Here is a 225,956-nt window from a genome sequence, read left to right as displayed (position 1 = left end):
GCGAGCGAGCTGTCGGGTGGTCAGCAGCAGCGCGTCGCACTCGCGCGGGCCCTGGCGATCCAGCCGCGCGTACTGCTGCTCGACGAGCCGTTGTCGGCGCTCGATGCCAAGGTGCGCGCGCAGTTGCGCGACGAGATCCGGCGGGTGCAGCTCGAGGTCGGAACGACGACACTGTTCGTCACCCACGACCAGGAGGAGGCCCTCGCGGTTGCCGATCGGGTCGGCGTGATGAGCCAGGGCAAACTCGAGCAACTCGCGGCGCCTGCCGAGTTGTACGCGAACCCCTCGACCCCGTTCGTCGCCGAGTTCGTCGGGCTGCACAACAAGGTCGCGGCCGAGGTGTCGGGCGGCCGGGCCCACCTGCTGGGCGTGGCCGTCCCGACCCTGCCCGGATCGGTGACCGCGGGCGCGGGTACGGCGATGGTGCGGCCCGAGTCGGTCACGGTGCGAGCCGACCCGGCCGGTGCCGCGACCGTGGCGTCCGTGGCGTTTCTCGGACCGATCTCGCGCGTGTACGTGACGCTGCCGGACGGCTCGGTGATCCATGCGCAGCTGACGAGCGGGCAGGCGCGCGTCTTCGAAGCCGGTGCGGCCGTGAGCGTCGGGCTCGACCCGGTGCCGGTGCTGGTGGTCTGAGCCCTAGACGTCCTTGACGGGCTCGATGCCGAGATCGCGGTAGGTCACCAGCGCCGCGAACGGCACCCCGCGCTTGGCGAACCGGCCCGCGGCCACGTCGCCGCGATCGACCATCGGGATGACCCCGGTGACAACCGCACCCGCCGCGGTCACGCGCTCATAGGCGATCTCGGTCGAGCCGCCGGTGCTGATCACGTCGTCGACCAGGAGCACGCGCGTGCCCGGTTCGAGCCGGGTGCCCTCGATCCACTGCTCACGGCCTCGTGACTTCTGCTCCTTGCGGACCGAGAACCACGCCTTGCCGGTCACCATCGCGACGCCGTGCGCGAGCGGGTCGGCGCCCATGGTCAACCCGCCGACGGCGTCGAACTCGATGCCCCGGGCGGTGGCCAGGTCGGCGACCGCGCGGCTGACGATCGTCATGCGCTCGCCGGTGTCGATCGCGTACTTGCCGTCGATGTAGTCGTGGCTGAGCTGACCGCTGACGAGCCGGAACGGCTCTTCGCGATGCTCGTAGCCGCGGGTGCGGATCAGGTCGAAGGCGGCTTGCCAGGTCTCCGGGCGTTCGGTCGCAGCGGGCATACCGCGATCGTATTGCACCAGGTGAGCCGTTCCGTCGGGCAGTTCAGCCCTGCCGCGCGCGCCGCGCCAATTCGACTGTGGCGCCACGTAGCTCGTCGTACGAGCCGATCGGTGCGGCGTACCCGACCCGGGTGTAGGCGACGCCCCGATCGGTGGTCACCCGCAGATCGAGACCGTATCGGTCGGCGCCCGTGCACACCGCCGCGGTGGTGTCGGGGTAGCCGCCGAGGGTGCGCGCCATCGCGGTCAGCGAATCGGCATGGTCGGCGTTGAGGTGCTCGATCGCCCCGGCGGACCGCGGTGTCACCGGATCGGGCTCGGCGGCCGCGTAGTCCGCACCGGTCGCGGAGTCCATCCGGCCGTAGCCGCCCACCCAGCGCACCCGGTGCACGCGCAGCACCCACACCGAGAAGTCGCTGTAGTCGATGTAGTACTTCGCCGCCGCGACGGCGGCCAGGTGCGCGTCGCGGGCGGCCGCGAGCTCATCGCCCGCCGGACGCTCGGCCACGCCGGCAAGGGTGACGCGCCCGCTGGCCAACGGATCCGACTCGGTCTTCGGCGCGACGATCGCGATGCTGGCGCGCGGGTCGCCCGCCAGATTGCGGCCGTGCTCGGCGAGGTTCGACACGCACAACACCGGCGACCCGCCGAGCAGGCCGTACGTCACGAACGACGCCCACGGGTCGCCGTCCTCGGTCAGCGTCGCGAGGGTGCCGGTGTTGGTGGAGGCCGCGATCGTGCGGGCCTCTTCGGCGGCCGACGGCCGCGCGGCGTCGCCGACCGGAGTGAGCGGAGGCGGAGCCGATGGCGCATCCCCCGGATCGCCATGGTCGCGCGGGCGACGAGTTCCACGTGAGTCGCGAAGTGCCACGCACGAACCCTACCGCCGAAGCGGCCAGCCAAGTGGGCGCGCAATTCGGGCAAATTCCGTACTACTATGGCTGACGACGAAACACGTTGGTAGCCCGGCATCGCGATGAGGTTCGCAGATTCCTGGCAATCAACTCATCCGGATCGGGGAAACTGTGGCGAGGGCGTCGGAGCGGGCGTGCGCGGTGCTGGCCGTGCTCGCCGTGTTGGCTGTGCTGTTCGTGTGCGCCGCCGTCAGCGCATCGGCCGCGCGGGCAACGGGGCCCTGCGACGATGGCCCGCTGGACGGGATCAGCGTTTCGCCCGGCCCCAGGACGCCTGCGAAGGACCGAAAGGACGCGACCGGCTCGGACTATTTCGCGACGTTCACCGGTGGGGATCGGGCAGCCCGGGTGGGCGGAAAGCCGGCGCGTGCGACGCGTGCCCGCCCGATCGTGCGTGCCACGCGGATCGAGATCCGGACGCCTACCGCCAAGCCCGTCGCCGCGGCGCCGGTGACACCACCCCGCTCACCGGCGGTGACCGTACGGGCAAAGCCCGTGGCTGTTGCCGAGCGCCAAGCCGGACCGGTTGAGCTCGAGGTGCCCACCGCGTCGGTCCAGCCGGTCCGCTTCTACGGCCCGCTACGCTTCCTCGAGCGCAATCTGTCGGCCCTACCCGATGCCATGCCGCGGGCGGTCGCGCCGGATCTGCGGACTGCCGTGCCGGGAGTCATCGCGCTCGTGCTGCTGACGGCGGTCGCCGGATTCATGGGCTATCGCCGCGCGCAGCCGGCCGTTGCCGGCTACGCCCCGGCGATCCGTCGGTTCCTGCGCTGAGGCCGACTGTCGGACTGCTCAGCCGCCCAGTGCGGCGATGAGCTCCTTGATCTGTGCGGTCTCGGACTCGGTCGCCGGCTCCTCGGCTTCCACCGCCTCGATGAGGTCCTGGCGAACGCCGATGCCGTTGGCCGCCTCCGCGGTGGTGAGCTTGGCCCGCATGCGCGCGACGTAGAGCCGCTGGCCCAGCGTGGCTCCCGGCCCTTCGGCCGCGGTGACCATCAGGTCGTCGTAGCGGCTGCGCACCCCGCTCAGCGCGACGATGACCGACGGCGTGACGCGGCTGCGCCCGGCGGCCTCGGACAGCGAGGCCTGCAGCTTGCGCAGACCGCTGAGCACCACTGCGGCCCGCTCCGGGAACTCTGCATCGCCCACATGCGGCAGCGCGTCGATGGCGGCGGTGTACATGTGCATCGCCGCATCGGACAGACCAACGATTACGGGTGCTTCACCATCATTAGGTGCCGACTCAGCCACAGGCCATCCCTCGTCGAATGTGTATTTCGATCGCCGGCGGTGAAGCCGGCGACAAGATCAAATCGGGGAAAACCTAACCCGCCGTCGGCTCTTATTCAACCGTTAGTTTTTCCGCAAACGTGGCGTCGTCAGTGAATAGCGTTGCTGCACGATCGTTTCGGCCGTAGCGCGAAGCCGGAGGCGGATCGCGCATGGTTCCCGGGTGTCCAACACCTTCGAAGTGGGTACGTTGAACCGAGGATGGGAGGGAGATGGACGTCAACCAGGGAAGCCACGTCGAGGCAGGCGTGGTGGAGCATCCGACCGCTGAGGATTTCGCTCATGCCAGGACCCTGCCGACCGACCGCAGCTGGTTCAAGCGGGCGGTCTTCTACGAGGTCCTGGTGCGGGCGTTCCACGACACCAACGCCGACGGCGTCGGTGATCTGCGTGGCCTGACCGAGCGGCTCGACTACCTGAAATGGCTGGGGGTCGACTGCCTGTGGTTGCCCCCGTTCTACGATTCCCCGCTGCGCGACGGCGGTTACGACATCCGTGATTTCTACCGCGTGCTGCCCGAGTTCGGCACGGTCGACGACTTCGTCGAACTCCTCGATGCCGCACACCGGCGCGGGATCCGGGTGATCACCGACCTCGTGATGAACCACACCTCGGACTCGCACGAGTGGTTCCAAGAGTCCCGGCGCAACCCCGACGGGCCGTACGGCGACTACTACGTCTGGAGTGACACCAGCGACAAGTATCCCGATGCGCGGATCATCTTCGTCGACACCGAGGAGTCGAACTGGACCTTCGACCCCGTCCGCCGCCAGTTCTACTGGCACCGGTTCTTCTCCCACCAGCCCGACCTCAACTACGACAACCCGGCCGTGCAGGAAGCGATGATCGACGTGCTGAGGTTCTGGTTGGACCTCGGAATCGACGGCTTCCGGCTCGACGCGGTGCCCTACCTGTTCGAGCGCGAAGGCACCAACTGCGAGAACCTGCCCGAGACGCACGCGTTCCTCAAGAAGTGCCGCAAGGTTATCGACGATGAATTTCCCGGGCGGGTGCTGCTCGCCGAGGCCAACCAGTGGCCTGCCGATGTCGTGGAGTACTTCGGCGATCCCGCCACGGGCGGCGACGAATGCCATATGGCCTTCCATTTCCCGTTGATGCCACGCATATTCATGGCCGTGCGGCGTGAGTCGCGCTTCCCCATCTCGGAGATCCTCGCGCAGACACCGCCGATACCCGACATGGCGCAATGGGGAATCTTCCTGCGCAACCACGACGAGCTCACGCTCGAGATGGTCACCGACGAAGAGCGCGACTACATGTACGCCGAGTACGCCAAGGATCCGCGGATGAAGGCCAACGTCGGCATCCGCCGCAGGCTCGCACCGCTTCTGGAGAACGACCGCAACCAGATCGAGCTGTTCACCGCGATGCTGTTGTCGCTGCCGGGTTCGCCGGTGCTCTACTACGGCGACGAGATCGGCATGGGCGACATCATCTGGCTGGGCGACCGCGACAGCGTGCGCACGCCGATGCAGTGGACACCGGACCGCAACGCGGGATTCTCCAAGGCCAATCCGGGCCGGCTGTATCTGCCGCCCAACCAGGACGCGATCTACGGGTACCAGTCGGTCAACGTCGAGGCACAGCGCGACAGCTCCAATTCGCTTCTGAACTGGACGCGCAACATGTTGTCGGTGCGGAGCCGTCATGATGCGTTCGCCGTCGGCTCATTCCGGGAATTGGGCGGTTCCAACCCTTCGGTGCTCGCCTACGTCCGCGAGATCGACGGCGGCAACGGGGACAGCGGGACCAAAGACGCCGTGTTGTGCGTCAACAACCTGTCGCGCTTCCCGCAGCCCATCGAGCTGAACCTGCAGGAGTGGATGGGCTACATTCCAGTTGAGATGTCCGGCTATGTCGAGTTTCCCAGTATCGGCCAACTGCCGTACCTGCTCACCCTGCCGGGGCACGGGTTCTACTGGTTCGAGCTTCGTGAGCCTGACCCAGAACCGGGAGCACAGTGATGAATATTCCTTTTGGCGAATGGCTGTCCCAGCAACGGTGGTATGCCGGCCGCAACCGTGAATTGACCTCTGCCACACCAGGTATGGTGGCGACACTGCGCGATGGCTTGAAGTTGGTGCTGCTCGACGTGAGCTATGCCGGCGGCGCCTCCGAGCGGTACCAGGTGATCGTCGAGTTCGACCATGCGCAGATCAAAGGCCCGATCGACGAATACAGCAATGTCGCGACCATCGGATCAGAGGACGACCGCACCGCCTACGACGCGCTCTACGATCCGGACGCCGCGCGATACCTGTTGTCGCTCATCGGTGAATCCGCGACCGTCGACGGGGTGAGGTTCTCCAGCGAGCCCGATGCCGAGCTGCCGCTGGACGCCCCGCCGCGCGTGTCGTCGGCCGAGCAGAGCAACACCAGCGTGGTGTTCGGACAGGACGCCGTGCTGAAGGTGTTCCGGCGTATCACGCCCGGCGTGCATCCCGACATCGAACTTAACCGTGTCCTGGCAAGGGCCGACAACCCGCATGTGGCCCGGCTGCTCGGTTCGTTCGAAACCACCTGGGACGGTGCACCTTACGCGTTAGGTATGGTCACCGAGTTCGCCGCGAACTCCGCCGAGGGCTGGGACATGGCGACCGCCAGCACGCGCGACCTCTATGCCGAGGGCGATCTGTACGCCGATGAGGTCGGCGGCGATTTCGCCGGTGAGTCGTACCGGCTCGGCGAAGCCGTCGCGTCGGTGCACGCGTGCCTGGCCGATGCGCTCGGTGCCGAGTCCGCACCCTTCCCAACCGAGATCATGCTGCAGCGGCTTGCGGCCGCCGTCGAGGCGGTACCGCAACTGCGCGAATATGTTCCGCTGATCGAGGAGCGCTATCACAAGCTCGCCGGTGAACTCGTCACCGTCCAACGCGTGCACGGCGACCTTCACCTCGGTCAGGTGCTGCGCACGCCCGAGCGGTGGCTCCTGATCGACTTCGAGGGCGAACCCGGCCAGCCCCTCGAACAACGCAGGCGCCCGGATTCACCGGTGCGCGACGTCGCGGGCGTACTCCGGTCATTCGAGTACGCCGCACACCAGCGACTGGTGGAGCAGGCGGCCGACGAGGACCGGGCCCGGCAACTCGCGGCGCGTGCCCGCGAATGGGTGGACCGCAACAGTGCGGCGTTCTGCGACGGCTATGCGGTTGTCGCGGGCGCCGATCCGCGCGATCAGCCCGAGCTGCTGGCCGCCTATGAACTCGACAAGGCGGTCTACGAGGCGGCCTACGAGGCCAGACACCGGCCGAGCTGGTTACCCATCCCGATGGGTTCCGTGGCCCGGCTGGTGGGCTGACCAGCCGCTTACAGCGTGACGATCTCGTAGTCGGCGAGTTGGCCGATGAGCGTGTGCAATTGGTCCTGCGAGGAGCCCAGGGTGTGCTCGATCGCGGTGAGCCGCGCGGCGTAATGCCCGACGGGGTACTCCGCGGTGATGCCGATGCCGCCGTGCAGCTGGATGGACTCCTGCGCGATGTGCCTGCCCGAGCGGCCGATCTGGAGCTTCGCGCGCGCCGCGATCACCGGGTCGAACTGGCCGTCGGCGATCGACATCGCGGCGTAATCGGCCATGCTGCGCGCCAGTTCCAAGGACATGTACATGTCGGCGGCCCGTTGCGTGAGCGTCTGGAACTTGCTCAGCGTGACCCCGAACTGCTTGCGCTGCTTGAGGTAATCGGTCGTCAGGCGCAGCGCCTCGTCCATCGCGCCGACCGCCTCGGCGCACAGCGCCGACGAGATCCGCACCAGCGCACGGGTGATGGCGTCGGTCGCGTCGACCGCTTCGCCGAGTGGCTCGGCGGGCGCGCCGGCGAGCTCGATCTGCGCACCGCGCCTGCCGTCGAAGGTCCGGTAGCCGGTGCGCGTGACGCCGCTGCCCGACGCGTCGACCAGGAACAGCCCGACCCCGCCGTCCGGCAATGCGGCGCTCACGATCAGGGTGTTGGCGCTGTCGCCGGCCAGCACCGGATTCTTGGTGCCGGTCAGCGTCCACGAATCCCCGTCGCGGGCCGCGGTTGTGGCGATCGCGGCGCCGCGCGGCCCTGGCTCGGCGTGGGCGAAGGCCAGCAACCGTTGTCCGGCGGCCACCTCGTCGAGCAGGGCCCGCTGGTCGGCACTGCCCTGTTCGGCGATGAGCGCGCCAGGCCCGATCGCGCCGTGCAGCACCGGTTCGGGTGCCAGCTGACGCCCGATCTCGTTGAGCACCAGCATGATCTCGATCTGGCCGCCGGAATCCTCGTCGAATCCCAGTCCGAGGACGCCGATGTCGGCGAGCTGGCTCCACACCTGCGGGTTGTAACCCGGGTCGGAGTCGACGACCTTGTTGCGGGTCTCGGCGTCATAGCTCGCCGACAGCAGGTCACGGGTGGTGTCTGCCAGCAGGGTCTGTTCGTCGGTCAGCTGAAAATCCATGGCTCAACTCACAATCCGAGAATGGTGGACGCGATGATGGTGCGCTGTACCTCGTTGCTGCCGCCGTAGATCGAGGTCTTGCGATAGTTCAGGTAGTGCGGTGCGGCCAGCTGCGCCCACTCGGGCGAGGCGATGTCGCCGGCGTCGTACGGGAGGGCGTCGGGTCCGGCCACCTCGACGAGCAGCTCGGTTGCGGTCTGCTGCAGCTGGCTGCCGCGGAGCTTGAGCACCGACGAGGCGGGGCTCGGCTTGCCGTCGGCCGATGCCGAGGTGACCCGCATCTGGGTGAGCTCAAGGGCGAGCACGTCGTTCTCGGCCTCGGCCAGCCGGGCGGCGAACAGCGGGTCGGACAGCAGCCCGTTGGCTGTCGCACGTTCCTTGACCTCGGCGAGGCGTACCTTGGTCCTGGCCACCTGCGCGATGCCGGTGCGTTCGTTGCCGAGCAGGAACTTGGCGTACGTCCAGCCCTGGTTCTCCTCGCCGACGAGCTGGTCGGCGGGAACCCGGACGTCCTCGAAGAACACCTCGTTGACCTCGAAGCTGCCGTCGACCAGCTTGATCGGCCGCAGCGTGATGCCGGGCGTGTTCATGTCGATCAGCAGGAACGAGATCCCGGCCTGCTTCTTGGGCGCGTTCGGGTCGGTGCGCACGAGGCAGAAGATCCAGTCGGCGTGCTGGCCGAGCGTGGTCCAGGTCTTCTGGCCGTTCACGACGTAGGTGTCGCCGTCGCGGATCGCCGTCGTGCGCAGCGAGGCCAGATCCGACCCGGCCTCGGGCTCGGAGAAGCCCTGGCACCACCAGATGTCGAGCGCCGCGGTCGGCGGCAGGAACCGCTCCTTGACCTCCTGCGACCCGAACTCGGCGATCACCGGGCCGACCATCCTGGCGTTGAAGGTCAGCGGCTCGGGGACGCAGGCCAGCTGCATCTCGTCGAGCCAGATCTGGTGCTGGTTCGGCGTCCAATCCTTGCCGCCCCACTCCACCGGCCAGTTCGGCACCGCCAGGCCGTGCTCGTGCAGGATCTTGTGCGCCGTGACGAAGTCCTCTTTGCGCAGTTCGAGACCCTGACGAGACCGCTCGCGGATCTCAGCGGGGATCTTCGTGGTGTAGAAGGTGCGCAGCTCGTCTCTGAAGGCTGCTTCCTCCGGTGTGAGCGCCAGTTGCATGACCGTCTCCCTGCTCGGTGGATCTGACAGCACACTAAACCACCGGTTGGTTGGGCCGTGTAACGGTCCGGCATTCGCCATGCACTACGGGGCATGACAAACGACAACTCCTTGATGAATCGCACCGACACCACACTTGACACCGTCGCCGGCCTGGCGGCGCGCTACGGCCTGGTGGTGGTGATCGCCTGGTTCGGCGGCTTGAAGTTCATGGCCTACGAGGCCGCGGGCATCCAGCCGCTGGTCGCGGCCAGCCCGTTCATGGGCTGGCTCTACGAGATCTTCTCGGTCCGCGCCTTCTCCAGCCTGCTCGGCGTGTTCGAGCTGACCGCAGCGGTACTGCTGGCCGTCAAGCCGTGGTGGCCGAAGGTGTCGATCGGCGGCAGCCTGCTCGCCATCCTGCTGTTCCTCGCCACGATCAGCTTCCTCTTCACCACGCCGGGCGTGTTCGAGGCGTCGGCGGGCGGGTTCCCGGCGCTTTCGGTGACCGGGGGATTCCTGATCAAAGACGTTGCCCTGCTGGGGATCTCCGTCTGGACGCTGACGGACGCGCTGCGCGCCCGCTAACGGACCAGCCGTCTCAGCAACGTCGATGCGACCGCAACCCCCGCCACGGCCGCGACCACCAGAACAGTGATGTCGAGCAGCCAGTTCGTCGGCGTCCCGATCAGCAGCCCGCGCAGCGCGTTCACCTCGTAGCTGAGCGGGTTGACCGCGGACAGCCAGCGTAGCCAGCCCGGCATGATGTCGACGGGATAGAGCGCGTTGGACGCAAAGAACAACGGCATGGTGATGGCCTGGCCGATCCCCATCATCCGATCACGCTTGCGCACGAGCCCGGCCAGGGTCATCGACAAGCAGGCGAAGAAGGCCGAGCCCAGGACCACCACGCCCATCGCGGCGAGGATCCGCAGCGGGTTGACCGTCATCGCGATACCCATGAGATACGCCAGCACGACCACGCCGAGGACCTGCACGACCGACCGCACGCCCGCCGCGAACGCCTTACCCGTCACCAGCGCCGACGCGGGCGCCGGCGTCACCATCAGCTTGGCCAGGATGCCCGCGTCGCGGTCCCAGATGATCTGGATGCCGTAGAAGATCGAGATGAACAGCGCGGACTGCGCGATGATGCCCGGCGCCAGAAACGTCAGGTAGGGCAGTCCGCCGGTGTCGACGAGGTGCAACCGGCTGAACGTCTGGCCGAAGATCAGCAGCCACAGCGCGGGCTGGACCAACCGCGTGAACAGTTCGGTCCGATCGTGGCGGAGCTTCTGGAGTTCGACGAGCGCGAACGCGCCCATCCGGAGTACCAGGCCGCGCAGGCGGCGCCAGCCCCGCGGCGCGTAGACCAGTTGGGTGCGTGCGGTGGATTCAACTGACACGGCGGGCCGTCCTTCTCGTGGCGCGGACTTCGCGGATACCCGCATGCTGGGTTTCGGCATCGAGGTCCGAACCCGCGTAGTGGCGGAAGACGTCTTCGAGCGTGGCGTCGTCCGAGCCGGTTTGGCTGGACACCGCGGCCTTCAGTTCGGCGGGCGTGCCGACGGCCTGCAGCCGGCCGTGATGCATGAGTGCCACGCGATCACACAACGCGTCCGCTTCGCCCATGTAGTGCGTCGTCAGCAGCACCGTCATACCGAACTCGGACTGCATGTGCCGCACCTGCTCCCAGACACTGTCGCGCGCAATCGGATCCAGGCCAACGGTCGGTTCGTCGAGGATCAGCAGCAGGGGCCGGTTCACCAGGGCCTGTGCCAGCTCGAGGCGGCGCACCATGCCGCCGGAGTAGGTGCCCGCCGCGGCATCGGCGACGTCGAGCAGCTGCATCGAGTCCAGTGCCGCGGTGACGCGCTCGGCCCGCTCGGACCGTGGCACGTCGTACAGACGCGCGAACAGCTCGACGTTCTGGCGTCCGGTCAACGCCGACTCGATCGAAAGTTGCTGTGGGACATAGCCGATGTTGTGCCGAATGTCCATGGTGTGTTTGCCGGCGCTCAGACCGAAGATGCGGACTTCGCCGCTCTGGACCGGGGTCAGGGTCGTGAGCACCCGTACGGCGGTGGTCTTGCCCGCCCCGTTCGGACCGAGCAGGCCCAGGGTCTCTCCGGGCTGTACCTGCAACGTGAAATCGTCGACCGCGGTGAATTCACCGTAGCGGTGAGTCAGATGACGGCAGTCGATGGCGGGTGGCTGTTCGGTCATGTGTCCTTCTCGTGCAGCAGGCGGGTGAGCTCGGTCAGCACGTCCAAACCCTTTGCCAGGTCCTTGATTTGGGCGTCGTCGAGTTGCGCGAGCACGGCCGCCAGTGCGGCGCGGCGGGCAGCCCTGGATTCGTCGGCGATGCGCTGTGCGGACGGGGTGAGTCGGAGCCGGCCGACGCGGCGGTCGGCCTCGTCGACCGTCCTGACCAGCATGCCGTCCGCGACCAACCGCGACACCAGGGTGGATGCGGTGTTGGGGACCAGGCTGAGCTCGGCCGCGGCTTCCCGCACCGAGATCCCGGGCCGGCGACCGACAAGCCGCAGGAGCTCGCCTTGGGACTGCGTCAGCCCGGTGCCGTCGAATCCGCCACCGGTCGACCGGCGGAGCTGACGCCGGAAGCGACCGACGACGGTGAAAAGTTCGCCGACCAGATCATCCACGCCCACCACAATAACTCTGTAACAGAGGTATTTCACCTCGGAGGGATTGCCACCGACTCGGCCGGGAGTTCAAGAGGGGGTCGTGGATGCCGCAGCCGTGGCCGCAGGGTAGTTGCCGCCGCTCTTCGGCTTCTACCCCCGGCCCGCCCGGCCGGTGGCACCGAGCGGTAGCTCGGCGCCTGCTAGGCGGCCACGGCTGCTACTTGAAAAAGTTACCATACTTCCTGGTACACACCGGGATATCGCAACGGTTAGCAACCCCTTCACAGGCGTCATTCTTGATCGCTCCGCAACACCAGCGCGGCCCGTGCTTCGACGCTGACGTGTGCACCGGCCGCGATCGGTTCGGTGGTGGGATTTGCGGCGGTGCTGATCACCGGCACCCATTCGGACCCGAAATCGGTCGGCGGTAAAGAGAATTCGATGGGCTCGTAGTGCGCGTTGAAACACAGGAAGAACGAGTCGTCGGTGACCCGCTGGCCACGGGCATCACGGTCGGGGATGCCGAGGCCGTTGAGGAAGACCGCGACCGACTTCGCGAACCCCGAACCCCAGTCCTCACCGGTCATCTCCGACCCGTCGGGTGCGAACCATGCGATGTCGGGAAGGCCGGCCTCGCCCCGCCTGCCGACCGGTTTGCCGCTGAAGAACCGGCGCCTGCGGAACACCGGATGGGCGGCGCGCAACGCCGACACCGAGCGGGTGAACTCGAGCAGGTCGGCGTCGGCGTTCTCCCAGTCGATCCAGGTGAGCTCGTTGTCCTGACAGTAGCCGTTGTTGTTGCCGCGCTGGGTGCGGCCGAGCTCGTCGCCGTGGCTGATCATCGGAACACCCTGCGACAGCAGCAGAGTCGTGAGGAAGTTGCGCTGCTGACGGCCACGCAGCGCCTGTATCTCGGCGTCGTCCGTCGGGCCTTCGACGCCACAGTTCCACGATCGGTTGTGGCTTTCGCCGTCCTTGTTGTCTTCGCCGTTGGCCTCGTTGTGCTTCTCGTTGTAGGACACCAGATCGGCCAGCGTGAAGCCGTCGTGCGCGGTGACGAAGTTGATCGACGCGACCGGCCTGCGGGCGGTGTGCTCGTAGAGATCCGCCGAACCCGTGAGCCGGTAGGCGAATTCGTCGAGGGTGGCCGGTTCGCCACGCCAGAAGTCGCGCACCGTGTCGCGGTACTTGCCGTTCCATTCGGTCCACTGCGGCGGGAAGTTGCCGACCTGGTAGCCGCCGGGCCCGACATCCCACGGCTCGGCGATGAGCTTGACCTGGCTGACGATCGGATCCTGCTGCACGAGTTCGAAGAACGCGGCCAGCCGGTCCACGTCGTAGAACTCGCGGGCCAGCGTCGCGGCCAGATCGAACCGGAACCCGTCGACGTGCATCTCGGTCACCCAGTACCGCAGTGAATCCATGATCAGCTGCAGCGAATGGGGATGGCCGACATTGAGGCTGTTGCCGGTGCCGGTGTAATCCATGTAGTAACGCTTGTCGTCATCGACGAGGCGGTAATACGCCGCGTTGTCGATCCCGCGCATCGACAGCGTCGGGCCGAGGTGGTTGCCCTCGGCGGTGTGGTTGTAGACGACGTCGAGGATCACCTCGATGTTCGCGTCGTGCAGGGCGCGCACCATGGCCTTGAATTCCTGCACCTGGCCGCCAGGGGTGGCGCTGGAGCCGTACTTGTGGTCGGGCGCAAGGAATCCGATGGTGTTGTAGCCCCAGTAGTTGGACAGTCCCTTGTCGACGAGCGTCGAATCGTTCGCGAAGTGGTGGATCGGCATGAGCTCGAGCCCATTGACGCCCAACGACTGCAGATGCTCGATGATCACCGGGTGCGCGACGGCCGTGTACGTGCCGCGGATCTGCTCGGGGATGTCGGGGTGGGTTTGGGTCAGGCCCTTGACGTGCGCCTCGTAGATCACGGTGTCGGCGTACTCGTGTTTGGGCGGGCGGTCGGTGCCCCAGTCGAAGTACGGGTTGATCACCACGGACTTCGGCATGCTGCCCGCCGAGTCCTCGTCGTTGCGGCTGTCCGGATCGCCGAAATTGTAGGAGAACAGTTCCTGCCCCCACGTGAATGCGCCGTCGATGGCCTTGGCGTACGGATCGAGCAGCAGTTTGTTCGGGTTGCAGCGGTGGCCCGCGCCCGGATCGTACGGTCCGTGCACGCGATAGCCGTAGCGTTGGCCGGGTTCGACGCCGGGGATGAACCCGTGCCACACGAAGCCGTCGACCTCGGGCAGGGCGATCCGCGTCTCCCGCACGCCACCGGCGCCGTCGTCGTCGAACAGACACAGCTCGATACGTTCGGCAACCTCGCTGAACAATGCGAAATTGGTGCCAGAGCCGTCATAGGTCGCGCCGAGCGGGTAGGCCTTGCCCCGCCAGATTTCCAGTTCGGTCTCGGAGGTTCGATCTGCGGGATGCACAAATCGACCTTACGGCTGCGACGGTGAAGCGGTGGCGCAATGCACACTGGACCAACACTTCGACCTCGTCCGCGCGAGATGGAGCCACCTTTGCCCACCAGCCCTGACCTGCCCGACTACCGGACGCTGCGGTTCAAACTCGAAAATTCTGTTGCAACCATCACGCTCAACCGCCCGCAACAGCGCAATGCGTTCGGCGACGGAATGGGTGCCGAACTGGCCGATGCGTACACGCGCTGCGACGCCGACGACGACGTCAGGGTGATCGTCCTGACCGGGGCACCGCCCGCGTTCTGCGCGGGCGCAGACCTCGCCGCGGGCGAGCGCACGTTCACCGAGCCGGGGCCCGAGTTCAGCGCAGCGGGCATCGCGGTGCCGGCGTGGACGCTGGGCAAGCCGGTCATCGCCGCGATCAACGGGCACGCGATCGGGCTCGGCCTGACGCTGGCGTTGCAGTGCGACATCAGGTTCTTCGCGGCCGACGCGCGCTACGGCGTGGTGCAGACGCGGCGGGGCATGGTTGGCGACGCCTACTCGCACTGGATCCTGCCGCGCCTGGCCGGGCTCGCCAACGCCGCCGAGATCCTTTTGAGCGGCGCGACTTTCGACGGGCACCGCGCTGTGCAACTCGGCCTCGGCAGCCGGGTCCTGCCCGCGGACGACGTGCTGCCCGCGGCGCTCGAGTTGGCGCGCGACATCGCCGTCAACACCGCGCCGATGTCGGTCGCGGCCAGCAAGCGGCTCCTGTGGGATTCGTTCGACCTCGACCGGCAGGCCGTCGGCGCGCGAGAGACCGAGATCCATCTGCGCCTGATGGGCCACGACGACGCGCGCGAAGGCGTGCGCGCCCACACCGAGCGCCGCGACCCGCGCTGGACCGGTCGCCCGGTCGACCCGATTAACTGACTTTGACTCCGGCAGTCCGCAATTCGCTCACCGCCGACGCGGTGCTGTCCGGTGCGACGCCGGCCGTCAGCTTCGTCAGGACGCGCGTCGTGAATCCGGCCCTGGCGGCGTCGGTCGCGGTGGCCGCGACACAGTAGTCGGTCGCGATGCCCACGACGTCCACCGTGTCGACGTCACGCTGCCGCAGCCAGTCCGCGAGCGTCGTGCCGGACTCGTCGGTGCCCTCGAATCCGCTGTAGGCCGCCGAGTAGTGGCCCTTCTTGAACACGGCCTCGACCGTCGACGCGTCGAAGTCCGGGTGAAACTCGGCTCCCGGCGTCTCGGCCTCGCAGTGACGCGGCCAGGACACCCGGTAGTCGGGGGTGTCGGAGAAGTGCTCACCCGGATCGATGTGGAAATCCTTGGTCGCCACGACATGGTGATAGCCGTGGTCGCCGGCCAACAGTTCGGTGATACCGCGCGCCACCGCCGAACCGCCGGCGACGGCAAGCGAGCCGCCCTCGCAGAAATCGTTCTGCACGTCGACGACGATGAGTGCGCGCATGCCTCGACGGTAGCGGGTCAGCGGGTAAAGCGTGTGGTCTCCGACAGGCCGGCGCGGGGGATGCGGACACCGTTGACGGCCGCGGTGTCGTCCGCATAGCCGAACGAGATGCCCATCAGCAGTTTTCGGCCCTCGACGCCGAGTTCGGCACGCACGGTGTCGGCGTAGAAGCTCAACAGTGCCTGCGGGCACGACGCGATGCCGTGCGCGGTCATGGCGAGCATCAGCGTCTGCGCATAGATTCCCATGTCGGCTGCGATGCGCGCTTCGGTGTTGTTGGGCGCGAACAACATCGCGACGTGCGGTGCACCGTAGAACCGCAGGCTCTCGGTGTTGTAGCCCCGCAGCAAATCGGTCTCATCACGTGCGATGTCCAGCGCCGCGTAGAGACGGGCACCGAAATCGGCGCGCCGGTTCTGCAGCGGGCCCTGGAAGAGACCCTCGCGATACGGGAAATCCACCGAGACGCGGTCCTCGGCATGCGCGGTGACCAGGGCGTCGGCCAGGCGATCGCGCGCGGGGCCGCTGACCACCTCGACGTGCCATGGCTGCGTGTTGGAGTTCGACGGCGCGTGGCCCGCGAGTTCGAACACCGCGCGCATGGTCTCCTCGGGCACCTCGTCGGGCCGGAACGCGCGGATGGCGCGGCGGCCTCGGATCAACCGGTCGGCGGATTCGGCCAGTTCAGCGGTGGTCAGAGACATGCGGAGCCTTTCAAGTACACGTTTGCGTTTACATCGCAGACCCTACCGGGTAGTCCGCGCAAAGTAAACGTCAACGTATACTGATTGCGTGACCACACCGCGCGGTCGTGGAGGCCGAGAACGCATCGTCGCGGCCGCCGCCGCGCTGTTCGAGGCACAGGGCATCACCGCGACAACGATGGAGCAGATCGCCGCGAAGGCGCCGGTGTCCAAACGCACTCTGTACGCGCACTTCCCGACGAAGGACGACGTCGTGGTGACGTACCTGCAGTACGTCTACGAATCCGGGCTGACCGTCGAGAGCGCCCTCTACGACGCCGAAGTGCCTGCCCGCGAGCGCATCCTGGCGATGTTCACGGTGCCGACGCGTCGCGACGGCCCGGTACGCGGCTGCCCGTTCGTCGCCGCGGCCACCGAGTTTCCCGATCCGGACAGCCTGGCCCACGCCTACACCCGGGAACGTAAGCAGGCCTTCACGATTCGGATCGCAGAGTTGCTGAGCGACCTCGGGGCCGAGGATCCACAACACCTGGCCGAGCAGCTCGCGATCCTCACCGATGGGGTCGCGAGCCGTTCCATGGTGTTCAACGACGCGCGCCGCGGCGACGTGGGGCGCGCTGCGGCCGAGGCGCTGCTCACCGCCGCCGGACTCTAACCGCCGAACAGCAGGTACAACCCAGTGAAGGTGTAGCCCACCATGACGAGCATCATCGCGAGCTGCCCGGTCAACTGGTTCGGTTTGGGCAGCAGCCGTAGCGCGCGGTCGTGCGCGGCGATCACCCCGGCCACGTGACCGGCGAGCACGAAGCCCACCTTGAGTGTCGCCAACAGCGAGGGATGTTGCGACAGAAAGTAATTGACCTCGACACCCTCGAGACCGAACAGCAGGATGACGGTCTGCTGGCCCTTCTCGACGAGGTAGGACAGGTAGTGGGCGAACACGTAGCCGATCACGATCGGGATGAGTGAATGCGCCATGAGGCCGGGCAGCTCGCGGCGGCGTTCGCGGTCGACCCCGCCGGTCGCGCGGGCGGCCAACCAGAACGTCCCCGCCACCGTGGCGGCGAACACCAGCAATCCGGCCGTGCGGATCAGGGAGGCTTCGAGCGCCGAACCGGAGTTGTCGTCGACGAAATTGCGCCATTGCGGCATCGCCGAGAAGCTGTCGAATGCCGTCGAGCCGAGCAGCACCGCGAGCACCGCGACGACACCTGGCCGCACCGGCAACGACGGCAGATGATCGAACGGGTTCCCGATCGCGATGCGGCCGTCGGACCGGCGCAGCGGCGACAACCGCGACGCCACCATGCTGTACACGTCGAACGGGTCGGCGTGCGACAACCATCGCTCACCGAAGCACACCGCGCCCGCGAACGTCACCACCAGATACACGAGCAGCCAGTTGCGGATGGCCGCAAGCGATCCCGGATCCGGGCTGGCGAGCTCGAGCCACACGAACGCGAACAGGCCCGCGGCGGCGGGCCAGTAGCCGAGGCGTTCGGGATACCGGCGATCGGTATGCGGCAGGAGCCGGTACACGGTTCGCACGGGCGAGATGACCCGCCACACCGGACCCATCAGGAGGGACAGCGTGACCAGGCCGACCCACAACAACACGTAGAAGACACCGGGCAGCGGATTCGACGCGTCCTGCGGCCCGAAGAACGCGGCGACCGCGACCCACCCGGTGAACGCGAGCGCGAGCAGGCCGACCGTCCACCGCGTGACGGGGGAGTCCACCACGGCCGTCACCCAGCCCGGCAGCGGCCGTCCCGGCTTCGCGGGATCGAATCTCGGCCGCCGCCAGGCCAGGGCCACGACGGCGAAGGTGAACGTCAGCGTCCACGCCGCACCGATCAGCGCGTACGTGTACGGAACCGGAAGATCGGTCGAACCGCCGAGGCCATGGGCCAGTAGCGCGGTCCGGTCCGAAGTCACTGCTGCACTTGCACGCTGGCGATGACGCGGTTCAGCTGGTGCAGTTCGATGTCGACGGTGCCGGGAACGTCGACGGTGAACTGGAACTGCTGGCCATTGCGTGGCTCGATCTTGAAGGTGTGCTCGGGATTGGAGTGCACGTGGAGTTCGTCGGCGGCGTCGCTGTTGACCCGCACCACGATCGGATCTTTGACCTTGGCCTGCAACTGGGCGTTGGTCGGGGTCACCTCGCCACCCTTGATGGTCACGTCGATCACCAGTCGGTTGGGCGCCTGCTGCTGATCGGTCATGTCCGACGGGCTGACGGTGGACTCTGACGGGGTGGCCGGGCTGCTCGCCGCACTGCCCGTGCCATCGGAATTCTCCGATCCGCCACAACCGGCCGTCACCAATGCGAGAGCGGTCGCCACGACGATGAAACTGCTTCTACGTTTGGTCACGGTGAACCATCTTGGCCTGCGTCGTCCTCACCTTCACTGTGAGCCACGTCTCCCTTCCGCCGGTCCCGCATCGCGATGTAGACGACCACCCCGACCACCACCACGGCGGGCGCAAACGCGGGCAAGGCCAGCAGCAACGTGTGGTCGGCTTGGTAGGTGGTCACGGCAGCTATCACGTCTGTGGCTGCACCGGCCGTGGCTCGTCGATCTTGCTGCCCGCGGCCAGCTCTCGCGCGTTGATCCGGCCCGCGCCCCACGTCAGTGCGGCTATCAGAATCAGCGTGCACACCAGGACCACCAGCGAAGCCACGTTGAACAACCACGATGGGTGGTTCAGGTTGCGTTCGCGCTGCAGCAGCGTGATCTCCTGCACGAAATCCCGGGTCGCAGAAGCCTGCGCGGGCGTCTCCTCGGCCCCGATACCGGGATCGGCGGGCAGGAACACCGGAACTCCGGCCATCGTGGTGCCGTCCTGGATCCGCAGGACCGTCTTCCAGCTGCCCGACACCGGGATCGGCTGAGTCGAGCGGTAGTGGCCGGGGCCCACCTTCTCCAGCCGGTCGACGACCAGGCCCCGCTCGTTGGCGAGCCCGCCCTGCCAGGCCAGGATCGACACCCATTCCGGATTGTCGCTGACCAGGTTCGCCGGGGTGATCTGCACATCGGCCGAAACCATCCGCTGGTCGGTGTCACTGGGCAGGTCGGTCAAAGTGACTGTCGCATTGGCGCTTTCGGGTACCTCGGTGCGCAGGCCGTTGGCCACCGCGCCGCCGATCACCAGGACGGTCGCCACGACGATCGAGATGCCTGCGGCAGGCCGCGGCAGCCGCTGGCCGGTGAGCACGAGCGCGAGCAGCGCACCGCACAATCCCATGCCGATTGCTACGGGTATCGCCATCGCCAGCGCCTCACCCCACATACTCGTGGGCCACGGGTAGCGGTACACGGCGCCGATCCACAACGACTCCAGCCACAGCCCGACGGTCGCCACGCCCAGCCCGCCGATCGCGCCGAACAGGATGGGCCGCTTGACAAGTGGCGTCAGCGCCAGCAGCTCCACCACCAGGGCCGGTCCCAGATATAGGGCGAACCAACTGGTCGGCGCACCCAGCACCGGGCCGACGATCAGCGCAACCGCACCGCGCAGCAGGACCGCCAATCCCGCAGCGATCAGCGCGCCGCCGGGCCCGAGTACGAGCCTGGCCGCAACGGCCGCCATCGCCGCAGCACCGGCGATCATCATCGGCTGCAGCACCAGGCGGAACTGTTCGACGCCGAAGTCGTACTCGATCTGGAACACCGACAGCCCGATGAACAGGCCGCCGAACGACAGGTAGTAGAGGAACTTGTTGAACTTCGTGTCGTCGGCGATCTCGGAGCCCATCGACACCCGGCCCTCGTGTTCGAGCAACAGCACCGCGATCAGTGACAGCCCGGCGCCGCCGATCAGCATCAAATGCGTTGGGCCCCAAAGCGTGACGTCCTGGCCGAAGATGCGGTGCCAGACGTCGTCGAGCGGGAAACCGATCAGGGCGTACAGACCGCACAACGCCATCAGCACACCGCCGACCGGTGCGTACCAACTACGGGTGATCCGGATCGCGGCAGGCCCGGGCTTCTCGTACGGCAGCACGATCGCCATGGAGCCGGCGATGAACAGCAGGAACAGGCCGATCAGGATGAAGTAGTGCGCCGGGTTGGCCAGTGGCCCGGCGTCGCGGCCCTTCCCAATGTGCAGACTGACGTCCCAGATGAAGCCGAACAGCGCGCAGATGATGGTCGCGGTGAACAGGAACACCTGCAGCGCGACCCACGGCGGCCGGTGGAACTTGCGCCCGAGTCGTTCGGCGAAGTTGTTGAGCCACGTGATGCGGCGCTGCCGGTGCAGGTAGCCGATCCACAGCAGCGCGACCGTGACGACCATCGCGACGACCGACATACCGATCACCTGGTCGAGTGCGGCGCCCCCGCCCTCGGTGCCTGCTGCAGCGCTGACCGAAACGTTCGACGAACCGATCATGATCCCCACCCACTGACTATGCCCGAACGGATGCTACCGGTGGGTAATGTTGCCAGAACTGAGCTAGCCGAAACAGAGGTACGCGGTACCGCGAGGCCTGGATAGCTACTTTCTGCTCCACGACGTGACCGGCCGGTCGCACCGTTCGCCGTCGACGAAAACGTCGACGTGCTCGTCGAAGAAGCAGATGCGATCGCGCACGGGTTCGGCGTCGACCAGGGGTTCGTGGTAGGTCCAGGCCAGATCGGCAGGTCCGCCCGGCAGCGAGTAATAGCTGGCACGGCCCTTGTACGCGCAGTACGTGACGGTCTTGCTGAGGTCGAGGGCCGTCGCCACGTCCTCGCGCGGCAGGTAGAACCGCGTCGGCAGCGCGGTTTCGAACAACAGCAGCGGACGCGACGATTCGGCGAGGGCCTTACCGTCGAGTTCGATGCGGACGGTGCGGCGGCTGCGCCGGATGTCGATGCGGTGGAACGGGTCGTGCGGGTGCGCGACGATCGGCTCGTCCTCTTCCCGCCATTCGAAGGTCGCGAAGTCGAGGATCACGAAATCGGCGAGGTCGGGATCGTCGGGTTGGAAGGCTGCCGCGGGCCCGGTTTCCTCGCCGGCGATGACGTCGAAACATGTGCCGGGGGCGGTGTGCGCGGTGAACGGCACCGACGGATCGAGGAATCCCGGTATCTCGTCGTCGCCGCAATCGCCACCGGCCGGGACGAGCTGCGCGCTGAGCGCGGCGCGCGGCACCGCATAGGTCGGCACCACCCGGCGCGGTTCCCACACCAGTACGGCGTCGCATGTGTCGACAACGGGCTCGCCGCCCATGCAGGCTCGAATTCGTTTGGCAGTCGGCTGATATCGCAGCGATTGCAGGTGGCTCGCCAGGAGATCGGCCATTTTCACTGCCATTTCTCCATTATCGACCGCCTCGGGCGGTTGTGCGTGCCGGTCGGGAAAAAGCAAAGAGCCCCTGCCTGGTGGCAGGGGCTCTGGTTTTCGCCGGCGCTACTTCACGTCGACATAGACCGTGCGCTGCGTGACGCTCGAGTTGAGCGTGTCGGTACGGCTGTAGTTCTGGCCGGGCCGGATCGCCACGACGGTGGCCTGATCGAGCGGCGCCGAACCGAGCCGATTGACGATCACGACATAGCCCTGCCGCTGCAGTTGGCTGATGGTCTGCTGGGCGTTGTCGGGTCCGGCCGGCGCGGCATGGCCGGGTGCGGCCAAGCCGATGATCGCGGCGGCCAATCCACTTGCGGCGATGGTGGCCACCCCGAGCCCCTTCGCTATCTTCTGCACTTTCGCGCTCCTTCTCATCCTCTTCGCTAGGCTGCGTTATGTCCTGATAAACCACCAGGTCAGGCCTTTTAATTTCCGGTGGCAGAAATTTATTGACCGATGTCAGAATTTGTGTGCGGACAATGAGACCGGCGTCATGGCGGCTGCGTCAGCGCGACGGGATCACATGCGGTCCGACCGTCGCGATCGTCGCGGGCACCCTCCTCGACCCGGCCCACCGCGCCAGAGTGCTGCAACCCGACGGCGAGGAGTGGTTCGCGCGGGAACAGGGCCGCATCCACGCATCGGTCAATCAGGTTTGGCCGCGCCGGCTCGGCACGACCCCGGCCGGCATGGCGCGGGCGCTGACCGATCTGGCCGCCGCCCGCGGGGTCGCCTACCGCTGGCGGCGGTTCCGGGGCAGGCGTGACGCATTGGCAGACGTGCGCGGTGCGGTCGCGGCGGGCTTGCCGGTCGCGATGCTGATCGGCGAAAGAGGCATACCGCGGCACTGGGTGCTGATCGTCGACGCGAATGACGAGGCGCTGCAGTGCTACGAGCCGTCCTCGGGCCGCGTCATCGCTGTGCGCGTGGCGGCGGTGCGGGAGGCCCGCATAACCGGATTGGGCTTCGCGCGGCCGTTTGCGTTCGTACTTCCCACTAGCGTCGAGGCATGGCCAGGAACTATGCGACCGCAGACGTAGTAGGTATCGACAAGCTTCTCGATTTCGTGCGACCCAGGCACCGGATGGTGCTGACGACCTTCCGGGCGGACGGGTCGCTGCAGAGTTCACCGGTGACGGGCGGGGTGGACGAGCAGGGCCGCATCGTGATCGCGAGCTACCCGCAGCGAGCCAAGTCGGTCAACATCGGCCGTACGCCGCGGGCGAGCGTGACCGTGCTGTCCGACGAATTCAACGGGCCGTATGTCCAAATCGACGGCGATGCCGAGGTGATCGGCCTGCCCGACGCGGTCGAACCGCTGGTCGACTACTTCCGGTCCATCTCCGGCGAACACCCCGACTGGGCGGAGTATCGCCAGGCGATGGTGGATCAGGGCAAGTGCCTCATCCGCATCACGCCGACGCGTTGGGGTCCGGTCGCGACCGGTGGCTTCCCGCCGCCGCGGTGAGCCGATAGCTGGCGAACGCGTTGCGTCGGCTAGCACGTCAAACTATAGTCTGGACACATGTCCAGAGGTTTCGGAGTCGGCGCGTGAGCGCGTCTTCCCAGTTCAGCGCGATTCCGGACGCCGGGTGAGCTGATATGCGCATCGCATTGCTGTCGTACCGGAGCAAGACCCACTGTGGCGGCCAGGGCGTCTATGTGCGTCATCTCAGCCGCGGCCTCGCCGAACTCGGCCATGACGTCGAGGTGTTCTCGGGCCAGCCGTACCCGGAGGGTCTCGACCCCCGGGTGACGCTGACCAAGGTCCCGAGCCTCGACCTCTACCGGGAGCCCGACCCGTTCCGGGTTCCGCGGCCCAGCGAGATCCGCGACCGCATCGACGCGCTGGAATTGCTGACGATGTGGACGGCCGGCTTCCCGGAACCGCGGACGTTCACGATGCGCGTCGCGCGCATCCTCGCCGAGCGGCGCGATGAGTTCGACGTGGTTCACGACAATCAGAGCCTTGGTTCCGATCTGCTCAAGATCGCCGGGCTGGGACTGCCGGTGGTGGCGACCGTGCACCATCCCATCACGCGTGACCGCGTGGTCGACGTGGCCGCGGCCAAGTGGTGGCGTAAACCGTTGGTGCGCCGGTGGTATGGATTCGCCGAGATGCAGAAGAAGGTCGCGCGGCAGATCCCGGAACTGCTCACGGTGTCGTCATCGTCGGCAGCCGACATCGCCGAGGACTTCGGCGTGGCGCCGGGGCAGCTGCACATCGTGCCCCTCGGCGTGAACACCCAGCTGTTCAAACCCGCCGAGCAGCGGGTGAGCGGCCGCATCATCGCGATCGCCAGTGCCGATGTACCGCTCAAGGGCATAAGCCATCTGCTGCACGCGGTTTCGCGGCTCCGCGTGGAACGTAACCTCGACGTGCAGTTGGTGTCGAAGCTCGAACCCAACGGCCCGACCGAGAAGCTGATCGCTGAGCTCGGCATCTCCGACATCGTGCACAGCTCGAGCGGGCTGACCGACGAAGAACTGGCCGGCCTGCTCGCCTCGGCCGAGGTCGCGTGTATTCCTTCGCTCTACGAAGGCTTTTCGCTGCCCGCGGTGGAGGCCATGGCCAGCGGTACCCCGATCGTGGCCAGCCGCGCGGGCGCCCTGCCCGAAGTGGTCGGCCCGGACGGCGAATGTGCGCGCTTGGTGCGCCCGGCCGATGTCGACGAACTCACCGCGGTGCTCGGCCAATTGCTCGACTCGCCGCTCGAGCGCCGCCGGTTGGGCGCGGCGGGACGGCAGCGGGCGCTGGATGTCTTCAGCTGGGAATCGGTTGCCGCGCAGACGGTGTCGGTTTACGAACTGGCTCGCGAACGGATGGGGAAGAAGGTGGGGCCATGCTGACCGTCGACTTCGACCGGCTCGGTGTCGGCCCGGGCACGTCGGTGATCGACGTCGGTTGCGGCGCGGGCAGGCACACCTTCGAGGCGTACCGGCGGGGCGCGCACGTGATCGGATTCGACCAGAGCGTGTCCGATCTGAACGACGTCGACACGATGCTGCAGGCTATGCGCGAGGAGGGCGAGGTCCCCCTCTCCGCGCGCGGCGAGGCCGTCAAGGGCGACGCGTTGGATCTGCCATACTCCGACGGCACGTTCGACTGCGTCATCGCATCGGAGATCCTCGAGCACGTCCCCGAGGACGACCGCGCCATCGCCGAACTCGTGCGGGTGCTCAAACCTGGTGGCTCGCTGGCGATCACGGTGCCGCGCTGGCTGCCCGAGAAGGTGTGCTGGCTGTTGTCCGACGAGTACCACGCCAACGAGGGCGGCCACATCCGGATCTACAAGGCCGACGAACTTCGCGACAAAGTGCTCGCCCACGGTCTCAAGCTGACCCACACCCACCACGAGCACGCCCTGCATTCGCCGTACTGGTGGCTGAAATGCGCTGTCGGGACGGACAAGAACGATCACCCGGCGGTCAAGGCCTACCACCAGTTGCTCGTGTGGGACATGATGGGCCGGCCGTGGCTCACCCGTACCGCGGAGTCGTTGCTCAACCCGTTCATCGGCAAGAGCGTGGCCTTGTACTTCGTCAAGCCGGGCCACGGCAAGTAGGTGGTGGATGTTGCGCTTGCCTGAGCTCCCGGGCGTGCCCGGTGTGTTGACGCCGGACGACTGCCTGCAGACCGCGCGGTCGATTGCGGCAACCCAGGAATCCTCAGGTGCGCTGCCGTGGTTCGACGGTGGCCACACCGATCCGTGGGACCACGTCGAGAACGCCATGGCGCTCACCGTGGCCGGGCTCATCGAACCGGCGCGCGCGGCGTTCGACTGGTGCCGCACCGTCCAGCGGGCCGACGGCTCCTGGCCGATCCAGCTGCGCAACGGGGTCGTCGAAGATGCCAACAGCGACAGCAACTTCTGCGCCTACGTCGCGACCGGGGTGTGGCACCACGTCCTCGTCACCGGCGATCGCGGATTCGCCGAGACCATGTGGCCCGTGGTGACCCGAGCGATCGACTTCGTGCTGGGGCTGCAGGCGCCCGGCGGCGAAATCTACTGGGCCAGCACACCTTCCGGCCCGGTCGAGGAAGCGCTGCTGACCGGATGCGCGAGCGTCTACCACAGCATCCGCTGCGGGCTGGCCCTCGCGGACTACCTGGGTGATCCGCAACCGGAATGGGAGGTCGCGGTCGGCCGTTTGGGCCACGCCATCGCCGAACACCCGGAAGCGTTCGCGGCCAAGGACACTCACGCGATGGAGTGGTATTACCCGGTGCTCGGCGGTGCCCTGCTCGACGATGCCGCCAGGAGCCGGATCGACGGCCGCTGGGATGACTTCGTGGTGCCCGGCCTCGGTATCCGCTGCGTCGACCACCGGCCGTGGGTCACCGGAGCCGAGACGTGCGAGCTCGTGATGGCGCTCGACGCGATCGGCGATACCCGGCGTGCCCACGAGCAGTTCGCGGCCATGCACCACCTGCGGGAAGCCGACGGATCCTATTGGACCGGGCTGGTTTTCGCCGACGGCAAGCGCTGGCCCGAGGAGCGCACCACCTGGACCGGTGCGGCGATGATCCTGGCCGCCGACGCGCTTTCGTCGACAACTGCCGCGAGCGGCATCTTCCGCGGCGAGGGCCTGCCACGCGGACTCGAAGGCGAGTACGACTGCGAGTGCGTGGTCAACTAGACCGGCCGGGGCGTCAGTCCAGTTCGCCCGGTGTGCCCGAGGTGCGTTCCAGCACGCGCATCGAACCCGTCGCCGAGACCTCCCGGAACGCTCCCGTGTTCAGCGCACGCTGATAGATGTGGAACGGCGCCTGCCCGCCGTCGTCCGGATTGGGGAAGACGTCGTGGATGATCAGCGTGCCGCCGACCTCGACCCAGCGCGCCCACCCCTCGAAGTCGCGCTGCGCCGCCTCTTCGGTGTGCCCGCCGTCGATGAACAACAGCCGCAACGGCATTCGCCAACCGCGCGCGACGATCGGGGACTTGCCGACGATGGCCACCACATGCTCGTCGAGACCCGCGGCGTCGAGCGTGTGCCGCATCGTGGGCAAGGTGTCGAACAGGCCGGTCTCCGGATCGACGAGCGTGGTGTCGTGGTACTCCCAGCCGGGCTGGTGTTCCTCGGAACCGTGGTGGTGATCGACGGTGTAGAGCACCGAGCCCGTCTCTTGAGCCGCCGCGCCGAGCATGACCGTCGACTTGCCGCAGTAGGTGCCGATCTCGACCCCGACCCCGCCGTCGAGGTAGGCGACCGCGGCGTCGTACAGCGCACGGCCCTCGTCGGCCGGCATGAAGCCGATGACCTGTTCGGCCAGGGTGAACAAGCGCTCGGCGCGCGGCGGCAACGCGGTGTCGGCAGGGCTCATGGGTGACAACATACCGTTGCTGGTCACCCGTAGTTGTAGTAGCGTCCGGACACGTGTCCGATCCGGCTCTGGAGTCGACTCGCCGTCGTCTGAGCGCACGGCAGGCTGACACCGTCGAACGTCTGGGCCGGGCCGCCGTGGAGCTGATCAGCCGCGAGGGTTTCCCCGGCCTGACCGTGCGCCGGGTGGCTGCCGAGGCAGGCGTCGGTTCGGCGACCGCCTACACCTATTTCTCGTCGAAGGAACACCTTGTCGCCGAGGTGTTCTGGCGTCGGCTGTCGGCCTCGCCGCCCGCGGTGCATGAGTCATCCGATCCGGCGACCCGGGTCGTCGAGGTACTGCAGCACATCGCGTCGCTGGTCGCCGACGAGCCCGAGTTCGCCGGCGCGGTGACCAATGCGTTGCTCGGCAAGGATCCCGATGTCGACGTTCTGCGGCAGCGCATCGGCGCCGACATCCGGCTGCGTCTCGTCGCGGCGCTCGGGCCGGACGTGGACGGCGACGTGATCGAGGCACTCGAGCTGCTCTACACCGGAACCCTCGTATGGGCCGGCATGGGATACGAGTCGTACCCGGATATCGCACGGCGGCTGGAGAAGTCGGCGCGCCTGGTGCTGAGCTGAGACGTCGGTGGCAGTCAGAGCCGAATAAGCGAGAACGGGTAGGTCCGGGTCCCACCCGGTGCGCCGTCGCAACCGGTTGCGAACGAGGAATTGAGTGTTCCTCGTAAGGTCGCCGAGTCCCATGAGTACACGTCGCGGGTCGGGATCGTCGGGCCGTAATAGACGTTGCCGCACCGTAGCCCGTCCGGGACGTCGACGGTCATGGTGTAGCGCCCGTCTGCCACGTACGCGTTGCCCCGGTACTCGAATGCCTTCGCGATCGGCATCGGGATGGCATTGACCTGCACGCAATCTGGCGCTTCGGGGACACAGAAGGAAATCGCCCAGGTCCAGGTATGAAAGTCATACCGCTCCGGGATGATCAACTGATAGTTCGCATAGAGCGGCCCGGCGTGTGCGGGAGGGGAGAAGAGGCCGCCCATGGCCAGCACGCCTGCCAGGACCATGGTCGCCCTTGTTATCTGCATGCGATGTCTCCGTAGGTGATCCGGTCGTCGAAAGCCATCGACTACATATGTGATCCGCCGTCGATGCGGACCTCGGTGCCGGTGATGAAGTACGCATCGTCGCTGCCGAGCATCGCCACCACGCTGGCGACCGCATCCGGCCCGGCGAAGATGGCCCCGCCGTCGAGCGGGAGCATGGGCGCGACTTTGCCGAAGAGGCTGTAGTCGGCGTCCTCCGGCAGGCCCGGTCCGACGCTCTGCCGTGACGTGCCGGATCCGTCTGTCATGCCGGACGAAATCGACCCTGGCTGAACACAATTGAAGCGAATACCGGCTTTCGCGAACTCCGACGCCCAGGCATGGGTCATCGACAGGACGCCACCCTTGGACGCCGCATAGGCCGCCATGTAGGGGTGTGCGAAGTGCGCGGAGGTGGAGCTGAAATTCACCACGGCCGGGCCCCTGCCCTCGTGCAGCGGGCCGATCGCCTCCCGGGTCACCAGGAAGGTGCCGGTAAGGTTGATCCGCAGGACCTGTTCGAACTCGGCCAGGGTGGTCTGAGCGAGATGCCCCGAGCGCAGTATGCCCTCAGCGTTCACGAGAGTGTCGAGCCCACCCAGGGTTTTGACTGCGTCGGCGACACCGGCCCGCACCGAGTCCTCCTTGCCCACGTCCATTTCGACAGTCTTCAACCGCTCGCCGAATGTGCCTGCCTTCGCGGTGGTGTCGGTCAGGCCTTCGGCACTGATATCGGCGGCCACCACTTGGCCTCCCTCGGCGAGAATCCGCAAGACGCTCGCTTGTCCGATGCCTGAGCCACCACCGGTGATCAGCACCCGGCGGTTGGAGTACCTCGACAGGGCCGGTGTAGGTTCGGACGGCAGATCAGGCACTGTGCAACTCCCTGTTCATTAGCTGTTCTGGACGATGGGCGGGACCCGGCTCCGACTACGTTGCGTCCCAGGGGGCTCCGCTGTCGAGGTGCCTCCCGGTGGGTGGGACGAGCTGTGTTCCCGGTCACCCTACGGCTGCCAAGGTGGGGCGTCCACGAAGATCGGCAGGTTGCCGAATCATTCCAAGGTGAGATCGTGATGGAGTATTCGGCGACAGATGGTTAACAAAGCCGCGGACCGCTGGTCCACCGGGCTGCCTGCGTTCGGTGCGGGCATGTCGGGAACGTTGCAGGCCGTCGGCGGACTGTTCTCGATGTCCGTCGACGCGGTGAAGTTCGCATTTCGCCGCCCGTTCCAGGGCAAAGAGTTTCTCGAGCAGTCCTGGTTCGTCGCACGCGTGTCGCTCATGCCGACACTCCTGGTGGCGATCCCGTTCACGGTCCTGGTCAGTTTCACGCTCAACATCCTGTTGCGGGAGCTCGGGGCGGCCGATCTCTCCGGTGCCGGCGCGGCATTCGGAGCGGTAACCCAGGTCGGCCCGATGGTGACGGTGCTGATCGTCGCGGGGGCCGGTGCGACTGCGATGTGTGCCGACCTCGGATCTCGCACCATCCGTGACGAGATCGATGCACTGGAAGTGTTGGGTATCAACCCGATTCAGCGACTCGTCACTCCCCGCATGCTGGCGTCCGGATTGGTCGCGCTGTTGCTCAACAGCCTGGTGGTGATCATCGGCATTCTCGGCGGCTATGCGTTCTCGGTGTTCATCCAAGATGTCAATCCCGGCGCGTTTGCCGCGGGTATCACACTGCTCACCGGTATCCCGGAGGTGCTCATCTCGTGTGTCAAAGCTGCCTTGTTCGGGCTGATCGCCGGGATGGTCGCCTGCTACCGCGGCCTCACGATCGCCGGCGGCGGTGCCAAGGCAGTGGGTAACGCGGTCAACGAAACCGTGGTGTACGCGTTCATGGCACTGTTCGTCGTCAACGTGGTTGTCACGGCTATCGGCATTCGGATGACGACCGGATAGCGGGGACGGAGCGATGGCAGTACGTGCGCTTTACCCGCGCCTCACCAGAGAGCTGAGTAAACCCATCGGGGTCGCGAATCGGCTCGGCGACCACACGTTGTTCTACGGCAGGGCGTTGGCAGGCATGCCGCACGCGGCCGTGCACTACCGGCGAGAGGTCATCCGGCTGATCGCCGAGATCAGCATGGGCGCAGGAACTCTGGCGATGATCGGTGGAACGGTCGTGATCGTCGGGTTTCTCACGCTGGCCGCCGGAGGAACACTGGCGGTCCAGGGGTACAGCTCACTGGGCAACATCGGCATCGAGGCGTTGACTGGATTCCTCGCGGCGTTCATCAACGTGCGGATCTCCGCACCGGTGGTGGCCGGTATCGGTTTGGCGGCGACGTTCGGCGCAGGGGTGACGGCCCAGCTCGGGGCCATGCGGATCAACGAGGAGATCGACGCCCTGGAGACGATGGGTATCAGGCCGGTCGAGTATCTGGTCAGTACGCGCATCGTCGCCGGGATGGTCGCGATCGTGCCGCTGTACTCCATCGCGGTCATGATGTCCTTTGCCGCCAGCAAGCTGACCACCGTCGTGATGTTCGGTCAGTCCGCAGGTCTGTACGAACACTACTTCGGGACATTCCTGAACCCCATCGACCTGCTGTGGTCCTTCTTGGAAGCGATCCTCATGGCGCTGGCAGTGTTGTTGGTGCACACCTATTTCGGGTACTTCGCGGCGGGTGGGCCCTCCGGTGTCGGTGTTGCCGTTGGCAACGCCGTGCGTACCTCGCTCATCGTGGTGATCTCGGTGACCTTGTTGGTGTCGCTGTCGATCTACGGCTCCAACGGCAACTTCAACCTGTCGGGTTAGGGGGAGCAACAAGATGACGAAAAGATCTGACGTGATTCGCCCGGTAGCCGGATTCGCGACGATGGCGGTGATCGTGGCGATCGTCGCCGTCGCGGTCGGGCTGTTCCGCGGAAGCTTCACCAAGACAGTTCCCGTCACGGTGCTCTCCGACCGGGCCGGTCTGGTGATGAACCCCGAAGCCAAAGTGAAGTTGCATGGGGTGCAAGTGGGTTCGGTCGATTCCATCGAGTCGCTGCCAAACGGCCAGGCCGCCATTCACCTGGCGCTGGACCGGTCTCACCTCGATGCGATCCCGGCCAACGTGACTGTCGACATCGCGTCGTCTACGGTGTTCGGCTCGAAGTTCGTCGAACTGGTACCGCCGGAAAACCCTGCGCTGCAATCAATACAGGCGGGGCAGGTGCTTTCGGCCGACCACGTGACAGTGGAGATCAACACCGTATTCGAGCAACTATCGTCGGTACTGGCGAAGGTTGAACCGGCGAAACTCAACGACACCCTCAGTGCATTGTCATCGGCGCTCGACGGCCGCGGCGACCAGATCGGCCAGATGCTCACCGACCTCGATGAGTTCCTGGCGAAGATCGACCCGAGCTTGCCGACCATGGAGCACGAGCTCGCGGTGGCTCCGCAGGTGATCAACGCATACGCCGATGCCGCCCCGGATCTGATGGCGACGGTTGACGCCGCCACCACAGTCAGCCGGACACTCGTGGAGGAGCGGGACAATCTCGACGCCTTGCTGATCAGTGTGATCGGCTTGTCCGACACCGGAAATGACGTCGTGGGCACCAACCGGCAGGCGATCACCAACGTGGTGCAACTGCTGGCACCGACCACGGATCTGACCAATCAGTACCACCAGGCGCTCACCTGTGGGCTCGGCGGCGCAGTCCAGCTCGCCAAGGCGCCGGGCAGCCCGGTCCCCGGCGGGCTGCTGCTGCAGACCGTCGTGCTCGGCCAGGAGCGCTACCGCTACCCGGCGAACCTGCCCAAGGTCGCGGCCAAGGGCGGTCCACAATGCACCGACCTGCCGAAGGTGCCTTTCCAGAAGCGTCCGCCGTTCGTAATCACCGACGTCAACGCCAATCCCGCGCAGTACGGGAACCAGGGCATCCTGCTCAATTCCGACGGTCTCAAACAGATGTTGTTCGGACCCATCGACGGGCCGCCGCGCAACTCCGCACAGATCGGGCAGCCGGGATGACGAGTGTGGGTAAGACCGCGGTCAAGTTCGGGATCTTCGGCGTGGTGATGGCATTGGTAACCGGCGTTCTGTTCGCGATCTTCGGACAGTACCGATCAGGTTCGACCCACGACTATTCGGCGGTGTTCACCGACGCGTCCAGTCTCAAGTCGGGAGACTCGGTGCGAGTGGCCGGCATCCGCATCGGCACCGTTCACGATGTTGCGCTGCAACCGGACAACACCGTGCTGGTGACCTTCGATGCCGACGACACGATTCGGCTCACCGATGGCACACGTGTGGCGGTCCGATATCTGAACCTGGTCGGTGATCGCTATCTCGAACTCGTCGATCAGCCGGGCTCCAGCCGAATTCAGCCGCCGGGGTCGCGCATCGGAACAGACCGCACGGACCCGGCCCTTGATCTCGACTTGCTGCTGGGCGGTCTGAAGCCGGTGATCCAGGGACTCAATCCGCAGGACGTCAACGCGCTCACCGGCTCACTGATCCAAATTCTCCAGGGCCAGAGCGGAGACGTGGAATCGCTTTTCGCTCGGACGTCCTCGTTCACCAACGCGATTGCCGACAACGGCCAGACCGTCGAGCAGCTCATCGTCAACCTCAACGACGCCCTGGGCACTGTCGCCAAGGACGGAGACAAGTTCTCCGGAACCGTGGATCGCCTCGAGAAACTGATCTCGGGCCTGGCCGCCGACCGAGACCCGATCGGAGATGCGATCACCGCGCTCGACAACGGGACGGCGTCGCTTGCTGATCTTCTGACTCAGGCCCGGCCGCCGTTGTCGGGCACCGTTGACCAATTGAACCGCCTGGCGCCGCTGCTGGCCAACGACGACGACCTGGCACGACTCGACCTCGCCTTGCAAAAGACCCCGGCCAACTACCGCAAACTGGTGCGGCTCGGCTCTTATGGCAGTTGGCTGAACCTCTACCTCTGCGGTATTTCAGTGCGCGTAACCGACCTCCAAGGACGGACCGCCTATTTCCCGTGGATTGTTCAGAACACCGGAAGGTGCGCGGAGCCCTGATGCACAAATATCGTGGATCTTCACTTGTCCGTGCCGGCCTCCTCGGGCTGGTACTGATCATGCTCGTAATTGTCGTGGGTCTTCAGCCACAACAGCTGTTGTCGATGGCGACCTCGGTTCGCTACCATGCCGAATTCGCCGAAGCCGGCGGGCTGTCGGCTGGCAACGCAGTGAAGGTATCGGGCGTCACCGTCGGCACCGTGTCCAGCGTCGAACTCGAAAACGGCCATGCGGTGGCGACTTTCGCAGTGGACGGCAAGATTCGACTGGGTAAGGACACAACTGCCCACATTCGGACCGGCACCCTGCTCGGGGAACGGGTATTGGCGCTGGAGCCCAGCGGCACCGGCAGCATCGGTTCTTCCGGTGTCATCCCGCTCACCCGGACGTCGTCGCCGTACTCACTTACCGACGCGGTGGGCGATTTCACCTCAAATACCGCTGGAACCGATACCCAGGCGATCAACCAGTCGCTGGACACACTATCGGAGACGATCGAGCGCGTCGCACCCCAGCTCGCCCCGACATTCGGTGGCGTGACGCGCCTTTCGAAATCACTCAACAGCAGAAACGAGTCACTGGCCAACCTGCTCACCAGCGCCGCTGATGTCACGGGGGTGCTATCTGAGCGTAGCGAGGAGGTCAACAGGCTAATCCTCAACGCCAACGATCTGCTCGGCGTGTTGCAGGAGCGTCGTTACGTGATCGTGAACCTGCTTGCCAGCACGTCGGCAGTCGCTCAGCAGCTGTCTGGCTTGGTCGCGGACAACGAACAGGAACTCGCACCGACGCTGGAAAAACTCAACAAAGTGTCGGAAATGCTGGAGCGCAATCGAGATAACCTCACGAACTCCCTGTCCGGGCTTGCGAAGTACCAGCTTACTCAGGGGGAGGCTGTGAACAACGGCTTCTATTACAACGGGTTCGTCTCCAACCTCCTACCCGGCTCCTCGATCCAACCGTTCCTGGACTACGCACTCGGTTTCCGTCGAGGCGTCAATGCAGGACAGCCACCCGACAACGCCGGTCCGCGTGCTGAGCTCCCATTCCCCGTCAATGGCATTCCTGGAGGATCACGATGATTGCCAAAGCGCAGCTCGTTCCGCGAACCTCCAAGTTATTGGCGATCGCATTGGCGGCCTTGGCAGTGGCAGGTTTGGGTTTGTTGGTCTACCAAAAGTCCTTCAGTCCCATGAAGATCTTTGCGTACTTCAGCTCGGCGACCGCGATCTATCCGGGTGATGAGGTGAGAGTTGTCGGTGTAAAAGTCGGCACCATCGAAGCCATCGAGCCACAAGGCACGCAAGCGAAACTCACGCTCGCTATCGATCGCAAAGTGCCGATACCGGTCGATGCCAAAGCGATAATCGTTGCGCAGAACCTGGTCTCGGCGCGCTACGTGCAGTTGACTCCAGCCTACGGGTCGCCCGCTGCGGCAAGCGGTCCCACGATGGCCGACGGCGCTGAGATCGGTCGCGACCGCACCGCCGTACCGGTCGAATGGGACGAAGTCAAAGAGCAACTCACCCGGCTGGCGACAGATCTCGGGCCGAGCAGTGGAGTATCTGGTACCTCGCTCGGGCGGTTCATCGACTCCGCCGCGAACGCTATGGCGGGTAACGGCGACTCGCTCCGCGAGACGATCGGTCAGTTGTCCGCGGTGGGGCGTGTCCTCGCTGATGGCAGTGGGAACATCGTCGACATCCTGAAAAACCTGCAGACGTTCGTCAGTGCCTTGCGCGACAGCAATGTTCAGATCGTGGAGTTTCAGGGTCGGCTGGCCGAGGTGACGAGTGTGATCGACGGCAGCCGCTCGGATCTTGACGCGGCGATCAGCGATCTGTCGAGTGCAGTCGGCGAGGTCAAACGGTTCATCTCCGGAACTCGCGACCGTACGGCTGAGCAAGTCAAGCGGTTGGCGAACGTCACTCAGTCGCTGGCCGACAACAGCATGGTGCTCAAGAACGTCTTGCACGCGGCGCCGAACGCTCTCGTCAACGGATACAACATCTACAATCCGGACACCGGAGGACCGCGAGGGTCGTTCGCTGTGAACAACTTTGCCAATCCGGTGGCGGCTGTCTGTTCCGCTATCGGTGCCGTTGAGAACGTCACAGCAGACGAAGCGGCGAAGTCGTGCGCGCAGTACCTCGGGCCGGCGCTGCGGTTGATGAACTTCAACTACCTGCCCATGCCGTTCAACGCGTATCTGGCACCGGCTCCACAGAATGTCATTTACTCCGATCCGGCCCTGGCGCCAGGGGGCGGCGGTACGCAGCCAGCGCCGGCGGAAGTGCCACCGGCAGTATCGGCATACACCGGCGCGGGCGATATCCCGCCGCCGCCCGGGTGGACTGATCCGGCTCATCCGCCCGGCGCGTACACGCCCGACGGGCTCCCGGCCAACCCGCAGCCGGCGTTGTTCCCCGGTGCGCCAGTTCCCCCGGGCGTCCCGGTACCAGCGCCTGCACCGACTCCTTCGAATCTGGAGGGCATGCTTTTGCCCGCCGAGGCTGCTCCAGCGCCGCAGCAGACTCAGGGCACACCGTGATCGCGCGGATGTCGACGCGTAGTCGGGTGGCTGCTGCGTGCTGTGCCGTTCTCACCGCTTCGGGGTGCGCGTTCGACGGAGTGAATGCGCTGCCGTTGCCCGGCACGGTCGGCACTGGTTCGGGTGCCGTGGCTTACCATGTCGAGGTCGCCAATGTCGGCACGTTGGAATCCAATTCACCAGTGATGGTGAACGATGTTGTCGTTGGCGCGGTGGGCCGGATGACTGTCGACGAGTGGCACGCCGACGTCGAGGTGTCGGTGGAGCCTGATGTTGTCGTGCCGGCCAACGCAGTTGCCACGGTCGGGCAGACGAGCTTGCTGGGCTCCATGCACCTGGCCTTGGATCCACCTGTAGGTGAGGAGCCCACTGGGCGACTGCAGGCCGGTTCCACCATTCCGCTGAACCGTTCGTCGACGTATCCGTCGACCGAGCAGACACTGTCGTCGCTGTCGACAGTCGTCAATGGGGGTGGTCTCACCCAGATCGGCGATATCGTTCACAACTTCAATGCCGCGCTCGACGGTCATGCCATACAGATTCGTGACCTCCTCACTCGGATGAACTCTGTGGTGGGGATGCTCGACAACCAGCGCGACAACATCGTTGCGACCATCGCGGCGATGAACCGGCTCGCAGGCACGATGGCCGGGCAACGCGACGTCATCACCAAAGCGCTGGACCGGATACCACCGGCTCTCGAAGTGTTGGTAGAGCAACGACCACAGATCACAACCGCTTTGGAGAAGCTGGGTGCGTTCAGCGACACGGCACATCAGCTGATCAATGATTCTCAGGCGGATCTGGTGCGCAACTTGAAGAACCTTGAACCGACGGTGCGCGCACTGGCCGACGTGGGACCCGATCTCGCGACCGCGTTGTCGTACCTGCCGACCTACCCCTACACCCAGGAGTTCATCGATCGCGGTATCCGAGGCGACTACATGAACCAGTTCATCGTTTTCGACTTCACGATCTCGCGGCTCAAAAGTGGCCTTCTCCTCGGGACACGGTGGGGGCAGCCGGGAGCCTCGTTGGTGCCCGCTCCAGGCGACCCCTGGTACTCGTCCTATACGTTGGACCCGCTCAAGGCTCCAGTGACACCAGTGCCTCGCGAGATCGCTACCATACCGCCCCTGATCGACGGACCAACCGGCGCGACTACCGGCAATGGTGGAGGCAACTGATGCTCACCCGATTTGTCCGCACTCAGCTGATCATCTTCACAATTGCCTCGGTGGTTGGTGTAAGCACCATGGTGTTCGTGTACTTGCAGGCTCCGATGCTGCTCGGAATCGGCCGGATCACAGTCAAATTGGAGCTTCCGACCACCGGTGGTCTGTATCGGTTCTCCAATGTCACCTATCGTGGCGTCGAAGTCGGCAAGGTCACCGAGATCGAGCCGACCCGGGACGGCGCTGTTATCACGATGTCGCTGCAGACGTCGCCGAAGATTCCGTCAGACGTGCAGGCCGATGTGCGCAGCGTGTCCGCGGTCGGCGAACAATACGTGGACCTGCGGCCCCGTACCGACGCCGGGCCGTACCTCGCGGATGGTTCGGTCATCACAGCCGAGAACGCTTCAATCCCACCGCCAGTCGGGCCGATGCTCGACCAGATGGGCGCGTTGGTCGACAGTATCCCTTCAGGCCAGCTCAGTGGACTGCTGGACGAATCGCACAAGGCACTCAATGGAGCTGGATTCGACCTGGGTTCGTTGTTCGACTCGTCGGCGCGTCTGGCCGCCGACGCCGACGGCGTCGGGGACAACACCCGCGCGCTGATCGATGACAGCCAGCCACTGCTGGACGGACAAGCCGATAGCGTCGACGCGATTCGGACGTGGGCGCGCAGTCTGGCGGGGATCACGCAGCAAGTGGCGGATGACGACCCTGCGGTTCGGACCATCCTGCAAACCGGTTCCGGAACTGCCCACGAAGCCTCTCGCTTGCTCGAACAGATCAAGCCGACGTTGCCGGTGCTATTGGCCAATCTGACCACAGTCGGGCAGATCGGCGTGACCTATCACCCGTCGATCGAGCAACTGCTGGTGTTGTTGCCGCCCTACCTTGCTGCCACGCAGTCCTATGGCTCGTCGCTGAATAATCCGACTGGTATGGCGCTGGCGGAGTTCACTCTCACCCTCAATGATCCGCCGGCCTGCACGGTTGGCTTCCTGCCGCCCTCGTCATGGCGATCACCGGCCGATCTCAGCGACGTCGATACTCCCGACGGCCTGTACTGCAAGCTGCCGCAGGACTCCCCGATCGGGGTGCGTGGTGCGCGTAACTTCCCGTGCATGGGGCAGCCAGGCAAGCGGGCGCCGACCGTCGAAATCTGCGAGAGTGACAAGCCGTTCGAGCCGTTGGCGATGCGTCAGCATGTGACCGGGCCGTATCCGGTCGATCCGAATCTCATCGCCCAGGGCGTTCCGCCCGATGACCGGGTCACCCTCGACGAACAGATCTACGGACCGATCGAAGGCACGCCGCCTCCGCAGGGTGGAGCGGTACCGCCCCCGCCGCCGGCGGACGCAGCGGTACCGGCTGCGCCGAGTGCCTTTGCGCCCGGACAACCGGGCCCATCGGTGGCGGTCGCCACGTACAACCCGCAGACGGGGCAATACGCGACCCCGGACGGCAACGTGTACCGCCAGCCTGACCTGGTGACGCCGGCCCCGAAGAACTGGGAAGACCTGCTGCCCAAGTGATTCGGGCCGTCGGCCAGCGCTGCGCCGGCAGCGTCAGGCTTTGACGAGTTTGAACGGCATGTTGATGTAGACCGGTTTGTTCACACCGCAGGCACCACTGGCGCCGGTGGTGATGTCTTCGCCGACCAACGTCGTCGAAGTAGGGTCCGATGTCCCGCCATCCGGGGACATCGCCTTGAACCGGAACACTTGAAGCCCGGGGGCCGTGCTTCCGTCTGGGCACGGTATCCAGTTCTCGACAGTGTGTTTGACGTACCAGACGCCACTCTTCTGGTAGATCGGTGCGGTCCAGCCGAAGGTGCTGTTCACAGTTCCGGTGCACTCGCCCGGATAGCTACATTGGCTGCTGATGGTCCAGGTGCTGCGCAGGCTGTCCTGCTCGTAGAACACCTCATTCTTGCGCGCCCACTCCCCGTTGGAGGTCGCGACATAAGTACCGTTGAGGCCCCATTCCGCGTTGTCCGCGTCGGCGGGCACGCCGGTCGCCACGCTGACGACCGCTGCTGCTGCGGTGGTGGTCAGCAATACGGGGATTCGCAACATCGCCTACTCCTCGGACTGGCCGGCTTCCACGAATTCGGCGGCGCCCGAGGCTAACAGCCGCAGCGGCGGTGGTGGGAGCGATTGTCCGCTGAGTGGACGTAGAGTGTCCCAACCGGGCGACGGTATGCCACAGTCCGCCCTGTGCGATCGACTGTGGTTGCGGCGTTGTTGGCCAGTATGTGCATCGTGCCGACGCTGATGACGCCGGCACGCGCACAGGCTCAGCCCGCGTTATGCGACGAAGCCTCGTGTGTTCCCGGGATCAAGCCGGGGGTGGTACTCGGCGCGCCCTGCGCCGAGACTGCCTACTACGTGTACGGCACGACGTCGTGGGGCCGCTTGGTCTTCTGCGGTTCCCCCCGACGGTATGAGCCGAGGTACTTCCGCTCGCCCTCCATGGCAGGCATCAAGGACTTCGGCTCGGGCTGTGAAGGATACGAGAATTGGGTTGCCCAGGCGCCCGACGGCTTGTTCTTGAGTTGCCACTCGCAGAACGGCGCCGCGCGGTGGGGACGGGGTGACTGATGCGTAGAAGCATCGCGGTGGCATCGGTCGTCGTAGTGTTGTCCGTGCCGTTTCCGGCGCACGCCGACGATCGGGTACTGCATCAGGTCACCTACACAGTGACCGCCGAAAGCCCGGTCACCGCCGACATCTATTACCGCGAGGCCGATCCGCCGACGTGGGCCGAATACAGTCACAATCCATACGTCTTCAGTCCCAAGGCCGAGGTGCGAGTGGGACCCGGCCAGCCGTGGGTGCTCAACGTAATGCTGGCCGATCCCGACCGATGGGCCATGGTGTCGGCCACCAGCGGGCGACTGCCGGCCTCGCCGATGTTCCGTTGTGAGCTGGCGGTCGACGGCGTGGTGATCACTACCGGAGACGGGCCGAAAGGCGCCCTCTGCGCGTTGCGGCATTGGTGAGCACCGTGCCAGTGTGACGCCGCCCACTGGGTGGGAAGAGGACGCTAACATCCGCACCCTCCGGTTTACCGTGCCGGAATGCTGTTACGAAGCAGGACAGAAGAGGCGGGGACAGATGCCGACCTGCTCGCCGAACAAGCCGAAGCCGAAGCTGCCGAGGCAGAGTCAGTGGCGGAGGCGGCCCGCGCCCGCGCCCGCGCGTTGCGGCAGGAGGCGGAGTCCAGCGGAGAGACCCCGACGGACGACGCAGAGGAGCCGGCAGATGTGCATAGCAGCGCTCGCGCACGTCTGCGCTTCCGCAGACCGAGGTGGACGACGGTTGCCGCCTGCCTGGCACTCCTGTGCACCGCAGCATTGCTCGGTGCTAGCGGATACATGACGTGGGAGCATCAGAAGAGGCTTCGGGAGGAGCGCAACCGCGCCGAGTTCACCGCCGCAGCGCGCCAGATCGTCGTCAACTTGATGTCCATCGACTTCAACAACGCCAACGACGACGTCCAGCGCATCATCGACAGTTCCACGGGGCCGTTCAAGGATGACTTCCAGCATGCTGCAGAGGATTTCATCAAGGTAGCTCAGGACGCGAAGGTGACCACGAACGCCACGGCGAACGCTGCGGCAGTGGAGTCGATGACCGACAGTTCGGCAGTTGTGTTGGTGACGGCCTCATCCACGGTGACCAACGCGGCAGGAGCCAAGGACGCTCCCCGTACCTGGCGTCTAAGTGTCGACCTCCAGCGTGACGGAGACCAGATCAAGATGTCCAAGATGGAGTTTGTGCCATGACGGTCGACGGAGCGATCGCAGTCGAAACCGGTGAAGACGCCGGTGAATTCGAGCCGCGTGCCGATGAGCCGAAGACCAACCGGATAAGGCCGGTTCTGCGGGCGACCGCAGCTAGGTGGCGCGTTGTCGTCGTGGTCGCATTGCTCGTCGCATCAGCGTCTTTGGCGACTGTGCTGTACCTCACCCAGTATCGGGTGGACCGGCAGGTCGGAGTTGCGCACGTCCAGCAGGTGATTGACGCCGCGTCAACCGGAACGGTGGCGCTGTTGTCTTATGCGCCGGAAACTCTCGACCAAGACCTGGCGACGGCCAGAGAATCGATGACTGGTGACTTTCTCACGTATTACGGGAAATTCACGTCGGATGTCGTGGCGCCCGCGGTGCGGGACAAGGGCATCAAGGCCACCGCTCAGATCGTCCGGGTCGCCATGATGGAGATGCATCCAGACTCGGCGAAAGTGCTCGTGTTCCTCAACCAGGAGACCGTCAGCCGGGATCGGCCGGATCCGGCGCTCACGGCAAGCAGCGTGGTCGTCAGTTTGACGAAGGTCGACGGCAGCTGGCTAATCTCGGCGTTCGACCCCGTGTGAGCCACGGTCGCCGGAGGTATTCGGCCGAATGAAGACGCCCTCGGCCCGCACCGTGACGTTGCCGTCCGAATCGGTGATCTGGCCAACGGCAAAGGTCTTCGAGCCTTCGTCGCGGTCGGTCCACGCCTCGGCCCGCAGCTGGCCGAGTGTGGTCGGCCGGACGTAGCGGATGATGAGAGTGCCAGTGACAGCGGGGGATTGGTCGCGGTGTGCGGTTGCGCTGAGCACGTGATCGAGGACCAATGCGCACATGCCGCCGTGCACATGCCCGGCCGGGCCCTCATACGGCGCGCCGAGGAACAGGTCGGCGCAGACCCGGCCGTCGGGCCGCTTGTGCACCTCGAGCGGCGGCGCAATGGCATTGCGCAGTCCCATCGCGACGTTGCCCCACACCAGGGGTGTGCCGTCCACGACGTGGCGAAGCCCGTATGAACCCTGATGTAGCCGGGTGCTGAGCAGTTCGACGGCTTCGTCGATGAGGCGGTGAGCCTGCCTCACTGCCTCACCGTCAGCTTCGCTGCGAATCGCGACATCGATCAGGTGTCGCACGGATTGCGTCAGTGGTTCATAAAGGGACCGTTGGTGTTTGGCGTCATGAATGCTGATCGGCTCAGGCATGGCCGCTACCGTCGAACGCTCCGTAGCCGCCTCGGAAGAACAGCAGCGGGGCGCGGTCCTCGTGTGCCCGTAACCCGGTGACCTTGGCGACGACGATGGTGTGGTCGCCAGCAGCATGTTCGAACTCGACGTTGGCCTCAATAGAGGCAAGGGTGCCGGCGAGGGCCGGCGCACCGTTGGCGCCCGCTCGCCAGTCCACGCCTTCGAACTTGTCCGCGCCGCTCGTGGCGAACTGGGCACACATATCGCGCTGGGTGTCGGCGAGGATGTTCACACACACCGACCCGACCGCGCGAATCAACGGCCAGCTCGTCGAGGTGTTGGACGGGCAGAACGACACGTACGGCGGGTCGAGCGAAACCGATGTCACCGACTGGCAGGTGAACCCGATCGGGCGAGAACCGTCGTGAGCGGTGATCACCGCGATGCCGGTGCAGAAATGTCCGAGCACCCGGCGCATTGCCGGCGCAAGTGGTGTGAGCAGTGCTCCGCCTCCGGCTGCGATCGTGTCGTCGGACATACTCCTCCTCGGTGTGCAGGTCATAAATGTCCTGCTTATCTGGGGAATGCCGCAACGCGCTGTCCCGGTCAGCGGTAGTGGCGTCGGTCGCGCCGCTCGCGTGATTGCTAGCCTTGGACAGTGACGGATGCCGCCCATGACGCCGAGCGGCCGAGTTTGTCGCCCACCGCGTGGGCGTTGCTCGGGATGCTGTCGGGCGGCGACGAGCTTTCCGGGTACGACATCAAGAAGTGGATGAACTGGGTGCTCCGCTTCTTCTACCCGAACCCGGCCTACAGTCAGATCTACTCCGAACTCAAGCGGCTCGAACAGCTGGGCCTGGTCACGTCACGGTTGGAAGGCGGCGCCCGCAGCCGGCGGATGTACAAGATCACCGATGCCGGCATGACAGCGGTAACCCGATGGACCAACGAAGAACCCGTCGAGCCACCGACGCTCAAGCACAACACGCTGTTGCGGCTGATCTTCGGTCATCTGACCAACCCGGGTCGGCTCAAGGAACTGCTTGCCGAGCACGTCGAGTACGCCGACCGGATGCAGCGCGAAGCCGCGACCGATGAACGTGGAGCCGCTGCGCACCCGGCATGGTCGTATGCCCGTTTGGCGTTGCAGTGGTCGCAGCGCTATTACGCAGCGGAGCGCGAGCTGGCACAACAATTGATCAAAGACCTCGACGCCGCCGAAGAAGCGTTCGCCAAGGCGGGGATGCAGTGGCCGGTCCGTGAGTTCTGGTACGAGGTCGAGCAGCGGATCACCGCCGAGGAAGAAGAGGGCTGAGACTGCGCGTCAACGCTGTCGCTCAGTCATTCTCCAGCCCGGCCGCGTGCCGCGCGGCAATGTAGCCGAAAACCAAGCCCTGCCCGATGGTGGCGCCGGCACCCGGGTAGCTCGCGCCGAACGCATTGGCAGCGGTGTTGCCGATCGCGTATAGGCCATCGATGACCGAGCCGTCTTCACGCAGCACCCGGGCGTGCGCGTCGGCACGGACACCGCCGCAGGTACCCAGATCACTCAGCACGACCTTGACCGCGTAGAACGGGCCATCGTCAAGCGGGCGCAGATTCGGATTGGGTGTCACGGTCGGATCACCGTAGTAGCGGTCATAGGCGCTCTCCCCTCGGCCGAAGTCGGTGTCCACACCGCTCCGGGCGAGCATGTTGAAACGTCGCATGGTGAAGATCAGCGCCGACGCGTCGACGCCCATGGACCGGGCCAGGTCGGCCAGGTCATCGTTGCGATGCGCGATGCCCGCGTCGTACCAGGTCTGCGGAATCGGCATCCGCGGAAACAGCTCCGCTGCAAGAAGATAGCTGTTGCGGTACTGCTGGTCGAACACCATCCACATGGTGTCGACCGGGTCACCTGAGCGCTCGCGCTCCAGAACCTGCTGTCCGAACGACATATAGTCGGTGGCTTCGTTGATGAACCGGTTGCCGGTCTGGTCCACCAGCAGACATCCTGGCAGGGATCGTTCGGCGAGCATGACCGTCGGCTCGCCGCCCGGTAGCGGTGCGAAGGCGGGGAACCACCAGGCCTGGTCCATCAGTCCGGTGTCGGCACCCAGTTCTTGGGCGATGCGAATGCCGTCGCCGGTGTTGGTCTCGGCGCCCAAGCTCAGCTGATCGCCTAGTGATTCCGACTGAAACTTCCGGCGCCAATCCATCAGATGGTCGAACCCGCCCGTCGCCAGGACCACGCCGCGGCGTGCGGTGACGATGACCTCGACGCCGTTGTGGTTCACCACGGCGCCGTTGACTCGTTCACCGTCAGTCACCAGCTTGACCAGTGAGGAATTGGTCCACACCGGGATCCCGGCACGGAGCACCCCGGCGAACAAGCCGGCGGCCAGTGCTTGACCACCGGCCGCGTAGCGCCGCCGCAAGGCCAGTCCGCCGATACCTTGGAAGGCGCGAAGCAGGATGCGCGGTATGGCTTTTCGCGGAACTCTCGCCATGAGATTCAGCCAGCGGTAATCGGCGCCGGTGACCGGCATGGGGAATGACGACTTCATCACCCCGGGCCGCAGCCGGGCCAGCTCGGTGCCAAGCACTGCGGTGTCGAACGGCCGGCATTCGCATGTGCGCCCGACCGCGCTGCCGCCGGGACGCTCCGGGTGATAGTCCGAATAGCCCTTGGCCCACTGAAATTTCATCGGCGTGGTACGGCGCAGCATTTGCACTGTTGCCGCGCCGTGATCGAGGAAGGCGCGGGCCCGGTCGATCGGAGCGGCATCGCCGACGACAGCATCCAGATAGGTACGCCCGGCCTCCACGGTGTCCTCGGAGCCAGATTCGGTCAAGATCGGGTTGGCCGGCATCCAGAACGCCCCGCCGGAGCGTGCGGTGGACCCGCCGACATACGGTGCCTTCTCCACGATCAGCGTCGACACCCCGAGCTCATGGGCGGTGAGCGCGGCTGCCATACCGGTTCCGGAGCCCACAACCAACAGATCGACAGTGATTTCTTGGAGATCAGTCACCGGCTGATTCTCGGGTTGCTTCGTCGATCGTGTATCGGCTTGGCCCGGTCAGTGGAACATCACCCCGATATGCCAGTCCGCCGGTGTTACAACGGATCTTCCACTGTAGGTACTCGAGACGAGGATGGCCGGTATGACATCGTTGCAGCCCGACGGCGGCGCCGGCGAGGTACGCCAGATCGAGGCGCAGGCCGCGCCGACGCGATTCGCGCGCGGCTGGCACTGCCTGGGCCTGGTCAAGGACCTCGGAGACGGAGAACCGCACGCGATCAATGCGTTCGGCGGCAAGCTCGTGGTTTTCCGTGGAGAAGACGAGAAGATCAATGTGCTGGATTCGTATTGCCGACACATGGGAGGAGATCTCTCCGACGGTGAAGTCAAGGGCAATGAGATCGCTTGCCCGTTCCACGACTGGCGCTGGGGAGGCGACGGACGCTGCAAGCAGATTCCGTACAGCCGCCGGGTGCCCAAGCTCGCGCGTACCGCAACCTGGCCCACCATGGAACAGGACGGCATGCTGTTTGTGTGGAACGACCCCGAGAAGAAGGCGCCACCGGCCGACGTGACGATTCCGCGCATCGAAGGCGTGGGCACCGATAGGTGGACGGACTGGCACTGGTACTCGACGGTGGTCGACACCAACTGCCGCGAGATCATCGACAACGTCGTTGATATGGCGCACTTCTTCTACATCCACGGCGGCCTGCCCACGGGCTTCAAGAACGTCTTCGAGGGCCACGTGGCGACCCAGTACTACAAGAGTGAGGCCCGGCCAGACCTCGGATCGGGTGAGGGCGCCAAGATCCTCGGCACCACTTCGGTGGCCTCCTACCACGGCCCCTCATTCATGGTCGACGATCTCACCTACCACTATCCGCACGGCGATCAACGCACCGTGCTGCTCAACTGCCACTACCCGATCGACCAGAATTCCTTTGTCCTGCAGTACGGGATCACCGTCGAGAAGTCCGAGTCGCTGCCCGACGAGGCAGCGATGCAGATGGCTGTCGCATTGGGCGACTTCGTGAAGATGGGCTTCGAACAAGACGTCGTCATTTGGCGCCGCAAGGCACGCATCGACAACCCCTTGCTCTGTGAAGAGGACGGGCCGGTCTATCAATTGCGCCGCTGGTACGAGCAGTTCTACGTCGACGTGGCCGATGTGACACCAGATATGGTGGACCGCTTCGAGTTCGAGATCGACACCACTCGTCCACGTGAAGCGTGGATGAAGGAGGTCGAGGAGAACATCGCGGCCAATCGCCTGCCGAAGTTGGTCGGGCTGACCAAATGAGTGTCCGACCTGACGACCGGCTCGCTGATGCGCCGATGATGCCGGTCAGCTGCGCGGAGTGTGGTGCGACCGTGCTGGCCCGCAAAAGCAGTTGGGAACAGACCAGCGTGCAGTGGGACGCCGCGGCGACCGGGCGATGTGTGGAGCGGCGACAGACGCGTGAGCAGGCGACCGAATTGCGATCCGGGGTGTTCCTGATGTGTTCGCGGTTACGAGTCTCCATTGAAATGGCCGTGAGGGCAGGCACTTTGCTCGTCCTCGACGGGGTTTAGCTGCAGCGGCGAACACCGCAACTGACAACCCAGATACTCAAGCCCCGCGCTCCTCTCGGAACGCGGGGCCAAAGTTTGTGGGTGCTCAGGCGAACTGAAAAGCACTGAGCGGTGCTTCCTCCGGATAGATCACCGGACCGCCCAGGTCGTATGCCTCGTTCAGCGCACCGATGAAGGCCGGATCGTGCAGCGGCTCAGCCGGAATGTCGAGCTTGATGCCCTTCTTGGCGAGATCGTCGACCATCATGTCGATGGCCCGGTCGATCGTCAGGTCGTCGGAACCGTCCATGTTCTTCTTCAGCTCGTCGTAGTCCTCGAAGACCTCTGCCGACCAGTGGACCAGGAAGCGCAACTCGTCGGTGTGGTGGCGGGCGATGACTTCTTCACCGTTCTTGAGTACCCAATAGTCACGGTCGCACGGATCGCCGGCGAACACTGTGTCGAACGCCAGACCGGCCGGAACTTGCTGCTGCAGTGGACCGTTGGCTTCACCGCGGTGCACCATCATCTCGTTCTGCACCACCACGCCACGGTTGTAGACCGGTGGGAGCACCCGCTTGGGCGCCTTGAGTGGCCCGTCGGGCCAGTAGGTGAACCCGCTACCCTCGTCCAGCGAGAACCAGGTGATCACCTGGGCCATCTTGATCAGATAGTCACCGAACAGTCCCGATTTGCCCATGACGCTGCACAGCCACGTCGGCGCGTTCTCGTGGCGAACTCCACGGAAACTCGGCGAATCGAGATGTCCCGGATCGCGATTCGCGCACGGCCCATTGATGTTGAACAGCATGAGTTCGGGCTTGGCGTATTCGGCCTTCCAGTAACTCTTGGCCATCTCCAAGAACTTCGCGTTGTAGAAGCAGTCATGCAGCTCCGGGTAGAGCACTGCACCGTAGTTGGCCAGATAGCCCCGGAAGGTCGGGGTGAGGAACAGATCCAGGGTCGGCGTGAAACCTTCGGGGAACTTGCCGCTCATCGTCGCCATCAGCTCTTCTGGTGAGGCGAAATGCTGGGCGATGATCAGCCGCCACGGAGCGTCTTTGCGAACCACGTCGAGCAGCCGCTCCCGCTGATCGTCGGTGTAGATGTTGTCGATCTCTTGCGGCGGCGAGGCGGGCCGGAGGATGTCGGACAGCTCCATACGCCGCTCTTCGGTGAGCATTACAGGCACTCCTTACTTCTCAGTTGCGGCGTCGACGAACGCCACCGGTGGGTTCGATTGTGTGCCGAGTCACCGCTGCCAGGACCGGTGATGTCCGGCTATTGGGACGGTAAGTCCAGCCTCAGAAAGGCAGGGGATGGGCGAACTTCGCTCGCAGAAGTGCACCCGTCTCGGCCATCGCCAGGCGGCCGCGTGCGGTGGTTTCGTACCGCATGAGGAAGCCGTGGTAGATGCCCGGGTACCGGGTGACTGTCGTCTGTACCCGGGCATCGCGTAGCCGCGCGGCGTAGCGCTCGCCCCAGTCGCGGATCGGGTCGCACTCGCCGGTGACCACGATCGCCTGGGGAAGTCCGGACAGGTCGGTGGCGTACGCGGGCACCCGATACGTGCTGTGGGCGGCGTCGGACCCCACGTCGGCCAACTCGTGCAGGTAGACGATGTCCTCATGTAGCAGCATCGGTGCCATGGGCATCCCCGTGATGGATCGTGCGCCCATGTCGCGGTCGACGCCGGGATACATCAGCACCTGGGCGAAGATCGAGGGGCCGTCGTGATCGCGCGCGGCCAGCGCGACGGCGGCGGCCAGCCCACCGCCGGCGCTGTCTCCCGCCACGACGAGCCGCTTTGCGTCGACACCGATCTCGGCGGCATGAGTGGCCGCCCACTCGGTCGCTGTGAACGCGTCGTCGAATTGCGCCGGGGACGGATTCTCCGGCGCCAGGCGGTAATCGACGGCGACCACGACCGCTCCGGAGGCTGCGGCCAGCCCGCGAGCGAGCGGCTCGAACGAGTGGTTGCTGCCCATCACCAAACCGCCGCCGTGAAAGTGCACTATCACCGGTGCGGGTTCACTGCACACTTGAGTCGGCCGATAGACGCGTACCGGGATGTGCCGCGCCGATGCCGGCACCGTCCGATCCACGATGTCGGCCATCGGTGGCATATCCGTTGGCAGTGGCGCTGATTCGATCGCCTGTCGGACCGTGTCCAGGCCGCGCTGGCGCATCGGGGTGGCCGGTCCGAGCGCGGCGATGCGGGCGGCAGCGTCTGGATCGAGTGGGGGTCCCTGCGGTGACATCGTCATGTCAGTGTTTGGCCGGATCGAACCGGCGCTCGGTACGCAGTTGCGGCGGTACTTGTGTCGTCAGCACCCGAGCCCGCTCCGCCATCGCCGAACCGACGTACTCGGGCTGGGTCAGCAGATAGAAGTCGCCCCGAGCAGACTGGTCGAAAACCACTTTCGCCGCCTCAACCGGATCCATCGCGGCGGCCTTGATGTCCAGCATCGCTTCTCGTTGCGACTCAGCTGCGTTGACGTCGGCTCCGGTCTGGTCGGCATCCACTCCACCGGCGGCTTCGAAGATATTCGACTTGACGGCGCCGGGCAAAACTGCCTGCACGTGAATGTGGTGGTCGTGGCCGGCCAGTTGTACTTCCAACCGCAGGCATTCGGTGAGTGCCAGCACGGCGTGCTTGCTGATGATGTACGGCGCCTGCAGGGGCACCGCGGCAACTCCACCGATCGAGGACAGGTTCCACACCCATGCCGGAGAATCCGCAGCCATCATCTTGGGAAGGAACGCCCGCACACCGTGAAAGACGCCGCTCACGTTGATATCCATGACCCGATCCCAGTTCGCGACCGGGGTGTCCCACAAATAGCCGAACTGCTCGACGCCCGCGTTGTTCACGAGCAGCCGTACCGGGCCGAGATTCTCGTAGGTGCGGTCGGCCAGGGCGGCCACCGCGTCCGGATCACGTACGTCACACACTTCGGCCACAGCTGAGCCGCCGGCGCCGATCAACTCATCGCGCAGCGCCCGTACTGCGGCCTCGTCGACGTCGGCCAGTACGAGCGTCATTCCGAGTTGGTGTGCATACCGGGCGAGGCCGGCGCCGATACCGGCGCCGGCCCCTGTGATGACGGCGACGCCGCCTTCGAATGTCTCGCGGGCTGAGCTCACGGTTACGCGCTCGCCGTGGCGTCGTCGGGCGCTCCGGGCAAACCGGCACCCTCGAGGGGCTCGGAGTTGGTGACGTCGAGGATGACCTCCAACCTGGTGAACTGCAGGCCGCTTGGAGTGTTGCCGCCTCGCCGCACAGCGACATTGGCGACACCGCTGGAGACGCCGAACGGCACGAAGTTGGTCACCTGGTTGACATAAATGTAGAAGCGGGCGTGCGTCACGGCGTCGTCTCCGTCGCCGTCAACCCCCGTGATGTGCAGGTTGGTCGCATGATGACGCAGTGGGTAGGGGCTGGCCTTGCGGTGCTCGGTGAGCCAGGAAATGACCGCATCGGCTCCGGACAAGTCGGCCGACAGCGCCTCCTCGAACGGGCACGAACCGGAGTCGCTACGGCTGAGGTACACCGCGTCCTCGGCGAACGCGGCGCCTATTTCGGCGTAGTGGGCTTCGTCGTAGTGGAACCAGAAATCGGCGATGAAGTTCTGCAACTCGGATAGCGAGATGGCGGCTGTGCTCACGGTGGTTCTCCCATTGATGTGTCGTCGCAACGATTCTTCGTTCGGAGTCAATCGCTGCGCCGTGATGTCTGACACGGATGTGCCCGGTCAGTGGAACGTCGGTTCCCTCAGCTGGTCTTCCACTTCTCTAGTCGGCGCGCATGCTCGGTGTCGTGGTGGGCGAGTGGCTGCATTGCCGCGGCCATGCCCAACGTCGACTCCAGTACGCCGGTGCGTGATTCCTGTAGTAGACGCTTGGCCATTCGCAGTGCGTGTGGAGGGTTCCTCGCGATCCGGTCGGCGAGATCTTTTGCAACGCCGAGCAATTGGTCATGGGTGACTACCCGGCTGACCAGCCCCCATTCCAGGGCCGTCGACGCGTCGATCCGGTCACCGGTGAAGGTCATCTCGGCCGCCCGTTCGTAGCCAATCGCACGCTGCAGGAACCAGGTGCCGCCGTCGCCGGGTACCAGGCCGATCTGGACGAAACTCTCGGCGAAAGATGCTCGCTCCGAGGCGATACGGATGTCGCACATGGCTGCCAGGTCGCAGCCGGCCCCGATGGCCGCTCCGTTGACCGCCGCAATGATCGGCACCTCCAATCTGGCCAGAGCCCTAGGGATGCGCTGGATACCGTCGACGTAGGCGTATCGCTGATCGATCGCGTCGAGGCCGAACATGCCTTGCCGACCGGCCATCTCTTTGACGTTGCCACCGGCGGAGAAGATCTTGCCCTCTCCGGTCAGAATGACGGCGCGCACGGTCGTGCTCAGGTTGGCGGTGTCGACTGCGGCCTCGAACGCGGCGATGAATGACCTGTCGGTGATCGCGTTGCCGACGTGGGGCAAGCTGATGGTCCAAATCTGAACCGCACCCGAATCGTCGATCTTCAGAGGAGTCATGCGGGTAGTTGCAGGGACTTCACCTGCAGATATTCCTCGAACCCGATGCGACCCAGCTCGCGACCGATGCCTGACTTCTTGTAACCGCCGAACGGTGCTGCCGGGTTGTACTTACCGCCGTTGATGTCGAGCTGGCCGGTCTGCACTGCTTTCGCGAATGAGATGGCGGTGTCGTCGTCAGCGGCCCAAACCGCGCCCGACAGGCCGTAGGGCGTCCCGTTCGCGATGCGTAGCGCATCGTCGGTGTCTTCAAACGGGATGACCGCGAGAACGGGACCGAACACTTCTTCTTGTGCCAGTTCGGAATCCGGGTCGACATCGGCGAACACCGTTGGGGCGATGTAGTAGCCGGTATCGCGGATCTTGTCCGCGCCTCCCACCACCAAGCGAGAGCCATCCCGCTTGGCGCGCTCGATGAAACCCCGCACGGTTTCGAACTGGGACTGTGACGCCGACGGCCCGATCCGAGTCACGGGATCCCACGGGTCTCCCACCGTGTACCTCGGCACGGCCGCCTCGATGAGGTCCAGTGCTTCGCCGTAACGGGCCTGTGGAACCAACATCCGCGTCCAGGCCATGCAGGTTTGTCCACCGTTGAGAAACGCGTTGCCGACCCCTACCTTGACGGCCGTCGCCAGGTCGCCGCCCTCGAGGATGACGTTGGCGGACTTGCCACCTAGCTCCAGCGCGACTTTCTTGATTGTCTTGCCGGCCAGCTCTCCCACCCGGCTGCCTACGCCGGTCGAGCCGGTGAAGGACACGAAGTCGACGTCTGGGTGTTCTGACAGTCGTTCACCGATCACCCGGCCGGGTCCCGATACCAGGTTGACCACGCCGGGTGGCAGTCCGGCGTCCTGGAGGGTTTCGACGAACTCGAACACCGAAAGTGGCGCCTCATTGCTGGGTTTGAGAACGACGGTGCAGCCTGCCGCGATGGCAGGTAGGACCTTGGCTACCACTTGGTAAAGCGGGTAGTTCCACGGCGTGATAGCCGCGACGACCCCATAGGGTTCACGTACCACCAGCGAGTTGCCGATGCGTTCTTCAAACTCGAAAGCCTCGAGCGCATCTGCGAATCCGTGTGCGACTGCCAGCGGAACCTGGGTTTGCACGGTCTGTGCGATGCGGATCGGTGCGCCCATTTCGCGCGTGATGGTCTCGGCAATATGCGGCAGGCGCTTCTCCATCGCCTCGATCACCCGGGAGAGCCGTCGGCGGCGCTCCTCGATGCCTATCGACGGGTCGAACGCGCGCCGCGCGGAGACGACGGCGGCGTCGACATCCTCGATCGACCCGCTCGGAACATGACCGATCACCTGCTCGGTCGCCGGGTCGATGACGTCGATGATGTCAGTGCCGGCGGCCTTGACCCATTGGCCGTCGATGAACAGCTCGTCACGGTCGTAGTTGTACATGTTGGGCTTCCTTCGGTCAGGGAACGACGCTTGTGCGCACGTCGCGCTTGCCGTCGGCAGCGGCGAACGCATCGTTGATGTTGTCGAGCGAATAACACGCCGCGGCAAGGCGTTCGAACGGCAGCCGGTCCCGATACGCATCGAGGAAGGCCAGCGCGCGCGACAGCACGGCCGGGTCGTACAACGAGACGCCGACCATGGTCTTGTTGGCGAAGACGAAGCGAGATGGGTCGAATTCGAAAGTCTTGCCGATGTTGATGTTGCCGATCTCGACGTAGCGGCCGAATTGGCCCAGCATCTTGATGCCTTCGTCGATAGCCGAGGGGTGGCCGACCACTTCGACGACCACATCGGCCCCATGACCACCGGTAAGGCTCCGGACGATCTTGGTGCGCTCTTTGTCGGTGGTCGCCTCGGTGATGTCGATGACGGCGTCGGCGCCGAACTCCTTGGCGACCTCAAGGCGTTCGGGCACCCCGTCGATCGCGATCACCGGACCCGCACCGTGGGCCTTGGCAACGGCCACCGCGTACAGGCCTAAGGCACCAGCACCCTGCACGACAACGGATTCGCCGAGCTGTAAGTCGACCCGCTCCAGGCCGTACATCACTTGCGACAGCGCACAGTTGGCTCCCGCGGCGATCTCGTCGGAGACCTGGTCGGGAACGGTGTAGACCACCGCCCCTGCCGGCAGCAGGTAGTAATCGCCGTAACCGCCGACGAAGTATGGGGTCTCGTCTGCGCGACCCAGCATGGCCATCTTCAGGTTCAGGCAGGCGTTGCGCCGGCCGGCCAGGCAGTTGCGGCAGGTATGGCATGGGAAGAAGTACGGGAATACGACCCTGGTACCCGGTGCGAGCGGTTTACCGTTGGAGTCAGCGGTGACACCGCTTCCGAGCGCTTCGATGGCGCCGACCATCTCGTGGCCGAGCACGGTGGGAAGCTGCCCACCCAACCCGCGGGTGGCGAACGTGCCATGCCAGGCATGCAAGTCAGAGCCACAGATGTTGACGCGGCTGACCTTGATCAGGATCTCTCCCGGCCCTACCTCCGGGAGAGTAACGGTTTCGATCTCGAACGGTTTGCCCGGCTCGTCGAATCGGGCGATACGTCCCGTGAACACTGTTGGCACAGTCCTTTCGGTGGCTGGTGGATTCTGCTCAGCGAGCGACGTCGAACTGGTCGCGCAACACGCGCTTGAGCAACTTGCCGCTGGGGTTCTTCGGGAGCGAGTCGACGAAGAAGACGTGTTTGGGTGTCTTGAATCCGGCCAGATGCGACCGGCAGTGCGTCACGATGTCCTCTTCGGTCAGTTCGGCACCGTCGCGGGTGACCACCGCGGCGACCACAGCCTCCACCCATACTGGGTGAGGAAGGCCGAACACCGCGACCTCCTCCACTCCCGGGTGTCGGTAGAGGACCTCCTCGACCTCCCGGCTCGCGACGTTCTCGCCGCCGGTTTTTATCATGTCCTTCTTGCGGTCCACGACGTGCAGGAGACCGTGCTCGTCGTAGTAGCCCAAGTCGCCCGAATGGAACCAGCCACCGCGGAACGCCTCGGCGGTTTTCGCTGAGTCGTCGAGATAACCGAGCATCAGGTGCGGGCTCCGGTGCGCGATCTCGCCGACGACGCCGGTGCCTACCGCCGCGTCGTTTTCGTCGAGAATCGCGGTCTCGACGTTGATCACCGGGCGACCGGCAGACCCGGCGTGCGTGTCCTGCTCGTCGGGGCCGAGTGCCGATGCCAGCGGCGCCATCTCGGTTTGGCCGTAGAAATTCCACAGTCGCAGGTTCGGTAGCCGCTCACGCAGCTCGGCCAGAATCTCTATCGGCATCGCCGACGCGCCGTAATAACCCTTACGCAAGGTGGACAGGTCGACCTGGTCGAACACGGCGCAGCGAAGCAGTGAAATCCACACCGTAGGCGGAGCGAAATAGTTTGTGACGCCATATTTTTCGATCGAGCGGAGCACCATCTCCGGTTCCGGCCGCGACAGGATGATGCTGGTCGCTCCCAGGTAGACGTCGGTGATCAGGAAGTTGTCCAGCTGTGCGCAGTGATAGAGCGGCAGGGAATGAGCCTCGACGTCGGTACTCTCCATGGAGCCGGCGATGATCGTGCTGATGTAGTTGCCCATCAGACTGCGACTGGAATGCATCGCGCCCTTGGGATGCGACTCAGTCCCGCTGGTGTACATCAATCGAATCAACTGATCGTCGGCGACGTGCGGGTTCGGCGCGGGTGACGTCGTGGCAAGCCAGTGGCTGAAATCGACCCAGCCATCCGGGGTGGCCTGTCCGGGCAGCGTCAGGGCGACCTTGGTGGCGATCGCGCCGCCCAACTGCATCGCGTGCGCGGCAGTATCGGAAAGCTCCGCTTCGACGATGAACCCGCTGGCCTTGCTGTGGTCGAGGATGAACGAGATCTCTTCGGCGGTCAGCATGAAATTGATCGGGACGAACACCACCGCGGCGCGGGCGGTGGCGAATGCCAGCACCGCGTACTGCCAGCAGTTGTGCGCCAGGATGGCGACCCGGTCACCTGGGCTAAAACCATTGTCTTGCAACGCCGCAGCCGCACGATCGACCATATGCTCGAACTCGGCGAACGTCAGAGTGACGTCACCGTCGATGATCGCGACTTTGTCTGGGTGCCGACGGGCCGAACGACGCGGGATCTCACCGACCGCGTGGCTGCGCGCCGATGCGAGCACGGCATTCAGGTCGTCCATGTCGGTGACCCTAGGCCGCTCCGGCGATTACGGGCCAAGCCGCGTCCCGCTCAGTAGACACGACGCCCCTCCTTGCCGGGCGTCGATCAGATACTCGCAAGACGAGCAAGGAGGTTCGATGACGACCGATGCGACCGTGACGGCGGCCGACATAGCGGTGGATCCCGAGGAACTGCGCGCGAATCTGCTGCGGGCCGATGCGGGAGTGCTGGTGGCGGTGTTGGCGCAGCTCACCGGTGATGCCGCGGTTGTCGATCGCTTCGGATCCCGCATCTCGCATGTGCCCGATCCGCCGGAGCGCATCGGCGTCACGGATGAGGCGACCGTCAACGAATTGGCGGACGCCGTGATCGCAGCCATGAGCGCACCCCGGCCCGGGGGTGCATTGCCTGCTGACGACCCGGAGCTGTTCCTGCGGATTGCCCCACTGGCCCTCGGCTCCGAGGTCGGCCGGGAATATGCGGGCCTGCTGTTGGAGCAGGGCGGTTTCCATCCCTCGCAGCCAGTGCTGCCCCGGACCGCGAAACTGCCCGATGGCTTCAAGGTCGTCATTGTCGGGGCCGGCATCGCCGGTATAGCGGCGGCGTTGGAACTGGCGGCGGCCGGGATCGATTACGAGATCATCGACCGCAACGACGAGGTCGGGGGCACCTGGTACACCACGGTTTACCCGGGTATCGGCGTCGACACTCCGTCGGCGTACTACTCGCTGTCGCGGGATGTCAAGGGGGATTGGTCGAGCTACTACCCTCAGGGTGCCGAGTACCAGAAGTACCTGGTGACGGTCGCCGACAAGAACGGTCTGCGCCAGCGCACCCGATTCGGTACCGAAGTTCGGGCGCTGCGGTGGGACGCCGAGCGGCATCAGTGGGAGATCCGTACCGTCGGACCGGGCGGTGCACGAGAGGTCAGCTACGCCAACGTCGTTCTCCCGGCCGCCGGTTACCTGAACCGCCCCCGCTGGCCTGAACTGAAGGGCAGGGAGACCTTCGCCGGCGTGAGTATCCATTCTGCGCAATGGGATCCTGACCTCGATCTGACTGGGAAGAAGGTCGCGGTCATCGGCGCGGGCTGTACTGCGGTGCAGATCGTCGACGCTTGCGTCGACCAAGTGGAACGTCTGACGGTGTTCCAACGGCAACCGCACTGGGTCGCACCGCGCAAGCGGCTGTCCGATGACGTGCCCGAACACCGTCGCTGGCTCAACACCCACGTTCCGTTCTACGTCAACTGGACCCGCCTGAAGTCGTTCTGGGGCACGGCTGACAACAACTATCCGGTCATCGTCCGTGATCCGGAATGGGCGGCCGAACACCTTTCGATCTCGCCGGCCAACGATGTGTTGCTGAAGATGTGTCTCGATTACATCGAGCGAACCTTCGGCGCCGACACCGAACTGGCCAGAAAGGTCACCCCTGACTTCGCGCCATACGGCAAGCGGATCATCCGTGATCCAGGCGGCTACTACGCGGCGCTCGCGAAACCACATGTCGACGTCGAGGCGGCCGAGCCGGCCGAAGTCAACGAACGCGGCATCATCGCCCAGGACGGCCGCCAGATCGACCTCGACGTCATCATCTATGCCACCGGCTACTACCTGGATTTCCTGTCCACCGTGGACATCCAGGGCCGTGACGGAGTCAAATTGGCCGACGTGTGGGGCGACAGCCCCAGCGCGTACCGGGGCGGTATGGTGCCCGGATTCCCGAACATGTTCATCTCATCGGCGCCCAACTACAGCCCCGGGCACGGGGCCGGCCACAACTTCGGTGTCGAGGTGATGGTGCATTACGTCATGGAATGCCTGCAGCTGATGGCGCTACGTGACGCCAGGACGATCGAGGTGCGGCCGGAGGCGTTCGCCGACTACGTCCGCGAAATCGACGAGACAATGGCCAACACCGTGTGGTGCCACACCCCGACGGCGCACACCTACTACCGATCGGGTGGCGGCCGAATCGTCACGGCCTTCCCGTTCCGTCTGATCGACGTGTGGCAGAGCCACCGCGCCCCCATCGAAGAGGATCTCGTCGTCGAATGAGTGACCTGCTCAGTGGCAAAACAGCGTTGGTGACCGGCAGTAGCCGGGGTATCGGACGAGCAGTCGCCCAGCGACTGGCAGCGGAAGGCGCCACCGTCGCGGTGACGGCGCGGTCCTACGAACCCTCCCTGTCGACGCGGGCGGGGGAGACGACGGCCTTGCCGGGCACGATCGGTGAGACCATCGAGCTCATCGAATCCGCGGGCGGCAAGGCCTTTGGCATCGCGGCCGACCTCGGAGACGTGGATCAGCGGGCAGGGTTGGTCGATAAAGTCGTCGAGCGCACCGGCGGCATCGACATTCTTGTCAACAACGCCGGCTTCGCCGACTACTCCGTGATCGAAGACATGCCGATGGAAACGTTCGAACGTACCGTCGAGCATTACGTACGGACCCCATTCGTGTTGACGCAGTGCGCCATTCCGCACATGCGGTCCCGGGGAGCCGGGTGGATCGTCAACATCGGCTCGGTGACCGGGCTCGCCCCGGTGCGCCCCTACCGCGAATACAACAAGACCTCAGGCGATGTTGTCTACGCGTCGATGAAGGCCGCATTGCACCGGTTCACCCAAGGGATTGCCGCCGAACTGGTCGACGCCAATATCGCGGTCAACTGTGTGGGTCCCTCCACCGCAGTACGCACTCCCGGTGCGGCGCAGTTGATTCCGGACACATTTCCGACGGAGCCGGTGGAGTATCTCGCCGAGACCGTGCTGGCGATGTGTCATCTACCGGCCGCAGAGCGCACCGGTCTGGTCGCCTTCAGTCTGCATTACCCGTGGTCGCAGAACCTCACGGTGCACACCCTGGACGGCGGTTCCGTGCTGCCGCCGCTGGAACCGCCGGCCGCCGCCAACCCGAACATCTTGCCCGGCGGTATGTGACCAGCTAGGTCAGCACGCGGTCGGCGCTGACGCAGAAACTGTGGCAGACCCGGTCACGAATGATCACATCAGTCGTTTCCGGGTCGAACCAGCGATCGACGACCGCCCAATGGATGGGGTGCATGAGGTACGGGCCCATGAGTCCGTCGACGTCGGAGAACTCCTGCTCGAACACATGCGTCCAGGCCGAAGTCCCAACCGATTCGAGCACCCGGCTGAGCTGCCAGGCGCGGATCGTCTCCACGTACCGTGGCATGGCCGACAACTCGGCTTCGAAACGCGCAATGGTGTCGCGATCTGTTCCGGGTGCGACCCTGAGCAACAATGTTCGGTAGACACTACCCGGACTGCCGGTGGTGACGGGCGTCCCCGCGTAGGCCACCCCGTTGATGCGGGTGATCGCGGGATCGTCGAGAACTGCGAGGAATGCGTCCGCGGCGCTCTGCCATTGGGATACGTCGTAGAAGCGGAGGTGAGCCAGGACATCGCCACCGTTGCGGGAACCACGATCGGTGTGCTCGACGATCCACCGGTCTGCGCCGGTGGCCGCCGCCGCCGCCCGGATATCCGTCACCAGACGGTCACGGTTATCGGGTTCGACGTCCAGCAGGCGGGTGACGCTATACACCGCTGTGTCCGTCCAGCGCGCAGAGGGCGTCCACATCGTCAGCTGACGCAGCAACCGAGCGTGATCGCTCGTGCACCAATTCTCCTATGTCCGTCCACCATTCACCCAGTGCGGGGTCCGGCCGGCCCTTCCACGTCATCTGCCACCAGGCCAGTGGGCTGGGCAGGGTCCACGTCACGGTGACGGTGTTGGGTGCATCGTCGAACCAGATCGGTGGGCTGACCAGGACGTGCTCCAAAGTCATGCCGCGATCGCGGGCGCCCGGGGCGTACTCGGCGAGGTAGCGGCCGACGAACTCCCGGGCCCGGCCGGGTTTGGTGAGCACCCGGTCGACGACATAGACGACCTTCTTGACTTCATCGTCGGCCATGGAACTCAGGTTAGGGATCAGGTCGCCGTCGTGCCGGGCGCGCTCCCGTCCATCGGGACAACGCCGATGCCGCCGTGTGGTGCCGTGGAACGGTGAGGAGATGACCGATCACAGCCCAGATCCGTTTGCCCCGGCCCGACTCGGCCCAGTGCAGTTGCGCAACAGGGTGATCAAGGCCGCCACATCTGAGGGACGCTCACCGGACGGGCTGGTCACCGACGAGTTGATCGAGTTTCATCGCAGCTTCGCCTACGGCGGTGTGGGCATGACCACCGTCGCCTATTGCTGTGTGTCGCCGCAGGGGGCAAGCGCGCCGGGGCAGATTGTCATGGACATCAAGGCATTACCTGGTTTGCGCCGCCTCACCGACGCGGTCCACGGTGCGGGTGCCGCGATCTCGGCGCAGCTGGGCCACGCCGGTGTGGTGGCTCAGAAGAAGCTGACCGGCGTGACGGCCGTGGCGCCGAGCCGATTCATCAACCCCACTTCGTTCGCTTACTGTCGCGAGATCAGCCGCGGTGAGATCCGCATGGTGATCGACCAGTTCGGTGACGCAGCGCAGGTGGCCGTCGATGCCGGATTCGATGCGGTCGAGCTGCACTTCGGACACCTGTACCTGCCGAGCTCATTTCTCAGCCCGTTGATCAACCGTCGCAACGACGAGTACGGCGGTGATATCGACAATCGGTCACGGTTCGTCCGGGAGATCGCGCAGCGGGTCCGAGAAGTGGTCGGCGACCGGATCGCGGTGATCGCCAAGCTGGACATGGACGACGGCTTGCCAGGAAGCATCTGGATCGACGAGGCATTGCGCACCGCTGCGCTACTGGATGCCGACGCCACGTTGGATGCGATCGAACTGACCCAGGGCTCATCGGTGTTCAAACCCATGTACTTGTTCCGCGGGGACGTTCCGGTACGCGAATTCGCACAGGTGATGCCGCCGGCATTGCGACCTGGGGTGCGGCTCGCGGGCAAGTGGGCGATGGGCAGCTATCCGTACGAAGATCTCTACATGCTGCCCGCCGCGAGGCAGTTCGTGCCGATCATGCGCAACACCAAACTGATTCTGCTGGGCGGCATCACCAACCGTGGCCACCTGGAAACCGGCATGCGGCAAGGATTCGATTTCCTGGCCATGGGACGGGCGTTGTTGCGGGAGCCCGATCTGGTCACAAAGATGCTGGCGGATCCGGCCGCCCGCAGCCGCTGCAATCACAACAACAAATGCATGGTGACAGTTTTCGCTCGCACGCACTGCGTCCTGGATCCCGACCAGCGCTATGGTGCGGCAGCCCCGATGCTGCCGACCAGGTCGGCGACGTCGGCGCAAGCCTGAGCGCGGGCACGCTGGCAGATGCCGAGCATTGGCATCGTCATGAACCCGTGGATCCCGCCTTCGAAGTAGCGCCGGACGGTGGGGACGCCAGCGGCTTGCAACGCCTCGACATAGGCGATGCCTTCGTCACGCAGCGGATCGTGGCCGGCGACGACCGCGATGGCAGGCGGCAGGCCGGAGAGGTCAGCGTGCAACGGTGAGGCGTAAGGATTCTGACGGTCGGCGAGGTCGGGGACGTACTGGTCCCAGTACCACTGCAACGCCGAGATGGGGTTGTAGTAGCCCTCCCCGAAACTGCGGTAGGACTCGGTGCGGAAGTCAGCGGCGATCACGGGATAGAGCAGTAACTGGCCGGCCAACGCCGGCCCACCCCGGTCACGCGCCATCAGCGCGGTGACGGCGGCGAGGTTGCCCCCGGCGCTGTCCCCACCGACGAGGACGGCATGCGCGTCGCCACCGAGCGACGACGCGTGCTCGGCCGCCCATCGGGTGGCGGCGTACATGTCCTCGGCGGCCGCGGGCCACTGGCCCTCTTCGGACGCCCGCCGGTAATGCACTGAGACCACCACGGCGGGAATGCGATTGGCGATGTTGCGACACAACTCGTCGTGGCTGTCGAGATCGCAGAAGACCCAGCCGCCGCCGTGTGCGTAGACCAACGTCGGTAGCGGGCGTTCGCCACGGACCGGGCGATAGATCCGTATCGGCACCGGTGCGTCGGGACCCGGGACGGTAGTGTCCTCGACCGAGGCCATGGGCTCAGGCTGTGCGGCAGGTTTGAACCGGGACCGTATCGCTGCGCGAGCCTGTTCGCCGGTCATGGTGTGCACGGCGGGGAAACCGGAATCCAGCGCCTCGATCATGTCCGCGATCTGTGGATCGAGTCCGCTCATGCGAGTTGCAGGTTCGTCGCCGCACGCGCGGTATGAGCGGTCGGGCCCACCCGCAGCGGTCGCATCTGCTGCAGGGTCGGCGCGACTCGAACCGCGCCACCACTTTCCACCGTCCGCCAAATACCCAGGGCCGCCATCCGCACGGGTGCGGCAAGGCGCTGGTCGAACGTCATCCGGTTCGCCGGACCGCAAACCGAGATCGCGGCTACGGCCTCGCCGGGGTCTCCGATCGGTGCGGCCACACAACCCAGTCCGGCAACCGACTCTTCACGGTCGAATGCTATGCCGTGGGATCGCACTTTCTGCAGTTCGCTGCGCAATTGCGCAGGGCTCGAGATCGAGTACTTGGTAGGACGCGGCAGCGGGGCGGTCGCGAACAGGTCGATGTCACTCTCGTCGGCGTAGGCGAGCATCGCCTTGCCCACCGCCGCGCAGTGCGCAGGCTGGCGGCCGCCCACGCGCGTCGGGATCGCCGCAGCCATCCGGTTGCCGACCTTCTCCATGTAGACCACGTCGGACCCGTCAAGGATGGCCAAGTGCACCACGAGGCCGGTGGCTGCGTGCAATTCGTGAAGCATGGGAATCGCGGCCTTGTGCAGGCGGTCCTGATGCACGGCAAGCGATCCCAGTTCGACAAGCCGCATTCCCAGCTCGTAGTCGCGGCCGTGGCGCCGAAGCCACCGTAGCTGTACGAGCCGTTCGAGCATGCGATGCGCCGACGAGCGCGGCAGCCCCGTGCGTCGCACGATCTGGGCAAGCGTGAGCCGACCGGGGCCGTCGAACGCATCGAGGACGAGGGAGATGCGGTCGATGACGGCGCTCGGCGTCTCGGCTGCTTTCTTATCCGAGGTCGCGGGCTCTTCGATCATCGCGGTCATGACGGTCCTCCTGAGCGGCAAGTACTACTAGTCGATATATGACTAATAGGAATATGACTATCACAAGTATGTGTCCCGTGTCACGTACGAGTCTGCGTGTGGTCCATCCGCCCAGCCGGGACTGCGCCCCGGTAATCGGGCGGGCTACGCTTCGGAGATCGGAGCCGCCTAAGCCCCGGAAGTCAATCCAGTTGCCGCTTCGGCGAATTGAATGATCTGCTCACCGATGTCTGCCACTGGTTCGGCGGCGAGCTCGCGATACGGCTGAGCGGAGACCGACATGACGACCGCTCCGCTGTGGTCGCGAATCGGGGCCGAGATCATTGCCACCGGAATCATGTCGCCCTCGCGCAACTCGCCGGGTAGGACGTCGACGACCGTCAGGTCGGCGACGGCGCCGGCCAACCTGGTTGACACCGCGTCCGGTGTGTTGCCGTTGTCGAGGGCGATCAACGCGTCGAAAACCCGAATCAGCGGTCCGCTGAGTCGTTCCACTCCGTAGCCGCGATCGCTTATCACGTTGAGCACCTGTGTCATTCGGTCTGCAAAGGATGCGTTTACCGGACCTGCCGCAGACATCCACCGCTCGTATACGTCGGCCGCGTCCCAGGCGACAAACTCCCGGCCGAAGGGGGCGGCGAAAGGCAGACGCACTCCCGCTGCCACGTGGGGCGGCGAGGAACCGGGCGCGGCCGCGTCGACAACGACGATGGCTCCTGCCCTGATCTCCGAGATGCACACCGGCATCTGGATGCGCAGGCTGAGTTCGCGCAGGGCATCGCGTAGCAGTCGCGGTGTCGATCGGCCGCCGGGTGCCGCGGTGGGGAAGCTCCGGCCGATCGAGTACCTCCCGCTGAGCGGGTCACGCGCCACCCAGTCGTGGTTCGTCAGCGTCTGCAGGATGGCGTGCCCGGTGGACCGGGTAATGCCCAGTTCACGACTGATCTCGGCGAGCGTCAGCGCTTCGTTCCGGCGGCTGGTGAGCAGAGCGACGACTGCAACGACTCGACTGGTGGGCGGTGATGGGTCTTGACCTGCTTGTGCGGACTCACCTAGCTTGGCGTTCATATATTCGAACACTATAACGAATATTCGCCATTTCGAGTTGTCGTCAAGTAAGGAGCAGCGTGCCGAACTGCGCACTGGGCATCGAGGATCTGACGGTCCCCGTGCTCAACCCGATGCAACGAGACGTTCTCGCGCAACTGGAAAACCTGTCGGTGGATCTCAGCCCAGCAGGCCTGATGGGTGAAGCGATCGACAAGACGGGCTTGGACGACTTCGGGCCTGGCGATTTTCATCCACGGCTCGCCGCGTACGCCCAAGCTGTCGACGCCGACAGCGGCAACACCAATCTCAACCGTTTCATCCTGCGTAACCGCATCGTCCGGTTGCTCTCACAACGGTTGTTGTTGACGGATCTGCTGCGTCGTTATCCCGAGATCCACGACATCGAGATCGAACGACCGATCATCGTCGTCGGATTACCCCGTTCGGGGACAACGCATCTGGTCAACCTCCTCGCATCCGACTCCAGGCGACGTGCGCTGCCGTACTGGGAAAGCCAGGAGCCATTCCCTCTGCGCGGTGAAGGTCCGGACGTCAACGGAGTGGATCCCAGATTCATGCGCAGCGTCGCCGAGCACGAGTCGGCAATGGCCATGACTCCGCTGGTTCAGAACATGCACGACCGATTTCCGCAGGCGATCGAGGAAGAAGTCGAGATCCTCGACCTCGACTTCGCGAGCTATGTGCTGGAGTGGCATTGCCGGGTGCCGCAATGGCGCGACTATTACCTCGGGTTGAACCAGGACGAGCATTACGGCTACCTACGCACGATTCTCAAGGCCCTCACATTCTTACGAGGTCCACGCCAGTGGGTGCTCAAGTCGCCACAACACTGTGAGCAACTCGGGCCCCTGATCCGAACGTTCCCAGACGCCACCGTCGCGTTCACCCACCGAGACCCCGTAGCCGTCATCCAATCCGCAGTCACGATGCTGGCGTACGGAGACCGTATACGGCGCAAGGAGATCGACCCGGAGGGCCTCGTGGCCTACTGGATCGACCGCATCGAGCGGCTGCTGCGCGCGTGCGTGCGTGATCGGGATCTGATCGGTTCCGACCGAAGCGTGGACATCGGCTTCCACCAACTCAACGGCAACGAGATGCCGATTCTCGAGACGTTGTACGGCTACAACGGCACCACGCTGACCGAGGATGCCCGAGCGGCGTTCCGCGGTTACCTAGACAACAATCCGCGAGGCAAACACGGACGAATGCGGTACGACCTCCAAGGCCACTTCGGCCGGACACCGGACGAAGTCCGGTCGCGCTTCGGGTTCTACTTCGACCGATTTGACGTCCGGGAGGAATCGTGACCAGTTATCAACCCGCGTACTTGAGCCGCCCGAGTGCCGATGACATCGTCGGCGCCGGTGCACCGGCAGAGGAAGTCAGCCCGGGTATCTGGCTCTCGCCAGGTCTGTCGAACTCATTCATGCTGACGACCGATGCAGGCCGGATCGTGTTGAACACCGGGATGGGTTTCGAGGGACCGGTGCACCGTGCCAACTTTGACGCCGTCGACGCCGCGCCGATCCGCTACGTCATTCTGACCCAAGGTCATGTCGACCATGTGGGCGGCATCGACACGGTCGCCGACGCCGACAGCGAGATCGTCGCCCAGGCCAACTGGGAAACGTGGCGGCGGGACAACGAACTGTTGGCAGAGTTCCGGGCTCGAAACTCGGCGTTCGCGTGGGTCGGCAAGGTGATGGACACGATCGAGCGCAACGCGCCGCGATTCGGCCCGCCGCCACCGCAGAGCGTTCCGACCCCGACGATGGTCGTTGACGATGAACTCGTCATCGAACTTGGCGGGCGCCGCTTGGAGCTTTACGCCACACCCGGTGGTGAGACCACCGACAGCCTGGTGGTCTGGTTGCCCGAAGAAGGTGTCTGCCTGTGCGGCAACGTCTTCGGTGCGCTGTTCGGTCATATTCCGAACCTGGTGACGATGCGCGGGGACCGCTATCGGGATGCGCTGAGGGTGGTGGAGTCGATCGACCGCGTCCGTGCGTTGGGGGCCAAAACACTGCTCACCGGGCATTTCGGGCCGATAGTCGGCAAGGACCGGATCGAGTGGGAGTTGACGAGACTGCGTGACGCGGTGACCTACATTCACGATCAAACCGTGGCGGGGATGAACGCCGGCAAGGACATTCACACGTTGATGCGTGAGGTGGTACTACCGCCCGAACTGGAGGTCGGCCAAGGCTATGGCATGGTCCGCTGGAATGTGCGGGCCATCTGGGAGAACTACGCCGGCTGGTTCCATCACCGCTCGACGGCCGAACTCTACGCCGAAGGTCCGGACGCCACCGAGCCCGATTTACTCGAACTCGCCGGAAAGCAAGCCGTTCTCGGACGAGCTCGCGCACTGCTGGACGCCGGAGAACCGGTGCGCGCCATCCAGTTGGCCGAGATCGTGAACCGGGTCGAACCCGGTGACGAGTCAAAGCAGGTGTTGATCGCGGCTCATCAGGATCTCCTACGGGACAGCACTAATTTCTGGGAAGCAGCCTGGCTGCGCGAGAAGATCAAGGAACTGTCATGACAAACCGTGTGCTGTTCGACTTCTCCGGTACCAACGCACTGGTTACCGGCGGCACGAGTGGTATCGGCCATGCGACCGCATCGCTTTTGCGAGACAGCGGCGCGCAGGTCACGGTCACCGGCACGAGAGCAGGGCCCGAGGAGTACGACGTCGATCTGTCCGGACTGCAGTATCGGCAGCTGGCGCTGACCGACTCGGACGGTATTGAGGCGCTGGCAGATTCGTTCACCGACTTGGACATTCTCATCAACAACGCCGGGGCCAACTTTCCCGGCGGGCTCGACGAATCGACCGCAGAGGGTTTCACCGCATCGGTGGCCGTCAACCTCTTGGCGCCATTCAGATTGACGGAACGTCTGCACAACGTGTTGAAAGCATCGAATGCTCCCGGCGGTGCCAGCGTGATCATGCTCGCGTCCATGGCGGCCATCCGATCGGTACCGGTGGTGCCCGGATACGGATCGGCGAAGGCCGGAGTACTCGCACTCACCCGCAACCTCGCCACGAAATGGGCCGCTGACGGCATCCGGGTCAACGCCGTCGTCCCGGGAGTCGTCGCCACGCGCATGACCGCGCCGATGGACTACGTACCCGAGATCAAACAAGAACAAGTCGACCACATTCCGCTCGGTCGGTTCGCCACTCCGGATGAGATCGCCAGCCCAATCCTCTACCTGTGCAGTGGAAATGCGTCCTACAGCACCGGATCCGCGCTCGTCGTCGACGGCGGCTACAGCGTGCTGTGAGTGGTTCGACGACATCGAAGAGAGGGAGTCCATCATGAGAGCAGCCATCATCACCGGCCCCGGGAAAACTGAGATTGTGGACGTGCCGACGCCCACGGTGGGGCCGAATGACGTTCTGGTGAGAATTCGAGCGTGCGGGATCTGCGGTTCCGACACGATGTACATATCCATCGGCGGTTTGCCGCCGCGGCATGGCAGTATGCCGATCGGTCATGAGCCGGCCGGCGAGGTGGTCGAGGTCGGTCGGGGTGTGCGCGGTATCGCGGTCGGTGACCGTGTCGTGGTCAATCCGATGGCAATTCCCGACGACATCATCGGCAACGGCGGTTCGGTCGGTGCGCTGGCCGACTACCTGCTCATCAAGGATGCGGTCCGCGGTCGGAGCCTCGAGGTCGTGCCAGATCACATCCCGTACGAGGTCGCGGCACTCAATGAGCCCATGGCGGTGGCAGTTCACGCGGTGAACCAGGTGGCGCCTCGGCAGACTGACCAGGTGCTGGTGCTCGGGGCCGGCCCCATCGGCCTGGGCATCACACTCGCCTTGAAATCAAGGGGAGTGAAACATGTTGTGGTGGCAGACATCCTACCGACCCGGCTGGAGAAAGCGCTGAAGGTTGGCGCAGACGCCGTGATCAACTCCAAGGAGGAAGATGTCGTCGCGCGATTGATCGAGCTGCATGGTCCCGGGGATTCGATGTGGCCGAACAAGGCGGGCACAGATGTATTCCTTGATGCGGCAGGCGTGCCGGCGGCCGTCGACACGGCACTCGGAGCTGCCAAGCGGGGAGCCAAGCTCGGCGTCGTGGCCGTCCACAAGGAGCCCATCAGCATGGAGTTCATGAATGTGATGAGCAATGAACTGATGATCGTCGGGTCGATGGGTTACCCGAGTGAAATCTTCGAGGTTACGAAGGACATCGTCGACAACTGGGAGAAGTATCAGCTGATCATCAGCCACACTTTCGATTTCGATGACCTCCAAGAGGCGTTGGAGTGTGTCGCCACGCCGGGTGCGGCGGACAAGGTCGTTATCACGCTGAGCGAGAGGTGAGGTGATGATGTCGTCCGCCAGTATGAACGACCAGATTGCCGATGTGATTCGTCGCTACGTCTCGCTGCTCGCGGCCGGTAGTGCCGATGATCTTCTGGAACTGTTCGCCGAACACGCGACCGTGGAGGATCCAGTCGGCAGTGACGTTCGCACCGGCCGGGCGGAGATCCGCGAATTCTTCTCCACCTTGGAGGCAATGGACCGCCAGACCGAACTGGTCCTGCTCCGTGTCGTCGGCAACGAGGCGGCGTTCTCGTTCACCATCACCTTCAAGGTCGGCGACACCACGATGCGCCTGCAACCGATCGATACGATGACATTCGACCGAGACGGCAAGATCACCTCTGTGCGAAGCTATTTCGCTCCCACGGACCTTGCTGAGGCCTTCTCGTTGCCGGAATAGTAGAGGTAGAAATCGTCGGTCGGATACGAGGTCTTGTATGTGGACACCTGGCTGCCGCGGAACTCGACCCCTTGGGCCTTGAGCCACTCGATCATCTCCGGACTCTGTGCACAGAACCGTTTCAGGGTGTCGCTGGTGACGGCGTCGCCGACTTCAGATTCCAGGTAGGCGAACATATTCTCTGGGGTGTCGTCGTATCCGCCTGCTCGTTGTTCTACGGTGCCGCCACCGGCGCCCGCGGCGCCGAACCCGACCACGATGACGTCGTATTCGGGAGGAGGCGACGTGTTCTCGTTGCTCATGTCGGGCAGTCAACCTGCGGTGGAGGACCGGCGCCAGGGCCTGTGACCATTAGTCGGAACGTCGCACAGGCACTCCGGAACTGATGGCTCGGGTGTTTGGTGGCTTAGGTGCGACAACATCAGACCGCACGCGTAGGGGTCTCCCGTTCAGTGGTCAATCGGATTGGAGGGGCACGCCCCGACTGTCAGAGTGCTCTAAATCACTTTGGAAGCCGATTGAAGGGTAGATCACGTGGGTGCATCGAGGTATGTCGGTCGGGTTGGTGGTCTGGCTGTCGCGCTGGGCGTGGGGGCTGCGATCTTTGCCGGGCAGGGGACCGCTTGCGCGGACACCGGCACCACCGCGTCGAACAACTCAGAATCGGCATCGGCCGACAATCGCGGAAATGGACCGGCGCGCACCGGTTCTCCGAGCACACAGAGCGATTCGACAACCGGCAAACACGGCCCACGTCGCTCATCGACATCGTCCAAGCAGACCGATGCCAAGTCAGACTCAACCGATGGCATCGACTCGAGTTCCGGCAGCGGTTCCACAGAAGATAAGCCGTCGAGCTCGCCCTCACCGTCCCGCGGTACTGGCGCCGACCCGGATTCTCGGCAGACGCAGAATGATGCAACAACCGGCAAGCACCGACATCGCCACGCGTCACCACGTCCCAAGCCGGCTGAGCTGAAGTCAGACCCAACCGATGGTGCCGACTCGAGCTCCAGCAGCGGTTCCACAGAAGAAACGAAGGCCGCCGCTGCGGCGGACCAGCGGGAGGAAAGTGAAACTTCGTCGGTCACAACTGATCTGCGCAGAGTAGTGGCGGATTCGTGGAGGGTTGATACTCCCACGTCACCCGAGGAGCTAACAGCCTCATGGGCGCTGCTTGCGGCCACTCGACGAGAGCTGTCCCGCTCCGGCGTCAGTGGGCCTGCCGCGAAGCCGACCGTGCTGGCCGCGACGCCAACGTCCGCCAGCGTTCCCGCGGCAGCTGCGGCCCCGTATCCCGACGGCATACCCTTCGTATCCCCGCCCGACTTGCCGCAGCAGTTCAACGCGTTCTTCTACAAGCCCATTTACACCGCGGTATCCCACTGGGTCGACACTCCGGGAGGCCAGGCGTTTGCGGGATTCGTCAACACCGTGACCGGGTCGTACGCGATCGGTGATGGTTCGGCGGGGACGAGCGCCTCAGACCCTAACGGGACCAACGCGGGGTGGTTGTTCGGTGATGGTGGGGATGGCTGGAACAGCACTGTGGCCGGTGTTGCCGGTGGAAATGGTGGGGCCGCCGGTCTCTTCGGCAATGGCGGTGTAGGCGGTTTCGGCGGAGCGGGAGCCGCAGGTGGCGCCGGCGGGTCCGGTGGAGCACTCATGGGTCTTGGCGGCGCAGGTGGCGACGGTGGCGCCAGTAGCGGTAGCAACGCTGGTGGCGCCGGCGGAGAAGGCGGTGCCGCGCCCGGATTGTTGTTCGGTATCGGCGGGACCGGTGGTGACGGCAACGATGGTGATGTGGGCGGTGTCGGCGGCGACGGTGGCAACGCCACCGGGTTGCTCAGCAGCGGCGGGCGTGGAGGCAATGCCGGCGACGGCACCCTGACCGGGCGATTGCCCGCATTGGGTGGCGCTGGCGGCACCACCAAACCGTGGAGCTTGGGCAACCACGGCGAAGTCGGCCTCTTCGGCCATCAGGCTGGGGTGAACCTGGTTGCGGGTAATCCCACGATCAGCACCACCGGCACTTGGTTCACCGACAAAGACGGCCGAGTCGTCATCTTGCGGGGAATGAACGTCGTCGACATCACCAACCCGATCCGTCCGCCGTCTGAAGAGGGCTTCAGCGAGGATGACGCGGCGTTCCTGGCGGCCAACGGGTTCAATGTCGTGCGGCTGGGAGTCGACTGGGAGCGGCTGCAACCCGAGCCCGGGGTCTACGACGAGGAGTACCTCAACGAATTGGATCAGACTGTGGCGATGCTGGGCGATCACGGCATCGTCGCCGTGCTCGACCTTCATCAGAATGTGCCGCCCACGTACGTCACCGGTGAACTGCCGCCGTCCAACATCGGATTCCCACTCGACATTTTCTTCGACTCGGCGAAAAATGCGGCACTCGACAAATTTTGGGCGAATGACCCTGGCCCGACCGGCGCCGGGCAACTCAATGAGTACGCCGCGATGGTCCAGTACCTCGCGTATCACTACAACGGCAATGCCAACATCGTTGGCATCGAGATAATGAACGAACCCCGGCCGGGCAACCAGTTCCTGCCGTCGATTCTCGGCAGCTCATATCACGAAGCTCAGCAGCTGACCCCGTTCTACAACCAGGTGGCCACTGCGATCCGCAGCGTCAATCCAGACGCGACGATATTCTTCGAACCCAGCGTGGCGGCTACCGCCATGGTGCCCGTGAGATTGGGCACGGTCCACGACTCCAACTCGGCCCTGTCGTTCCACAACTACGCATTCCTGAACCTGGGAGGCGTGGTACTGCCCTTCGTCAACGTCATCGCCAACTCGGCCGTCGACTATGCCAAGGCGCATAACATCCCCGCCATCATGACCGAGTTCGGCTCCTCCAGTAACCCGTCTTCGCTGAATCAGACGATGGCCCCAGCCGATCAACACATGCTCAGCTGGACCGAATGGTCCTACGCGAACACCACCTATCTCGGTGTCGACGGCACCGTCGAATGGCTGGTCGACGATCCCAGCAAGCCCCTCGAAGGCGACAACGTCAACTGGGACAACCTGAAGATCCTGACCAGGCCCTACGCCCAAACTGTCGCCGGCACACCGCAATCGATGTCGTACGACGAGGAAAACGGCAACTTCACATTCAACTACACCACCGACCGCGTCGACGGCCAGGGTCGCTTCGCCCCCGGATCGGAAACCATCATCTCAGTCCCAGAAGTGCACTACCCCAACGGCTACACCGTCACCGTAGAAGGCGGAACGGTCGTATCCGCCGACAACGCACCCCAACTCATCATCGCGTCCGACGGGTCCGACACGGTCAAAGTGACTATCACTCCTAACACGAGTGTGTAGCGGCTGGGTTCCACCGGACATCATCGACCGTCACGACGGCACCATCACCCTCACCTCCACCCGGTGAAGTGATGGTGCCTCGTGCTCCGTGGCGACGCTGAGAAAGCCAATAGCAAAGCTGTAGCCAAATAACCGCGGTCAAGCGTTTGGGCCCGAAAGTGAACAAGATCGCGAGAATACTTGAGAATCTCGCGATCTTGTTCACATTCGGCGTCAGGCCCGAGCAGCCGCCCGTCCGGCTCGACGACCGTAGAAGCTCCCGTCGCCCAGTGATACGCCGCTGGCATAGCCCCATGCCGCCAGGCCGGCCGCGGACCGGCCCGCCGCGTAGAGGCCCGGAATCGGCTCGCCGCTGACGTGCAGGACTTCGGCGTCGAGTGTGGTGGCCAGGCCCCCGAGGGTGAAGCCCCCGGTGCTCTCGCGAAGGTCTATAGCACCCACCGGCGATTTGATCGGCTTGAGCCACTGCGGCTTCTTGTGCAGCAGTGGATCCTCGCCACGCGCCGCACCCTCGTTGTACGCGGCCACGGTGGCCTGCAAGGAATTCGGAGGCAGCCCGATCTCGGCTTCAAGCTCTGCGACAGTGTCGGCGACCCATGTCGGCGGCCGCAGCATCAGCTGGGGCGACAGGGAAGCCATTGCCTCCTCCTGCGCATCGCCGTCGATGATCAGGTAGGCGGTGTTGTTCTGGTGATACAGCGTCAGCTGACCGGCCCGGCCGGGATAGGTGTCCTCGGCAACGTAGCGTTGACCACGTTCGTTCACCAGGATCCCGCGTACCAACTGTTGGGGATCGATGAACAACGCGACCTCGGTGGCATCCATGTGCGCGAGATCGGCGCCCAGAGCTTGCGCCATCCGGATGGCCTGGCCGTCGTGCTGCTCGATGGAGGCCGCCGGGCGGCCGGCGATGCGTGGGGCGTACTGGGCGACCATCGCGTCGTTGTAGGCGAAGCTGCCGGTGGCCAAAACGACGCCTCGGCGAGCCCGCACAGCAATCTCGGTCCCGTACTGGCGCGCGACGACTCCGGCTACGCGACCATCGGACTCTACGACGAGCCGCTGCACGCGCACGTCGTAGAGCGCCCGTGCGCCCGCCGCCGTCGCAGTGTCGACGAGCGGTTTCATCAGCATGTAACCCGCGCTGGCCTCGCCTTGCTTCTTGTTCTGCATCTGCGGCACATGGCCGCGCGGGGCCGGCGTGGCGATGGTGTTGAACGGATACGAGTTCTCTCCACCGCTGTACATGAGCCCCTGGTCGCCCATCGGCTCCCAACCGGGCTCTCCGAAGAACTCAGGTTTGAACGGCACCCCGCAGCCTACGAGCCAGTCGAAGTGCGCGACACTTCCCTCGCAGTAATCGGCGATGCGCGCGGCGTCGGCGCCCGGACCCATGGCCGCATTGAGGAACGCCGTCATATTGTCGACAGAATCGTCGAATCCACAAGCCTTTTGGATGGCTGTGCCGCCGCCGAGGTAGATGAAACCGCCTGCCATCGAGGCGGCTCCGCCCCATGACCCCGTGCGTTCGAGCACGAGGACGTCGGCCTCGGCTCGTGTCGCCTCCACGGCCGCGGCTGCGCCGGCGACCCCGTAGCCGGCAATGACCACATCAGCCTCGTAGTCCCACTTGGCCACGTCTGTGGTGCTGATCGGCGTCGGATCGAACGTCGGAGTGCTCACGGTCGCATCGCTTTCGGCAGATCGCTGACCCACTGGTGCCCCCAGTAGCTGTCTGCGGTGATTTCTTCTGCGGTGTAATAGCTTTCGTCGACCCGCATCCCCTCGGTGCCGAACTCGATGTCCCAGTCGCCGGGGGCGCGGACGTAAAAGGAGACCATCTTGTCGTTGGTGTGCCGGCCCAGCGTGGATGACAACTGGAAGCCTTCGGCGTTCACCCGGTCGAGGGCCTGGCCCACCGCGTCAAGTGTGTCGACTTCGACCATGAGATGGATGAGACCGGGATCGCGAAGGTTCTGTGCGGGACAGATCGCCAGGCTGTGGTGGCGCTGATTGACACCCATGAACCGCACCCGCACCGGGCCGAACTCCGGGGGAACCGGAACCCGGAACGCGCCTCTGGACTTGAAACCCAGTACCTCGGTGTAGAACTCGAACAAGCCCGGAACGTCGAGCGCGGGCAGCACGACGTGGCCGAGGCCCTGCTCGCCGGTCACGAACTTCGCTCCGAAGGGCGTGACGACGGGAGAGTGGTCCAGGACCGGGCCGTGGAACACCTCCAGTGCGGTGCCGGCCGGATCCTCGAAAGCAATGGCCTCCTCCACGCGTCGGGCGTCGGTCTCTTCCAGCGACAGCTCCTTGTAGGCAACGCCTGCTCCTTCGAGCGCCCGCTTGAGTTCCCGCAACGCGGCGTGGTCGCGTACCTCCCAGCCGACCGTGACGATCTTGTCGACGTCTCCGGGGGCGACGATGATGCGCGCGGCCCGCTCGTCCATCCGTAAGTACAGCGCGTCCCCATCAGGTCCCTTGCCTTCAGCGAAACCCAAGACATGGAACGCGAAGTGACGCCAGCGCTCGATGTCGCTGGCCTGGACGGTGACATAGCCGAGGCTTTTGATCGTTGTCATGGTTGTCCTTCTCAGATCATCGCCCGCAGCGGGCCCTGTGGGTCGACACCCAGCGAGCTGAGCGCCGAGGCGTGGTAGACGGTGCTGGGGACATGGATGGCGTGGGCCTGCCCGACATGGATGTCGCGCCAATACCGTTGCAGCGGTTTATCCATCCGGGTCGCATTGCCGCCGCACCGGGCGAAAATCTCATCGACCGCCGAGACCGCCCGCCACACGGCGCGGACCTGAGTGCGACGTCCGGCAGCGCGATCGGCGAAGCTGACCTCCTTGCCGGCGGCGACCATGTCGTAGATGCGATCGGCGTTGGTGAGCAGTTCCTGACGCGCGGCGTTGATGTCAGCTGCGGCTTCGCCGATCGCATACATCACATAGGGGTCGTCCTTTATCGCCACGCCGCTCGAGTTCACCCGTTCGCGCTGGTAGTCGAGTGCCGCCGCCAAGGCTCCCTCGGCGATGCCGATCGTGGCCGAGCTGATGCCCAGCGGGAACATCGTCGACCACGGCATGAGGTACAGCGGATTGGTCATTCCGGCCTCGCGCTGAGCGGTGCCGTCCATCACCTTCATCGCGTCCATCGTGCGGTAGGACGGTACGAAGGCGTCCTTGACGATGACGTCCTTGGATCCGGTGCCGCGCAGACCCACGACGTCCCAGGAGTCTTCGACGATCTCGTAGTCTTTGCGGGGCAGGATCATGTGCAGCATCTGAGGTGGCATCAGCGGCTTGCCGTCGGTATCGCCCACCATGGCGCCGAGGAAAATCCAATCGCAGTGATCGGTGCCGGAGCTGAACTGCCAGCGGCCGTTGAAGATGTAGCCGCCGTCCACGGGTTTGGCCACCCCTTGCGGGGCGTAGGGCGATGCCACCCAGGTGTCGATGTCGTCGGCCCAAATTTCCTGCGCGACACGCGGATCGGCGTACGCGAGTTGGTACGGATGGACGCCGACCACGCCGTTAATCCATCCGGCCGACGGATCCAGAGCCGCAGTGGCCATCACCGTCTCTGCGAACTCGCGCGGGTGAACCTCGAGCCCGCCGTGCCGCTTGGGCTGCAGCAGCCGAATTGAGCCGACCTCCTTCATGATTTTGACCGTGTCGTCGGTCAGTTTGCCGATCTTTTCGGCCTCGGCGGCCTGTTCGCGGAGCTGGTCTGCGAGTTCGGCGACGCTGTCGATCACCCGTTTTGTCATGGTCTGATGGTGGACCGGACAACCGGCCGACCGCCAGGGCTGTCCCGATGAGCGGAAGTCAGAACTCGATTCTCAACTTGTCCGACAGCGGGCAGGCCTGGCAGGCCAGGAACAGGCCGTCGGCGATGTCCTGGTCGTCGAGAATCTCGGCGTTGCCCAACTCCACCTCGCCGTCGAGCACGGTCGCCGCGCACGAGCCACAGTTGCCCTCGCGACATGAGTACGGCACGGAGATTCCAGCGGCCAGCATCGTGTCCACGAGATTGCGTCCACGCGCCCAGCGCAGCTTATGCACTTCGCCATCGAGTTCGATTTCGGCCTCGGCGGCGTCACCGTCATCGGCAGCGGCGACTTCGGTGGGTGTGTCTGCGAATGGATCTCCGGTCAGCGACTGAAAGATCTCCAGGTGGATTCGCTCGCGTGGTACGCCCGCTTCCGAGAGGGCGTCTTTCACGACCGCCATGAAGGGAGCAGGCCCGCAGATGAAGGATTCGTAGGTGCCGAAATTACGGGCGAATCCGCCGAGCTGGGCCCGGGTGGGAAGCCCCTGCACCGACTCCAGCCAGTGCAGCACGGTGAGCCGGCCCGCGTAGCGGGCCGCCAGTTCCCTCAACTCGGCGGCGAAGATGACCGACCGTTCGTCGCGGTTGGCGTAGCAGAGGATGACTCGCCCGGTGCCGGCTGCCAACACGGATTTGAGAATCGACATCACCGGAGTGATGCCGCTGCCCGCGGCCCACAACAGGAAGTCTCCGTCGAGGCTGGCTGGTGTGAATACCCCGGATGGTGGCAGAACCTCGACCGTGTCGCCTGCTGAGATGTTGTCGCACAGCCAGTTGGACCCGTACCCGCCGTCGGTTCGTTTGACGGTGACCTTGGGCGCCTCGTCAAGATGCGGAGAGCTCGCCAGCGAATAACAGCGTGCCACCGCGCCGGTCTGTTCGCTCGGCACTCGTAGCGTCAGGAACTGCCCGGGGCGATAGGCGAAGCGGTCACGGTCAGCGTCGGGCACGGCGAACACCAGCGAGCGCGCGTCGTGACTTTCATCGATGACTTCGCTGACGGTGAGCCGTACTGTGCGCGAACTGGTTGGCGCCGTCGGGACGGATTCCACGTCGGTCATGACGCCACATTCTGGTGACGAACGCATACTCGGTGGTTACTCGAGTCCGATGGCCGGGACGAAATCCGGTCCCGGTGATCGGGAGCGGAGGCCGCCCGGTTGCCGCCCAAGTCCTAACGTTCGGTCCGTGACCAGCGTGACGGGCAGCCATGTCGATGTCGTTGTCGTCGGAGCCGGCTTCGGAGGGCTCTACGCTCTGCACAAGTTCCGAGAGCGGGGACTGTCGGTGCGGGTGTTCGAAGCAGCGCCGGATGTGGGCGGCACGTGGTACTTCAACCGGTATCCGGGTGCGCGTTGCGACGTGGAGAGCGTCGACTACTGCTATTCGTTCTCCGATGAACTGCAACAGGAATGGACCTGGACCGAGAAGTATGCGACGCAGGGCGAGATCCTCGCTTACATCAATTGGGTTGTCGACAAGCTCAATCTGCGAAGCGGTATCACGTTCAACACTCGCGTGACATCGGCCGTCTTCGATGAAAAGGCGGTGCGCTGGCAGGTTACCGCTGAGGGCGTCGACGGTACCGAACAGGTCAGCACGCGGTTCGTGGTGATGGCTACTGGTCCGCTGTCAGCCGCGCTGACGCCGGACTTCAATGGACTCGAAACCTTCGGTGGCGATATCTATCACACCGCGCACTGGCCGCATGAGGGTGTCGATTTCACCGGTAAGCGGGTCGCAGTGATCGGCACCGGGTCATCCGGTATCCAGTCCATTCCCGTCATCGCTGAGCAGGCAGAGCAGCTCTACGTGTTCCAGCGCACGCCGAATTACAGTGTGCCCGCCGGAAACCGTCCGCTGTCCGCCGCGGAAGTCGCCGAGATCAAGGCCAACTACGCGGAGCGTCGTCGGATGTCGTGGCGCAGCGGTGGCGGCTCGCCGCACGTGGCGCACCCCAAGCTGACGATGCAAGCCACACCTGAGGAACGTCGCGAAGCATTCGAAAAGCGTTGGGATCTCGGCGGCGTGCTGTTCTCCAAGACCTTCAGCGACCAGATGATCAACATGGAGGCCAACGAAGAGGCGCGGAAGTTCTACGAGGAGAAGGTGCGTGCGGTGGTCGACGATCCCGACGTCGCAGAACTCCTGATCCCGACCGACCATCCCATCGGAACCAAGCGGATCTGCACCGACTCCAACTATTTTCAGACATTCAATCGCCCCAACGTCAAGCTGGTCAGCGTTCGCAAGACACCGATCGAATCGATAGACGGCACCGGGATCAACACGTCCGACGCACACTACGATGTCGATGCCGTTGTGTTGGCCACCGGTTTCGATGCGATGACGGGCGCGCTGGCCAAGATCGATATCGTCGGCCGCGAAAATCACCGGCTGGCCGACGACTGGGCCGAGGGGCCACGAACCTATCTGGGTTTGGGAGTGGACGGTTTCCCCAATCTATTCCTGGTTTCGGGGCCCGGTGCGCCGGCGGTGCTCGCCAACATGGTGTTGCACGCCGAGGCACACATCAATTGGATCTCCGACGCCATCGCCTACCTCGATGAACACGGCTATTCCGCGATCGAGGCCGCGCCCGAGGCAGTTGACAATTGGATCGCCGAATGCAACCAACGCGCCGAGGCCACCCTGTTCCCTCGCGCCAACTCCTGGTACATGGGAGCCAATGTGCCTGGAAAGCCACGGGTTTTCATGCTCTTCATCGGTGGCTTCGGCGTGTATCTCGACATTTGCGCTGAGGTTGCCGCTGCCGGATACAAGGGATTCACGCTTACCAAGGCGCCATAGAACTCCAACGATAGGAATCACCGTGACTGAACTCGCCAAGTACGGGCCCTGGGCCGTCATTGCCGGCGGCTCTGAAGGAGTGGGCGCAGAGTTCGCCCGCCTGCTCGCCGAGGACGGCTTCAACCTGGTATTGATCGCACGTAAACCTGCACCCCTCGAGGAAACCGCCCAGCGATGCCGCGACCGCGGGGTCGAGGTACGGGCAATTCCACTCGATTTGTTGGAGCCGGACTCGGTGCCGCGTATCGCGCAGGCCACCGTCGACATCGAGGTCGGTCTGTTGATCTACAACGCCGGCGCGAGCACCTGCAACGAACCGTTCCTGGACGCACCGCTCGTGGATCTTCAGAAGGTGATCGATCTCAATGTCACGCGGATGCTGGAACTGGTGCAGCACTACGGGCGAGAAATGGCTCCACGCAAACGGGGCGGCATTCTTGTGGTCGGATCGCTGGCCGGCTATATGGGCGCATGGCGCCACACGGTGTATGCCGGCGCCAAAGCTTTTTCGCGGATGTTCGCCGAAAGTTTGTGGCTGGAACTACGTGACTACAACATCGACGTGCTCGAACTGGTGCTCGGCGTAACCCGGACACCGGCGATGGAACGCGTCGGGCTCAACTTTGATGCGCCCGGCATGATCGTCAACGAACCGGCCGACGTGGCGCGCGAGGGCTTGGCGCACCTTGCCGACGGGCCTGTGTATGTCGCAGGTGGCAACGCGGCGACGGCCGAGGCTAACAACGCCCCGGACCGCGCCGCTGTGGTGCTCGGCGCGCATAAGGCGATCCTCTCGCTGGTCAACCATCGGACCTAGTGTGCGCATCGGACTGTCGACTCCGATCGTGGTGCAGGTTCCGGGCGTGGCCAGCCACTGGGAGGCGACCGGCACGCACGACGATCTCGTGGAGATCGCCCGCACTGCTGACCGCGTCGGGCTGGAGTTCCTTACCTGCTCAGAACATGTCGCGGTGCCAAGCGCTGAGGCGTCCAGGCGTGGTGCAGTGTACTGGGATCCGTTGTCCACGTTGGGTTTTCTTGCGGCGAACACGCGACGGATTCGACTGGCCACAGCAGTGGTGGTGTTGCCCTACCACCACCCATTGGAGATCGCGAAGCGGTACGGGACGCTGGACCGCATCAGTGGCGGTCGGCTCGTGTTGGGTGTCGGTATCGGATCTCTGACAGAGGAATTCGATCTCCTCGACGTACGATGGGAACAGCGTGGCGAGCGTGCCGACGATGCCATCACCGCCTTACGGGCGTCGCTGGGCGTGGCCGAACCCAAGTACGCCGGGCCCTTCTACGAGTACTCGAAGATGACGGTGCAGCCGCATGCTGTGCAGCCGCACGTCCCGCTCTGGGTGGGCGGGCGGACCATGGCGTCGCTGAACCGTGCGATCCGACTGGCCGATGGGTGGATGCCGTTCGGTCTCGGAGAAGCGGCAATCCGAGGCGTGCTCGGCGCTGTAGAGCTCCCACACGGGTTTGAGGTCGTGCTCGGCACGGGCCGCGCCGTCGACCCGTCGGCCGACCCGGCAGGCACCCGGGAGCGGTTGTCCGAACTCGCTGCCGCGGGCGCCACCGCAGTGTCGTGCTGCGTCGCGGCGAGCTCGGCCGAGGACTACTGCCGGCAACTGGAGCGGCTCGCCGAAATAGCCGCAGAAGGAGTTATCGATGAGCGGTGACAATACCGACCTTGCGGCGCTGCTCGCCAGAGTGCAGCGGCTTGAGGACGAACGCGAGATCGCCCGGTTGATTGCGAGCTATGGACCGGCCGTCGATGCCGCCGATGCTGATGCTGCCTCGGGGATCTGGACCTCCGATGGCGTCTACGATGTCGAGGGCTGGCAGATGACCAGCAGCGCTGATGTGCGCGCCATGGTCAACTCACGTTCACACCGAGAACTGGTCGACTCGGGTTGCTGCCATTTTCTGGGCCCGGTAGTCGTCACCGTTCACGGCAGCACCGCCGTCGCGCTGTGCGAGTCTCTGGTGCTACTGCGACGTCCGCAACTCTTGCCGGACAGCAAGTTCGACCACCAGGCGTGGGCTTCATCAGCACAGGAGTACATGGTGTGGCGCGCGACCGCCAACCACTTCGAGCTGCGCCGAGCCGACGGTACTTGGCGGGTCACGCGGCGCACGAGTCGCATGCTGGACGGAGACCCGGGTGCGCATCGCCTGCTCACCAGTGGTCTGGCGGGTGAAACAGTCGATAATCGACCCTGACCGGAAAGGCAAGGAGCACCTAGTGGGCACATACGCCGTCACCGGTTCCGCGTCGGGTATGGGGCGTGCCACGGCAGATCGGTTGCGCGCCGCCGGGCACACGGTGATCGGTGTTGACATCAAGAGCGCAGATGTCGTGGCTGATTTGTCAACCGGCGAAGGACGTCTTGCGGCCGCCGATGCGGTGTTGAACGCCTGTGACGGCGTCCTCGACGGCGCAGTTCTCGCAGCCGGGTTGGGACCGATTGCCGGGCGCGAGCGAATCATCGCTCAGGTGAACTACTTCGGTGTCGTCGAGCTGCTCTGCGCCTGGCGCGTGGCGCTGGCTCGCGCTGAACGCGCCAAAGTGGTGGTCGTCGGCAGCAATTCGACGACCACCACGCCGGTGGTGCCGAGACGTGCCGTGCGGGCGTTCCTGGCCGGGGACGGCGACAAGGCCGTTCGTGCGGTGCGCTTCTATGGCAGAGGTTCAGCGGCGATGGCCTATGCCGCCTCCAAGATCGCGGTGTCGCGCTGGGTGCGGCGCCAAGCTGTGAAACCTGGCTGGGCTGGGGCGGGCATCCGTCTGAACGTGCTGGCGCCGGGCGCCATCCTGACCCCGCTGTTGGAAGAGCAACTGGCTGACCCGCAGGAAGCCAAGGCCGTCAGAGCATTTCCGGTGCCGATCGGGGGGTATGGCGATCCAGGTCAGCTCGCTGACTGGATGATGTTCATGTTGTCCGACGCAGCTGACTTCCTTTGCGGAAGTGTTGTGTTCGTCGACGGCGGCTCTGACGCATACTTCCGTTCCGAATCCTGGCCGGCTCCCGTCCCGGCCAGGTCCCTGCCACGCTACCTGCTGAGGTTTCTCAGCTATTCGCGCTCTCGGCGCTGACCTTACCGAGGAACGCCAGCACTGTTCGCTCGAATGCGGCCTTGGCTTCGATCATCACCCAATGTCCGCAATTGGGGAACACATGTAGCTCGGCGTTGGGAATGCTGCGCATCGGGATCAACGACATGTCCAGCGGACTGACCCTGTCGTCGCGACCCCACGTCAGCAGGGTGGGTGCCTGAACCTTGTGCATGACCGCCCACGGCATCGGGGCGTCTGACTTGCGCATCATCGACATCATCGCGGCGAACGCGGCTTTGCCGTACATCCGCCGGGCTGCCGCCAGCGTGTCCGGGTCGGTGGCCAGCGCCCAGCGTTCCTCGATGAGTTCGTCGGTCACCAGGTTCGGGTCGTACACCATGGAGTTCAGCCAGTCGATGAGCCTCGCTCGGGTCGGCTCCTCGGTGAACTCCTGGAGCAGGCGAATGCCCTCACTGGGGCCAGGGCTGTAGATGTTGGTCCCGATACCGCCGATCGTCACCAGTCGCCCGATCCGGTCGGGGTGGTTGATGGCAAAGTTGATGCCGACGCCGCCGCCCATGGAATTGCCGATCACGTCGACACGCTCCAGCCCGAGCGCGTCGACGAACGCCGCAGCCGCGCCTTGGGCGTCCACCATCGGATGGCCACCGAAGTCGTCACTCACCCCGAATCCGGGGAACTCCAGCACGAGACAGCGGTAGTGCCTGGCGAAGACACCGAGATTGCCCCGGAAGTTGCGCCAACCGGTGACCCCCGGTCCCGAACCGTGCAGCAGCAACAGCGGTGGACCGTCTCCGGCCTCGTGGTAACGCAGCACTCCGGCCGGGGTGGCGACTTCGCGCAAAGTGTCCTGGTACTCAACCGTCATCTGTTGTCCTCTCAGGTGTTTCGATCACACTCTGTCAGCCCGGCATCCGGTAAGGCATGCGACTTCCGATGAGTGGACGTCGAATTCAGCCGAGCGAATGTCTCGTCGGCACAGCGCCGCTGACGAACTAATCCGGCCTCGGCCCGAGGATGGCCTTCGACGCCGCCAGCGCCGGTTCGTAGATCTCGCGAATATCGCGGTCGTCCTCGACGATCAGCGCAGTGAGTTCGCGTAAACCGCCCAGGAGAATGATTGCCATCGGCCGGGTGAGCGTGGGCAATTCGGCGTGGCGGAAACCCGCGCTGTCGCTGAGTTCGATGAGCAGATCGGTGAGTTCGCGCAGTGCCGCACGCTGCAGTGGACGCGCCGCGCTGCCCAACGCGGGCAGTTCGCGGATCCAGCTCAGCGTGATCGCCGGCGCCGACTCGATGTGATCGACGTAGGCGCCGACGGCCTGGCCGATCTGATCCTGCCAGGGGGCGTCGGCGTCGACCGCGCTACGGATCCGGGTGACGAGCGCGGCGTTGTTAGCCCGCAGCAACTCGATGAAGCACTCTTCCTTGCTCGCGAACTGGTCGTAGAACGTGCGCTTGGACGTGCGGGCGTGGCGGACGATGTCGGCGACTGTGGTGTCGCGATAGCCCTTGTCATTGATCGCGGCGGTGAGCCCGTCGAGCAGCCGCAGCCGGAACGCGTCGGTGCCGGGGTTCGATCCGGCACCGGTCAGCGCGGATGCGGTAGTCATGAGACCCCCTTGCGCTGTGTGGTACCTGCGAGTACCGTACTACACATCGCTTCTGGTACACCGCAGTACCAAGGACCTGGCTTGGAGATGGCATGACCGAAACAGTGCCCGTTCTCGAAACTTCCACGCGTGCTAGCCGCATTCCACCGGGGCCGCAGTTGCCTCGACTGGTGCAGGGCGTCGCGTTCTCGGCAGCGCGTCGCTGGGTGGTCAAGCAGGTGTCGCGCCGTTACGGCGATGTCTTCACGCTCCACGTGCCGGTGTTCGGGCGCACCGTCATCGTCGCCGAACCGCAACTGGCCAAGCAGCTTTTCCAGGCCAACGCCGACGACGTCGGCAACATCCAGCCCAACCTCAGCCGCATCCTCGGCTCCGGGTCGGTGTTCGCGCTCGACGGCTCCGATCACCGCAGCAGGCGCAAGCTGCTCACCCCGCCGTTCCACGGCAAGAGCATCAAGAACTACGAGAAGATCTTCGAAGAGGAGACCCTGCGGGAATCGGCGACCTGGCCGGAGGGACAGGAGTTCGAAACGCTCGAACCGATGATGCGCATAACGCTCAACGCGATCCTGCGCGCGGTGTTCGGCGCCGACGGTGAACAACTCGACGAGCTGCGCCGCATCATCCCGCCGTGGGTGACCCTGGGGTCGCGGCTGGCGGTGCTGCCGACACCCAAGCGCACCTATGGCCGGTTCAGCCCGTGGGGCCGGCTCGCCGCCTACCGCGGGCAGTACGACGACGTGATCGACCGGCTGATCGACCGGGTCGAGGCAGATCCGGACTTCGACCGTCGCGACGACATCCTGGCACTCTTGTTGCGCAGCGCCTACGAAGACGGTTCGACCATGTCCCGCAAGGACATCGGGGACGAGCTGCTGACGCTGCTGGCGGCCGGGCACGAGACCACGGCGTCGACGTTGGGCTGGGCTTTCGAGCGCATCAGCCGCCATCCGCAGGTGCTGGCGCGGCTCGTCGCCGAGGCGGCCACCGACGGCAACGAGTACCGCCAGGCCACGATTCTCGAAGTGCAGCGGGCCCGCACCGTCATCGACTTCGCGGGCCGCCACGTCTACGCACCGTCGTTCGAACTCGGCGAGTGGGTGATTCCGCGCGGGTACTCGATCATCGTCGCGATCTCGCAGATCCAGGAACGTCACGAGGAATTCCCGGATCCGGACCGGTTCGATCCCGAGCGTTTCGTCGGCAGCAGGCCGGGTCTGGGCTGGATCCCGTTCGGTGGGGGCACCCGGCGCTGTGTCGGCGCCGCGTTCGCCAACATCGAGATGGACGTCGTGCTGCGAACGGTGTTGCGGCACTTCATCATCGAGACCACCACCGAGCCCGACGAGAAGGTGCACTCCCGCGGGGTCGCCTACACGCCCGCGGCGGGCGGGCGGGTCGTCGCCCGCCGCCGCGCCGAGCCGCTGGGCGCCTGACGCCTACTGGCTGGCCGTCTCACGCCGGGGCAGCTTCCAGCCCGGGCGCGGGAAATGGCACGTGTACCCGTTGGGGTAGCGCAGCAGGTAGTCCTGATGCTCGGGCTCGGCCTCCCAGAAGTCACTCGCCGGCGTCACCTCGGTGACCACCTTGCCCGGCCACAGCCCCGATGCGTCGACATCGGCGATGGTGTCCAGCGCGATGCGCTTCTGCTCGTCGTCGAGGTAGAAGATCGCCGACCGGTAACTCGTGCCGACGTCGTTGCCCTGACGGTCTTTCGTGGTCGGATCGTGGATCTGGAAGAAGAACTCCAGCAGCGCGCGGTAATCGGTCTGCGCGGGGTCGTAGACGATCTCGATCGCCTCGGCATGGCCGGGATGGTTGCGGTACGTGGGGTGGTCGTTGCGGCCGCCGGTGTAGCCCACCCGGGTGGACACCACACCGGGTTGCTTACGGATCAGGTCCTGCATGCCCCAGAAGCAGCCGCCGGCGAGGATCGCGGTGGAGTAGTTGCTCATACGCGTTATCTCCTTCTGTCACCTTCATTGTGCGCGGCGCTACGGTGGAACGCATGCGTGTAGTGGTAACCACCGCGCTCACCGGTTTACTCCTGGCAACAACGGTGCCGGTCGCAGCCGCCGAGCCGAACACCGTCGTCGTGCCCGAAGTGCCTGCCGAACCCGCCCGCACGGTCTTCGTCGACAACCCGTGGATCGTCGATCAGCACACGACCAAGATCGACTCGTGGAGCCCGCACGGCCAGGGGCTGCGGATCAACTTCACCGCGGGAACCCCGGACTGTTTCGGTGTGCACCTGACCACGCAGGAGACCCCCGAAACGGTGATGGTCGAACTGCACGGCGGGACGCCTCCGGAGGCGGTCGGCCGGATGTGCATCGCACTCGCGGTCGACGGCACGATGGACGTGCCGCTGCAGGGTCCGCTCGGCGGTCGCGTGGTGATGGCTGCGCAGTGACGGCTCTCGACAAACGCGACTAGAACGTGTTCTAGTTCTTCGGTGAGCAAGTTCACCCGCGACGAACTGGCCGCCGCATTCGAGACGTTCGAGCAGACCGTCGACCGGGCCGCGCAGACCAAGGACTGGGACGTGTGGGTCGAGCACTACACCCCGGACGTCGACTACATCGAGCACGCCGCGGGCACGATGAAGGGCCGCGAGCAGGTACGCGCCTGGATCTGGAAGACGATGACGGCGTTTCCCGGCAGCTACATGACGGCGTTCCCGTCGCTCTGGTCGGTGATCGACGAGCCGACGGGACGCATCATCTGCGAACTGGACAACCCGATGGTCGATCCCGGTGACGGGACGATCATCAGCGCCACCAACATCTCGATCATCACCTACGCAGGCGACGGGCGCTGGTCGCGGCAGGAGGACATCTACAACCCGATGCGGTTCGTGTCCGCGGGCATGAAATGGTGTCGCAAGGCCGCCGAACTCGGCAATCTGCCCGACGAGGCCGCAGCCTGGATGCAGCAGTTCGGGGGCAAGAGCAAGTGAGTGCCCAGCTGGTCATCGGCGCCAACGGATTCCTCGGCTCGCATGTTCTTCGGCAACTCGTCGCGCGTGACGATGGTCGCGAGATTCGCGCGATGGTGCGGCCCGGCGCGAACACCGTCGGTATCGACGACCTGCCGGTCAACCGGTACGTCGGCGACGTCTTCGACGCCGACGTACTGCGTGCGGCCATGTCCGGCTGCGACGTCGTCTACTACTGCGTCGTCGACGCCAGGGGCTGGCTGCGCGACCCCGCCCCGCTGTTCCGCACGAACGTCGAGGGCACCGGCCACGTGCTCGACGTCGCAACCGAACCCGACATCGCGGCCGGACTACGGAAGTTCGTCTACACGAGCAGCTACGTCACCGTCGGCCGCAAACGTGGGCGGCGCGCCACCGAGGACGACATCGTCGACGTGCGCCGCGTGACGCCGTACGTGCGGTCCCGCGTACAGGCCGAGGATCTCGTGCTGAGGTACGCGCGGCAACGTGGCCTTCCCGCCGTCGCGATGTGCGTCTCCACCACGTACGGCAGCGGCGACTGGGGAAGAACTCCGCACGGCGCGATCATCGCCGGTGCCGCGTTCGGCAAGTTGCCGTTCGTGATGAGCGGCATCGCACTGGAAGCGGTCGGCGTCGACGATGCCGCCCGGGCACTGATCCTGGCCGCCGACAAGGGACGCCCGGGCGAGCGGTATCTGATCTCGGAGAAGATGATCAGTAACGCCGAGGTCGCGAGGCTGGCGGCCGAGGCCGCCGGGGTGGCGCCGCCGGCGCGGTCGATCCCGCTTCCGGTGTCGTACCTGCTGGCGGTGGCGGGCAGCATCAAGGGCAAATTGCGCAGCACCGACGAGCGGCTGTCACTGGAGTCACTGCGGTTGATGCGGGCCGAAGCCCCACTCGACCATGCCAAAGCCGTGCGTGAACTCGGTTGGAAGCCAAGGCCGGTGGAGGAATCGATCGCCGATGCGGCGAAGTTCTGGGTGGGGCTTCGGGCCGCCAAGCAGGCCCGCACGGCCGGCTGAACGCCACGCCGGTGGGTGTTAAGCCACTGTGCCGCAAGGTTATTGCGGGCTAGCGTGGGGGCATGACCGACAAACTCAAAGTCGACCTCAGCGGGGCGCCGCAGACCATGCTCGCGACGTTCTACGCCAAAGCGCTCGATGCCGGGCTGCCGAAGCCCATCCTGGGCGACCGCCTGGCCAAGGACATCGCCGACCGAATCGACTACGACTGGACCAAGACGTCGATCACCGCGGCGAACTCGCCGTCCGTGACCACCCGCAGCGCGCACTTCGACCGATGGGCGCGCCAGTTTCTCGACGTACACCCGCAGGCCGTGGTGCTGCACCTGGGCTGCGGCCTGGACGGCCGGTTCTTCCGCCTCCAACCGGGGCCGGGGGTCGAGTGGTACGACGTCGACTACCCCGACGTCGCGCGCCTACGCGAGCAGCTGTACCCGACGCACGAGCACTATCACGTGGTGTCGGCGTCGGTGACGGATCCGGCTTGGCTGCAAGACATTCCGGCCGACCGACCGGTGCTGATGATCGGCGAGGGCCTCACGATGTACCTGACCGAACCGGACGGTGTCGCCCTGCTGCGACGCATCGTCGACCGGTTCCCGTCCGGGGAGTTGCAGTTCGACGCGTTCAACTCGTTGGGCATCAAGTCGCAGTGGATGAACGCGGTGGTGCGGCGCTCCGGATCGACGCTGTACTGGGCGATCAACAAGCCCGACGACGTTCTGCGCGCGGTGCCGGGTACCCGGTTGCTGGCGTGGTCATCGCCGTTCGACGACGCGGCGTTCAACGAAGTGGCGTGGTACTTCCGGCTGATGGCCGCCATCATGCGGCCCGTGCCCGCACTGCGGTACATGGCGCAGTATCACCGCTACGCGTTCTGAGGCCATACGCGAAACAGGGGCACCCCGGTGGGGCGCCCCTGTCGAAGGTGATGGGTGTCAGCGGCCGTTGCCGAAAACCGGGGCGGTCTGGCTGACGGTGGCCCGCTGCTGGATGTCGTGCACCCAGTCGTGGTGGCCGACGTCTGCGGAGGCCGGTCCGGCCAAGCCGATGAATGCGGCGGCAAAACCGGTGGCGATGGCGCTGGCGATTCCGAACTTCTTCATTTCTCTGTCTCCTCTGACATTCGCTGTATCGCGTATGTCTGTTTAAACAGACTGGTCAGAGCGGTAATTCCGCTGGCAGAGATTGATCGTGAGATGGCAGAAACAAGTATGTTCGACCCGCGTTCTACGGGGTTTCCGCCTTCTCCTTGAGCCGCTGCAGGGTCAGTTCGATGTGTTTCGCGTTGGCCGTATCGCGGTCTGTGATCCCGGTCGCCCGGCCCGCGATCGCCTTGAACCAGCCGGCGCGGCGGTCCCATGTCGACTCGGTCACCGTGCAGCCGGTGTCGGTCGGTGCGATGTCGTAGCGCCAGTGTGCGACGGGAAATATGAGGGACTTGACGTCGAACGCGAAGGTCTTGCCGGGCTCGGCGTCGGTGACCGTGCAGGTGGTGCTCCACGTCTTCGAACCGTTGCGGTTGTGACCCTTGAACACCGCGCCCGGAGTCGCCGATCCGCCTTTCTGCCATTGCATCGCATGGGCTTCTTCGGCGAGCGATGCCAGCGTCGGCAGATCGGTGATGAGCGCGTACACCGCGGCGGGATCGGCGGCGATCGAGACGGAGGCTTTCACGGGAGCAGTCATGCGAAGAATCGTATTGACCGGGCCGGAAGAACGGTGAGCGCGGTCACGTTGCAATAGTCATGACCGAACGCCCGGTGCTGCAGCCGTCTACCGCACATCCCATCACTGTCACCCCAACCGGCCGGCACGTCACCGTGCGGGTCGGCGGCGTCGTCGTCGCCGAGACCGACGATGCGCTGACGTTGCAGGAATCCACTTACCCCGCCGTGCAGTACATCCCGCTGGCGGATGTCGACCCGTCGGCGCTGACTCGCAGCGACACCACGACGTACTGCCCGTTCAAGGGTGAGGCCAACTACTACAACGTCGGCAACGCCGAGGACGTCATCTGGACGTACGAACAGCCCTACCCGGCGGTCGCCGAGATCGCCGGCCGGGTGGCGTTCTACGCCGACAAGGCCGACATCACGGTGTCCTGAGGCGTTACCGCCGTCGCCCTGGCGGGGCATAGCCTGGTGCGATGCCCAGTGCCAGCGTCGTCTTCACCGGTCCGGCCAGCCCGGGCCTGACGCTGGCTCCGTTGCGCCGCGGCGGTGGTGATCCGTGCTTCCGGATCGCAGCCGACGGCGCCATCTGGCGTACGAGCATGATGACGAGCGGCCCGGTCACCGCACGGATCAGCAAGTCGTCACCGGACACCGTGGACTGCGATGCATGGGGCGACGGCGCTCCGGAGTTTCTCGAAGGGCTCGGCCCACTGCTCGGAACCGAGGACGACGATTCCGGCTTCGACCCCGCCGAGCCGACGATCGCCGAGGCATACCGGCGCGTTCCGCATCTGCGACTGGGGCGAACCGGACGACTGCTGGAAGCGTTGATACCGGCGATCCTCGAACAGCGGGTGTACGGCATGGACGCGTGGCGGGCGTGGCGCAGGCTGGTCACGAAGTACGGCCCGCCGGCGCCCGGCCCCGCGCCCACCGGCATGCGGGTGCCACCGCCGGCCGAGGTGTGGCGGCGCATACCGTCCTGGGAATACCACCGGGCCAACGTCGATCCGGGCCGGGCACGCACCATCGTCGGCTGCGCACAGCGCGCGGACTCGTTGGAGCGGCTGACCGCCGACCGTGCGGTGACGGGGCTGCGGTCGCTGCCAGGGGTGGGGGAGTGGACGGCCGCAGAGACCGTGCAGCGGGCGTTCGGCGACTCCGACGCCTTGTCCGTCGGTGACTATCACTTGGCGAAGATCGTGGGGATGAGCCTGCTGGGCAAGCCGATCGACGACGACGAGATGGTCGAATTGCTGGAGCCGTTGCGTCCGCATCGACACCGGGCCGTGCGATTGCTGGAAGCCAGTGGCCTGGTGGGATATCAGCGGCGTGCCGCACGTCAGGCCATTCCAAACCTGCGTGCGCTCTGACGTTCGCCGGTGATTAGCGGGCGGGGCCGTTGGGTACCCGAGGCCCGGACTACACCGCAGGCGAAAGGAGCCGACGACATGCCCTCATCGAAGAACACCTTCACCATCCCCGGCCTCACGGACAAGCAGGGCGCAGAGGTAGCCGAGCTCTTGCAGAAGCAGTTGAGCACCTACAACGATCTGCACCTGACGCTCAAGCACATTCACTGGAACGTCGTGGGCCCGAACTTCATCGGGGTGCACGAGATGATCGACCCGCAGGTGGAGCTCGTGCGCGGCTACGCCGACGAGGTCGCCGAGCGGATCGCCGCCCTTGGCGCCTCGCCGAAGGGCACGCCGGGCGCCATCGTCGCCGACCGCAGCTGGGACGACTACTCCGTCGGCCGCGACAATGTCCAAGCGCACCTGGCCGCGCTCGATCTCGTCTACAACGGGGTCATCGAAGACACCCGCAAGGCCATCGAGCGGCTCGAAGATCTTGATCTCGTCTCGCAGGACGTCTTGATCGACCACTCGGCCGAACTCGAGAAGTTCCAGTGGTTCGTGCGGGCCCATCTGGAGAGTGCGGGCGGACAACTCGCGCACGAGGGCCAACCGACCGAAAAGGGAGCCGCCGGTAAGGCGCGCCGCAAGAGCGCGTGAGCTCGACTGTGCCGCCAGGTTGTTGACCTCAACCTCTGTTGAGGTGCCAGCCTGGTGGCATGCCAACTTGGATATGCACGGGATGCGGCGTCGAGCACGCCGATTCCGACCGTCGGCCGCCGGAGAACAGCTGTGTGTTGACCTCTGAGGTCGTCTCGATCGAGGAGCGCGGCGACCTGCCGCCGCACGGCACGTGGACCACGTTGGAAGCGCTTGCCGCGCAACAGCATCACACCGAGCATGTCGATCACGGCCGCGGCGTCCACAGCCTCCGGCGGGCGCCGCGGTTCGCGATCGGTCATCGCTCATATCTGGTACAGACCTCCGCCGGCAATCTGCTGTGGGATGCGCCGAGCTACCTCGACGACGAAATCCTGGGCGTCGTCCGCCGGCTCGGCGGTGTAGCGGCGATCGCGGCCAGCCACCCGCATATGTTCGGCGCCCAGCTGAGCTGGAGCCGGGAATTCGGCGGCGTACCGGTCTACGTGAACGAGCTCGACGCGGAGTGGATTCCGTCTCCGGACCCGTTGATCGAGTTGTGGAACGGAGAGATCCAACCGGTCGCCGGTGTACGGCTCATCCACGTCGGCGGGCACATGCGCGGCAGCTCGGTGGCGCTGACCGCCGACGGCACCCTGCTCACCGGCGACAGCATCAGCGGTGGGCTGGCCAAGAACTGGGTGTCGTTCCAGCGCAACTTCCCCAAACATGTCCCGTTGTCGGCGGCGGTCGTGCGGCGGATCGTGGACCGGCTGGACGCCTACGACTACGACCGGCTCTACACCCTTGGCGGCGACGAGATCGACAGTGCCGCCAAGGATGTGGTGCACCGATCAGCTGAGACTCACATCCGCTGGGTCAGTGGCGAGTTCGATCACCTCACCTGATCGGGCGGTTCGAGTGCGTCGTCGCGGACCGGGCGGTCGGCCAATTCCTCGGCGACCCCGAACAGATACGGGTAGGCCAGACCGGCGATCGCCGCACCGATCAGCGGCGCCAGCCAGAACACCCACAGCTGTGCGGGCGCGCCGTCGCCGTTGAAGAACGCGACCGCCGTCGACCGGGCCGGGTTGACCGATGTGTTGGAGATCGGAATCGAGATGAGGTGGATCAGTGTCAGCGTGAGGCCGATCGACAGGCCGGCGAAGCCCTTCGGCGCCCGGTCATCGGTCGAGCCGAGGATGACGAGCAGGAAGATGCCGGTCAGGACGATCTCGGCGATCAGCACCGCCACGAGCGAGTAGCCGCCAGGCGAGTTGTCACCGTAGCCGTTGGCCGCCATGTTGCCGGTCGCGGTCCACCCGTCCTGCCCCTTGGCGATCACATAGATCACCAGGCCGGCCACCAGGCCACCGATGACTTGGGTGATCCAATACGGCACAACGGCTTTCCACTCGACCCGGCGCGCCAGTGCCGCGCCGAGAGTGACGGCCGGGTTGAAGTGACCGCCCGAGACGACGCCGAACGCGTACACGCCGGTGAGCACGGTCAAACCAAATGCCAGCGAGACGCCGAGAAAGCCGATCCCAAGCGAGATCCCGTCGTCGGCGACGAACTTGGCGGCGAAGACGGCGCTGCCGCAGCCGCCGAGAACCAGCCAGAACGTGCCGATGAACTCAGCCGCCAATCTATGTGTCATAGTGGGCGTGTACATGAGGACTCCTCCACTGTCGGGTGTGGTCCTCGGTACCGTCGCACGCCATCCATCGATGGCAGAGTCATCGTTGTCAAACTGTTCGCTGACCGAAATTAACGCTATCCCACCGAAACCGGTGCTCCACGTTTCCGTTACACGTGATCGCGGTCGAGCCGTTGGGCTCGGTAGATGGACACGTCGGTCCGGGAGATCAGCAGATAGGCGATACCGACCGCGACCATCGCGCACGGGATCACGGAGAACGAGCCGGTCATCTCGCACACCATGATCATCACGGCCAACGGGGCGTGTGCGACGCTGCCGAAGCACGCCATCATGCCCACCACGACGAAAACCGCTGGGCTGTCCGGCAAACCGGGCGCCCCGAGCACGTCACCGAGGCGCCACAGCGCAGCGCCGAGGAATGCGCCGATCACCACGCCGGGTCCGAAGATGCCGCCCGATCCGCCGGTGCCGATGGACAGGGACGTGGCGAGGATCTTCGCGAACGGCAGCAGCACCACGATCCACAACGGGATGGCCATCAAAGTCTCGGTGGCCGCTGCCTTTTCGGCCCAGCCGTACCCGCTGGCGAGTACCTGCGGGATGATCAGGGCCAGCAGGCCCACGGCGAGGCCGCCCAGCGTGGGTTTGACGACCTTGCCGCCGGGCAGTTTCGCGGTGAGTGCGACGGTGCCGTAGAAGACCCGGGCGTAGAGCCAGCCGACGCCCGCGGCGAGCGCACCCAGCACCACGAACCAGCCGAGATCCAGCGGGTGATCGAACCGGTAATCGGCGGCCAGGAAGCCGAACAGCGGGTCGAACCCGAGGAACGAACCCAAGACCGCATATGCCGTTGCCGACGTGATGAACCCGGGTACGAGCGCCTTGTAGTCGAAGTCTTCGCGGTAGACGATCGAGGCGGCCAGTACCGCCCCGCCCAGCGGCGCGCCGAAGATGGCTCCGATGCCTGCACCGATTCCCAGCGACACCGCCAACCGGCCGTCCTCGTCGGACAGGTTGAGCCAACGCGTGAGCAGCGAGCCGAATCCGGCCGATATCTGAGCGGCCGGGCCTTCCCGGCCACCGGATCCACCCGAACCGATCGTCAAGGCGCTCGCAATGGTTTTCACCACGATGGCCCTGACCCGGATGCTGCGTGGGTCGGTGTGCACGGCTTCGATCGCGTTGTCGGTGCCGTGGCCTTCGGCTTCCGGGGCGAATCTCGCCACGAGCAGGGCCGAGACCAGTGCGCCGCCGCACGCGATCAGCGGTATCGCCCAGGGCCGGTCGAATCCGGCCGAGCCGGGATCGCCGCCGTCACCGGTCGGTTTCGGGATGTCGTAGCCGCCGAGGTAGCCGAGCAGGAACCGGCCGGCATAGTCGAGTGCCAGGTAGAACACCACCGCACCGAGCCCGGCGATGATGCCGATCGATATGCCGAGGATCAACCACTTGCGCAGATAGCCGGACTGCCGGATGAATCCGCCGAGGCCACCGTCGGATTCGTGCGTCTGGCGCATGTTGCGGATGGTACTGGGCAACCGGCCGGCGTTCAGCGGTACGCGGTGAGGCGCGCCAGCAGCGCGATCTTGCCGTCGTCGCCGACAGCGGACGCGTCGGCCACCGCGGTGCTGCGGCCCACCCGGACGGCCTTGCCCTCATAGCGGGATTCGTCGCCGCCACGAAACTGGCGCAGGAAGTTGATGCGCAGGGAGCCCGTCCGCATGGGGCTTGCCTCCTGCCCCTCGTTCACCGCTGCCGACGCCACGAGTTCCAGGGCCGCTGCCGACATCCCGCCGTGGACGATGCCGAGGCTGTTGTTGATCACCGGGTCCGACAGCTGGCGCAACACCTTGGTCGTTCCGCCGCTCTCGGCGACTTGCACCGCCATCCGTTCGGTCAGTGTTGCCGGCAGGGCGGCGTCGGCCGAGTCGGTCGGCCACTCGATGAGGTGGCCCGGCGCGGTGATGTGAAACGACCGCACCGTGGCGGTCGCGAGGAGCTGCCCGGCATGGGTGAGCTCGCACAGTGCCAGTGGCGCGGCCCCGGTCGGGCCGAACGGTCGCCCGGTGGCCACGACCGGAAGCTGTGGCGCCACGCTGACTAGCTCGACCGCATTCGGGGCGAACTCCACGGCGAGCTCGCTCGACACCGTCCACTCGTCCGGTCCGCGGCGGTGGTGATTGACCAGGCCGCCGACGTGGTCGATGAGCATCGCCACGGGCGCGAGCGTCGGTGCACCCGTGAACGGGTTGAGAAGTCCACCCGCCGGGATCGAGGCGACGCACCGATCGGGGCCCTCGATCTGGGTTTCGACGCCCATGCGGCCCAGCGGGGTACTCAGCGGATAGTGCATGGCCGTCCACAGTGCCGTTCGGGGCGGTGGCCATATACCCCCAGGGGGTATATCATGGCGGCATGACCATGACCGATCACGCACAACACGGACATTCCGGACACGCCGAGGGGCATGGGGGCGGTCACGGGGACCACGCCGGGCAGTTCCGGCGGCTGTTCTGGATCATGGCGATCCTGGCGGTCCCGACCGTCCTCTTCTCGCCGATGTTCGCGATGTTGCTCGGCTATTCGATTCCCGACGCGACCGGCCTGCGCTGGGTGTCGCCGGTGCTCGGAACCGTCATGTACGTCTGGGGTGGCCGGCCGTTCCTGGTCGGTGCCGTCAGCGAAATACGCTCGCGCGCACCGGGAATGATGCTGCTGATCGGCCTGGCGATCACGGTCGCGTTCCTCGCCTCGTGGGGCGCGAGCCTCGGCCTTCTGCACCACCAGCTGGACTTCTGGTGGGAGCTCGCGCTGCTGATCGTGATCATGCTGCTCGGCCACTGGATCGAGATGCGTTCGCTCGCGCAGACCACATCGGCGCTCGACTCGTTGGCGGCGTTGTTGCCCGACGAGGCCGAGCGGGTCGACGACAGCGGTGGCACCGAACAGATCGTCACGGTCGCGCCTGCGGACCTGCGCGTCGGTGACCTCGTGATCGTGCGGCCGGGCGGCAGTGTCCCGGTCGACGGAAGGATCGTGGACGGCTCGGCCGACGTCGACGAATCGATGGTGACAGGCGAGTCGCGGCCGGTGCGCCGCAGCGTCGGCGACAACGTCGTCGCCGGCACCGTGGCGACGGATTCCGGCTTGCGGATCACGGTGACCGCCGTCGGCGAGGACACCGCGCTCGCGGGCATTCAACGCCTGGTCACCGATGCGATGAACTCCTCGTCTCGCGCTCAGCGGCTCGCGGATCGGGCGGCGGGCTGGCTGTTCTGGTTCGCCTTGGGCGCAGCGATTCTGACCGCGATCGTCTGGACGTATCTGGGGCAGCCCGACGAGGCCGTCGTCCGCACGATCACCGTCCTGGTGATCGCCTGCCCCCATGCACTCGGTCTGGCGATCCCACTCGTGGTGTCCATCGCGACCGAGCGGGCCGCGCGGGGAGGTGTCCTGGTCAAGGACCGGCTGGCGTTGGAGACCATGCGCTCGGTCAAGGCCGTGCTGTTCGACAAGACCGGGACGCTGACCAAGGGCGAGCCCGCAGTGACGGGGGTGCTGGCGACCGGCGGGAGCGACGACGAGGTGCTGACGCTCGCGGCAGCAGCCGAAGCGGCCTCCGAGCACCCACTGGCCAAGGCGATCGTCTCAGCGGCGCAGCGTAGTGGCCTGGCGGTCCCGTCGGCGTCGGAATTCACGTCGTCGCCCGCGGTCGGCGTGAGCGCGGTCGTATCGGGCCGGCGGGTCCAGGTCGGCGGACCACGGCTGCTCGAGCAGGCCGGCGTAGCCCCGTTGCCGGAGACCACGCAGTGGCACGGGGCGATCGTGCTGCACGTTCTGGTCGATGGGGCGGTCGCCGGTGCATTGGCATTGGCCGACGAGATCCGTCCGGAATCCCGACAGGCGGTCGATGCGCTCCACGAGCGCGGGGTCAGCGTCGTCATGATCACCGGCGACGCCGAGCCCGTCGCGGCAGCCGTCGCCGCCGATCTCGGAATCGACCGGTTCTATGCCGGCGTGCGTCCCGAGGACAAGGCCGCCAAGGTCACCGAACTGCAGCGCGAGGGACTGACCGTGGCGATGGTCGGTGACGGCGTGAATGACGCGCCGGCACTCGCACAGGCCGATGTGGGCATCGCGATCGGCGCCGGTACCGATGTCGCGATCGGGTCGGCAGGGGTGATCCTGGCGAGCTCCGATCCGCGTTCGGTGCTGTCGGTGATCGAGCTGTCGACGCAGTCCTACCGCAAGATGCGCCAAAACCTTTGGTGGGCAGCGGGTTACAACCTCATCTCGGTTCCGTTGGCGGCGGGTGTGCTCGCTCCCGTCGGGTTCGTGCTGCCGATGTCGGTGGGCGCGGTGCTCATGTCGGTGTCGACTGTGGTAGTCGCGCTCAACGCGCAGTTGTTGCGCCGGCTCGATTTGCGGCCCGAATCCGCCGTTCGGGCGGGCCGGACGTGATCGGCGACCAATTCTAAGAATCTGACTAAGCTTTTCAGCAAATAGAATAACGACCCATCACGGCACAATAACTTCGGTATAACAAGATCTACAGCAAACGAATTGTCGGTAGGGGGCGGGTAAGAGGCTTCGAAGGGGTGGCGGCCACCCGATAGGTGGTTGCGTGAAATACCCTCTGTTGCAACGTGATTCGACATTCTGGCACTGTTCGCGCCGCAACGGAACTCCGTTGACCAGCGAGTATAGTTAGGCTTGGCTAAGTTGGCATGTCGCCCGGTTTCTGTCTTATCGTTTTGTCCACTTATGGCGTGTGGGGCATAGCCGTCGTTCAGTGCTGCACGAAGGGCTTCCACCGCCGAGCCGGCTAACGCCAGCTAGTCGCTGTAAGTGGTGACTAGCGGCGAAGCTCCAGAAATGCATGTTGAAGGGCCAGGTGGGAATGACGCCCCAGAGCCAGAGTGGGAACAGCTCCTCGCGTATGCAGGGCATGTACAACCCCGCGTACGAACATGACGCGTGCGGCGTAGCAATGGTGGCCGACATGCATGGCCGCCGCAGCCGCGACATCGTCGACAAGGCCATCACGGCGCTCGTGAACCTCGAGCACCGCGGTGCCCAGGGCGCCGAGCCCAACACCGGCGACGGCGCCGGCATCCTCATCCAGGTGCCGGACGCCTTCCTGCGCGACGTCGTCGAGTTCGATCTTCCCGAGGCGGGCAGCTACGCCACCGGCATCGCATTCCTGCCGCAGTCGTCGCGTGACGCTGCGACCGCGTGCGAGGCCGTCGAAAAGATCGCCGAGGCCGAAGGCCTTGAGGTGCTCGGCTGGCGTGAGGTGCCCACCGACGACTCCTCTCTCGGTGCGCTCGCCCGGGACGCCATGCCGACCTTCCGCCAGATCTTCCTGGGCGGCGCGTCGGGCATGGACCTGGAGCGTCGCGCGTACGTCGTGCGCAAGCGCGCCGAACACGAACTCGGCACCAAGGGTCCTGGCCAGGACGGCCCCGGACGCGAGACCGTCTACTTCCCAAGCCTTTCCGGTCAGACCTTCGTCTACAAGGGCATGCTGACCACCCCGCAGCTCAAGGCGTTCTACCTGGATCTGCAGGACGACCGGCTGACCAGTGCGCTGGGCATCGTGCACTCGCGGTTCTCCACCAACACGTTCCCGTCGTGGCCGCTGGCGCATCCGTTCCGGCGCATCGCCCACAACGGCGAGATCAACACCGTCACCGGTAACGAGAACTGGATGCGCGCCCGCGAGGCGCTGATCCGCACCGACCTGTTCGGCACCGAGGGCCTCGACAAGATCGTTCCGGTCTGCACTCCGGGGGCTTCGGACACCGCACGCTTCGACGAGGTGCTCGAACTGCTGCACCTTGGCGGCCGCAGCCTGCCGCACGCCGTGCTGATGATGATCCCCGAGGCGTGGGAGCGGCACGAGTCGATGGACCCCGCGCGGCGGGCCTTTTACCAGTACCACGCGTCGCTCATGGAGCCGTGGGACGGACCGGCCTCGGTCTGCTTCACCGACGGCACCGTCATCGGCGCGGTGCTCGACCGCAACGGCCTGCGCCCGTCGCGCATCTGGGTGACCGACGACGGTCTCGTGGTGATGGCGTCGGAGGCCGGCGTCCTGCCCCTCGACCCGTCCACCGTCGTCAAGAAGATGCGCCTGCAGCCGGGCCGCATGTTCCTCGTGGACACCGCGCAGGGCCGCATCGTCTCCGACGAGGAAGTCAAGGCCGAACTCGCGGCCGAGCAGCCGTACCAGGAATGGCTCGAATCGGGCCTGTTCCACCTCGACGAGCTGCCGCCGGGTGACTACGTCCGCATGCCGCACCACCGGGTCGTACTGCGCCAGCAGATCTTCGGCTACACCTACGAAGAGCTCAACCTGCTCGTGGCGCCCATGGCCCGCACGGGTGCCGAGGCCCTGGGCTCGATGGGCACCGACACGCCCGTCGCCGTCCTCTCGGCGCGCCCGCGCATGCTGTTCGACTACTTCCAGCAGTTGTTCGCCCAGGTGACGAACCCACCGCTGGACGCCATCCGCGAAGAGGTCGTGACCAGCCTGCAGGGCGTCATCGGGCCGGAAGGCGACCTGCTCAACCCGGGCGCCGAGTCGTGCCGCCAGATCGTGCTGCCGCAGCCGATCCTGCGCAACGCCGATTTGTCGAAGCTCATGTGCGTGGATCCCGACCACGAGATCCGCGGCCACAAGCACGGCATGCGGGCCGCGGTGATCCGCTGCCTGTACCCGGTGAACCGGGGCGGCAAGGGGCTCAAGGAAGCCCTCGACAACGTGCGCGCCAAGGTGTCCGAGGCGATCCGCGACGGCGCCCGCATCATCGTGCTGTCCGACCGCGAATCCAACGAGACGATGGCGCCGATCCCGTCGCTGCTGTCGGTTGCGGCCGTGCACCATCACCTGGTCCGCGAGCGCACCCGCACCAAGGTCGGTCTGGTCGTCGAGGCCGGTGACGCCCGCGAGGTGCACCACATGGCCATGCTGGTCGGCTTCGGCGCTGCGGCGATCAACCCGTACATGGCGTTCGAGTCGATCGAGGACATGGTCGATCGCGGTGTGATCACCGGCATCACGAGCGACAAGGCCAAGGCCAACTACGTCAAGGCGGCAGGCAAGGGCGTGCTCAAGGTGATGTCCAAGATGGGCATCTCGACTCTGGCCTCCTACACCGGCGCCCAGCTGTTCCAGGCCATCGGCATCAGCCAGCAAGTGCTCGACGAGTACTTCACCGGCCTCGCGTGCCCCGTCGGTGGCATCGACCTCGACGACATCGCCGACGACGTCGCCACCCGGCATTCGCTGGCATTCCTGGACCGCCCCGACGAACGCGCCCACCGCGAGCTCGAGGTCGGCGGCGAGTACCAGTGGCGCCGTGAGGGCGAGTACCACCTGTTCAACCCGGACACGGTGTTCAAGCTGCAGCACTCGACGCGCACCGGTCAGTACTCGATCTTCAAGGAGTACACCAAGCTCGTCGACGACCAGAGCGAGCGCATCGCCTCGCTGCGTGGGCTCTTGAAGTTCCGCGAGGGCGTGCGTCCGCCGGTGCCACTGGACGAGGTCGAGCCCGCGTCGGAGATTGTCAAGCGATTCTCGACCGGTGCCATGAGCTACGGCTCGATCTCCGCCGAGGCGCACGAGACACTCGCGATCGCGATGAACCGCCTTGGCGGACGGTCGAACTCGGGCGAGGGCGGCGAGCACGTCAGCCGCTTCGGCCGCGACGAGAACGGCGACTGGCGCCGCAGCGCCATCAAGCAGGTGGCATCGGGCCGGTTCGGTGTGACATCGCACTATCTGACGAACTGCACCGACATCCAGATCAAGATGGCGCAGGGCGCGAAACCCGGTGAGGGCGGCCAGCTTCCGGGGCACAAGGTGTACCCGTGGGTGGCCGAGGTGCGGCACTCGACCCCGGGTGTCGGCCTGATCTCGCCGCCGCCGCACCACGACATCTACTCGATCGAGGATCTCGCGCAGCTGATCCACGACCTGAAGAACGCCAACCCGCAGGCCCGCGTGCACGTCAAGCTGGTCAGCGAGAACGGCGTCGGCACGGTCGCCGCGGGCGTTTCCAAGGCACACGCCGACGTGGTGCTCATCTCGGGCCACGACGGCGGCACCGGTGCGACACCGCTGACCTCGATGAAGCACGCGGGTGCGCCGTGGGAGCTCGGCCTGGCCGAGACCCAGCAGACCCTGCTGCTCAACGGTCTTCGCGACCGCATCGTGGTCCAGGTCGACGGCCAGCTCAAGACGGGCCGCGACGTGGTCATCGCCGCACTGCTGGGCGGTGAGGAATTCGGCTTCGCCACTGCGCCGCTCGTGGTCTCGGGCTGCATCATGATGCGCGTGTGCCACCTCGACACCTGCCCGGTGGGCGTGGCCACCCAGAACCCGGTGCTGCGCGAACGGTTCAACGGCAAGCCCGAATTCGTCGAGAACTTCTTCATGTTCATCGCCGAGGAAGTTCGCGAGCTCATGGCGCAGCTCGGCTTCCGCACCGTCAATGAGATGGTGGGCCAGGTCGGTTCGCTCGACACGACCCGTGCCGCCGAGCACTGGAAGGCGCACAAGCTCGACCTGACTCCGGTGCTGCACGAGCCGGAATCGGCGTTCATGAACCAGGATCTCTACTGCAGCTCGCGCCAGGACCACGGTCTGGACAAGGCGCTGGACCAGCAGCTGATCACGCAGAGCCGCGAAGCGCTGGATTCGGCCACGCCGGTGCGTTTCTCGACCAAGATCACGAACGTCAACCGCACCGTCGGCACCATGCTCGGCCACGAGGTCACCAAGGCCTATGGCGGGCAAGGGCTTCCGGACGGCACCATCGACATCACGTTCGACGGGTCGGCCGGCAACAGCTTCGGTGCGTTCGTCCCCAAGGGCATCACGCTGCGGGTCTACGGCGACGCCAACGACTACGTCGGCAAGGGCCTGTCCGGTGGACGGATCGTCGTGCGCCCCGCCGACGAGGCCCCGGAAGGCTTTGCGGCAGAAGACAACATCATCGCCGGCAACGTGATCCTGTTCGGTGCCACGAGCGGTGAGGCGTTCCTGCGCGGCCAGGTGGGCGAGCGGTTCGCGGTGCGTAACTCCGGCGCCCACGCGGTGGTCGAAGGCGTCGGCGATCATGGCTGCGAGTACATGACCGGCGGCAAGGTCGTGATCCTCGGACCGACGGGCCGCAACTTCGCGGCCGGTATGTCCGGCGGCATCGCGTATGTGTACAACGTCTCCGGCACGCTGTCGGAGAATCTGAACACCGAGATGGTGGAGTTGGAGGAGCTTGAGGGCACCGACTCAGAAGACGCAGTATGGCTGCGCAACTTCATCGCCGCGCACGTTGATGCCACGGATTCGACTGTGGGACAGCGGGTCCTGTCTGATTGGGATAACGAATTGAAGCATTTCGTCAAGGTCATGCCGCGCGACTACAAGCGCGTGCTGACTGCCATCGCCGAGGCCAAGCGCGCCGGCGACAATGTGGACGAGGCGATCATGGCGGCCGCCAGTGGCTGATCCGCGCGGTTTTCTCAAGCACACGTCCCGGGAACTTCCGTCCCGCAGGCCGGTTCCGCTGCGACTGAAGGACTGGAACGAGGTTTACGAGGACTTCTCTCACGGGGTTCTGCAGGACCAGGCATCGCGATGCATGGACTGCGGTATTCCGTTCTGCCACAACGGCTGCCCGCTCGGGAACCTGATCCCCGAGTGGAACGACCTGGTGTACCGGGACCGGTGGCGCGACGCGATCGAGCGGCTGCACGCCACCAACAACTTCCCGGAGTTCACCGGCCGGCTGTGCCCGGCGCCGTGTGAGGCGTCGTGCGTCCTCGGCATCAACCAGGATCCGGTGACCATCAAGCAGGTCGAGGTCGAAATCATCGACAACGCCTTCGACCAGGGCTGGGTCGTCCCGATGCTGCCCGACGTGCAGACCGGCAAGAAGGTCGCCGTCGTCGGCTCCGGCCCGGCCGGTCTGGCCGCCGCCCAGCAGCTCACGCGGGCCGGCCACACCGTGACGGTGTTCGAACGGGCCGACCGCATCGGCGGTCTGCTGCGCTACGGCATCCCAGAATTCAAGATGGAGAAGCGCCACATCGACCGGCGCCTGGAGCAGATGGCGGCCGAGGGCACGCAGTTCCGGCCCGGCGTCAACGTCGGCGTCGACATCACCGTGGCGCAGCTGCGGCTGAACTACGACGCCGTCGTGCTCGCGGGTGGCGCCACCGCTTGGCGTGACCTGCCGATCCCGGGCCGCGAACTCGACGGCATCCACCAGGCGATGGAGTTCCTGCCCTGGGCCAACCGCGTGCAGCTCGGTGACGATGTCCTCGGACCCGACGGCGAGCCGCCGATCACGGCCAAGGGCAAGCACGTCGTCATCATCGGCGGCGGTGACACCGGCGCGGACTGCCTCGGCACGTCGCACCGCCAAGGTGCGGCCAGCATCCACCAGTTCGAGATCATGCCGCGCCCGCCGGAGACGCGTGCGGACTCGACCCCGTGGCCGACCTACCCGTTGATGTTCCGGGTGTCCTCGGCTCACGAAGAGGGCGGCGAGCGCGTGTTCTCGGTCAACACCGAGGAATTCATCGGCGAGAACGGTCATGTCACCGGGCTGCGGGCGCACGAGGTGAAGATGAACGCCGGCAAGTTCGAGAAGGTGGAAGGCACCGACTTCGAGCTCAAGGCCGATCTCGTCCTGCTCGCGATGGGCTTCGTCGGACCCGAGAAGCCGGGCCTGATCACCGATCTCGGCGTCGAGCTGACCGACCGCGGCAACGTCGCACGCGACGCGAACTTCCAGTCCTCGGTTCCCGGCGTGTTCGTCGCCGGCGACATGGGCCGTGGGCAGTCGCTGATCGTGTGGGCGATCGCCGAAGGCCGGGCCGCCGCCGCTGGCGTCGACCGCTATCTGATGGGCCGCACGGCACTGCCCGCACCGATCAAGCCGACTGCTGCGCCGCAGCGCTGACTTGGTTTTCCGCTACCCGCGCGCGTTGGTCACGTTTGTCACGCCAGAGTGACCCTGGGCGTCCAGCGTCACTCTGGTGTGACAAACGGTGGTAGCCGGGGTGTCGGGCGGGTCGGCGGATCTGGACCGATTAGCAATTAGTAAGACGCTCTTAATTAGCTTGTGTGGGGTTGATCACGACATCGTGGGGCTCAAAAGTGCTGGTTGATGTGGTGCAGACCACAAATTTTGCCCTGTGATCACCACATCAGTCACATCAGTCACAAGAAAAACACTCAGAATATTCTGCGGCGTGGCACGCACTGTTTGCCGGAAACCGGGTATCTAATGACTTGGTGAGAGCTCTGCGGTAACGTGGGGTTACGGGTACAGCTATCAAGAAGCCGCAGGAGTGATCACCGTGTATCTCAGTCCGATCAGTCGGTCACGGATGGGTCGAATTGCCTGGTCATTGCTACGCCACCCGGTGAAGAGTCGGGAGTTCCCGGCCAAGAACGAGCGGTTGGTCACTGCCGACGAGCTACTTCGCTTCGGGGTCTAGCGCGTCGCAAGCCGCATCGGCGGGTGGCCGCAGTGGCCGCTCGTCAATTTTTGCCTTCTGTCAGCCGGCACGAAATGGCCGGCACCGCTCGATGAACACGATGCCGGCCATGACGTCAGGCACGTGTACTAGCTGGTCAGCTGCCCGGAATCCCTGATCGCCTGCGCCAGCGGCTCAAGCACGGCCGTGTCGTATGGCGGCGGCAGGTAGATGATGGCCAGATCCAGACCTTCCGCCCCGAGCGCGGCAGCCTCGTCGACGACCTTGGCGTAATCCCGATCCTCGCCCAGCCGGACATGCGCCGACAGCGTGATCTCCTTGGGGTCGCGGCCGATGTCGGCGCAATGCGATGCGAGCACATCGCGTTTGCGCGCGAACTCCTCAGGCGGGCCGCCGACGAAATTCCAGTGGTCGGCGTACTTGGCGGTGATCCGCAGCGTCCGCTTCTCGCCGCTGCCGCCGATGCAGAACGGCGGATGCGGCTGCTGCGGGCCCTTCGGCTCGTTGCGGGCATCCTTGAGCTGATAGAACTTGCCGTCGAACGTCGTCGTCTCCTGGCTCAGCAGGCCCTTGAGCACCTCGCAGGCTTCCTCGAACCGGTCGAAACGTTCCTTGATGGAGCCCAGTTCGATGCCGTAGGCGCCCGATTCCTCCTCGTTCCACCCGGCGCCGATGCCGAGTTCGAGGCGTCCGTTCGAGATGATGTCGAGCGCGGCCGCCATGTTCGCCAGCACCGCGGGATGCCGGTAGTGAATGCCGGTCACGAGCACGCCGACACGCAGCCGTTCGGTCGCCTGCGCCAGCGCGGTCAGTGTCGTCCAGCCCTCCAGGCACGGGCCGGTCGAGTCCGAGAAGATCGGATAGAAGTGGTCGAAAGTCCAGCCCGACTCGTAGACATCGATATCGTCGGCGGCTTTCCAGATGGCCAGCATGTCGGCCCAGGTCGTGTTCTGCGGGGAAGTTTTGAAGGCGAATCGCACAACACTCCAAACTAGACACGCATCGGCAGAAATTCCTGGCAGCAGGTGAACAAATACTGTGAACTGCCTTCTCGGCCCAATGTGACGGTGTGCTCGGTAATCTCGCGAGTGGACCGAACGATCGGGAGTGAACCATGACCGAGTACGCAGTCACCGATCCCGCGACCGCCGAAGTGGTCGCCACCTATCCCACCGCAACCGACGCCGAAATCGAAGCCGCGATCGAGGCCGCCGCCAAGACGGGCCGCACGTGGCCCCGGACCTCGACGGTGGCCGAGCGCGCCGCGATGCTCGGCAAGGTCGCGGATCTGCATGAGCAGCGCCGTGAACAATTGGCCGATGTCATCGTCCGCGAGATGGGCAAGCCGCGCGACCAATCGCTGAGCGAAGTCGACTTCTGCGCAGACATCTACCGGTATTACGCGCAGAACGCCGAGAAATTCCTTGCCGACGAGGAGATCAAACTGCTCGACGGCGAAGGCACCGCCGTCGTCAAACGCGGACCCATCGGCGTGCTGCTCGGCATCATGCCGTGGAACTATCCCTACTACCAGGTGGCCCGGTTCGCAGGCCCAAACCTGGTAATCGGCAACACCATTCTGCTCAAGCACGCACCGCAGTGCCCGGAATCCGCCGAGCTGCTCCAGCTGCTGTTCCTGGAGGCCGGGTTCCCGCAGGGCGCCTACATCGACATCCGGGCCACCAACGACCAGGTGGCCACGATCATCGCCGACCCGCGGGTGGCGGCGGTCTCGCTCACCGGGTCGGAGCGGGCGGGCGCGGCGGTCGCCGAGATCGCGGGGCGCAATTTGAAGAAATGCGTGCTGGAGCTGGGCGGATCCGATCCGTTCATCGTGTTGTCGACCGACGATCTCGACGCAACCGTGGAATCGGCCGTCGAGGCGCGGATGGAGAACACCGGGCAGGCCTGCAACGCGGCCAAGCGGTTCATCGTCGCCGAGAACCTGTACGACGACTTCCTGACGAAGTTCACCGACAAGCTGCTGGCGGCTGCCGACGGGATCGCGCCGCTGTCCTCCGAGCAGGCCGCCGAGCGGCTCGAGCAGCAGGTCAAGGACGCCGTCGACCAAGGCGCACAGCTCACTTCATCGGGGGAACGCCGCGGTGCGTTCTACCCGCCGGCCGTGCTGACCGGGGTGACCGAGGACAACGACGCCTATCGGCAGGAACTGTTCGGCCCGGTCGCCGTGGTGTACAAAGCCGGTTCGGAGGACGAGGCCGTCGCGATCGCCAACGACACCCCGTTCGGATTGGGTTCCTACGTCTTCACCACGGACAAGGACCAGGCCCAGCGCGTGGCCGAGAAGATCGACGCGGGCATGGTGTTCGTCAACGCCGTCGGTGCAGAAGGCGCCGAATTGCCGTTCGGCGGCGTCAAGCGCTCCGGGTTCGGCCGTGAGCTGGGTCGATTCGGCATCGAGGAGTTCGTGAACAAAAAGCTCATCCGCACGGTGAGCTGACGGTCATTGCGGCTGCCGGGCGACGTGGGTCCGTGCGTGTTCGACGGCGTCGTCGAGTGAGTCCAGCAGATGGTTCTCATGTCGGAGTGAGTCGAACACCCCTACGTTCGCCAGCAGATCCATGTGTTCGGGCCGCACGCCCTTGATGATCACGGTGATTCCGCGCGACTCCAAGTCAGTGGCGATCTGGGCGAGCGTGTGAGCACCGGTGGCATCGAGCATGCCCAACTGTGACATCCGGATGATGACGACGGATGTACGGGGATGCTCAGCGTCCCCGATCGCGTTCGAAATCCTTTCGGCCGCACCGAAGAACATCGCGCCGTCGAGGCGCAGCAGCGCGATCTGCTCGTCGCCCGACCGGTGCGGTTCCGGCAACTCCTCGCGCACCACGCTGCTGCGCCGGGCAACCGAACGCAACGCGAAGAAGGCCGCCACCACGATGCCGATCTCGACGGCCTCGATCAGGTCGAAACACACCGTGACGGCCGCGGTCAGCGCGAAGATCAATGCGTCCGACCGCGTCGAACGCAGGATCTTGCGGACGGTCGAACCCGAGATCATCCGGAACGACGTCACCATCAGCACACCGGCCAGCGCCGACAACGGAATCGCCGAGACGGGGCCGGTGGCCAGGTAGACGACGGCCAGCAGCACCAGCGAATGCACGATCGCCGCGACCCGGGTTCTGGCTCCTGACCGCACGTTGACGGCCGTGCGTGCGATCGCGCCGGTTGCCGGCATACCGCCGAACACCCCGGATGCCACGGACGCCAAGCCCTGACCGACCAACTCGCGGTCGGGGTCGTACGGTCCCGTCGGCGACATCGTCGCGGCCACCCGCGCGGACAACAACGATTCGATGGCCGCCAGTGCCGCGATGGCCAGTGCCGCACCGAGCAGCGCGCGCAGGGCGCTTGCGTCGGCATGCGGCAGCACCGGAACGGGCAGATGTGATGGCAGATCACCGATCGATGCGACCGGTAGGTGCAGCGTCACCGCGACAACCGTCGCCGCGATCACCGCGGTCAGCGATTCCGGGATCGCCCGGTGAAGCTTCGGCAGCGCGATCATCAGCACAGCGACAAGTGCTACCACCGCAAGGGTTTTCACGGCCTGCGACCAGTCGGCATTCGCGAGGACCGTGACCGCCGCCGTGAGCGTGCGTTGTCCGGCCGGTGTCTGCTGCGCCAAAGCGGCCGGAACCTGCTGCAGGAAGATGATCGCTGCGATGCCGAGCGTGAATCCTTCGATGACCGGCCAAGGAATGAAGGTCACCGCCCGTCCCAACCCGGTTACGCCTGCCGCCAGCACCAGCACGCCCGCGACCACTGTGACCAGTGCGATGCTGCCGAGTCCGTGTGTTGCGACGATGGGCGCCAGCACCACCGCCATCGCCCCCGTCGGCCCCGAAACCTGCACATGAGAACCGCCGAACACCGCCGCGACCAATCCGGCCACCACTGCGGTGATCAGGCCGGCGGCCGCCCCAACCCCGGAGCTGATGCCGAAGGCCAACGCCAGCGGCAGGGCGACCACTCCGACGGTGATACCGGCGAGGACGTCCTGCCGCCACGAACGAGGCAGGTCGGAGTAGTCGCGGCGATGCGGAAGCAACCTACCGAGGTTGCCTGCCGCGGCAACAATCACGGTCGATGCCCGATAGGTGGCAGGGATCGCAATGTGGCCAGCTGGTCCCGCTGCACACCGAGGGTGTCGGCCAGGAAGGTGCGCGCGATCACCAGCAGCTCCGAGATCTTCGGGTGGGCGAGCTCGTAGAACACCGCGTTGCCGACCCGCTGCCCGCTCACGACATGATGGCGTTTCAGCACCGCCAGATGCTGTGACAACAGCGTCGGCTCGAGCTCCGTCTCGGCCAGAATGTCACTCACCGGGGTGGGTTGTCCACTGGCCGAAAGGATTTCGAGCACGCGGATGCGCGCGGGGTGGGCGAGCGCCTTGAACAGATTGGCCTTGATCTCGTAGAGCGGCTGTTCGGGGCTGGCGGTGAAACGGTGCGGCACGAGGCGACCTGACGGATTAATGGATTGAATGAATTCGCAATTCAATGTAGCGGGGTTCGCTCGCAGCCACAACCGGGCACACTGGAGGTATGAGCGGCGTGCTGTATTTCGACGGCAACTGCGGCATGTGCACGCGCAGTGTGCGCGCACTTAGCGGCAGGCAGCGGACGGGTGACGTGCGGATCGCACCGTTTCAGAAGGCCGGCACCGCAGAGCGGCTGGGTGTGCCGGTGGACCGGATGGTCGAGGCGGCGTGGTGGCACGACGCGGACGGCGCGGTGTATCGCGGCGCCGAGGCGATCAACGCCGCGCTCGGGGCGGGTTTCGGTACTCGAATTCCCTTGCGGCTGTATCGATTGCCGGGTGTCCGGCGGCTTGAGGACGTCGTCTACCGGTGGGTCGCCACCCACCGCTACCGGTTTCCGGGGACGACGCCACACTGCGCGGCACAGCCGGGTGACTGCTGACCATGGATCCGGTGACCGCGCTGCGTCAGATCGCCTATTACAAAGATCGGGCCCGGGAAGACCCGCGACGGGTCATGGCCTATCGCAATGCCGCCGACATCGTCGAGGGTTTGACCGACGAGCAGCGCGAACGGTTGGGTGCGGCCAACGGCTGGCAGTCGCTGCCCGGTATCGGCCCGAAGACCGCGAAAGTCATCGCGCAGGCGTGGGCCGGCCGCGAACCCGATGCGCTTGTCGAATTACGGTCCTCGGCGGCCGATCTCGGTGGGGGAGACATCCGTGCCGCGTTGCGCGGCGACCTGCATGTGCATTCCAACTGGTCGGACGGATCGGCGCCGATCGAGGAAATGATGCTGGCCGCAAGGGATCTGGGTCATGAGTACTGTGCGTTGACCGATCACTCGCCGCGGCTGAAGATCGCCAACGGGCTGTCGCCGGATCGGCTGCGCGAACAGCTCGACGTCATCGAGGAGGTGCGTGACCTGGTCGCGCCGATGCGCATCCTCACCGGCATCGAGGTCGACATCCTCGAAGACGGCTCGCTTGACCAGGAACCCGAGTTGCTGGAGCGGCTCGACGTGGTGGTGGCGAGTGTGCACTCCAAACTCGCCATGGACGAGACGGCCATGACCCGGCGCATGATCAAGGCCGTCACCAACCCGCACACCGATGTGCTGGGCCACTGCACGGGACGCCTGGTCACCGGTGGCCGGGGCATGCGGCCGGAGTCCAAGTTCGACGCCGAAAAGGTCTTCACCGCATGCCGTGACAGCGGCACTGCCGTCGAGATCAACTCGCGTCCGGAGCGCCGCGACCCGCCCACCCGGCTGTTGAACCTCGCACTGGAGATCGGCTGTCTGTTCAGCATCGACACCGATTCACATGCGCCGGGCCAGCTGGAATTCCTCGGCTACGGTGCCCAGCGCGCGCTGGACGCCGGGGTGCCGGCCGAGCGCATCGTCAACACCTGGCCTGCCGAACAACTCCTGGAGTGGACCGCGACGACCTGACCTCAGGTGGTGAACGGATTGTGTTCGGCGATCAGCTTTTCCATGCGGGCTTCGTCGAGACGTACCCGGACCGTGGCGGCCTCCTGCTGGTCCCGGATCACCTTGGCCAGGGTGAAGGCGCTGGTGACGAGGAACAGGACGGACATACCGAGGAACATCCGCTGCCACGTGTCGATCGGCAGGAAGAAGATCCCGCCGAGCACGCCGAGGAAACTGACGCCGAAGGCGATGGCGGCCTGAAGGAAGAACGCGGCGGTGACTTTCGCCGTGTCGGTCAATGTGTTCATGTCGAAAAGCCTGGCGTAGCTCGCCGTCCGGCGGATGCGTGAGACTACTCAACTACACTCACGCGATGCGCGCGGATCTTGGCGTCGACACGATCGTCACACTGCTGGCTGCCGGCCTGATCTTCCTGCTGGCGCTGATCCTCGGGATCTGGAAGTACCGGCAGATGGCCACGAGTGAGAACCATCTGGCGCACCCCTACGTCGACATCGCCCATCGCGCCGCGTTGCTCTACTCGTTCGCGACACTGCTGGTGGCGGTCTTCGTCGAACTGAGTGCCTGGCCGACGTGGGTCAACCTCGCCGCCGCGATGGTCCTGGTGTTCTTCTTCGTCATCGCCATCGTCAGCTATATCGAGCATGGCGCCAAGCAGGACACCACCAATCAGTTCGGCCAGCCGAGCTTTGGACTGCATGCGGGGATGGTCGCGCTGATCGTCGGCGAGGTCGGCGGATTCGCCGTTCTGCTCGCCGGATTCGTTGCGGCACAACTGCTTTAATCCGGGAGCATAGGCATCTCCAATCCCGGGTCACGGCCGACCAACACGCCACGCGTCAGCACGGCGTTGCCGAACCGTCGACGCACCTGGTCGATGGCGCAGTCGATCGCGATCGGATCGGGCGCGGCGTCGAACGGCAGCTCCAGCTGCTGGCTGCCTTCGCGGTCGATGTTCGACACCGCGAACCCGATGAGCGTCAAACCGCGTTCGGCGATCAGCGGTGCGGCCGCGGCCACCAAAGCCCTTGCGGCGCTGAGGATCGCGTCGGTGGAGGCCGTCGCGCGGGGCAGGGTGTGCGAACGCGTCGCGCGCCCGAAATCGTCGAAGCGCAGCCGCAGCACGACCGTGCGGCCGGTACGGCCCGCAGCGCGCATGCGACGCGTGATCCGGTCGATCAGATTCACCACCACCACATCGACCTCGGCGCCCGACATCATGTTGCCGCGCCGGCCCAAGGCCCGCTGAGCGCCCACGGAGCGGCGCCGCACCCCCGTCGTCACCCGACGGCGGTCGATGTTGCGGGACAACGCGAACAGCTGACGCCCCATCGCGCCACCGACCATCGAACCCAGCGCCGCCTCGGACAGTTCGGCGACGTCGGCCACGGTCTCGATACCGTGCGCGTGCAGCTTCTCGGCGGTCTTGGCGCCGACGCCCCATAATCGGCGGACCGGCAGTGGATGCAGGAACGCCAACTCACGGTCCGGTGGCACGAGCAACAGCCCGTCCGGCTTGGCTTCCTGGCTGGCCACCTTGGCGAGAAACTTGGTACGCGCGATGCCCACGGTGATGGGCAGCCCGACCTGCTCCTTGACTTGTGCGCGCAGCCGGCCGGCGATCTCGACGGGCGTGCCCGACACCCGGCCAAGGCCGGACACGTCGAGAAACGCCTCATCGACCGACAGTGGCTCGACGAGCGGCGTGGTGTCGTGGAACACGGCGAAGACGTCCTTGCTCGCCTGTGAATACGCGGCCATGCGCGGCGGGACGACGATGGCTTGCGGAGACAGCGCACGGGCCTGCCGTCCGCCCATCGCCGTGCGGACGCCGAACGCCTTCGCTTCGTACGACGCCGCGAGCACCACACCGCCCCCGACGATGACGGGCCGGCCGCGCAGCGACGGGTCGTCCCGCTGCTCGACCGACGCGTAGAACGAGTCGAGGTCGGCATGCAGGATGTCGGCCGCCTGAGTACCGGACACGAACATATGTTCGCATCAGGGACCGACAGTTGCGAGACCTGTCAGGCGGCGCTGCCGTAAATGCTGTTGAGCCAGATGTGAGAGAGGGTGTCGACGACTTTGTCGTGTTCGACGGCCGGCTGCTCGGCGGACAGCGCCGCCATCATCGTCCGCTCGTTCATGAGGTTCAGCGAGGTCGCGAGGTCGAGGGCGGGGATGGTGTCGGGTGCGGCACCGCGCTCGCGCTCGGCGGTGATGAGCGCCGCCGTCAGCGCGATCCATTTCTGCATGAGCCCGGACCAGAACGTGCGGAATTCGGGGCTGCTGTTGAGTGCCTCGGTTCCCGCGCGGGCCGTCGCCGGATGTGACCCGAACGAGCTGAAGAAGATCTCGATGCCCCGGCGGATGGCGCGGTGCGGATCGGCGGGCATGCTTTCGAGCGCGTTGTCGAACCCGGTGTCGGCGCGCTTGATCAGCGGATCGAGCAACGACAGCAGCACGGCTTCCTTCGACGGGAAATAGAAGTAGAACGTCGGCCGCGAGATTCCGGCGCCTTTGGCGAGGTCGTCGACCGAGATGTCGGAGAACTTCTTGTCGTCGAGCAACCGCTCGGCCGTCGCGAGGATCGCCGCTTCCCGATCGTCGCCCGATGGGCGGTTGGAGCGGCGGCCGCGCGGTGCGCGCGCCTGGCTGGCGGTGGTCACAACCAGCAGCTTAACACTGCGTCGATTTTCTCAACAGGGTGTTGACCAACTCAACACCCTGTTGATACCGTCGGTCCCATGAGCGAACACCTCGACGTTGTGATCGTCGGTGCCGGCATCTCCGGCATCAGCACGGCCTGGCACCTGCAGGACCGCTGCCCGACCAAGAGCTACGTGATCCTGGAACGCCGCGAGAACATCGGCGGCACCTGGGACCTGTTCAAATACCCGGGTATCCGATCGGACTCCGACATGTTCACGCTCGGCTTCCGGTTCAAGCCGTGGACCTCGGCCAAGTCGATCGCCGACGGCCAGTCGATCTGGAACTACATCAACGAGGCCGCCGAAGAGAACGGCATCAGCAGACACATCCGGGTCAACCACCGGGTGCTGTCGGCCGACTGGTCCGACGCCGACAACCGCTGGACCCTCACGATCGACAAGGGCGGCGAGCAGATCGAGATGACCTGCTCGTTCCTGTCGGTGTGCAGCGGTTACTACAACTACGACGAGGGCTACTCGCCGGAATTCCCCGGGGCGGCCGATTTCAAGGGCCAGATCATCCACCCGCAGCACTGGCCCGAGGACCTCGACTACGCCGGGAAGAAGATCGTCGTCATCGGATCGGGTGCCACCGCGGTGACGCTCATACCGTCCCTCGTGGCGGGCGGCGCCGGGCACGTCACGATGCTGCAGCGCTCACCCACCTACATCGGCGCACTGCCGTTGGAGGACCCGTTCGCGCGCCGAGCCAACAAGTACCTGCCGAAGAACCTGGCGCACTTCGTCAACCGGTGGAAGCAGATCGGTTACAGCACCGGGCAGTATCAGATCGCCAGGAAGTTCCCGGGCGTCTTCAAGAAGGCGTTGCGCCAGATGGCGACCCGACGGCTGCCCGAGGGCTTCGACTACGACAAGCACTTCAGCCCGCGCTACAACCCGTGGGACGAGCGAGTGTGCTTGGCGCCCAACGGCGATCTGTTCAAGACCATCCGCTCGGGCAAGGCCGACGTCGTCACCGACACGATCGAGACCTTCACCGAGACCGGTATCAAGCTGACCTCCGGTGACGAGCTGGCGGCCGACATCATCATCACCGCAACGGGTCTGAACATGCAGCTGTTCGGCGGTGCGACCGTCACCCGCAACGGTGAGGCGGTCGACCTGACGAAGTCGATGACCTACAAGGGCCTGATGCTGTCAGGCGTGCCGAACATGGCGATCACGTTCGGCTACACCAACGCATCCTGGACCCTCAAGGCCGACCTGGTCTCCGAATTCATTTGCCGTCTGCTGAACTTCATGGACGCCAACGGCTTTGACAAGGTCGAGCCCGAGCACCCCGGCGACGCCGTCGACGAGCTGCCGTTCATGGACTTCACTCCCGGCTACTTCCGGCGGGCGATGGACAGCCTGCCGAAGTCCGGATCGGAAGCACCGTGGAAGCTCAAGCAGAACTACTTCTTCGACATGCGCACCATCCGGTACGGCAAGGTCGACGAGGAGTCCCTGCACTTCACCAAACACCGTGCCGCAGTGACGGTTTAGTCCTTCGGTGAGCAGACACAGAATCGTACGGCTCAAGAAGTGCGATTCTGTGTCTGCTCGCGTTATGCGGCGAGGACGACGATCCCGTCCTCGTCGCAGTATGCGACCTCGCCGGGAACGAATGTGACTCCGCCGAACGAGACCTCGACATCCCGTTCGCCCGCACCGGTTTTGGTGCCCTTGCGCGGATTGGTGCCAAGCGCCTTGATTCCGACGTCGATCGTGCGCAGCGCCGCGGCATCACGCACCGCGCCGTGCACGATCACTCCCGACCAGCCGTTGTCGGCGGCCAGACCCGCGATGATGTCGCCGACCAGCGCGGTGTGCAGTGACCCGTCACCGTCGACCACGAGTACACCGCCGTCGCCAGGCGTGGACAGGATCGACTTCAACAGCGCGTTGTCCTGGAAACAACGCACGGTCGTGATCCGCCCGGCGAACATCGTCTTGCCGCCGTAGTTCTGCAATTGCAGGTCACAGCTACGGACGTCGGGATAGATCTCGTCGACGAGATCGGCGGTGGCGCGGGGTTCGATACTCACGCCGCGATTATTTCAGGACGCTCGCCGCGATGATGTCGTGGACGAACTGGGCCAGACCGGGCTCGACGTCGTCGTAGTAGCGGGTGAACCGCTCGTCGGCAAGATACATCTGTGCCAGGCAGACATGCATGTCGTCGCTGCAGTCGTAGAACCGGGAGATGTTGGCGCGATGGCGGGCGGCCAGCGCGTCGGCCTCGGGTGAACCCGGCCGAATGCCGGCCCGCTTGCCATCGGCCAGCGCCTGCAGCAAAGCGTCGTTCTCGGCCTTGAACTCGATCCAGTCCTGTTTGCTCATCTCGGCCGTGCGGATTTGCGACTGCCGCCACTCCTCGGTGCCGCCCCAGCGTTCCTGGGCCTCTTCGTGGTGTTCGTCGAACACGGCGCTGCCGAAGATCTCGACCTGTTCCTCGGCGCTGAGCTGGATACCGTTGTTGTGGGCGCTCATGAGTTCCTCCACTGCCTTGATGGTCTGCTGAAGCTGCTCGGCCCTCTCACACAGCAGGCTGTGCTGGCGTTGCAGATGGGCGAGTACGTCGGCGTCGGCGTCGTCGAGCAGCGTCCGGATCTCGTCCAGCGCCAGCCCCACCGACCGGTACACCAACACGAGGTGCAGCCGCTCGATGTCGGTGTCGGTGTAGCCGCGATAACCCGCCGCGGTACGCACGCTCGGAACCACCAGGCCGATGTGGTCGTAGTGGTGCAGGGTCCGCACGGAGACACCCGTCAGGGCGGCTACCGCTCCGACGGTTCTGGCGTCCCGGTTGGCGTGCATGAGCCAACTATCGACCCTGACGTCGCGTCAGGGTCAAGCGCAATGGTCAGTCTTCGGTCGAATGACGACGTGTCACGACGACGAGCAGGATCGCCAGCAGGCCGACAGCCACCGCGGCGGCCAGCGGCAGGCGAGATTGCGCAGGCGTCTCCAGCGGCACCGGAGCCGGCCCGGACACCGGATTGGCGGCCGTGGCCACCGTTGACTTTGCTTGTGCGGCAGTCTCTTCCGCGGCGGCCGTGAGCACCTCGGGTGGCGGGATGTCGGCAGGGGACTTTTTCGCGGGAGCTTTCTTGGCGGGTGCCTTTTTCGCCGCAGCCTTCTTGGCCGGAGCTTTCTTGGCGGCCTTGGCCGGTGCCTTTTTCGCCGGTGCTTTCTTGGCGGGTGCCTTTTTCGCCGGGGCCTTCTTGGCAGGCGGAGTCGCGGGAGCGGGCGGCGTCGCGGCAGCTGAATCGTCGCCGGCGCCCGACGGGCCGGCCGGTGCGGAGCCGGCTGGGGTATCCGGCTTCTCGGCGGGTTGATCCGGCTGCTCTGCCATTCTGGCTGCTCCTTCGCAGTGTCTGATATTCCGCGCCAGCGCGGTCTCGGGGTGGCCGGCAGTGGGTTCCATCATGCCAGGCCGCGCACGGTCAACCCGTGACGGCCAGGGCAGCGGCAAAGGTGACCGCGACGGCCATCACCGCCAATTCGGCAAGCGACCGATTGGTCGACAGGCTGGCGCTGGTGCGATGCGCGCGTGCGGCCGGAAGCCAGCCCGCCCGGTTACGCCACGCCAGCACGAGTAGACCGCCCGTCACCACGACTTTCGCGATAAGTAACCGCCCATAGCCCGTCGTCCACAGTTCGGCCGGGGCCTGCAGCCGGATCACCGCGCCGAGCACGCCGGCCAGCAGCAGCACGGCCACCGAACCCAGCGACAGCTGCGAGAACCGCGGCAATACCCGCGCCCACTGACCGCGGTGCGTCACGGTCAGCACCAACGCGGCCAGCACACCGCACCACACCGCCGCGGCGAGCGCGTGCACCGCCACCGCGAGCCCGCCGACCGGGCTCTCCGCGAGATGGCCGGCCAGGGTGCGGGCCGCGACGCCTGCCGCCGCGGTTCCGATCGTCGCGACGATCGCCGCGGCGGTGCGCGGGGCCAGCAGCGTCGCGACGCACACCGCGAGCGCGGCCACGATGGCGACCAACCCGGACCGGCCGACGGTCGTGTGCAGGGCGAACTCGCCGACGGTGTGCACGCCGACGCGCTGCACCGGAACCGCCGCCGCCTGCGCCGCCACCACGATCAGGCGCACCAATTCGGCGAGGAGCCAGACTGCACTGCTGAACGCGAGCGGGCGGGCCGCGGTGCGCGCCAACTCCGCGCGGTAGCGGGCGCTTTCGAGCATCGGAACGGCCGCCAGGCCGACGGTCACGACGGCAGCGCAATCGGCGACCGTGCGCACCAGCGCCCCGGCCAGCTGGCTCTGCGGGTAGGACAGCGCGGCTGCCGCGACCGAAGCGGCGGTCACAACCAGCGCTGCGCCGGCCGCCGCGCGCCAGGTCATGACTGCCGTCGTACCGCCCACCAAGCTCCGCCACCCACGATCACCACGGCGGCCAGCACGAAGGGCCACACCGGCAGGCCCTCGTCGGACGAGCTGGGAGCGGCGGCCGCAGGCCCGGGCGTGCCTGTTCCCTCGACCGTCAGCTCGAACGCCCACGAACCCGACACCACGTGCCCGTCGGCCGAGGTCACCCGGTAGTTCACGGTGTATGTCCCGGCGGGGCCCAACGGCCGGACACCCACGCTGACGACCGCGCCTTCGACCTGCGGCTCACCGTCGGACCACAGATTGCCGTCCGGCCCGACGACCGTCATCGCCGCGAAGGCCTTCTGAAGCTGCTCGTTGAACGTGGCGCTGACGCGTTGCGGCGATTCAGTGAGCTTCGCGTGCTCGGCGGGGTCGGCGCCGGTTCTGGTGGCGTGTGCGGACGCGGTGCCCGCACCGGCGAGTGCCGACGCGGCGAGGGCGAGGGCGGCCAAGGTCATGGCCAGCAGCCGCCTCATGATCGGCGCCTTGCCAGCAGGGCGACGACCACGGCGACTGCCGCGACGGTCAGCGCACCACCGGCCAGCCACCGCGCCGAGTTGTCGGTGGAGCTGACGGCGGTGTCCACAGCCGACGCCGTGGACGGTGCCGGCGCCGGTGACGCGATGGCGGGCCCTCCGTGATCGTCCTGGCCGGCGGGAGCCGTGGAGTCCGAGAGCGTCAGTCGCGGCGCCGGATGCTCGGGCTCGCTGCCGTCGGGCAATGGGGCCTGATCCCAGCGCACGACGCTGCCGTCGGAATACGTCTGGGTGGCAGGGAAACTCACCGTGTCGGATTCGGGCAGCCGCACGGAGATCTTGAACAGGGCGAACTGGTCGGAGGAGATGCCGACGCCGGGTGCCGCGGTCCAGGTGACGGATTTGACCGTGCCCGCCGCTGCGTCGCGGTCCAGCTTGGCCGTCCATCCGGGCATCACCTCGGTGCGCGCCGATGCGACGTCGGGCAGGGCGACGGTCAATTGTGTTGTCACAGCACCGGATTCGGATTCGCCAGGGACCCGGAAGGTGAGGATGGAGGTGCTTCCGGGCGCGGGGTTGTCCGCGTCGACGTGTACGTGGGCGGAGGCCGGTGCGGCCGTGAGCAGGCCGACCGCGGTGACCGTGGCGGCGGTGCCGAGCAGGGCGCGCCAGGGCGCCCCGGGGAGGGGTTTCATTGTTCGGGTGTCTTTCGGAAGTCGATGGGATTCAGGTCAGGCGATCGCGCCGACCGGAGGCCCTCGATGCGACACCGAAGCGGCAAGGAGCAACGCGGAGTGCAGCGGCTGATCCGTGCTGCCCACGAGCATGGACGTGGCCGCCACCGGCGCCCGACCGCCGGACGCCGTGACGGCGCGCACCGCGCGGGACATCGCGGCACAGAATCGAGCGCCGCCCGCGATGAGGGCTGCGCCGACGGTCACCGCCAGGACATGTGCGACGAGCATCGTCGCGCCGGAGGCCACCGGGTTCGGGGCATGTGCGTGGTCGGCCGTGGCCAACAGCGCATGCGCCAGCAGCTGGCCGGAGCCGAGCAGCGCCCATAGGACGGCGGCCCGATCGGCCGTGCGGACGGTGGCGGCGACCGCGCCCAAGGTCACCGCCAGGACCGCGAGCTGCGCCGTGATCGCGCCATCGGGCAGTACGCCGCCCGCCGTGCCGTGCGCCGCGACCGCCAGCGCCGCGGTGAGCAGCCCGACGGCCGTACCGCGCAGCGGCGCTGCGGGGTCGGTTCGGGCTGGAGTCATCGGGGGGTCTTCGTGAAGCCGGTCAGACCAGGCCGAGCCGGGCCATCAGGTCGGCGTCGATGCCGTCGAGCTGTGTCGCGATCGCGGCGTGCGCGCCGCGGCGGCGTGCCGAGGGCATGTGCTCGGCGGCCGTGACGGCCGCCGCCAGATCCTTGAGCCGGTCACTGATGGCGCTGACGAACTGTTTGGTCTCGGCGTCCTTCGGGTTCTTCTCGGCCACAAGTCGCAGGGACTGTTCGGCGCCCGCGATCCGCGCCGACAACTGCGCGCCGTGGCCGGAGAACTGGCCGAGCTGGCTGAGCGGCACCCCGAGTTGATCGGCCCGACGCTCGTCGATGGCACCCCGGGCGGCGATGGCAACGCGGTAGACCACCGGCACCAGCACGGGTGCCAGCAAACGTGTGACAGTGAGCATGCGGCGGATGCGGGCGGGGGATAGGAGCTTGCCTTCGCGGGCCGCCTTCAACTCCGCCTCGGCGATCCTGAGGGCATTGCGGTCACTGTCCCGCTGGGCCTTGAGCTGCGCTTGCAGTGCCTTGCGCTCGGCCTTGAGGCCGGCTTTCATCCGGCGCGCCTCGTTCTTTGCCGTGAGCCGGGCTTCGAGCTTGGCCTTGGCCTTGATAGCGCGGGCTTCGGCTCGGCGGGTAGCACGGCTTTTTCGTCGCGTGAACAGGCCCATTCCGGCTGCCTCCCGGTCATCTCGTCGTGTGTTGATGCGCGCCGTCGAACTGCTGCAGACCAACAGTATCGTCCGGCCGATTTGCTCTGCTCCTCCTACCCGCAAGCGGCCCGGGCAATCCTCTCAGCTAGCAAACCAGAGAAGCGGTTTGTGCGACAATTAGATGGCATCAACGTGCCGATGCGGCGGTGCGCGGGGAGGGTGGTGACGAAGTGCGTTCGCGGTTGCGCGTCGCCGCCTCTACGTGTTTGGTGATCTCCGGCCTGTTCATCGCCGGTCTGGGCGGCGCATTGGCATTTGCCGACCCCGATCGTGGCGGCGGGCAGCGCCCGTCGACCGGCACCGACGGCGGTGGACCCCGAGGCAATGGCCACGACGGTGACCACGACCATACCCACGGTCACGGGCATGACGGCGAGCACGGCGACGGCGACGACGCAAATGGGCCGACGCGGCCGTCCCACGGCGGGACGAAGCCCACCAAGCCGACCAAAGAGCCGACCAAGACCGACCACCCGACGAAGACGGACGAGCCGAGCGGATCTCCGCAACCGAGCGGGAGCGGCACGGTGACGAACACCAACACAGCTACCTCGCAGTCGCACACGCCGACGGAGCCCACGACGGAACCGTCGACGGAGTACCCGACGACTCAAACCACGTCGGGCACCTCGGTCACGTCGTCCGCAACCACGACGAGTCGCACCACGACCACCACAGACCCGACGACGACCGAGCCGACGACGACAGACCCGACAACCACCGAACCGACGACCACCGACCCCAGCACCACCAGCCGGACGACCTCGGCGACGACGACGATCGTCATCGGGGAGACCGGTGGTGGCGGCGGTGGTGGCGGCGCGGTGCCGCCGGAGATCCGTCAGCCCCGACCGCCTGCCATGCAATTGCCGGAGGTCGCCGCGCCGCTGCCAACCCCGGCCCCAGCCGCCGCGCCGCCGGGCCTGGCCGCTGCCGCGGGCGCAGTGCCGCCGCCCCCGATCGTCATGCCGGTTGTCGTTCCGCCTGTCGTCGTGCCGCCGATCCTGGCTCCTGGCAACCCGGACGACAACGATTCGTCGAGCGGCCCCGACCGGCAGCCCGAGGTGACCGCAACGCTGAAACAGCAGCAGCCCACGTCCGGTGGCCCGCTCGCGGTCGGATATGACGCGGCCGTCCCGCCGGCGTCGTTCCGGGTCGGTTACACCGACTATCTGCGGACGGCCGGGGTATTCGAGATCGCAGCGGTGGCTGTACCAGGGGTTGCCGGCATCCTCGGCCTCACCGGTTTGGGCGGGTTTGTCGGCTACCGACAGGCAAAGGCCGCTCTGTCAGCGCGGAACGGCACCAACCGGTTCATGAGCTAAGAGTCCGTCCTGGGAGAATTCCGGGTTACATAGTGCTAGGAAAGGGCGGAAGGGGGAGACATGTCAGCCAGCCGTACTGTCACCCGCGCTGTCAACGCGGTGCTCGATCTCGCGCCGCGACGAGGTGAAGTGACATTGACCCGCCTGGTCGATGCGGTCAGCGAGGACCGTGGCAGACCGATCGAGGTCACGATGGCCGAACTTCCGCCCGGTGTGTGTGGGCAGTGGCGTCAGTACACCGACCACGACGTCTTCCTCATCCAGCAGGGCCTGCCCGCATGGGACCGCACGCTCGCGCATGAACTCGGGCATCTGGTGCTCGGCCACGAGGGCATCTCGATCGTCGACGCCGCACAGGAGACCGTCGAGGTCGCCAGCTCGGATCTGATCAGCTACATGCTCAATCAGCGGACCGGGTGCATGGGTCCCAACGGCGAGGACATCGAGCAGGAGGCCGAGGACTTCGCGGCCCTGCTGCTGTACCGCCTCGGCCGGTTACCCTCCGACCGGTCGTCGATCGTGCAGGTCCGCCTCGGAGAGGCGTTTGGTTGATCATCTGGGTGATCGCCGGGCTGCTCGGCCTTGCGACCGGGCTGCGGATCGGCTGGGCGCTGGTCAACAAGCAGTCCTTGGTGAGTTCGGCCATGATCTTGGCGCTGGGCAGCCTCGGCGTCGTCGCCGCGCTCAACTGGCAGCCGCTGGCGCTGCTGCTCGACACCTTGCTGCGGTGGCCGAACATATCGATGGGCCTCAGCCAGGTCGCCTTGATCGCGTGCGCGGCGGGCAGCTGCGTCATGATCACCACCGCATCCTCGGAACGCACGCCGGCAATCACCCGGCGGATTGCCATGGTTCAGTACGGCATCGCCGGTGTGGTTGCGGTGATCAGCCTCGTGATCTTCTTCCTGGCCGGCAAGCAGCCCGAGATGTCACCCGAGGAGTTCTTGCGGCGCGAACTCGGGTCCAACGGCTCGTCCTGGCTGCTGCCGTTGCTGTACGTGCTTCTGGCGCTTACCTTGGTGGCCTGGGCGGGGCTGCGCTACTCGAATCGCAGCCGCCGGGGGCGTGCGCTGTTCGTGTTCACCATCGGAATCGTTCTCATCGTCGCTGCCAGCGCGTTCTTCGTCCTGCGGGCAGTCGGGCAGACGCGCTCGGTCGGCGTCGGGACCGCCGCCACGCTGCTGGGCTGCGCGATGGTGATCGTGGCCGCGGGTTCGCTGCTGCCGAGTATCGAGGACTGGTTCGGCGCCCGCCAGGAGTTGCGGACGATCGCACCGCTACTTTCCGAGCTCGGTCGTCGGCATCCCGACGTCGGCATCGGGGTGCGCCCGCGCGGTCCGTTGGTGTTCCGGGTCGCCGAGCGGATGTCGCTCATCTCCGACTCGCTCTACCTCGAGGCGACGGCCGCCGAGAACAAGCGGCGCAAGGCCGGGGGCACGCAAGGATCGTCGGCCTCCGAGGGCAACGCGCCGGTGCTCGATGCACCTGCGGTTTCCCCGCGTAAGCAGGCCCGCGCGCTCGCGCAATGGATCTACGACACGCGCGAGGAAGCCGCAGATGACAGGGCACTGTCGGCGTTCCCCGGGTTGAACTGGCTCAGGCAACCGGCGTCGTTCTCCGACCGCGAATGGATCTTGGCGATCGCGCAACAATATCGCGAGCTCGACCGGGGGCAGAAGCAAACGTAGGCAGGGACCCGTTCGGATCCCTGCCTACGCGTTGATGCTGTTGTTGTGGCGGATCAGCTGTCGAGATTCTCGCGTCGGCGCAGCTCATCGACCTTTTGGGCGAGATCCTGCTGAGCCTCCGGAGAAAGCCCGACGGTGCGGGCGGCGATGCGGCGAACCCCTTCGTCCCGCATGCTGGCCAGCCAGGTCAGTTCCTTGTCGAGCTTCTCGTAGTACTCGTCGTCGGTGAAGTACGCCGGTTTGATCCGGAAGAAGTTGGCAAGTGCGGCCATGGTTGCCGCTGACGGGTTGGTGCGGTTGCCCGACCGTAGTTGCGACAGGTACGGAGCCGACATGGTGATGCCCTCGGACTTGAGCGCAGCAATCACCTCGGCCGAGGTGTGGGGTCCGCGCCCAGGTGGATAAACCGTGTCAAACAGGCGGTTTAGACGGGCGGCGAACGTCTTGCTCATCGATTTGACCTCCACATGCATCATGAGCGGAACGAAAAGGCGGCGTATTTGCTGACCATCGTAGCGAGTGTTGTGACGACAACCAAGTGCAAACCGCGTAAAAGTTAACCTTCCTTCGTGTTTTGACCAACATGGCCACTGAAACCCGCATCTTCGCCGGGCTCAGACGGCGGGATTGCACCGGGTGGCAAGGCAAATAGTGACGGTCGCGTTGTATTGAGCCGGATGAGCTGCGGTCACCCCGCCAAGCAGCGACTTTCCTGTTCCCTGCGGGCAACGGAGACGTGTGCGGTACTTGCTCGATCAGGTATTTGCTAGAGCACAGACCTCAGGAGTCGCGCGCAGCGTCTGGCGTCGTTGTGGGTCAACGTCGTGCACACTACCGCTGCCGCGGGCGAATGCAAATAACGTTGGCGTCAAAGGATAGCCACGGCGTGGTCAGGCGGATTCTGGCGACGATTCAACGCGGGATTGCCGGGCGGATTCGTTCGCGCGCGTACGGCGTAGCCGCACCAGACCGGCGCCAATCGCAGACAAGGCGACGGTTACGGTCACCGCGATGGCCACCGGGCGCAGTCCGAGTGCCGCGTCGAACAGCATCCACAGACCGAAGAGCAGGAACAGCACACTCGCGAGGATGTGGAGGAACCGCTCGGGCAGCCGTGTGTGCAACAGTGCCCCGGCCGCGATGGCCACGCCGTCGGCCAGCACCATGCCGAGGGTCGCGCCGAGCCACACGCCGGCCCAGTTGTTGTCGCTCGCGAGCGCCACCGTGGCCAACATGGTCTTGTCGCCGAGTTCGGCGAGCACGAAAGACGAGATCACGGCGAAGAGCACGTACCGCGGTTCGGCGACCCGCACGTTCTCGTCGTCGCCGCCGCTGCGGCCCTCGCGCCAGGTCCACACCGCGAAGAGCAGAAATGCGATCGCCGCCGCGAACGCAATCGGCTTCTCCGGCAACGTCAGTCCGAGGAAGTGGCCGATCGTGACCGAAACGCCGTGCACCAGGAACGCCGCGATGCCGACGCCCGACAGCACGACCCACCAGCGGTGACGCAGCGCGTAGGTCATGGTGATCAGCTGCGATTTGTCGCCGAGTTCCGCGACGAAGACGACACCGAGGCTGATGAGAGTTGCGGCGAGCATGACGACCTTTCGACACATCGCCGATGCACTGTGGAGGCGGTGCATCGACACACGGTCGAAGGTCTCGCCCACCGCGGATGCGGTTCGCCGGCCGGGCTGGACGCCAGTATGTCGACACGACGATTGAGGGCTACTCCCCTTCGCTTACGCAATCGACCATATCGACCTCAGGCCGAATTGGCTAGTTTCCCTATCTATTTCGGGTAGCCGTATTCTGCGTTTCGCAGAACCCTCATGCGGCGAGCAGCATGGCCAGGATCGCCGTGTCGGGATGGCTGATCGGATCGACTCCGACGCGGCTGACCATCGAGGTCACGGTGCCGTCGGATTCGGCCTCCACCCACGCCGCGCGGTGCTCCAGACCGAGATGCGGCAGCCCGGGCAGCAGCACGCAGCCCGATGCCGCGCCGGTGCATTCGGGCAGCGACGGCGTGGTCTCCGACGGCGGATGCAACATCAGCAACGCGGGCGGCTGGTGATCGGCGAAGTATCCCGGCGGTACCGCTTCCTCACCGACCACGGGTCCCTCGGCCATCACGAGGCCGACGGTGCCGGGCTGCGGCTGATCGGGAAGTTCTTCGCGAACACCGAAAATTGTTGTGGTGGACAGCAATCCCGGCAGCGAAGCGATGCGGACCGTCACCATCAGCAGCTGTGCCCACTCTTTGGTGGAATCCGGCCAACGGCCCGACACGACAAAACCCTTGAGTGTTCCGCCCGAATGAAAAGGGGCGATCTCGATCGCCCGACCGGACCCCGTATCCATTTCGCCTCCGGGACATCGGTGTTGAGCTTCCCGCTCGACACGTCTGTGAGTCGATCAGATCAGCATGCGACAGCTTTGCGAGGCGTGCAAGGCGACACGGCAGGCCCGAATACGAGGGCGGGGCGCCGCGCGAGTTCGCACGACGCCCCTTGTGTAGAGATCGGAAAGTTGGGATCAGATACCGATCCGACCCTCGGACCGGATCAGCCGAAGATCAGGCCACCGGTCTTCGACGTGGCGGCCGCATAGCGGTTCTGCACGTCTTCCCAGTTGACGACGTTCCAGAACGCCTTGACGTAGTCGGCCTTGACGTTCTTGTACTGCAGGTAGAAGGCGTGCTCCCACATGTCGACCTGCAGCAGCGGGATGATGCCGAGCGGCACGTTGGCCTGCTGGTCGTAGAGCTGGAAGGTCAGCAGCCGACCGCCGAGGCTGTCGTAGCCGAGCACGGCCCAACCCGAGCCCTGCAGCCCGTTGGCCGCGGCGGTGAACTGGGCCTGGAACTTGTCGAACGAACCGAACTGGTCGTCGATCGCGGCCGCCAGATCGCCGGTCGGCTTGTCACCACCGTTGGGGGACAGGTTCTTCCACCAGATCGAGTGGTTGATGTGGCCACCGAGGTGGAATGCGAGGTTCTTCTCGTTGAGGAAGATCGCCGCGTGATCGCCGTTGGCCCGAGCCTCTTCGAGCTTGGCGACCGCGTCGTTGACTCCCTTGACGTAGGTGGCGTGATGCTTGCTGTGGTGAAGCTCGTTGATCTGTCCGGAGATGTGGGGCTCCAGCGCTCCGTAGTCGTAATCCAGGTCTGGCAGGGTGTATTCAGCCACGAGATTCCTTCCTCATATCGATCGATGGAGCTTGGCGTCCTCAGGGGATCCTCAAGATCAACCTCAACATTGCTCCATCGCAGCGCGCACCGCAAGGACGCGCCTCACCACCCCCACGTATACCCGACGGGGCTGCGATCAGAACCAGACGATGAGCGCCAGGATGCCCAGCAGAAGCAGGGCGATGATGCCTGCGCGGAGAAAAGCCATCATCTGGTTACGGGTGTGCAGATGTCCCGACGACTGCCATTCAGGTTGTGGTAACGCTGATCCCGGTCCCATCGGATGCGACGCCATCAAACACTCCTGACCTGCACGATCAATGTCTGGCCCCCAGTGAGTTCTGTCACAACATCTGGTGTGACCGCGATCATAGCCCGTTAAACGGTCAGGAAGAAATCGGCCCCGATGCGCCGAGCGGACCAACCCGCTGCGGGTGGGAATCATGTTGATTGCAACGTCGTTCGAGTGGGTATCAGTGTCAGCACGCCGCACGGCGGGTGCTTAGCCCGCCGAGAAATTTCGCTCGGGCCGCTGAGACGTTGTTGATCGCTGCCCATTTGGGGACCCGGTTATCCACAGGGTCCGACAGCAAGCACACAGCTGAAGCCCATCAAGCAATATCTGCGCAGGTGTCAGCCTGTGGATGAACCTGTGGAAACTGTGGATAGCCGCGCATTGCTGGCTCTGTCGAGTGCCAGGGGTGGGTGCGCGGACGAGGGGTGCGTGCGAGCATGGACGCATGGACGATGTGGAAGTCGCGCAGGCCGACATCGCCGCTGTTCCCACGACGTTCGACGAGTCGGTGGTGCTGCTCGACGTACGTGAAGACGACGAATGGCAGCGCGGTCACGTCGCCGGCGCACAGCACATCCCCATGGGGGACGTGCCGGCCCGCATGGCCGAGATCGATCCGGATGCCGAGCTGTTCGTGATCTGCCACGCCGGCGGGCGCTCGCTGCGGGTCGCGCACTACCTGGCGCGCAACGGCTACACCCCGATCAACGTCGACGGCGGGATGCTCTCGTGGGTCGGTGCCGGACGGCCCGTCGTCACCGACGACGGCAGTGCGGGCAGCCTCTGACCGGCTGGCGCGCAGACAGCCCGATGACCGTCGCTAGGCTGGTCAGATGATCCAGGTGTGTTCGCAGTGCGGGACGCGCTGGAACGTGCGCGATCGGCAGCGGTCGTGGTGCCCTCGGTGTGGCGGCACCCTGCTCGCGCCGTCGACCGAACAGCAGTGGGCGGCCGACGCCGGCTCTCGGGCGACTCCGCCGCGGCTGGCACCCGGCTACCGCTGGATCGCGGTCCGGCCCGGCGCCCCGCCGCCGACCCGTCGCCAGCGTCGGCCACTCGGGCCGACCCCGCGGTACCGGACGATTCCGAGTTGGGGTCTGCAACAGCAGTTCGAGGTCGCCGATCACGAGACGGTGGCCAAACGGCGCGGCCCCGGCCCCGACACGGTGCGGCTGGTGCTGATCCTGGCCATGATCGCGCTGGGCATCGCGGCGGTCACCCACATCGTTCGGTACGCCCTGTTGCTGATCAACCGCAGCGTGCTGCTGCATCCGGTGATCGCTTGGACAGGTGTCACCATCGGCCTGCTGGCGAGCCTCATGGTGCTGGCCGTCATGTTCATCACCGTCGTGTTGCTGGTGTACTGGCTCGTCGATCGTCGAAGCGCGGCGTATGCCCAGCGCGGACAAGACGATCCGCGAGGCGCGTGGGAACTGTGGATCTGCTGCCTGCTGCCGCTCGTGAACCTGTTCATGGCACCGGTGTTCGTGCTCGAGCTCGCATCCGCGGAAAACCGGCTGTCACAGCTGCGCAGGCCCATCGTGGTGTGGTGGATCGTGTGGGTGCTCAGCGCGGTGGTGGCGGTGTGGTCGATCGTCAGCACCTTCGTCGTCACGTTCTTCGCCAACAACCCGCAGAACATCGCTGACAACACCGTGACCGTGACGATCGGCTACCTGCTCGCGCTCGCGGCCGTCGTGCTGATCACTCGCGTGTTCAACGGCTTCGAACGCACCGCGACGGCCCACCGCAGCCTGCACCGCTGGGTGGTGGTCGATTCCGGATCGACGCAGCCCGGCCGCCCGGCCCCCGTCGCGGAGGCCGACGGCGCCGATCAGCCGAAGAGTGGGCCCGAGCAGCAGGATCGACGCGAATCCTCCGCTCCGGTTGAGTCCGAAGGGCAGAACCCGGCAGCATAGCCATATGAACGTGGGCGACGCCGGAGCCGCTGGGCAGGCGACACCGGGCCCGGGACATCCGTTCGTGGTGGCCCATCGGGGAGCGTCCGCAGACCGGCCGGAGCACACGCTCGCCGCCTACGACCTGGCGCTTCGCGAGGGTGCCGACGGAGTCGAATGCGATGTGCGGCTGACGCGGGACGGGCATCTGGTGTGTGTGCACGACCGTAGGATCGACCGGACGTCGACCGGCTCGGGACTCGTGAGCGAGATGACGCTCGCCGAACTCCGGAAGCTGGATTACGGGTCGTGGCATGCCAGTTCGCGCGTCGACGGCGGCAACGGCGAGACGGGTCTGCTCACGCTCGACGACCTGGTGGCCCTTGTGTTGGACTGGAACCGGCCCGTCAAGCTGTTCATCGAAACCAAACACCCGGTGCGCTATGGCGCACTCGTCGAGAACAAGGTGCTGGCGTTGTTGCACCGCTACGGCATCGCGGCGCCGCCGTCGGCCGACCTGTCCCGCGCGGTCGTGATGTCGTTCTCGGCCGCCGCGGTGTGGCGGATCCGCCGCGCCGCGCCGATGCTGCCGACCGTGCTGTTGGGGGAGACGTCGCGTTATCTCGGGGGGAGCGCGGCGACCACAGTCGGTGCGACGGCGGTCGGCCCGTCGATCGCGACGCTGCGGGAACATCCCGAGCTGGTCGACCGGGCGGCCGCCCAGGGCCGTGCGCTGTACTGCTGGACGGTCGATCACTACGAGGATGTCCGGTTCTGCCGGGACATCGGGGTGGCGTGGGTGGCCACCAACCATCCCGGCCGCACCAAGGACTGGCTGCAGAACGGCCTGACCGGTGCGGGCCGGGACTGAGTCGTTCTAGAGGTTCCCGCCCGCTGCCTTGGGGGCTGTGGGATCCGCGGCGCCACCGGACATCTCGCGGGCGACGAAGTCCTCTAGATGGAAGAGGTTCGCACCCGCGCGGTCGGCGATGCGCACAAGCGTCGTCATCGTCGCGACCTCTTCGACCTGCTCCTTGAGGAACCACTGCATGAACTGCTCACCGAGGTAGTCACCCTCCTCGCGGGCCACGCTGGCGAGCCGGCTGATCTGCTCGGTGACCGTGCGCTCCTGGTTGAGTGCCAGGACGAGCGCCTCGCGGGGGACGTCGAAGCGGTTGCACACGGTGTCGATACCGGGGATCTCGACGTCGATGTCGCGGTCGAGCAGGTACTGCACGAGCATCATCGCGTGATTGCGCTCCTCGACCGCCTGGCCGTAGAAGTGCTTGGCGAGCTGGGGCAGGTCGGCGCCATCGAAATAAACAGCGATCGCAATATATTGCTGCGAAGCAGTGAATTCGCTGCGGATTTGATCCTGGATCAGGGCGTGGAATTTCGTGTCGATTGCGCCGGACGTTGTCATGCGGACGAGGATATAGCAGGTCAGAACGCATTGTCAGCGAAGGTAGACCTCATTGAGGTCAGCTTTACCTAAGTCGTGTGACGGCGATTACGTTTCTTGTAGCGAATTTGCTGTTGCTAATTTAGCTTTGCCTAAGCTCAAGTGCCCGGGGTATTGATCACGTCGGGCGGGATCGTCGCATCGGTCGCCAACGCGTCGAACAGGCGGCTCGCCGCGTCGCTGTCCCACACCACGACCGCGCCCGAATCGCTACCGGTGAATTCTCCGATCGGCACCGTGGTGGTGAGCAGGTCGCCGCGCAACGCCCACGCCAGCCACGCCAGATCCCACACGTGGGCGCCTTCGTCGACCGCGATGGTGCCGCCGGCGGCGCGAGCCATCGGGTACCACCGCAGCGGGTTCAGCAACACCGAGGGACTCGCGGCCCGGTGCAGCAGCGCCGACATGAACTCGCGCTGATTGACCATGCGGTCCAGGTCGGCGCGCGGCGTGGCCCTGGTCCGGACGAAGCCGAGCGCGCTGCGGCCGTCGAGCACCTGGCAACCGGCAGGCAGATCGATGCCTGCCAGCGGATCGCTGATCGGTTCGGCGGGACACATCGTCACGCCCCCTACGGCATCGACGAGGGCGGCGAAACCGTCGAACCCGATCTCGGCGTAGTGGTCGAGGTGCAGGCCCGTCGCGAGCTCGACGGTCTGTGCCAGCAGTGGTGCGCCGCCCAACGAGAACGCGGCATTGATCTTGTCTTCGCCGTATCCGGGGATCGGCACGTAGGAGTCGCGGGGGATCGACACCATGGTCGCCGGGGCGTCGGCGCCGATACCGGGAATGTGCACGAGCAGGATCGTGTCCGTGCGGCCGGTCCCGATGTCGCCACCCGTGGCGAGCTCCGCCTGCTGGTCGGGCGTCAGACCCTGACGGCTGTCGGAGCCGACGAGCAGCCACGTGGTGCCACGGCCCGATCCGGGACGCTCCGGATAATCGGCCAATGCCGGTATGCGCCGCAGCGAGGTGTCTATCCACACGCCGCCCGCGATGATCGCCAGGACGCCGAGCATGAACAGCGTCAAGATGATCCGGCCCCATGGACGCCGTTTGCGTGGCTTGCGCACGACGGCGGGCGGGGGTGGCTTGGAGGCCGGCCGCGCGGGTGGCGGGACCGGCCGGGGTGGTGGCTGACGCGGCGGTTGACGCGGCGGCGCCTGAACCTGCCGAGGCTGTCGGGGTGGTGGCGGCTGGCGCGGTGGCGTCGGCGGATTGGGCGGCCAGGCCGGCCGGTAGTTCGGATCGCGCCGCATCGCCTGCGGCGGTTCACCGGATGGACGGCGCGGCACCGGACGCCGCAACCGCGGGTCGGGGTGCCGGTTCTGGTCCATTCCAGCAATGTACGTGCTGACCGGGCCGGGCTACTGCAGCCAGCCGAGCCGGTCGGCCACGAGTGCGTAGCCGACGAACGCCACCGCGTCGATCAGGGCGTGGGCGATGATCAGCGGCCACAACCGGCCCGTGCGCTGCCACACGTAGCCGAACACCAGGCCCATCACGATGTTGCCCAATCCGGCGCTGTAGCCCTGGTACAGGTGGTAGGCACCGCGCAGCAGGCTGGAGATCACCAACGCGCGGGTCGGGCTCACGTCGAGTTGGCGCAGCCGCGTCAGCAGGAAGGCCACGACGATGATCTCCTCGGCCCAGCCGTTGGCGAACGCCGCACCGAGCAGAACGGGAATCCGCCACCAGGTGTCGTAGAGCTCGGCCGGTTCGACGTTGGCGCTCAGCCCGAGTACCCGGGCGATCACGTAGAACGCGAGCCCGGGCAGACCGATCAGGGCGGCGAGGCCGAGCCCGCCCAACCCGTCGGCACGCCACTGCGGGCGGGCCAAGCCGATGGCCGATGGTCCGAAACCGCTGCGCCACAGCAGATATATCGCCAGCGCACCCCATGCGAGCAATTGCAGGATGCCGGCCAGATGCAGGCCAAGATCGATGAGGTCGAACGGGGAGCGGCGGGGATTGAGTGCGACGGTCTGACCGGACAACCCGAGCAGCACGCCTTCGGTGAGCTTAAGCAGCGCGGTGTAGGCGCTGAGCCCGAACGTCACCGCCAGCACGACGGCGATCTCGATCTTGAGGGTTCGCCGCTGCGGCTCGAGCTGTTCGTTGGGCCCCGTCACCGGAGCTACGGTAGCGGCGCTAGATCTTGCGCGCGCGTAGCCCGTTGAGGAACGGGCAGCCCATCAGTACCCGGATCGCCTGGCTCAGCCCGGTCACGTCGTCGACGGGCTTGGCGAACGGCAGGCGCACGTCGTGGTCGCCGTTCTCGTTCTCCACGCGCAGCTGCACGCCGTAGCGGTCCAGACCCAACGGGCGTACCCGGCCTTGGCGCAGCGTCATCGGGAGCCGCGTCGCGAGGCGCTCGACGACGTCGCGGTGTGCCGACTCCATGTGCTGCAGCCAGCAGGATTCCATGGCGCAGAACGGATCGGGACGCGCCTGCAGCAGTGCGCCGAGACTCACCGACTCGGCACCCGTCGCATCGGCCACCACGACCGACTCGATCTCCAACCGCATCAACGCATACGTGTCTTCGACCGGTCCGGGTCCGGAATTCACCTGCAGCAGTGCGGGATTCGGGTCCTCGGTGGCGACGAGGTCGAGCAGCGCGGGAATCTCGCCGGACGGCACGTGCTGGAGCCGGCCGCGGATCCAGACCAGCGAGCGCACCGGTTCGCGCAGCGGCAGCGGCGCGTAGTCGGTCATCTCGAGCACGGCCTGCACGCCCGCCGAACCGGAGGACAGCACCATGCCGACCAGCGGGCCGGCCTCGGGAACGGTGATCGCGAACGAGCCGTCGTCGAGCAGATGATGCACGGGAGACTCGACCGGCTCGATGCCCTCGACGGCGAGCATGGCGCCGCCGCCCCGGGCGCACGCGCTGCGAATCCGCTCGGCTGTCGTCGGTGCCGCTACTGCCATTCTCGCCGCCTTCCGCTTAGGTGAGGTAAGCCTAACTTAACTGGACGCGCGAACGGCGCGCAAGGCTTACCGAAGGTGCGACCGGGCCGATGAGGCCGGCGCCGGACGGGGTTGCCGTTAATGTTGACGGGGTGCAGCGCATCGCCTACCTCGGACCGGAGGGAACCTTCACCGAAGCGGCGTTGCTGCAGATGGTGGCGCAAAACATGGTGCCCGGCAGCCAGGGCAGCGACGGCGGATTCACGCCGGTGCGCACCGACAGCACACCGGGTGCGCTGAGCGCCGTCCGCGACGGGCAGGCCGACTACGCCTGCGTGCCGATCGAGAACTCGATCGAGGGTTCGGTGCTGCCGACCATGGACAGCCTGGCGGCCGGGAGCCCGCTGCAGATCTACGCCGAACTGACCCTCGACGTCGCGTTCACCATCGTCGTCCGCCCCGGCCACACCGGACCGGTCCGCACGGTCGCGGCGTTCCCGGTGGCCGCCGCACAGGTACGCAACTGGCTGGCCGCCAACCTTCCCGACGCCGCGGTGGTGCCCGCCAACTCGAACGCCGCGGCCGCCCACGACGTCGCCGAGGGCCGCGCCGACGCGGGCGTGAGCACGCGGTTGGCCGCCGAGCGGTGCGGGCTGGACATCCTGGCCGCCGACGTGGTCGACGAGGTCAACGCGCGTACCCGGTTCGTGCTGGCCGGTCCGCCCGGCCCGCCGCCACCGGCGACGGGCGCCGACCGCACCTCGGTGGTGCTGCGGCTCGACAACACCCCGGGTGCCCTGGTGGCGGCCATGACCGAGCTGTCGATTCGCGACATCGATCTGACCCGCATCGAATCCCGGCCCACCAGAACTGAGTTGGGCACGTATGTGTTCTTCCTGGATTGCGTCGGCCACATCGACGACGATTCGGTCGCCGAGGCACTCAAAGCGCTCCACCGACGTTGTTCAGATGTGCGATATCTAGGTTCATGGCCCACGGGATCGGCGGCCGGCGCGCCGCCCCCGCGATTCGACGAGGCGGCCCGCTGGCTGGCCCGGTTGCGTGACGGATCGGGCGAATCATGAGCGGACGGCTCGTACTCGTCCGGCACGGGCAGTCACTGGCCAACGTCGAACGCCGGCTCGACACCCGGCCGCCTGGCGCCGAGCTGACCGACCTCGGCCGCGATCAAGCCCGGTCGTTCGCGAGCACGTTGAGCAACCGGCCGCTGATCGTCGCCCACTCGCAGGCACGCCGGGCGGCCCAGACGGCCGCGGGCATCGCCGAGGAGACCGGTCTGACCCCGTACGAATTCGACGGCGTGCACGAGGTGCAGGTCGGTGAGTTGGAGGACCGCAACGACGACGCCGCGATCGCCCAGTTCAACGCGATCTACCAGCGTTGGCACGAAGGCGAGCTCGACGTGCCGATGCCGGGCGGCGAGTCGGCCAGCCAGGTGCTGCACCGGTACGTACCGGTCGTCACCCAACTGCGGATGCGCTACCTCGACGACCATGCCTTCGACGGCGACATCGTGCTCGTCAGCCACGGTGCGGCGATCAGGTTGGTGGCGGCGGTGCTGGCCGGCGTCGACGGCAGTTTCGCGCTCGACCACCATTTGGCCAACGCGCAGTCGGTGGTGCTCGCGCCGATCACCGACGGGCGCTGGAGTTGTGTGCAGTGGGCGAACCTGACCCCGCCGTTCTACCCCGAGCTCGACGTGCATCCGGTCGAGGATGCGCTCAAGTCGAACGATCCGATGGGCTAGATCGCCGACGCGCGCAACGCTTGGTCGCGCCCGCAGGGGCAGCCGACCGCCTCGCAGTCGACGCTGAAGGCATGCGCTGCTTCTGGAGTGGTGCAGCCGTCGTCAGTGCACTCGACCCGGAACCGGACGTGATGGATGACGGTGCCGTGGCAGTGCTCCAGTCCGGCCACACACTCCGGGCACTGGAAGGTCATGGCCTGTTCATAGCACTGTGCGCCGACATCGCGCGGTTGCCGCGCGGGCCGATGAAGTACCTAGCCCCAACCGAGTTCGTGGAGACGCTCGTCGTCGATGCCGAAATGGTGGGCGATCTCATGGATCACCGTGATCGCCACCTCGTCGACGACCTGCTCCTCGTCATCGCAGATGTCGAGCAGTGCGTCGCGGTAGATCGTGATCGTGTCCGGCAGCGAGCCCGCGTACCACGAATCCCGCTCGGTGAGCGCGACGCCCTGGTACAGGCCGAGGATCTCCGGTTCGTCGGGATTGCGGTCCTCGACGAGGACGACGACGTTGTCGATCGCCGCGGCCAGCTCGGGCGGCACCAGATCCAGTGCGTCGGAGACCAATTCCTCGAACCGTTGCGAACTCATCCGCACGGCCACGGGGTTACGGCCCCGGCGGCGGAGGCGGTGGCAACACGGGCTCACCGGGCGGCGGGCCGGCCGGCGGTGCTGGCGCCGGTGCAGGCGCGGGGGCCGGCGGCGGCGGGGCCTGTTCGGGTGCCGGTGGTGGAGCAGGCGCAGGCGGTGCGCCGGGCGGCGGCGGATTGAAGGTGTTGGACTGCGCGGGCGGCGCCGGCTCGGCCGCGGTGCTCGGGGCCGACTGCTGCGGCATGTGCTCGGACTGGCTGCTCGACGATGAACCGGACGAATCCGACGACGAGTCCGAGGACGAGCCCGACGATGACGAGCCCGACGACGAGGACGAACCGTACGACGAGTCCGATGAATCCGACGACGACGAGCTGTCCGACTCGGGCATCGGGATCGGCGGCAGGTTCAGGCGCTCCTCCGGGATGTCCGGTGGCGCGACCGGCGGCTGCCCGTTGATCATGAGTGGACCTTTGGCGCTGTTGACGAGCGTGGACCAACCGCCGTTGCCGAGGGTGGCGCCGATACTGCACGACACCTGGTGGCTGCCTGCCGACCAGCTCGGCAGCGAGATCGTGCTGTAGCTCAGCGCCAGCGTGGTCGCGCGCAGCTGCACCGGAGACAGGTAGGCATCGGTCAGCTTGGTGCAGGTGTCTTTGATGAACTCGTCCTGATCGGCCTCGGCGGGCAGGCCGCCGGGGAACTTCTCGGCCAGGTTGACCGCGCCCGTGACCTCCATGGCGTGCGGGGCGGCGCAGTCGACCGGAACATCGGTCGGCTGATTGGTGGCCGGGTCGATGCCGAGGCACGTGCCCGCGGGCCAGACCTTGGACTGGTCGATGTCGGCGACCTTGCCCTGGAACTCCAACTGGCTGTCGCCGGGCCCGAGCAGCTGCAGACCGCACAACATCCGGCGCTCACCGGACTGCTTCCAGGCCTTCTCACCCGACCACAGCAGGCCGATGGTGAACTTCCCGTTCGGATCGAATTTCGGGCCCAGATAGGACTTCAGCGCCGGGGAGCACTGTTCCTGGCTGATCTGTTTGATGCGGTCCACCGACGGCGGCGCGGCGCCCGGCCCGTACTCGCTGCCGGGGAACGTGCGCATGTCGATCGACTCGGCGACCTCGAAGCGGTGCGGGTCCTTGCAGTCGACGATGTGGGCGGCGTCGGGGTTGCGCCCCGGCCAGTTCAGGCAGTCACCGCTCTTGACGTGGTCGAAGGTGTCGTTGCCCCGCGGGCCCAGCGAGATCGCGCCGGCGTTGAGTGCCGTCTGGGCGCCTTCGCTGCGCGGCAGCGCGGTGATCAGACCCGCGATCAGCAGACCGCCGAGTGCGGTCAGCAGCAGCGCACGCCGGGTCGACGCGGCCTGCAGGCTCTGCCACCAACGTCCCTCGTGCGGATCGCCGTCGGTCCGGTCGGGGAGTCGGTCGGGGTGCTCGGGTGCCTCCAACATCCGCTCCATTGTGACAGGCGTGTCAGGTGCTGTGACAAGTGAGGCGGTTGTAACGTTACGAGGTTGTGCTTGCGGGCGGTTGGCGGCCATGGCTTTCGACACCTCGGATGTACGAGGCGGCGCGCCCAAAAGTAGGGTTGCGGCCGTGATCGACCTCAGGTTGCTGCGCGAGAATCCCGATATCGTCCGCGCGTCACAGCGGGCCCGTGGTGAGGACCCGGCGCTCGTCGACGCGCTGTTGGAGGCTGACACCGCGCGCCGGGCGGCGGTTTCGGCCGCCGACAACCTGCGCGCCGAACAGAAGTCCGCGAGCAAGCTCGTGGGCAAGGCCTCGCCCGACGAGCGGCCCGCACTGCTGCAGCAGGCCAAGGATCTGGCCGAACGGGTCAAGGCCGCCGAAGCCGCTCAGGTCGAGGCCGACAAGGCGTTCACCGCGGCGCACATGGCGATCGCCAATGTGATCATCGACGGCGTGCCCGCGGGCGGCGAGGACGACTTCGCCCTGCTCGACACCGTGGGCGAGCCGCGGGCCATTGAGAACCCGAAGGACCACCTCGAGCTCGGTGAAGCGCTCGGGCTCATCGACATGGAACGCGGTGCCAAGGTCTCCGGCTCGCGGTTCTACTTCCTCACCGGCGCCGGTGCGCTGCTGCAACTGGGTCTGCTGCAACTGGCCACGCAGCTTGCGGTGTCCAACGGCTTCACCCTGGTGATCCCGCCCGTTCTGGTGCGCCCGGAAGTGATGGCGGGCACCGGATTCCTCGGCGCACACGCCGATGAGGTGTACCGGCTCGAGGCCGACGACCTGTACCTGGTCGGCACGTCGGAAGTGCCGCTCGCGGGCTATCACGCCGACGAGATCATCGACCTCTCCACCGGTCCGCGCCGCTACGCGGGCTGGTCGTCGTGCTTCCGCCGGGAGGCGGGCAGCTACGGCAAGGACACCCGCGGCATCATTCGGGTGCACCAGTTCGACAAGGTGGAAGGGTTCGTCTACTGCAAGCCAGAAGACGCCGAGGCCGAACATCAGCGGCTGCTGGGCTGGCAGCGCGAGATGCTCGCCGCCATCGAGGTGCCGTACCGCGTGATCGACGTCGCCGCAGGCGATCTGGGCTCCTCGGCCGCGCGCAAGTACGACTGCGAGGCGTGGGTGCCGACGCAGCAGACCTACCGCGAGCTGACCTCGACGTCGAATTGCACGACGTTCCAGGCGCGCCGGCTGGCCACGCGCTACCGCGACGAGAACGGTAAGCCGCAGATCGCGGCGACCCTGAACGGCACCCTGGCCACGACACGGTGGCTGGTGGCGATCCTGGAGAATCACCAGCAACCTGATGGCAGCGTGCGCATCCCCGCCGCGCTGGTTCCCTTCGTCAGAACGGAAGTGCTTGAGCCATGATCGATATCGACCTCGCTGAAGTGCGTAACTGGTTCGGGTTCGGGGTTGCCGGGAACTTCGCCGGCCATCTCGAGCAGGCGGGAGAGGCAGGCGATTTCGTCAAGGTCGTGACGGAAGGCTATGCGCCCAAAGGGATCTTCCCGTGGTACGCACCCGGCCGCGACGACTTCCTCGGCGAGTTCCCGTTGTCGAGCGACACCATCCTGCTGCCCGCGACGGCGGAGGGTGACGGCCCGCTCAATCTGCAGATCGAACCCGAGGTGGGGGTGGCCTGCCACGTGGTGTGGAACGGCGACACCGTCGTGCGGCTGGAACCGTTCGCGCTCGGTGCGTTCAACGACTGCTCGATCCGCAGGCCCAACGCCCCCAAGATCAGCTACAAGAAGAACTGGGGCCCGGCGTCGAAAGGCGTTGCCTCGCAGTTCTTCGAGATCAGCGATCTGACCCCGGACGGCCCGACCGCCGACATGCGGCTGGTCTGCTACCTGCGCGAGGACGGCGGCCAGCAGCACGCCTACGGCGTCGACTCCCCGCTCGTCGGCTACTCGTACTACGGCGAGGTTCTGCTGGATTGGATCGTCGAGCGGCTGGCCAACCAGAAGGGCTCGGCGGACACGCCGCTGGAGGATGTCGGTGCGCTCATGGTCGCCAGCGGGCACCCGGAGAACGTGCTGATCGGCATCGGCGCGACCCGCTATACGCCGTTGGGGGAGTCGACGTATCTCAAGCCGGGCGACGAGGCCATCGTGCGGGTCTACGACAGCGCCTCCAGCGCGGCTTCCGAACTGCGCCAGGTGGTTTCGACGGGCTAGCTGTCGAGGAGCTCGTCGAGCATCTCGGTGAAGGTGTGCGGGTCGGCCGGCGTGAACGCCGGCCGCCAGCGGGTCCCGGCGACATCGAGGGTCACCAGCGTCGAGCGCATCGGCCGCCCGACGTCCAGCGGCAGCCACCGGCGCAGATCCGAGCTGCCCCAGAGCCGGAACCGGTGCAGCAGGTTCAGCGACGTCACGGTGTAGCTCCGGACATCCCGCAGCGGGATCACCTTGGACGTGCCGGACGGAAAGTGGTAGCGGCGCAACGTGATGGCCTCGCGGTCGAGCTGGACGAGGCCGTCGTCGTAGTACTGCCGCGGCGCGCTCACAACTTGGTCGACCTCAGCTCGTGGCCCTTGGTGGTCAGGCACCGCCCGTTCTCCAAATTCCACTGCCACCCGTGCAGATTGCAGGTGAGGGTCTTGCCCTCCACCACGCCGAACTTCGACAGGTCGGCCTTCAAGTGCGGGCAGCGACGCTGAATCTCCCAGCCGTCCAACGTGATCGACGCGGAATCGTCGTGCGCCTCGGCGAACCAGCCGTCGGCGTAGGCGATGCGCTCGTCGGTCAGGCATTTGAAGAAGGTGTACAGGTACTCGTTGTAGCCGCCGACGCGCCACGCCTTGAACCGCGTCGACAGGAAGATCGTGTTGACCCAGTCGGGTTCGTTGTCGCGCAGCACGGTCCGCACGAGCTCAGGCGCGATCTCGAAGCCGTAGCGGAACTTCTCGTCCGGGATGGGTTCGCGCACAACCCGTTTCGGGAAGTCCAGCACCACGGTCTCGTTGTGGTCGCGCCCGGCCAGGCGCAGCTCGACCGGATAGCCGATGCCGTCGCAGATCTGGTCGGTCTGGCTCATGATCGGCTCGAACATCGCGCGCAGCGGCTCCAGCAGCGGCTCCCCGGCCGACGGCGCCCAGCTCGCCTTCTCGGCGGCCAGCACCGGCGCCATCCGCTGCGCGTACTCCTCGATGTAAGCGGCCTTACCCGTCGTGAAGATCGACTCCGGATCCTCGACCGGATGCGTCAGCGAGTTCAGCTGCGAACCGGTGAAATCGGCCGTGCTGCCGGGGATCATCAATAGGCCGCCGTCGTGGCCGTGCGTGCGCAGCTGATCGAGGAACACCATCTGGTCCGGGAAGATGTTGGCCGGATCGCCGTGGTCGTCGTTGAGATCGCGCAACGCGGGGTCCAGGAAGCACGGCGGGCCCGCCGACGGCACCACCCACGTCGCGCCGACCTGGGCGATGTACTGGCGGCAACGATCCATCTGGCGCTGGCGTTTCTGGGTGCCGAACGCCTCTTTGGCCCGTGCGGGCATGTCGTAGACCATCGGGTACCAGATCGCACCCGAGTACTGCAGCATGTGAACGTCGACCTGGCCGAAGTCGGTGTGCAGCACGTCCAGATCCACGGGCCGGGCGTCGTTCATGTTGAACACCACGGTCTCGCCGTCGTCGACCACGAGCCCGGAGTCGCCGATCGGGCCGTCGGCCGGCGCCCGCAGCGCGATGATCATGATGTCGAGGTCGCCCTTGGGCCCGCTCACCCGGTGCTTGACCGAATCGGTGGTCTCGAAGAACTTGGAGAAGCCCAGCTTCTCGAGCTCGCGTCGCAGGTCGGGAACCGGGTAGTCCGGCAACAGCACGACGGCGTCCTTGTTGACGTGGCGGCGCAGGTTCTCCGGGTCGTAATGGTCCTTGTGCAGGTGCGAGACGTAGAGATAGTCGACGTCACCCAGCGCGTCCCAGTCCAGTTGGCTGTTGTCGGGAAACGGGAACCACGAGGCGAAGTACGCGGGGTTGACCCAGGGGTCGCACAGGATGCTGCCGGCCCTGGTCTCGATCAGGAAGCCGGCGTGTCCGACACTGGTGACCTGCACAAACAGCCTTTCGTTGGAAACGTCGATGCCTGGCCAGCCTAGCTGGAGTTGCGCGACGCGCCGAAGTCCGACAGGTCGGTGGGCGTCAGTCTTCGGCGTTCCACAGCCTGCGGTAGTAGTCGATGCGCACCGGATCGGGTGTGACGCCGTAGGCGTCGAAGAACTCCGCCTCCCAGTCGCCCGCGTAGTTCCACCCGAGTGACAGCGTGGCGACCGCGAGGTCGGCCCACCGATCGGCAACACCGAGCTCACCCAGGTCGACGTGCCCGCACCAGCGTCCGTCGTCGTCGAGGAGCGTGTTGGGGGCACATGAATCGCCGTGGCAGACCACGAGCCGGTCGATGGGTGGCGCGTCGAGCAGCCGTCGGCGCGCTGCATCATCGATGTTGGCCAGCCGATCGGGAACCGACCACGAGAACGGGCACCGATCGACCGGGGCCCGCTCGTGCATGGCCCGCAGGCCGGTGGCGATGGCTCGGACCGCGAGCCGTGGACGCGCGATCCAGTACGGATCGGCCGCCGAGCGGCCGGCGATCCCTGCGGTGTGCAGCCATTCGGTGGCACCATCCCGGCCGACGTCGAGCACCGGGGGCACGGTGAGATATTGCCGGGCCCACCGCAGCTTGATCGCTTCGCGATGCAGGTCCACCGACGGATGCGGCGGAGCGACCTTGACGAACTCGCGTGCGTCACCGTGGCCGATCTCGAATGTCTGGCCGCCGACTTCGTTGTCCCACACTGCCTTTGTCGCACGTCCCGCGGCAATGTCGAGCACGATGGCCGGGATGGGCACGTCGCCAACCGGTATGGTCATCGTCGCCAGTGTGGCGACTGGGTGCGGTGGCGTCCACCGAATTTGCCGTGCAGCGGGTGACCGGGTACGCACGCGGACCGGCTGGCATTACGCTGGCGGCTGTGGAACCGGTATACGGAACTGTCATCCAGCTCGCCCGGCTGGCCTGGCGGTTGCAGGGGCTGAAATTCACCGTGACCGGTGTCGAAAATCTTCCGGTTACCGGTGGCGCGGTCGTTGCCATCAATCACACCAGCTACTTCGACTTCACGTTCGCCGGGTTGCCCGCGTACAAGCAGAAGCGCGGCCGCAAGGTGCGCTTCATGGCGAAGAAGGAAGTCTTCGACAACAAGATCACCGGCCCGATCATGCGCAGCCTGCGCCACATCGAGGTGGACCGCTCGAGCGGTGCGGCATCGTTCGACGCGGCCTGCGACTACCTCAGGGCGGGCGAACTGGTCGGCGTGTATCCGGAAGCCACGATCAGTCGCAGCTTCGAGATCAAAGAGTTCAAGTCCGGCGCGGCCCGCATGGCAATTGCGGCGGGTGTGCCGATCGTTCCGCACATCGTGTGGGGCGCGCAGCGCATCTGGACCAAGGGGCATCCGAAGAACCTCTACCGGCCCAAGGTGCCCATCTCGGTGGCGGTCGGCGAACCGATCCAGCCAACGCTGCCCGCAACCGAGCTGACGGCGCTGTTGCACTCACGCATGCAGCATCTGCTCGAGCAGGTGCAGGACGCCTACGGGCCGCATCCGCCAGGTGAATTCTGGGTGCCGCATCGCCTCGGCGGCGGCGCGCCGTCGCTGGCCGAAGCCAACCGGATGGACGCAGAGGAAGCAGCCGAGAAAGCCGCCCGCAGAGCCGAGGCCGGACCCGCTGGACCGTCCGAACCCAGCGGAGCGCCGGGGTAGCACGCGTATGGAACCGGTTTTCCGAAGTTTGGAGATCGCGGCACGGCTCGGAGTCCGCGCGACCGGATCTCAGATCACCTTCATCGGACTGGAGAATCTGCCGACGACGGGCGGTGCCGTCGTCGCGATCAACCACACCAGTTACGTCGACTTCCTGCCGGCCGGGCTCGCCGCGACCGAACGCGGCAGGCGGATGCGCTTCATGATCAAGGCCGAGATGGAGCAGGTGAAGATCGTCGGCTATCTGATCAAGCACACCGGCACCATCCCGGTCGACCGGAATGCCGGGGCGGGCGCATATGCGGTCGCGGTCAAGGCGCTGCAGGCAGGCGAATTGGTCGGGGTCTACCCCGAGGCCACGATCAGCCGCAGCTTCGAGCTCAAGGAATTCAAGACCGGCGCCGTGCGGATGGCGCTTGAGGCGGGTGTGCCCATGATTCCGCTGATCGTGTGGGGCGCACAGCGCATCTGGACAAAGGACCATCCGAAATCGTTGGGCCGCAGCAAGATCCCGATCACCGTCGCGGTGGGCAAGCCTGTCCCGCCGCTCGGGTCGGTAAGCGAACTCGACGCAGCGCTGCGCGCCGCGATGTCGGGTCTGCTCGATGAGGTGCAGCGCGACTATCCCGCGCCGGAAGGCGCGTACTGGGTTCCGCGTCGGCTCGGCGGTGGCGCCCCGACGCTTTCGGAGGCAAAACGCCTCGACGAAGCCGAACTCGCCGAACGCGCACGCAAGCGCGCACAACAGGAAGCGACGGGAAACAATCGGTGACCCCTGACAGAACGCCGGGGCTGATCGCCACCGATGTGGACGGCACCCTGCTCGACGAAGACGAGAAGGTCACCCCGCGCACGCGGGCCGCAGTGCAGGCCGCGGTCGAGGCGGGCACCACGTTCGTGCTCGCGACGGGCCGCCCGCCGCGCTGGATCCAGCCGGTGGTCGACGGTCTGGGTTTGGCGCCGATGGCGGTGTGCGCCAACGGCGCCGTGATCTACGACCCGGCCACCGACCGGATCGTGTCGGCGCAGACCTTGTCGGCCGACGTGCTCGGCGAGCTCGCCGAGATCGCGACCCGGGTGATACCAGGTGCGGGCCTTGCGGTCGAAAGGGTCGGACGCTCGGCACACGACGCGGCCACGCCGCAGTTCGTGAGCTCGCCGGGCTACGAGCACGCCTGGCTCAACCCCGACAACACCGAGGTGTCCATCGAGGATCTGCTGAGTGCGCCTGCGGTCAAACTGCTGATCCGCAAGGCCGGCGCGCGCAGCGCCGATATGGCTGCCGAACTGCTCAAACACATTGGGCTGCAGGGTGATATCACGTACTCGACCAACAACGGGTTGATCGAGGTGGTGCCGCTTGGCATCAGCAAGGCCACCGGTGTCGCGCAGTTGGCCGCGCCATTGGGGCTCACCGACGCCGACATCGTCGCATTCGGCGACATGCCCAACGACATCCCGATGCTGAGCTGGGCCGGACGCGGGGTGGCGATGGGTAACGCGCACCCGGAAGCCGTGGCCGCCGCGGACGAGGTCACCGTCACCAATGCCGAGGACGGCGTCGCACACGTGCTCGAACGCTGGTGGTCTTAGGAGACCCGGCTGAAGCGCTCCAGCTGCACGGGCTCGTGATCCGGTGACGGCGGCGGCAGCTCGAGCGGAACCCCGTCGATCACGCGGGTGACGGTGCCCTTCTCCCGGTCGAAGTTCAACGTGCCGTGCTGGAAGTTCTGCACGATCCACTGCGGTTCGTCGATCTCGGCGCTCGTGGGCAGACCGAGCGCGCCGCGTTCGAATCCCAGTGCGCCCCAGGCTTCGTAGATCGCACCGGTGACCGGCTCGGCGCCGCTGGATGGCGACCAGTACACCGCACCCTTCTCGAATCTGGCGTAGCGGGCGCCGTCCAGGGCCGGGGTCTCCGGTGAGGTGGGGTTGCCCAGCACGCCGCCGGGCCCGCCAAGGGCTTGCCAGCGGTCGTAGATCGCACCGCCGCGCATCTGCTCGGCCAGGTCTTCGGGGCCGGGCGGCCGGTTGAACCGCGCGGCGATGTCGCGGAGCCGGCCCATCTCGGCGTACGCGGCATTGCCCGGGCACTCGGTGATACCGACGTCGCGGTGGGTGAAGATGGTCGGCAGCGTCGCGGCCGCACCGCGCGGGAAGTGGGTGAACGACCCACCCGCCGACGTGAGCACCACGGTGCCGTGCGGGTCGATGTGATCGAGCCCGAGTCGCCAGCCCAGAAGTCTTCCGGTGGTGCGCAATTGGATCGGCGTGGGTGGGACGGTGTTGAAGTCGCCCATCATCGCCACGCCCCAGGTGTCGTGGTTGAAGCCGCCGGTGTGCGAGCCCTCGACGGGTTTGTCCATGCCCCCTGCGCGGCCCTCGAACACCTGGCCGTACTTGTCGACGAGCGCGTTGTAGGCCATGTCGCACCAGCCCAGCGTCCTCGTGTGGTACTCGTAGATCGACCGCACGATGCCTGCGGAATCCTCGGGTGCGTAGTCGTTGCTGCCCGCGGTGTGGTGCACGATCCCGGCGCGAACCACCTTGTCGTACTTGACGGGTCCGCAGCGCATCGACTCGTCGGCGCCCCACTGGCCGCGGCTGATGATGTTCGGCGGGACGCCGGGGGCGGTGACGGCGGTCGGCAGCGGCCCGATGTCCACCGGCGTCTGAGGCGGGCTGATCAACACTGCGTTGATGTTCTCGGCGATGGGCTGCTGCACGGTGGCCGGCCTGTAGCCGAGCCCGGGCCCCTCGGCGGCCGGCGGCGCGGCCGGGGTGATGGCGGCGTCGCGGGGCCGGGTCACGGCGATCTGCACGGTGTTGGTGCGGCCGACGAACACCGGCTCGGTGCCGCGCGGCCCCGGGGTGTCGGCGCCGACGCCGTCGAGGTTCTCGGCCTGATACCACGGCCCCCAGGATCCGTCGGCCTTGCGGGCGCGTACGCGGGCCGAGGTCCCGCGCAGATCCTGGGCGGTCAGCGCGACCATCGAGAACGGTTCGTCCTGGTGGATCTCACGGATGCTCTCACCGCCGCCGAGGTTCTCGAGGGGCTGCTGGGTGAGGGCGGGCGCGGCGTCTTTCGCGTCGGACTCGTCGCTTCCGGGTATGCCGGTGAGCGCCCACGGCAGGATCACGACGGTCGCCGCGATTGCGGTGAACAGGATCGACGGCGCTGGGCGGCGTGACTGCACGGACTGATGTTACGTATGAGTCTGTTGTTACCAATGATTCGACACGGCTGGATAGGCTGTCTAATTGCGCAACGGCACCGCAGAGCCTCGATGGCTTCTGCGGTGCCGTTTCGTAATAGGACTACTGGGTCAGGCCGGCGGTGGCACCGGTGCCGGGGGTACGGGCGGCGCCGCGGGCACACCGGACTTCATCGCGGACGTGATCGCCGGGATCACCATGCCCTTGAGCAGGTCGATGGCCTGGCCGGCGCCGAGCTGCTCGGCAGCGCTGGACAGGTCGCCGAACAGTCCGCCGCCACCGGTGCTGGCCGCGGGCATCGCACCCAGCGACGGGTCGCCCAGGATCGGATAGGTGGCACCCAGTCCCGGATCCAGACCGATCGGCGCCGAGATCGGCACTTCACCCGGTGCGGGCAACCCGGCCGCGTTGGAGATCGGGGTCAGCGACGGATCGGTGCCCAGCGCCGGTGTGGTCAGGCCGGGCGTACCGAGGTCCGGGGTGGCCAGTCCGCCGGGCACCGCCCCTGCCGGGCTGGTCAGGGCGGGATTCGTCAGCGCCGGGTTGGTGAGCGACGGATTGGTCAGGCCCGGATCGGTCAGCGACGGCGTCGACGGCAACGCGCCGTCCGGTGACGTCAGGCCGGGGGTGGCCAACGCCGGATCGGTGAGACCGGGGGTGGTGAGACCGGGTGTGGTCAGGCCGGGTGACGTCAGGCCGGGTGACGTCAGGCCGGGCGTCGTGAGACCGGGCGACGTGAGGCCGGGGGAGGTCAGCCCCGGTGAGGCGAGACCGGGCGAGGTCAGGGTCGGTGACGCGAGCGACGGCATCGGGCTGCTGCCCGTCAGCATGCCGGTCGGCATGGGCGGCAGGTTGATGCCGAACTGCGACAGGCCCTGGGAAAGCGCGGACATCAACTCGCCCGGCAGGTCGGTGACCAGGGCGGCCTGCGTGAACTCACGATGCTGTGGTGCAGGGGAAAGCTGGGTAACGGCCACTAATGCGACTGGACTTGCGACTGCCAGGGCGGCGACTGCGCTCATGGCTGTCGAGGCCTTGCGTCGACGTCGGTTCGGCACGGAAGTCTCCTCAATATTTGGACTGCATGTCGGATTGCAGCTGGTGCGATCCGCTTGCTTCGTCAGCGGCTACGGACGGGATCGTGCGAAGCCCATGAGCGCCAACGTGATCGATGGTACGGGTGTGACTAGTGGGTCTAGAGTGACGATATTGAATTGTGAGCGAATCGCGACCTGCGGCCGCCGTCGAATTCGGGGCGCGGCGGGGCGGTCGGATACCCTGGCTGCCGATGACCGCTCGTTTTGACCTCTATGTCGTCGGTTCCGGATTCTTCGGTCTGACGATCGCCGAGCGCGTGGCGACGCAATTGGACAAGCGTGTCCTTGTTATCGAACGTCGCCCGCACATCGGCGGTAATGCCTATTCCGAAGCCGATCCGCAGACCGGTATCGAAGTCCACAAGTACGGGGCCCATCTGTTCCACACCTCGAACAAGCGGGTGTGGGACTACGTGCGGCAGTTCACCGACTTCACCGGTTACCAGCACCGGGTGTTCGGGATGCACAAGGGCCAGGCGTATCCGTTGCCGATGGGACTCGGCCTGGTGAGCCAGTTCTTCGGCCGCTACTTCACGCCCGACGAGGCCCGCGCCCTCATCGCCGAGCAGTCCTCGGAGATCAAGACCGAGGATGCGCAGAACCTCGAAGAGAAGGCCATCTCGCTGATCGGCCGGCCGCTCTACGAGGCCTTCATCAAGCACTACACCGCCAAGCAGTGGCAGACCGATCCCAAGGAACTGCCCGCGGCCAACATCACCCGGCTGCCGGTGCGCTACACGTTCGACAACCGCTACTTCAACGACACGTATGAAGGTCTGCCCGCCGGCGGGTACACCGCGTGGCTGCAGAACATGGCCGCCGATGACCGGATCGAGGTGCGGCTGGACACCGACTGGTTCGACGTCCGCGACGCGCTGCGGGCCGAGAACCCCGACGCGCCGGTTGTTTATACCGGACCACTGGACCGCTACTTCGACTACGCCGAGGGCCGGCTGGGCTGGCGCACACTCGATTTCGAGGTCGAAGTGCTCGACACGGGTGATTTCCAGGGCACGCCGGTGATGAACTACAACGACATCGAGGTGCCGTACACGCGCATCCACGAGTTCCGGCACTTCCATCCCGAGCGGGCCTACCCGACCGACAAGACCGTGATCATGCGGGAGTTCTCGCGGTTCGCGGCCGACGACGACGAGCCCTACTACCCGATCAACACCGAGGCCGACCGCAAGCTGCTCGCGGCCTACCGGGCCCGGGCTAAGGCCGAGACCGCGTCGGCGAAGGTGCTTTTCGGCGGCCGGTTGGGCACGTACCAATACCTCGACATGCACATGGCCATCGCGAGCGCACTGAGCATGTACGACAACACCCTGGCACCGCATCTGTCCGACGGTGCGCCGCTGATAACCGATCCCGAGACGTGAACAGGAAGCAGCAACGCATGAGTGACATCCCGTCCGGCGCATTGGATGCCGGAGAATCCAGGGCGGTCAGTCTGCTGGCCCGCGTCATACTGCCCCGACCGGGCGAGCCACTGGACGTCCGCAAGCTCTATATAGAGGAATCGGCCACCAACGCCAGGCGCGCGCACGCGCCGACGCGTACCACGCTGGAAATCGGTGCCGAGTCCGAGGTTTCGTTCGCCACCTACTTCAACGCGTTCCCCGCCAGCTACTGGCGGCGCTGGTCGACGCTGGACACCGTGGTGCTGCGGGTCGAACTCACCGGCAGCGCGCGCGTCGACGTGTACCGGTCCAAGGCGACGGGTGCGCGCATCACGGTCGGGGGCGCTCCGGTCTCCAGCGGCGACTCCGCCGAACCCGCGGCCGTCGAATTCGAGATCGACATCTCGCCGTTCGAAGACGGCGGGTGGATCTGGTTCGACATCACCACCGACACCGCCGTGCGCGTGCACAGCGCAGGCTGGTACGCCCCCACACCCGCGCCGGGCCGCGCCAACGTCGCCGTGGGGATCCCGACCTTCAACCGGCCTGCGGACTGCGTCAACGCACTGGCCGCGCTGACCGCCGATCCCCTCGTCGACGAGGTGATCTCGGCGGTCATCGTTTCCGACCAGGGCGCCAAGAAGGCCAAGGACCACCCCGGCTTCGACGAGGCGGCCGCGCGGCTGGGCAGCCGGCTGTCCGTGCACAACCAGCCGAACCTCGGCGGCTCGGGCGGCTACAGCCGGGTGATGTACGAGGCGCTGAAAAACACCGACTGCGAACAGATCCTGTTCATGGACGACGACATCCGCATCGAACCCGATTCGATCCTGCGGGCGCTCGCGATGAACCGGTTCGCAAAAGAGCCGACGCTCGTCGGCGGCCAGATGCTCAACCTGCAGGAGCCCTCACACCTGCACATCATGGGCGAGATGGTGGATCGCACGAACTTCATGTGGTCCGCGGCGCCCAATGCCGAATACGACCACGATTTCGCCAAGTACGCGCTGAGCGACGCCGAACAACCGCGCACCAAGCTGCTGCACCGCCGCATCGACGTCGACTTCAACGGCTGGTGGATGTGCATGATCCCGCGCCAGGTCGCCGAGGAACTCGGCCAGCCCATGCCGCTGTTCATCAAGTGGGATGACGTGGAATATGGGTTGCGGGCCGGTGAGCACGGCTATCCCACCATCACGCTTCCGGGTGCTGCGATCTGGCACATGGCCTGGAGCGACAAGGACGACGCGATCGACTGGCAGGCCTACTTCCACCTGCGCAACCGCCTGGTGGTCGCGGCGCTGCACTGGGACGGCCCGATCAGCGGCCTGCTGGCCAGCCATCTGAAGGCCACGTTCAAACACCTTCTGTGCCTTGAGTATTCGACGGTAGCCATCCAGAACAAGGCCATGGAGGACTTCCTGGCCGGTCCCGAACACATCTTCTCCATCCTGGAGTCGGCCCTGCCCGACATCCGCAAGATGCGCTCGGAGTACCCCGACGCCGTCGTGCTGCCCGGTGCCACCGCGCTGCCGCCGCCGTCGGACATGAAGCGCAAGAAGATCGGCATCCCGGTGTCCAAGGCCGCGATCGCGGTCAACCTGGCCAGGGGCGTCGTCCACCAGTTGCGCGAACACGACCCCGAGACACACGTGCGGCCGCAGATCAACGTGGCGACGCAGGACGCCAGGTGGTTCTCGCTGTGCCGGGTCGACGGTGTCACCGTCACCACCGCAGACGGCCGCGGCGTGGTGTACCGCCAGCGTGACCGCGCGAAAATGTTTGAGCTGCTTAGGGCTTCGCTGCGCCAGCAGGCGCGGGTGGCCCGCCAGTTCAACCGGATGCGCAAGGTGTACCGCGGTGCCCTGCCCACCCTGACCAGCACCCAGAAGTGGGAGTCGGTGCTGCTCACCGAGTCGGCGGAGAAAGTCTGACATGAGCGACGCCCCACGCGGCGAGGACGCCGTGCTGGTTGCCGTGCAATCGGCCTTGGCCGGCCGGCCAGGGGTACTGGCCGGTGCACGCGCCCTGTCGCACTTCGGTGAGCACAGTGCGGGATGGGTGGCATTGGCCGCCGTGGGTGCGGTGGCCCAGCCGGCGCGGCGCAAGTCGTGGATCGCGGTGGGCGCCGGTGCGTTCGTCGCACACGCCGCCGCGGTGTTGATCAAGCGCGTGGTGCGCCGGGAACGGCCGCATCATCCGGACATCGCCGTCAACGTGGGGACACCGAGCCGGCTCAGTTTCCCGTCGGCGCACGCGACCTCGACCACCGCCGCCGCGGTGCTGCTGGCCCGGACGACCGGGCTGCCGATGCCCGCGCTGCTGGTGCCGCCGATGGCGCTGTCGCGACTGGTGCTCGGCGTGCACTATCCGACCGATGTGCTGACCGGGGTGGTCGTCGGGACGATCGTCGGGAAAACAGTCGGCAAGGCGGTCGGTAGGATCTCGGATTCTGTGGGTGCCGGGCCGAAGGAGACTGATGAGCGTCGGTGAGCAGGTCGCAACGGAGTGCAGCGAAGATGAGCACAACCCACATGAGTGAGGAAGCCCAGCCGGTCGCCGGCCCGCCGAAGAATCTGGCTGCCGGACTGGTCAAGGCGGTGCGGCCCCGTCAGTGGGTGAAGAACCTGCTGGTGCTCGCGGCACCGCTGGCCGCGGTGGGCAGTGGCATCCAGTACGACTACGGCGATCTCGCCGTCAAGGTGTCGATCGCCTTCGTGGTGTTCTGCCTGGCCGCGTCGTCGATCTATCTGGTCAACGACGCCCGTGACGTCGAGGCCGACCGCGCCCATCCGACCAAACGCTTCCGCCCGATCGCGGCCGGTGTGGTGCCGGAGTGGATGGCATACACGCTTGCGGTGCTGCTGGCGGCGGCCTCGCTGATCATCTCGTGGTTGCTCACGCCGGACCTGGCCGTGGTCATGGCCGTCTATCTGATCATCCAGCTCGCGTACTGCTTCGGCCTCAAACACCAGGCCGTGCTGGACATCTGCATCGTGTCGTCGGGCTTTCTGATCCGCGCCATCGCGGGCGGCGTGGCCGCCGACATCGGGCTGTCGCAATGGTTCCTGTTGGTGATGGCCTTCGGTTCGTTGTTCATGGCGGCCGGAAAGCGGTATGCCGAACTGCAGCTGTCGGAGCGAACGGGCGCCAAGATCCGTAAGTCGTTGGAGCGCTACACGAGCAGCTACCTGCGGTTCGTGTGGACGCTGTCGGCCACCGCAGTCGTGGTGTCGTACGGTTTGTGGGCCTTCGGCCGCGACAGCGCGAGCGATCCGCTGGGGATCGACGGGCAGGACGCGTCGTGGTACGCGGTCACGATCGTCCCGTGGACGGTCGCGATCCTGCGCTACGCAGTAGACATCGATGGCGGCATCGCCGGTGAGCCCGAGGAGATCGCGCTGAAAGACCGGGTGTTGCAGATCCTGTTCCTGGCGTGGATCGGAACCATCGGTGCAGCCATCTATTTCAGCTGACCGGCTGAATGCCCGCCGCCTCGCCGGCGGCACCGGGGAACGCGCGGTCCGCTGGCCGGCGTTCCCGTACGACATCTCGGTCCGCATCAGCCTTTGGGTCAGTGTGCTGGTGGTGGCCGGGCTGTTCGGGTGGGGTGCGTGGCAGCGCCGCTGGATCGCCGACGACGGCCTGATCGTGCTGCGCACGGTCCGAAACCTGTTGGCGGGCAACGGCCCGGTGTTCAACGCCGGTGAACGCGTCGAGGCCAACACCTCGACACTGTGGACCTACCTCGTGACGTTCTTCGCCTGGATCGGCGGCTCGGTGCGGCTGGAGTACGTCGTGCTCTATCTCGCCCTGATCCTGAGCATCCTCGGGGTTGTGCTGGTCATGCTCGGCACCGGCCGGCTGTATGCGCCGAGCCTGCAGGGGCGGCGGGCGTTGCTGTTGCCGGCAGGCGCACTGGTGTACATCGCGGTCCCACCGGCCCGCGACTTCGCCACCTCGGGTCTCGAAAACGGTTTGGTGCTGGCGTATCTGGGCCTGCTGTGGTGGATGCTGGTGTGTTGGTCGCAGGCCTTGCGCGCTCATCCGGCCACGCCCGATCGCGGGGCGGCCGAGGCCGAGCCGCGCGACATCCCCGGCCGGTTCTTCGAGGGTGCGCTGGCCGTCGTGGCGGGACTGAGCGTGCTGGTCCGGCCTGAGCTCGCGCTCATCGGCGTTGGCGTGCTCGTCATGATGCTGGTCGCGGCGCGCGGCTGGCGCCGCCGGGTGCTGATCATCGTGGCGGGCGGGCTGCTGCCGGTGGCCTATCAGATCTTCCGCATGGGCTACTACGCGCTGCTCGTGCCCGGCACCGCGGTCGCCAAGGACGCGTCGGGCTCGAAATGGTCGCAGGGTTTCGTCTACCTCACCAACTTCAATCAGCCCTATCTCCTGTGGGTTCCCGCGGTCCTGCTGGCCCTGCTGGGAATCGTGTTGCTGGCCACCAGGACTCGGCCGTGGTGGCTGCGCAGGCAGGTGCCGCGGGGGTACGGCCGGCTGTCGCGGACCATCCAGAGCCCCCCTGCCGTAGTGATTTTCATGGTGCTGAGCGGTCTGCTGCAGGGCATCTACTGGGTGCGCCAAGGCGGGGACTTCATGCACGGCCGGGTTCTCCTCACGCCGCTGTTCTGCATGTTGGCACCGGTGGCGGTGATACCGGTGGTGCTGCCCGACGGCACGAAGTTCACCAGGGAGACGGGCTACCTGCTGGCCGCGGCGACGAGCGTGCTGTGGGCCGCGATCGTGGGCTGGTCGATCTGGGCCGCGAATTCGCCGGGCATGGGTGCCGATGCCACCCGCGTCACCTACACCGGCATCGTCGACGAGCGGCGCTTCTACGCGCAGGCCACCGGGCACGCACATCCGCTGACGGCTGCCGACTATCTCGACTACCCACGGATGCGCGCGGTCCTCACCGCGATCAACAACACGCCCGAAGGCGCCCTTCTGCTGCCCTCCGGCAACTACGACCAGTGGGACGTCGTGCCCGCGATCCCGCTGCCGCCCGATACGCCCCCCGATGTCCGCGCGGCGTACGAGGCCCCGCACACAGTGTTTTTCACCAACATGGGCATGCTCGGCATGAACGTGGGGCTCGATGTCCGGGTCATCGACCAGATCGGCCTGGCAAACCCGATGGCGATGCACACGCAGCGCCTCACCGACGGCCGCATCGGGCACGACAAGAACCTCTTCCCGGACTGGGCGGTTGCCGAGGGCCCGTTCATCAAGACCCACCCGTACGTCCCCGCATATCTGGACGAGGACTGGATCGCCCAGGCCGAGGCGGCGCTCAAGTGCCCGGCCACCGACGCGATGCTGAATTCCGTACGCGGCGAACTGACCCCGCGCCGGTTCCTGTCGAACCTGTGGCACGCCTACGAGTTCACGAAGTACCGGATCGACCGCGTGCCGCTCTACGAACTGCAGCGCTGCGGGCTGGAGATCCCCCCGCCCAAACAACCGCCCTACACCGGGATGCCCGCGACCGGTCCGTAACGCCCGGCCGCGCGCTGTCGATACGCAAGCGAGCACGGGCCATGGACATACGAACGGACGGTGAGAAGCGCCGATGACTCCTGGGGTGAACGCTGCGCGGATCTGGGGCCGCCGCATCCTGGCGATCGCCGCCGCGACTGTGGCATTGCCCACACTTGCCGTGGTGGCCGGCGGCGAACCGAGCGCTTCGGCCTTCAGCCGGGAAGGTCTGCCCGTCGAGTACCTCGACGTGTACTCGCCGTCGATGGGCCGCAACATCCGGGTGCAGTTCCAGGGGCCGTCCGAGGCGCCCCCGCCACCGGCCGACGGGGCCGCACCCGCCGCGCCTGCGCCGCCCACGCCGAGCCGAGCGGTCTACCTGCTCGACGGCCTACGCGCACAGGACGATTACAGCGGCTGGGACATCAACACCCCGGCGTTCGAGTGGTTCTACGGATCGGGCATCTCCACGGTAATGCCGGTCGGCGGGCAGTCCAGCTTCTACAGCGACTGGTATTCGCCGTCGAGTTTCAACAACCAGACCTATACCTATAAATGGGAGACGTTCCTCACTCAGGAGCTACCGGCGTGGCTCGCCGCGAACAAGCAGGTCTCGCATACCGGCAACGGCGTCGTCGGGCTGTCGATGTCGGGCAGCGCGGCCCTGATCCTGTCGGCCTATCACCCCGGACAGTTCCGCTACGCGGCGTCGCTGTCCGGCTTCCTCAACCCGTCGGCGCTGCTGATGCAGCAGGCGATCCGGGTCGCGATGCTCGATGCGGGCGGTTACAACGTCGACAACATGTGGGGTGCGCCATGGGACGGCGCCTGGAAGCGCAACGATCCCGTCAAGCAGGTCGCCAAGATCGTCGCGAACGGTACGCGCCTGTGGATCTACTGCGCGCCGGGTGGCTCGACGCCGCTCGACGAGGGCGCCGACCCCAATCTGGCGATGAGCGCCAACAGTCTGGAGACGCTGGCGATCAAGAGCAACAAGGACTTTCAGGACGCCTACGTCAAGGCCGGCGGTCGCAACGCGAGCTTTCACTTCCCGCCGGCGGGCAACCACGCGTGGCCCTACTGGGGCTCGCAGTTGACGGCCCTCAAACCAGACCTGATCGCGACACTGAACGGCTGAGGGGCAACCAGGACGACAACTGCTGGAAAGAAACGTCACGCGCACGTGTGGTTGACTACACGGGCACGCGAGCCGGCTGGGTCAGGGGACCCGGCTCGCGAAATATGACTGGAATACGACAGATGAGAGATCAGATAGGGAGCGGAATGAAGTTCGTTGGGAAGATGCGCGGCGCAGCGGCAGGCCTGTCGCGCCGGCTGACGGTTGCGGCCGCGATCGCGGCCGTGCTGCCTGGCCTGGTCGGCGTCGTCGGCGGCTCGGCGACCGCTGGAGCCTGGTCTCGACCCGGCTTGCCGGTCGAGTATCTCGAAGTGCCGTCGGCCGCGATGGGGCGCAATATCAAGGTCGAGTTCCAGAGTGGTGGCCCGGGGGCTCCCGCGCTGTACCTGCTCGACGGCATGCGCGCCCGCGAGGACCAGAGCGGTTGGGACATCGAGCTCCCGACGTTCGAGTGGTTCCTGAACTCGGGCATCTCCGTGGTGATGCCCGTCGGCGGTCAGTCCAGCTTCTACGCCGACTGGTACAAGCCGGCGTGCGGCAGCAAGGACGGTGGCTGCAAGACCTACAAGTGGGAGACCTTCCTTACCCAGGAGCTTCCTGCCTGGCTGTCCGCCAACCGGGACGTCAAGCCGACCGGCAGCGCCGTGGTCGGTCTGTCGATGGCCGGTTCGTCCGCGCTGATGCTGGCGCTGCGCCACCCGCAGCAGTTCATCTACGCCGGTTCCCTGTCGGGGACACTCAACCCGTCCGAGGGTTGGTGGCCCACGCTGATCGGTGTCTCGATGGGTGACGCCGGCGGCTACAAGGCCGAGGACATGTGGGGCAAGTCGGACGACCCGGCGTGGAAGGCCAACGACCCGACCGAGAACGTCGCCGCGCTGGCGAACAGCGGCATCCGCCTGTGGGTGTACTGCGGTAACGGCAAGCCGGGCGAGCTGGGCGGCACCGATATGCCTGCCAAGTTCCTCGAGGGCTTCGTCTGCCGGACGAACTCGACCTTCCAGGAGAAGTACATCGAGGCCGGTGGCCGGAACGCGGTGTTCAACTTCCCGCAGAGCGGTACGCACAACTGGGCCTACTGGGGCCAGCAGCTGCAGGCCATGAAGCCTGACCTGCAGCGCGTGCTCGGCGCCACCCCGACCGCCTGAGCGGACGGCGGCTGACGGCCGAATCGAGTTGAGCTGGCGGCGGCGATCCCATGAGGGGTCGCCGCCGTCAGTCGTTTCCGGCGTAACCCGCGGCACGGATGTGGTTCACTACAACGCGGGTCGGCAGCAGGAGGGTTGAGGATGAGGCGTGCGGTGAGTGTGGTGCGAGCGATTCTGCTGTCGGCGGTTCTGGCTGCCGGGTTGTGGACGGCGTCCACGGCCACCGGCGCGCCCGCGCGGGCCGAGGGCGTCGAGTTCCTGATGGTGCCGTCGGCGGCCATGGGCCGCGACATTCCCGTCGCGTTCCAGGGCGGCGGCCCGCACGCGGTGTTCCTGCTCGACGCGTTCAATGCCGCACCCGACGTGAGCAACTGGGTCAACGCCGGCCATGCCATGACGACGCTCGCGGGCCGCGGCATCTCGGTGGCCGCGCCGGCCGGCGGGGCGTGGAGCCTGTACACGAACTGGGAGCAGGACGGCAGCAAGCAATGGGAGACCTTCCTGTCGGTGGAGCTGCCGGACTGGCTGGCCGCCAACAAGGGGCTGGCACCCAACGGGCACGGCGTTGTGGGCGCCGCCCAGGGCGGTACCGCCGCGTTGACGCTGGCCGCGTTCCACCCGGACCGGTTCCGGTTCGCGGGCTCGCTGTCTGGATTCCTGACGCCGTCGGCGACGACCCTCAACGGCGCGATCACGGCCGGGCTGAACCGGTTCGGCAACGTCGACACCAACCGCATGTGGGGACCGCCACAATTCGGCCGCTGGAAGTGGCACGACCCTGACGTGCACGTGCAGTTGCTGGCCAACGCGAACACCCGGTTGTGGGTGTTCAGCCCGGGAACCCTCACCTGTAGCGATCCTGCCGCGATGATCGGTTACTGCGATCAGGCCCAGGGCAGCAACCGTGCGTTCTATCAGCATTACCGCGCGGTCGGCGGCAGCAACGGGCACTTCGACTTCCCGTCGGCCGGGCAGCACGACTGGGGTAGCTGGGCGCCGCAACTGGCGCTGATGTCGGGCGAACTGGTCGCCACGATCCAGTAGTTGACGCGAATCACCTGCGCCGGGGCACTTTTGGGCAGCCGGTACGGTGGAGTCGTGCAGCACACGGTACGGTCGGCCACCCCGGCCATTGCGACGGCCCTCGCGGTGTCGGCTGCATCGCTGCTCACCGGGTGCGATGCGGGCAGCGACATCATGGCGCCCCTGGCTCTGCCGAGCTCGCAAATCAAGGACACGCAGGCGCAGTCGGGTGTGTTGCCGTCGGTTGCCGCGTCGCCGCAGCAGGGCCGTAACGGCCAGCTCGTCGTCAGCAGCCAGCAGCAGGCGTATCTGGATGCGCTGCGCGAGGCCGGCGTCAACCCGTCCAGTGACCTGCTGGCGCTGTCGATCGGGTCGCATGTGTGCCAGGCCCGGGCTGCCAAGCAGAATGATCAGGCGGTGTGGGATTTCGTACTGCCGCTGGTGCGTAGCGATGTCCGCACCGCCCATTCGGGGGACGGGGGAGTGGAGGTGCCCGGCGAGGTCAACGCCGCCACTTCCGACTACATCCGCATCGCAACCGAACGACTCTGCTAGCAGGAGCACTAACAATTCATGGCAAAGAACGCTCGGCGTAAGCGCCACCGCATCCTGGCTCTGATCGCCGCCGGGGCGATGGCGCTCGTGGTGGTCCTCGTGGTGGCCATCGTGGTGGTCGTGATGCGGCGTCCGGAGACGCCGTCGGCGCCGCCGAGCGCCCAGCCGCCCGCCGGGGTGCCCGCGCCGCCGACGACCCGCAAGCCGCGTCCGGAGTTCCAGTCGGCGGACTGCCCGGACGTGATGATGATCTCGATCCCGGGTACCTGGGAGTCCTCGCCCACCGACGATCCGTTCAACCCTACGCAGTTCCCGCTGTCGTTGATGTCGAACATCAGCAGGCCGATGGCCGAGCAGTTCCCGCCCGAGCGCCTGCAGGTGTTCACCGTGCCCTACACCGCGCAGTTCCATAACCCGTTCTCGGCCGACAAGCAGATGTCCTACAACGACAGCCGCGCCGAGGGCACCCGCGCCACGGTCAAGGCGATGACGGACATGAACGAGCGGTGCCCGCTGACGAGCTATGTGATCGCCGGGTTCTCGCAGGGTGCGGTCATCGGCGGCGACGTCGCGAGTGACATCGGCAACGGCCGGGGGCCGGTGGACCAGGATCTCGTGTTGGGCGTGACGCTGATCGCCGACGGCCGCAGGCAGATGGGCGTCGGCCAGGACGTCGGCCCGAATCCCGTCGGGCAGGGCGCCGAGATCACGTTGCACGAGGTCCCGACGCTCTCGGCGCTGGGTCTGTCGATGACGGGTCCGCGTCCCGGCGGGTTCGGGGCGCTCAACGACCGCACGTTCGAGATCTGCGGTGCGGGTGATCTGATCTGCTCGGCACCCGAGGAAGCGTTCTCGATCCTCAATCTTCCTAAGACTCTGGAGACGTTGTCAGGCAGCGCGGCCGGCCCCGTGCACGCGCTGTACAACACTCCGCAGTTCTGGGTCGAAAACGGCCAGACGGCCACGCAGTGGACGCTGAACTGGGCCAAGGGCCTCGTGGAGAACGCGCCGCATCCCAAACACGGATGATGCGCGCGCCGGATTTGGTCGGGACTAGTAAGTTCCCTTAACATTAAGAGAAAAGTAAGAGCACCTCGCACGCGAGGAGATGGCCAGCCGGGATCTGCTGATCGGTGAGCACAGATCCGCAAGCCCGGTACGATGCTCCGGGTTTGGGTACGTTCGGCCGGTCGAGTGGCTGCGACGCACCGCGAATTACGTGCGACAACGCGATGAGTGCGGCTCTGACAGGAGAGTGATATGCCGTTCCACAATCCGTTCATCAAGAACGGACAGATCAAGTTCCCTGACGGCAGCAGTATCGTCGCCCACGTCGAGCGTTGGGCCAAGGTGCGCGGGGACAAGCTCGCGTACCGATTCCTCGACTTCTCCACCGAGCGCGACGGTGTGGCGCGCGATCTGACCTGGGCTCAGTTCAGTGCCCGCAACAAGGCGGTGGCCGCGCGGCTGCAGCAGGTCACCGAGCCGGGTGACCGCGTCGCGATCCTGTGCCCGCAGAACCTCGACTACCTCGTCGCGTTCTTCGGCGCCCTCTACGCAGGCCGCATCGCCGTCCCGCTTTTCGACCCGTCCGAGCCGGGCCATGTCGGCCGTCTGCACGCGGTGCTCGACAACTGCCATCCGTCGGCGATCCTGACCACCACCGAGGCCGCCGAGGGCGTGCGGAAGTTCTTCCGCAGCCGGCCGGCCAACCAGCGGCCGCGGGTGATCGCGGTCGACGCGGTGCCCGATGACGTCGCGGCGACGTGGATCAACCCGGACGAGCCGGACGAGACCACGATCGCCTACCTGCAGTACACCTCCGGGTCGACGCGCATCCCGACCGGTGTGCAGATCACGCATCTCAACCTGGCCACCAACGTCGTCCAGGTGATCGAGGCACTTGAGGGCGAGGAAGGCGACCGCGGCCTGTCCTGGCTGCCGTTCTTCCACGACATGGGCCTGATCACGGCGCTGCTGGCGCCCATGATCGGCCACTACTTCACGTTCATGACGCCTGCGGCGTTCGTGCGTCGCCCCGAACGCTGGATCCGCGAGCTCGCCCGCAAGGAGGGCGACACCGGCGGCACCATCTCGGTGGCCCCGAACTTCGCGTTCGACCATGCCGCGGCCCGCGGTGTGCCGAAGGAGGGCTCGCCGCCGCTCGACATGTCGAACGTCAAGGCCGTCCTCAACGGCAGTGAACCGATCTCGGCGGCCACGGTGCGCCGGTTCAACGAGGCGTTCGGCCCGTTCGGCTTCCCGCCCAAGGCCATCAAGCCGTCCTACGGCCTGGCCGAGGCCACGCTGTTCGTGTCCACCACGCCGTCGGCGGAAGAGCCGAAGATCATCTCGGTGGATCGCGACGCGTTGAACTCGGGACGCATCGTCGAGGTGGACGACGATTCGCCCAAGGCCGTCGCGCAGGCGTCGGCGGGCAAGGTCGGGATCGCCGAGTGGGCGGTCATCGTCGACGCCGAGTCCGCCACCGAGCTGCCCGACGGCCAGATCGGCGAGATCTGGATCAGCGGCCAGAACATGGGCACGGGCTATTGGGGGAAAGAGCGCGAGACCGTCGAAACCTTCCACAACATCCTCAAATCGCGCACCAGTCCGTCGCACGCCGAAGGCGCGGCCGACGACGCCACCTGGGTACGCACCGGTGACTACGGCGCCTTCTACGACGGCGACCTCTACATCACGGGCCGCGTGAAGGACCTCGTCATCATCGACGGCCGCAACCACTACCCGCAGGATCTCGAGTACTCCGCGCAGGAAGCCAGCAAGGCCGTGCGTACCGGGTACGTCGCGGCATTCTCGGTGCCGGCCAACCAGCTGCCCGACGAGGTGTTCGAGAACGCGCACTCGGGCCTCAAGCGCGACGCCGACGACACCTCCGAGCAATTGGTGATCGTCGCCGAGCGGGCTCCCGGCGCGCACAAGCTCGACGTCGGACCGATCACCGACGACATCCGCGCCGCGATCGCCGTGCGTCACGGCGTCACGGTGCGCGACGTGCTGCTGACCGCCGCGGGCGCGATCCCGCGGACCTCGAGCGGCAAGATCGGCCGCCGCGCCTGCCGCGCCGCCTACCTGGACGGCAGCCTGCGCAGCGGCAAGGTGGCCAACGCGTTCCCGGACGAGACCGACTGATCTGACTCCCACCCGACCGGCGGTATGTGCCGCCGACTGGCAAAGGTGACCTGAAAATGGATGAAACACAGAACGATTCGAATCTTCCAGAGGCCACCGAGCCTGCGGCTGCGCCGGCATCGCGCCCGGACATGAGCGTCGCCGAGATGCGAGAGTGGCTGCGCAAGTGGGTCGCCAACGCGACCGGGCAGTCACCCGACGCGATCGACGAGTCCACCGCGATGGTCGAACTCGGCCTGTCCTCTCGTGACGCGGTCGCCATGGCCAGCGACATCGAGGACCTCACCGGTGTCACGCTGACCGCCACGGTGGCGTTCCGGCACCCGACGATCGAGTCGCTGGCCACCGTGATCATCGAGGGTGAACCGGAGGTCGAATTCAACCCCGACGACGAGGACTGGTCGCGTGACCGCGATGTCGAGGACATCGCGATCGTCGGCGTCGCAACCCGCTTCCCCGGCGATCTGAACAGCCCGGACGAGATGTGGGAGGCCCTGCTCGCCGGGAAGGACTGCATCACCGACCTGCCCGAGGGCCGGTGGGAGGAGTTCCTCGACGAGCCGCGCATCGCCGAGCGGGTCGCCAAGGCCCGCACGCGCGGCGGATACCTGTCCGACATCAAGGGTTTCGACTCCGAGTTCTTCGCGCTGTCGAAGATGGAAGCCGACAACATCGACCCGCAGCAGCGCATGGCGCTCGAGCTCACGTGGGAGGCGCTCGAGCACGCGCGCATCCCCGCATCGAGCCTGCGCGGCGCGAGTGTCGGTGTGTACATCGGCAATTCGACCAACGACTACAGCTTCCTGGCGATGAGCGACCCGTCGGTCGCGCACCCGTACGCCATCACCGGTACGGCGAGTTCGATCATCGCCAACCGCGTCTCGTACTTCTACGACTTCCGCGGGCCCTCGGTGTCGGTCGACACCGCGTGCTCGAGCTCGCTGGTGGCCGCGCATCAGGGTGTGCAGGCGCTGCGGGCCGGTGAGGCCGATGTCGCGGTCGTCGGCGGTGTCAACGCCTTGATCACACCGCTCGTGACGGTCGGTTTCGACGAGGTCGGTGGCGTGCTGGCGTCCGACGGCCGGATCAAGTCGTTCTCGTCGGATGCCGACGGCTACGCGCGTTCCGAGGGCGGCGGCATGCTGATCCTCAAGCGCGTCTCCGATGCCCGCCGCGACGGCGATCAGATCCTCGCGGTCATCGCGGGCAGCGCGGTCAACCACGACGGCCGGTCCAACGGCCTGTTGGCGCCCAACCCCGACGCGCAGGCCGAGGTGCTGCGCAAGGCCTACAAGGACGCCGGCATCAATCCGCGCGACGTCGACTACATCGAGGCGCACGGCACCGGCACGATCCTGGGCGACCCGATCGAGGCCGACGCACTGGGCCGCGTGGTCGGCCGTGGCCGCGCCGCCGACAAGCCTGCGCTGCTCGGTGCGGTGAAATCCAATGTGGGCCACCTGGAGTCGGCCGCCGGTGCGGCGAGCCTGGCCAAGATGACGCTGTCGCTCGCCAACGACAAGCTGCCGCCGTCGATCAACTACGCGGGGCCCAACCCCTACATCGACTTCGACAAGGAACACCTCAAGGTCAACGACACCGTCTCGGATTGGCCGCGCTACAGCGGGCATGCCATCACCGGTGTCTCCGGCTTCGGCTTCGGTGGTGCCAACGCCCACCTGGTGCTGCGTGAGGTGCTGCCGAGCGATCTCGTCGAGCCCGAGCCCGAACCGGATGTGTCCGAGGACAAGTCGGCTTCCGACGACGCCAACGCCGTCTATGTGGGCGGTGTGCGGATGGACGAGTACGGCGAGTTCATCCACGACGACGAGTCCGGCGATGGCGACGGCTATCCGTCCTACGACGAGGCCGGCCACGAACTGCCCGGCCTGACCGACGAAGCCAAGCGCCTGCTCGAGGTCGCCCGCGAGGAACTCGCGGCGGCTGAGGCGGCCGAGCCCACGAAGAAGGTTGTCCCGCTCGCTGTTTCGGCATTCCTGACCTCGCGCAAGAAGGCTGCGGCGGCCGAGCTGGCCGATTGGATCGACAGCGAGGAAGGCCGCGCGTCGTCGCTCGAATCGATCGGGCGGTCGCTGTCGCGGCGCAACCACGGCCGATCCCGCGCAGTGGTGCTGGCCCACGACCACGACGAGGCGATCAAGGGTCTGCGCGCGCTGGCCGAGGGTAAGCAGCATCCGAGCGTGATCACCGCCGACGGCCCGGTGACCAACGGGCCGGTGTGGGTGCTCGCCGGATTCGGTGCCCAGCACCGCAAGATGGGCAAGAGTCTCTACCTGCGTGAGCCGGTCTTCGCCGAGTGGATCGACAAGGTCGACGCGCTGATCCAGGACGAGCGTGGCTATTCGATCCTCGAGCTGATCCTCGACGACTCCGTCGACTACACCGAGGCCACGTGCGAATATCCCATCGAAGTGGTCCAGTTGGTGATCTTCGCCATCCAGATCGCGCTCGGTGAACTGCTCCGCCACCACGGCGCGAAACCCGCTGCGGTGGTGGGTCAATCGCTCGGCGAGGCGGCCGCGGCGTACTTCGCCGGCGGCCTGTCGCTGGCCGACGCGACGCGCACCATCTGCTCGCGCAGCCACCTCATGGGCGAGGGCGAGGCGATGCTGTTCGGCGAGTACATCCGGCTGATGGCGTTGGTGGAGTACTCCGCCGACGAGATCAAGACGGTGTTCTCCGACTACCCGGACCTGGAGGTGTGCGTCTACGCGGCACCGAACCAGACCGTCATCGGCGGGCCGCCCGACCAGGTCGACGCGATCATCGCGCGCGCCGAGTCGGAGGGCAAGTTCGCCCGTAAGTTCCAGACCAAGGGCGCCAGCCACACCCAGCAGATGGACCCGCTGCTCGGCGAGTTGGCCGCCGAACTGCAGGGCATCGAGCCCAAACCGCTTCAGACGGCGTACTTCTCGACCGTGCACGAGGGTCGCCTGATCCGCGCGGGCGCCGAGCCGATCCACGACGTGGACTACTGGAAGAAGGGGCTGCGCCACAGCGTCTACTTCACGCACGGCATCCGCAACGCCGTCGACAACGGCCACACGACGTTCCTCGAGCTCGCGCCGAACCCGGTGGCGCTCATGCAGGTCGGGCTGACGACGGCGTCGGCGGGCCTGCACGACGCGCAGCTCATTCCGACGCTCGCGCGCAAGCAGGACGAGGTCGCCTCGATGATCTCGGCCATGGCACACCTGTACGTGCACGGCCACGACCTCGACTTCCGGACGCTGTTCCCGCGCCGGTCGACCGGGCTGGCCGGGGCACTGGACTTCGCCAACATCCCGCCGACGCGGTTCAAGCGCAAGCAGCACTGGCTCGACGCACACTTCACTGGTGACAGCTCGGCGGTCATGCCGGGCAACCACGTCGCGACGCCGGACGGCAAACACGTGTGGGAGTACGTGCCGAAGGGTGCCGCCGATCTGGCCGCACTCGTCAAAGCCGCTGCCGTGCAGGTGCTTCCGGATGCCAAGCTGACGGCGTTCGAGCAGCGCGCGGTGCCCGCCGATGGCGCGCGGCTGGTCACGACGCTGACGCGTCATCCCGGCGGTGCGACCGTGCAGGTGCATGCGCGCATCGAGGAATCCTTCACGCTCGTCTACGACGCGATCGTGACCCGTGGCGGTGCCGCGGCGGCGCTGCCGACCGCGGTCGGTGTCGGTGTCGCCACCGCTGCCACCGAGGTCGCCGCGGTCGCCGAGCCCGAGCCCGAGGATGATGCCGAGATCCTGCACGACAACCTGACATCCGGAGCCGGCATGGGCGCCGAGTTCCAGAAGTGGTCACCGGATTCGGGTGAGACCGTCGCGCAGCGGCTCGGCACCATCGTCGGCGCCGCAATGGGTTACGAGCCCGAGGACCTGCCGTGGGAGGTGCCGCTGATCGAGCTCGGTCTCGATTCGCTGATGGCGGTGCGCATCAAGAACCGTGTCGAGTACGACTTCGACCTGCCGCCGATCCAGCTGACCGCGGTGCGGGACGCCAACCTCTACAACGTCGAGGAGCTCATCAAGTACGCGATCGAGCATCGCGACGAGGTCGATCAGCTCGCCGAGTCCCAGAAGGGCAAGACGGCCGAGCAGATTGCCGCTGAGCAGGCCGAGCTTCTCGGCGGGGCGTCGAGTGTCGCCGAGGTCGAGGCCAAGCTCTCCGAGGCCGGGCATCCCATCGCCGCGGACAAGGCGGCCGAGTCACCTGCCGACGACGGCGAGTTGAAGCTCGAGATCCCGCCGCCGCCAACAGATCCCAGCGGACCGGCAGTCCCGCCGCCGCCGACGGATCCGTCGGGCCCGTCCGGTCCGAACAAGGCGACCGCCGCGGCGGCTGCCGCCAAGGTGCTGACCCAGGAGGCCGTCACCGAGGCGCTCGGCGCCGACGTGCCGCCGCGGGACGCGGCCGAACGCGTCACGTTCGCGACGTGGGCGATCGTCACCGGCAAGTCGCCGGGCGGCATCTTCAACGAGCTGCCCGCGATCGACGATGCGACCGCGACCAAGATGGCCGAACGCCTGTCGGAGCGCGCCGAGGGCATCATCACGGTCGACGACGTGAAGTCGGCCAAGACCATCGAGGAGTTGTCGAGCACCGTTCGCGATCAGCTCGAAGAAGGTGTGGTCGACGGGTTCGTCCGCACGCTGCGGGCGCCGAAGGAGGGCTCGTCGCACGTTCCCGTCTTCGTGTTCCACCCGGCGGGCGGGTCGACGGTGGTCTATGAGCCGCTCATGAAGCGGTTGCCCGCCGACACCCCGATCTACGGCATCGAGCGCGTCGAGGGCTCGATCGAAGAGCGCGCGGCCGAGTACGTGCCCAAGCTGCTGGAGCTGCACAAGGGCCCGTTTGTGCTGGCGGGCTGGTCGCTCGGCGGTGCCCTGGCCTACGCGTGTGCGATCGGGCTCAGGCAGGCCGGCGCCGACGTGCGCTTCGTCGGGTTGATCGACTGCGTCCGGCCGGGCGAGCCGATCGACCAGTCCAAGGAGGGCATGCGGGCCCGGTGGGATCGCTACGCGCGGTTCGCCGAGCGCACCTTCAACGTCGAGATTCCCGAGATCCCGTACGAGGAGCTCGAAAAGCTCGACGACGAGGGCCAGGTGAAGTTCGTGCTCGACGTCATCAAGGAGAGCGGTGTGCAGATCCCCGGCGGGATCATCGAGCACCAGCGCACGTCGTACCTGGACCAGCGCGCCCTGGACACCATCGAGGTCCAGCCCTTCGACGGACACGTCACGCTGTACATGGCCGACCGTTATCACGATGACGCGATCGTGTTCGAGCCCGCGTACGCGACCCGTCAGCCCGACGGTGGTTGGGGCGAGTTCGTCAAGGATCTCGAGGTCGTGCCCATCGGGGGTGAGCACATCCAGGCGATCGACGAGCCGTACATTGCCAAAGTGGGTGCGCATATGAGCGAGGCGCTCAACCGTATCGAAGCTGAGAGCGAGCACAAGTGACGAACAAGACCACTGCCGAGCTGCTGGCCGAACTCCGCGAGAAGCTCGAACTGGCAAAGGAACCCGGCGGTGAGAAGGCCGTCGCGAAGCGCGAGAAGAAGGGCATCCCCAGCGCGCGGGCCCGCATCCACGCACTGCTCGATCCCGGCAGCTTCCTGGAGATCGGCGCGCTCTGCAAGACGCCCGGCGATCCCAACGCGCTGTTCGGCGACGGCGTCGTCACCGGCCACGGCACGATCAACGGCCGCCCCGTCGGCGTGTTCAGCCACGACCAGACGGTGTTCCAGGGCACGGTCGGCGAGATGTTCGGCCGCAAGGTCGCCCGGCTCATGGAGTGGGTGGCCATGGTCGGCTGCCCGATGATCGGCATCAACGACTCCGGCGGCGCGCGCATCCAGGACGCGGTGACCTCGCTGGCCTGGTACGCCGAACTGGGCAGGCGCCACGAACTGCTGCGCGGCTTCGTGCCGGAGATCTCGATCATCCTCGGTAAATGCGCAGGCGGAGCGGTGTATTCGCCGATCCAGACCGACCTCGTGGTCGCGGTGCGCGACCAGGGCTACATGTTCGTGACGGGCCCGGACGTCATCAAGGACGTGACGGGTGAGGACGTCAGCCTCGACGAGCTCGGCGGCGCTGACGCCCAGGCGCGGTACGGCAACATCCACCAGGTGGTCGAGGACGAGAAGGCCGCGTTCCAGTACGTCCGCGATTACCTGAGCTTCCTGCCCGCCAACACTTTTGACGACGCACCGATCGTCAACCCTGGCCTGGAGCCGGAGATCACGCCGCACGATCTCGAGCTCGATTCGATCGTGCCGGACGCCGACAACATGGCCTACGACATGCACGAGATCCTGCTGCGCATCTTCGACGACGGCGACGTCTTCGACGTGGCTGCGCAGCGCGGGCAGTCGATGATCACCGCGTTCGCGCGGGTCGACGGGTATCCGGTCGGGGTCATCGCCAACCAGCCCATGCACATGTCGGGCGCCATCGACAACGAGGCTTCGGACAAGGCGGCCGGGTTCGTCCGGTTCTGTGACTCCTACAACCTGCCGTTGATCTTCGTGGTCGACACCCCCGGCTTCCTGCCCGGTGTCGAGCAGGAGAAGGGCGGCATCATCAAACGCGGCGGCCGGTTCCTCAACGCCGTCGTCGAGGCCGACGTCCCGAAGGTCACCATCACGATCCGCAAGTCCTACGGTGGCGCGTACGCGGTGATGGGCTCCAAGCAGCTGTCGGCGGATCTCAACTTCGCGTGGCCGACCGCGCGTATTGCGGTGATCGGCGCCGAGGGCGCGGCGCAGCTGCTGGTGAAGCGCTTCCCGGATCCGACTGCGCCCGAGGTGCGCAAGATCCGCGACGACTTCATCAAGGGCTACAACGAGAACATGGCCACGCCGTGGATCGCGGCCGAGCGCGGATTCATCGACGCCGTCATCCAGCCGCACGAGACCCGGCTGCTGCTGCGCAAGTCGCTTCATCTGTTGCGCGACAAGCAGAAGCACGGCCGCGTGCAGCGCAAGCACGGCCTGCTCCCGATCTAGCCGTTTGCGGTGGGCGTTCATCCCACGCCGTTACTCACAAGCGTGTAATTCGCCTGCGCCGCCCCTGAGCTGCGGCGCGGGCGCACCGCCGGAAAACGATCCACAAGTTCTCCACAGCGCTGGCGGGTTGGCTGGCCGTACGGGCGGCTAGAGTGCTCTGGAGTAACGGCGAAGGGGGATCGCCCATGAGCACAGCTGTCGTGGTCGGCGGTGGGCCGAACGGGCTCGCGGCCGCAATCACGTTGGCGGTCAACGGTGTCGAGGTCACCGTCCTCGAAGCCGCGGACACGGTCGGTGGCGGCGTGCGCTCGAGCGAGGGCATCGTTCCCGGCCTGATCCATGACCACTGCGCGGCGATTCACCCGATGGCCGTCGGATCGACCTTCCTCGCGGGCCTCGACCTGCAGCGCCACGGCTTGCGGTGGCGCTGGCCCGACATCGACTGCGCGCACCCACTCGATGGCGGTGACGCGGGGCTGTTGTACCGCAGCGTCGAAGACACGGCCGCGGGTCTCGGGTCCGACGGCGCACGGTGGCGCATGATGTTCGGCGGCCCGTCCGCGCGCTTCGACACGCTCGCCGACGACATCATGGGCCCGCTGCTGCGGATACCCAAACACCCGCTGGCGCTGGCCCGGTTCGGTGCGCCGACGCTCCTGCCCGCCGCGGTGTTCGCCCGGGCGTTCCGCACGCCGCAGGCGCGGGCTTTGTTCGGCGGCGTTGCCGCACATACCTTCCGGCCGCTGCACTACCCGATGACGTCGGCGATCGGGCTGGGCATCATCACGGCCGGGCACCGGCACGGCTGGGCGGTTGCCGAGGGCGGGTCGCAGTCGATCACCGATGCGTTGGCGGCCGCACTGGCCGATGCCGGCGGCAAGGTCCAGACGGGCGTCCGGGTCGCGTCGGCCGCGGATCTGCCGCCCGCCGACATCACGATGTTCGATCTCACGCCGACCGCGGTCGCAGACATTCTCGGCGACCGGCTGCCGCGCCGCACCGCCCGTGGTTATCGCCGGTTCCGTTACGGTCCAGGCGCTTTCAAGGTGGACTTCGCGCTAGAAGGCCCGGTGCCGTGGACCAACCCGCACGTCGGCCGCGCCGGGACGGTTCACCTGGGCGGTGACATCGACGAGATCGCGGCGACCGAACGCGACATCCACGCGGGCCGCATGCCGCAGCGCCCGTTCGTCCTGGTCGGCCAGCAGTACGTGGCCGCCCCCGGCCGCTCGGCGGGCGACGTCAACCCGGTGTACGCCTATGCCCATGTGCCGCACGGCTATACCGGTGATGCCACGGACGCGATCATCGCTCAGTTCGAGCGGTTCGCCCCGGGTTTCGGCGAGCGGATCGTCGGAACCGCGGTGCGCTCGACCACCGAGATGTCGGTCTACAACGCCAATTACGTCGGCGGTGACATCTGCACGGGTGCCAAGGACGTCAGACAACTCGTGTTCGGCCCGTATCCCACGCTGACCCCCTATTCGGTCGGGATACCGGGCACCTATATCTGCTCGGCGGCAACCCCGCCGGGCCCCGGTGCCCACGGCATGTGCGGCGCGAACGCGGCGGCGCAAGCGTTGAAGTACCTACGCACCCGCTAGATCTCATGCCTAGACCGTACGGGGCTACGGCCCGATCCGGATGCGGCCCGGCTTGTACAGCCCGCTGTGGGTGGACTCACCGAGTTCGATCTGGGCCGGCTCGGCGTCGACGATCGTGTCGAACCTGCGCAGCGAGCCCCAGTCCTGGCCCCAGTCGTTCGACAGGTACGTCGACATCACCGAGGCCCGCAGCAGCAGATCGGTGATGCCCAGCAGGCCGCCGTTGATGCCGTCCTGCCACGTGTCGGTGCTCTGCAGCTTGGCGTAGTAGTCGGGCGAGATCCGGAACTTGGGTATGTCGGTGACGCCGTTGGCGTGCAGCATCGGCTGCTGGCACGGGAACGCGAGTCCGACCGCCCAGTCCATCAGCACGGGCTGCTCGGAGCCGACGTACTCCTGCACCGACCGCACCTCGGGCACACGCGGCGGTGTGACGGCGATCCAGTCACCCTGGCTCAGCGACAGGTCCTCGGCGATCACGCGTACCGCCACCGCGTCGGCGGGGATCTCGGCGCGCGGATAGCGCAGGTTGCGCCAGGACGGCGTGGGGCCGACGTCGAACGGTTTGACCCGGCCCGCAGGAACCGGAGCACCGTCCGGCCCGCGGCGGGCGTATTCGAGTTCGACGGTCTGAGCGGTCGTCAGACCCTCGGCGACGCTCGTTCCCGTGATCGTGCCCGCGGCCGTGATCACCACGAGGGGGTGGGAGTCGTCGGGTGCGGGCAGCTCATACCAGGCGGAGGCCAGCTTGCTCTCCTGCTGTGCCCCAAGTGAATACGTCCCGGCGACCGGTACGCGCGCCGGGTCGAGGCCGTAGGGCAGCGGCACGGTTGAGCCGTTGATGCCGGGCGTGTCCCGCTTGATGGACTGGTTCCAGTCGTAGTCGGTGCCGGGCTGCGGGTTGTTGAGCCTGATGGCCTCGGCGATGATCCGGTCGGGAACGCCGTTGGGGGAGAACCCTGCCGGATTCTCGCCGCCCAGCGGCCCGAGCGGACCGTAATTGCCCGGCATGGCCTGCAGGAAGCCCGCGTTGGAGTCCGGTTCGACCAGGACGTCGTCGGCCAGGCCGCAACCACCCGCGAACGCGCGGATGTTGGCCCACCCGTTCGAGTAGGTCGGGTATTGACGGACCACGCCGATCACCATGGACGCGATGAAGACGACGACCATGAAGCCGGCTGCGATCGGGACGGGCGCAGCGGTCAACCGGTCCACCAACTTGGAGTCACCGCGGTCGGTCAGGTGGATCCAGAACGCCCACAGCGCCGCGATGGCCGACAGCGCGAAGAACACCGCGCTGACCGTGACCCCGCCGAACTCGGGCACCGAATTGTTGAACGGCGCACCGAAGTTCGAGACGTACCACCAGCCGTTGGTCGACGCGAAGCAGAACGCCAGCACGAAGAACACGAGCGCCAGGAACGCCATCCGGTTCCGCGCCGACCTCAGCACGGCCGGTGAGACCAGCACGGTGGTGAGCGCCGCCATCGCGCCGCCCACGGCGGCGAACAGCCCGAAGTGGTGAATCCACTTGGTGGGCGTGAACATCAGGAAGAACATGGTGGCGAAGATGATGCCCATCAGCCGCCACGCCGGGCCCCGTGCCACCCCGGCGACCCGCTTGCGCCGCAACATCATGAACAGCGACGGGAACAGGCACATCGCGGTGAACACGAATGCCACGCGCCGTGAGATCGCGCCGTCGGTCGTGGGCAGGATCAGGTAGTAGTAGCGCAGGTTCTCGGTCCACCATTCCTGGCTGGGCCCGATCGCCGTGCGAATCCTGGTGGCTTCCAACACCGTTGCCAGCGTCTGATCGGCGAACACCACGGCCAGGATCACGGTGCCCGCGGCCAGCAGCGGTGCGACGAGCGGCCACGTCCCGACCATGCGGCGCCGCCGCATCAGGATGCGCAGGATCGGCCTGCCGCCCGCGAGCAGCGCCGCGACGGCGATCAGGCCGGTCGGCTGGATGCCGAGGGTGAACGCGGCCGCCGTGATCGCGAGCGCGGCCGGCGTCAGCCGGCCCGAGGTGACGGCACGTTCGATCAGCACGTAGGTGATCAGCGCGCCCGTCGCGATCTGGCCTTCGGGCCGCAGACCGTTGTTGAACGGCATCCACGCGCCCAGCAGTACGAGGCCGGCGGCCCACAGCGCGGGCCTGCTGCCCGACACGGCGGGCCCGAGTCGTGGCACCACCTCCCGGGACAGCAGCAGCCAGCAGACCAGGGCGCAGACGAGGTCGGGCAGCCGGATCCAGATGCTGGCGTCGCTGATGTGGGTCATCAAGGCCAGCAGGTTGTAGTACCAGCCGAACGGGTCTTCCGGGCTGCCGAACCAGCGGAAGTAGTTGGCCATGTAGCCGGCGTGGTCGGCGGTGCGCGCCATCTGCAGGATGTAGCCGTCGTCGGACGAGTTGGCGCCGATGACGTACCACGCCAGGAACCCGCCGACGACGACGCCGTCGACCGCGGTGAGCGTGCGCCAGCGGGTCGGGATCAGCCGGTGCATGCGGCGACCGTCGAGCTGGTCCAGGCGCCACAGCGCGAGCAGCGCGATGACGGTCGAGACGATCGCCAGCAGCATCGCCGCGAGCTTGAGCGGCGTCGGGTGGGTAGTGAACCGCGTGTCGATCTCGGCCGATACCGAGAGTCCCTGCGGAGCAGCGCCGGTCAGGTCGGTGAACACGCCGACGATCGCGGGGCGCAGGTTCGGGTCGGCGTAGCCGGTGCGTTGCGGAGATCCGTCGGCCTTGTTCAGGCCGACGAACTCGGCGTACGTGCCGTCGGTGCTCGACGTGATGTCGATCTGCTGACATTCCGGGCTCGCCACGCGGTCGCGATTGACGCTCGCGACGACGACGTTGCGCACGATCACGTCGACGCGCGATTCCGAGACGGTGACGAGCATCGCGTTGAGCGCGGCGTCGCGGCCCTCCTCGGGCGCGGTGCCGAACACGAGGCCGCCGTCGGCGGGCATGTCACGCACCACCGCGCACGGCACGGTCGCGCGCAGGCTCACCGGGGCCTGGGTGATCAGCGGCGCGGTGACGTTGGTCAACTGTCCCTGCTGGGGCCAGTTCAGCGTCGCCGTGGTCTGTGTGACGGGCAACAACGGGACGGCCACGGCCAGCACGAAGCCGAGCAGGCCTGCGATCGTGGCGACCCAGCGCGCGATCTTCACGTCTTTCATCACGGCAGTGCCCTGATCGGTCCGCCGCGACTCCAACCGAACACTCGCGTCGATCCTTCCTCGATGACGGCGTTGGGCGCCCGATCCTGCGGCACCACCCGGATGTAGCGCTCGAGTGAACCCCAGTCGCGGTACCAGTCGTCGCGCAGATATGTCGGGATCGCCTCGGTGCGCAGCAGCGCCTGGATGAACAGGAACGGCCCGCCGTCGGCGGCCGACTGCCACTGGTTGGACGAGGCCACCATCTGCTTGAAGTTCGGGATGATGCGGTACTCCGGTAGCTCGGCGACACCGAGACGTTCGGCGAACGGCCGCTGGCACGGGAAGTTCGCGGCGGTCGCGATGTCCATCAACACGGGCGTCTGGCTCCCGAGGAACTGCTGCGCGGTCTGCAGCACCGGCACGCGCGGCGGCGTGAAGGCGAACCACTGGTCCTCGGACAGGTTCGGGTCGTCGGCGACGATGCGGGCGACGTTGGCCTCGGGCGGCGCCGTGGTCAGCGGGAACCGGAGGTTGCGCCACGCCTTCTGCTGGAAGATGTCGATCGGTTGCACCTCGTTGAGCGCCTGGTAGGTGCCGTCGGGCCGGTGCACGCCCCACTGCAGCTTGAGTGACTGGCCGTAGTTGAACGACCCGTCTTCCTCGTAGTACCAGATCGCGCCTGCCGCGGCGACGGTCACGAGCGGCCGGTCCGGTGTGCGCGGCGGTAACTGGTACCAGGCGGAGGTGGCCTTGGCGGCCAAGGTGTTCTCGTCGAAGCTACCCATCACCGGGGTGCGCTTGGGGTCGAGGCCGAACGGCAGGAAGACCCGCGATCCGTTGACGCCCTCGGGTCCGTAGCCGCCGCCCGTCCCGGCGGTGTAGCCGATGCCGATGTTGGGTTTGTCGACTGGGCCGTCGGAGTTCACGGTGCCGGGGTTGGCCGCGACGGGTTCGGCGGGTTCGAGCGTGTCGCTGACGCCGTTCGGGGTGAACCCGACGGGATCCTCACCGCCGAGCGGGCCGTATTCGCCGAAACGCTGCCCGGGGACGGGCTGCAGCATGCCCGCGTTGGTGTCGGCCTCGACCAGTACGGCATCGGCCATGGCGCAACTGTCCTCGGACAACCCCGACCGCAGCGCCGCCAGGTTGGCCGCGCCGGTGGTGTAAACGGGGTAGCGGCCGACCGTCGCCTTGAGCATCGAGCCGAGCTCCAGCACGACCATGATGGTCGCGACGACGAGCAGCGGGGTGGACGCCAGCGCACGGTTGCGGCCGGTGTCGGCGACCTCGGTGTGCCCGGCGTAGTCCATCCGGAAGTGCAGCCAGCCGGCGAGCAGACCGCCCGCGATGGCCAGCACCAGGAAGATCGTGGTGACCGGGAAACCGACGATGACGGGTTGCTTGTCGAACCACGGCACGCCGTAGTTGCCGACGTAGAACCAGCCGTTGAGGCCCGAGGTCGCCCAGGCGAGGATGAACAGCAGCGCGGTGACGTACAGGGCCAAATTGCGCCGGCTGTGCAGGCCGACCCGGGCGAACGCGAAGGCCGTGACACCGCCGAGGGCACCAGCCAGGCCGGCGAAGGCGCCGAACTGCACGGCCCACTTCGTCGGTGTGAGCGTCAGCAGCAGCAGCCCGATGGCCGTCGTACCGGCGAGCCGCCACACCGGTCCGCTGACGGCACCGGGAACCCGGCCGCGGCGCAGCAGCACCATGATCACGCCGAACACGCACAGCAGCAGCACCAGCACCGCGAACCGGCGGGTCAACGAGCCGTCGACGCTGTCCTCGACCGTGAGGAAGTAGTACCGCAGGAATTCCTGGTACCAGGGGATGGTCGGTCCGACGACGTATTTGATGCGCACCGATTCGGCGACGGTGGCCAGCGTCTGATCGCGGAACACGATCACGAAGACCAGCGCCGCCGACGCCGCGAGCGGGGCAAGCGAGGCGAGGATCCCGTCGCGGGCGCGGCGCTCGCCGACGATGCGCCCGATCGCGCGGGCGCCGACGAACAGCGGGGCCAGTGCGATCAGGCCCTGCGGCGCGAGCGTGACGGAGAACATCGCGATGACGATCGCGATCGCGGCAGGCCACAGCCGCCGGGTGCCGATGGTGTACTCGACGAGCATCCAAACCGCGACGACCGCGAACGCGATGAGCGGTTCGGGCCGCAATCCGTTGTTGAACGGCAGCCACGCGGCGAGGAACGTCGCGCCCGCCGTCAACACCGCGACGCGGTTGGCCGCGACGCGCCTGCCGATTCTCGGCAGGACGGCGCGGCTGATGATCAGCCATGTCGCGATCGCGGCCGCGGTCGCGGGCACGCGCATCCAGACGCTGTCGGTGCTGATCGCGGCGAGGTGCGCCAACACGCTCTGATACCAGTCGAACGGGGCTTCGGTGGCGCCGAAGTACCGGTAGTAGTTGGCCGAGTAGCCGGCCTCGGCGGAGACGCGGGCGATCGTGAGGTTGTAGCCGTCGTCGGAGGACAGGGCGCCGACGATGTGCCACGCGAGCAGGCCGCCGATGACGCCGGCGTCGGTCAGCCAGGTCCACAATCCGACCCGGCGGCGGCTGCGCGGCGGCCGTCGGCCGGATACGCGGTCGAGCAGGAACAGCGCCACGATCGAGGCGATCACACAGCCGACGCCGAGCACCATCACGAGCAGCTTGAGCGCGCCGGGTGAGGTGATGAACCGCGTGTCGACGTCGACGCGCGCCGACAGGCCCGGCTGCGGCGCCACGGCCAGATCGGTGAACAGGCCCGACACCTGTGGGCGCTTGTCGACGGGCAGTGTTCCGGTCGCGCCGGGGATGCCGACGAAGTCGGCCCCGACGGCCCCGACGTTGGCCCACACCCGGATCTCGCTGCAGGCGCCGGAGTTCACCGCGTCCCTGGGGGCGACCGCGGCGACGGTGTCGCGGAATGCGGCGTAGACGACGTCGGCGTTGGCGCGGACGAACATGCCGTTGCGGCCGGCTTCGATACCGCCGGCGGGGTTGGTGGAGAACACCACGCCACCGTCGGCGGGCAGCGTGGCGACGGTGCGGCACGGGATCGCGACGTCGAGCGCTTTGGGCGCCCCCGCCACGAGCGGCGCGGTGACGTCGGTGATGTTGCCGTCCGCCCCGGTGCCCTGCGGCCACAGGACCGTCGCGGTGGTCTGCTCGACCGGCAACAGCGGAACCAATCCGCACAACAACACACCAGCGATGCCGGCGATGACGGCGATCAGGCGTGCGATGCGGGACGGCTTGTTCGCTGCACTGTCTGCTGTTCGCTCACGCTGTTCATCGCCCGGCACGAGGGTCGATCGTAGGCGACCCACATGTGAAGACCGGTTTCCCCTGCCGACCCGGCTCAGCTCAGCCGCAGCGGCGCGGGGCTCCACAGCCCGCTGCGCGTGGCCGTCCCGAGGTCGAGGCGGGCCGGTTCGGCGTTCGGGTACCACGGCGTCAACCGCTGCAGCGAACCCCAGTCACGGAACCAGTCGTCCTTGAGATAGGTCGGGACGCTCGACGGTCGCAGCAGCAGTTCGGAGATGCCCAGCGGGCCGCCGCCGAGGTAGTCCATCACCGGGGAGTTGGCCTCGGCGCCGAACCGGTCCGGCAGGATCCGCCACTTGGGCACCTCGGTCACGCCGTACTGGTGGCCGAAGGGCCGCTGGCACGGGAACGCCAGGCCGACGAGCCAGTCGAGCAGCACCGGATCGGATGAGCCGACCACTTCCTGCAGCGTGCGCAGCTGCGGGATGCGCGGCGGCGTCAGCGCGATCCAGTGTTGCGGTGCGAGGTCGTCGTCGGTGGCCACCAAGCGGATCTGGGTGGCTTCGCTCGGGATGGCGGCCAGCGGCGCACGCAGGTTGCGCCAGGCCGGGGCGGCGCCGACGTCGGCGAACCCGATGCCGCCGCCCGGTTTGTTGGCGGCGGCGCCCTCGTCGGTGGCCCACTGGACCACGACCTCGCCGGGATCGAAGCGTCCGGCCGCCGCGACCACGAGCAGCGGCCCGGCCTGGTCGCGATCGGGCAGCCGGTACCACGCCGAACGCATGACCGCCGGCTGCTGAGTGCCGGCCCGCCAGCTGCCCAGTACCGGTGTGGTGGCCGGGTTCAGGCCGTAGGGCAGCCGGGCGCGTGAGCCGTTGACGCCCGCGGCCGCGGTGGTCCCGCCCTCGGTTCCCACCTCACTGCCGGTGACGGTTTCGGAGTCGGTGTCGGCGAAGTTGTCCGAGCCCGGCTGTTCCATCACCGGGTCGGCCGAGACGTCGGACGGTATGCCGTTGGGGCCGAAGCCCTGCGAGATGACCGCGCCGAGCGCCTCGCCGGGTGGTTCACCGATGGGCGTCAGCATGCCCGCGTTGGCGTTCTCCTCGACCATGACGTCGTCGGCCAGCCCGCAACCCTTGCCGGTGAGCGCTTCGAGGTTGGAGCGGCCGACGGACCAGGCGGGGTACTGATTGGTCATCGCGAGTGTCAGCGACACCACTTCGAACATCACGAGCACCCAGGCCGCGATCGCGAGCGGGGACTGCAGTATCCGTTGCCATCGGCGCTGCGGGCCGTCCGGCGATTTGTCGCGCCCGCTGAAGTGGAACCACGCCGCGCCGAGCAGTGCCAGCACCGCGAAGCCCAACAGGATCGTGGTGAAGCCGAACTTCCATTCGGGGAAGGAGTTCGACCACGGCACACCGAAGTTCGACACGTACCACCAGCCGTTGACGGTGGCGAACGACAGTGCCATCACGAACAGCACCGCGGCGGCGAACATCGAGCGGTTGCGCCGGGATTTCATGGCCGCGGCCATGACCGCGACGGCGGCCAGCGCGCCGAGCGATCCGGCCAGCCCGGCGAACACGCCGAAGTGGTGCGTCCACTTGGTGGGGGTGAACATCATCGCGAAGAACGAGATGATCGTGATGCCGACGATGCGCCGGCTCGGCCCGGCCGCGGTGCCGGGTATGCGGCCCTTGCGCAGCGACATCGCGACCGAGACGGCAAGCGCCAGAAGCAGAGTCAGGACCGCGAACCGGCGGGCCACCGAGCCGTCCGGGCTCGTGGTGAACAGGCGCGAGTAGCGGATGTGCTCGTCGAACCAGGCCAGGCTCGGCCCGACCGAAGACTTGAAGGTGCTCGCCTGGATCTCGCCGGCCAGGGTCTGGTCGCGGAAGATCAGGATGATGGTCACGGTGCAGGCCGCGAGGATCGGGGCCAGCAGCGCCAAATAGCCGAACCGTGAAGTATGGCGGGCCACAATGGTTTTCAGCGGTCCGACGGCGACCAGCAGCGCGCCGACGGCCGCGATGCCGGTGGGCCCCGAGAACAGCGTGAGCGCGCCGATGATGATCGCGATGGCCACCGGGAGCATGCGGTTGGTGGCCACACCGCGCTCGACCGAACACCAGGTCAGCAGGATGCCGAGCGCGATGATGGGCTCGGGCCGCAACCCGTTGTTGAGCGGCAGCCAGAACGCCAGGAACATGCCCGCGGCCGTCCATGCCGCGGCCCGGTTGACCTTCACCGCGTGGCCGAGGCGCGGCAGCACCTCGCGGCTGATCACCCACCAGCACGCGAGCGCCATCACCAGGGTGGGCAGCCGCATCCAGACGCTGTTCGTCGAGACGTGCGCCCACAGCGCCAGCAGGTCGTAGTACCAGCCGAACGGCGCCTCGGGGGTGCCGAACCAGCGGTAGTAGTTCGCCATGTAGCCGGCGTGCTCGGACACCCTGGCCATGGTCAGGATGTAGCCGTCGTCGGAGGTGTTCGCGCCGACGAAGTGCCACCACACGAGCACCGCGGTGACGAGCCCGTCCAGCGGTGTCATCGACCACCAGCGCGGCGGCAGGAACCGACGGTGCCGTACCCCGTCAGCGGTGTCGAGCACGTGCAGCGCGCCCAGCGCGATGATGGTCATCGCGACGCCGATGATCATCGCCAGCATTTTGAGCAGCGTGGGGGCGCTGCTGTAGCGCGAGTCGATCGTGGCCGAGAACTTCAGGCCGTCCGGCGCGGGCCCGGACAGGTCGGTGAAGACGCCGACGATCTGCGGGCGGAAGTCATAGCCGCCGCGCTCGCCGCGCAGCGGTTCGCCCGGATCGTCGTCGTCTGGGCCTTGGGTGAGACCGACGAACTCGCCGGTCACCTTGTCGGCGTGGGCCGTGAAGGTCAGGTACTGGCAGGCCGGGCTGAGCACCTGGTCCAGCGGGGCGCTGACCACCGGGGTGTTGCGGACGATGACCAGCAGATCGTTGTTGACCCGTTCGATCAGCAGACCGCGGTCGATCGCCTTCGGGGCCTGCTTGGGCACCGTCGACAGCAGCACCGACCGGCCGCGGTCACGCGGATCGGCCAGGCCGGCCGCCGCCTGGCACGGCACGGTGATGGTCAGGTCGGTCGCGACGTAGCCGATCAGCGGTGCGTTGACGCTCTGCCAGACGCCGTTCTGCGGCCAGTTGAGCTGGGCGGTGGTCTGCTTGACTGGCAGCAGCGGCGTCGCCACCGCCATCAGCACTCCGAGCAAACCCGCGACAATCGCGATGAGCCGGGCGGTCCGGTGATTGCTGCCCCGTTCGATCACGGGCTTTGATGCTAATGGCGCGTCGGTGCCGGAACTAATGGCCATCGGGAGTGGGCTTCCTGATCGCGAGCACGAACGGCCCGATGTCGGATACCTCGAAACGCGGATCGTCGAACAGCGCGGAGTCGAGCTGCACGTGATAGCGGCGCACGTTGGGCTGGTTCGGGTACACGTCCGAGGCCAGCCGCAGCGTGTAGGTGTCGTTCGCGCCGTGGCGCATCAGAAACACCGTCGGCGGCGCCCACGGCAGTTCGTCGAGCGCTTTGACGAACTGGTCGGCATCGCTCAGCGTGGCCCAGCCCTCGATGGCATCGGCGCGCTTGTCGAATTGGGCGAGCGGGTTGGCGTAGTGCGACGTCAGACCCTGAAAACCGTAGTAGGGATAGAAGGACAGGAAGCTGTAGTCGGCTGTGAGCACCACGGTCTGGTTGCGGGGCACGCCGGTGACTTCGAGGATTTTCGCGTCGATCTCGCGGTAGTAGCGCTCGGCGCCGGGCGGCCGCCGGTCGGCGCGCTGGCCGGTGCCGTCGGTGTCGGTGTAGGCGACGTTGATGTCGGGCCGCAGCACGTCGGGGATGTCCTGGCTGAAGGTGACCGCTCCGATGGCGCCCACCGCCGTCGCCGCGAGGATGACGCGGCGCCCGGTTTCTGGTCGATAGCGCCGGGCGATCGCCAGCGTCGCCTCGATGAACCCGAACGCCCCCGCGGCGGTGAGCAATACGGTCAGGGTCGGCTGCAACCGGAACGACAGCAACGTCGTCCCCACGAGCGTCGTGAGCATCGACAGCAGCGACCACGCGTACACCGCGAGCACGGCGATGGCGAGCGCGCCGGCCCGCGTCGACGTGCGCGCCCGGACCACGAGCCACAGCGTGCCGACCATGCACAGTGCGCCGAGCAGCGTGAAGCTCAGCATCGGGAACGTCAGCTGCGCTCCGGCATCGGGCAGGTAGTGCTGGGCGGTTCCGGTCTCTGCGGGCTCGCCGCGCAGCGCGGCCAGCAGGTAGGGCGCCCAGGTGAGCAGCGCGATCAGCCCGGAGATCACCGCGATGACCGCGAGCCGCAGCAGCGGTTCGATGCTGCGGCGCGAAACGGCCAGGCACAGCGCCATGATGGTCAGCGTGAACGCGGCGTAGCCGAGCAGCAGGGTGTAGAAGAGCGCGGCGACGCCGAGGAAGACCCCGACGCCGACGATCGCGGCCCACCCGCCGCTTCTGCTCTTGCCTGCCTCTGTTGTGCTCCTCGCGTGCGCGGCAAGCCCCGACCACGCGAGCACGAACACCGGGGGCAACAGCACCGTGATGATCGCGGCGTACGGTTCGGCGGGCGAGTAGGCCAGCATCGCGGCGGTGCTCGCGGTGGTGACGATCAGCGCGTACTCGAAGCGGATCATCGCCGCCCACAACACGAATGCGAGCGCGACGGCGATCGTGATCGACACGATCGCCCATGGCTTGAACATCTCCCACGCCGGGGTGCCGGTCGCGGCGGCGATGCGGCCACCCATCCAGAACCAGCCCGCAGGGTAGTACGGCGGCAGGCCGATGTAGGTCATGTCGTGCAGGCCGGGGGTGTCGGCGAGCCGCGTCAGGTACTCGGTGCGGAACTGCTGGTCGACCGATACGCCGAACAGATAGAGCTTGGTGGCACCGAGCGGCATCGCGATCGTCACGACCGAGAACGCCGACAGGAAGATCAGCGCGAACAGCCGGGCCAGGGTCCGGCGGCCCCGCCGCCAGATCAGTCCGGCGGCGAACAGGCCTGCCAGGCAACCGAACTGGCCCACGGTCGTGAGCGCGTGCAGCTGGTTGGAGGTGTTGTAGGCGGGCCATTCCACGCGGGCGATCGCCGCGATCGCCACCCCGGCCACCGCCGAGGAGATCAGCACGGCGATCAGCATCTGGCCGAGAGCCCTGCCCGCCGGCGCTGCCCCCATCAGATCGGAAGCTTGCGGAAGATGGGTCGCGGGATGTGCCGCAACACCATCATCACGTACCGGAACGCGCCCGGGGCCCACACGAGTTCTTTGCCTTTCGCCGCCGACGTGACGGCCAGTTCGGCGACGTACTCCTTGTCGACGGTCAGCGGGGCTTCCTTGACGTGGGCGCTCATGCGGGTGCGCACCTGGCCGGGCCGGATGACGAGCACCCGCACCCCGAACTCCCGCAGCGCCTCACCGAGGCCGAGATAGAACCCGTCGAGCCCGGCCTTCGTCGAGCCGTAGACGAAATTGGAGCGGCGCACGCGCTCGCCTGCCGCCGAGCTCATCGCGATGATCTGGCCCCAGCCCTGCTTGCGCATCTTCTCACCGAGCAGCACGCCGACGGAAACCGCTGCGGTGTAGTTGATCTCGGCGATCTGGACGGCCTTGCGCTGGTTCTGCCACAGTTCCTCGGCGTCGCCGAGCAGGCCGAACGCCACGATCGCCACATCCACATCGCCACCGGAGAAAGCCTTCTCGATCACGGCGGGGTGGCTCTCGGTGTCGACGGCGTCGAAGTCGATCACCTCGACCGAGCTGGCGCCCGCGTTGCGCATCTGCGCGACGGCGTCGTCGCGGCCGGGATCGTCGGGCAGCGCGGCCAGCACGATTCGGGCCGAGGCATTGCGCAGATAGCGCGCACAGATCGCCAGCCCGATTTCGGAGGTGCCGCCGAGCAGCAGGATCGTCTGGGGGTTACCTACGGCGTCGAACACCATCTAGCGCAGCTCCAAGCCTCGGGGACATCGTGACGAGGGTACCGTGCGAGTCCCGCTCCAACGCCGAACGCCCAGACCGGCCAACTGGCCGGCCTGGGCGTCCAGGCACTCGTCGAGCGTTACTTCTTGACGTCGAACCGGTCGGCGTCCATCACCTTGACCCACGCCGCGACGAAGTCCTTGACGAACTTGTCCTTCGAGTCGTCCTCGGCGTAGACCTCGGCCAGCGCCCGCAGCTGCGAGTTCGAACCGAACAGCAGGTCGACGCGGCTGGCCGTGTACTTCTGGGCACCGCTGGCCCGGTCGGTACCGACGTAGGTGCCGTCGTCGGCAGGCGACGGTGCCCACTTGGTGCTCATGTCGGTCAGGTTGACGAAGAAGTCGTTCGTCAACTGGCCCGGACGGTCGGTGAGCACACCGAGCTTGGTGCCGCCGTGGTTGACGTCCAGCCCGCGCAGGCCGCCGAGCAGCACGGTCATCTCGGGCGCCGTCAGGTTGAGCAGGTTGGCGCGGTCGATGAGGTGGTACTCGGCCGGGTACTGCAGACCCTTGCCCGCGTAGTTGCGGAAGCCGTCGGCCTTGGGCTCCAGGTAGGAGAACGACTCGACGTCGGTCTGCTCTTGGGTGGCGTCGCCACGGCCCGGGGTGAACGGCACCTCGATGTCGTGGCCGGCCGCCTTGGCCGCCGTCTCGACACCGACGTTGCCCGCGAGCACCACCAGGTCGGCGAACGACACGTCGACGCCCGCACCGGCCTGGATCTCCTCCAGCTTGCTGATCACCTGGGCGAGCTCGTCGGACTCGTTGACCTCCCAGCCGAGCTGCGGCTGCAGCCGGATCCGGCCGCCGTTGGCGCCGCCGCGCATGTCGCTGTGGCGGTACGACGACGCCGCCTTCCACGCGGTCGAAACCAGTTGCTGCACAGTCAGACCCGACTCGGCGATCGCGCTCTTGAGCTTCGCGATGTCGTCGGCCGACAGCGGCTTGCCTGCCGGGATGACGTCCTGCCACTGCCAGGTCTGCTTCGGCACGAGCGGCCCGAGGTAGCGGGTCACCGGACCCATGTCACGGTGCAGCAGCTTGAACCAGGCCTTGGCGTACTCCTCGGCGAGCTCTTCCGGGTGATCCAGCCAGCGGCGGGTGATCTTCTCGTAGATCGGGTCCATCCGCATCGACAGGTCGGTGGTCAGCATCGACGGGTGGGTCTTGCCGCTGCCCTGCGCCATCGGCACCGAGTTGGCCCAGCCGTTGTCCTTGGGCTTCCACTGGTGGGCGCCCGCGGGGCTCTTGGTCAGCTCCCACTCGTTGCTGTAGAGGATCTCCAGGAAGCTGTTGTCCCACTTGGTGGGGGTGTGGGTCCAGGTGACCTCGAGGCCGCTGCTGACGGTTTCGTTGCCGACGCCCGAGTTGGCCCAGCCGAGGCCCATCTGCTCAAGCGGTGCGGCTTCTGGCTCCGGGCCGTTCTCGACCTCGGTGGCACCGTGCGTCTTGCCGAAGGTGTGGCCGCCGACGATCAACGCCGCCGTCTCGATGTCGTTCATCGCCATGCGGCCGAAGGTCTCGCGGATGTCGATGGCCGCGGCCACCGGATCCGGATTGCCTTCCGGGCCTTCGGGGTTGACGTAGATCAGACCCATGTGGCTGGCACCGAGCGGGTTCTCCAGCTTGGTGCGGTCACCGTTGGCGCCGGCGTAGCGCTCCTGCGAGCCCAGCCACTCGTGCTCGGCGCCCCAGTAGATGTCCTCCTCGGGCTCCCAGTAATCCGGGCGGCCGAACGCGAAACCGGCCGTCTTGAAGCCCATGTGCTCCATCGCCCGGTTGCCCGCGTAGACGATCAGGTCCGACCACGAGATCTTCTTGCCGTACTTCTTCTTGAGCGGCCAGAGCAGGCGGCGGGCCTTGTCGAGGCTCACGTTGTCGGGCCAGCTGTTGAGCGGCGCGAAGCGCTGCATGCCCTTGCCGCCGCCGCCGCGGCCGTCCTCGACGCGGTAGGTGCCCGCGGCGTGCCACGACATCCGGACGAACAGCGGGCCGTAGTGACCGAAGTCGGCGGGCCACCACTCCTGGGAGTTGGTCAGCAGCTCGTCGAAATCCTTTTGGAACTGCTCGAAGTCGAGCGTCTGGACGGCTTCGCGGTAGTCATACCCCTCGTCCATCGGGTCGATGGCCTCGGGATCCTTCTGCAGGATCTTCAGGTTGACCGCATTGGGCCACCAATCCCGGTTGCTGCCACCCTCGACGGGCGGCTTGATGCGCATGGGGCAGCCTGCGGCGGGCTCGGTTTGGGCTTCACCAATCGGAGGGTGTGTTTCGGCTTCGGCCATGACAAATCCTTTCCGGGGCTGTCGGTTAAGGGGTTTTAACTATTTGGCGCGGTGGAGCATTCGGGGCACAGGCCCCAGTAGACGACCTCGGCTTCGTCGATCGAGAAGCCGTGGTCGTCGGACGCGGTCAGGCAAGGGGCTGCCCCGACCGCACAGTCGACGTCGGCGATGGCACCGCACGATCGGCACACGACGTGATGGTGGTTGTCGCCGACTCGTGACTCGTAGCGAGCCACGGAGCCCGACGGCTGGATGCGCCGCACCAGACGCGCTGCGGTCAACGCGTGCAGCGAGTCGTACACGGCCTGGTGCGACACGTCGGGCAACTCTTCTCGTACGGCACGGATGATCGTGTCCGTGTCGGCGTGCGGGTGCGTGTGCACCGCACCGAGAACCGCCACCCGGGGTCTGGTCACGCGCATGTCGGCTCTCCGCAGCATGTGCTGGAAGTCCGTAGTCGTGGCCACGAACAGAAGTCTTACTGCTTTTCTGGAATTAGTCAAGAATAAAGTTCTCGACGGTTCCGCAGCAGGTCAGGGGCTAGAGAAGCTCCAGCCGGCGCGCCATGTCGGACACGAAGACGCCGTCGGGGTCCACTTTGCGCCGCACCGCGATCCACTCGTCGATGCGCGGATACATGGCGTGGAACGTCTCAGCCGTGGTGCGCGAATCCTTGGCCGTGTAGAGGCGCCCGCCGAACTCCAGGACGCGCTTGTCGAGATCGTTGAGGAACTCGTTGAGCCCGGCCTTGATCGGGAAGTCCACGCACACGTTCCACCCCGGGATCGGGAAGCTCAGCGGTGCCTGATTGCCGGGACCGAACAGCTTGAAGACGTTGAGGAACGAGTAGTGCCCCGAACGCTGGATGTCGTAGATGATGCCCTTGAACTCTTCGACGGCCTCGGTGGGCACCACGAACTGGTACTGGCCGAATCCGGCGGAGCCGTAGGCGCGATTCCACTCCCCGAACATGTCGAGCGGGTGATAGAACTGCGTCAGGTTCTGCACTTTGTTGCGGTATGTGCCCGACTTGCGGTACCACAACTCGCCGATCGGCATGAACGTGAACTTGTTGGCGAGCCCGTTCGGGAAGATGTCGGGCAGGGTAAGTAGTTGCGGCGCATCGAATTTCAGCGGATCCTTCTGCAGCTTGGGCGGCAGTTGGTCGAGCTTGGCCAACGAGCCGCGGGAGATCGCGGCCCGGCCCAGTTTGGGCGGCTTGCTGATCGCGTCGAACCACGCGCTCGAGTACGTGTAATTGGACTCGCTGCCGTCGCTGTGGAACGCGATGGTCTCGTCGAGGGTCTTCGTCACGTCGCCGTCGGCGATGAAGTAGGCCGTCTCGGTGGGCGTCATCTCGATCGTCGCGCGCAGGATGATGCCGGTCAGGCCGTTGCCGCCCACCGTCGCCCAGAAGATGTCGGCGTTGTCACCATCCGGCGTCAGGTGCAGCACCTCGCCGTTCGCGGTCAGCAACTCCATCGAGCGCACGTGGTTGCCGAAACTGCCCGCGCTGTGGTGGTTCTTGCCGTGGATGTCGCAGCCGATCGCACCGCCGATCGTGACTTGGCGCGTGCCCGGCAGTACCGGCACCCAGAGCCCATGCGGCAGTGCGGCTTTCATCAGCTGGTCGAGGTTCACCCCACCGTCGACGTCGACCAGCCTGGTGCCCGAGTCGATCGAGTGGATGCGGTTGAGCGCGGCCATGTCGATGACGAGGCCGCCACCGTTTTGTGCGTTGTCTCCGTACGAGCGGCCGAGGCCGCGCGCGATCACGCCCCGGCCCCCCTCTTCGGCCGCGGCCACGACGGCCTTGATGATGACCTCGGGGTCACTGGTCGACAGCACGTGCGCATAGGTCGGCGCGGTGCGCCCCCAGCCCATCAAGCGCTTGGTGGTGGTCGGAAACTCGGTCGTTGCCATCGTCCCGAAGCGTACCGCGTCGGCGGTCGCGTCCCCGATACCTAAGGGGACGCGGTCAACTGCTCGTCCTGCGTGTTCTCGGGCGACTCCGTCGGGCGCAGGAACAGCTGGAGCAGCACGCCTGCCAGCGCACATGCCGACATCACGAAGAAGCAGACGATGTAGCCGCCGTGCGCGGTCCAGCCGCCGCCCAGCGAGATCAGCCGCCCCATGAGCAGTGGCGCGATGCCGCCGCCGATGAACATGGCGGTGGTGATGATGCCGTTCGCGGTCGAGACGGCACCTTCCGGTGCGGCGTCGGAGGCCGCCGCGTAGTAGATGGGCCACACCGCGTTCGCGACCAAGCCGAAGGCCAACTGGATGACCACGACGAGCAGCGACGACGTGGCGAAATAGAAGCACGCCACGCTGATCGCCATCCAGATCCCGCAGATCATGATGGTGGTCTTGCGTCCGATCACATCCGACAGCGTCGGCCACAGAATCTGGCCGAGGATCCCGGTGAACGCGAAGACGACGCTGAGACCTGCCGATTCGGCGAGTGAGAGCCCGACGACGTTGTAGAGGTAGGCCGGAAGCACCACGTTGATGCCCATGTAGACGATCTGGGTGAGCAGCGTTGTGAGCGCCGTGAGATTGATGCACCGGTTCCGGAAGCAGGCCGAGATCAAACCCTTCCCGCCGGCCGCCCGGTCGAGGTCGCCATCGGGCGGGGTGAGGCCCTTGTCGGCGATGTCCTCATACAGCGTGGCGATGCGATCCGCGGTCGAGTACCGGCCCCAGAAGATCATGAGCGGGACGGCGACGATCAGGCCGAGAAACAGGGTGTAGGACCAGTTGGAGGCGCCGAACACCGCGATCACGACGGCCGCGGACAGGCCACTCAGCAGCGATCCTACGGGGTAACCCGTGTGGTGCACGCCGAGTGCGAATCCGCGGCGCTCCTTGGGCCACCATTCGGCGGTGTTGCTGACGCCCACCGGCTCACCCCACCCGGCGCCCAGGTTGACGCCGACGCGCAGCGCGATGAAGGCGACCGCATGTGAGCTGACGGCCTTCAGGCCCGACACGAACGAGAGTGCGGTGTAACCGATTACGAGCGGCACCTGGAAGCGGGCGCGTTTCCACCCGCCGCCGTATTTGTCGCTGAGCGTCGAACCCGGGATCGCCAGGACGGCAAGCGAAATCATGATGAGCGACGCGATCGCGCCCCACGCGTCCGGGCTGAAGTGGAACTGCTCGGAGATCGTTGGCCCGAGCCGCAGGATTATCTCGCGGTCGTAGGCGTTGAGGATCCAGATCAGCCAGCACACGGCAAGCGAGATCCACGAATACTTGTGCGTGTTGCGCAGGGAGCCGCGGGGCGAGGCAACTTTCATGGGGTGCGTCCTTGAGGGTGGATTACTATGCGCCGAAGCGGGTTTCGGGAATGCCGTGGACTCCGAGGCCGCGGATCGCGAACAGAGATCCACGGAGCTGGCCGTCGCCGGGGAAGCGGGGCAGCGGCGGGCGTGCCATGGACGTCACGTAGAGGACGTCGAGATCGGCTCCGCCGAACATGACGCTCGTGGGTTTGCGGACCGGGAAGTCGATGACGCGGTCGACCGATCCGTCCGGCGCGTACCGAATGATCTTGCCGCCGTAGACCAGTGCCTGCCACAGGTAGCCGTCGGCGTCGACCGTCGCGCCGTCGGCCGCACCGCCCGAGCTCGTGTCGACCCTGGCGAACGTGCGGCGGTTGGCCACCGCCCCGGTGTCGAGGTCGTAGTCGTAGGCCCAGATCTCGCCGGTCCAGGTGTCGCAGAAGTACAGCGTTTCGCCATCGGGGCTCCAGCACGGACCGTTCGACACGGTGATCCCCTCGTCGAGCACCGCGAGTGAGCCGTCCGGGCGGTAGCTGTAGAGCTTGCCGCTTGCGGATTCCTCCAGCGTGTCCATCGACCCGAACACGAAGCGCCCGCGCTTGTCGACCTTGCCGTCGTTGAGCCGGTTGTTCGGCAGGTCGGCTTCCGGATCGATCAATTCCGTGAGGGTGCCGTCCGCCAGATCGAGCTTGGACAACCCGTTCTGCAGCGCGACGATCGCGTGCGCACCGTCGCGGCACAGCGCCATCGAACCGATCTTCTGACCGACGTCCCACGCCCGGATCTGCGAGCCCTCCGCGGTCGACCGGAAGATGCGGCCGTCCGCGCTGTCGATCCAATACAGCAATTGCTGCTCGCAGTCCCACAGTGGCCCCTCGCCCAGGGTGGTCTTGAGATCGACGACGACGTCGATCGTGGGTGTGGCGTAGCGGTCAGACATTGGGGGAACGCTATGAGCGCATGCTGATGTTCAGCAACGTTAAGTTGTGATCTTGGGCATGGACCCCGATCAGCAGTGGTCGGCGGCACTCATCAGGAGGCGTTCGCCGCGCGATTCAGCACTCCGGCCGCCTCGGTGCGGGTCGGGTCAACTTAACGTTGCTTAACGATTTGGGTCACACTTAACGTCGGGGCACCAACCACGGTGGAGGAGGTGAACCGGTGAGGGCACGTGTATCGGCGGCCGATGTCGCGCGGGCGGTCGGCGTCTCGCCGGCAACCGTCTCTTATGTGATGAACGGCCGCAGCGGCGTGTCCGAGCAGACCCGTGCGCGGATCCTGGAGGTCGCCGAGGAGCTCGGCCACATCTCCAGCGCACGTGCCGATCGGCTGCGCTCGCATCAGACCCGGGTCATCGGCCTCGTCCTAACCGACATCGCCAATCCCTTCTACACCGAGATCGCGGCCGGCACGATCGACGCCGCCCGGGCCCGTGGCTATGAGGTGTTCCTCGCCCACACCCAGGAAGATCCGGATACCTTGCGTTCGGTGGTGGACGCCATGATCGCCCGCCACGTCGACGGCGTGGTGTTCACCGTGCTGCACCCCGACGACGGCGACGTCATCCGCGCGCTGCGCAGTGCTCATATCCCGCTCGTGCAGCTGTCGCGGCGAATCGAGCGCATCGACGCCGACTTCGTCGGGATCGACGATCGGGCCGCGGCCTCGGAGATGATGGAACACGTTGTGGGCCATGGCTACCGCGACATCGTGACGATCGTCGGGCCCCGTACGTCGAGCGCATCGGCCGCCAGGGAAGAAGGATTCGTCCACACCGCCGAATCACATGGGATCCGCAGCATCGCCTCGCACCGCATCAGCACCTATCTCAGCGAACGTGGTGGCTACGTCGCCGTCGAGCAGGTGCTCGCACGTAAAGCCATCCCACACGTGATCGTGTGCGGCAGCGACGCCATCGCTCTCGGCGCGATCAGCGCGCTTCGCGCGCACGCGATCAACGTGGGCGAGGACGTCGCGGTCACCGGTTTCGACGGCCTGTATCCCGGCACGTCTCCGCTCGTCGAACTCACCACGGTCAACCAACCACGCCGCGAAATGGCCGAGCAGGCAATCGAACTCCTGACCCGCCGCATCGACGGTGCCGGAGGCTCGTTCCAATCGGTTCTTCGCGCACACCAACTCCGCATCGGCACCACCTGCGGTTGCCCGCGTAACCGCGCCGCCGCCTGACACAACCAAAACACCGCGATCCCTGGGCAATACCGCCCACGGGACTACCTTTCGACACCCTGCAGAAGGGGCTTTGCCATGGGCACGGACACCGAGCTGAACAAGCTCATCTTCCGCAAGCTGATGCCGCTGTTGATCGCGGCCTACATCATCGCGTTCATCGACCGCACCAACATCGGCCTGGCCAAGAACCACCTCGAGGCCGACCTCGGACTCTCCGCGGCCGCATACGGTTTGGGTGCCGGGCTGTTCTTCCTGGCCTATTCGCTGTGCGAGGTGCCGAGCAACCTCATCATGCACCGCGTCGGGGCCCGGCTGTGGATCACCCGGATCATGGTGACGTGGGGCCTGTTGTCGGCGGCCATGGCTTTCGTCCAGGGGCCGGTGTCCTTCTACATCCTTCGGGTGCTACTCGGGATGGCCGAGGCCGGGCTGTTTCCCGGCGTGATGCTCTACCTCACGTACTGGTTCGGGCGCGAGCAGCGGGCCCGGGCCAACGGTGCCTTCCTGGTCGCGGTCTGCCTCGCGAACATCATGGGCGCACCCATCGGCGGTGCCCTGCTCGGTATGGACGGCGTGCTCGGCTGGCACGGGTGGCAGTGGATGTTCGTCATCGAAGGCCTGCCCGCCGTCGCACTCGCGTTCGTCGTGTACAAGTTCCTGCCGAACGGCCCGCAGGACGCGAAATGGCTTGACCCGCAACAGGCCCGCGAGCTCACCGCGCGGCTGGCCCGCGAGCAGCAGGAGGGCGCCCAGGCCTCGGGCACCCACTCGTTCGCCGGGGTGTTCCGCGACAAGCAGATCCTGTTGGTCATCGCGGTCTACTTCACCCACCAGATCGCGGTTTACAGCCTCACCTACTTCCTGCCCGGGATCATCGGCGAATGGGGGGAGATGACCGACCTCACGATCGGTCTGCTCACCGCGCTGCCGTGGGTCGCGGCCGCGATCGGCACGCTCGTGTTGCCGCGCTACGCGACCGATGGGCGACGTTCCCGCACGATGCTGTTCGGCGGCATGGCCGCGATGGTCATCGGCTTCACGGTCGGGGCGGTCGCCGGGCCGGCCCTTGCACTCGTCGGGTTCTGCGTCGCGGCATCGACTTTCTTTGTCGTCCAGTCGATTCTGTTCGCGGTCCCGGCCTCCAGATTGGCAGGCGCGGCGCTGGCCGGCGGCCTGGCGCTCGTGAATACGCTTGGCATCCTCGGCGGTTTCGTCGGGCCGTTCGTGATGGGGCTGCTCGAATCGGCGACCGACAACCCCTCGGCCGGGCTGTGGTTCGTCATCGCACTCGTCTTCATCGGAGCCCTCGTGAGCCTGAGCCTCAAGATCCAGGACGCCCCGGAGAAGGCCACAGAGAAAGAGGTAACAGCATGACCGACCGAATCCTCGTCGTGGGCGCGGGCGCCATCGGCGGTGTCACCGCGGCCCATCTCGCGCGCGCCGGACACGATGTCATGGTGCTCGACGCCAACACCGAACACGTCCGGTTGATGAACTCGCCGGGGCTCCGGTTCGATGAGCTCGGCGAGACGTCGATCGTCCCGATCACCGCGGTCGACAAACCCGCCGACCTGCCGGGTCGATTCTCCTATGCGTTGGTCACCCTGAAGGCGCCCTACCTCGATGTCGCGCTGTCGCCGTTGGTCGCCGGTGACCTGGTGGACACCTATGTGTCTCTCGGAAACGGGTTGGTGCAGAACAGCGTCGAGCAGATCGTCGGCCCGGACCGGCTGGTCATCGGCATCACCGAGTGGGGCGCGACCAATCTGGGCCCCGGCCACCTCGCGCAGACCACCGTCGCACCGTTCGTGATCGGCGAGGCCGACGGCAGCGACAGCCAACGGATCGAGAAGCTGCGCGACATCCTCTCGGCCGCGGCCGAGGTGCGCATCTCGCCGCGCATCGTCGGCCAGATCTGGACGAAGCTACTGCTCAACAGCACGTTCTCCGGGCTCGGGGCGGTCAGCGGAATGCTGTACCGCGAGGTCGTGGCCGAGCCGCCCGGCCGCGAGCTCGCCTACCGGCTGTGGACCGAGGCCTACGACGTCGCCGACGCGGCCGGCATCGAGCTCGACGAGATCGTCGGTGTGCAGCCGGACCGGCTCGTCGTCCGGTCCGGGGCGGATCTCGAACATGCCGACGCCGCACTGCGCATCCTGATGGACCGGCTCGGTGCGACCAAGGCCTCGATGCTGCAAGACCTCGAACGCGGTGCGATCACCGAGGTCGACGTCATCAACGGCGGGGTGTGCTCGACAGCCCAGAAAGCCGGTGTCACAAGCCCGTTGAACGCCCGCATCGTCGAGCTCGTGCACGACTGCGAGCGCGGGAGCCGGGCCCCGGGCCGGGCCACGCTCGAAGCCCTCGCCGAAGTTCCCGCCTGAACCCCAACCAATGAAGGAGTAAGACCGTGAACGACAAGGTCATCATCACCTGCGCGCTGACCGGCGGCATGACCGTGCCCGCCCAGAGCAAGGCCATTCCGATCACCGTCGATCAGATCGTCGAAGAGGGCGTCAAGGCAGCCGAGGCCGGCGCGTCCGTTTTGCATGTCCACGTGCGGGAGGAAGCGACCGGTCGTCCGGTCGCCGATCTCGATCTGTTCGAGCGGGCGCTGTCGGAGCTGAAGAAGAACACCGACGCCGTCATCCAGCCGACCACCGGCGGCGGTCGCGGCATGACCGTCGAAGAGCGGGCCTCGGTCCTCAAGTTCCGTCCCGAGATGGCGACGTTCAACGCAGGCAGCTTCAACTTCGGGCTGTTCCCGGTCGCGTCGCGCGATTTGCCGTTCGCCGACTGGGAACGCGAATACCTCGAAGGTACAACAGATTACATCTTCAAGAACACCTTCGCGGATATGACCTACATGGCTGAGCAGATGCGCCAGGCACAGACGCGCCCCGAGATCGAGGTGTACGACGTCGGCCACATCTACAACCTCGAGCAGCTCGTCAAGGACGGCGTGCTGGAGCCGCCGTTCAACCTGCAGTTCGTGCTCGGCGTGCTCGGTGCCAACGCCGCCGAACCCGATCAGCTCATCCACATGTTGCGCACCGCCGAGCGGGTCTTCGGCAGGGACTCGTTCACCTGGTCGGCCGCCGGGGTGGGGTATCGCGGCGAGTTCAGCCTGGCCGCCCTGTCGTTGACCCTCGGCGGCAACGTGCGGGTCGGACTCGAGGACAACCTGCGGGTCACCAGGACCGAGAACGCGTCGTCGAACGCGGAGCTCGTGCAGAAGGTCGCGCAACTTGCCGCGCTGTTCGATCGCACACCCGCCACCCCGGATGAGGCGCGCCAGTATCTCGGTCTGAAAGGTGCTGGGGCAGTTGCGTTCTGAGATGCGACGTGGACTCGACAAGGTCGTCGACAGTGCCGCACGCGCGGTTGCCGACATCCCCAGCGGGGCGTCGCTCGCCGTCGGTGGCTTCGGGTTGTGCGGCATACCCTCCGTCCTGATCGGAGCGCTGTTCGAGCACGGGGCCGACGATCTCGAAGTCGTCTCCAACAACTGCGGGGTCGACGACTGGGGGCTGGGAATACTGCTGGCTGCCGGCCGGATCCGGCGCACGGTGGCCTCCTACGTCGGCGAGAACAAGGAGTTCTCCCGTCAGTACCTGTCCGGTGAACTCGAAGTCGAACTGACCCCGCAGGGCACCCTCGCCGAGCGAATGCGCGCCGGCGGCAGCGGAATTCCCGCGTTCTACACCGCGACCGGTGTCGGCACCCAGATCGCCGACGGCGGGCTGCCGTGGCGGTACGCGCCCGACGGCACGGTCGCGGTCGCGTCGCCGGCCAAGGAGACCCGGGTCTTCGACGGCCGCGAGTACATCCTCGAGGAATCGATCGCCTGCGACTACGCGCTCGTCCGCGCCTGGAAGGGCGACCGGTACGGCAATCTCGTGTATCGCGACGCGGCAAGGAATTTCAACCCACTCGCGGCCATGTGCGGGCAGACCACGATCGCCGAGGTCGAACAACTCGTCGAACCCGGCGAGATCGACCCCAACGACATCCACACCCCCGGGGTGTTCGTGCACCGTGTCGTGGCGCTGACCCCGGAGCAGGCCACCGACAAGCGAATCGAGAAGCGGACCGTGAGGACGACAGCATGAGCTGGACACGCGATCAGATGGCTGCCCGCGCAGCCGCCGAGCTGACCGACGGCTCGTACGTCAACCTCGGCATCGGACTGCCCACGCTGGTGCCCGGGTTCGTCCCGGACGATGTCGAACTGTCCCTACAGAGCGAGAACGGGATCCTCGGCGTCGGCGCCTATCCGTTCGACGGCGACGAGAGCCCCGACCTCATCAACGCGGGCAAGGAGACCGTCACCGTCCGTCCCGGCGCGTCGTTCTTCGACTCGTCGACCTCGTTCGGCATGATCCGGGCCCGCAAGATCGATGCCGCGATCCTCGGCGCCATGCAGGTCTCGGCGTCCGGCGACATCGCGAACTGGATGATCCCCGGAAAGATGGTCAAGGGCATGGGCGGTGCGATGGACCTCGTGCACGGCGCCCGGCGCGTCATCGTACTCATGGAACACATCGCCAGGGACGGCAGCTACAAGATCGTCAACGAGTGCTCGCTGCCCTACACGGGACGGGGCGTCGTCGAGCGCATCATCACCGATCTCGCGGTGCTCGACGTCACCCCCGCCGGACTCGAACTCGTCGAACTCGCGCCCGGCGTCACCGAGGCTGAGGTCCGCGACAAGACCGAGCCGCCGCTGCTCAGCGCAGCCGGAAGATGACCGCGCGCTGCACCACGAAGTTGATGACCGTCGCGGTGCCCTGGGCGATGACGAACGCGACGGGCACGCGCCACGGCTTCTCGTCCCAGGCCATGTAGAACACGTAATTGATCCCGACCTGCACCGCGTAGGTCAGCGCGTACAGCACGCACACCGCGATGAACCGGGCCTTGCTGGGCGGCGCCTGGAACGTCCAGCGCCGGTTGATCAGGTAGGCCGTGGTGGTGCCCGCGATGAAGCTCAGCGTCTTGGCGATGTTGACGTGCATGCCGGTCGCGAGCAGCGCGACATACAGGCCGAAGTCGACGATCGCCGACAACCCGCCGGTGACGATGAACCGGAACGCCTGCGTCGTCAGACTCAGGCGTGGGGTCGTTGGTGCGGTGTCGGCCACTCGGGCAGCTTAGCGAGGGCCTACCGTGCGGGTGTGTTGCAGATGGTGCTCAACTATCTCGGTATCGCCGTGTTCGCGTCGTCGGGCGCGATGGTCGCGATCCGCAAGGGCTTCGACCTGTTCGGCATCGCGGCGCTCGGGATCATGACGGGCGTCGGCGGCGGTGTGGTGCGTGACCTGTTCCTCAACATCAGTCCGCCGACGTCGATCCAGCACTGGCCCAACGTCACGGTGGCCCTGGTGGCCACGGCGGTGGCCACGCTGACCGCGCGGCTGTTCATCCGGATGAGGCGCAGCGTGCTCACGCTCGACGCCATCGGTATGGGCTTCTTCGCGACGTCGGGTGCGGCCATCGCGGTGGATCACGGCGCGAGCTGGTTCGCGGCAGCGCTGATCGGCATGACCACCGCGATCGGCGGCGGCATCATCCGCGACGTACTCGCGCGCGAGGTGCCGATGCTGCTCGGTCCCGACGAGCTGTATGCCGTTCCGGCGATGCTCGGTGCGGCGGCCTACGCCGTCATCGACTATTTCGGCCCGCAGTGGGTGGGTCTGGTCGTGGGCACCGTGCTCGCGACCGTGCTGCGGCTGGCCGGCCTGGTGTTCCACTGGCGGTTGCCAACGGGGCCCGCCGATCTGATCGTGCGCGGCGAGACCTAGCGCAACACCTCGGACAGCACGCTCACAAGTGCGTCGACCGCGGGCCCGAAGGCGTGTTCGGCAGGCCCGCCGATGCCCACGAGCACCCCGTCCGGATTGGGGAGTGCCGGATCGGCCATGGGGTGGCGCATGATCGCGAGCCCGTTCAACGCGATGCCCGCCTCGCCTGCCCGGTGCAGCACCTCGGGCTCGGCCCCGTCGGGCAGGGTCAGCAGCATGTTCACGCCGGCGACCAGGCCGCCGATACCCACGTCGAATCCGTCCAGTGCGGCGACCAGCGCGTCCCGCCTGCGTCGGTACCGGTTGCGCATGCGCCGGACGTGGCGGTCGTAGCCGCCGGTGCCGATGAAATCGGCCAGCGTGAGCGACGTGATCGCGTTGACGTGGTACTGCTGTCCGCCGGCCGCCGCGATCACCGGATCGATGAGCGCCTCGGGGAGAACCATCCAGCCGACGCGCAGCGTCTGGGCCATGGCCTTGCTGGCCGAGCCCAGATAGATGACCCGTTCGGGATCGAGCGCCTGCAGGGCACCGATCGGCTGGCGGTCGTAGCGGAACTCGCCGTCGTAGTCGTCGTCGATCACGTAGCCGCCGGTGCGCCGCGCCCACTCGACGGCGGCGGTGCGGCGCGCCGGATGCAGGGCCATGCCGAACGGGCTCTGGTGGGCCGGAGTGAGCAGTGCGGCCGGGGTGTCGAGCCCGTCGAGATCGCCGACCACCGCACCGTGTTCGTCGATCCCGATGGGCGTGGTCCCGATGCCCATCGCGGCCCACGCGTCGCGAAAGATGAAGAGCCCGTACGCTTCCACGGCGATCGGACGGGTTGTCCCGAACACTTTGCCGAGCAGTTCGACGCCGTCACGCACACCGGCGCAGATGACGATCGATTCGGGTGTCGTGCGCACACCTCTGACCCGGCCGAGGTATTCGGCGAGTGCCTCCCGCAGCTCGGCATGCCCGCGCGGATCGCCCATCCGCAGTGCGGACACCGGGGCGTTCAACAGTGCGCGTCGCGTCGAGGCCAGCCACGCGGTGCGCGGAAACTCCGCGACGTCCGGCGAACCGGGCATCAGGTTGTGCTTGGGAACGATCGTCGTGCGCCGCGGCCGCCGCACCGGCGGCGTCACCGCGGATCTGGCGACCCACGTGCCGGCGCCTTGACGCGAGGCCAGCCAGCCTTCCGCGACGAGTTCGGCGTACGCCTCGGCGACGGTGTTGCGGGCCAGCCCGAGATCGGCGGCCAGGGTGCGCGACGGCGGCAGCACGGTGTCGGTGGCCAGCCGACCGGACCGGATACCGTCCCGCAGCGCCTGGATCAGCTGTTCCCTGGCAGTCCGGCTGCCCGGTTCGATGACCGTGCGCAGCTCGAGATGCAAGTCCCGACTGCCAGAATTGGCCCGCGAATTCACCCTTAGATTGAACCATCTAGACGGGACTTTGGCGGCTAGCGTTTATGGCATGACGCAGACACTCGAATCCACCAAGACCACCGACCGGCTCAAGATCTACAAGGCTTCACCCGAGCTCTACGACGCCATGATGACGCTGTCCAACGCATCGGCGAAGGACATCGACCCCACCATCGCCGAGCTCATCAAGATCCGCGCCTCGCAGCTCAACCGCTGCGCGTTCTGCCTCGACATGCACACCCACGACGCCCGTCAGCACGGCGAAACCGAACAGCGGCTCGCGCTGATCGCCGCGTGGGAAGAGGCCGGTGATCTGTTCACCGAGCAAGAGCAGGCCGCACTCGCGCTGACCGAAGCCATGACGGACCTGAGCCACGGCCCGGTCTCTGACGAGGTTTATGCCCGGGCCGCCGCCGCGTTCACCGAACGTGAACTCGGCCAAGTCATTTCGATGGCGGTCACCATCAACGCGTGGAACCGCATCAACGCCGCGGTGAAGACGCCACCGCCGCGGCGCTGACGCTGGGAAACTGAAGGGGTGCAGACCCGGTCCGGTGCGCAGATCACCGTGCACGGTGCTGTCGTGCACAAGCTGCACCGGCCGGGTACCGACCCGCGGGCACTTGCCGCTCGCCTACACACCGCGCGCGGACTCGACGTCTTCGTGGCGCCGCTGTCGCTCACACCGGAACGGGTCGGTGACCGATGGCGGACCCGGTGGCCGCTCGTGGAAACCCTTGCCGAAGAGCCGGATTCGGTTCCGTGGGCGGAGATCGCGCGGCTGCTGGCGCGGCTGCACAACGCGTCGTTCGTGCCCAGGCTCCCCGCCCACGGCTGGCCGGCTCGCCTGCGGCGGGCGGTAGATCGGGCCCGCGGATACGACGTGATCGTGCGCGCCGCGGCCGGTCTGCCCGACCAAGCGTGGCGGGCCGGTTCGGCCGACCGCCCGCGCACGCTCGTACACGGCGACTTCCATCTCGGCCAGCTGGGCCACCGGGCTCCGGGCCCATGGCAACTCATCGATGTCGACGATCTCGGCGTCGGCGATCCGGCCTGGGACCTGGCCCGCCCGGCCGGGTTCTGGGCCGCGGGCCTGATTCCCGACGCCGACTGGGGCGCGTTCGTCGACGCATACCGGGCGGCAGGCGGCCCAGCACTGCCGTCGGGTGACCCGTGGCCGGTGCTGGAACCGTTCGCCCGCGCCGCCGTCATCCAGGCCGCCGCGAACGATCCCGAAGACGAGATGTTGTCGGCGGCCTGTGCGCGGATGCCTCAGCTGGAGAAGAACAGCCGGCCGAAGCCCTGCTTGCGGTAGTGCTTGTTGCCGCGATGGCCCCAGCCCGGCCCGTAGTTCGCGTGTCCGTAACTCTGCCCGTAGCCGGAGTGGGCCGGTGGAGGCGGGGGTGCGGACTGCACGAACCGGTTCTCCATCTGGGTCAGCGCCTCGAGCTCGCCGAAGTCCAGGAAGATGCCACGGCACGTGTCGCACTGCTCGAGGTGGATGCCGTTGCGTTCATAGGTCTTCATGACCCCGGCGCACTTCGGGCACAGCAGGTTGTTACCCACCCCGTGTGTCGGAGGGGTCTTCGGGGGCTCATATGGCGGGATGCTCATATCGCCATAACGACCGAAGCCGCTGTGAAGTGCCTGTGAACTTTTTGGCCCTACTATGCGGCTGATGAGCGAGAGTCGGGTACTCGTGGTGCTCTCCGGGCTTCCCGGGGTCGGGAAGACGACCGTGGCTCGCCGCGTCGGCGAACGTCTGGGTGCGGTGCATCTGCGTATCGACACGATCGAGGCCGCGATGGTCCGGTCCGGACTCGTCGCAGCGGCGGGCGGCTGGGACAACGCACCAGATGCGGGTTACCAAGTGGCGTACAGCGTCGCGTCCGATTTGTTGCGGGCCGGGCACGACGTCGTCGCCGACAGCGTGAACCCGCTCGGTGTCACGCGGCGGGCCTGGGCCGATGTCGCCGGAGCAGCCGATGCGGTCGCCATCAACGTCGAGGTCATCTGCAGCGACATGGATATGCACCGCGAGCGCGTCGAGAGGCGGACGTCGGATCTGGACGGACTCGTCGTTCCCACGTGGGAGCAGGTCCTGAGCCGGAGATATGAACCCTGGAGCACCCCGGTGCTTCGCGTCGACACCGCGACGGACGCCGACGCCGCAGTGAACGACATCGTCTCGGCGGTACGCGCACGGTAGTTGTCGGTGCGCGGGCGTAGCATCGATCACATGTTCGAAAGTTTGTTCGATATCGATCCGGGGGCGTCGGAGCAACAGCTGCGCGCCCTGGTCGAGAAGTACGAACTGCTGAAACCGGCGCTGGCGGCCGCCCAGGCCCGCGCGACGGCGTTGTGGGATGCCAAGCGCCGCGCCCGCGAAGCCGCCGACGGGGTGCCGGCCGCCAAACGCGGCAAAGGTTTGGCCGCCGAGGTCGCGTTGGCGCGGCGCGAGGCACCCAAGAAAGGCGACCAGTATCTCGGGCTGGCCAAAGCACTCGTCCACGAGATGCCCCACACCCTGGCCGCCCTGGAAGCGGGGATGCTCTCGGAATGGCGCGCCACCCTGATCGTGCGGGAATCAGCCTGCCTGGAGGTGGAGGACCGGCGCCGGCTGGATGGCGAACTGTGCGCCGATACGACACGGCTGCAGGGGTGGGGCAACAGTCGGGTCAAGGCCGAGGCCCGCAAGATCGCGCTGCGCCTGGATGCCGCGGCGGTCGTCGAACGGGCGGCCAAGGCCGCCGCCGACCGCGGCGTGTGGATCCGCCCCGCCCCCGACACCATGGCGTATGTGACGGTGCTGTTGCCCGTCGCCCGAGCCGTCGCGGTCTATGCCGCCTGCAAAAACGCCGCCGACACCACCTACGACGACCGCAGCCGCGGCCAGATCATGGCCGACAGCGTCTACGAACGCGTCACCGGCCGACCGGCGGATGTGGCTGAACCGGTCGCGGTGAAACTCGTGATCACCGACGAGACATTGTTGGGCGGTTCACAGGTGCCTGCTCATATCAGTGGCTATGGTCCGGTGCCCGCGGAAGTGGCCCGAAAGTTGGTGGCCGACGCGGTCGGTGATGAGCGGTCGAAGGCGACGTTGCAGCGGCTGTATCGGCATCCGAGCTCGGGTGCGTTGGTGGCGATGGAGTCGCGGGCGCGGTTGTTCCCCAAGGGATTGGCCGAGTTCATCGCGTTGCGTGATGACACCTGCCGCACGCCGTACTGCGATGCGCCCATCCGCCATACCGATCACGCCGAGCCCAGCGCCCGCGGTGGTGCGACGAGCGCTGCCAACGGCGAAGGATTGTGTGAGCGCTGCAACTACACCAAGGAATCGGCGGGGTGGCAGGTACACACCTTCGATGAAAACGGGGTACACACCGCCTTTTTCGTGACGCCGACCGGTGCGGTCTACCGTTCCACCGCACCGCCGCTGCCCGGCGCGCGCGAAGAGTTCGAGTGCCCAACCGAACTCATGTTGGCGATCGAATTCGCCAGGCCCCACGCCGCCTAGCCGCGGCGAAGTTAGGGTTGGGTGCATGGCCAGCCCGGTGTCGGTGCTCTCTGAGGACGAAAGCTGGCGTCTGCTCGCAAGCGTCGCGCTCGGGCGGTTCGTCACCACGATCGGCACCCGGCTGGAGATCTTCCCGGTCAATTTCGTGGTGCAACGGCGCACGGTGTTGTTCCGTACGGCGGAGGGTACGAAGCTGATCACCGCGGTGATGAGTGACCGCGTCCTGTTCGAGGCCGATGACCACAACATCATCAACGGTTGGAGTGTGATCGTGCGCGGCACGGCCGAGCTACTCGAATCGCCCGAAGACATCGCGGCCGCCGAGCGCGCTCAGCTGCTGCCGTGGACCGCCACCGAGAAGCGCCGTTTCGTGCGGATCACGCCGAAAGAGATCTCGGGCCGCTACTTCACCTTCGGGTCGGATCAGACCCAATAAGGCACGCGCGCGCGGTACTGCCGCATGGCGAACGCCGCGAGGATCCAACCGACGACGGTCAGTGTGAGCACGACCAGCCAATGGTGGAGTTCCTGATCGGCACCCAGAAGCGGGGCCCGCACGATGTCGAGATAGTGCAGCAGCGGGTTGAGTTCGACGATCTTGGCCCACGATCCCGCGCCCTGCTGTTGCAGCGTGGCCTCGTTCCAGATGATCGGTGTCATGAAGAACAGCAGCTGCACGAGCGATGCCAGCAGCGGGCCGATGTCGCGGTAGCGCGTGGCGAGAATGCCGAAGCACAACGACACCCACACGCAGTTCAGCACGATCAGACCGAGGGCCGGAATGACCGCGAGATCGGTCCATTTCCACGGTTTCGGATAGATGATCGCGATGACCACGAAGATGATGATGTTGTGGCCGAACAGGATCATCTGCCGCCACACGAGCCGATATACGTGAACCGACAGCGGCGTCGGCAACTGTTTGATCAGGCCTTCGTTGGCGATGAACACCTCGGCGCCCTCGAGGATGGACGCGTTGATCAGGTTCCAGACGATCAGTCCGAGCGTCACGTAGGGCAGGTGCTCGGCGAGTTCCAGCTTGAACAGCTTCGAGTACAGGACGCCCATCGCGACGGCGGTGGCACCGGTCGCGATGGTGATCCAGAACGGCCCGAGCACGCTGCGTCGGTAGCGCTGCTTGATGTCCTGCCAGCCCAGATGCAGCCACAGCTCGCGTTTGCCGAACCCTTCGACCAGGTCGCGGCGGGCGCGGGCAAAGGTCCTTGACTGCGCCGCGGCGTCGGTGAACGTCATCGCTGAAACCTTTCGCGTCTGCCCAACCGCCGCAAGCGAATCCACTCGCGCAGACCCGCAGGGTCGCGGCGTGACACCAGAAAGTACCAGCCGAAGCGCACCCACTCCTGCGGCAGGAGTTTGCGTAGCCCCGGCTGGGACAACAGGTAGCCACGGTTGCGGTAGGTGAAGAAGCGCTTGGTCTCGTCGTCGGGATACTGCGTGTGCATGCGCCCGCCGAGGATGGGTTTGAACTCGTCGGTGCCGCACGGATGCAAATAGCTTGCGGTCAAGCACGTTCCGAACGGAAGCCCGGAGCGGACGAGCCTGCGGTGCAGTTCGACTTCGTCCCCGCGCACGAACAGTCGCAGGTCCGGGACGCCGACGGCGTCCACGGTGGCGGCACGGAACAACGCCCCGTTGAACAACGACGCGATGCCGGGCAACAGATCACCGCTTCCTTCGGTACGCAACTCGCTGACCAGGCGTCGCCACGCCAGGCCGCGGCGCAACGGGAAGGCGAGCCGCTCAGGATCGTCGAGGTTGCACACCATCGGTGACACCTCGGCCAGGCTGTGCTGTTCGGCGCATGCCAGCAGGGTCCCCAGCACCGTGGCGTCGGCTGGCCTGCCGTCGTCGTCGGCAAGCCAGATCCAATCAGCCCCCAGCGTCAGCGCGTGCAACATGCCCAGTGCGAAACCTCCTGCCCCACCGAGGTTTCGGCGCGAGCCGAGATACGTCGACGGGATGGGCTGGCCGGTCACCAGGTCGCGCACCGCCGGATCGTTGTCGTTGTCGACGACGATCAGGTGGTCGGGTGCACAGTCCTGCGTCACCACCGCATCGAGCGATTTGGCCAGCAGTTCGCGACGCCGGTGGGTCACCACCACCGCGCACACCAGATCAGCCACGCGCGGTTTCCTCGAGCACCTCACGCACATGCCGCGCGGCGTCGTCGCCCTCATAGGCGCGCACGACGTCCTCGATCCCACCCGTCATCTTGATGGTGCCATGGTCGATCCACATCGCCGTCTTGCACAACCGGGCCAGGAATTCATTGGAATGGCTTGCGAACACCAGGATTCCGGACCGCTCGACCAGATCCTGCAAGCGGGTCTGCGCCTTTTTGAGGAACTCGGCGTCGACCGCTCCGATGCCTTCGTCGAGCAGGAGGATCTCCGGGTCGATGCTGGTCACCACCCCCAGCGCCAATCGCACCCGCATGCCGGCCGAGTACGTGCGCAGCGGCATCGAGAGGTAGTCGCCGAGTTCGGTGAAGTCGGCGATCTCGTCGACTCTGGCCAACATCTGCTTGCGGGTCTGCCCGAGGAACAAGCCGCGGATGATGATGTTCTCGAAGCCGGAGATCTCCGGGTCCATCCCGACGCCGAGGTCGAAAACCGGTGCCACCCGGCCGGTTACGGTCGCCGAGCCGCGCGTCGGTTCGTAGATGCCCGACAGCAGGCGCAGCAGCGTGGACTTGCCCGCGCCGTTGTGCCCGACGAGCCCGACGCGGTCGCCCATCTCCAACGACATCGTGATGTCGCGCAGCGCCTCGATGACGACGACGTTGGACTCGTTGCGCCCGATCGCGCCGCCGGCCTTGCCCAGGAACGCCTTCTTCAGCGACCGCGACTTGGCATCGAAGATGGGGAACTCCACCCACGCATCGCGCGTGGAGATGTGTGGATCAGACACCGGTGACCTACAGGTACTGCCCGGTGCCAGGGTGTGACGGGCCGCCGCGCTGGCCGCCCGGTACCTGTAGCCCTGGCGGCAGTGCCCCCTGGCGCATCTGCTCCAGCTGGGCCCGCGCCGCCATCTGCTGGGCGAACAGCGCGGTCTGGATGCCGTGGAACAAGCCCTCCAGCCACCCGACCAGCTGGGCTTGCGCGATGCGCAGCTCGGCATCGGACGGAATGTTGTCGTCGGTGAACGGCAGCGTCAGCCGCTCCAGTTCCTCGCGCAGCTCGGGCGCCAGTCCGTCCTCCAGCTCACTGATGCTGGTCCGGTGGATCTCCCGCAGCCGGTTGCGGCTCGCGTCGTCGAGCGGAGCGGCGCGCACCTCCTCCAGCAGCTGCTTGATCATCGTTCCGATGCGCATGACCTTCGCCGGTTGTTCGACGAGGTCGGTCAGCGACTTGCCGTCGGCGTCGGCCTCGGCCTCGTTGTCGCCGGCCGCGCTGGTCAGGATCTCGATGTTGTCGTCGTCCGGATTGATGGTCATGGCCTTCCCAGTCACTTGTCGTTGTTCGGTTGGTCGTCGTCCCCGCGCCAGCGGTAGATCCGGTCCTCGCCGTTGTCGTAGATCTTCTCCCACGACCGTGAGGCATCTAGCGACACTAGCCCGTCCGGCATGACGAACCCGCGCACCACCGGGCTGCTGGTGATCACGTAGCGGATGTTGAGCGCCCGTATGGCTTCGGCAACCCGCGGATCGGTGTCGGCGTCATCGGCGTATGCCCAGAAGATGAACCGGTTATACCCGGGTCCCTGCTGTACCGGGTAGTCGTAGTGGGTCCACAGCGGGCGCAGATCAGCAATCGCGTACATCCAGGCGGTGCCGTCGGTGTTGGCGTTGCCGATCACGGTCGTGTGCGCGTCGGGCAGCTCCGCGAGGAACGCGAAGGCATCGAGATCCTTGGCGTCCATGATCACCGAGTCGTATTTCTCACCGAACAGGAACTTGTGCCGCGGAAAATAGTGCCAGGCGCCGGCGACGCAGATCACCGCCAGCCCGACGCCGGTCACGGTCAACCATGTCGCGTCACGGCCTCGCCCGGTCCGCCCGCGGACCCATGACAGCGCGACGGTGACCACGGTGAACAACGCGATGCCTGCCGCCGCGACCAGGAGCAGCGTCACCACCGCGGACAGCCGGCGCGGATCGCTGTAGAACAGGTCGCTGAACACTCCGGTGACGGTGCCCACGGGACCGCCAAACGGCGCCGACGAGTGCACGATCGAGACGACGAGCAGCAGCCACACCGCCAGCGGCCACCAGATCCGCTTGGCAATCAGGTACGCCGCCCCGCCTGCGGCCGCGACGATCAGCGCCCACTGGATCGGGAAGTCGTTGAGATGGCGCGTGTGCTGGAGGACGGCGTCGATGAGCCCGCGTTTCTTGCCTTCATGGGTGACGAACGCATGCCCGACGATGATCTCGGCCTGCTGCAGCACGCCGAGGAACTGCGGGAGCAGTACCGCGACCGTCGGTGCGCCCACGAGCAGCAGCGTTACGAAATCGGCCAGTCGCCCACGCACCGGACGCCACACCGCCCCGAACAACCACCAGGCGCCGACCAGCAGCACCGTCACCACGCCACCCGTGATGTGCACCGAGAACACCCCGAGCAGGGCCAGCACCGCCAGCGGAATGCGGTCACGGTGGCGCAGGGTGGACGTGATCAACGCGAAGGTGGGGACCGCGATGCCGTAGGCCGCCAAGTTCGGCATGGATGCGGTGTCGAACTCGACATAGGGCAGCGCGGTGAAGGAGGCCGACAGCGCGGCCGCCGTCGCCGCCGCGCCCGCGGTCCACCATTGCGAGGCATGGCCGCGCACCACGTGCCAAGTGAGGATCGCGGCGCTGCTCGGGAACAGCCACACCGCCGCGGTGACCGAGCTGACCGTGTAGGCGGTGGTCGGCGCGGCTCCTGTGAGTTGACTGAAAATCGCGGCAAGGGCGTGGAACGCCGACGGGTAGTAGAGGGCCTCGTGGGTTTCGACGTTGCGGAGCTCGCCCATGTGCGTCGGCGAGGCCTGACCAGTGTCGAGGATGAACCGCACGGTGTTGGCGTGCCAGACGGAATCCCAATTGCTGGGAATCGACTGCCAGTGCGCTATGCCCGCCGCGGCCGCCGCGAAGATCAGCAGCGCACCCAGCGCCACACCCGCCGCGACGACCAGGGCGGGGCCTCGCGAGGCGGCGAGTGCCTCGGCGTCGCGGTTGCGGTAGCGGGCAAACAATCTGTGCGCGCAGGCGGCCATGCCGCTGAGCACGATCGCAGCAAACAATGCCGACCATGAGTTCCATGGCACGCCAAGGGCTCCGAATGGAACGATCGCCAGCGCGACGAGCCCGTACGTCAAGGCCGGACCCACTGCGAGGGCGGTCGGCAAGGTCAGCCCGCCGGCCCGTGCGATCAAGGCCCCGGGGATAACCAGCAACAACAGTGCGATTAGCACTCCGAACCCGAAGCCCACTGGACTAGTATGGCTGCCCAGGGCGACCCGATCCGAGCATGGCCTCGGTAGCGGAAACGTGCGGTCGGGGGCCCACCAAATCGTGTCGGTTTGTGATATTCGCGGACGCTCTAAGGTGGCTGGCATGGCATACGACGTCGCCCGGGTGCGTGGCTTGCACCCTTCTCTGGGCGATGGGTGGGTGCATTTCGATGCGCAGAACGGCATGTTGGTACCCGACTCGGTCGCTACGACGGTCTCGACCGCATTCCGTGGTTCGATGCCGACCGCGGTCGGGCCGCATCCGTCTGCGCGCCGCAGTGCCGCCGTCCTCACCGCCGCCCGCCAGGCGGTCGCCGATCTTGTCAACGGAGATCCGCGGGGCGTGGTGCTCGGCGCGGACCGGGCCCATCTCCTGACCTCACTGGCCGAAGCGTCGTCGGCGCGGGTCGGCCTGGGTTACGAGGTGGTGGTGACGCGGCTCGACGACGAGGCGAACATCGCCCCGTGGCTGCGGGCCGCGAATCGTTATGGCGCCAAAGTGAAGTGGGCCGAGGTCGACATCGAGACCGGTGAGCTGCCGGCCTGGCAGTGGGAAGGCCTGATCGACAAGCCGACCCGCCTCGTGGCGATCGCGTCGGCGTCGTCGACCCTGGGCACGGTCACCGATCTGCGTGAGGTGACCAAACTGACCCATGAGGTGGGTGGCCTCGTGGTGGTCGATCATTCGGCCGCCGCGCCCTACCGGCTGCTCGACCTCAACGAGATCGATGCCGACGTCGTCGCGCTCAACGCGGTGCTGTGGGGCGGTCCGCCGATCGGTGCCCTGGTGTTCCGGGATCCGTCGCTCATCGATTCGTTCGGTTCGGTGTCGCTGAATCCTTACGCCACCGGCCCGGCGCGCCTCGAGATGGGCGTGCACCAGTTCGGCCTGCTCGGCGGCGTGGTCGCCAGCATCGAGTACCTGTCCAACCTCGACGAGTCCGCGAACGGCACCCGACGCGAAAGACTCGCTGTCTCAATGCAATCGGCCGCGGCGTACATGAGCCGGCTGTTCGAATATCTCCTCACCTCGCTGCGGTCGTTGCCGTTGGTGATGGTGATCGGAAACCCGGAGACCCGGGTTCCGGTGCTGAGCTTCGCCGTGCGTGACGTGCCGGCCGAGCGCGTCGTGCAGCGCCTGGCCGACAACGGGATCCTCGCGATATCCAACGCCAGTTCCCGCGTGCTCGACGTGATCGGCGTCAACGACATCGGTGGCGCGGTGACCGTCGGGCTCTCGCACTACTCGACCACCGCCGAGGTCGACCAGCTCGTGCGTGCTCTCGCGTCGCTGGGCTAGACCGTCAGCAGGATCTTGCCCGACACCTCGCCCGAGGCCAGCAGTTCGTGGGCCCGCTGGGCCTGCTCGATGGGCAGTTCGGCGCCGATGATCGGCTTGACCCGGCCCTCGGCGATCAGCGGCCAGACGTTGTCCCGCACTGCCGCGACGATCTCGCCTTTACCGCCAGGACCGTCGACGGGCCGGGGGCGCAACGAGGTCGCGATGACGCCGGCCCGCTTGGCCAGCAGTTTGGCGATGTTGAGTTCGGCCTTGATGCCGCCCTGCATGCCGATGATCACGAGCCGGCCACCGACCGCGAGTGCGTCGACGTTGCGTTCCAGGTATGCCGCGCCCATGATGTCGAGGATCACGTCCGCGCAGTTCTCGGCACGCAGTCGTTCGACGAAATCCTCGTCCCGGTAGTTGATGGTGATCTCGGCCCCGAGATCGCGGCACAGATCGAGCTTGTCGGCGGAGCCCGCGGTGACCGCGACCCGGGCGCCGATCGCGCGGGCGACCTGGGCGGCGTGGGTGCCGATGCCGCTCGCACCGCCGTGCAGCAGTACCAGATGGTCGGCGGACAGCCCGGCCGTCATGACGAGATTGGACCAGACCGTGCACGCGACTTCCGGGAGGCCGGCCGCGTCGCGAAGACTGACGCCGTCGGGGATCGGCAGCACCTGGGCCGCGGGCACCGAAACGTACTCGGCATAACCGCCCCCGGCCAGCAATGCGCACACAGGTTGCCCGATCGACCATCCGGTCACGCCGTCACCGAGTGCCGCGATCGTGCCGGAAACCTCGAGACCGATGATGTCACTGGCGCCAGGCGGGGGCGGGTATTTTCCGGCGGCCTGTAGTAAGTCCGCGCGGTTGATGCCCGCGGTGTGAACCTTGATCAGGATTTCAGAATTTGCTGCCGTGATATCGGCGACGTTTTCCCAGGTCAGTTGTCCGTCTGCGGCGGCAACGATTGCATACATTAAATCAACGCTACAACCCTGCAATTTCGCCCGCGCAGCAATACTTACGTCCCTTACGATTGCGCGCATGGAGGGGATGATCGCGGGGCGCACGGCTGGTGACATGCCGGGTCTCGATATCGCCGAGCAGAGGTCGTGGCAGAACTACCTCGACTCGGCCCTGCGCTTGTATGCGACGTTGAACCGCTCTCTTGTCGACGCGCATCACCTGACGCTCAACGATGTGCGTCTGCTCGACATTCTGGACAAGTCACCGACCGGCTCGGCGCGGATGGGGGATCTCGCCGAGCGGCTGATGTCATTGCCCAGCCGGGTGACCCGGCAGATCCGTCGGCTCGAAGTGCAGAACCTGGTGACCAGGTGTGCCAGTCCCGACGACGGTCGCGGCGTGATCGCCACGATCACCGACGACGGCAGGACCGCCGTCCGTGAGGCGATGGTGACCTATGGACAGGGCGTACGCGCGCACTTCCTCGGTCGGCTTTCCCGCCCACAGATGGCCGCGATGGGCGAGAACTGTCGCCGCATCAGCGCCGCGTTGAAGAACGGAGCACCGCCCGCCAAGATCGGCCGGGTGTGAAGGCCGTACTCTTGTCGACGGTGGCGTGGCAGAGCGGCCTAATGCACTCGCCTTGAAAGCGAGAGACGGCTAACACCGTCCGGGGGTTCAAATCCCTCCGCCACCGCCACACGTCAGGCATAAGTGTCGCTCTCCCCTTGCGATAGCGACACTTACTGCCTCAAGTGTCGCTATAGTTTCGTATGGCGACACTTCTTCCGCTCAGCTACGAGACACTGCACTGGACGCCTAGCCACGACGGCAGCTACTCCCGGTCGTCTCGTCGGGGCGGCCAGTACCGGGCAGCGATCCCCCCGGCTATCGCCGACCTGCAGGTGGTGCTGCCGTCGGATGTGTACACGGCTGCCGAGGACGCCAGCCTCGCCATCACTCGATTCGACGCCGAACTCGGAGGCGAGATCGCCCCGTTCTCCGCTGTGCTCCTGCGTAGCGAGTCCGCGGCCAGCTCGCGCATCGAGAACCTCACCGCGTCCGCACGATCCATCGCAGAGGCCGAACTGCCAGGCGCTAAGGGAAAGGCCAACGCCGAGCAGATAGTCGCCAACACGGCAGCGATGACCGCCGCCATCGAGCTGTCAGATCGCGTCGACGCCGATGCGATCCTGGCCATGCACGCCGCACTGATGGTCGGCCAGTCGCATCACACTCCGGGGCGGTGGCGTACCGAGCAGGTGTGGATCGGAGGCGGGAACAGCCCGCTCAACGCGACGTTCGTTCCGCCCCGCCACGAACGAGTTCCTGCCGCGATCGACGATTTGATCGCCTTCGCCGCTCGCGACGACGTTGCCCTGCTTGCGCAGATCGCGGTGGCCCATGCGCAATTCGAGACCATCCATCCGTTCACCGACGGCAACGGTCGCACGGGGCGGGCTCTGGTGCAGTCGATGCTGCGTAACAAAGGCTTGGCGCGGCAGGTGACAGTCCCCGTGTCCGCTGGGCTGCTATCGGATACTGACGGCTACTTTGCCGCCCTCACCGCCTACCGAGAAGGCGATCTCGCACCGATCGTCGAGCGGTTCGCCCACGCCAGCAAGCGCGCAATTGTCAACGGCCGCAAGCTGATCACTGAGCTGCGCGAGATCCGCGCGAGCTGGAATGACCGGATCACCGCACGGTCGGACTCGGCAGCGTGGAAAGTTGCCGACCTGTTGACCCGACGGCCGGTCGTCAACGGCGTGCTCCTGCGCGACGAGCTGGGCATCTCCACCGACCACCCCCGACGCTATATCGGTCCTCTCGCCGAGGCCGGCATCGTCGTCGAGTTCACCGACCGAGCGCGTAACCGTGCTTGGCGTGCACCTGAAATCTTGGATGCGCTGGACGATTTCGCCGAGCGGGCCGGACGACGCGGGTGATCATGGGGGTTGCGGACTCGCCCACCGAGGCGTCCGAACGTGCTGGGGCGACTCAATCAAGCGTTAGACGTCGGCGGTGATGCGGCGATGCGGCGCTGTGCGAGGCTGTGGCGCGCGTGCTTCCCGACGAACAACGGCACAAAATCGCGGATCGGGCTGTTAGCGAATCGCGCATAGGCGCGGCTCACTGCGTCATCGACATGAGCAGGTCTGACCTCGGGAATTCCCAGACCAGCCGGTTGGTGATCTCGGCCAACACCACGTGCTCGGCGACCTCGCGCATCACCACCAGTATTCACGCGTGCCTGTCGCGGTCAACCGCCCAGGAGAAAGGACCGATGGACGGGAGTTCTATCGGCCCGCTCGGTTCGGTGTGAGGCGGCTCTGAAATCCCTTGCTGTTGCCCACTGTGCCGCCTAATCGATCCAACTCAGATTGCTTGCCGGTGAATTATCGTGCAGCACTGTCGAATTCGGCAATAAATTCGATGAACAGCGCTTGCCTGGGACTGCCACGGCGACGTCTCTGCCGCTCGCTCGGCAAATCTAGGGTCGGACATGCTGTGGGGACAGGTTTTACAGCGATCGATGCGGCGCCGGTGCGGCGCGGCCGCCGCCTCGAGACGTCGACCGTGCGATCACAGCTGCTGAAGCACTAGCAGATTCATTTGCTCATATCGGTCGCTCGGTCCGGATGGAAGCGAATGACTAGCCGAGGATATGGTACGAACCCGTGTTGGTGTCAAGGACATCGGCAGTTCGGAAACGTTCGCCGGTCAATGGTTGCGTGAGCCGAAGCCGAAGGCAGGAAATTTGCTACGGCGACGGTTAGATGCTGCTGTGGTGAGGTAGCCTCGGTGGTGGTGGTTGCCTGTCGACCGATTCGTCCCCCCGACAGCTTCGGTCGGGGCGGCTCGCCGGAAGATGGAGCCGCTCTCCGGGTTGATGCGTGGTTCTGCTCGACGCCCCCGGAGGGCGGTTCCTCGCCGGTTTCAGAAAACGGTAGGCGGTTGCAAGAATAGAAACCCGACCCGGGTAGGCCTCTCACGACAGCTAGCCCAACCTGCGAACGTTCGGCAATCCATCGCGCGTTGCTGTGTGGCTATATGTGGTGGTAGATAGCAGTATTGGCGCACGACGATTACGGATTCGGTACGGACTGCTCGAATCTGCAACGCTGTCAGCAAACCCGATGATCTTGACACCGATCGTTGTCGTATGGTTTGTTCCTCGTGACTCAGCAAACATCCACGGGGGAATGGGCTGGGCCTGTCGGGGAGGTTGTTCGGTTGGTGCGTGGTCGGGGGCGTGCCGTCGCTGTTGCGGCGGTACTGGGTGTGGGTGCTGTGTTGTGCGCGCCGGCGGCGGGTGCCGCGCCGCAGGTGATGGCGGATCGGTGGACGCAGTTCGTCACCGATGACGGATGGGTGGTGGATGTGAATACCACCAACGAGGTGATCGATCACATCGACAACCTTGCGGGCGCGTCGAATTCGTGGCAGGCCCGGGTCACCCTGCGGTCCGAAGCGCGGATCAGCGGTCAGGGTGCGGCGGTGATCCAGGACGCGCAGTTGGAGTCGGGATATTTCGTGGGTTGCCGCACCGATTCATCGGCCGGTGTCGAAGTCGGCGGTGACATTGGGCTCGATCTCAACCAGCAAGTCGGCGCCGGTGTCTATGGCGGCGGTTTTGGCCAAGGCCAAGGCGGTGCCGGTGGTGGCGGCGGCGGGGGCGGCGGTTTCGCCGGTGCCCAGGGCAACGTTTCGGTGGGTGCCACTGAGCACATCGGCGGCTACCTGCGGGTGCTGCTCAAACCGGGCGGCCACGCCCAGGTCGCGATGGACCGGATCAGCCTGCGCAACATGCACGCGGTGTCGAATCTGCGCGAGCAGAACATCGTCGCCGACGGCTGCGGGGGCCAGGTGAAAATCCAGTCCTACACCACGATTCGGGTGCGCACCGACAACGGCAACGACACCCAAACCCTCTACGGCGAACCCAAAGACCTCTAAACCATGACCCGGGGAACAACGTTGACGATACATCGGACGGCCACGGTGGCCGCGGCAGCTGTGCTGACGCTGGGCGCGCCGCTACTCGGCGACAGCGACGGGCGCATACCCGGCCCGATCGTGGTGGCCGCCGCAGAGCCTGTGCCACCGCCGGTGCCGATGCCGATCCCGCGGCCGATGCCCGCCGACCCGCCACGGGTGAATCCCATTGGCGGCGCCCGAATTTCGTCGACCACCCCGCAAGGTGAGACCGCGGGCTTGGAACCACCGCTGGCGGCGCAGGTGGAGCGGGGCGAGGCCACGGTGCCGATGTGGGCCAAAGACGGCATCTTCGTTCCCACCGCGCACCCCAACCGCCAGCTGCGCATCCACCTGCCCGATGAGCTGACGTTGGCCCCGGCGGCCTGGACACCCGACGGGGGAGGTGTCTATGGCAGCCCCGACGTCGACTACGCGGTCAAGCGGCTGACCGGCGGCGGGGTGGATGTCACGATCACCCGCAAAACAGTGTTCTCCGCCTCCACGATCCCGTTCGGGATCAAACTGCCCGCCGGCACACACCTACGCCAAGGCGACAACGTGGTACTGGTCGAAACCGACGCTACGCCAGGACAACCCGCCACGGTGATCGGCACCTTCAGCATCCCGGCCGCTCACGACACCCACCAGGCACCACTCACCGTCACCCCAACCCTGGGGCCCGGTTTCCCGCCAGGACAGTCAAATCTGACCATCGACCTCGGCCCGGCCAACATCTTCGCGTTCCCAGTCACCCTCACCCTGGCCTACCGCGCCTCCGACATCCCCACGACGGGGGCGCCGATGCCGAACTGGGCTGGCTTGCCCGAAGGCTCACCCAGTATCGCCGCGGTCGCTGACGGTTCGGTGCAGTGTCCGGGCGGCACCAACGACTATCGCAGCCCCGATGGGCGCGCCGCCGACTTCACCGCCGGGTGTGCCACCCACCAGCAATGCCTGACCACCACCCCGCACCAGACGTCGGTGACCGCATGCCACAACACCCTTCTGGCGCACCTGTCGGTGGCCTGCACCGCCACCTTCGGCCAAACCGGGCCCGATTACGACGCGTGCACACGCGCCGCCGAAGGTGTTGTCGCGACCGCCAAGACCACCATCACCGGACCCACGGAATAGGGGTGACTGCGTGATCAGGAAACCGGCCCCAGGGCCGTTGGGTAGGCGGGTGTTGGCCTTGACGGCGATCGTGGCCTTGCTGGCCGCCACGGTGATGGTGACCGCCAACGATGCCCAGCTGCCCGGTGCATTCACCATGCCCGGCGCGACCGCTGAGCCGCCCGCACCTACCGGGCCGGGTGGTCCCACCGGTCCCGGTTTCGGCGGCGGCGGTGGTAGTCAATTCCAGCCGCCCGGATGGCCCCAAGCCGGACCGGGCTACAGCGGCGGCAACTACCCCGCACCACCCCAGGGCAACGGCATCGACATCAACAACCCCAGCGCCGCACCCGACTACAACCCCACACCCCAAAACCCACAACAACAACCCAACGCATCACGGCAACCACCCGTGCACGGCACCCAACCACCCGATTACGACGCACCCCGCCAACAACCACCCACACAACAAGCGCCCGCGCAGCAAGGGTCACAACAATCGGCGCAGCCAAGCGCCCCGCAACACCAGCCGGAGCGCGAGGTTGAGCCCACACCGCCCTCCGAACCGGCGCAACAGACACCGCAGCAGCAAGTCGAGCACGAAGATGCTCAGTACAGTCGCGAGAACGGCAAGGACAACACACCCGAGCAATGTAATAAGGCTGAGTCGGAAACCGCTGCCGGGCAACCAATATCCGATCTAGGTCTGTTCAGGAACGGAGACGGATCCATTGACGGCGGCGTGGTCAGATATCTGTGGGGTACCGGCTCATGGGGCCGTCACGCCGAGGTTCTCGACGCGATCACTCGCTGGAATGCGGTGAGCAAGGTCAAGATATTGGAGAACTCAGGCCCTCACGTCCCGGATGTGCGCATCGTCGCTGAGAACTTCGGACCCACTAAGTGGGTAGGAAGACTATCGCCTCGGCTGATAGGCCCGGACGAACTCGCGTTCAATGAGTTCTTCGCCATCCCCAGCGAAGCCAACCCATACGTTAATGGGCTCTCGCCGAGCGAGATTACTGGCGTTTTCGTACACGAGCTTGGACACGCGTTAGGCTTGGCGCACAGTTGCCCAGGACAGGCCATGCACGCGATCAGCGACGCGAGTCAGGCTGCGTTTCCACAGGCAATCGACATAGCAGCCGCGAATCAGGGTCGGTGATAATTATGCGTTCAATGTCTCCGCGCACACGGAATCGCAGCTGCGCGTGGTATTCGGTGATATTGGCCGGTGCGTTGGCCGCGGCGGGCTGTCAGCAATCAGAACCGCCTGCTGCAGTGGGCTCTCCCTCGGCTGCATCGGCCAGTTGCGAACTCCAGCTCGACTACATCGTCGACACTTCAGATATGAGAAAGGTGGCTGGCTTCGCCAGCAACGTGTTTGTTGGTGCTGTGCAACAAGACTTGGGACCACATGACGAGTCGGCGACCGATTTCATCGTCACCGCTGACCACAATCTCAAAGGAAACTACAGCGGCCAAGTCAAGATCCGCCAGGACGGCACTCGGGAATGTCTGGCCAACGGCGAGGCGATACTCGACTCCGGCAAGCCCTATGTCTTCGCTGTCAACGACTGGCCGCAAGGCGGTGTAAACCCGCTCATCATGGCCTATCCGATCACCCCGGATCAGCGCACTGCCGCCAGCAGTGGCGACTACCAAGGTCCGGTCGCGGAGATGAAAGAAGCGGTGGCGCATCAAATCGCGCCACGCGGCCCCTCATAACGGAACAAGGCCTCGTCCTGATCACGTTGGGAGCAACCGTCATGTTAACAAGCTGCACCGATGGCGACTCGGGCGATTCTGCCTCAGAAGTAGCGGATACACCGGCCCTGCCGACCTGTGCTCAGATTGCGGCAGTGCTGAAGGTTTTCATCGAAGCTGACAGCCTGGATCCTGTCAACCTCGTCCTCACCGAAGAGGACGTTGAGCACCAGACATGGTCAGCCTGGGAAGACAAACCCAGCGGCAAGTCTGTCCTCATCGCAGCCGGGCGCGGAGACATAGCGATTCAGGAAATTCGTGACCAGAAAGGACATTGGGACCCGTCGTCTTACGAGCGCCCCGAGTACTTCCTGGCCGAACCGGATGAACCCGGAGCCACGGACGCGATATTCGTTATCAACGACGGCAGCGCTGAAGTGTACGAGCCGGGCTGCGAAGTCAACCTGACCTACATCACATCCACCTTCTGGGTGAAAGTCATTGGTGAGGAGTATGTCATCGATCAGGTAAAGGACATTGCGCTACGGGTAGCCACATTGATGGGGTGAGCCATCACTGTAATTTTCGGGTAGCACAGTGCATCCCGGTCTATCGGGTACCAGACGTCCAGCACGGACAAGGAGCGTCGCCGCGGGTTCTGAACACCGGCACGCTGCTCGCGTGCGGGACCGGTAGTCGCCGATCTCGAGCGGCGGAATTCACCTTGCGGTGGTGATCGTAGCGTTGGTCGTTGGTGTCGCCGCGGCGGTGATAGGCCTCTAGTGTCGTCGATGTGGCGATCGCGTTCGACGACTTGCGAGTACTGCACGACCGTGGCGCGCTGTACGCCGCGCTGACTCAGCTCTCGCTCCAGGAGGGAGTGCAGGAGCGCGTTGGTGGTGAGTTCGACTATGCGGCGGATCTCGTCAGCGATTCATTTGTCTTCACGGGCAAGGGCACCGGCGCGACGATCGAGACCAGCGTCGAGTTGATGGCCAGCGTTGCGCCGGGGCCGCAGTCGATGATGTGGGGTCGGGCGTTGCCCAACGGCGGCCGCGCGGGCGCCCAGATGATTCTCGAGCGCGGTCGGGCGGACGGGCTGGCGAGCTTGCTGAACGATGAGGTGCCCTTCGCGGTCGGCGACGATGCGGATACCGCAGCTGAATACGCGGCGCTCGAGGTTGGTGCGGTGGTGGCCTCGGTGACGGGAGGCGGGCTGACCTACATCGTCGGGGTCGGCGGTGGCACCCTGGCCGTGCTGCTACTCGGCGACCTCGATTTCGCGAGGCCCAGGATCGACCACCGGTTCATGACCAGGGTGCCGATGGCGTTGGGCGCGGGGACAATCGAGGACCATCGTGCCGCTGTCCACGGTCTCGCGGAGATGTCGGGATGGGCCATCGACTGGACCGCAGACTGGGGCCGCGCGGTGCTGACCGATCCTTTGACGAGTAACTCGGCTACCGCGGAATTCGATGGTTACGCGCGGCTCACCGCGCTGCGGGGAACGCTGAGCGGGCATCAGGTCTCGGGGTAGACGTGACCGCCGTCGGCGGTGTAGCCCTCGACCGGCCGCAGGACGTAGTCCTCACCGATAGTGTCTGTGCGGTAAAAGGTTTCGAACAGACCGGCCGCTTGGTCGGCGGTGAACACTTCATCCCGGCTGATTCGCTCGATGCCGCGCGGAAGGGTGATCTCGACATCACGCTCGGCGCGGCCGGTGCTCGGGTGACCGACGACAGAGCGCACCGAGACGGCGCCGATATCCGCCCCGCCCGGCATGCACAATTCGACCACCATCGCCTCGGCGGTACCCGCGGCCTGCAGGTAGCGCGACGTCGTGAAATCTTCAGGCGCTCCGAGCGGTGCGCGGGCCCTCAACACCACCGCCCACGGATCCGCGCCATTCATGCTCTCGAGATCGCGACGCATCGTGCCTCGATGATGCTCGCGGCTCAGGCCCACCGAAATATCGCGATCAGAGTGTTGCAGAACCTGGTAGTCGTGGGTCGGCGCCAGGCTGGCTGTGAATGCCGAGTACGCCTCCGGGCCTTTGGCATACGCGGAGAGATACTTCAGCACATCGACAGTCGAGGACATGGATCCGCGCTCACCGCGCGCGATTGCCTCGTCGGCGATATTCGCGGCTTCGGTGTTGTCGCCGGCGGAGATGAGGGCAGTGACCAGGCGCGTCAGCCCCCTGGACGGGGCGATGCCGTCGTCGGCGCGCCGCAGCGCCGACACGAAGTCGGCCGCGGTGGGATGGTCGGCGATGAAGTCAGCCCGGACACGGTCGAACTCGTCGAGCACCGGTTCCCAGTCGGGCTCGTCGGTGGCCGCGACGTCGTGTGAAGCCCGGCTCAGGCGTAGGGGCTGAATCGTGAAGGCCCCGTTGATGCGTCGGTTGATCCGCATCTTTGGGCCCATCTCGACGTCGGGAAGGAACGCGGCCCACAGGACCTCGTCGATGGCCAGCGGTTTGATGCTGACATCCCACGTGATCCGCAGCGCCTCGGAGCCCTCGTGAAAAACCTGCGTGCTGATGGAGGTCAGGTAGACGTCGTCGAGCAGAAAACCTTCCTCGCTGACGAAGCGCATACCGCGGGCACGGCACGCCGGGCGGAACGCGTCAGCCCACGCCTGGCGGGCCGATGACCGTGGCATCAAGTACGCGCTTGCACGCGCTGCGCGACGTAGGTGGCGGCTTCGTCCACCATCCCGTTCGTCGCGTACAGGTTGTGCGTGCCCGCATCGCCGCCGCTCGGTGAGCAGACCGGATCGGTGTCGATGCACAGGTCGATGGTCTTGTCCGTGTACAGGTGACCGATGTTGATCGGCGGCGCGGTGGATTGGACGATGTTCATGAACCCGGTCGACGGCTTGCCGAACAGTGTCACCGCCGCCACGCTGTCGGCGACGTCGGGCGGCATCGGACCCGTGATACCGGGCGGCAGCACGAAGTTCGCCGGCACGGCATCCGCGGTGATGTAGGCCGCGACCGCGGCGCCCTGTGAGTAGCCTCCGAGCACCGTCTTGGTGTTGGGGCAGTTGGCCGCCACGTCGCGGACCTTGTTGCTGGCGTCGATGACCCCGTCGGCGGCTCTTGGAAAGTCCAGCGACGCTGGGTAATTCACGGCGTACACGTCCATCGATCGGTCGCCGAGTTTTCCGCGCAGCGCATCGACGAACGCCTGGCCGGTGACACCGACACCCGGCGGCTCGAACGTGCCGCGCGCGAATACCACCTGTACATCAGGGCAGGGCGGCGCAGCCCCGGCCAACGGGGCGGCGATCAGCGACACGAACGCCAACGCCCCAGACAAAACCCCCGTCGCCACCGCGACAGCTAGCCGCGGCAGACCTGAGCTTGAGCTCATTGTCGACCCCTCGGTCCGGTAGTTCCCATCCAATCGGCTGGTCGACTCCAGCACTGCGCGAGCGACCAGGATGAGAATTCTCTAGCACTTCTAACCGTAGCGTCTGTTGCCGCGATCGCACTAATCGAAACCGCCCGATTGTGTGGTTTAGTTCACAGGCCGGCCGCCGCGCGGCTCAACATCCGCACTCCGGCGACGATCTGCGATTCGGTGAGGTTCGCGTAGCCGAGGATCAGGCCCGGCGGCGCGGACGCCGGATCGGAGTAGCACGGTGCCAGCGGCTCGACCCGCACGCGCAGGTCGGTGATCCGCCGGACCATTTCGTCGATCGGAAAACCGGAAGGGAATCGCACTGTGAGGTGAACGCCCGCCGCCGTACCGAGCACCGTTGCCTCGGGCAGGTATGCCGACAGTGCCTCGAGCAAGGTGTTGCGGCGGCCCAGGTAGCGCCGTCGCATCTGGCGCAGGTGCCGGTCGTAGGCGCCCGAACTCAGCATGTGGCTGAAGGCGATCTGATCCATCACCGAACTGCCGGTGTCGGCAAAGGCTTTGGCGGCCCGGACCGGCGCGACGAGTTCGTCGGGTAACACCATCCAGCCGATCCGCAGACCGGGCGCGAGGGTCTTGCTCGTCGAACCCACATACACCACCCGGTCGGGTGCGACGCCCTGTAACGCGCCCACGGGTGCGCGGTCGTAACGGTATTCGGCGTCGTAGTCGTCCTCGATGATCAGGTGGCCACCGCGCGCCCACTCGAGCAGGGCGGTTCGGCGCGCCGCCGACAGCACCACTCCGGTCGGCGATTGGTGGGCCGGGGTGGTCAGCACGGTGGCGGCGTCGCTGTCGGCCAGCGCTGCGACGTCGAGACCATCGGTGTCGATCGGGATCGCGATGGGCTCGATACCGTTGTGTTCCAGCATCTTCCGATGTAGCCAGAATCCGGGTTCTTCCATCGCGACGGGTGTCTGCACGCACCGGGTGAGCAACGCGACGGCCTGGCTCGCCCCTGAGCACAGCACGATGTGGCTCGGGTCGGCGACGACACCCCGGGTGCGCCGCAGATAATCGGCCACCGCGGCACGTGCGGTGGGCAGTCCGTGCGGCGTCACGTAACCGAATGCGCTGGACTCGATCTCGGCCAGACCCTGGCGTAACGCCCGAAGCCATGCCTGCCGCGGAAAACTCGCGAGATCCGGTGAGCCGGGCGCGAAATCGATCGTGTACCGGTGTGGAACGTCGAACCGGGGCCGCGAAGATTCCGGTGCGGCACCTACCTCGGCCACGCGCGTGCCCGCGCCCCGGGTGCTGTGCAGGAAACCCTCCGCGGACAGCTGCCCGTACGCCTCGACCACGAGCCGGCGCGACACCCCGAGATCGGTGGCCAGCACCCGCGTCGACGGCATCCGCGCAGCCGGGGCCAGCCGTCCCGTGCGGATCGCGTCGCGCAACCCGTCGGCGAGTTGGCGGTGCAGCGGGGTCCTGCTCGTGCGGTCCAGTTCGACGAGCAGTTCAGGACCGGAAGTGGTACCCGAAATCGCCATGGAATTGGAGCCTACTCGGAGTCCACCAGGGGTCTAGCGTGAAGACATGTCCACCACGGCGACACGGACGCGTTCGCGGTATGCCGAAGTGGTGCTGATCGTGTTCGGGATCTACTCGGTGCTGCTCGGGCTGTTCATGCTCGTCGCGCCCGGCACGTTCTTCGACACGCTCGGCGCGTTCGGTGTCCGAAACGACCACTACATCTTCGACAACGCATCCTTCGAACTGCCCCTCGGGCTGTTGATGCTCGGCGCGGTCCGGTGGCCGGCGTGGCGCGTGCCTGCGCTCGCATTCGCGACCGCGCACTGGGGCCTGCACGCCGTGAGTCACCTTGTCGATACCGACCATGCCGCGGGCAGTTGGGTCGGTTGGCTGGAAGCTGGCGGTTTGGTGTTCACCACAGTCCTGCTGGCAATCGCGTTGCGGGCCGGCATGTCCGATGAGAAAACGGGGGCTTGATGATGCGTGTTCTGGTGGCCGGTGCGACCAGTGTTCCGGGAATACCACTGCTGCGGGAACTGATTTCGCGCGGTCACGAGGTGATCGGGGTGACCCGTTCGGCCGCGAAGACGACCAAGATTTCCGAGGCCGGGGCCAAGCCGGTGGTGGCCGACGTGCTCGACGCCGGCCAGATCGACGCTGTGGTAGGCGAATTCACCCCTGAGGTGGTGGTCAGCCTGCTGACGACGCTGCCCAAGTTGGGTCCGTTGCGGATCAAGGATTTCGATCCGGCAAAAGAGCTGTGGAGCCGAGGCGCGGGCAACCTTGTCGCGGCCGCCCAGCGGGCTGGCGTACGCCGAGTGGTCGCGGAATCGGTGATCTTCGCCTACGGCTACGGCTCCACCGGACCGGACGTGATGGACGAGTCCGACCCGTACCCGGGACCTCCGCCGCCCGGCGGCGCCGAGGTGCTTGCCGCACTGCGCGGCATGGAACGCAACGTCCTCGGGTCGGGTCAGAAGAGTGACACCGAGGGAATCGTGTTGCGCTACGGCGCTTTCTACGGTCCTGGAGTGACGCACGACGACATGTTCCGCCGGCTCGCAAAATGGTGGCTGCTGCCCGCGATGACCGGAAACGGCATCGTGTCATGGGTGCACATCGACGATGTCGCACGCGCGACCGCCGATGCGCTCGAGAAGGGGCGCGGCGGCGAGATCTACAACATCGTCGACGACCGGCCCCAGTCGTTCGGCGACTACGTCCGCGAGCTCAACGCGAAACTGAACCGCCCACGGCCGTGGCCGATCTCGCACCGCCTGGTCCGACCCGTCGCACCGTACGCGGCAACCGCATTCGGCACGACATGGCTACCGCTGTCGAACGCGAAGGCCAAAGCCGAACTGGGCTGGACGCCTATTCCCCGGTGAACTGCGGCGGCCGTTTCTGGAACATCGCGGTGACCGCCTCGGCCAGATCCTTCGACGGCAGGAACGCCGAGTTCCATGCGGCCACGTACCGCAGGCTCTCCGACACCCGGGCGATGCGCTGCTGATCGAGCACGTCCTTGACCCCCGCGACGGTCAACGGCGGGTTGGCGGCGATCTCGGCGGCAGTCGCGCGCGCCGCGGCGAGCGAGGCGTCGGCGTCGTCATAGACGTCGTTGACCAGACCGATCTTCTCGGCGCGTGCCGCGTCGATGTCCTTGCCGGTCAAGGTCAGCTCGCGCAGGTGTCCGTCGGTCAGGATCAACGGCAACCGGGCGAGGCTGCCGACGTCGGCGACGATCGCGAGCTTGACCTCGCGCACCGAGAACTTCGCGTCGGCGCTCGCATAGCGGATGTCCACCGCGCTGATGAGGTCGACACCGCCGCCGATGCACCAGCCGTGAATGGAGGCGATGGTCGGGGTACGGCAGTCGGCCACCGCCGTGATGGCGCCCTGCATCTTCTGCAGGCGCTTGTGGAAGTCGGCGCGTGACTTGGCGCCCGCATCAAGGCCCGGCATCTCGCCACCCATCGCGGGCAGGTCGAGGCCATAGCTGAAGTTCTTCCCGGAACCCGTGAGCACGATCGCGCGCACGTCCGGATCGGCGTCGAGCGAGCCGAACACGTCGGGCATCTCGGCCCAGAACGCCGGGCCCATCGCATTGCCCTTGCCGGGTCCGATGAGCGTCACCTGCGCGATGTGATCGGAGATTTCGACGGTAACGGACTCGTACGTGTCAGCCATGCAGGCGACACTACTCAGCATGGACGAACTCGAATGCGCCGAGTCGACGCTCGACGTGCTGCAGCAGGTACTCCAGGGCATCGGTGACGACGACCTCGGTAACCAAACGCCGTGTCGCGAATTCGACGTGGCTTCGTTGACCGACCACCTCCTGAACTCGATCACCCTGATCGGCACGGCGGCCGGTGCGGAGATCCCCGAGCGTGACCGTGCCGCGTCGGTGGCGGATCAGGTCGTCAGTGCCGCGCGCCCCGCGGTCGCGGCATGGCGGCGGCGCGGATTGGACGGCATGGTGCCGTTCGGATCGGGTGAGGCGCCCGCGGCGATGATGGCCCGCATCCTGTCACTGGAATTCCTGGTGCACGCCTGGGATTACGCGGCTGCGACCGGCCAGACCGTGCCCCCATCCGACGAGCAGTCGGAGCGTGTGCTCGAGTGGGCGCGGGCGATCATCACGCCCGAGGGGCGGGTACGCGCCGGTTTCGACGACCCGGCCGACGTGCCCGACGACGCGTCGGCGCTCGACCGGCTGTTGGCCTTCACCGGCCGCCGGCCTTAGACGCGCTGCAGGTAGAAGTACAGGTAGCGCCCGTCAACCACGGCGCCCTTGCCGTTCATGATGCCCATGACGGTGTTGTCGTCGACCTTCTTGAAGTGGTCGTGGACCGGGCGGCCGTCGTAGACCATGGTCGCGGTCACCTCGCCGCGGAACTCCTCGAGCCACAGGCTGGCTTCGCCGTTCATGGCTTCGGTGTTGGAGAACTTGTTGCCGTCGGCGTCGAGGCACACCAGCGGCTTGGCGTCGGACGGCGAGTTGAAGGTCTTGCCGAACCAGTTGAGCCGCTTCATGAATCCGTTGGCCTTGTGTCCGGTCTGGAACTCGCCGCCCTGCCACTCACCGATCATGAAATCGATGCTCGCGGGCGTCAGAACGGCCCAGAGCGCGTCGAGCTCGGCATCGGGGATCTGCCCCTCCCGCTTGGTGAAATCGTCGAACGTGGCGCGTGCGTCGGCCATGTGTCATCTCCTCGGCGGGGCTAGATCCAGCGCTGTGCGAATTCCAGGAACGCGTCGTTCTCGTGCGGGGCACCGATGGTGACGCGCACGCCGTCCTCACCGTACGGCCGCACAACGATGCGGCTGTCGGCGGCCCTCGCGACGAAATCCAGCGTGCGTTCGGCCAACGGCAGCCACACGAAGTTGGCCTGCGAGGGCGGCAGCTCGTACCCGGCCTCGCGCAGCGCCGTGCTGACCCGGGTGCGCTCGGCCACCACCGCGTCGGTACGGGTCAGGAGTTCATCGGCGGCGTCGAGACACGCGATGGCCGCGGCTTGCGAGATGCTGGTCGCGCTGAACGGCACGTAAACCTTGCCGAGGGCCGTGACGATGTCCGGGTCGGCCACGGCATAGCCGACGCGCAGCCCGGCCAGCCCGTAGGCCTTCGAGAACGTGCGCAGGACGACGACGTTGGGATGGGCCCGGACCAGACCGAAGCTGTCCGGCGCCATGCCGTCGCGGATGTACTCGACGTAGGCCTCGTCGAGCACGATCAGGATGTGCGGTGGCACCGCGGCCACGAACCGGGCCAACTCGTCGGGGTCGACCACGGTGCTGGTCGGGTTGTTCGGATTGCAGACGAAGATCAGCCGCGTCCGGTCGGTGATGGCGGCGAGCATCGCGTCGAGATCGTGAGTATGGTCACGCAACGCCACCTGGACGCCGGTCGCGCCGGCGGTGCGCACCTGCAGCGGGTAGATCTCGAAACTGCGCCACGCGAACAGCACTTCGTCGCCGACGGTCGATGTGATTTGTATCAACTGCTGGCACAAACTCACCGAACCGCAGCCCACCGAGATGTTCTCGGGCGCAAAGTTGACGTGCTTGGCGAGGTGTTCGCGCAGGTCCTGGTAGCCGTTGTCGGGATAGCGGTTGATGTTCTCGGTCGCCTTGACGATCGCATCGCGCACGCTCGGCAGCGGACCGTGCACGGTTTCATTGCTGGCGATCTTGATTGCGCCCGGTACTGTTTTGCCTGGTGTGTAGGCAGGAAGGTCTGCCATTTCGGGTCGCAACCGGATACTCATTTGGCCAGCATAGGGGAGGCTGTGTACGCTGTGCCCTCGGCGGTTTCGGGCACCAGGACGGAGTCCGGTACCCTCACAGAAGTTCAAAGGAGGCGTGCCAGAGCGGCCGAATGGGACTCACTGCTAATGAGTTGTCCCCCTTACCGGGGACCGGAGGTTCAAATCCTCTCGCCTCCGCCACGGTTGATCCGTCAACCGAACAACTGAATATGCACTGCGCCCGTAGCTCAACGGATAGAGCATCTGACTACGGATCAGAAGGTTAGGGGTTCGAATCCCTTCGGGCGCGCTCACTACCAGCGGAAACGTGTCAGCTGAACCGACGACACGCCCGGAATCTGATACTTTCCTGATACATTCAATCTCCACTTTGCTGACCTGCGTATTCGTCCAGAGCCGCCCGGACGTCCGGGCCGCGGGTGTGCCGCTGGAGATAGTGCGCCTCGGTGGTCGCTAGCTTGGTATGACTCAGTTGCTGCTGAGCTGCTGCTGGACCGTGCGCATCGCGGACGACGGTCGCAACCGTGCGCCGGAACGAGTGCGGAGTCACCCACGCCAGATCAGCCGGGAGCGCGGCGCGGAGCGCCCGTCGCATGTTCGCCAGGCTCATCCAGCCGCCGTCACGGTTGGCGAACACCGGCCCCTCAATCCCGCCCGTTTCCGCCACAAGTGCGGTCAATGCCTCGACGCCAAACCTCGGCAGCACGACGGTATGGGCCGGCGCACCGTGCTTGCGGTGCTCCTGTCGATGCAGCGGCTTCCCCGCTACCTTGCCGTGGTCGATCATCGTCCCCGTCACCGTCACGGTTGGCGGATCCCCGAGCAGGTCGACGTCTGGCCACAAGATGCCTAGAACCTCGTTCGGACGCACCCCAGTCGCCGCCAGACATTCGATGAACGCTGGCAGCAGCCTGTGCGCGCCCCGGCGGGGACCCGACCGCTTTCGATTGGCGTAGGCGGTCACCGCCGCCCGGATCCGGTTGAACTCGGCTGGCGTCGCCGCGCGCACCGGCTTGCGGGTGGTGCGCGTCGTCTTGGTTTCCCGTATCGGGTTCACTGGAATGACGTCGTAGCGCACCGCGAGGGCGAACATGCCCGACAGAATCATCCGCAACCGCTTCGCCTGGGTCACCGCACCCATCTGCAGCAGGTACCTGCTGGCTCGACTTGTCGACAGTTCCGTTATCCGCAGCGCGCCGAGTTGCTCTGCGCCATGCACCCGCCAGACCTGCCGATACTGGTCGACGCTCTGATGCGAGATGCCATCTTCGGCCGCCTTCGCTTCGATCCACAGTTCGAACAGCTCTGCCAAGGCGGTTCTGCCCGTGACGATCTGACCGCTGTCGAGCGGTGCTCGACGTTGTTGAAGGTGGCGTTGCAACAAGCGGCGCGCGTCCTCCACGCTCTTGTCACTGGATCGTTCGACACGGCGCCGTCGGCCATCGGTGTCGCGTACGTATGTCGAGGCGAAATATCTTCCGCCGTTAGACCATTGAGTGACCTTGCCGTGTTCGCCGGGCTGCATTCGCTGCCTAGGCATCGTGCCCGACCCCGTCGTCTTCGCGCATGTGCTCAATCTGCTCGCGCAGTTGCTCAATCTGGCTGTCGTAGAACGCAATCTGTTCGCGCTGCTCGCGAGTCATGCTGCCGCCCTTCGGTGTCACAATCGACGCTTTGCGCACCTGCCATTCCTCGAGCTGACGCCACAACCGGAGCAGTTGGGTGTTCTGTCGATACTCGGTGCGGAGTCGCGCAGCCGACGCACCGGATGCACCCGCTCCGCCGGGTTCCCGAACGATGTCAGTGAACCCATGGCTCAAGCCTGAAAACCACTGCACCGCATGGAATTCTGTCGAATCCGTACCAGGAAGCGCTTCGACCTCCTTGTCGTAAGGCCCAGGGTAGAGAAGAGCTGCCGGCGATGTGTTCAGCGCGGCGGCGAGGACAAGCAGTTCTGTGACATCGAGACCGCGTTTACGGCGGGACTCGTAATTCGCGATCTGTGATCGGGAAATCGGGTAGTGAAGCCGCTCGGTCTCATCGGCGAGTTGCTGCGCCGACATCTTCCGGACTTCGCGGGCACGCGTGATCGCTTCTGCAAGCCGATTGTGGGTCGCGGCGCTCCAGTCGTCATGTTGTGTCACAACGACACATACTAGCGCAAACTTGCGCGGATTCAAGCGGACTGGTAGATCTGAATCGGCAACACAGAATCGGACTGTGTTGTGTGTATTTGACACAGTTCGGAGGTTGGCATGGCGGAAGCGGTTGACATGGCAGACGCCCTCGCGGCAGAAGCGCTCACGGCAGAAGTCGCGCGGCTTCATGACATCAAATCAGTAATGGAGCGGCTGAAAGTTGGTCGGAGCATGGTCTTTGAGCTGATCGCGTCCGGCGAATTGCGCTCGGTGTTGGTTGGTCGGCGGCGACTGGTGAGCGAGGCCGCGCTCTGCGACTTCATCGAACGCATCGACGCGCGCGCATGACCTTCATCTCACCGGTTACGCCAGATTTGGTGTGCCCAGTGATGGGGGACGTGGATGGCATCCACACCTGATCAGCGGCACCAATCAGGTCGGGGTAGAAACTCACGCGCGACGGGTGGTGCGCCAGGATGAGCGGCCAACTCGTGGGCGAAGTACTAGCGGCTGCGGATGCGCTCCGGGCGCGCGGGTTGTCGCCGCGCGGGTTCTACGCGTTGATCGCCATCGCCGAGAAAGCTGAAACGCATAGCCGCCGGGCGTCGGTGCGGTGGGACCACATCCGCGCGGCGCTCTACGGCAGCCAGAAGGACGAAGACGGACAACTGCGCCCTGTCTCACCCTCCACGGCCAAACGTGCTGTGGCCGATCTCAAATCAGCTGGCCTGATCCGAGTCGTTAAGCGTGGATTCGACAATCAGAACGGCCGAGTGTGCGCCCCAATTTACGAAGTCAGGCCGCTCGACAGCAAACAAACCGAACAGGTCACCCAGGTGACCCAATCGGTCGATAGCGAACAGGTCACTCAGGTGACCCAATCGACCGGGACCGAACGGGTCAAATCCGGGGGGCGAACGGGTCAAATCGACGACCGAACGGGTCACCTGGGTGACCTACTTGACGTTCCTATTGACGTTCCTCTTGACGGGAGCGCGCGCGAAATTCCCGACCCACCAGCCCCCGAGACCCCCCATC

220 protein-coding genes, 3 tRNA genes and 1 pseudogene (1 of these 224 running past the window's edge) are annotated in these 225,956 nt (G+C 66.3%); 115 read left to right on the top strand and 109 right to left on the bottom strand.

Translation table 11 applies throughout. The features are described from left to right. Nucleotides 1–636 carry the 3' portion of an ABC transporter ATP-binding protein gene (locus AWC31_RS13130; protein WP_085144649.1) on the top strand. 402 nt of this gene lie to the left of the window's left edge, so 636 of the gene's 1,038 nt are visible here — the last part of the coding sequence; its start codon lies beyond the left edge, outside the window; the stop codon is at nt 634–636. Between the two features lie 3 nt (nt 637–639). Here the strand turns inward: AWC31_RS13130 and AWC31_RS13125 are convergent, their stop codons facing one another. Both AWC31_RS13125 and AWC31_RS13120 read right to left on the bottom strand, forming a co-directional pair. Further along, nucleotides 640–1,218 (bottom strand): orotate phosphoribosyltransferase, encoded by a 579-nt coding sequence (locus tag AWC31_RS13125; RefSeq protein WP_085144806.1) that lies wholly within the window; start codon nt 1,216–1,218, stop codon nt 640–642. Between the two features lie 43 nt (nt 1,219–1,261). After that, nucleotides 1,262–2,089 carry a HugZ family pyridoxamine 5'-phosphate oxidase gene (locus tag AWC31_RS13120; RefSeq protein WP_085144648.1) on the bottom strand — a complete coding sequence of 276 codons (828 nt, stop codon included), beginning with the start codon at nt 2,087–2,089 and terminating at the stop codon, nt 1,262–1,264. Between the two features lie 154 nt (nt 2,090–2,243). On the opposite strand from AWC31_RS13120, the gene AWC31_RS13115 reads away from it, so the two are divergent. After that, nucleotides 2,244–2,906 (top strand): hypothetical protein, encoded by a 663-nt coding sequence (locus AWC31_RS13115; RefSeq protein ID WP_133060159.1) that lies wholly within the window; start codon nt 2,244–2,246, stop codon nt 2,904–2,906. 18 nt (nt 2,907–2,924) lie between these two features. Here the strand turns inward: AWC31_RS13115 and AWC31_RS13110 are convergent, their stop codons facing one another. After that, nucleotides 2,925–3,314, bottom strand: coding sequence for a hypothetical protein (locus tag AWC31_RS13110; protein ID WP_067855121.1), 390 nt, complete (start codon nt 3,312–3,314; stop codon nt 2,925–2,927). A gap of 320 nt (nt 3,315–3,634) precedes the next feature. Here AWC31_RS13110 and treS point away from each other — a divergent pair, with 320 nt between their 5' ends. Next, complete coding sequence (treS, locus tag AWC31_RS13105) at nt 3,635–5,407, top strand: maltose alpha-D-glucosyltransferase (protein ID WP_085144646.1); 1,773 nt, start codon at nt 3,635–3,637, stop codon at nt 5,405–5,407. Next, nucleotides 5,407–6,741 carry a maltokinase N-terminal cap-like domain-containing protein gene (locus AWC31_RS13100; protein ID WP_085144805.1) on the top strand — a complete coding sequence of 445 codons (1,335 nt, stop codon included), beginning with the start codon at nt 5,407–5,409 and terminating at the stop codon, nt 6,739–6,741. Before treS ends, AWC31_RS13100 begins: the two co-directional genes overlap by 1 nt. An 8-nt stretch (nt 6,742–6,749) precedes the next feature. Here the strand turns inward: AWC31_RS13100 and AWC31_RS13095 are convergent, their stop codons facing one another. Continuing rightward, nucleotides 6,750–7,856: an acyl-CoA dehydrogenase family protein gene (locus AWC31_RS13095; protein WP_085144645.1), complete on the bottom strand. Its 1,107-nt coding sequence runs from the start codon at nt 7,854–7,856 to the stop codon at nt 6,750–6,752. A gap of 8 nt (nt 7,857–7,864) precedes the next feature. Beyond that, nucleotides 7,865–9,022 carry an acyl-CoA dehydrogenase family protein gene (locus tag AWC31_RS13090; protein ID WP_067854834.1) on the bottom strand — a complete coding sequence of 386 codons (1,158 nt, stop codon included), beginning with the start codon at nt 9,020–9,022 and terminating at the stop codon, nt 7,865–7,867. Nucleotides 9,023–9,136: 114 nt separating this feature from the next. Between AWC31_RS13090 and AWC31_RS13085 the strand changes: the two genes are divergently transcribed. Then, complete coding sequence (locus AWC31_RS13085; RefSeq protein ID WP_067855127.1) at nt 9,137–9,589, top strand: YkgB family protein; 453 nt, start codon at nt 9,137–9,139, stop codon at nt 9,587–9,589. Here the strand turns inward: AWC31_RS13085 and AWC31_RS13080 are convergent. The 4 genes from AWC31_RS13080 to glgX all read right to left on the bottom strand — a co-directional run bounded on the left by AWC31_RS13080 (nt 9,586) and on the right by glgX (nt 14,090). Then, nucleotides 9,586–10,326 carry an ABC transporter permease gene (locus AWC31_RS13080; RefSeq protein WP_374213922.1) on the bottom strand — a complete coding sequence of 247 codons (741 nt, stop codon included), beginning with the start codon at nt 10,324–10,326 and terminating at the stop codon, nt 9,586–9,588. The genes AWC31_RS13085 and AWC31_RS13080 overlap by 4 nt on opposite strands. A 70-nt stretch (nt 10,327–10,396) precedes the next feature. Then, nucleotides 10,397–11,227: an ATP-binding cassette domain-containing protein gene (locus AWC31_RS13075; protein ID WP_067854840.1), complete on the bottom strand. Its 831-nt coding sequence runs from the start codon at nt 11,225–11,227 to the stop codon at nt 10,397–10,399. Further along, a complete protein-coding gene (locus tag AWC31_RS13070; RefSeq protein WP_067855124.1) occupies nt 11,224–11,667 on the bottom strand; it encodes a MarR family winged helix-turn-helix transcriptional regulator in 444 nt (147 codons plus the stop codon). The genes AWC31_RS13075 and AWC31_RS13070 overlap by 4 nt, the downstream gene beginning before the upstream one ends. 272 nt (nt 11,668–11,939) lie before the next feature. Beyond that, nucleotides 11,940–14,090, bottom strand: a complete 2,151-nt coding sequence (glgX, locus tag AWC31_RS13065; RefSeq protein ID WP_234816841.1) for a glycogen debranching protein GlgX — start codon at nt 14,088–14,090, stop codon at nt 11,940–11,942. Between the two features lie 90 nt (nt 14,091–14,180). Here glgX and AWC31_RS13060 point away from each other — a divergent pair, with 90 nt between their 5' ends. Then, nucleotides 14,181–14,996 carry an enoyl-CoA hydratase/isomerase family protein gene (locus AWC31_RS13060; RefSeq protein ID WP_234816840.1) on the top strand — a complete coding sequence of 272 codons (816 nt, stop codon included), beginning with the start codon at nt 14,181–14,183 and terminating at the stop codon, nt 14,994–14,996. Here AWC31_RS13060 and AWC31_RS13055 read toward each other — a convergent pair. Both AWC31_RS13055 and AWC31_RS13050 read right to left on the bottom strand, forming a co-directional pair. Next, the gene (locus tag AWC31_RS13055) at nt 14,989–15,540 is read right to left on the bottom strand and encodes an isochorismatase family protein (protein ID WP_085144643.1); all 552 of its coding nucleotides are present in this window, start codon (nt 15,538–15,540) and stop codon (nt 14,989–14,991) included. The genes AWC31_RS13060 and AWC31_RS13055 overlap by 8 nt on opposite strands. A 17-nt stretch (nt 15,541–15,557) precedes the next feature. Next, nucleotides 15,558–16,244: a nitroreductase gene (locus tag AWC31_RS13050; RefSeq protein ID WP_085144642.1), complete on the bottom strand. Its 687-nt coding sequence runs from the start codon at nt 16,242–16,244 to the stop codon at nt 15,558–15,560. An 88-nt stretch (nt 16,245–16,332) separates the two neighbouring features. Here AWC31_RS13050 and AWC31_RS13045 point away from each other — a divergent pair, with 88 nt between their 5' ends. Then, nucleotides 16,333–16,899 (top strand): TetR/AcrR family transcriptional regulator, encoded by a 567-nt coding sequence (locus tag AWC31_RS13045; protein WP_085144641.1) that lies wholly within the window; start codon nt 16,333–16,335, stop codon nt 16,897–16,899. Here AWC31_RS13045 and AWC31_RS13040 read toward each other — a convergent pair. From AWC31_RS13040 to AWC31_RS13015, 6 genes are all read right to left on the bottom strand, one after another. Next, nucleotides 16,896–18,182 carry a hypothetical protein gene (locus AWC31_RS13040; RefSeq protein ID WP_085144640.1) on the bottom strand — a complete coding sequence of 429 codons (1,287 nt, stop codon included), beginning with the start codon at nt 18,180–18,182 and terminating at the stop codon, nt 16,896–16,898. The two genes, AWC31_RS13045 and AWC31_RS13040, sit on opposite strands and share 4 nt — an antisense overlap. Beyond that, nucleotides 18,179–18,622: a hypothetical protein gene (locus AWC31_RS13035; protein WP_085144639.1), complete on the bottom strand. Its 444-nt coding sequence runs from the start codon at nt 18,620–18,622 to the stop codon at nt 18,179–18,181. Before AWC31_RS13035 ends, AWC31_RS13040 begins: the two co-directional genes overlap by 4 nt. Continuing rightward, nucleotides 18,619–18,786, bottom strand: coding sequence for a hypothetical protein (locus tag AWC31_RS37395; protein ID WP_198538970.1), 168 nt, complete (start codon nt 18,784–18,786; stop codon nt 18,619–18,621). The genes AWC31_RS13035 and AWC31_RS37395 overlap by 4 nt, the downstream gene beginning before the upstream one ends. A gap of 8 nt (nt 18,787–18,794) precedes the next feature. Next, on the bottom strand, nt 18,795–20,642 hold the full coding sequence (locus AWC31_RS13025) for a hypothetical protein (protein ID WP_085144803.1): 1,848 nt from the start codon (nt 20,640–20,642) through the stop codon (nt 18,795–18,797). A gap of 105 nt (nt 20,643–20,747) precedes the next feature. After that, nucleotides 20,748–21,548 (bottom strand): DUF427 domain-containing protein, encoded by an 801-nt coding sequence (locus AWC31_RS13020; protein WP_085144637.1) that lies wholly within the window; start codon nt 21,546–21,548, stop codon nt 20,748–20,750. 96 nt (nt 21,549–21,644) lie between these two features. Beyond that, nucleotides 21,645–21,956 (bottom strand): hypothetical protein, encoded by a 312-nt coding sequence (locus AWC31_RS13015; protein WP_276008352.1) that lies wholly within the window; start codon nt 21,954–21,956, stop codon nt 21,645–21,647. Nucleotides 21,957–22,060: 104 nt separating this feature from the next. Here AWC31_RS13015 and AWC31_RS13010 point away from each other — a divergent pair, with 104 nt between their 5' ends. The 5 genes from AWC31_RS13010 (at nt 22,061) to AWC31_RS12990 (ending at nt 26,222) form a co-directional block, all read left to right on the top strand. Next, the gene (locus AWC31_RS13010) at nt 22,061–22,621 is read left to right on the top strand and encodes a hypothetical protein (protein ID WP_085144635.1); all 561 of its coding nucleotides are present in this window, start codon (nt 22,061–22,063) and stop codon (nt 22,619–22,621) included. Next, the gene (locus AWC31_RS13005; RefSeq protein ID WP_085144634.1) at nt 22,591–23,049 is read left to right on the top strand and encodes a PPOX class F420-dependent oxidoreductase; all 459 of its coding nucleotides are present in this window, start codon (nt 22,591–22,593) and stop codon (nt 23,047–23,049) included. The genes AWC31_RS13010 and AWC31_RS13005 overlap by 31 nt, the downstream gene beginning before the upstream one ends. 134 nt (nt 23,050–23,183) lie before the next feature. Beyond that, nucleotides 23,184–24,431, top strand: coding sequence for an MMP alpha-(1->4)-mannosyltransferase (locus AWC31_RS13000; protein ID WP_085144633.1), 1,248 nt, complete (start codon nt 23,184–23,186; stop codon nt 24,429–24,431). Continuing rightward, entirely contained in the window at nt 24,425–25,147 is a 723-nt protein-coding gene (locus tag AWC31_RS12995; RefSeq protein WP_067854872.1) for a class I SAM-dependent methyltransferase, read from the top strand. The genes AWC31_RS13000 and AWC31_RS12995 overlap by 7 nt, the downstream gene beginning before the upstream one ends. Nucleotides 25,148–25,154: 7 nt before the next feature. Continuing rightward, nucleotides 25,155–26,222, top strand: a complete 1,068-nt coding sequence (locus AWC31_RS12990; RefSeq protein ID WP_067854876.1) for an MMP endo-(1,4)-3-O-methyl-alpha-D-mannosidase — start codon at nt 25,155–25,157, stop codon at nt 26,220–26,222. A 13-nt stretch (nt 26,223–26,235) separates the two neighbouring features. Here AWC31_RS12990 and AWC31_RS12985 read toward each other — a convergent pair whose 3' ends face one another. After that, nucleotides 26,236–26,907: a class I SAM-dependent methyltransferase gene (locus AWC31_RS12985; protein ID WP_085144802.1), complete on the bottom strand. Its 672-nt coding sequence runs from the start codon at nt 26,905–26,907 to the stop codon at nt 26,236–26,238. Between the two features lie 53 nt (nt 26,908–26,960). Between AWC31_RS12985 and AWC31_RS12980 the strand changes: the two genes are divergently transcribed. Next, nucleotides 26,961–27,530, top strand: coding sequence for a TetR/AcrR family transcriptional regulator (locus AWC31_RS12980; RefSeq protein ID WP_085144632.1), 570 nt, complete (start codon nt 26,961–26,963; stop codon nt 27,528–27,530). A gap of 14 nt (nt 27,531–27,544) precedes the next feature. On the opposite strand, the gene AWC31_RS12975 is transcribed toward AWC31_RS12980, so the two are convergent. Both AWC31_RS12975 and AWC31_RS12970 read right to left on the bottom strand, forming a co-directional pair. Beyond that, entirely contained in the window at nt 27,545–27,997 is a 453-nt protein-coding gene (locus AWC31_RS12975) for a hypothetical protein (protein ID WP_085144631.1), read from the bottom strand. 41 nt (nt 27,998–28,038) lie between these two features. Next, entirely contained in the window at nt 28,039–28,812 is a 774-nt protein-coding gene (locus tag AWC31_RS12970; protein WP_085144630.1) for an SDR family NAD(P)-dependent oxidoreductase, read from the bottom strand. Nucleotides 28,813–29,086: 274 nt separating this feature from the next. Between AWC31_RS12970 and AWC31_RS12965 the strand changes: the two genes are divergently transcribed. Genes AWC31_RS12965 through AWC31_RS12930 form a run of 8 tightly spaced genes read left to right on the top strand, consistent with a single transcriptional unit; the run spans nt 29,087 to nt 38,254 of the window. Beyond that, the gene (locus tag AWC31_RS12965) at nt 29,087–29,899 is read left to right on the top strand and encodes an MlaE family ABC transporter permease (RefSeq protein WP_085144629.1); all 813 of its coding nucleotides are present in this window, start codon (nt 29,087–29,089) and stop codon (nt 29,897–29,899) included. A 13-nt stretch (nt 29,900–29,912) separates the two neighbouring features. Then, a complete protein-coding gene (locus AWC31_RS12960) occupies nt 29,913–30,758 on the top strand; it encodes an MlaE family ABC transporter permease (protein ID WP_085144628.1) in 846 nt (281 codons plus the stop codon). A gap of 13 nt (nt 30,759–30,771) precedes the next feature. Then, entirely contained in the window at nt 30,772–31,965 is a 1,194-nt protein-coding gene (locus tag AWC31_RS12955; RefSeq protein ID WP_085144627.1) for an MCE family protein, read from the top strand. Further along, nucleotides 31,962–32,993 (top strand): MCE family protein, encoded by a 1,032-nt coding sequence (locus AWC31_RS12950; protein WP_085144626.1) that lies wholly within the window; start codon nt 31,962–31,964, stop codon nt 32,991–32,993. The genes AWC31_RS12955 and AWC31_RS12950 overlap by 4 nt, the downstream gene beginning before the upstream one ends. Next, the gene (locus AWC31_RS12945) at nt 32,993–34,075 is read left to right on the top strand and encodes an MCE family protein (protein WP_085144800.1); all 1,083 of its coding nucleotides are present in this window, start codon (nt 32,993–32,995) and stop codon (nt 34,073–34,075) included. Before AWC31_RS12950 ends, AWC31_RS12945 begins: the two co-directional genes overlap by 1 nt. Next, entirely contained in the window at nt 34,072–35,544 is a 1,473-nt protein-coding gene (locus AWC31_RS12940; protein ID WP_085144625.1) for an MCE family protein, read from the top strand. Before AWC31_RS12945 ends, AWC31_RS12940 begins: the two co-directional genes overlap by 4 nt. A gap of 8 nt (nt 35,545–35,552) precedes the next feature. Continuing rightward, complete coding sequence (locus AWC31_RS12935) at nt 35,553–36,731, top strand: MCE family protein (protein ID WP_085144801.1); 1,179 nt, start codon at nt 35,553–35,555, stop codon at nt 36,729–36,731. After that, nucleotides 36,731–38,254 (top strand): MCE family protein, encoded by a 1,524-nt coding sequence (locus AWC31_RS12930; protein WP_085144624.1) that lies wholly within the window; start codon nt 36,731–36,733, stop codon nt 38,252–38,254. Before AWC31_RS12935 ends, AWC31_RS12930 begins: the two co-directional genes overlap by 1 nt. A 33-nt stretch (nt 38,255–38,287) precedes the next feature. On the opposite strand, the gene AWC31_RS12925 is transcribed toward AWC31_RS12930, so the two are convergent. Beyond that, on the bottom strand, nt 38,288–38,797 hold the full coding sequence (locus tag AWC31_RS12925; RefSeq protein WP_085144623.1) for an Rv2253/PknI dimerization domain-containing protein: 510 nt from the start codon (nt 38,795–38,797) through the stop codon (nt 38,288–38,290). Nucleotides 38,798–38,974: 177 nt separating this feature from the next. Between AWC31_RS12925 and AWC31_RS12920 the strand changes: the two genes are divergently transcribed. The 4 genes from AWC31_RS12920 to AWC31_RS12905 all read left to right on the top strand — a co-directional run bounded on the left by AWC31_RS12920 (nt 38,975) and on the right by AWC31_RS12905 (nt 41,099). Then, nucleotides 38,975–39,322, top strand: a complete 348-nt coding sequence (locus AWC31_RS12920) for a hypothetical protein (RefSeq protein WP_085144799.1) — start codon at nt 38,975–38,977, stop codon at nt 39,320–39,322. Continuing rightward, nucleotides 39,322–39,723, top strand: a complete 402-nt coding sequence (locus tag AWC31_RS12915; RefSeq protein ID WP_085144622.1) for an Rv2576c family protein — start codon at nt 39,322–39,324, stop codon at nt 39,721–39,723. The genes AWC31_RS12920 and AWC31_RS12915 overlap by 1 nt, the downstream gene beginning before the upstream one ends. A 78-nt stretch (nt 39,724–39,801) precedes the next feature. Next, complete coding sequence (locus AWC31_RS12910; protein WP_085144621.1) at nt 39,802–40,509, top strand: Rv1363c family protein; 708 nt, start codon at nt 39,802–39,804, stop codon at nt 40,507–40,509. Then, complete coding sequence (locus AWC31_RS12905; RefSeq protein ID WP_085144620.1) at nt 40,506–41,099, top strand: hypothetical protein; 594 nt, start codon at nt 40,506–40,508, stop codon at nt 41,097–41,099. The genes AWC31_RS12910 and AWC31_RS12905 overlap by 4 nt, the downstream gene beginning before the upstream one ends. On the opposite strand, the gene AWC31_RS12900 is transcribed toward AWC31_RS12905, so the two are convergent. Both AWC31_RS12900 and AWC31_RS12895 read right to left on the bottom strand, forming a co-directional pair. After that, nucleotides 41,073–41,717, bottom strand: coding sequence for a PaaI family thioesterase (locus AWC31_RS12900; RefSeq protein WP_085144619.1), 645 nt, complete (start codon nt 41,715–41,717; stop codon nt 41,073–41,075). The genes AWC31_RS12905 and AWC31_RS12900 overlap by 27 nt on opposite strands. Further along, on the bottom strand, nt 41,710–42,237 hold the full coding sequence (locus AWC31_RS12895; RefSeq protein ID WP_085144618.1) for a flavin reductase family protein: 528 nt from the start codon (nt 42,235–42,237) through the stop codon (nt 41,710–41,712). The genes AWC31_RS12900 and AWC31_RS12895 overlap by 8 nt, the downstream gene beginning before the upstream one ends. Before the next feature lie 120 nt (nt 42,238–42,357). Between AWC31_RS12895 and AWC31_RS12890 the strand changes: the two genes are divergently transcribed. Further along, nucleotides 42,358–43,014 (top strand): PadR family transcriptional regulator, encoded by a 657-nt coding sequence (locus tag AWC31_RS12890; RefSeq protein WP_085144617.1) that lies wholly within the window; start codon nt 42,358–42,360, stop codon nt 43,012–43,014. Nucleotides 43,015–43,036: 22 nt separating this feature from the next. Here AWC31_RS12890 and AWC31_RS12885 read toward each other — a convergent pair whose 3' ends face one another. After that, nucleotides 43,037–44,716 carry a 3-ketosteroid-delta-1-dehydrogenase gene (locus AWC31_RS12885; protein WP_085144616.1) on the bottom strand — a complete coding sequence of 560 codons (1,680 nt, stop codon included), beginning with the start codon at nt 44,714–44,716 and terminating at the stop codon, nt 43,037–43,039. A gap of 133 nt (nt 44,717–44,849) precedes the next feature. Between AWC31_RS12885 and AWC31_RS12880 the strand changes: the two genes are divergently transcribed. Both AWC31_RS12880 and AWC31_RS12875 read left to right on the top strand, forming a co-directional pair. Beyond that, nucleotides 44,850–46,010, top strand: coding sequence for a 3-ketosteroid-9-alpha-monooxygenase, oxygenase component (locus tag AWC31_RS12880; RefSeq protein WP_085144798.1), 1,161 nt, complete (start codon nt 44,850–44,852; stop codon nt 46,008–46,010). After that, on the top strand, nt 46,007–46,282 hold the full coding sequence (locus tag AWC31_RS12875) for a ferredoxin (protein ID WP_085144615.1): 276 nt from the start codon (nt 46,007–46,009) through the stop codon (nt 46,280–46,282). The genes AWC31_RS12880 and AWC31_RS12875 overlap by 4 nt, the downstream gene beginning before the upstream one ends. An 85-nt stretch (nt 46,283–46,367) precedes the next feature. On the opposite strand, the gene AWC31_RS12870 is transcribed toward AWC31_RS12875, so the two are convergent. The 8 genes from AWC31_RS12870 to AWC31_RS12835 form a co-directional block, all read right to left on the bottom strand. Continuing rightward, nucleotides 46,368–47,444, bottom strand: coding sequence for a hypothetical protein (locus AWC31_RS12870; protein ID WP_085144614.1), 1,077 nt, complete (start codon nt 47,442–47,444; stop codon nt 46,368–46,370). A gap of 121 nt (nt 47,445–47,565) precedes the next feature. Beyond that, on the bottom strand, nt 47,566–48,522 hold the full coding sequence (locus AWC31_RS12865; RefSeq protein ID WP_374213923.1) for an alpha/beta hydrolase fold domain-containing protein: 957 nt from the start codon (nt 48,520–48,522) through the stop codon (nt 47,566–47,568). A gap of 7 nt (nt 48,523–48,529) precedes the next feature. After that, nucleotides 48,530–49,408, bottom strand: coding sequence for an SDR family oxidoreductase (locus AWC31_RS12860; RefSeq protein ID WP_085144612.1), 879 nt, complete (start codon nt 49,406–49,408; stop codon nt 48,530–48,532). Between the two features lie 2 nt (nt 49,409–49,410). After that, the gene (locus AWC31_RS12855) at nt 49,411–49,929 is read right to left on the bottom strand and encodes a nuclear transport factor 2 family protein (RefSeq protein WP_085144611.1); all 519 of its coding nucleotides are present in this window, start codon (nt 49,927–49,929) and stop codon (nt 49,411–49,413) included. A gap of 107 nt (nt 49,930–50,036) precedes the next feature. Next, nucleotides 50,037–50,810, bottom strand: a complete 774-nt coding sequence (locus tag AWC31_RS12850; RefSeq protein WP_085144610.1) for a crotonase/enoyl-CoA hydratase family protein — start codon at nt 50,808–50,810, stop codon at nt 50,037–50,039. Further along, nucleotides 50,807–52,225, bottom strand: coding sequence for an aldehyde dehydrogenase family protein (locus AWC31_RS12845; protein WP_085144609.1), 1,419 nt, complete (start codon nt 52,223–52,225; stop codon nt 50,807–50,809). The genes AWC31_RS12850 and AWC31_RS12845 overlap by 4 nt, the downstream gene beginning before the upstream one ends. Nucleotides 52,226–52,241: 16 nt before the next feature. Continuing rightward, nucleotides 52,242–53,348: a zinc-binding dehydrogenase gene (locus tag AWC31_RS12840; RefSeq protein ID WP_085144608.1), complete on the bottom strand. Its 1,107-nt coding sequence runs from the start codon at nt 53,346–53,348 to the stop codon at nt 52,242–52,244. Nucleotides 53,349–53,385: 37 nt separating this feature from the next. Then, the gene (locus tag AWC31_RS12835) at nt 53,386–54,957 is read right to left on the bottom strand and encodes an acyl-CoA synthetase (protein ID WP_085144607.1); all 1,572 of its coding nucleotides are present in this window, start codon (nt 54,955–54,957) and stop codon (nt 53,386–53,388) included. A 118-nt stretch (nt 54,958–55,075) separates the two neighbouring features. Here AWC31_RS12835 and AWC31_RS12830 point away from each other — a divergent pair, with 118 nt between their 5' ends. Together AWC31_RS12830 and AWC31_RS12825 are read left to right on the top strand one after the other, a co-directional pair. Then, complete coding sequence (locus tag AWC31_RS12830; RefSeq protein WP_085144606.1) at nt 55,076–56,998, top strand: flavin-containing monooxygenase; 1,923 nt, start codon at nt 55,076–55,078, stop codon at nt 56,996–56,998. After that, entirely contained in the window at nt 56,995–57,882 is an 888-nt protein-coding gene (locus AWC31_RS12825) for an SDR family oxidoreductase (protein ID WP_085144605.1), read from the top strand. The genes AWC31_RS12830 and AWC31_RS12825 overlap by 4 nt, the downstream gene beginning before the upstream one ends. 4 nt (nt 57,883–57,886) lie before the next feature. Here AWC31_RS12825 and AWC31_RS12820 read toward each other — a convergent pair whose 3' ends face one another. Then, entirely contained in the window at nt 57,887–58,510 is a 624-nt protein-coding gene (locus tag AWC31_RS12820) for a Dabb family protein (protein WP_085144604.1), read from the bottom strand. After that, nucleotides 58,503–58,880, bottom strand: coding sequence for a hypothetical protein (locus AWC31_RS12815; protein WP_085144603.1), 378 nt, complete (start codon nt 58,878–58,880; stop codon nt 58,503–58,505). The genes AWC31_RS12820 and AWC31_RS12815 overlap by 8 nt, the downstream gene beginning before the upstream one ends. A gap of 100 nt (nt 58,881–58,980) precedes the next feature. Between AWC31_RS12815 and AWC31_RS12810 the strand changes: the two genes are divergently transcribed. Beyond that, nucleotides 58,981–60,219, top strand: a complete 1,239-nt coding sequence (locus AWC31_RS12810; protein WP_085144797.1) for an NADH:flavin oxidoreductase — start codon at nt 58,981–58,983, stop codon at nt 60,217–60,219. Here AWC31_RS12810 and AWC31_RS12805 read toward each other — a convergent pair. The 3 genes from AWC31_RS12805 to AWC31_RS12795 form a co-directional block, all read right to left on the bottom strand. Then, the gene (locus AWC31_RS12805; protein WP_085144602.1) at nt 60,162–61,112 is read right to left on the bottom strand and encodes a LipP1 family hormone-sensitive lipase; all 951 of its coding nucleotides are present in this window, start codon (nt 61,110–61,112) and stop codon (nt 60,162–60,164) included. The two genes, AWC31_RS12810 and AWC31_RS12805, sit on opposite strands and share 58 nt — an antisense overlap. Further along, on the bottom strand, nt 61,109–61,990 hold the full coding sequence (locus tag AWC31_RS12800; RefSeq protein WP_085144601.1) for an IclR family transcriptional regulator: 882 nt from the start codon (nt 61,988–61,990) through the stop codon (nt 61,109–61,111). Before AWC31_RS12800 ends, AWC31_RS12805 begins: the two co-directional genes overlap by 4 nt. Nucleotides 61,991–62,158: 168 nt before the next feature. After that, nucleotides 62,159–63,058, bottom strand: a complete 900-nt coding sequence (locus tag AWC31_RS12795) for a helix-turn-helix domain-containing protein (protein ID WP_085144600.1) — start codon at nt 63,056–63,058, stop codon at nt 62,159–62,161. 113 nt (nt 63,059–63,171) lie between these two features. Here AWC31_RS12795 and AWC31_RS12790 point away from each other — a divergent pair, with 113 nt between their 5' ends. From AWC31_RS12790 to AWC31_RS12770, 5 genes are read left to right on the top strand one after another with little or no spacing between them, the layout of a single operon-like run. After that, nucleotides 63,172–64,371, top strand: a complete 1,200-nt coding sequence (locus AWC31_RS12790) for a sulfotransferase family protein (protein WP_234816849.1) — start codon at nt 63,172–63,174, stop codon at nt 64,369–64,371. Next, nucleotides 64,368–65,609 (top strand): MBL fold metallo-hydrolase, encoded by a 1,242-nt coding sequence (locus tag AWC31_RS12785; RefSeq protein ID WP_085144598.1) that lies wholly within the window; start codon nt 64,368–64,370, stop codon nt 65,607–65,609. The genes AWC31_RS12790 and AWC31_RS12785 overlap by 4 nt, the downstream gene beginning before the upstream one ends. Further along, nucleotides 65,606–66,355, top strand: coding sequence for an SDR family NAD(P)-dependent oxidoreductase (locus AWC31_RS12780; protein WP_085144597.1), 750 nt, complete (start codon nt 65,606–65,608; stop codon nt 66,353–66,355). The genes AWC31_RS12785 and AWC31_RS12780 overlap by 4 nt, the downstream gene beginning before the upstream one ends. A gap of 34 nt (nt 66,356–66,389) precedes the next feature. Beyond that, nucleotides 66,390–67,406 carry a zinc-dependent alcohol dehydrogenase gene (locus AWC31_RS12775; protein WP_085144596.1) on the top strand — a complete coding sequence of 339 codons (1,017 nt, stop codon included), beginning with the start codon at nt 66,390–66,392 and terminating at the stop codon, nt 67,404–67,406. Nucleotides 67,407–67,410: 4 nt separating this feature from the next. Beyond that, on the top strand, nt 67,411–67,809 hold the full coding sequence (locus AWC31_RS12770; RefSeq protein ID WP_234816839.1) for a nuclear transport factor 2 family protein: 399 nt from the start codon (nt 67,411–67,413) through the stop codon (nt 67,807–67,809). Here the strand turns inward: AWC31_RS12770 and AWC31_RS12765 are convergent. After that, nucleotides 67,788–68,111 (bottom strand): annotated as a pseudogene (locus AWC31_RS12765) (FAD-binding protein); the annotation flags it as partial. The gene AWC31_RS12770 and the pseudogene AWC31_RS12765 sit on opposite strands and share 22 nt — an antisense overlap. 937 nt (nt 68,112–69,048) lie before the next feature. On the opposite strand from AWC31_RS12765, the gene AWC31_RS12755 reads away from it, so the two are divergent. Further along, the gene (locus tag AWC31_RS12755; protein ID WP_234816838.1) at nt 69,049–71,157 is read left to right on the top strand and encodes a cellulase family glycosylhydrolase; all 2,109 of its coding nucleotides are present in this window, start codon (nt 69,049–69,051) and stop codon (nt 71,155–71,157) included. A gap of 213 nt (nt 71,158–71,370) precedes the next feature. Here the strand turns inward: AWC31_RS12755 and AWC31_RS12750 are convergent, their stop codons facing one another. The 4 genes from AWC31_RS12750 to AWC31_RS12735 are packed head-to-tail and all read right to left on the bottom strand — an operon-like array spanning nt 71,371 to nt 76,061. Further along, nucleotides 71,371–72,840, bottom strand: coding sequence for an FAD-dependent oxidoreductase (locus tag AWC31_RS12750; RefSeq protein ID WP_085144593.1), 1,470 nt, complete (start codon nt 72,838–72,840; stop codon nt 71,371–71,373). Then, nucleotides 72,837–73,745: a biphenyl-2,3-diol 1,2-dioxygenase gene (gene bphC, locus AWC31_RS12745; protein WP_085144592.1), complete on the bottom strand. Its 909-nt coding sequence runs from the start codon at nt 73,743–73,745 to the stop codon at nt 72,837–72,839. Before bphC ends, AWC31_RS12750 begins: the two co-directional genes overlap by 4 nt. A gap of 11 nt (nt 73,746–73,756) precedes the next feature. Continuing rightward, entirely contained in the window at nt 73,757–74,938 is a 1,182-nt protein-coding gene (locus AWC31_RS12740) for an acyl-CoA dehydrogenase family protein (protein ID WP_085144591.1), read from the bottom strand. Nucleotides 74,939–74,996: 58 nt separating this feature from the next. Beyond that, nucleotides 74,997–76,061: a ferredoxin--NADP reductase gene (locus AWC31_RS12735; RefSeq protein ID WP_085144590.1), complete on the bottom strand. Its 1,065-nt coding sequence runs from the start codon at nt 76,059–76,061 to the stop codon at nt 74,997–74,999. 49 nt (nt 76,062–76,110) lie between these two features. On the opposite strand from AWC31_RS12735, the gene AWC31_RS12730 reads away from it, so the two are divergent. From AWC31_RS12730 to AWC31_RS12710, 5 genes are read left to right on the top strand one after another with little or no spacing between them, the layout of a single operon-like run. Further along, nucleotides 76,111–77,811 carry a flavin-containing monooxygenase gene (locus tag AWC31_RS12730; RefSeq protein ID WP_085144589.1) on the top strand — a complete coding sequence of 567 codons (1,701 nt, stop codon included), beginning with the start codon at nt 76,111–76,113 and terminating at the stop codon, nt 77,809–77,811. A 22-nt stretch (nt 77,812–77,833) separates the two neighbouring features. Continuing rightward, complete coding sequence (locus tag AWC31_RS12725; RefSeq protein WP_085144588.1) at nt 77,834–78,628, top strand: SDR family NAD(P)-dependent oxidoreductase; 795 nt, start codon at nt 77,834–77,836, stop codon at nt 78,626–78,628. A gap of 1 nt (nt 78,629) precedes the next feature. After that, nucleotides 78,630–79,499 carry an LLM class F420-dependent oxidoreductase gene (locus AWC31_RS12720; protein ID WP_085144587.1) on the top strand — a complete coding sequence of 290 codons (870 nt, stop codon included), beginning with the start codon at nt 78,630–78,632 and terminating at the stop codon, nt 79,497–79,499. Further along, on the top strand, nt 79,489–80,043 hold the full coding sequence (locus AWC31_RS12715) for a nuclear transport factor 2 family protein (RefSeq protein WP_085144586.1): 555 nt from the start codon (nt 79,489–79,491) through the stop codon (nt 80,041–80,043). Before AWC31_RS12720 ends, AWC31_RS12715 begins: the two co-directional genes overlap by 11 nt. A 22-nt stretch (nt 80,044–80,065) precedes the next feature. Further along, nucleotides 80,066–80,917, top strand: a complete 852-nt coding sequence (locus AWC31_RS12710) for an SDR family oxidoreductase (protein ID WP_085144585.1) — start codon at nt 80,066–80,068, stop codon at nt 80,915–80,917. Here AWC31_RS12710 and AWC31_RS12705 read toward each other — a convergent pair. Both AWC31_RS12705 and AWC31_RS12700 read right to left on the bottom strand, forming a co-directional pair. Further along, nucleotides 80,892–81,767, bottom strand: a complete 876-nt coding sequence (locus tag AWC31_RS12705; protein WP_085144584.1) for an alpha/beta fold hydrolase — start codon at nt 81,765–81,767, stop codon at nt 80,892–80,894. The genes AWC31_RS12710 and AWC31_RS12705 overlap by 26 nt on opposite strands. Nucleotides 81,768–81,894: 127 nt before the next feature. Continuing rightward, complete coding sequence (locus tag AWC31_RS12700; protein WP_085144583.1) at nt 81,895–82,512, bottom strand: TetR/AcrR family transcriptional regulator; 618 nt, start codon at nt 82,510–82,512, stop codon at nt 81,895–81,897. Between the two features lie 92 nt (nt 82,513–82,604). On the opposite strand from AWC31_RS12700, the gene AWC31_RS12695 reads away from it, so the two are divergent. Continuing rightward, entirely contained in the window at nt 82,605–83,948 is a 1,344-nt protein-coding gene (locus tag AWC31_RS12695; RefSeq protein WP_085144582.1) for a cytochrome P450, read from the top strand. A 3-nt stretch (nt 83,949–83,951) separates the two neighbouring features. On the opposite strand, the gene msrA is transcribed toward AWC31_RS12695, so the two are convergent. Next, nucleotides 83,952–84,467, bottom strand: coding sequence for a peptide-methionine (S)-S-oxide reductase MsrA (gene msrA, locus AWC31_RS12690; protein WP_067854892.1), 516 nt, complete (start codon nt 84,465–84,467; stop codon nt 83,952–83,954). 53 nt (nt 84,468–84,520) lie between these two features. Between msrA and AWC31_RS12685 the strand changes: the two genes are divergently transcribed. The 4 genes from AWC31_RS12685 to AWC31_RS12670 all read left to right on the top strand — a co-directional run bounded on the left by AWC31_RS12685 (nt 84,521) and on the right by AWC31_RS12670 (nt 87,374). After that, nucleotides 84,521–84,925, top strand: coding sequence for a hypothetical protein (locus tag AWC31_RS12685; RefSeq protein ID WP_085144795.1), 405 nt, complete (start codon nt 84,521–84,523; stop codon nt 84,923–84,925). A gap of 42 nt (nt 84,926–84,967) precedes the next feature. Beyond that, nucleotides 84,968–85,471 carry a nuclear transport factor 2 family protein gene (locus AWC31_RS12680; protein ID WP_085144581.1) on the top strand — a complete coding sequence of 168 codons (504 nt, stop codon included), beginning with the start codon at nt 84,968–84,970 and terminating at the stop codon, nt 85,469–85,471. Continuing rightward, nucleotides 85,468–86,493 (top strand): NAD-dependent epimerase/dehydratase family protein, encoded by a 1,026-nt coding sequence (locus AWC31_RS12675; RefSeq protein ID WP_085144580.1) that lies wholly within the window; start codon nt 85,468–85,470, stop codon nt 86,491–86,493. Before AWC31_RS12680 ends, AWC31_RS12675 begins: the two co-directional genes overlap by 4 nt. 62 nt (nt 86,494–86,555) lie before the next feature. Then, complete coding sequence (locus AWC31_RS12670) at nt 86,556–87,374, top strand: class I SAM-dependent methyltransferase (RefSeq protein ID WP_067854902.1); 819 nt, start codon at nt 86,556–86,558, stop codon at nt 87,372–87,374. 57 nt (nt 87,375–87,431) lie between these two features. On the opposite strand, the gene AWC31_RS37390 is transcribed toward AWC31_RS12670, so the two are convergent. Continuing rightward, complete coding sequence (locus AWC31_RS37390) at nt 87,432–87,599, bottom strand: hypothetical protein (protein WP_165765954.1); 168 nt, start codon at nt 87,597–87,599, stop codon at nt 87,432–87,434. 124 nt (nt 87,600–87,723) lie between these two features. Next, nucleotides 87,724–88,182, bottom strand: coding sequence for an SRPBCC family protein (locus tag AWC31_RS12665; RefSeq protein WP_067854904.1), 459 nt, complete (start codon nt 88,180–88,182; stop codon nt 87,724–87,726). 59 nt (nt 88,183–88,241) lie between these two features. Between AWC31_RS12665 and AWC31_RS12660 the strand changes: the two genes are divergently transcribed. The 4 genes from AWC31_RS12660 (at nt 88,242) to AWC31_RS12645 (ending at nt 91,071) form a co-directional block, all read left to right on the top strand. Continuing rightward, nucleotides 88,242–88,601: a DUF427 domain-containing protein gene (locus AWC31_RS12660; protein WP_085144579.1), complete on the top strand. Its 360-nt coding sequence runs from the start codon at nt 88,242–88,244 to the stop codon at nt 88,599–88,601. Between the two features lie 41 nt (nt 88,602–88,642). Further along, a complete protein-coding gene (locus tag AWC31_RS12655) occupies nt 88,643–89,542 on the top strand; it encodes a DNA-3-methyladenine glycosylase family protein (protein ID WP_085144578.1) in 900 nt (299 codons plus the stop codon). A 78-nt stretch (nt 89,543–89,620) separates the two neighbouring features. Next, a complete protein-coding gene (locus AWC31_RS12650) occupies nt 89,621–90,184 on the top strand; it encodes a Dps family protein (protein WP_067854911.1) in 564 nt (187 codons plus the stop codon). Between the two features lie 59 nt (nt 90,185–90,243). Continuing rightward, nucleotides 90,244–91,071, top strand: coding sequence for an MBL fold metallo-hydrolase (locus AWC31_RS12645; RefSeq protein ID WP_207626345.1), 828 nt, complete (start codon nt 90,244–90,246; stop codon nt 91,069–91,071). Here AWC31_RS12645 and aqpZ read toward each other — a convergent pair. The 3 genes from aqpZ to AWC31_RS12630 all read right to left on the bottom strand — a co-directional run bounded on the left by aqpZ (nt 91,059) and on the right by AWC31_RS12630 (nt 94,179). After that, nucleotides 91,059–91,838 carry an aquaporin Z gene (gene aqpZ, locus AWC31_RS12640; protein ID WP_085144577.1) on the bottom strand — a complete coding sequence of 260 codons (780 nt, stop codon included), beginning with the start codon at nt 91,836–91,838 and terminating at the stop codon, nt 91,059–91,061. The genes AWC31_RS12645 and aqpZ overlap by 13 nt on opposite strands. Nucleotides 91,839–91,972: 134 nt before the next feature. Then, nucleotides 91,973–93,343 carry a chloride channel protein gene (locus tag AWC31_RS12635; RefSeq protein WP_085144576.1) on the bottom strand — a complete coding sequence of 457 codons (1,371 nt, stop codon included), beginning with the start codon at nt 93,341–93,343 and terminating at the stop codon, nt 91,973–91,975. Nucleotides 93,344–93,375: 32 nt separating this feature from the next. Further along, entirely contained in the window at nt 93,376–94,179 is an 804-nt protein-coding gene (locus AWC31_RS12630) for a PaaI family thioesterase (protein ID WP_085144575.1), read from the bottom strand. Between the two features lie 62 nt (nt 94,180–94,241). Between AWC31_RS12630 and AWC31_RS12625 the strand changes: the two genes are divergently transcribed. The 3 genes from AWC31_RS12625 (at nt 94,242) to AWC31_RS12615 (ending at nt 102,802) form a co-directional block, all read left to right on the top strand. Beyond that, entirely contained in the window at nt 94,242–96,287 is a 2,046-nt protein-coding gene (locus AWC31_RS12625; RefSeq protein WP_085144574.1) for a heavy metal translocating P-type ATPase, read from the top strand. Between the two features lie 439 nt (nt 96,288–96,726). Further along, a complete protein-coding gene (gltB, locus tag AWC31_RS12620) occupies nt 96,727–101,343 on the top strand; it encodes a glutamate synthase large subunit (RefSeq protein ID WP_234816836.1) in 4,617 nt (1,538 codons plus the stop codon). Beyond that, nucleotides 101,336–102,802 (top strand): glutamate synthase subunit beta, encoded by a 1,467-nt coding sequence (locus AWC31_RS12615; protein WP_067854927.1) that lies wholly within the window; start codon nt 101,336–101,338, stop codon nt 102,800–102,802. The genes gltB and AWC31_RS12615 overlap by 8 nt, the downstream gene beginning before the upstream one ends. Before the next feature lie 669 nt (nt 102,803–103,471). Here AWC31_RS12615 and AWC31_RS12610 read toward each other — a convergent pair. Further along, the gene (locus AWC31_RS12610; protein WP_085144572.1) at nt 103,472–104,323 is read right to left on the bottom strand and encodes an LLM class F420-dependent oxidoreductase; all 852 of its coding nucleotides are present in this window, start codon (nt 104,321–104,323) and stop codon (nt 103,472–103,474) included. Between the two features lie 134 nt (nt 104,324–104,457). On the opposite strand from AWC31_RS12610, the gene AWC31_RS12605 reads away from it, so the two are divergent. Then, complete coding sequence (locus AWC31_RS12605; RefSeq protein ID WP_085144571.1) at nt 104,458–105,804, top strand: NAD-dependent succinate-semialdehyde dehydrogenase; 1,347 nt, start codon at nt 104,458–104,460, stop codon at nt 105,802–105,804. A gap of 3 nt (nt 105,805–105,807) precedes the next feature. On the opposite strand, the gene AWC31_RS12600 is transcribed toward AWC31_RS12605, so the two are convergent. Both AWC31_RS12600 and AWC31_RS12595 read right to left on the bottom strand, forming a co-directional pair. Beyond that, nucleotides 105,808–107,454 carry a SulP family inorganic anion transporter gene (locus tag AWC31_RS12600; protein WP_085144570.1) on the bottom strand — a complete coding sequence of 549 codons (1,647 nt, stop codon included), beginning with the start codon at nt 107,452–107,454 and terminating at the stop codon, nt 105,808–105,810. Next, nucleotides 107,451–107,828: an ArsR/SmtB family transcription factor gene (locus tag AWC31_RS12595; RefSeq protein ID WP_067854951.1), complete on the bottom strand. Its 378-nt coding sequence runs from the start codon at nt 107,826–107,828 to the stop codon at nt 107,451–107,453. The genes AWC31_RS12600 and AWC31_RS12595 overlap by 4 nt, the downstream gene beginning before the upstream one ends. Nucleotides 107,829–107,917: 89 nt before the next feature. On the opposite strand from AWC31_RS12595, the gene AWC31_RS12590 reads away from it, so the two are divergent. Both AWC31_RS12590 and AWC31_RS12585 read left to right on the top strand, forming a co-directional pair. Then, the gene (locus AWC31_RS12590; protein WP_085144569.1) at nt 107,918–108,295 is read left to right on the top strand and encodes a thiol-disulfide oxidoreductase DCC family protein; all 378 of its coding nucleotides are present in this window, start codon (nt 107,918–107,920) and stop codon (nt 108,293–108,295) included. A gap of 2 nt (nt 108,296–108,297) precedes the next feature. Beyond that, complete coding sequence (locus tag AWC31_RS12585) at nt 108,298–109,305, top strand: PHP domain-containing protein (RefSeq protein WP_085144568.1); 1,008 nt, start codon at nt 108,298–108,300, stop codon at nt 109,303–109,305. Nucleotides 109,306–109,307: 2 nt separating this feature from the next. Here the strand turns inward: AWC31_RS12585 and AWC31_RS12580 are convergent, their stop codons facing one another. Further along, nucleotides 109,308–109,592, bottom strand: a complete 285-nt coding sequence (locus tag AWC31_RS12580; protein ID WP_085144567.1) for a YiaA/YiaB family inner membrane protein — start codon at nt 109,590–109,592, stop codon at nt 109,308–109,310. 65 nt (nt 109,593–109,657) lie between these two features. Between AWC31_RS12580 and AWC31_RS12575 the strand changes: the two genes are divergently transcribed. Next, on the top strand, nt 109,658–110,089 hold the full coding sequence (locus AWC31_RS12575; RefSeq protein ID WP_067854962.1) for a hypothetical protein: 432 nt from the start codon (nt 109,658–109,660) through the stop codon (nt 110,087–110,089). Here the strand turns inward: AWC31_RS12575 and dinB are convergent. Next, entirely contained in the window at nt 110,086–111,297 is a 1,212-nt protein-coding gene (dinB, locus tag AWC31_RS12570) for a DNA polymerase IV (protein ID WP_085144566.1), read from the bottom strand. The genes AWC31_RS12575 and dinB overlap by 4 nt on opposite strands. Nucleotides 111,298–111,332: 35 nt before the next feature. Further along, the gene (locus AWC31_RS12565; protein ID WP_085144565.1) at nt 111,333–111,974 is read right to left on the bottom strand and encodes a TetR/AcrR family transcriptional regulator; all 642 of its coding nucleotides are present in this window, start codon (nt 111,972–111,974) and stop codon (nt 111,333–111,335) included. A 78-nt stretch (nt 111,975–112,052) separates the two neighbouring features. Between AWC31_RS12565 and AWC31_RS12560 the strand changes: the two genes are divergently transcribed. Beyond that, nucleotides 112,053–113,522 (top strand): flavin-containing monooxygenase, encoded by a 1,470-nt coding sequence (locus tag AWC31_RS12560; RefSeq protein ID WP_067854970.1) that lies wholly within the window; start codon nt 112,053–112,055, stop codon nt 113,520–113,522. Between the two features lie 62 nt (nt 113,523–113,584). Here AWC31_RS12560 and rraA read toward each other — a convergent pair whose 3' ends face one another. The 8 genes from rraA to AWC31_RS12520 all read right to left on the bottom strand — a co-directional run bounded on the left by rraA (nt 113,585) and on the right by AWC31_RS12520 (nt 118,833). Continuing rightward, nucleotides 113,585–114,064, bottom strand: a complete 480-nt coding sequence (gene rraA, locus AWC31_RS12555) for a ribonuclease E activity regulator RraA (protein ID WP_085144564.1) — start codon at nt 114,062–114,064, stop codon at nt 113,585–113,587. Between the two features lie 7 nt (nt 114,065–114,071). Continuing rightward, the gene (locus AWC31_RS12550) at nt 114,072–114,836 is read right to left on the bottom strand and encodes a MerR family transcriptional regulator (protein WP_085144563.1); all 765 of its coding nucleotides are present in this window, start codon (nt 114,834–114,836) and stop codon (nt 114,072–114,074) included. A 46-nt stretch (nt 114,837–114,882) separates the two neighbouring features. Continuing rightward, nucleotides 114,883–115,374, bottom strand: a complete 492-nt coding sequence (locus AWC31_RS12545) for a hypothetical protein (RefSeq protein ID WP_085144793.1) — start codon at nt 115,372–115,374, stop codon at nt 114,883–114,885. Between the two features lie 91 nt (nt 115,375–115,465). Beyond that, entirely contained in the window at nt 115,466–116,386 is a 921-nt protein-coding gene (locus AWC31_RS12540) for a CopD family protein (protein ID WP_085144562.1), read from the bottom strand. Further along, complete coding sequence (locus tag AWC31_RS12535) at nt 116,383–116,889, bottom strand: copper resistance CopC family protein (protein WP_085144561.1); 507 nt, start codon at nt 116,887–116,889, stop codon at nt 116,383–116,385. The genes AWC31_RS12540 and AWC31_RS12535 overlap by 4 nt, the downstream gene beginning before the upstream one ends. Then, a complete protein-coding gene (locus tag AWC31_RS12530; RefSeq protein ID WP_085144560.1) occupies nt 116,886–117,584 on the bottom strand; it encodes a YcnI family copper-binding membrane protein in 699 nt (232 codons plus the stop codon). The genes AWC31_RS12535 and AWC31_RS12530 overlap by 4 nt, the downstream gene beginning before the upstream one ends. A 36-nt stretch (nt 117,585–117,620) precedes the next feature. Then, nucleotides 117,621–118,154, bottom strand: a complete 534-nt coding sequence (locus AWC31_RS12525; protein ID WP_085144559.1) for a hypothetical protein — start codon at nt 118,152–118,154, stop codon at nt 117,621–117,623. Between the two features lie 22 nt (nt 118,155–118,176). Further along, nucleotides 118,177–118,833: a DUF6474 family protein gene (locus AWC31_RS12520; protein ID WP_085144558.1), complete on the bottom strand. Its 657-nt coding sequence runs from the start codon at nt 118,831–118,833 to the stop codon at nt 118,177–118,179. Nucleotides 118,834–119,045: 212 nt separating this feature from the next. On the opposite strand from AWC31_RS12520, the gene AWC31_RS37840 reads away from it, so the two are divergent. The 3 genes from AWC31_RS37840 to AWC31_RS12505 are packed head-to-tail and all read left to right on the top strand — an operon-like array spanning nt 119,046 to nt 121,888. Further along, nucleotides 119,046–120,200 (top strand): hypothetical protein, encoded by a 1,155-nt coding sequence (locus tag AWC31_RS37840; protein ID WP_110775072.1) that lies wholly within the window; start codon nt 119,046–119,048, stop codon nt 120,198–120,200. Nucleotides 120,201–120,260: 60 nt separating this feature from the next. After that, nucleotides 120,261–120,752, top strand: a complete 492-nt coding sequence (locus tag AWC31_RS12510; RefSeq protein WP_085144557.1) for an ImmA/IrrE family metallo-endopeptidase — start codon at nt 120,261–120,263, stop codon at nt 120,750–120,752. Beyond that, nucleotides 120,749–121,888 carry a hypothetical protein gene (locus AWC31_RS12505; protein WP_085144556.1) on the top strand — a complete coding sequence of 380 codons (1,140 nt, stop codon included), beginning with the start codon at nt 120,749–120,751 and terminating at the stop codon, nt 121,886–121,888. The genes AWC31_RS12510 and AWC31_RS12505 overlap by 4 nt, the downstream gene beginning before the upstream one ends. Before the next feature lie 53 nt (nt 121,889–121,941). Here AWC31_RS12505 and AWC31_RS12500 read toward each other — a convergent pair whose 3' ends face one another. From AWC31_RS12500 to AWC31_RS37380, 5 genes are all read right to left on the bottom strand, one after another. Then, entirely contained in the window at nt 121,942–122,340 is a 399-nt protein-coding gene (locus AWC31_RS12500; RefSeq protein WP_067855149.1) for a secretion protein EspR, read from the bottom strand. 438 nt (nt 122,341–122,778) lie between these two features. Then, nucleotides 122,779–123,486 (bottom strand): TMEM165/GDT1 family protein, encoded by a 708-nt coding sequence (locus tag AWC31_RS12495; protein WP_085144791.1) that lies wholly within the window; start codon nt 123,484–123,486, stop codon nt 122,779–122,781. A gap of 232 nt (nt 123,487–123,718) precedes the next feature. Next, the gene (locus AWC31_RS12490; RefSeq protein WP_067855002.1) at nt 123,719–124,252 is read right to left on the bottom strand and encodes a peptidase; all 534 of its coding nucleotides are present in this window, start codon (nt 124,250–124,252) and stop codon (nt 123,719–123,721) included. 203 nt (nt 124,253–124,455) lie between these two features. Further along, on the bottom strand, nt 124,456–125,079 hold the full coding sequence (locus AWC31_RS12485; RefSeq protein WP_067855005.1) for a superoxide dismutase: 624 nt from the start codon (nt 125,077–125,079) through the stop codon (nt 124,456–124,458). A gap of 138 nt (nt 125,080–125,217) precedes the next feature. Further along, nucleotides 125,218–125,376 (bottom strand): hypothetical protein, encoded by a 159-nt coding sequence (locus AWC31_RS37380; RefSeq protein WP_165765953.1) that lies wholly within the window; start codon nt 125,374–125,376, stop codon nt 125,218–125,220. 445 nt (nt 125,377–125,821) lie between these two features. On the opposite strand from AWC31_RS37380, the gene AWC31_RS12480 reads away from it, so the two are divergent. Genes AWC31_RS12480 through AWC31_RS12470 form a run of 3 tightly spaced genes read left to right on the top strand, consistent with a single transcriptional unit; the run spans nt 125,822 to nt 128,145 of the window. Next, on the top strand, nt 125,822–126,163 hold the full coding sequence (locus tag AWC31_RS12480) for a rhodanese-like domain-containing protein (RefSeq protein WP_085144555.1): 342 nt from the start codon (nt 125,822–125,824) through the stop codon (nt 126,161–126,163). Between the two features lie 46 nt (nt 126,164–126,209). Beyond that, complete coding sequence (locus AWC31_RS12475; protein ID WP_085144554.1) at nt 126,210–127,295, top strand: DUF4328 domain-containing protein; 1,086 nt, start codon at nt 126,210–126,212, stop codon at nt 127,293–127,295. 4 nt (nt 127,296–127,299) lie between these two features. Further along, nucleotides 127,300–128,145 (top strand): glycerophosphodiester phosphodiesterase, encoded by an 846-nt coding sequence (locus tag AWC31_RS12470; protein WP_085144553.1) that lies wholly within the window; start codon nt 127,300–127,302, stop codon nt 128,143–128,145. Between the two features lie 6 nt (nt 128,146–128,151). On the opposite strand, the gene AWC31_RS12465 is transcribed toward AWC31_RS12470, so the two are convergent. The 4 genes from AWC31_RS12465 to AWC31_RS12450 form a co-directional block, all read right to left on the bottom strand. Continuing rightward, complete coding sequence (locus tag AWC31_RS12465) at nt 128,152–128,697, bottom strand: ferritin (protein ID WP_067855017.1); 546 nt, start codon at nt 128,695–128,697, stop codon at nt 128,152–128,154. Nucleotides 128,698–128,834: 137 nt separating this feature from the next. Beyond that, a complete protein-coding gene (locus AWC31_RS12460) occupies nt 128,835–130,073 on the bottom strand; it encodes an LCP family protein (RefSeq protein ID WP_420087150.1) in 1,239 nt (412 codons plus the stop codon). A 30-nt stretch (nt 130,074–130,103) separates the two neighbouring features. Continuing rightward, nucleotides 130,104–130,868: a CPBP family intramembrane glutamic endopeptidase gene (locus AWC31_RS12455; RefSeq protein WP_085144552.1), complete on the bottom strand. Its 765-nt coding sequence runs from the start codon at nt 130,866–130,868 to the stop codon at nt 130,104–130,106. 19 nt (nt 130,869–130,887) lie between these two features. Beyond that, nucleotides 130,888–131,670, bottom strand: a complete 783-nt coding sequence (locus tag AWC31_RS12450; protein WP_085144551.1) for a DUF2470 domain-containing protein — start codon at nt 131,668–131,670, stop codon at nt 130,888–130,890. Nucleotides 131,671–131,801: 131 nt separating this feature from the next. On the opposite strand from AWC31_RS12450, the gene pheA reads away from it, so the two are divergent. Both pheA and AWC31_RS12440 read left to right on the top strand, forming a co-directional pair. Next, nucleotides 131,802–132,734, top strand: a complete 933-nt coding sequence (pheA, locus tag AWC31_RS12445; protein ID WP_085144550.1) for a prephenate dehydratase — start codon at nt 131,802–131,804, stop codon at nt 132,732–132,734. Next, a complete protein-coding gene (locus AWC31_RS12440; RefSeq protein WP_067855029.1) occupies nt 132,731–133,417 on the top strand; it encodes a histidine phosphatase family protein in 687 nt (228 codons plus the stop codon). Before pheA ends, AWC31_RS12440 begins: the two co-directional genes overlap by 4 nt. Here AWC31_RS12440 and AWC31_RS12435 read toward each other — a convergent pair. Genes AWC31_RS12435 through AWC31_RS12425 form a run of 3 tightly spaced genes read right to left on the bottom strand, consistent with a single transcriptional unit; the run spans nt 133,414 to nt 135,475 of the window. Next, a complete protein-coding gene (locus AWC31_RS12435; protein WP_067855031.1) occupies nt 133,414–133,611 on the bottom strand; it encodes a hypothetical protein in 198 nt (65 codons plus the stop codon). The genes AWC31_RS12440 and AWC31_RS12435 overlap by 4 nt on opposite strands. Before the next feature lie 60 nt (nt 133,612–133,671). Beyond that, nucleotides 133,672–134,022: a metallopeptidase family protein gene (locus AWC31_RS12430; RefSeq protein WP_067855034.1), complete on the bottom strand. Its 351-nt coding sequence runs from the start codon at nt 134,020–134,022 to the stop codon at nt 133,672–133,674. A 4-nt stretch (nt 134,023–134,026) separates the two neighbouring features. After that, nucleotides 134,027–135,475 (bottom strand): septum formation family protein, encoded by a 1,449-nt coding sequence (locus tag AWC31_RS12425; protein WP_085144549.1) that lies wholly within the window; start codon nt 135,473–135,475, stop codon nt 134,027–134,029. A 136-nt stretch (nt 135,476–135,611) separates the two neighbouring features. Between AWC31_RS12425 and serS the strand changes: the two genes are divergently transcribed. Then, nucleotides 135,612–136,865 (top strand): serine--tRNA ligase, encoded by a 1,254-nt coding sequence (serS, locus tag AWC31_RS12420; RefSeq protein WP_067855040.1) that lies wholly within the window; start codon nt 135,612–135,614, stop codon nt 136,863–136,865. Next, nucleotides 136,862–137,677: a DUF5718 family protein gene (locus tag AWC31_RS12415; RefSeq protein ID WP_085144548.1), complete on the top strand. Its 816-nt coding sequence runs from the start codon at nt 136,862–136,864 to the stop codon at nt 137,675–137,677. The genes serS and AWC31_RS12415 overlap by 4 nt, the downstream gene beginning before the upstream one ends. Here AWC31_RS12415 and AWC31_RS12410 read toward each other — a convergent pair. The 3 genes from AWC31_RS12410 to AWC31_RS12400 all read right to left on the bottom strand — a co-directional run bounded on the left by AWC31_RS12410 (nt 137,674) and on the right by AWC31_RS12400 (nt 140,373). Continuing rightward, on the bottom strand, nt 137,674–138,006 hold the full coding sequence (locus AWC31_RS12410) for a hypothetical protein (RefSeq protein WP_085144547.1): 333 nt from the start codon (nt 138,004–138,006) through the stop codon (nt 137,674–137,676). The two genes, AWC31_RS12415 and AWC31_RS12410, sit on opposite strands and share 4 nt — an antisense overlap. Further along, nucleotides 138,003–139,559: an MBL fold metallo-hydrolase gene (locus tag AWC31_RS12405; protein ID WP_085144546.1), complete on the bottom strand. Its 1,557-nt coding sequence runs from the start codon at nt 139,557–139,559 to the stop codon at nt 138,003–138,005. The genes AWC31_RS12410 and AWC31_RS12405 overlap by 4 nt, the downstream gene beginning before the upstream one ends. 85 nt (nt 139,560–139,644) lie before the next feature. Beyond that, complete coding sequence (locus tag AWC31_RS12400; protein ID WP_085144545.1) at nt 139,645–140,373, bottom strand: aminoglycoside 3'-phosphotransferase; 729 nt, start codon at nt 140,371–140,373, stop codon at nt 139,645–139,647. Between the two features lie 101 nt (nt 140,374–140,474). On the opposite strand from AWC31_RS12400, the gene AWC31_RS12395 reads away from it, so the two are divergent. Genes AWC31_RS12395 through AWC31_RS12385 form a run of 3 tightly spaced genes read left to right on the top strand, consistent with a single transcriptional unit; the run spans nt 140,475 to nt 142,859 of the window. Continuing rightward, on the top strand, nt 140,475–141,266 hold the full coding sequence (locus AWC31_RS12395; RefSeq protein ID WP_085144789.1) for a lysophospholipid acyltransferase family protein: 792 nt from the start codon (nt 140,475–140,477) through the stop codon (nt 141,264–141,266). A gap of 7 nt (nt 141,267–141,273) precedes the next feature. Next, entirely contained in the window at nt 141,274–142,038 is a 765-nt protein-coding gene (locus AWC31_RS12390; protein WP_085144544.1) for a lysophospholipid acyltransferase family protein, read from the top strand. Continuing rightward, a complete protein-coding gene (locus tag AWC31_RS12385) occupies nt 142,035–142,859 on the top strand; it encodes a Cof-type HAD-IIB family hydrolase (protein WP_085144543.1) in 825 nt (274 codons plus the stop codon). The genes AWC31_RS12390 and AWC31_RS12385 overlap by 4 nt, the downstream gene beginning before the upstream one ends. Here AWC31_RS12385 and AWC31_RS12380 read toward each other — a convergent pair. Continuing rightward, on the bottom strand, nt 142,856–144,463 hold the full coding sequence (locus AWC31_RS12380) for an N-acetylmuramoyl-L-alanine amidase (RefSeq protein WP_085144542.1): 1,608 nt from the start codon (nt 144,461–144,463) through the stop codon (nt 142,856–142,858). The two genes, AWC31_RS12385 and AWC31_RS12380, sit on opposite strands and share 4 nt — an antisense overlap. A gap of 129 nt (nt 144,464–144,592) precedes the next feature. Beyond that, nucleotides 144,593–145,540, bottom strand: a complete 948-nt coding sequence (locus tag AWC31_RS12375; protein WP_085144541.1) for a hypothetical protein — start codon at nt 145,538–145,540, stop codon at nt 144,593–144,595. 230 nt (nt 145,541–145,770) lie between these two features. Here AWC31_RS12375 and glf point away from each other — a divergent pair, with 230 nt between their 5' ends. The 14 genes from glf (at nt 145,771) to AWC31_RS12305 (ending at nt 168,105) form a co-directional block, all read left to right on the top strand. Next, a complete protein-coding gene (gene glf, locus AWC31_RS12370; RefSeq protein ID WP_085144788.1) occupies nt 145,771–146,964 on the top strand; it encodes a UDP-galactopyranose mutase in 1,194 nt (397 codons plus the stop codon). Between the two features lie 17 nt (nt 146,965–146,981). Beyond that, complete coding sequence (locus AWC31_RS12365; RefSeq protein WP_085144540.1) at nt 146,982–148,919, top strand: glycosyltransferase; 1,938 nt, start codon at nt 146,982–146,984, stop codon at nt 148,917–148,919. Between the two features lies 1 nt (nt 148,920). Next, on the top strand, nt 148,921–149,478 hold the full coding sequence (locus AWC31_RS12360; protein ID WP_085144539.1) for a phosphatase PAP2 family protein: 558 nt from the start codon (nt 148,921–148,923) through the stop codon (nt 149,476–149,478). 41 nt (nt 149,479–149,519) lie between these two features. Next, nucleotides 149,520–150,461: a decaprenyl-phosphate phosphoribosyltransferase gene (locus AWC31_RS12355; protein WP_085144538.1), complete on the top strand. Its 942-nt coding sequence runs from the start codon at nt 149,520–149,522 to the stop codon at nt 150,459–150,461. Continuing rightward, nucleotides 150,439–152,484 carry a terminal beta-(1->2)-arabinofuranosyltransferase gene (gene aftB / locus AWC31_RS12350; protein WP_374214038.1) on the top strand — a complete coding sequence of 682 codons (2,046 nt, stop codon included), beginning with the start codon at nt 150,439–150,441 and terminating at the stop codon, nt 152,482–152,484. Before AWC31_RS12355 ends, aftB begins: the two co-directional genes overlap by 23 nt. Nucleotides 152,485–152,557: 73 nt before the next feature. Then, entirely contained in the window at nt 152,558–153,601 is a 1,044-nt protein-coding gene (locus AWC31_RS12345; RefSeq protein ID WP_085144537.1) for an esterase family protein, read from the top strand. Between the two features lie 146 nt (nt 153,602–153,747). Beyond that, nucleotides 153,748–154,749, top strand: coding sequence for an esterase family protein (locus tag AWC31_RS12340; protein WP_067855078.1), 1,002 nt, complete (start codon nt 153,748–153,750; stop codon nt 154,747–154,749). A 141-nt stretch (nt 154,750–154,890) separates the two neighbouring features. Next, nucleotides 154,891–155,793, top strand: coding sequence for an alpha/beta hydrolase-fold protein (locus AWC31_RS12335; protein ID WP_067855081.1), 903 nt, complete (start codon nt 154,891–154,893; stop codon nt 155,791–155,793). 54 nt (nt 155,794–155,847) lie between these two features. Next, nucleotides 155,848–156,327 (top strand): DUF732 domain-containing protein, encoded by a 480-nt coding sequence (locus AWC31_RS12330; protein ID WP_067855165.1) that lies wholly within the window; start codon nt 155,848–155,850, stop codon nt 156,325–156,327. Nucleotides 156,328–156,345: 18 nt separating this feature from the next. Beyond that, entirely contained in the window at nt 156,346–157,356 is a 1,011-nt protein-coding gene (gene culp6 / locus AWC31_RS12325; RefSeq protein ID WP_085144536.1) for a carboxylesterase Culp6, read from the top strand. Between the two features lie 231 nt (nt 157,357–157,587). After that, entirely contained in the window at nt 157,588–159,480 is a 1,893-nt protein-coding gene (gene fadD32, locus AWC31_RS12320; protein ID WP_067855087.1) for a long-chain-fatty-acid--AMP ligase FadD32, read from the top strand. A 56-nt stretch (nt 159,481–159,536) separates the two neighbouring features. Continuing rightward, nucleotides 159,537–164,951, top strand: a complete 5,415-nt coding sequence (pks13, locus tag AWC31_RS12315; RefSeq protein WP_085144535.1) for a polyketide synthase Pks13 — start codon at nt 159,537–159,539, stop codon at nt 164,949–164,951. After that, nucleotides 164,948–166,501, top strand: coding sequence for an acyl-CoA carboxylase subunit beta (locus AWC31_RS12310; RefSeq protein WP_067855090.1), 1,554 nt, complete (start codon nt 164,948–164,950; stop codon nt 166,499–166,501). Before pks13 ends, AWC31_RS12310 begins: the two co-directional genes overlap by 4 nt. 185 nt (nt 166,502–166,686) lie before the next feature. Continuing rightward, the gene (locus tag AWC31_RS12305) at nt 166,687–168,105 is read left to right on the top strand and encodes a phytoene desaturase family protein (RefSeq protein ID WP_085144534.1); all 1,419 of its coding nucleotides are present in this window, start codon (nt 166,687–166,689) and stop codon (nt 168,103–168,105) included. Between the two features lie 24 nt (nt 168,106–168,129). Here the strand turns inward: AWC31_RS12305 and AWC31_RS12300 are convergent, their stop codons facing one another. The 10 genes from AWC31_RS12300 to AWC31_RS12255 all read right to left on the bottom strand — a co-directional run bounded on the left by AWC31_RS12300 (nt 168,130) and on the right by AWC31_RS12255 (nt 187,107). Then, nucleotides 168,130–171,297 (bottom strand): arabinosyltransferase domain-containing protein, encoded by a 3,168-nt coding sequence (locus AWC31_RS12300; RefSeq protein ID WP_085144786.1) that lies wholly within the window; start codon nt 171,295–171,297, stop codon nt 168,130–168,132. Continuing rightward, the gene (locus AWC31_RS12295; protein ID WP_085144533.1) at nt 171,297–174,587 is read right to left on the bottom strand and encodes an arabinosyltransferase domain-containing protein; all 3,291 of its coding nucleotides are present in this window, start codon (nt 174,585–174,587) and stop codon (nt 171,297–171,299) included. Before AWC31_RS12295 ends, AWC31_RS12300 begins: the two co-directional genes overlap by 1 nt. A gap of 56 nt (nt 174,588–174,643) precedes the next feature. Further along, a complete protein-coding gene (locus AWC31_RS12290) occupies nt 174,644–177,901 on the bottom strand; it encodes an arabinosyltransferase domain-containing protein (protein ID WP_085144532.1) in 3,258 nt (1,085 codons plus the stop codon). After that, nucleotides 177,891–179,792 (bottom strand): galactan 5-O-arabinofuranosyltransferase, encoded by a 1,902-nt coding sequence (locus AWC31_RS12285; RefSeq protein ID WP_110775049.1) that lies wholly within the window; start codon nt 179,790–179,792, stop codon nt 177,891–177,893. The genes AWC31_RS12290 and AWC31_RS12285 overlap by 11 nt, the downstream gene beginning before the upstream one ends. Continuing rightward, nucleotides 179,792–180,556, bottom strand: coding sequence for a decaprenylphospho-beta-D-erythro-pentofuranosid-2-ulose 2-reductase (locus AWC31_RS12280; RefSeq protein ID WP_085144531.1), 765 nt, complete (start codon nt 180,554–180,556; stop codon nt 179,792–179,794). Before AWC31_RS12280 ends, AWC31_RS12285 begins: the two co-directional genes overlap by 1 nt. Nucleotides 180,557–180,675: 119 nt before the next feature. Beyond that, nucleotides 180,676–182,880 carry a catalase/peroxidase HPI gene (gene katG / locus AWC31_RS12275; RefSeq protein WP_085144530.1) on the bottom strand — a complete coding sequence of 735 codons (2,205 nt, stop codon included), beginning with the start codon at nt 182,878–182,880 and terminating at the stop codon, nt 180,676–180,678. Nucleotides 182,881–182,915: 35 nt separating this feature from the next. After that, on the bottom strand, nt 182,916–183,320 hold the full coding sequence (locus AWC31_RS12270; protein WP_067855108.1) for a Fur family transcriptional regulator: 405 nt from the start codon (nt 183,318–183,320) through the stop codon (nt 182,916–182,918). Between the two features lie 100 nt (nt 183,321–183,420). Then, the gene (locus AWC31_RS12265; protein ID WP_085144529.1) at nt 183,421–184,803 is read right to left on the bottom strand and encodes a decaprenylphosphoryl-beta-D-ribose oxidase; all 1,383 of its coding nucleotides are present in this window, start codon (nt 184,801–184,803) and stop codon (nt 183,421–183,423) included. A 41-nt stretch (nt 184,804–184,844) separates the two neighbouring features. Next, a complete protein-coding gene (locus tag AWC31_RS12260; protein ID WP_085144528.1) occupies nt 184,845–186,182 on the bottom strand; it encodes an MFS transporter in 1,338 nt (445 codons plus the stop codon). Nucleotides 186,183–186,207: 25 nt separating this feature from the next. After that, complete coding sequence (locus AWC31_RS12255; protein WP_085144527.1) at nt 186,208–187,107, bottom strand: SMP-30/gluconolactonase/LRE family protein; 900 nt, start codon at nt 187,105–187,107, stop codon at nt 186,208–186,210. A 221-nt stretch (nt 187,108–187,328) separates the two neighbouring features. On the opposite strand from AWC31_RS12255, the gene AWC31_RS12250 reads away from it, so the two are divergent. The 6 genes from AWC31_RS12250 to AWC31_RS12225 all read left to right on the top strand — a co-directional run bounded on the left by AWC31_RS12250 (nt 187,329) and on the right by AWC31_RS12225 (nt 193,110). Next, on the top strand, nt 187,329–188,357 hold the full coding sequence (locus AWC31_RS12250; RefSeq protein WP_085144526.1) for a LacI family DNA-binding transcriptional regulator: 1,029 nt from the start codon (nt 187,329–187,331) through the stop codon (nt 188,355–188,357). Between the two features lie 78 nt (nt 188,358–188,435). Continuing rightward, nucleotides 188,436–189,734 carry an MFS transporter gene (locus AWC31_RS12245; protein ID WP_234816835.1) on the top strand — a complete coding sequence of 433 codons (1,299 nt, stop codon included), beginning with the start codon at nt 188,436–188,438 and terminating at the stop codon, nt 189,732–189,734. Beyond that, nucleotides 189,731–190,744: a ketopantoate reductase family protein gene (locus tag AWC31_RS12240; RefSeq protein ID WP_085144525.1), complete on the top strand. Its 1,014-nt coding sequence runs from the start codon at nt 189,731–189,733 to the stop codon at nt 190,742–190,744. Before AWC31_RS12245 ends, AWC31_RS12240 begins: the two co-directional genes overlap by 4 nt. A 26-nt stretch (nt 190,745–190,770) precedes the next feature. Further along, nucleotides 190,771–191,697 (top strand): beta-keto acid cleavage family enzyme, encoded by a 927-nt coding sequence (locus tag AWC31_RS12235; protein ID WP_085144524.1) that lies wholly within the window; start codon nt 190,771–190,773, stop codon nt 191,695–191,697. A gap of 1 nt (nt 191,698) precedes the next feature. Beyond that, nucleotides 191,699–192,472 carry a CoA transferase subunit A gene (locus AWC31_RS12230; RefSeq protein WP_085144523.1) on the top strand — a complete coding sequence of 258 codons (774 nt, stop codon included), beginning with the start codon at nt 191,699–191,701 and terminating at the stop codon, nt 192,470–192,472. Beyond that, the gene (locus tag AWC31_RS12225; protein WP_085144522.1) at nt 192,469–193,110 is read left to right on the top strand and encodes a 3-oxoacid CoA-transferase subunit B; all 642 of its coding nucleotides are present in this window, start codon (nt 192,469–192,471) and stop codon (nt 193,108–193,110) included. Before AWC31_RS12230 ends, AWC31_RS12225 begins: the two co-directional genes overlap by 4 nt. Here the strand turns inward: AWC31_RS12225 and AWC31_RS12220 are convergent. Further along, nucleotides 193,091–193,504: a GtrA family protein gene (locus tag AWC31_RS12220; RefSeq protein ID WP_085144521.1), complete on the bottom strand. Its 414-nt coding sequence runs from the start codon at nt 193,502–193,504 to the stop codon at nt 193,091–193,093. The two genes, AWC31_RS12225 and AWC31_RS12220, sit on opposite strands and share 20 nt — an antisense overlap. A gap of 33 nt (nt 193,505–193,537) precedes the next feature. Here AWC31_RS12220 and AWC31_RS12215 point away from each other — a divergent pair, with 33 nt between their 5' ends. After that, on the top strand, nt 193,538–194,164 hold the full coding sequence (locus tag AWC31_RS12215) for a trimeric intracellular cation channel family protein (protein ID WP_085144520.1): 627 nt from the start codon (nt 193,538–193,540) through the stop codon (nt 194,162–194,164). Here AWC31_RS12215 and pdxR (AWC31_RS12210) read toward each other — a convergent pair. Beyond that, nucleotides 194,161–195,573 (bottom strand): MocR-like pyridoxine biosynthesis transcription factor PdxR, encoded by a 1,413-nt coding sequence (gene pdxR, locus AWC31_RS12210; protein WP_085144519.1) that lies wholly within the window; start codon nt 195,571–195,573, stop codon nt 194,161–194,163. The genes AWC31_RS12215 and pdxR (AWC31_RS12210) overlap by 4 nt on opposite strands. 49 nt (nt 195,574–195,622) lie before the next feature. Between pdxR (AWC31_RS12210) and AWC31_RS12205 the strand changes: the two genes are divergently transcribed. Both AWC31_RS12205 and AWC31_RS12200 read left to right on the top strand, forming a co-directional pair. Further along, complete coding sequence (locus tag AWC31_RS12205; protein ID WP_085144518.1) at nt 195,623–196,093, top strand: carboxymuconolactone decarboxylase family protein; 471 nt, start codon at nt 195,623–195,625, stop codon at nt 196,091–196,093. 18 nt (nt 196,094–196,111) lie between these two features. Beyond that, on the top strand, nt 196,112–196,888 hold the full coding sequence (locus tag AWC31_RS12200) for a phosphotransferase family protein (RefSeq protein ID WP_085144517.1): 777 nt from the start codon (nt 196,112–196,114) through the stop codon (nt 196,886–196,888). Here the strand turns inward: AWC31_RS12200 and AWC31_RS12195 are convergent. Next, on the bottom strand, nt 196,846–197,187 hold the full coding sequence (locus AWC31_RS12195) for a TFIIB-type zinc ribbon-containing protein (RefSeq protein WP_085144516.1): 342 nt from the start codon (nt 197,185–197,187) through the stop codon (nt 196,846–196,848). The two genes, AWC31_RS12200 and AWC31_RS12195, sit on opposite strands and share 43 nt — an antisense overlap. Nucleotides 197,188–197,251: 64 nt before the next feature. Between AWC31_RS12195 and AWC31_RS12190 the strand changes: the two genes are divergently transcribed. Genes AWC31_RS12190 through AWC31_RS12180 form a run of 3 tightly spaced genes read left to right on the top strand, consistent with a single transcriptional unit; the run spans nt 197,252 to nt 199,529 of the window. Beyond that, the gene (locus AWC31_RS12190) at nt 197,252–197,782 is read left to right on the top strand and encodes a P-loop nucleotide/nucleoside kinase family protein (RefSeq protein WP_085144783.1); all 531 of its coding nucleotides are present in this window, start codon (nt 197,252–197,254) and stop codon (nt 197,780–197,782) included. A gap of 30 nt (nt 197,783–197,812) precedes the next feature. Then, nucleotides 197,813–199,093 carry an HNH endonuclease gene (locus tag AWC31_RS12185; RefSeq protein WP_085144515.1) on the top strand — a complete coding sequence of 427 codons (1,281 nt, stop codon included), beginning with the start codon at nt 197,813–197,815 and terminating at the stop codon, nt 199,091–199,093. A 25-nt stretch (nt 199,094–199,118) separates the two neighbouring features. Next, the gene (locus AWC31_RS12180) at nt 199,119–199,529 is read left to right on the top strand and encodes a pyridoxamine 5'-phosphate oxidase family protein (protein ID WP_085144514.1); all 411 of its coding nucleotides are present in this window, start codon (nt 199,119–199,121) and stop codon (nt 199,527–199,529) included. Here AWC31_RS12180 and wzm read toward each other — a convergent pair. The 5 genes from wzm to AWC31_RS12155 are packed head-to-tail and all read right to left on the bottom strand — an operon-like array spanning nt 199,517 to nt 204,532. Beyond that, complete coding sequence (wzm, locus tag AWC31_RS12175) at nt 199,517–200,347, bottom strand: galactan export ABC transporter permease subunit Wzm/RfbD (protein ID WP_067851485.1); 831 nt, start codon at nt 200,345–200,347, stop codon at nt 199,517–199,519. The genes AWC31_RS12180 and wzm overlap by 13 nt on opposite strands. Next, nucleotides 200,344–201,237, bottom strand: coding sequence for a galactofuranosyltransferase GlfT1 (gene glfT1, locus AWC31_RS12170; protein ID WP_207626344.1), 894 nt, complete (start codon nt 201,235–201,237; stop codon nt 200,344–200,346). Before glfT1 ends, wzm begins: the two co-directional genes overlap by 4 nt. Further along, nucleotides 201,230–202,024 (bottom strand): galactan export ABC transporter ATP-binding subunit Wzt/RfbE, encoded by a 795-nt coding sequence (gene wzt / locus AWC31_RS12165; protein ID WP_067851490.1) that lies wholly within the window; start codon nt 202,022–202,024, stop codon nt 201,230–201,232. The genes glfT1 and wzt overlap by 8 nt, the downstream gene beginning before the upstream one ends. Nucleotides 202,025–202,031: 7 nt before the next feature. Next, complete coding sequence (locus tag AWC31_RS12160) at nt 202,032–202,553, bottom strand: bacterial proteasome activator family protein (RefSeq protein ID WP_085144512.1); 522 nt, start codon at nt 202,551–202,553, stop codon at nt 202,032–202,034. A gap of 11 nt (nt 202,554–202,564) precedes the next feature. Next, nucleotides 202,565–204,532: a DUF6541 family protein gene (locus tag AWC31_RS12155; RefSeq protein ID WP_085144511.1), complete on the bottom strand. Its 1,968-nt coding sequence runs from the start codon at nt 204,530–204,532 to the stop codon at nt 202,565–202,567. A gap of 124 nt (nt 204,533–204,656) precedes the next feature. Between AWC31_RS12155 and AWC31_RS12150 the strand changes: the two genes are divergently transcribed. Further along, a complete protein-coding gene (locus AWC31_RS12150; protein ID WP_085144510.1) occupies nt 204,657–205,853 on the top strand; it encodes a cysteine desulfurase-like protein in 1,197 nt (398 codons plus the stop codon). Here AWC31_RS12150 and AWC31_RS12145 read toward each other — a convergent pair. Then, nucleotides 205,850–206,818 (bottom strand): NAD(P)H-quinone oxidoreductase, encoded by a 969-nt coding sequence (locus AWC31_RS12145; RefSeq protein WP_085144509.1) that lies wholly within the window; start codon nt 206,816–206,818, stop codon nt 205,850–205,852. The two genes, AWC31_RS12150 and AWC31_RS12145, sit on opposite strands and share 4 nt — an antisense overlap. Nucleotides 206,819–206,885: 67 nt before the next feature. Here AWC31_RS12145 and AWC31_RS12140 point away from each other — a divergent pair, with 67 nt between their 5' ends. The 3 genes from AWC31_RS12140 to AWC31_RS12130 all read left to right on the top strand — a co-directional run bounded on the left by AWC31_RS12140 (nt 206,886) and on the right by AWC31_RS12130 (nt 208,753). Then, on the top strand, nt 206,886–207,398 hold the full coding sequence (locus tag AWC31_RS12140) for a MarR family winged helix-turn-helix transcriptional regulator (RefSeq protein ID WP_067851500.1): 513 nt from the start codon (nt 206,886–206,888) through the stop codon (nt 207,396–207,398). 19 nt (nt 207,399–207,417) lie between these two features. Continuing rightward, nucleotides 207,418–207,507 (top strand) — tRNA-Ser (locus tag AWC31_RS12135). A gap of 73 nt (nt 207,508–207,580) precedes the next feature. Then, the gene (locus tag AWC31_RS12130) at nt 207,581–208,753 is read left to right on the top strand and encodes a Fic family protein (protein ID WP_085144508.1); all 1,173 of its coding nucleotides are present in this window, start codon (nt 207,581–207,583) and stop codon (nt 208,751–208,753) included. A gap of 56 nt (nt 208,754–208,809) precedes the next feature. Here the strand turns inward: AWC31_RS12130 and AWC31_RS38285 are convergent, their stop codons facing one another. Further along, nucleotides 208,810–208,941 carry a three-helix bundle dimerization domain-containing protein gene (locus AWC31_RS38285; RefSeq protein WP_374214039.1) on the bottom strand — a complete coding sequence of 44 codons (132 nt, stop codon included), beginning with the start codon at nt 208,939–208,941 and terminating at the stop codon, nt 208,810–208,812. 1,196 nt (nt 208,942–210,137) lie between these two features. Here AWC31_RS38285 and AWC31_RS12120 point away from each other — a divergent pair. From AWC31_RS12120 to AWC31_RS12095, 6 genes are all read left to right on the top strand, one after another. After that, nucleotides 210,138–210,764, top strand: a complete 627-nt coding sequence (locus tag AWC31_RS12120; RefSeq protein ID WP_110775068.1) for an MspA family porin — start codon at nt 210,138–210,140, stop codon at nt 210,762–210,764. 21 nt (nt 210,765–210,785) lie between these two features. Then, nucleotides 210,786–211,919, top strand: a complete 1,134-nt coding sequence (locus tag AWC31_RS12115; protein WP_234816834.1) for a hypothetical protein — start codon at nt 210,786–210,788, stop codon at nt 211,917–211,919. Nucleotides 211,920–211,977: 58 nt separating this feature from the next. Continuing rightward, entirely contained in the window at nt 211,978–213,063 is a 1,086-nt protein-coding gene (locus AWC31_RS37140) for a zinc metalloprotease (RefSeq protein WP_133060158.1), read from the top strand. 14 nt (nt 213,064–213,077) lie between these two features. Next, nucleotides 213,078–213,626: a hypothetical protein gene (locus AWC31_RS12105; RefSeq protein WP_133060157.1), complete on the top strand. Its 549-nt coding sequence runs from the start codon at nt 213,078–213,080 to the stop codon at nt 213,624–213,626. 134 nt (nt 213,627–213,760) lie between these two features. Beyond that, nucleotides 213,761–214,174 carry a hypothetical protein gene (locus AWC31_RS12100; RefSeq protein ID WP_085144504.1) on the top strand — a complete coding sequence of 138 codons (414 nt, stop codon included), beginning with the start codon at nt 213,761–213,763 and terminating at the stop codon, nt 214,172–214,174. 224 nt (nt 214,175–214,398) lie between these two features. Further along, complete coding sequence (locus tag AWC31_RS12095; protein ID WP_085144503.1) at nt 214,399–215,142, top strand: DUF6882 domain-containing protein; 744 nt, start codon at nt 214,399–214,401, stop codon at nt 215,140–215,142. Here the strand turns inward: AWC31_RS12095 and AWC31_RS12090 are convergent. From AWC31_RS12090 to pdxR (AWC31_RS12080), 3 genes are all read right to left on the bottom strand, one after another. After that, on the bottom strand, nt 215,127–216,269 hold the full coding sequence (locus AWC31_RS12090) for a hypothetical protein (RefSeq protein ID WP_133060156.1): 1,143 nt from the start codon (nt 216,267–216,269) through the stop codon (nt 215,127–215,129). The two genes, AWC31_RS12095 and AWC31_RS12090, sit on opposite strands and share 16 nt — an antisense overlap. Beyond that, nucleotides 216,269–216,982, bottom strand: coding sequence for a cutinase family protein (locus AWC31_RS12085; protein WP_085144501.1), 714 nt, complete (start codon nt 216,980–216,982; stop codon nt 216,269–216,271). Before AWC31_RS12085 ends, AWC31_RS12090 begins: the two co-directional genes overlap by 1 nt. Nucleotides 216,983–217,134: 152 nt before the next feature. Then, the gene (gene pdxR, locus AWC31_RS12080) at nt 217,135–218,523 is read right to left on the bottom strand and encodes a MocR-like pyridoxine biosynthesis transcription factor PdxR (protein ID WP_085144500.1); all 1,389 of its coding nucleotides are present in this window, start codon (nt 218,521–218,523) and stop codon (nt 217,135–217,137) included. A gap of 46 nt (nt 218,524–218,569) precedes the next feature. Between pdxR (AWC31_RS12080) and AWC31_RS12075 the strand changes: the two genes are divergently transcribed. Together AWC31_RS12075 and AWC31_RS12070 are read left to right on the top strand one after the other, a co-directional pair. After that, on the top strand, nt 218,570–218,983 hold the full coding sequence (locus tag AWC31_RS12075) for a hypothetical protein (RefSeq protein ID WP_085144499.1): 414 nt from the start codon (nt 218,570–218,572) through the stop codon (nt 218,981–218,983). Continuing rightward, nucleotides 218,983–219,894, top strand: a complete 912-nt coding sequence (locus AWC31_RS12070) for an NAD-dependent epimerase/dehydratase family protein (protein WP_234816833.1) — start codon at nt 218,983–218,985, stop codon at nt 219,892–219,894. The genes AWC31_RS12075 and AWC31_RS12070 overlap by 1 nt, the downstream gene beginning before the upstream one ends. Here the strand turns inward: AWC31_RS12070 and AWC31_RS12065 are convergent. Further along, nucleotides 219,881–220,696 carry a crotonase/enoyl-CoA hydratase family protein gene (locus AWC31_RS12065; RefSeq protein WP_067851513.1) on the bottom strand — a complete coding sequence of 272 codons (816 nt, stop codon included), beginning with the start codon at nt 220,694–220,696 and terminating at the stop codon, nt 219,881–219,883. The genes AWC31_RS12070 and AWC31_RS12065 overlap by 14 nt on opposite strands. A 19-nt stretch (nt 220,697–220,715) precedes the next feature. Here AWC31_RS12065 and AWC31_RS12060 point away from each other — a divergent pair, with 19 nt between their 5' ends. Further along, on the top strand, nt 220,716–221,255 hold the full coding sequence (locus AWC31_RS12060; RefSeq protein ID WP_110775067.1) for a TIGR03086 family metal-binding protein: 540 nt from the start codon (nt 220,716–220,718) through the stop codon (nt 221,253–221,255). Here AWC31_RS12060 and AWC31_RS12055 read toward each other — a convergent pair. Next, entirely contained in the window at nt 221,252–221,713 is a 462-nt protein-coding gene (locus AWC31_RS12055; RefSeq protein WP_085144497.1) for a DUF4334 domain-containing protein, read from the bottom strand. The genes AWC31_RS12060 and AWC31_RS12055 overlap by 4 nt on opposite strands. A 20-nt stretch (nt 221,714–221,733) precedes the next feature. Beyond that, the gene (hisC, locus tag AWC31_RS12050; protein WP_085144496.1) at nt 221,734–222,780 is read right to left on the bottom strand and encodes a histidinol-phosphate transaminase; all 1,047 of its coding nucleotides are present in this window, start codon (nt 222,778–222,780) and stop codon (nt 221,734–221,736) included. An 88-nt stretch (nt 222,781–222,868) separates the two neighbouring features. On the opposite strand from hisC, the gene AWC31_RS12045 reads away from it, so the two are divergent. After that, nucleotides 222,869–222,960: transfer RNA gene (locus tag AWC31_RS12045), tRNA-Ser, on the top strand. 36 nt (nt 222,961–222,996) lie between these two features. Then, nucleotides 222,997–223,069: transfer RNA gene (locus tag AWC31_RS12040), tRNA-Arg, on the top strand. A gap of 69 nt (nt 223,070–223,138) precedes the next feature. On the opposite strand, the gene AWC31_RS12035 is transcribed toward AWC31_RS12040, so the two are convergent. Beyond that, nucleotides 223,139–224,320: a tyrosine-type recombinase/integrase gene (locus AWC31_RS12035; protein ID WP_085144495.1), complete on the bottom strand. Its 1,182-nt coding sequence runs from the start codon at nt 224,318–224,320 to the stop codon at nt 223,139–223,141. Continuing rightward, nucleotides 224,313–224,924 carry a helix-turn-helix domain-containing protein gene (locus tag AWC31_RS12030; RefSeq protein WP_085144494.1) on the bottom strand — a complete coding sequence of 204 codons (612 nt, stop codon included), beginning with the start codon at nt 224,922–224,924 and terminating at the stop codon, nt 224,313–224,315. Before AWC31_RS12030 ends, AWC31_RS12035 begins: the two co-directional genes overlap by 8 nt. Before the next feature lie 111 nt (nt 224,925–225,035). Here AWC31_RS12030 and AWC31_RS37835 point away from each other — a divergent pair, with 111 nt between their 5' ends. Then, nucleotides 225,036–225,266 carry an excisionase family DNA-binding protein gene (locus AWC31_RS37835; protein WP_234816832.1) on the top strand — a complete coding sequence of 77 codons (231 nt, stop codon included), beginning with the start codon at nt 225,036–225,038 and terminating at the stop codon, nt 225,264–225,266. 128 nt (nt 225,267–225,394) lie between these two features. Further along, nucleotides 225,395–225,956 (top strand): hypothetical protein (locus AWC31_RS12020; protein WP_133060155.1); only part of this gene is annotated, 562 nt, incomplete at its 3' end.

This window comes from Mycolicibacterium wolinskyi (genome assembly GCF_002101965.1).
Classification (GTDB): Bacteria; Actinomycetota; Actinomycetes; order Mycobacteriales; family Mycobacteriaceae; genus Mycobacterium; species Mycobacterium wolinskyi.
This window is presented reverse-complemented; position numbering and strand designations above follow the sequence as displayed.

What these genes read in the sequence shown, in the direction of transcription:
- AWC31_RS13125 (WP_085144806.1), bottom strand. Translation starts at nt 1,218, where the DNA reads ATGCCCGCTGCGACCGAACGCCCGGAGACCTGGCAAGCCGCCTTCGAC.
- AWC31_RS13110 (WP_067855121.1), bottom strand. Translation starts at nt 3,314, where the DNA reads ATGTACACCGCCGCCATCGACGCGCTGCCGCATGTGGGCGATGCAGAG.
- treS (WP_085144646.1), top strand. Translation starts at nt 3,635, where the DNA reads ATGGACGTCAACCAGGGAAGCCACGTCGAGGCAGGCGTGGTGGAGCAT.
- AWC31_RS13100 (WP_085144805.1), top strand. Translation starts at nt 5,407, where the DNA reads ATGAATATTCCTTTTGGCGAATGGCTGTCCCAGCAACGGTGGTATGCC.
- AWC31_RS13095 (WP_085144645.1), bottom strand. Translation starts at nt 7,856, where the DNA reads ATGGATTTTCAGCTGACCGACGAACAGACCCTGCTGGCAGACACCACC.
- AWC31_RS13090 (WP_067854834.1), bottom strand. Translation starts at nt 9,022, where the DNA reads ATGCAACTGGCGCTCACACCGGAGGAAGCAGCCTTCAGAGACGAGCTG.
- AWC31_RS13085 (WP_067855127.1), top strand. Translation starts at nt 9,137, where the DNA reads ATGAATCGCACCGACACCACACTTGACACCGTCGCCGGCCTGGCGGCG.
- AWC31_RS13080 (WP_374213922.1), bottom strand. Translation starts at nt 10,326, where the DNA reads ATGGGCGCGTTCGCGCTCGTCGAACTCCAGAAGCTCCGCCACGATCGG.
- AWC31_RS13075 (WP_067854840.1), bottom strand. Translation starts at nt 11,227, where the DNA reads ATGACCGAACAGCCACCCGCCATCGACTGCCGTCATCTGACTCACCGC.
- AWC31_RS13055 (WP_085144643.1), bottom strand. Translation starts at nt 15,540, where the DNA reads ATGCGCGCACTCATCGTCGTCGACGTGCAGAACGATTTCTGCGAGGGC.
- AWC31_RS13050 (WP_085144642.1), bottom strand. Translation starts at nt 16,244, where the DNA reads ATGTCTCTGACCACCGCTGAACTGGCCGAATCCGCCGACCGGTTGATC.
- AWC31_RS13025 (WP_085144803.1), bottom strand. Translation starts at nt 20,642, where the DNA reads ATGATCGGTTCGTCGAACGTTTCGGTCAGCGCTGCAGCAGGCACCGAG.
- AWC31_RS13020 (WP_085144637.1), bottom strand. Translation starts at nt 21,548, where the DNA reads ATGGCAGTGAAAATGGCCGATCTCCTGGCGAGCCACCTGCAATCGCTG.
- AWC31_RS13015 (WP_276008352.1), bottom strand. Translation starts at nt 21,956, where the DNA reads ATGAGAAGGAGCGCGAAAGTGCAGAAGATAGCGAAGGGGCTCGGGGTG.
- AWC31_RS13010 (WP_085144635.1), top strand. Translation starts at nt 22,061, where the DNA reads ATGAGACCGGCGTCATGGCGGCTGCGTCAGCGCGACGGGATCACATGC.
- AWC31_RS13005 (WP_085144634.1), top strand. Translation starts at nt 22,591, where the DNA reads ATGGCCAGGAACTATGCGACCGCAGACGTAGTAGGTATCGACAAGCTT.
- AWC31_RS13000 (WP_085144633.1), top strand. Translation starts at nt 23,184, where the DNA reads ATGCGCATCGCATTGCTGTCGTACCGGAGCAAGACCCACTGTGGCGGC.
- AWC31_RS12995 (WP_067854872.1), top strand. Translation starts at nt 24,425, where the DNA reads ATGCTGACCGTCGACTTCGACCGGCTCGGTGTCGGCCCGGGCACGTCG.
- AWC31_RS12990 (WP_067854876.1), top strand. Translation starts at nt 25,155, where the DNA reads ATGTTGCGCTTGCCTGAGCTCCCGGGCGTGCCCGGTGTGTTGACGCCG.
- AWC31_RS12985 (WP_085144802.1), bottom strand. Translation starts at nt 26,907, where the DNA reads ATGAGCCCTGCCGACACCGCGTTGCCGCCGCGCGCCGAGCGCTTGTTC.
- AWC31_RS12975 (WP_085144631.1), bottom strand. Translation starts at nt 27,997, where the DNA reads ATGCAGATAACAAGGGCGACCATGGTCCTGGCAGGCGTGCTGGCCATG.
- AWC31_RS12965 (WP_085144629.1), top strand. Translation starts at nt 29,087, where the DNA reads ATGGTTAACAAAGCCGCGGACCGCTGGTCCACCGGGCTGCCTGCGTTC.
- AWC31_RS12960 (WP_085144628.1), top strand. Translation starts at nt 29,913, where the DNA reads ATGGCAGTACGTGCGCTTTACCCGCGCCTCACCAGAGAGCTGAGTAAA.
- AWC31_RS12955 (WP_085144627.1), top strand. Translation starts at nt 30,772, where the DNA reads ATGACGAAAAGATCTGACGTGATTCGCCCGGTAGCCGGATTCGCGACG.
- AWC31_RS12950 (WP_085144626.1), top strand. Translation starts at nt 31,962, where the DNA reads ATGACGAGTGTGGGTAAGACCGCGGTCAAGTTCGGGATCTTCGGCGTG.
- AWC31_RS12945 (WP_085144800.1), top strand. Translation starts at nt 32,993, where the DNA reads ATGCACAAATATCGTGGATCTTCACTTGTCCGTGCCGGCCTCCTCGGG.
- AWC31_RS12940 (WP_085144625.1), top strand. Translation starts at nt 34,072, where the DNA reads ATGATTGCCAAAGCGCAGCTCGTTCCGCGAACCTCCAAGTTATTGGCG.
- AWC31_RS12935 (WP_085144801.1), top strand. Translation starts at nt 35,553, where the DNA reads ATGTCGACGCGTAGTCGGGTGGCTGCTGCGTGCTGTGCCGTTCTCACC.
- AWC31_RS12930 (WP_085144624.1), top strand. Translation starts at nt 36,731, where the DNA reads ATGCTCACCCGATTTGTCCGCACTCAGCTGATCATCTTCACAATTGCC.
- AWC31_RS12925 (WP_085144623.1), bottom strand. Translation starts at nt 38,797, where the DNA reads ATGTTGCGAATCCCCGTATTGCTGACCACCACCGCAGCAGCAGCGGTC.
- AWC31_RS12920 (WP_085144799.1), top strand. Translation starts at nt 38,975, where the DNA reads ATGTGCATCGTGCCGACGCTGATGACGCCGGCACGCGCACAGGCTCAG.
- AWC31_RS12915 (WP_085144622.1), top strand. Translation starts at nt 39,322, where the DNA reads ATGCGTAGAAGCATCGCGGTGGCATCGGTCGTCGTAGTGTTGTCCGTG.
- AWC31_RS12910 (WP_085144621.1), top strand. Translation starts at nt 39,802, where the DNA reads ATGCTGTTACGAAGCAGGACAGAAGAGGCGGGGACAGATGCCGACCTG.
- AWC31_RS12905 (WP_085144620.1), top strand. Translation starts at nt 40,506, where the DNA reads ATGACGGTCGACGGAGCGATCGCAGTCGAAACCGGTGAAGACGCCGGT.
- AWC31_RS12900 (WP_085144619.1), bottom strand. Translation starts at nt 41,717, where the DNA reads ATGCCTGAGCCGATCAGCATTCATGACGCCAAACACCAACGGTCCCTT.
- AWC31_RS12895 (WP_085144618.1), bottom strand. Translation starts at nt 42,237, where the DNA reads ATGTCCGACGACACGATCGCAGCCGGAGGCGGAGCACTGCTCACACCA.
- AWC31_RS12880 (WP_085144798.1), top strand. Translation starts at nt 44,850, where the DNA reads ATGACATCGTTGCAGCCCGACGGCGGCGCCGGCGAGGTACGCCAGATC.
- AWC31_RS12875 (WP_085144615.1), top strand. Translation starts at nt 46,007, where the DNA reads ATGAGTGTCCGACCTGACGACCGGCTCGCTGATGCGCCGATGATGCCG.
- AWC31_RS12870 (WP_085144614.1), bottom strand. Translation starts at nt 47,444, where the DNA reads ATGCTCACCGAAGAGCGGCGTATGGAGCTGTCCGACATCCTCCGGCCC.
- AWC31_RS12865 (WP_374213923.1), bottom strand. Translation starts at nt 48,522, where the DNA reads ATGTCACCGCAGGGACCCCCACTCGATCCAGACGCTGCCGCCCGCATC.
- AWC31_RS12850 (WP_085144610.1), bottom strand. Translation starts at nt 50,810, where the DNA reads ATGACTCCTCTGAAGATCGACGATTCGGGTGCGGTTCAGATTTGGACC.
- AWC31_RS12845 (WP_085144609.1), bottom strand. Translation starts at nt 52,225, where the DNA reads ATGTACAACTACGACCGTGACGAGCTGTTCATCGACGGCCAATGGGTC.
- AWC31_RS12835 (WP_085144607.1), bottom strand. Translation starts at nt 54,957, where the DNA reads ATGGACGACCTGAATGCCGTGCTCGCATCGGCGCGCAGCCACGCGGTC.
- AWC31_RS12830 (WP_085144606.1), top strand. Translation starts at nt 55,076, where the DNA reads ATGACGACCGATGCGACCGTGACGGCGGCCGACATAGCGGTGGATCCC.
- AWC31_RS12825 (WP_085144605.1), top strand. Translation starts at nt 56,995, where the DNA reads ATGAGTGACCTGCTCAGTGGCAAAACAGCGTTGGTGACCGGCAGTAGC.
- AWC31_RS12815 (WP_085144603.1), bottom strand. Translation starts at nt 58,880, where the DNA reads ATGGCCGACGATGAAGTCAAGAAGGTCGTCTATGTCGTCGACCGGGTG.
- AWC31_RS12810 (WP_085144797.1), top strand. Translation starts at nt 58,981, where the DNA reads ATGACCGATCACAGCCCAGATCCGTTTGCCCCGGCCCGACTCGGCCCA.
- AWC31_RS12805 (WP_085144602.1), bottom strand. Translation starts at nt 61,112, where the DNA reads ATGAGCGGACTCGATCCACAGATCGCGGACATGATCGAGGCGCTGGAT.
- AWC31_RS12800 (WP_085144601.1), bottom strand. Translation starts at nt 61,990, where the DNA reads ATGACCGCGATGATCGAAGAGCCCGCGACCTCGGATAAGAAAGCAGCC.
- AWC31_RS12795 (WP_085144600.1), bottom strand. Translation starts at nt 63,058, where the DNA reads ATGAACGCCAAGCTAGGTGAGTCCGCACAAGCAGGTCAAGACCCATCA.
- AWC31_RS12790 (WP_234816849.1), top strand. Translation starts at nt 63,172, where the DNA reads ATGCAACGAGACGTTCTCGCGCAACTGGAAAACCTGTCGGTGGATCTC.
- AWC31_RS12780 (WP_085144597.1), top strand. Translation starts at nt 65,606, where the DNA reads ATGACAAACCGTGTGCTGTTCGACTTCTCCGGTACCAACGCACTGGTT.
- AWC31_RS12775 (WP_085144596.1), top strand. Translation starts at nt 66,390, where the DNA reads ATGAGAGCAGCCATCATCACCGGCCCCGGGAAAACTGAGATTGTGGAC.
- AWC31_RS12770 (WP_234816839.1), top strand. Translation starts at nt 67,411, where the DNA reads ATGATGTCGTCCGCCAGTATGAACGACCAGATTGCCGATGTGATTCGT.
- bphC (WP_085144592.1), bottom strand. Translation starts at nt 73,745, where the DNA reads ATGACAACGATCAAAAGCCTCGGCTATGTCACCGTCCAGGCCAGCGAC.
- AWC31_RS12740 (WP_085144591.1), bottom strand. Translation starts at nt 74,938, where the DNA reads ATGACAAAACGGGTGATCGACAGCGTCGCCGAACTCGCAGACCAGCTC.
- AWC31_RS12735 (WP_085144590.1), bottom strand. Translation starts at nt 76,061, where the DNA reads ATGACCGACGTGGAATCCGTCCCGACGGCGCCAACCAGTTCGCGCACA.
- AWC31_RS12730 (WP_085144589.1), top strand. Translation starts at nt 76,111, where the DNA reads ATGGCCGGGACGAAATCCGGTCCCGGTGATCGGGAGCGGAGGCCGCCC.
- AWC31_RS12715 (WP_085144586.1), top strand. Translation starts at nt 79,489, where the DNA reads ATGAGCGGTGACAATACCGACCTTGCGGCGCTGCTCGCCAGAGTGCAG.
- AWC31_RS12705 (WP_085144584.1), bottom strand. Translation starts at nt 81,767, where the DNA reads ATGACGGTTGAGTACCAGGACACTTTGCGCGAAGTCGCCACCCCGGCC.
- AWC31_RS12700 (WP_085144583.1), bottom strand. Translation starts at nt 82,512, where the DNA reads ATGACTACCGCATCCGCGCTGACCGGTGCCGGATCGAACCCCGGCACC.
- AWC31_RS12695 (WP_085144582.1), top strand. Translation starts at nt 82,605, where the DNA reads ATGACCGAAACAGTGCCCGTTCTCGAAACTTCCACGCGTGCTAGCCGC.
- msrA (WP_067854892.1), bottom strand. Translation starts at nt 84,467, where the DNA reads ATGAGCAACTACTCCACCGCGATCCTCGCCGGCGGCTGCTTCTGGGGC.
- AWC31_RS12685 (WP_085144795.1), top strand. Translation starts at nt 84,521, where the DNA reads ATGCGTGTAGTGGTAACCACCGCGCTCACCGGTTTACTCCTGGCAACA.
- AWC31_RS12670 (WP_067854902.1), top strand. Translation starts at nt 86,556, where the DNA reads ATGACCGACAAACTCAAAGTCGACCTCAGCGGGGCGCCGCAGACCATG.
- AWC31_RS37390 (WP_165765954.1), bottom strand. Translation starts at nt 87,599, where the DNA reads ATGAAGAAGTTCGGAATCGCCAGCGCCATCGCCACCGGTTTTGCCGCC.
- AWC31_RS12665 (WP_067854904.1), bottom strand. Translation starts at nt 88,182, where the DNA reads ATGACTGCTCCCGTGAAAGCCTCCGTCTCGATCGCCGCCGATCCCGCC.
- AWC31_RS12660 (WP_085144579.1), top strand. Translation starts at nt 88,242, where the DNA reads ATGACCGAACGCCCGGTGCTGCAGCCGTCTACCGCACATCCCATCACT.
- AWC31_RS12655 (WP_085144578.1), top strand. Translation starts at nt 88,643, where the DNA reads ATGCCCAGTGCCAGCGTCGTCTTCACCGGTCCGGCCAGCCCGGGCCTG.
- AWC31_RS12650 (WP_067854911.1), top strand. Translation starts at nt 89,621, where the DNA reads ATGCCCTCATCGAAGAACACCTTCACCATCCCCGGCCTCACGGACAAG.
- AWC31_RS12645 (WP_207626345.1), top strand. Translation starts at nt 90,244, where the DNA reads ATGCCAACTTGGATATGCACGGGATGCGGCGTCGAGCACGCCGATTCC.
- aqpZ (WP_085144577.1), bottom strand. Translation starts at nt 91,838, where the DNA reads ATGTACACGCCCACTATGACACATAGATTGGCGGCTGAGTTCATCGGC.
- AWC31_RS12635 (WP_085144576.1), bottom strand. Translation starts at nt 93,343, where the DNA reads ATGCGCCAGACGCACGAATCCGACGGTGGCCTCGGCGGATTCATCCGG.
- AWC31_RS12630 (WP_085144575.1), bottom strand. Translation starts at nt 94,179, where the DNA reads ATGCACTATCCGCTGAGTACCCCGCTGGGCCGCATGGGCGTCGAAACC.
- AWC31_RS12625 (WP_085144574.1), top strand. Translation starts at nt 94,242, where the DNA reads ATGACCATGACCGATCACGCACAACACGGACATTCCGGACACGCCGAG.
- gltB (WP_234816836.1), top strand. Translation starts at nt 96,727, where the DNA reads ATGACGCCCCAGAGCCAGAGTGGGAACAGCTCCTCGCGTATGCAGGGC.
- AWC31_RS12605 (WP_085144571.1), top strand. Translation starts at nt 104,458, where the DNA reads ATGACCGAGTACGCAGTCACCGATCCCGCGACCGCCGAAGTGGTCGCC.
- AWC31_RS12590 (WP_085144569.1), top strand. Translation starts at nt 107,918, where the DNA reads ATGAGCGGCGTGCTGTATTTCGACGGCAACTGCGGCATGTGCACGCGC.
- AWC31_RS12585 (WP_085144568.1), top strand. Translation starts at nt 108,298, where the DNA reads ATGGATCCGGTGACCGCGCTGCGTCAGATCGCCTATTACAAAGATCGG.
- AWC31_RS12580 (WP_085144567.1), bottom strand. Translation starts at nt 109,592, where the DNA reads ATGAACACATTGACCGACACGGCGAAAGTCACCGCCGCGTTCTTCCTT.
- AWC31_RS12575 (WP_067854962.1), top strand. Translation starts at nt 109,658, where the DNA reads ATGCGCGCGGATCTTGGCGTCGACACGATCGTCACACTGCTGGCTGCC.
- dinB (WP_085144566.1), bottom strand. Translation starts at nt 111,297, where the DNA reads ATGTTCGTGTCCGGTACTCAGGCGGCCGACATCCTGCATGCCGACCTC.
- AWC31_RS12560 (WP_067854970.1), top strand. Translation starts at nt 112,053, where the DNA reads ATGAGCGAACACCTCGACGTTGTGATCGTCGGTGCCGGCATCTCCGGC.
- AWC31_RS12550 (WP_085144563.1), bottom strand. Translation starts at nt 114,836, where the DNA reads ATGCACGCCAACCGGGACGCCAGAACCGTCGGAGCGGTAGCCGCCCTG.
- AWC31_RS12545 (WP_085144793.1), bottom strand. Translation starts at nt 115,374, where the DNA reads ATGGCAGAGCAGCCGGATCAACCCGCCGAGAAGCCGGATACCCCAGCC.
- AWC31_RS12540 (WP_085144562.1), bottom strand. Translation starts at nt 116,386, where the DNA reads ATGACCTGGCGCGCGGCGGCCGGCGCAGCGCTGGTTGTGACCGCCGCT.
- AWC31_RS12535 (WP_085144561.1), bottom strand. Translation starts at nt 116,889, where the DNA reads ATGAGGCGGCTGCTGGCCATGACCTTGGCCGCCCTCGCCCTCGCCGCG.
- AWC31_RS12530 (WP_085144560.1), bottom strand. Translation starts at nt 117,584, where the DNA reads ATGAAACCCCTCCCCGGGGCGCCCTGGCGCGCCCTGCTCGGCACCGCC.
- AWC31_RS12525 (WP_085144559.1), bottom strand. Translation starts at nt 118,154, where the DNA reads ATGACTCCAGCCCGAACCGACCCCGCAGCGCCGCTGCGCGGTACGGCC.
- AWC31_RS12520 (WP_085144558.1), bottom strand. Translation starts at nt 118,833, where the DNA reads ATGGGCCTGTTCACGCGACGAAAAAGCCGTGCTACCCGCCGAGCCGAA.
- AWC31_RS12510 (WP_085144557.1), top strand. Translation starts at nt 120,261, where the DNA reads ATGTCAGCCAGCCGTACTGTCACCCGCGCTGTCAACGCGGTGCTCGAT.
- AWC31_RS12500 (WP_067855149.1), bottom strand. Translation starts at nt 122,340, where the DNA reads ATGAGCAAGACGTTCGCCGCCCGTCTAAACCGCCTGTTTGACACGGTT.
- AWC31_RS12495 (WP_085144791.1), bottom strand. Translation starts at nt 123,486, where the DNA reads ATGCTCGCCGCAACTCTCATCAGCCTCGGTGTCGTCTTCGTCGCGGAA.
- AWC31_RS12490 (WP_067855002.1), bottom strand. Translation starts at nt 124,252, where the DNA reads ATGGATACGGGGTCCGGTCGGGCGATCGAGATCGCCCCTTTTCATTCG.
- AWC31_RS37380 (WP_165765953.1), bottom strand. Translation starts at nt 125,376, where the DNA reads ATGGCGTCGCATCCGATGGGACCGGGATCAGCGTTACCACAACCTGAA.
- AWC31_RS12480 (WP_085144555.1), top strand. Translation starts at nt 125,822, where the DNA reads ATGGACGATGTGGAAGTCGCGCAGGCCGACATCGCCGCTGTTCCCACG.
- AWC31_RS12475 (WP_085144554.1), top strand. Translation starts at nt 126,210, where the DNA reads ATGATCCAGGTGTGTTCGCAGTGCGGGACGCGCTGGAACGTGCGCGAT.
- AWC31_RS12470 (WP_085144553.1), top strand. Translation starts at nt 127,300, where the DNA reads ATGAACGTGGGCGACGCCGGAGCCGCTGGGCAGGCGACACCGGGCCCG.
- AWC31_RS12465 (WP_067855017.1), bottom strand. Translation starts at nt 128,697, where the DNA reads ATGACAACGTCCGGCGCAATCGACACGAAATTCCACGCCCTGATCCAG.
- AWC31_RS12460 (WP_420087150.1), bottom strand. Translation starts at nt 130,073, where the DNA reads ATGGACCAGAACCGGCACCCCGACCCGCGGTTGCGGCGTCCGGTGCCG.
- AWC31_RS12450 (WP_085144551.1), bottom strand. Translation starts at nt 131,670, where the DNA reads ATGGCAGTAGCGGCACCGACGACAGCCGAGCGGATTCGCAGCGCGTGC.
- AWC31_RS12440 (WP_067855029.1), top strand. Translation starts at nt 132,731, where the DNA reads ATGAGCGGACGGCTCGTACTCGTCCGGCACGGGCAGTCACTGGCCAAC.
- AWC31_RS12435 (WP_067855031.1), bottom strand. Translation starts at nt 133,611, where the DNA reads ATGACCTTCCAGTGCCCGGAGTGTGTGGCCGGACTGGAGCACTGCCAC.
- AWC31_RS12425 (WP_085144549.1), bottom strand. Translation starts at nt 135,475, where the DNA reads ATGGAGCGGATGTTGGAGGCACCCGAGCACCCCGACCGACTCCCCGAC.
- AWC31_RS12415 (WP_085144548.1), top strand. Translation starts at nt 136,862, where the DNA reads ATGATCGATATCGACCTCGCTGAAGTGCGTAACTGGTTCGGGTTCGGG.
- AWC31_RS12400 (WP_085144545.1), bottom strand. Translation starts at nt 140,373, where the DNA reads ATGACCATACCGGTTGGCGACGTGCCCATCCCGGCCATCGTGCTCGAC.
- AWC31_RS12390 (WP_085144544.1), top strand. Translation starts at nt 141,274, where the DNA reads ATGGAACCGGTTTTCCGAAGTTTGGAGATCGCGGCACGGCTCGGAGTC.
- glf (WP_085144788.1), top strand. Translation starts at nt 145,771, where the DNA reads ATGACCGCTCGTTTTGACCTCTATGTCGTCGGTTCCGGATTCTTCGGT.
- AWC31_RS12365 (WP_085144540.1), top strand. Translation starts at nt 146,982, where the DNA reads ATGAGTGACATCCCGTCCGGCGCATTGGATGCCGGAGAATCCAGGGCG.
- AWC31_RS12360 (WP_085144539.1), top strand. Translation starts at nt 148,921, where the DNA reads ATGAGCGACGCCCCACGCGGCGAGGACGCCGTGCTGGTTGCCGTGCAA.
- AWC31_RS12355 (WP_085144538.1), top strand. Translation starts at nt 149,520, where the DNA reads ATGAGTGAGGAAGCCCAGCCGGTCGCCGGCCCGCCGAAGAATCTGGCT.
- AWC31_RS12345 (WP_085144537.1), top strand. Translation starts at nt 152,558, where the DNA reads ATGACTCCTGGGGTGAACGCTGCGCGGATCTGGGGCCGCCGCATCCTG.
- AWC31_RS12340 (WP_067855078.1), top strand. Translation starts at nt 153,748, where the DNA reads ATGAAGTTCGTTGGGAAGATGCGCGGCGCAGCGGCAGGCCTGTCGCGC.
- AWC31_RS12335 (WP_067855081.1), top strand. Translation starts at nt 154,891, where the DNA reads ATGAGGCGTGCGGTGAGTGTGGTGCGAGCGATTCTGCTGTCGGCGGTT.
- culp6 (WP_085144536.1), top strand. Translation starts at nt 156,346, where the DNA reads ATGGCAAAGAACGCTCGGCGTAAGCGCCACCGCATCCTGGCTCTGATC.
- fadD32 (WP_067855087.1), top strand. Translation starts at nt 157,588, where the DNA reads ATGCCGTTCCACAATCCGTTCATCAAGAACGGACAGATCAAGTTCCCT.
- pks13 (WP_085144535.1), top strand. Translation starts at nt 159,537, where the DNA reads ATGGATGAAACACAGAACGATTCGAATCTTCCAGAGGCCACCGAGCCT.
- AWC31_RS12305 (WP_085144534.1), top strand. Translation starts at nt 166,687, where the DNA reads ATGAGCACAGCTGTCGTGGTCGGCGGTGGGCCGAACGGGCTCGCGGCC.
- AWC31_RS12300 (WP_085144786.1), bottom strand. Translation starts at nt 171,297, where the DNA reads ATGAAAGACGTGAAGATCGCGCGCTGGGTCGCCACGATCGCAGGCCTG.
- AWC31_RS12290 (WP_085144532.1), bottom strand. Translation starts at nt 177,901, where the DNA reads ATGGCCATTAGTTCCGGCACCGACGCGCCATTAGCATCAAAGCCCGTG.
- AWC31_RS12285 (WP_110775049.1), bottom strand. Translation starts at nt 179,792, where the DNA reads ATGGGGGCAGCGCCGGCGGGCAGGGCTCTCGGCCAGATGCTGATCGCC.
- AWC31_RS12280 (WP_085144531.1), bottom strand. Translation starts at nt 180,556, where the DNA reads ATGGTGTTCGACGCCGTAGGTAACCCCCAGACGATCCTGCTGCTCGGC.
- katG (WP_085144530.1), bottom strand. Translation starts at nt 182,880, where the DNA reads ATGGCCGAAGCCGAAACACACCCTCCGATTGGTGAAGCCCAAACCGAG.
- AWC31_RS12270 (WP_067855108.1), bottom strand. Translation starts at nt 183,320, where the DNA reads ATGCTGCGGAGAGCCGACATGCGCGTGACCAGACCCCGGGTGGCGGTT.
- AWC31_RS12265 (WP_085144529.1), bottom strand. Translation starts at nt 184,803, where the DNA reads ATGGCAACGACCGAGTTTCCGACCACCACCAAGCGCTTGATGGGCTGG.
- AWC31_RS12260 (WP_085144528.1), bottom strand. Translation starts at nt 186,182, where the DNA reads ATGAAAGTTGCCTCGCCCCGCGGCTCCCTGCGCAACACGCACAAGTAT.
- AWC31_RS12255 (WP_085144527.1), bottom strand. Translation starts at nt 187,107, where the DNA reads ATGTCTGACCGCTACGCCACACCCACGATCGACGTCGTCGTCGATCTC.
- AWC31_RS12245 (WP_234816835.1), top strand. Translation starts at nt 188,436, where the DNA reads ATGGGCACGGACACCGAGCTGAACAAGCTCATCTTCCGCAAGCTGATG.
- AWC31_RS12240 (WP_085144525.1), top strand. Translation starts at nt 189,731, where the DNA reads ATGACCGACCGAATCCTCGTCGTGGGCGCGGGCGCCATCGGCGGTGTC.
- AWC31_RS12230 (WP_085144523.1), top strand. Translation starts at nt 191,699, where the DNA reads ATGCGACGTGGACTCGACAAGGTCGTCGACAGTGCCGCACGCGCGGTT.
- AWC31_RS12225 (WP_085144522.1), top strand. Translation starts at nt 192,469, where the DNA reads ATGAGCTGGACACGCGATCAGATGGCTGCCCGCGCAGCCGCCGAGCTG.
- AWC31_RS12205 (WP_085144518.1), top strand. Translation starts at nt 195,623, where the DNA reads ATGACGCAGACACTCGAATCCACCAAGACCACCGACCGGCTCAAGATC.
- AWC31_RS12195 (WP_085144516.1), bottom strand. Translation starts at nt 197,187, where the DNA reads ATGAGCATCCCGCCATATGAGCCCCCGAAGACCCCTCCGACACACGGG.
- AWC31_RS12190 (WP_085144783.1), top strand. Translation starts at nt 197,252, where the DNA reads ATGAGCGAGAGTCGGGTACTCGTGGTGCTCTCCGGGCTTCCCGGGGTC.
- AWC31_RS12185 (WP_085144515.1), top strand. Translation starts at nt 197,813, where the DNA reads ATGTTCGAAAGTTTGTTCGATATCGATCCGGGGGCGTCGGAGCAACAG.
- AWC31_RS12180 (WP_085144514.1), top strand. Translation starts at nt 199,119, where the DNA reads ATGGCCAGCCCGGTGTCGGTGCTCTCTGAGGACGAAAGCTGGCGTCTG.
- wzm (WP_067851485.1), bottom strand. Translation starts at nt 200,347, where the DNA reads ATGACGTTCACCGACGCCGCGGCGCAGTCAAGGACCTTTGCCCGCGCC.
- AWC31_RS12160 (WP_085144512.1), bottom strand. Translation starts at nt 202,553, where the DNA reads ATGACCATCAATCCGGACGACGACAACATCGAGATCCTGACCAGCGCG.
- AWC31_RS12150 (WP_085144510.1), top strand. Translation starts at nt 204,657, where the DNA reads ATGGCATACGACGTCGCCCGGGTGCGTGGCTTGCACCCTTCTCTGGGC.
- AWC31_RS12145 (WP_085144509.1), bottom strand. Translation starts at nt 206,818, where the DNA reads ATGTATGCAATCGTTGCCGCCGCAGACGGACAACTGACCTGGGAAAAC.
- AWC31_RS12140 (WP_067851500.1), top strand. Translation starts at nt 206,886, where the DNA reads ATGGAGGGGATGATCGCGGGGCGCACGGCTGGTGACATGCCGGGTCTC.
- AWC31_RS12130 (WP_085144508.1), top strand. Translation starts at nt 207,581, where the DNA reads ATGGCGACACTTCTTCCGCTCAGCTACGAGACACTGCACTGGACGCCT.
- AWC31_RS12120 (WP_110775068.1), top strand. Translation starts at nt 210,138, where the DNA reads ATGGCGGATCGGTGGACGCAGTTCGTCACCGATGACGGATGGGTGGTG.
- AWC31_RS12105 (WP_133060157.1), top strand. Translation starts at nt 213,078, where the DNA reads ATGTCTCCGCGCACACGGAATCGCAGCTGCGCGTGGTATTCGGTGATA.
- AWC31_RS12090 (WP_133060156.1), bottom strand. Translation starts at nt 216,269, where the DNA reads ATGCCACGGTCATCGGCCCGCCAGGCGTGGGCTGACGCGTTCCGCCCG.
- AWC31_RS12085 (WP_085144501.1), bottom strand. Translation starts at nt 216,982, where the DNA reads ATGAGCTCAAGCTCAGGTCTGCCGCGGCTAGCTGTCGCGGTGGCGACG.
- pdxR (WP_085144500.1), bottom strand. Translation starts at nt 218,523, where the DNA reads ATGGCGATTTCGGGTACCACTTCCGGTCCTGAACTGCTCGTCGAACTG.
- AWC31_RS12075 (WP_085144499.1), top strand. Translation starts at nt 218,570, where the DNA reads ATGTCCACCACGGCGACACGGACGCGTTCGCGGTATGCCGAAGTGGTG.
- AWC31_RS12070 (WP_234816833.1), top strand. Translation starts at nt 218,983, where the DNA reads ATGATGCGTGTTCTGGTGGCCGGTGCGACCAGTGTTCCGGGAATACCA.
- AWC31_RS12065 (WP_067851513.1), bottom strand. Translation starts at nt 220,696, where the DNA reads ATGGCTGACACGTACGAGTCCGTTACCGTCGAAATCTCCGATCACATC.
- AWC31_RS12060 (WP_110775067.1), top strand. Translation starts at nt 220,716, where the DNA reads ATGGACGAACTCGAATGCGCCGAGTCGACGCTCGACGTGCTGCAGCAG.
- AWC31_RS12055 (WP_085144497.1), bottom strand. Translation starts at nt 221,713, where the DNA reads ATGGCCGACGCACGCGCCACGTTCGACGATTTCACCAAGCGGGAGGGG.
- hisC (WP_085144496.1), bottom strand. Translation starts at nt 222,780, where the DNA reads ATGAGTATCCGGTTGCGACCCGAAATGGCAGACCTTCCTGCCTACACA.
- AWC31_RS12035 (WP_085144495.1), bottom strand. Translation starts at nt 224,320, where the DNA reads ATGCCTAGGCAGCGAATGCAGCCCGGCGAACACGGCAAGGTCACTCAA.
- AWC31_RS37835 (WP_234816832.1), top strand. Translation starts at nt 225,036, where the DNA reads ATGGCGGAAGCGGTTGACATGGCAGACGCCCTCGCGGCAGAAGCGCTC.